The 230,686-nt window shown below is 53.0% G+C and carries 192 protein-coding genes, 7 tRNA genes, 1 pseudogene and 1 riboswitch (2 of these 201 cut by a window edge); of the genes and pseudogenes, 123 read left to right on the forward strand and 77 right to left on the reverse strand.

Annotated elements, in window-relative coordinates; all coding sequences use genetic code 11:
- From SHEW_RS08820 to SHEW_RS08855, 8 genes are all read left to right on the forward strand, one after another.
- A protein-coding gene (locus tag SHEW_RS08820; RefSeq protein WP_150099956.1) for a tetratricopeptide repeat protein crosses the window boundary here: on the forward strand, nucleotides 1-205 show its final stretch. The gene continues 218 nt to the left of window position 1, outside the view; only the last 205 of its 423 coding nucleotides appear in the window; its start codon lies off the left edge, out of view; its stop codon occupies nucleotides 203-205.
- Nucleotides 206-247: 42 nt separating this feature from the next.
- Complete coding sequence (locus SHEW_RS08825; RefSeq protein WP_011865502.1) at nucleotides 248-775, forward strand: hypothetical protein; 528 nt, start codon at nucleotides 248-250, stop codon at nucleotides 773-775.
- A gap of 343 nt (nucleotides 776-1,118) precedes the next feature.
- Entirely contained in the window at nucleotides 1,119-1,583 is a 465-nt protein-coding gene (locus SHEW_RS08830; protein WP_011865503.1) for a hypothetical protein, read from the forward strand.
- Nucleotides 1,584-1,595: 12 nt separating this feature from the next.
- Nucleotides 1,596-1,961, forward strand: a complete 366-nt coding sequence (locus tag SHEW_RS08835) for a hypothetical protein (protein ID WP_011865504.1) — start codon at nucleotides 1,596-1,598, stop codon at nucleotides 1,959-1,961.
- A 92-nt stretch (nucleotides 1,962-2,053) separates the two neighbouring features.
- Nucleotides 2,054-2,446: a GFA family protein gene (locus SHEW_RS20375; RefSeq protein ID WP_011865505.1), complete on the forward strand. Its 393-nt coding sequence runs from the start codon at nucleotides 2,054-2,056 to the stop codon at nucleotides 2,444-2,446.
- A gap of 299 nt (nucleotides 2,447-2,745) precedes the next feature.
- A complete protein-coding gene (locus SHEW_RS08845; RefSeq protein ID WP_150099957.1) occupies nucleotides 2,746-3,708 on the forward strand; it encodes a hypothetical protein in 963 nt (320 codons plus the stop codon).
- A gap of 113 nt (nucleotides 3,709-3,821) precedes the next feature.
- On the forward strand, nucleotides 3,822-4,400 hold the full coding sequence (locus tag SHEW_RS08850; RefSeq protein ID WP_011865507.1) for a GrpB family protein: 579 nt from the start codon (nucleotides 3,822-3,824) through the stop codon (nucleotides 4,398-4,400).
- Nucleotides 4,401-4,530: 130 nt separating this feature from the next.
- Nucleotides 4,531-4,896, forward strand: coding sequence for a YajD family HNH nuclease (locus SHEW_RS08855; RefSeq protein WP_011865508.1), 366 nt, complete (start codon nucleotides 4,531-4,533; stop codon nucleotides 4,894-4,896).
- A 10-nt stretch (nucleotides 4,897-4,906) separates the two neighbouring features.
- Here the strand turns inward: SHEW_RS08855 and SHEW_RS08860 are convergent, their stop codons facing one another.
- Complete coding sequence (locus SHEW_RS08860; RefSeq protein WP_011865509.1) at nucleotides 4,907-5,152, reverse strand: DUF1289 domain-containing protein; 246 nt, start codon at nucleotides 5,150-5,152, stop codon at nucleotides 4,907-4,909.
- Nucleotides 5,153-5,313: 161 nt separating this feature from the next.
- Here SHEW_RS08860 and SHEW_RS08865 point away from each other — a divergent pair, with 161 nt between their 5' ends.
- The 6 genes from SHEW_RS08865 (at nucleotide 5,314) to oleD (ending at nucleotide 13,105) form a co-directional block, all read left to right on the forward strand.
- Nucleotides 5,314-6,471: a hypothetical protein gene (locus SHEW_RS08865; protein WP_011865510.1), complete on the forward strand. Its 1,158-nt coding sequence runs from the start codon at nucleotides 5,314-5,316 to the stop codon at nucleotides 6,469-6,471.
- Between the two features lie 151 nt (nucleotides 6,472-6,622).
- Complete coding sequence (locus tag SHEW_RS08870; RefSeq protein ID WP_011865511.1) at nucleotides 6,623-7,909, forward strand: methyltransferase; 1,287 nt, start codon at nucleotides 6,623-6,625, stop codon at nucleotides 7,907-7,909.
- 310 nt (nucleotides 7,910-8,219) lie between these two features.
- Nucleotides 8,220-9,269 carry a 3-oxoacyl-ACP synthase III gene (locus tag SHEW_RS08875; protein ID WP_011865512.1) on the forward strand — a complete coding sequence of 350 codons (1,050 nt, stop codon included), beginning with the start codon at nucleotides 8,220-8,222 and terminating at the stop codon, nucleotides 9,267-9,269.
- A gap of 90 nt (nucleotides 9,270-9,359) precedes the next feature.
- Entirely contained in the window at nucleotides 9,360-10,232 is an 873-nt protein-coding gene (locus SHEW_RS08880; RefSeq protein ID WP_011865513.1) for an alpha/beta fold hydrolase, read from the forward strand.
- Between the two features lie 53 nt (nucleotides 10,233-10,285).
- Nucleotides 10,286-11,977, forward strand: coding sequence for an olefin beta-lactone synthetase (gene oleC / locus SHEW_RS08885; protein WP_011865514.1), 1,692 nt, complete (start codon nucleotides 10,286-10,288; stop codon nucleotides 11,975-11,977).
- Between the two features lie 6 nt (nucleotides 11,978-11,983).
- Complete coding sequence (gene oleD / locus SHEW_RS08890; RefSeq protein ID WP_011865515.1) at nucleotides 11,984-13,105, forward strand: 2-alkyl-3-oxoalkanoate reductase; 1,122 nt, start codon at nucleotides 11,984-11,986, stop codon at nucleotides 13,103-13,105.
- A 30-nt stretch (nucleotides 13,106-13,135) separates the two neighbouring features.
- Here the strand turns inward: oleD and SHEW_RS08895 are convergent, their stop codons facing one another.
- Together SHEW_RS08895 and bioA are read right to left on the reverse strand one after the other, a co-directional pair.
- Nucleotides 13,136-13,558, reverse strand: a complete 423-nt coding sequence (locus tag SHEW_RS08895) for a globin domain-containing protein (RefSeq protein ID WP_011865516.1) — start codon at nucleotides 13,556-13,558, stop codon at nucleotides 13,136-13,138.
- Between the two features lie 163 nt (nucleotides 13,559-13,721).
- Nucleotides 13,722-15,062 (reverse strand): adenosylmethionine--8-amino-7-oxononanoate transaminase, encoded by a 1,341-nt coding sequence (gene bioA, locus SHEW_RS08900; protein ID WP_011865517.1) that lies wholly within the window; start codon nucleotides 15,060-15,062, stop codon nucleotides 13,722-13,724.
- A 149-nt stretch (nucleotides 15,063-15,211) separates the two neighbouring features.
- Here bioA and bioB point away from each other — a divergent pair, with 149 nt between their 5' ends.
- From bioB to SHEW_RS09010, 22 genes are all read left to right on the forward strand, one after another.
- Entirely contained in the window at nucleotides 15,212-16,264 is a 1,053-nt protein-coding gene (gene bioB / locus SHEW_RS08905; RefSeq protein ID WP_011865518.1) for a biotin synthase BioB, read from the forward strand.
- Nucleotides 16,265-16,286: 22 nt separating this feature from the next.
- Complete coding sequence (locus SHEW_RS08910) at nucleotides 16,287-17,435, forward strand: 8-amino-7-oxononanoate synthase (protein ID WP_011865519.1); 1,149 nt, start codon at nucleotides 16,287-16,289, stop codon at nucleotides 17,433-17,435.
- A gap of 185 nt (nucleotides 17,436-17,620) precedes the next feature.
- Nucleotides 17,621-18,451, forward strand: coding sequence for a methyltransferase domain-containing protein (locus SHEW_RS08915; protein WP_041406607.1), 831 nt, complete (start codon nucleotides 17,621-17,623; stop codon nucleotides 18,449-18,451).
- 15 nt (nucleotides 18,452-18,466) lie between these two features.
- Complete coding sequence (gene bioD, locus SHEW_RS08920; protein WP_011865521.1) at nucleotides 18,467-19,180, forward strand: dethiobiotin synthase; 714 nt, start codon at nucleotides 18,467-18,469, stop codon at nucleotides 19,178-19,180.
- 316 nt (nucleotides 19,181-19,496) lie between these two features.
- Complete coding sequence (gene htpX, locus SHEW_RS08925; RefSeq protein ID WP_011865522.1) at nucleotides 19,497-20,360, forward strand: protease HtpX; 864 nt, start codon at nucleotides 19,497-19,499, stop codon at nucleotides 20,358-20,360.
- 338 nt (nucleotides 20,361-20,698) lie between these two features.
- On the forward strand, nucleotides 20,699-21,049 hold the full coding sequence (gene cctA, locus SHEW_RS08930; RefSeq protein WP_011865523.1) for a tetraheme c-type cytochrome CctA: 351 nt from the start codon (nucleotides 20,699-20,701) through the stop codon (nucleotides 21,047-21,049).
- Between the two features lie 419 nt (nucleotides 21,050-21,468).
- Nucleotides 21,469-22,005, forward strand: a complete 537-nt coding sequence (locus tag SHEW_RS08935) for a hypothetical protein (RefSeq protein WP_049766512.1) — start codon at nucleotides 21,469-21,471, stop codon at nucleotides 22,003-22,005.
- Between the two features lie 161 nt (nucleotides 22,006-22,166).
- Nucleotides 22,167-22,793, forward strand: a complete 627-nt coding sequence (locus tag SHEW_RS08940) for a LuxR C-terminal-related transcriptional regulator (protein ID WP_011865525.1) — start codon at nucleotides 22,167-22,169, stop codon at nucleotides 22,791-22,793.
- Nucleotides 22,790-23,257, forward strand: coding sequence for a curli production assembly/transport protein CsgE (locus SHEW_RS20940; RefSeq protein WP_011865526.1), 468 nt, complete (start codon nucleotides 22,790-22,792; stop codon nucleotides 23,255-23,257). The genes SHEW_RS08940 and SHEW_RS20940 overlap by 4 nt, the downstream gene beginning before the upstream one ends.
- A 14-nt stretch (nucleotides 23,258-23,271) precedes the next feature.
- Nucleotides 23,272-23,691, forward strand: coding sequence for a curli assembly protein CsgF (locus tag SHEW_RS08950; protein WP_011865527.1), 420 nt, complete (start codon nucleotides 23,272-23,274; stop codon nucleotides 23,689-23,691).
- A gap of 2 nt (nucleotides 23,692-23,693) precedes the next feature.
- Nucleotides 23,694-24,542 (forward strand): CsgG/HfaB family protein, encoded by an 849-nt coding sequence (locus tag SHEW_RS08955; RefSeq protein WP_011865528.1) that lies wholly within the window; start codon nucleotides 23,694-23,696, stop codon nucleotides 24,540-24,542.
- A gap of 230 nt (nucleotides 24,543-24,772) precedes the next feature.
- Complete coding sequence (locus tag SHEW_RS08960) at nucleotides 24,773-25,324, forward strand: hypothetical protein (protein WP_150099958.1); 552 nt, start codon at nucleotides 24,773-24,775, stop codon at nucleotides 25,322-25,324.
- Nucleotides 25,325-25,586: 262 nt separating this feature from the next.
- Nucleotides 25,587-25,937, forward strand: coding sequence for a purine nucleoside phosphoramidase (hinT, locus tag SHEW_RS08965; protein WP_011865530.1), 351 nt, complete (start codon nucleotides 25,587-25,589; stop codon nucleotides 25,935-25,937).
- A gap of 30 nt (nucleotides 25,938-25,967) precedes the next feature.
- Nucleotides 25,968-26,465, forward strand: coding sequence for a PaaI family thioesterase (locus tag SHEW_RS08970; protein ID WP_011865531.1), 498 nt, complete (start codon nucleotides 25,968-25,970; stop codon nucleotides 26,463-26,465).
- Nucleotides 26,462-26,926 carry a PaaI family thioesterase gene (locus SHEW_RS08975; RefSeq protein ID WP_011865532.1) on the forward strand — a complete coding sequence of 155 codons (465 nt, stop codon included), beginning with the start codon at nucleotides 26,462-26,464 and terminating at the stop codon, nucleotides 26,924-26,926. Before SHEW_RS08970 ends, SHEW_RS08975 begins: the two co-directional genes overlap by 4 nt.
- A 30-nt stretch (nucleotides 26,927-26,956) precedes the next feature.
- Nucleotides 26,957-27,346 (forward strand): YcfL family putative periplasmic lipoprotein, encoded by a 390-nt coding sequence (locus SHEW_RS08980; RefSeq protein ID WP_011865533.1) that lies wholly within the window; start codon nucleotides 26,957-26,959, stop codon nucleotides 27,344-27,346.
- Nucleotides 27,347-27,474: 128 nt separating this feature from the next.
- A riboswitch (TPP riboswitch) is annotated at nucleotides 27,475-27,595 on the forward strand.
- Nucleotides 27,596-27,667: 72 nt separating this feature from the next.
- Entirely contained in the window at nucleotides 27,668-29,809 is a 2,142-nt protein-coding gene (locus tag SHEW_RS08985) for a TonB-dependent receptor (protein WP_011865534.1), read from the forward strand.
- A 64-nt stretch (nucleotides 29,810-29,873) separates the two neighbouring features.
- Nucleotides 29,874-30,134 carry a YkoF family thiamine/hydroxymethylpyrimidine-binding protein gene (locus tag SHEW_RS08990; protein ID WP_011865535.1) on the forward strand — a complete coding sequence of 87 codons (261 nt, stop codon included), beginning with the start codon at nucleotides 29,874-29,876 and terminating at the stop codon, nucleotides 30,132-30,134.
- A gap of 43 nt (nucleotides 30,135-30,177) precedes the next feature.
- Nucleotides 30,178-30,825 carry a nicotinamide riboside transporter PnuC gene (pnuC, locus tag SHEW_RS08995; protein ID WP_011865536.1) on the forward strand — a complete coding sequence of 216 codons (648 nt, stop codon included), beginning with the start codon at nucleotides 30,178-30,180 and terminating at the stop codon, nucleotides 30,823-30,825.
- A gap of 39 nt (nucleotides 30,826-30,864) precedes the next feature.
- On the forward strand, nucleotides 30,865-32,004 hold the full coding sequence (locus SHEW_RS09000; RefSeq protein WP_011865537.1) for a phosphotransferase: 1,140 nt from the start codon (nucleotides 30,865-30,867) through the stop codon (nucleotides 32,002-32,004).
- A gap of 270 nt (nucleotides 32,005-32,274) precedes the next feature.
- Nucleotides 32,275-32,865, forward strand: a complete 591-nt coding sequence (locus SHEW_RS09005) for an HvfX family Cu-binding RiPP maturation protein (protein WP_011865538.1) — start codon at nucleotides 32,275-32,277, stop codon at nucleotides 32,863-32,865.
- Nucleotides 32,866-32,960: 95 nt separating this feature from the next.
- Nucleotides 32,961-33,509: an NAD(P)H nitroreductase gene (locus SHEW_RS09010; protein ID WP_011865539.1), complete on the forward strand. Its 549-nt coding sequence runs from the start codon at nucleotides 32,961-32,963 to the stop codon at nucleotides 33,507-33,509.
- Between the two features lie 257 nt (nucleotides 33,510-33,766).
- Here the strand turns inward: SHEW_RS09010 and SHEW_RS09015 are convergent, their stop codons facing one another.
- A complete protein-coding gene (locus SHEW_RS09015; protein ID WP_011865540.1) occupies nucleotides 33,767-34,498 on the reverse strand; it encodes an oxygen-binding di-iron domain-containing protein in 732 nt (243 codons plus the stop codon).
- Between the two features lie 40 nt (nucleotides 34,499-34,538).
- Nucleotides 34,539-35,156 carry a hypothetical protein gene (locus tag SHEW_RS09020; RefSeq protein WP_011865541.1) on the reverse strand — a complete coding sequence of 206 codons (618 nt, stop codon included), beginning with the start codon at nucleotides 35,154-35,156 and terminating at the stop codon, nucleotides 34,539-34,541.
- Nucleotides 35,157-35,232: 76 nt separating this feature from the next.
- Here SHEW_RS09020 and SHEW_RS09025 point away from each other — a divergent pair, with 76 nt between their 5' ends.
- From SHEW_RS09025 to SHEW_RS09045, 5 genes are all read left to right on the forward strand, one after another.
- The gene (locus SHEW_RS09025) at nucleotides 35,233-35,736 is read left to right on the forward strand and encodes a GNAT family N-acetyltransferase (RefSeq protein WP_011865542.1); all 504 of its coding nucleotides are present in this window, start codon (nucleotides 35,233-35,235) and stop codon (nucleotides 35,734-35,736) included.
- A gap of 247 nt (nucleotides 35,737-35,983) precedes the next feature.
- Nucleotides 35,984-36,589: a GNAT family N-acetyltransferase gene (locus tag SHEW_RS09030; protein ID WP_011865543.1), complete on the forward strand. Its 606-nt coding sequence runs from the start codon at nucleotides 35,984-35,986 to the stop codon at nucleotides 36,587-36,589.
- Between the two features lie 26 nt (nucleotides 36,590-36,615).
- Nucleotides 36,616-37,068, forward strand: coding sequence for a GNAT family N-acetyltransferase (locus SHEW_RS09035; RefSeq protein WP_011865544.1), 453 nt, complete (start codon nucleotides 36,616-36,618; stop codon nucleotides 37,066-37,068).
- A gap of 47 nt (nucleotides 37,069-37,115) precedes the next feature.
- A complete protein-coding gene (locus tag SHEW_RS09040) occupies nucleotides 37,116-37,514 on the forward strand; it encodes a hypothetical protein (protein WP_011865545.1) in 399 nt (132 codons plus the stop codon).
- 135 nt (nucleotides 37,515-37,649) lie between these two features.
- A complete protein-coding gene (locus SHEW_RS09045) occupies nucleotides 37,650-38,039 on the forward strand; it encodes a hypothetical protein (protein WP_011865546.1) in 390 nt (129 codons plus the stop codon).
- Between the two features lie 323 nt (nucleotides 38,040-38,362).
- Here SHEW_RS09045 and SHEW_RS09050 read toward each other — a convergent pair whose 3' ends face one another.
- A complete protein-coding gene (locus SHEW_RS09050; protein WP_011865547.1) occupies nucleotides 38,363-38,599 on the reverse strand; it encodes a hypothetical protein in 237 nt (78 codons plus the stop codon).
- A gap of 774 nt (nucleotides 38,600-39,373) precedes the next feature.
- On the opposite strand from SHEW_RS09050, the gene SHEW_RS21005 reads away from it, so the two are divergent.
- Entirely contained in the window at nucleotides 39,374-40,873 is a 1,500-nt protein-coding gene (locus SHEW_RS21005) for a hypothetical protein (protein WP_011865548.1), read from the forward strand.
- A 490-nt stretch (nucleotides 40,874-41,363) separates the two neighbouring features.
- Here the strand turns inward: SHEW_RS21005 and SHEW_RS20385 are convergent.
- A pseudogene (locus SHEW_RS20385) lies at nucleotides 41,364-41,737 on the reverse strand (IS3 family transposase); the annotation flags it as partial.
- 296 nt (nucleotides 41,738-42,033) lie between these two features.
- On the opposite strand from SHEW_RS20385, the gene SHEW_RS09060 reads away from it, so the two are divergent.
- Genes SHEW_RS09060 through SHEW_RS09070 form a run of 3 tightly spaced genes read left to right on the forward strand, consistent with a single transcriptional unit; the run spans nucleotide 42,034 to nucleotide 48,180 of the window.
- The gene (locus tag SHEW_RS09060) at nucleotides 42,034-43,563 is read left to right on the forward strand and encodes an alpha/beta hydrolase (protein ID WP_011865549.1); all 1,530 of its coding nucleotides are present in this window, start codon (nucleotides 42,034-42,036) and stop codon (nucleotides 43,561-43,563) included.
- The gene (locus tag SHEW_RS09065) at nucleotides 43,560-47,663 is read left to right on the forward strand and encodes an Ig-like domain-containing protein (RefSeq protein ID WP_011865550.1); all 4,104 of its coding nucleotides are present in this window, start codon (nucleotides 43,560-43,562) and stop codon (nucleotides 47,661-47,663) included. The genes SHEW_RS09060 and SHEW_RS09065 overlap by 4 nt, the downstream gene beginning before the upstream one ends.
- The gene (locus tag SHEW_RS09070) at nucleotides 47,656-48,180 is read left to right on the forward strand and encodes a hypothetical protein (RefSeq protein ID WP_011865551.1); all 525 of its coding nucleotides are present in this window, start codon (nucleotides 47,656-47,658) and stop codon (nucleotides 48,178-48,180) included. The genes SHEW_RS09065 and SHEW_RS09070 overlap by 8 nt, the downstream gene beginning before the upstream one ends.
- A 518-nt stretch (nucleotides 48,181-48,698) precedes the next feature.
- Here the strand turns inward: SHEW_RS09070 and SHEW_RS20835 are convergent.
- From SHEW_RS20835 to hyaA, 12 genes are all read right to left on the reverse strand, one after another.
- Nucleotides 48,699-48,863: a hypothetical protein gene (locus SHEW_RS20835; RefSeq protein WP_011865552.1), complete on the reverse strand. Its 165-nt coding sequence runs from the start codon at nucleotides 48,861-48,863 to the stop codon at nucleotides 48,699-48,701.
- 25 nt (nucleotides 48,864-48,888) lie between these two features.
- On the reverse strand, nucleotides 48,889-49,239 hold the full coding sequence (gene hypA, locus SHEW_RS09075; RefSeq protein WP_011865553.1) for a hydrogenase/urease nickel incorporation protein HypA: 351 nt from the start codon (nucleotides 49,237-49,239) through the stop codon (nucleotides 48,889-48,891).
- Nucleotides 49,239-50,249, reverse strand: coding sequence for a hydrogenase expression/formation protein HypE (gene hypE / locus SHEW_RS09080; RefSeq protein WP_011865554.1), 1,011 nt, complete (start codon nucleotides 50,247-50,249; stop codon nucleotides 49,239-49,241). The genes hypA and hypE overlap by 1 nt, the downstream gene beginning before the upstream one ends.
- A gap of 2 nt (nucleotides 50,250-50,251) precedes the next feature.
- Nucleotides 50,252-51,367, reverse strand: coding sequence for a hydrogenase formation protein HypD (gene hypD, locus SHEW_RS09085; RefSeq protein WP_011865555.1), 1,116 nt, complete (start codon nucleotides 51,365-51,367; stop codon nucleotides 50,252-50,254).
- A complete protein-coding gene (locus SHEW_RS09090; RefSeq protein ID WP_011865556.1) occupies nucleotides 51,364-51,612 on the reverse strand; it encodes a HypC/HybG/HupF family hydrogenase formation chaperone in 249 nt (82 codons plus the stop codon). Before SHEW_RS09090 ends, hypD begins: the two co-directional genes overlap by 4 nt.
- Before the next feature lie 2 nt (nucleotides 51,613-51,614).
- Nucleotides 51,615-52,448, reverse strand: a complete 834-nt coding sequence (gene hypB, locus SHEW_RS09095) for a hydrogenase nickel incorporation protein HypB (protein WP_011865557.1) — start codon at nucleotides 52,446-52,448, stop codon at nucleotides 51,615-51,617.
- Nucleotides 52,449-52,599: 151 nt separating this feature from the next.
- Entirely contained in the window at nucleotides 52,600-54,969 is a 2,370-nt protein-coding gene (gene hypF, locus SHEW_RS09100) for a carbamoyltransferase HypF (RefSeq protein ID WP_041406609.1), read from the reverse strand.
- Between the two features lies 1 nt (nucleotide 54,970).
- On the reverse strand, nucleotides 54,971-56,758 hold the full coding sequence (locus SHEW_RS09105; RefSeq protein WP_011865559.1) for a hypothetical protein: 1,788 nt from the start codon (nucleotides 56,756-56,758) through the stop codon (nucleotides 54,971-54,973).
- Nucleotides 56,739-57,302, reverse strand: a complete 564-nt coding sequence (locus SHEW_RS09110) for a HyaD/HybD family hydrogenase maturation endopeptidase (protein ID WP_011865560.1) — start codon at nucleotides 57,300-57,302, stop codon at nucleotides 56,739-56,741. Before SHEW_RS09110 ends, SHEW_RS09105 begins: the two co-directional genes overlap by 20 nt.
- Before the next feature lie 11 nt (nucleotides 57,303-57,313).
- Nucleotides 57,314-57,985, reverse strand: a complete 672-nt coding sequence (gene cybH / locus SHEW_RS09115) for a Ni/Fe-hydrogenase, b-type cytochrome subunit (RefSeq protein ID WP_011865561.1) — start codon at nucleotides 57,983-57,985, stop codon at nucleotides 57,314-57,316.
- Nucleotides 57,986-57,995: 10 nt separating this feature from the next.
- Nucleotides 57,996-59,702, reverse strand: coding sequence for a nickel-dependent hydrogenase large subunit (gene hyaB, locus SHEW_RS09120; protein WP_011865562.1), 1,707 nt, complete (start codon nucleotides 59,700-59,702; stop codon nucleotides 57,996-57,998).
- 4 nt (nucleotides 59,703-59,706) lie between these two features.
- Nucleotides 59,707-60,843 (reverse strand): nickel-dependent hydrogenase small subunit, encoded by a 1,137-nt coding sequence (gene hyaA, locus SHEW_RS09125; RefSeq protein ID WP_011865563.1) that lies wholly within the window; start codon nucleotides 60,841-60,843, stop codon nucleotides 59,707-59,709.
- 342 nt (nucleotides 60,844-61,185) lie between these two features.
- On the opposite strand from hyaA, the gene SHEW_RS09130 reads away from it, so the two are divergent.
- From SHEW_RS09130 to SHEW_RS09155, 7 genes are all read left to right on the forward strand, one after another.
- The gene (locus SHEW_RS09130; protein WP_011865564.1) at nucleotides 61,186-61,602 is read left to right on the forward strand and encodes a CBS domain-containing protein; all 417 of its coding nucleotides are present in this window, start codon (nucleotides 61,186-61,188) and stop codon (nucleotides 61,600-61,602) included.
- Nucleotides 61,603-61,758: 156 nt separating this feature from the next.
- The gene (gene hrpA, locus SHEW_RS09135; protein WP_011865565.1) at nucleotides 61,759-65,646 is read left to right on the forward strand and encodes an ATP-dependent RNA helicase HrpA; all 3,888 of its coding nucleotides are present in this window, start codon (nucleotides 61,759-61,761) and stop codon (nucleotides 65,644-65,646) included.
- A gap of 418 nt (nucleotides 65,647-66,064) precedes the next feature.
- On the forward strand, nucleotides 66,065-66,223 hold the full coding sequence (locus tag SHEW_RS20390; protein WP_011865566.1) for a nitrate reductase: 159 nt from the start codon (nucleotides 66,065-66,067) through the stop codon (nucleotides 66,221-66,223).
- A gap of 39 nt (nucleotides 66,224-66,262) precedes the next feature.
- Nucleotides 66,263-66,520 (forward strand): chaperone NapD, encoded by a 258-nt coding sequence (locus tag SHEW_RS09140; RefSeq protein WP_041406610.1) that lies wholly within the window; start codon nucleotides 66,263-66,265, stop codon nucleotides 66,518-66,520.
- A gap of 2 nt (nucleotides 66,521-66,522) precedes the next feature.
- Nucleotides 66,523-69,012: a nitrate reductase catalytic subunit NapA gene (napA, locus tag SHEW_RS09145; RefSeq protein ID WP_041407111.1), complete on the forward strand. Its 2,490-nt coding sequence runs from the start codon at nucleotides 66,523-66,525 to the stop codon at nucleotides 69,010-69,012.
- Between the two features lie 11 nt (nucleotides 69,013-69,023).
- Nucleotides 69,024-69,503, forward strand: coding sequence for a nitrate reductase cytochrome c-type subunit (locus SHEW_RS09150; protein ID WP_011865569.1), 480 nt, complete (start codon nucleotides 69,024-69,026; stop codon nucleotides 69,501-69,503).
- 10 nt (nucleotides 69,504-69,513) lie between these two features.
- Nucleotides 69,514-70,101, forward strand: a complete 588-nt coding sequence (locus SHEW_RS09155) for a cytochrome c3 family protein (protein WP_011865570.1) — start codon at nucleotides 69,514-69,516, stop codon at nucleotides 70,099-70,101.
- 100 nt (nucleotides 70,102-70,201) lie between these two features.
- Here the strand turns inward: SHEW_RS09155 and SHEW_RS09160 are convergent, their stop codons facing one another.
- Entirely contained in the window at nucleotides 70,202-71,122 is a 921-nt protein-coding gene (locus SHEW_RS09160; RefSeq protein WP_011865571.1) for a LysR family transcriptional regulator, read from the reverse strand.
- A 301-nt stretch (nucleotides 71,123-71,423) separates the two neighbouring features.
- Between SHEW_RS09160 and SHEW_RS09165 the strand changes: the two genes are divergently transcribed.
- A complete protein-coding gene (locus SHEW_RS09165; RefSeq protein WP_011865572.1) occupies nucleotides 71,424-71,921 on the forward strand; it encodes a hypothetical protein in 498 nt (165 codons plus the stop codon).
- 173 nt (nucleotides 71,922-72,094) lie between these two features.
- On the opposite strand, the gene ilvN is transcribed toward SHEW_RS09165, so the two are convergent.
- The 4 genes from ilvN to SHEW_RS09185 form a co-directional block, all read right to left on the reverse strand.
- Nucleotides 72,095-72,589 (reverse strand): acetolactate synthase small subunit, encoded by a 495-nt coding sequence (gene ilvN / locus SHEW_RS09170; RefSeq protein ID WP_011865573.1) that lies wholly within the window; start codon nucleotides 72,587-72,589, stop codon nucleotides 72,095-72,097.
- Nucleotides 72,589-74,310 carry an acetolactate synthase 3 large subunit gene (locus SHEW_RS09175; RefSeq protein WP_011865574.1) on the reverse strand — a complete coding sequence of 574 codons (1,722 nt, stop codon included), beginning with the start codon at nucleotides 74,308-74,310 and terminating at the stop codon, nucleotides 72,589-72,591. Before SHEW_RS09175 ends, ilvN begins: the two co-directional genes overlap by 1 nt.
- A gap of 453 nt (nucleotides 74,311-74,763) precedes the next feature.
- A complete protein-coding gene (locus SHEW_RS09180) occupies nucleotides 74,764-75,987 on the reverse strand; it encodes a multidrug effflux MFS transporter (RefSeq protein ID WP_011865575.1) in 1,224 nt (407 codons plus the stop codon).
- A gap of 215 nt (nucleotides 75,988-76,202) precedes the next feature.
- Complete coding sequence (locus SHEW_RS09185) at nucleotides 76,203-77,090, reverse strand: class II glutamine amidotransferase (protein WP_011865576.1); 888 nt, start codon at nucleotides 77,088-77,090, stop codon at nucleotides 76,203-76,205.
- 231 nt (nucleotides 77,091-77,321) lie between these two features.
- Here SHEW_RS09185 and SHEW_RS09190 point away from each other — a divergent pair, with 231 nt between their 5' ends.
- Nucleotides 77,322-79,205 (forward strand): choice-of-anchor I family protein, encoded by a 1,884-nt coding sequence (locus tag SHEW_RS09190; RefSeq protein WP_011865577.1) that lies wholly within the window; start codon nucleotides 77,322-77,324, stop codon nucleotides 79,203-79,205.
- 65 nt (nucleotides 79,206-79,270) lie between these two features.
- On the opposite strand, the gene SHEW_RS09195 is transcribed toward SHEW_RS09190, so the two are convergent.
- Nucleotides 79,271-79,954, reverse strand: a complete 684-nt coding sequence (locus SHEW_RS09195) for a glutathione S-transferase (protein ID WP_011865578.1) — start codon at nucleotides 79,952-79,954, stop codon at nucleotides 79,271-79,273.
- 308 nt (nucleotides 79,955-80,262) lie between these two features.
- On the opposite strand from SHEW_RS09195, the gene trhO reads away from it, so the two are divergent.
- The 4 genes from trhO to SHEW_RS09215 all read left to right on the forward strand — a co-directional run bounded on the left by trhO (nucleotide 80,263) and on the right by SHEW_RS09215 (nucleotide 84,588).
- Nucleotides 80,263-81,243 carry an oxygen-dependent tRNA uridine(34) hydroxylase TrhO gene (trhO, locus tag SHEW_RS09200; protein WP_011865579.1) on the forward strand — a complete coding sequence of 327 codons (981 nt, stop codon included), beginning with the start codon at nucleotides 80,263-80,265 and terminating at the stop codon, nucleotides 81,241-81,243.
- Between the two features lie 763 nt (nucleotides 81,244-82,006).
- Complete coding sequence (gene slyA / locus SHEW_RS09205; RefSeq protein WP_011865580.1) at nucleotides 82,007-82,486, forward strand: transcriptional regulator SlyA; 480 nt, start codon at nucleotides 82,007-82,009, stop codon at nucleotides 82,484-82,486.
- Between the two features lie 5 nt (nucleotides 82,487-82,491).
- Complete coding sequence (locus tag SHEW_RS09210; protein ID WP_011865581.1) at nucleotides 82,492-83,550, forward strand: HlyD family secretion protein; 1,059 nt, start codon at nucleotides 82,492-82,494, stop codon at nucleotides 83,548-83,550.
- Between the two features lie 9 nt (nucleotides 83,551-83,559).
- Nucleotides 83,560-84,588, forward strand: a complete 1,029-nt coding sequence (locus tag SHEW_RS09215; RefSeq protein ID WP_011865582.1) for a DUF2955 domain-containing protein — start codon at nucleotides 83,560-83,562, stop codon at nucleotides 84,586-84,588.
- Here SHEW_RS09215 and SHEW_RS09220 read toward each other — a convergent pair.
- Both SHEW_RS09220 and SHEW_RS09225 read right to left on the reverse strand, forming a co-directional pair.
- The gene (locus SHEW_RS09220; protein ID WP_011865583.1) at nucleotides 84,585-85,388 is read right to left on the reverse strand and encodes a slipin family protein; all 804 of its coding nucleotides are present in this window, start codon (nucleotides 85,386-85,388) and stop codon (nucleotides 84,585-84,587) included. The genes SHEW_RS09215 and SHEW_RS09220 overlap by 4 nt on opposite strands.
- A gap of 9 nt (nucleotides 85,389-85,397) precedes the next feature.
- Nucleotides 85,398-86,900 (reverse strand): NfeD family protein, encoded by a 1,503-nt coding sequence (locus tag SHEW_RS09225; RefSeq protein ID WP_011865584.1) that lies wholly within the window; start codon nucleotides 86,898-86,900, stop codon nucleotides 85,398-85,400.
- Between the two features lie 173 nt (nucleotides 86,901-87,073).
- Here SHEW_RS09225 and yegD point away from each other — a divergent pair, with 173 nt between their 5' ends.
- On the forward strand, nucleotides 87,074-88,459 hold the full coding sequence (yegD, locus tag SHEW_RS09230; protein WP_011865585.1) for a molecular chaperone: 1,386 nt from the start codon (nucleotides 87,074-87,076) through the stop codon (nucleotides 88,457-88,459).
- A 67-nt stretch (nucleotides 88,460-88,526) separates the two neighbouring features.
- Nucleotides 88,527-89,024, forward strand: coding sequence for a CreA family protein (locus SHEW_RS09235; RefSeq protein WP_011865586.1), 498 nt, complete (start codon nucleotides 88,527-88,529; stop codon nucleotides 89,022-89,024).
- A gap of 179 nt (nucleotides 89,025-89,203) precedes the next feature.
- Here the strand turns inward: SHEW_RS09235 and SHEW_RS09240 are convergent, their stop codons facing one another.
- The 3 genes from SHEW_RS09240 to pdsR all read right to left on the reverse strand — a co-directional run bounded on the left by SHEW_RS09240 (nucleotide 89,204) and on the right by pdsR (nucleotide 93,361).
- Nucleotides 89,204-90,391 (reverse strand): cystathionine beta-lyase, encoded by a 1,188-nt coding sequence (locus tag SHEW_RS09240; RefSeq protein WP_011865587.1) that lies wholly within the window; start codon nucleotides 90,389-90,391, stop codon nucleotides 89,204-89,206.
- Nucleotides 90,392-90,494: 103 nt separating this feature from the next.
- Nucleotides 90,495-92,666 carry a proteobacterial dedicated sortase system histidine kinase gene (gene pdsS / locus SHEW_RS09245; RefSeq protein WP_011865588.1) on the reverse strand — a complete coding sequence of 724 codons (2,172 nt, stop codon included), beginning with the start codon at nucleotides 92,664-92,666 and terminating at the stop codon, nucleotides 90,495-90,497.
- A 2-nt stretch (nucleotides 92,667-92,668) separates the two neighbouring features.
- Entirely contained in the window at nucleotides 92,669-93,361 is a 693-nt protein-coding gene (gene pdsR / locus SHEW_RS09250) for a proteobacterial dedicated sortase system response regulator (protein WP_011865589.1), read from the reverse strand.
- A gap of 219 nt (nucleotides 93,362-93,580) precedes the next feature.
- On the opposite strand from pdsR, the gene pdsO reads away from it, so the two are divergent.
- From pdsO to SHEW_RS09265, 3 genes are read left to right on the forward strand one after another with little or no spacing between them, the layout of a single operon-like run.
- The gene (gene pdsO / locus SHEW_RS09255; RefSeq protein WP_011865590.1) at nucleotides 93,581-94,336 is read left to right on the forward strand and encodes a sortase-associated OmpA-like protein PdsO; all 756 of its coding nucleotides are present in this window, start codon (nucleotides 93,581-93,583) and stop codon (nucleotides 94,334-94,336) included.
- A 39-nt stretch (nucleotides 94,337-94,375) separates the two neighbouring features.
- Nucleotides 94,376-96,706: a marine proteobacterial sortase target protein gene (locus SHEW_RS09260; RefSeq protein ID WP_011865591.1), complete on the forward strand. Its 2,331-nt coding sequence runs from the start codon at nucleotides 94,376-94,378 to the stop codon at nucleotides 96,704-96,706.
- A complete protein-coding gene (locus SHEW_RS09265) occupies nucleotides 96,706-97,506 on the forward strand; it encodes a class GN sortase (protein ID WP_011865592.1) in 801 nt (266 codons plus the stop codon). The genes SHEW_RS09260 and SHEW_RS09265 overlap by 1 nt, the downstream gene beginning before the upstream one ends.
- A gap of 87 nt (nucleotides 97,507-97,593) precedes the next feature.
- On the opposite strand, the gene SHEW_RS09270 is transcribed toward SHEW_RS09265, so the two are convergent.
- The 4 genes from SHEW_RS09270 to SHEW_RS09285 form a co-directional block, all read right to left on the reverse strand.
- Nucleotides 97,594-98,613, reverse strand: a complete 1,020-nt coding sequence (locus SHEW_RS09270; protein ID WP_011865593.1) for a GGDEF domain-containing protein — start codon at nucleotides 98,611-98,613, stop codon at nucleotides 97,594-97,596.
- A 156-nt stretch (nucleotides 98,614-98,769) separates the two neighbouring features.
- Nucleotides 98,770-101,394: a PqiB family protein gene (locus tag SHEW_RS09275; RefSeq protein ID WP_011865594.1), complete on the reverse strand. Its 2,625-nt coding sequence runs from the start codon at nucleotides 101,392-101,394 to the stop codon at nucleotides 98,770-98,772.
- Entirely contained in the window at nucleotides 101,381-102,013 is a 633-nt protein-coding gene (locus SHEW_RS09280; protein WP_011865595.1) for a paraquat-inducible protein A, read from the reverse strand. The genes SHEW_RS09275 and SHEW_RS09280 overlap by 14 nt, the downstream gene beginning before the upstream one ends.
- The gene (locus SHEW_RS09285; protein WP_041406612.1) at nucleotides 102,006-102,632 is read right to left on the reverse strand and encodes a paraquat-inducible protein A; all 627 of its coding nucleotides are present in this window, start codon (nucleotides 102,630-102,632) and stop codon (nucleotides 102,006-102,008) included. Before SHEW_RS09285 ends, SHEW_RS09280 begins: the two co-directional genes overlap by 8 nt.
- 244 nt (nucleotides 102,633-102,876) lie before the next feature.
- On the opposite strand from SHEW_RS09285, the gene SHEW_RS09290 reads away from it, so the two are divergent.
- The 13 genes from SHEW_RS09290 (at nucleotide 102,877) to SHEW_RS09350 (ending at nucleotide 123,800) form a co-directional block, all read left to right on the forward strand.
- Nucleotides 102,877-103,173, forward strand: a complete 297-nt coding sequence (locus SHEW_RS09290; protein ID WP_011865597.1) for a YebG family protein — start codon at nucleotides 102,877-102,879, stop codon at nucleotides 103,171-103,173.
- A 17-nt stretch (nucleotides 103,174-103,190) separates the two neighbouring features.
- Entirely contained in the window at nucleotides 103,191-103,649 is a 459-nt protein-coding gene (msrC, locus tag SHEW_RS09295) for a free L-methionine (R)-S-oxide reductase MsrC (protein WP_011865598.1), read from the forward strand.
- Between the two features lie 272 nt (nucleotides 103,650-103,921).
- Complete coding sequence (gene proQ, locus SHEW_RS09300) at nucleotides 103,922-104,566, forward strand: RNA chaperone ProQ (protein WP_041406613.1); 645 nt, start codon at nucleotides 103,922-103,924, stop codon at nucleotides 104,564-104,566.
- Nucleotides 104,567-104,597: 31 nt separating this feature from the next.
- Nucleotides 104,598-106,643 (forward strand): carboxy terminal-processing peptidase, encoded by a 2,046-nt coding sequence (gene prc / locus SHEW_RS09305; protein WP_011865600.1) that lies wholly within the window; start codon nucleotides 104,598-104,600, stop codon nucleotides 106,641-106,643.
- 72 nt (nucleotides 106,644-106,715) lie between these two features.
- Nucleotides 106,716-109,277 carry an aminopeptidase N gene (gene pepN, locus SHEW_RS09310; protein ID WP_011865601.1) on the forward strand — a complete coding sequence of 854 codons (2,562 nt, stop codon included), beginning with the start codon at nucleotides 106,716-106,718 and terminating at the stop codon, nucleotides 109,275-109,277.
- Between the two features lie 180 nt (nucleotides 109,278-109,457).
- The gene (locus tag SHEW_RS09315; RefSeq protein ID WP_398351467.1) at nucleotides 109,458-109,676 is read left to right on the forward strand and encodes a DUF2835 domain-containing protein; all 219 of its coding nucleotides are present in this window, start codon (nucleotides 109,458-109,460) and stop codon (nucleotides 109,674-109,676) included.
- Nucleotides 109,677-110,001: 325 nt separating this feature from the next.
- Nucleotides 110,002-112,050, forward strand: coding sequence for a DUF1302 domain-containing protein (locus SHEW_RS09320; protein WP_011865603.1), 2,049 nt, complete (start codon nucleotides 110,002-110,004; stop codon nucleotides 112,048-112,050).
- A gap of 18 nt (nucleotides 112,051-112,068) precedes the next feature.
- Complete coding sequence (locus tag SHEW_RS09325; RefSeq protein ID WP_011865604.1) at nucleotides 112,069-113,433, forward strand: DUF1329 domain-containing protein; 1,365 nt, start codon at nucleotides 112,069-112,071, stop codon at nucleotides 113,431-113,433.
- 147 nt (nucleotides 113,434-113,580) lie between these two features.
- On the forward strand, nucleotides 113,581-114,594 hold the full coding sequence (locus SHEW_RS09330) for a WD40/YVTN/BNR-like repeat-containing protein (RefSeq protein WP_011865605.1): 1,014 nt from the start codon (nucleotides 113,581-113,583) through the stop codon (nucleotides 114,592-114,594).
- 12 nt (nucleotides 114,595-114,606) lie between these two features.
- A complete protein-coding gene (locus SHEW_RS09335; protein ID WP_011865606.1) occupies nucleotides 114,607-116,910 on the forward strand; it encodes an efflux RND transporter permease subunit in 2,304 nt (767 codons plus the stop codon).
- A gap of 264 nt (nucleotides 116,911-117,174) precedes the next feature.
- Nucleotides 117,175-122,019 (forward strand): NAD-glutamate dehydrogenase, encoded by a 4,845-nt coding sequence (locus SHEW_RS09340; protein WP_011865607.1) that lies wholly within the window; start codon nucleotides 117,175-117,177, stop codon nucleotides 122,017-122,019.
- A gap of 62 nt (nucleotides 122,020-122,081) precedes the next feature.
- The gene (gene pyrD / locus SHEW_RS09345; protein WP_011865608.1) at nucleotides 122,082-123,107 is read left to right on the forward strand and encodes a quinone-dependent dihydroorotate dehydrogenase; all 1,026 of its coding nucleotides are present in this window, start codon (nucleotides 122,082-122,084) and stop codon (nucleotides 123,105-123,107) included.
- Nucleotides 123,108-123,266: 159 nt separating this feature from the next.
- The gene (locus SHEW_RS09350; protein ID WP_011865609.1) at nucleotides 123,267-123,800 is read left to right on the forward strand and encodes a cell division protein ZapC; all 534 of its coding nucleotides are present in this window, start codon (nucleotides 123,267-123,269) and stop codon (nucleotides 123,798-123,800) included.
- Between the two features lie 814 nt (nucleotides 123,801-124,614).
- Here SHEW_RS09350 and SHEW_RS09355 read toward each other — a convergent pair.
- The 4 genes from SHEW_RS09355 to SHEW_RS09370 all read right to left on the reverse strand — a co-directional run bounded on the left by SHEW_RS09355 (nucleotide 124,615) and on the right by SHEW_RS09370 (nucleotide 125,062).
- Nucleotides 124,615-124,691 (reverse strand) — tRNA-Met (locus SHEW_RS09355).
- 46 nt (nucleotides 124,692-124,737) lie between these two features.
- Nucleotides 124,738-124,814, reverse strand: a tRNA-Met gene (locus SHEW_RS09360).
- A gap of 47 nt (nucleotides 124,815-124,861) precedes the next feature.
- A tRNA-Met gene (locus SHEW_RS09365) sits at nucleotides 124,862-124,938 on the reverse strand.
- A gap of 47 nt (nucleotides 124,939-124,985) precedes the next feature.
- Nucleotides 124,986-125,062 (reverse strand) — tRNA-Met (locus SHEW_RS09370).
- A 270-nt stretch (nucleotides 125,063-125,332) separates the two neighbouring features.
- On the opposite strand from SHEW_RS09370, the gene rlmKL reads away from it, so the two are divergent.
- The 5 genes from rlmKL (at nucleotide 125,333) to rmf (ending at nucleotide 131,858) form a co-directional block, all read left to right on the forward strand.
- The gene (gene rlmKL, locus SHEW_RS09375; RefSeq protein WP_011865610.1) at nucleotides 125,333-127,468 is read left to right on the forward strand and encodes a bifunctional 23S rRNA (guanine(2069)-N(7))-methyltransferase RlmK/23S rRNA (guanine(2445)-N(2))-methyltransferase RlmL; all 2,136 of its coding nucleotides are present in this window, start codon (nucleotides 125,333-125,335) and stop codon (nucleotides 127,466-127,468) included.
- Nucleotides 127,461-127,697, forward strand: a complete 237-nt coding sequence (locus SHEW_RS09380; protein WP_011865611.1) for a glutaredoxin family protein — start codon at nucleotides 127,461-127,463, stop codon at nucleotides 127,695-127,697. Before rlmKL ends, SHEW_RS09380 begins: the two co-directional genes overlap by 8 nt.
- A gap of 1 nt (nucleotide 127,698) precedes the next feature.
- Complete coding sequence (locus SHEW_RS09385; RefSeq protein ID WP_011865612.1) at nucleotides 127,699-129,618, forward strand: ABC transporter ATP-binding protein; 1,920 nt, start codon at nucleotides 127,699-127,701, stop codon at nucleotides 129,616-129,618.
- A 24-nt stretch (nucleotides 129,619-129,642) separates the two neighbouring features.
- Nucleotides 129,643-131,496: a DUF3466 family protein gene (locus SHEW_RS09390; RefSeq protein WP_011865613.1), complete on the forward strand. Its 1,854-nt coding sequence runs from the start codon at nucleotides 129,643-129,645 to the stop codon at nucleotides 131,494-131,496.
- Between the two features lie 185 nt (nucleotides 131,497-131,681).
- On the forward strand, nucleotides 131,682-131,858 hold the full coding sequence (rmf, locus tag SHEW_RS20395) for a ribosome modulation factor (protein ID WP_011865614.1): 177 nt from the start codon (nucleotides 131,682-131,684) through the stop codon (nucleotides 131,856-131,858).
- A 58-nt stretch (nucleotides 131,859-131,916) separates the two neighbouring features.
- Here the strand turns inward: rmf and fabA are convergent, their stop codons facing one another.
- Both fabA and SHEW_RS09400 read right to left on the reverse strand, forming a co-directional pair.
- Nucleotides 131,917-132,432 carry a bifunctional 3-hydroxydecanoyl-ACP dehydratase/trans-2-decenoyl-ACP isomerase gene (fabA, locus tag SHEW_RS09395; protein WP_011865615.1) on the reverse strand — a complete coding sequence of 172 codons (516 nt, stop codon included), beginning with the start codon at nucleotides 132,430-132,432 and terminating at the stop codon, nucleotides 131,917-131,919.
- Nucleotides 132,433-132,499: 67 nt separating this feature from the next.
- The gene (locus tag SHEW_RS09400) at nucleotides 132,500-134,209 is read right to left on the reverse strand and encodes a S16 family serine protease (RefSeq protein WP_011865616.1); all 1,710 of its coding nucleotides are present in this window, start codon (nucleotides 134,207-134,209) and stop codon (nucleotides 132,500-132,502) included.
- A gap of 397 nt (nucleotides 134,210-134,606) precedes the next feature.
- Here SHEW_RS09400 and SHEW_RS09405 point away from each other — a divergent pair, with 397 nt between their 5' ends.
- The 15 genes from SHEW_RS09405 to rplY all read left to right on the forward strand — a co-directional run bounded on the left by SHEW_RS09405 (nucleotide 134,607) and on the right by rplY (nucleotide 148,465).
- Complete coding sequence (locus SHEW_RS09405) at nucleotides 134,607-135,275, forward strand: GntR family transcriptional regulator (protein WP_011865617.1); 669 nt, start codon at nucleotides 134,607-134,609, stop codon at nucleotides 135,273-135,275.
- Between the two features lie 12 nt (nucleotides 135,276-135,287).
- On the forward strand, nucleotides 135,288-136,166 hold the full coding sequence (gene prpB, locus SHEW_RS09410) for a methylisocitrate lyase (RefSeq protein ID WP_011865618.1): 879 nt from the start codon (nucleotides 135,288-135,290) through the stop codon (nucleotides 136,164-136,166).
- Between the two features lie 101 nt (nucleotides 136,167-136,267).
- A complete protein-coding gene (gene prpC / locus SHEW_RS09415) occupies nucleotides 136,268-137,392 on the forward strand; it encodes a bifunctional 2-methylcitrate synthase/citrate synthase (protein WP_011865619.1) in 1,125 nt (374 codons plus the stop codon).
- Nucleotides 137,393-137,478: 86 nt separating this feature from the next.
- Entirely contained in the window at nucleotides 137,479-140,067 is a 2,589-nt protein-coding gene (acnD, locus tag SHEW_RS09420) for a Fe/S-dependent 2-methylisocitrate dehydratase AcnD (protein ID WP_011865620.1), read from the forward strand.
- A 58-nt stretch (nucleotides 140,068-140,125) separates the two neighbouring features.
- Nucleotides 140,126-141,295: a 2-methylaconitate cis-trans isomerase PrpF gene (prpF, locus tag SHEW_RS09425; RefSeq protein WP_011865621.1), complete on the forward strand. Its 1,170-nt coding sequence runs from the start codon at nucleotides 140,126-140,128 to the stop codon at nucleotides 141,293-141,295.
- A 269-nt stretch (nucleotides 141,296-141,564) separates the two neighbouring features.
- Nucleotides 141,565-142,209 (forward strand): UvrY/SirA/GacA family response regulator transcription factor, encoded by a 645-nt coding sequence (gene uvrY, locus SHEW_RS09430; RefSeq protein ID WP_041407121.1) that lies wholly within the window; start codon nucleotides 141,565-141,567, stop codon nucleotides 142,207-142,209.
- Between the two features lie 31 nt (nucleotides 142,210-142,240).
- Nucleotides 142,241-144,070, forward strand: coding sequence for an excinuclease ABC subunit UvrC (gene uvrC, locus SHEW_RS09435; protein WP_011865623.1), 1,830 nt, complete (start codon nucleotides 142,241-142,243; stop codon nucleotides 144,068-144,070).
- A 47-nt stretch (nucleotides 144,071-144,117) separates the two neighbouring features.
- The gene (pgsA, locus tag SHEW_RS09440) at nucleotides 144,118-144,675 is read left to right on the forward strand and encodes a CDP-diacylglycerol--glycerol-3-phosphate 3-phosphatidyltransferase (protein WP_011865624.1); all 558 of its coding nucleotides are present in this window, start codon (nucleotides 144,118-144,120) and stop codon (nucleotides 144,673-144,675) included.
- 140 nt (nucleotides 144,676-144,815) lie between these two features.
- A tRNA-Gly gene (locus tag SHEW_RS09445) sits at nucleotides 144,816-144,891 on the forward strand.
- Between the two features lie 12 nt (nucleotides 144,892-144,903).
- Nucleotides 144,904-144,977 (forward strand) — tRNA-Cys (locus tag SHEW_RS09450).
- Nucleotides 144,978-145,016: 39 nt separating this feature from the next.
- Nucleotides 145,017-145,103, forward strand: a tRNA-Leu gene (locus tag SHEW_RS09455).
- Between the two features lie 205 nt (nucleotides 145,104-145,308).
- The gene (locus SHEW_RS09460) at nucleotides 145,309-145,875 is read left to right on the forward strand and encodes a prepilin-type N-terminal cleavage/methylation domain-containing protein (RefSeq protein ID WP_011865625.1); all 567 of its coding nucleotides are present in this window, start codon (nucleotides 145,309-145,311) and stop codon (nucleotides 145,873-145,875) included.
- 129 nt (nucleotides 145,876-146,004) lie between these two features.
- Complete coding sequence (locus tag SHEW_RS09465) at nucleotides 146,005-147,381, forward strand: L,D-transpeptidase family protein (RefSeq protein ID WP_011865626.1); 1,377 nt, start codon at nucleotides 146,005-146,007, stop codon at nucleotides 147,379-147,381.
- Between the two features lie 111 nt (nucleotides 147,382-147,492).
- Nucleotides 147,493-148,041 carry a peptidoglycan L,D-endopeptidase MepK gene (gene mepK, locus SHEW_RS09470; protein WP_041406614.1) on the forward strand — a complete coding sequence of 183 codons (549 nt, stop codon included), beginning with the start codon at nucleotides 147,493-147,495 and terminating at the stop codon, nucleotides 148,039-148,041.
- Nucleotides 148,042-148,177: 136 nt separating this feature from the next.
- Nucleotides 148,178-148,465 carry a 50S ribosomal protein L25 gene (gene rplY / locus SHEW_RS09475; RefSeq protein WP_011865628.1) on the forward strand — a complete coding sequence of 96 codons (288 nt, stop codon included), beginning with the start codon at nucleotides 148,178-148,180 and terminating at the stop codon, nucleotides 148,463-148,465.
- 97 nt (nucleotides 148,466-148,562) lie between these two features.
- Here the strand turns inward: rplY and SHEW_RS09480 are convergent, their stop codons facing one another.
- From SHEW_RS09480 to sodB, 4 genes are all read right to left on the reverse strand, one after another.
- The gene (locus SHEW_RS09480; RefSeq protein ID WP_011865629.1) at nucleotides 148,563-150,095 is read right to left on the reverse strand and encodes a SpoVR family protein; all 1,533 of its coding nucleotides are present in this window, start codon (nucleotides 150,093-150,095) and stop codon (nucleotides 148,563-148,565) included.
- Between the two features lie 8 nt (nucleotides 150,096-150,103).
- On the reverse strand, nucleotides 150,104-151,372 hold the full coding sequence (locus SHEW_RS09485) for a YeaH/YhbH family protein (protein ID WP_011865630.1): 1,269 nt from the start codon (nucleotides 151,370-151,372) through the stop codon (nucleotides 150,104-150,106).
- A gap of 47 nt (nucleotides 151,373-151,419) precedes the next feature.
- Complete coding sequence (locus tag SHEW_RS09490; RefSeq protein ID WP_011865631.1) at nucleotides 151,420-153,354, reverse strand: PrkA family serine protein kinase; 1,935 nt, start codon at nucleotides 153,352-153,354, stop codon at nucleotides 151,420-151,422.
- Between the two features lie 455 nt (nucleotides 153,355-153,809).
- Nucleotides 153,810-154,394, reverse strand: a complete 585-nt coding sequence (sodB, locus tag SHEW_RS09495; protein ID WP_011865632.1) for a superoxide dismutase [Fe] — start codon at nucleotides 154,392-154,394, stop codon at nucleotides 153,810-153,812.
- Nucleotides 154,395-154,625: 231 nt separating this feature from the next.
- On the opposite strand from sodB, the gene SHEW_RS09500 reads away from it, so the two are divergent.
- A complete protein-coding gene (locus SHEW_RS09500) occupies nucleotides 154,626-154,976 on the forward strand; it encodes a Grx4 family monothiol glutaredoxin (protein WP_011865633.1) in 351 nt (116 codons plus the stop codon).
- 119 nt (nucleotides 154,977-155,095) lie between these two features.
- Here the strand turns inward: SHEW_RS09500 and SHEW_RS09505 are convergent, their stop codons facing one another.
- A complete protein-coding gene (locus SHEW_RS09505; protein WP_011865634.1) occupies nucleotides 155,096-156,331 on the reverse strand; it encodes a uracil-xanthine permease family protein in 1,236 nt (411 codons plus the stop codon).
- 197 nt (nucleotides 156,332-156,528) lie between these two features.
- On the opposite strand from SHEW_RS09505, the gene SHEW_RS09510 reads away from it, so the two are divergent.
- The gene (locus tag SHEW_RS09510; RefSeq protein WP_011865635.1) at nucleotides 156,529-157,659 is read left to right on the forward strand and encodes a DUF2066 domain-containing protein; all 1,131 of its coding nucleotides are present in this window, start codon (nucleotides 156,529-156,531) and stop codon (nucleotides 157,657-157,659) included.
- 90 nt (nucleotides 157,660-157,749) lie between these two features.
- A complete protein-coding gene (hda, locus tag SHEW_RS09515; RefSeq protein ID WP_011865636.1) occupies nucleotides 157,750-158,460 on the forward strand; it encodes a DnaA inactivator Hda in 711 nt (236 codons plus the stop codon).
- A gap of 130 nt (nucleotides 158,461-158,590) precedes the next feature.
- Here the strand turns inward: hda and SHEW_RS09520 are convergent, their stop codons facing one another.
- From SHEW_RS09520 to bepA, 3 genes are all read right to left on the reverse strand, one after another.
- Nucleotides 158,591-158,962 (reverse strand): DUF2069 domain-containing protein, encoded by a 372-nt coding sequence (locus tag SHEW_RS09520; protein WP_011865637.1) that lies wholly within the window; start codon nucleotides 158,960-158,962, stop codon nucleotides 158,591-158,593.
- Between the two features lie 14 nt (nucleotides 158,963-158,976).
- A complete protein-coding gene (gene arsC, locus SHEW_RS09525; RefSeq protein WP_041406615.1) occupies nucleotides 158,977-159,324 on the reverse strand; it encodes an arsenate reductase (glutaredoxin) in 348 nt (115 codons plus the stop codon).
- Nucleotides 159,325-159,411: 87 nt separating this feature from the next.
- On the reverse strand, nucleotides 159,412-160,869 hold the full coding sequence (gene bepA / locus SHEW_RS09530; RefSeq protein ID WP_011865639.1) for a beta-barrel assembly-enhancing protease: 1,458 nt from the start codon (nucleotides 160,867-160,869) through the stop codon (nucleotides 159,412-159,414).
- A 169-nt stretch (nucleotides 160,870-161,038) separates the two neighbouring features.
- On the opposite strand from bepA, the gene SHEW_RS09535 reads away from it, so the two are divergent.
- Entirely contained in the window at nucleotides 161,039-161,260 is a 222-nt protein-coding gene (locus SHEW_RS09535) for a sulfurtransferase TusA family protein (RefSeq protein ID WP_011865640.1), read from the forward strand.
- A gap of 169 nt (nucleotides 161,261-161,429) precedes the next feature.
- Nucleotides 161,430-162,530, forward strand: coding sequence for an AI-2E family transporter (locus tag SHEW_RS09540; RefSeq protein ID WP_011865641.1), 1,101 nt, complete (start codon nucleotides 161,430-161,432; stop codon nucleotides 162,528-162,530).
- A gap of 71 nt (nucleotides 162,531-162,601) precedes the next feature.
- Here the strand turns inward: SHEW_RS09540 and SHEW_RS09545 are convergent, their stop codons facing one another.
- Nucleotides 162,602-163,489 carry a LysR family transcriptional regulator ArgP gene (locus SHEW_RS09545; protein ID WP_011865642.1) on the reverse strand — a complete coding sequence of 296 codons (888 nt, stop codon included), beginning with the start codon at nucleotides 163,487-163,489 and terminating at the stop codon, nucleotides 162,602-162,604.
- A 134-nt stretch (nucleotides 163,490-163,623) separates the two neighbouring features.
- On the opposite strand from SHEW_RS09545, the gene SHEW_RS09550 reads away from it, so the two are divergent.
- A complete protein-coding gene (locus tag SHEW_RS09550; protein WP_041406616.1) occupies nucleotides 163,624-164,247 on the forward strand; it encodes a LysE/ArgO family amino acid transporter in 624 nt (207 codons plus the stop codon).
- Nucleotides 164,248-164,348: 101 nt separating this feature from the next.
- Here the strand turns inward: SHEW_RS09550 and bcp are convergent, their stop codons facing one another.
- Complete coding sequence (gene bcp, locus SHEW_RS09555; RefSeq protein WP_011865644.1) at nucleotides 164,349-164,819, reverse strand: thioredoxin-dependent thiol peroxidase; 471 nt, start codon at nucleotides 164,817-164,819, stop codon at nucleotides 164,349-164,351.
- Nucleotides 164,816-165,370 carry a glycine cleavage system transcriptional repressor gene (locus SHEW_RS09560; RefSeq protein ID WP_011865645.1) on the reverse strand — a complete coding sequence of 185 codons (555 nt, stop codon included), beginning with the start codon at nucleotides 165,368-165,370 and terminating at the stop codon, nucleotides 164,816-164,818. The genes bcp and SHEW_RS09560 overlap by 4 nt, the downstream gene beginning before the upstream one ends.
- Before the next feature lie 243 nt (nucleotides 165,371-165,613).
- On the opposite strand from SHEW_RS09560, the gene dapA reads away from it, so the two are divergent.
- The 7 genes from dapA to SHEW_RS09595 all read left to right on the forward strand — a co-directional run bounded on the left by dapA (nucleotide 165,614) and on the right by SHEW_RS09595 (nucleotide 177,018).
- On the forward strand, nucleotides 165,614-166,498 hold the full coding sequence (gene dapA, locus SHEW_RS09565; protein WP_011865646.1) for a 4-hydroxy-tetrahydrodipicolinate synthase: 885 nt from the start codon (nucleotides 165,614-165,616) through the stop codon (nucleotides 166,496-166,498).
- Between the two features lie 4 nt (nucleotides 166,499-166,502).
- Nucleotides 166,503-167,624: an NlpB/DapX family lipoprotein gene (gene bamC / locus SHEW_RS09570; RefSeq protein ID WP_011865647.1), complete on the forward strand. Its 1,122-nt coding sequence runs from the start codon at nucleotides 166,503-166,505 to the stop codon at nucleotides 167,622-167,624.
- A 292-nt stretch (nucleotides 167,625-167,916) separates the two neighbouring features.
- The gene (locus SHEW_RS09575; protein ID WP_011865648.1) at nucleotides 167,917-170,289 is read left to right on the forward strand and encodes an EAL domain-containing protein; all 2,373 of its coding nucleotides are present in this window, start codon (nucleotides 167,917-167,919) and stop codon (nucleotides 170,287-170,289) included.
- A gap of 163 nt (nucleotides 170,290-170,452) precedes the next feature.
- Nucleotides 170,453-171,538: an efflux RND transporter periplasmic adaptor subunit gene (locus tag SHEW_RS09580; protein WP_011865649.1), complete on the forward strand. Its 1,086-nt coding sequence runs from the start codon at nucleotides 170,453-170,455 to the stop codon at nucleotides 171,536-171,538.
- A complete protein-coding gene (locus SHEW_RS09585) occupies nucleotides 171,535-174,663 on the forward strand; it encodes an efflux RND transporter permease subunit (RefSeq protein WP_011865650.1) in 3,129 nt (1,042 codons plus the stop codon). Before SHEW_RS09580 ends, SHEW_RS09585 begins: the two co-directional genes overlap by 4 nt.
- A gap of 248 nt (nucleotides 174,664-174,911) precedes the next feature.
- Nucleotides 174,912-175,229: a hypothetical protein gene (locus SHEW_RS09590; protein WP_011865651.1), complete on the forward strand. Its 318-nt coding sequence runs from the start codon at nucleotides 174,912-174,914 to the stop codon at nucleotides 175,227-175,229.
- A gap of 418 nt (nucleotides 175,230-175,647) precedes the next feature.
- Complete coding sequence (locus SHEW_RS09595; RefSeq protein ID WP_011865652.1) at nucleotides 175,648-177,018, forward strand: hypothetical protein; 1,371 nt, start codon at nucleotides 175,648-175,650, stop codon at nucleotides 177,016-177,018.
- A 104-nt stretch (nucleotides 177,019-177,122) separates the two neighbouring features.
- Here the strand turns inward: SHEW_RS09595 and SHEW_RS09600 are convergent, their stop codons facing one another.
- The 14 genes from SHEW_RS09600 to SHEW_RS09665 all read right to left on the reverse strand — a co-directional run bounded on the left by SHEW_RS09600 (nucleotide 177,123) and on the right by SHEW_RS09665 (nucleotide 189,767).
- Nucleotides 177,123-177,389: a DUF2897 family protein gene (locus SHEW_RS09600; protein WP_011865653.1), complete on the reverse strand. Its 267-nt coding sequence runs from the start codon at nucleotides 177,387-177,389 to the stop codon at nucleotides 177,123-177,125.
- 30 nt (nucleotides 177,390-177,419) lie between these two features.
- The gene (gene kdsB, locus SHEW_RS09605) at nucleotides 177,420-178,157 is read right to left on the reverse strand and encodes an 8-amino-3,8-dideoxy-manno-octulosonate cytidylyltransferase KdsB (RefSeq protein WP_011865654.1); all 738 of its coding nucleotides are present in this window, start codon (nucleotides 178,155-178,157) and stop codon (nucleotides 177,420-177,422) included.
- An 84-nt stretch (nucleotides 178,158-178,241) separates the two neighbouring features.
- Nucleotides 178,242-179,312: a 3-deoxy-alpha-D-manno-octulosonate 8-oxidase KdnB gene (gene kdnB, locus SHEW_RS09610; protein WP_011865655.1), complete on the reverse strand. Its 1,071-nt coding sequence runs from the start codon at nucleotides 179,310-179,312 to the stop codon at nucleotides 178,242-178,244.
- Between the two features lie 89 nt (nucleotides 179,313-179,401).
- Nucleotides 179,402-180,589 (reverse strand): 8-amino-3,8-dideoxy-alpha-D-manno-octulosonate transaminase KdnA, encoded by a 1,188-nt coding sequence (kdnA, locus tag SHEW_RS09615; RefSeq protein WP_011865656.1) that lies wholly within the window; start codon nucleotides 180,587-180,589, stop codon nucleotides 179,402-179,404.
- A gap of 254 nt (nucleotides 180,590-180,843) precedes the next feature.
- The gene (gene can, locus SHEW_RS09620; RefSeq protein WP_011865657.1) at nucleotides 180,844-181,455 is read right to left on the reverse strand and encodes a carbonate dehydratase; all 612 of its coding nucleotides are present in this window, start codon (nucleotides 181,453-181,455) and stop codon (nucleotides 180,844-180,846) included.
- A 139-nt stretch (nucleotides 181,456-181,594) separates the two neighbouring features.
- Entirely contained in the window at nucleotides 181,595-182,428 is an 834-nt protein-coding gene (locus tag SHEW_RS09625; protein ID WP_011865658.1) for an alpha/beta fold hydrolase, read from the reverse strand.
- A gap of 6 nt (nucleotides 182,429-182,434) precedes the next feature.
- The gene (locus tag SHEW_RS09630; protein ID WP_011865659.1) at nucleotides 182,435-183,187 is read right to left on the reverse strand and encodes a M15 family metallopeptidase; all 753 of its coding nucleotides are present in this window, start codon (nucleotides 183,185-183,187) and stop codon (nucleotides 182,435-182,437) included.
- On the reverse strand, nucleotides 183,181-184,311 hold the full coding sequence (gene dapE / locus SHEW_RS09635; RefSeq protein ID WP_011865660.1) for a succinyl-diaminopimelate desuccinylase: 1,131 nt from the start codon (nucleotides 184,309-184,311) through the stop codon (nucleotides 183,181-183,183). Before dapE ends, SHEW_RS09630 begins: the two co-directional genes overlap by 7 nt.
- The gene (locus tag SHEW_RS09640; protein ID WP_011865661.1) at nucleotides 184,308-184,652 is read right to left on the reverse strand and encodes an ArsC family reductase; all 345 of its coding nucleotides are present in this window, start codon (nucleotides 184,650-184,652) and stop codon (nucleotides 184,308-184,310) included. Before SHEW_RS09640 ends, dapE begins: the two co-directional genes overlap by 4 nt.
- A 286-nt stretch (nucleotides 184,653-184,938) precedes the next feature.
- Nucleotides 184,939-185,448 (reverse strand): PTS glucose transporter subunit IIA, encoded by a 510-nt coding sequence (gene crr, locus SHEW_RS09645; RefSeq protein ID WP_011865662.1) that lies wholly within the window; start codon nucleotides 185,446-185,448, stop codon nucleotides 184,939-184,941.
- A gap of 66 nt (nucleotides 185,449-185,514) precedes the next feature.
- Nucleotides 185,515-187,221 (reverse strand): phosphoenolpyruvate--protein phosphotransferase, encoded by a 1,707-nt coding sequence (ptsP, locus tag SHEW_RS09650; RefSeq protein ID WP_011865663.1) that lies wholly within the window; start codon nucleotides 187,219-187,221, stop codon nucleotides 185,515-185,517.
- A gap of 11 nt (nucleotides 187,222-187,232) precedes the next feature.
- Nucleotides 187,233-187,490 carry an HPr family phosphocarrier protein gene (locus tag SHEW_RS09655; RefSeq protein WP_011865664.1) on the reverse strand — a complete coding sequence of 86 codons (258 nt, stop codon included), beginning with the start codon at nucleotides 187,488-187,490 and terminating at the stop codon, nucleotides 187,233-187,235.
- A 31-nt stretch (nucleotides 187,491-187,521) separates the two neighbouring features.
- The gene (locus tag SHEW_RS09660) at nucleotides 187,522-187,914 is read right to left on the reverse strand and encodes an ACT domain-containing protein (RefSeq protein WP_011865665.1); all 393 of its coding nucleotides are present in this window, start codon (nucleotides 187,912-187,914) and stop codon (nucleotides 187,522-187,524) included.
- Nucleotides 187,915-188,129: 215 nt separating this feature from the next.
- Nucleotides 188,130-189,767 (reverse strand): methyl-accepting chemotaxis protein, encoded by a 1,638-nt coding sequence (locus tag SHEW_RS09665; protein WP_011865666.1) that lies wholly within the window; start codon nucleotides 189,765-189,767, stop codon nucleotides 188,130-188,132.
- A 392-nt stretch (nucleotides 189,768-190,159) separates the two neighbouring features.
- Between SHEW_RS09665 and SHEW_RS09670 the strand changes: the two genes are divergently transcribed.
- A complete protein-coding gene (locus SHEW_RS09670) occupies nucleotides 190,160-190,852 on the forward strand; it encodes a DUF3334 family protein (RefSeq protein ID WP_011865667.1) in 693 nt (230 codons plus the stop codon).
- Nucleotides 190,853-190,916: 64 nt separating this feature from the next.
- Nucleotides 190,917-191,945, forward strand: coding sequence for a LacI family DNA-binding transcriptional regulator (locus tag SHEW_RS09675; protein ID WP_011865668.1), 1,029 nt, complete (start codon nucleotides 190,917-190,919; stop codon nucleotides 191,943-191,945).
- Here the strand turns inward: SHEW_RS09675 and SHEW_RS09680 are convergent.
- The 6 genes from SHEW_RS09680 to SHEW_RS09705 all read right to left on the reverse strand — a co-directional run bounded on the left by SHEW_RS09680 (nucleotide 191,942) and on the right by SHEW_RS09705 (nucleotide 204,322).
- Nucleotides 191,942-192,556 (reverse strand): 3'-5' exonuclease, encoded by a 615-nt coding sequence (locus tag SHEW_RS09680; protein WP_011865669.1) that lies wholly within the window; start codon nucleotides 192,554-192,556, stop codon nucleotides 191,942-191,944. The genes SHEW_RS09675 and SHEW_RS09680 overlap by 4 nt on opposite strands.
- A 95-nt stretch (nucleotides 192,557-192,651) precedes the next feature.
- On the reverse strand, nucleotides 192,652-194,736 hold the full coding sequence (gene fusA / locus SHEW_RS09685; protein WP_011865670.1) for an elongation factor G: 2,085 nt from the start codon (nucleotides 194,734-194,736) through the stop codon (nucleotides 192,652-192,654).
- A gap of 543 nt (nucleotides 194,737-195,279) precedes the next feature.
- Nucleotides 195,280-197,781, reverse strand: a complete 2,502-nt coding sequence (locus SHEW_RS09690; protein ID WP_011865671.1) for a glucan 1,4-alpha-glucosidase — start codon at nucleotides 197,779-197,781, stop codon at nucleotides 195,280-195,282.
- A gap of 90 nt (nucleotides 197,782-197,871) precedes the next feature.
- The gene (locus SHEW_RS09695) at nucleotides 197,872-199,422 is read right to left on the reverse strand and encodes an MFS transporter (protein WP_041406618.1); all 1,551 of its coding nucleotides are present in this window, start codon (nucleotides 199,420-199,422) and stop codon (nucleotides 197,872-197,874) included.
- Nucleotides 199,423-200,281: 859 nt separating this feature from the next.
- Complete coding sequence (locus SHEW_RS09700; RefSeq protein ID WP_011865673.1) at nucleotides 200,282-201,811, reverse strand: M28 family metallopeptidase; 1,530 nt, start codon at nucleotides 201,809-201,811, stop codon at nucleotides 200,282-200,284.
- Between the two features lie 387 nt (nucleotides 201,812-202,198).
- Nucleotides 202,199-204,322 carry a glycoside hydrolase family 97 protein gene (locus SHEW_RS09705; protein ID WP_011865674.1) on the reverse strand — a complete coding sequence of 708 codons (2,124 nt, stop codon included), beginning with the start codon at nucleotides 204,320-204,322 and terminating at the stop codon, nucleotides 202,199-202,201.
- 527 nt (nucleotides 204,323-204,849) lie between these two features.
- Between SHEW_RS09705 and SHEW_RS09710 the strand changes: the two genes are divergently transcribed.
- The 5 genes from SHEW_RS09710 to SHEW_RS09730 all read left to right on the forward strand — a co-directional run bounded on the left by SHEW_RS09710 (nucleotide 204,850) and on the right by SHEW_RS09730 (nucleotide 208,123).
- Nucleotides 204,850-205,254, forward strand: coding sequence for a GFA family protein (locus tag SHEW_RS09710; RefSeq protein WP_011865675.1), 405 nt, complete (start codon nucleotides 204,850-204,852; stop codon nucleotides 205,252-205,254).
- Between the two features lie 114 nt (nucleotides 205,255-205,368).
- The gene (locus SHEW_RS09715) at nucleotides 205,369-206,454 is read left to right on the forward strand and encodes an NAD(P)H-dependent flavin oxidoreductase (RefSeq protein ID WP_011865676.1); all 1,086 of its coding nucleotides are present in this window, start codon (nucleotides 205,369-205,371) and stop codon (nucleotides 206,452-206,454) included.
- Nucleotides 206,455-206,606: 152 nt separating this feature from the next.
- A complete protein-coding gene (locus SHEW_RS09720) occupies nucleotides 206,607-207,038 on the forward strand; it encodes a GNAT family N-acetyltransferase (protein WP_041407129.1) in 432 nt (143 codons plus the stop codon).
- Between the two features lie 50 nt (nucleotides 207,039-207,088).
- On the forward strand, nucleotides 207,089-207,529 hold the full coding sequence (locus tag SHEW_RS09725; RefSeq protein ID WP_011865678.1) for a hypothetical protein: 441 nt from the start codon (nucleotides 207,089-207,091) through the stop codon (nucleotides 207,527-207,529).
- Nucleotides 207,530-207,721: 192 nt separating this feature from the next.
- Entirely contained in the window at nucleotides 207,722-208,123 is a 402-nt protein-coding gene (locus SHEW_RS09730; protein WP_011865679.1) for a DUF3465 domain-containing protein, read from the forward strand.
- Between the two features lies 1 nt (nucleotide 208,124).
- Here the strand turns inward: SHEW_RS09730 and SHEW_RS09735 are convergent, their stop codons facing one another.
- Both SHEW_RS09735 and SHEW_RS09740 read right to left on the reverse strand, forming a co-directional pair.
- Nucleotides 208,125-209,411, reverse strand: coding sequence for an HD-GYP domain-containing protein (locus tag SHEW_RS09735; RefSeq protein WP_011865680.1), 1,287 nt, complete (start codon nucleotides 209,409-209,411; stop codon nucleotides 208,125-208,127).
- 375 nt (nucleotides 209,412-209,786) lie between these two features.
- On the reverse strand, nucleotides 209,787-210,023 hold the full coding sequence (locus SHEW_RS09740; protein ID WP_011865681.1) for a hypothetical protein: 237 nt from the start codon (nucleotides 210,021-210,023) through the stop codon (nucleotides 209,787-209,789).
- A 464-nt stretch (nucleotides 210,024-210,487) separates the two neighbouring features.
- Between SHEW_RS09740 and SHEW_RS09745 the strand changes: the two genes are divergently transcribed.
- Together SHEW_RS09745 and SHEW_RS20400 are read left to right on the forward strand one after the other, a co-directional pair.
- Nucleotides 210,488-211,954 carry a DEAD/DEAH box helicase gene (locus SHEW_RS09745; RefSeq protein ID WP_011865682.1) on the forward strand — a complete coding sequence of 489 codons (1,467 nt, stop codon included), beginning with the start codon at nucleotides 210,488-210,490 and terminating at the stop codon, nucleotides 211,952-211,954.
- 762 nt (nucleotides 211,955-212,716) lie between these two features.
- Nucleotides 212,717-213,583, forward strand: a complete 867-nt coding sequence (locus SHEW_RS20400; RefSeq protein WP_011865683.1) for a DUF2971 domain-containing protein — start codon at nucleotides 212,717-212,719, stop codon at nucleotides 213,581-213,583.
- Nucleotides 213,584-213,806: 223 nt separating this feature from the next.
- Here SHEW_RS20400 and SHEW_RS09760 read toward each other — a convergent pair whose 3' ends face one another.
- The 3 genes from SHEW_RS09760 to SHEW_RS09770 all read right to left on the reverse strand — a co-directional run bounded on the left by SHEW_RS09760 (nucleotide 213,807) and on the right by SHEW_RS09770 (nucleotide 220,776).
- Nucleotides 213,807-215,810 carry an alpha-amylase family protein gene (locus SHEW_RS09760; RefSeq protein WP_011865684.1) on the reverse strand — a complete coding sequence of 668 codons (2,004 nt, stop codon included), beginning with the start codon at nucleotides 215,808-215,810 and terminating at the stop codon, nucleotides 213,807-213,809.
- Complete coding sequence (locus SHEW_RS09765) at nucleotides 215,810-217,774, reverse strand: glycoside hydrolase family 13 protein (RefSeq protein WP_011865685.1); 1,965 nt, start codon at nucleotides 217,772-217,774, stop codon at nucleotides 215,810-215,812. Before SHEW_RS09765 ends, SHEW_RS09760 begins: the two co-directional genes overlap by 1 nt.
- Before the next feature lie 173 nt (nucleotides 217,775-217,947).
- Nucleotides 217,948-220,776 (reverse strand): TonB-dependent receptor, encoded by a 2,829-nt coding sequence (locus SHEW_RS09770; protein ID WP_011865686.1) that lies wholly within the window; start codon nucleotides 220,774-220,776, stop codon nucleotides 217,948-217,950.
- 485 nt (nucleotides 220,777-221,261) lie between these two features.
- Between SHEW_RS09770 and SHEW_RS09775 the strand changes: the two genes are divergently transcribed.
- The 4 genes from SHEW_RS09775 (at nucleotide 221,262) to SHEW_RS20110 (ending at nucleotide 229,325) form a co-directional block, all read left to right on the forward strand.
- Nucleotides 221,262-222,887 carry an alpha-glucosidase family protein gene (locus SHEW_RS09775; protein WP_011865687.1) on the forward strand — a complete coding sequence of 542 codons (1,626 nt, stop codon included), beginning with the start codon at nucleotides 221,262-221,264 and terminating at the stop codon, nucleotides 222,885-222,887.
- A gap of 139 nt (nucleotides 222,888-223,026) precedes the next feature.
- The gene (locus SHEW_RS09780) at nucleotides 223,027-224,292 is read left to right on the forward strand and encodes a sugar MFS transporter (RefSeq protein ID WP_011865688.1); all 1,266 of its coding nucleotides are present in this window, start codon (nucleotides 223,027-223,029) and stop codon (nucleotides 224,290-224,292) included.
- 152 nt (nucleotides 224,293-224,444) lie between these two features.
- A complete protein-coding gene (locus tag SHEW_RS09785) occupies nucleotides 224,445-225,665 on the forward strand; it encodes an RsmB/NOP family class I SAM-dependent RNA methyltransferase (protein ID WP_041407133.1) in 1,221 nt (406 codons plus the stop codon).
- Between the two features lie 240 nt (nucleotides 225,666-225,905).
- Entirely contained in the window at nucleotides 225,906-229,325 is a 3,420-nt protein-coding gene (locus tag SHEW_RS20110) for a DEAD/DEAH box helicase (RefSeq protein WP_049766515.1), read from the forward strand.
- 58 nt (nucleotides 229,326-229,383) lie between these two features.
- On the opposite strand, the gene SHEW_RS09795 is transcribed toward SHEW_RS20110, so the two are convergent.
- Nucleotides 229,384-229,803: a secondary thiamine-phosphate synthase enzyme YjbQ gene (locus SHEW_RS09795; protein WP_011865691.1), complete on the reverse strand. Its 420-nt coding sequence runs from the start codon at nucleotides 229,801-229,803 to the stop codon at nucleotides 229,384-229,386.
- 307 nt (nucleotides 229,804-230,110) lie between these two features.
- Here SHEW_RS09795 and SHEW_RS09800 point away from each other — a divergent pair, with 307 nt between their 5' ends.
- Nucleotides 230,111-230,686 carry the 5' portion of a VRR-NUC domain-containing protein gene (locus SHEW_RS09800; protein WP_041406621.1) on the forward strand. Its footprint extends 1,275 nt past the window's final position, so only the first 576 of its 1,851 coding nucleotides appear in the window; the start codon lies at nucleotides 230,111-230,113; its stop codon lies beyond the right edge, outside the window.

Below are 230,686 nucleotides of genomic sequence, written 5' to 3' on the forward strand. Positions count from 1 at the left end.
CCATCGATTGTTAAAGCGCCGCCCAAACAATGTTGAGGCTCACTGGTATATCGCTTTGTGCTATTACCACAAGTCTCGTTACGATAAGGCAAGGGAATATTTCCTTAAAACTAAAAAGGCAAATCCTCATTGGGCCGAAGGGGTAGATGTTTATTTGGGTTACATGGATAAGCTTGAAGAGGCCGATGTCGCTGTACAGCATTGATGCTTCCAGATTTGATTTTTTTAAAAATTATGAGTCTTGATTATGATTGCTAAATCACTTTTGATCGGTTTAATGTCTTTGGTACTCGCTTCATGTGGCGCAACTCCTAAGCAGGAGAGTGCACCAGTTCAGGTAAATGGTTCCTCAAATATCAACAGGCCAACCTTATTCTTAGCAACACCTGAATTTGCCGGAAACCTGGACGTCGACAAGGTGGCAAACGAATGTTTTATGCTTCAGACATTATCTGATTCAATACGGGCATCGGCAGAAACCTACCAGGCTAATATCCTTGTAGATAGATCGAGAAATAGTGAAATGCCCGATGAGTACATGCTCCGTGTTACCTATATCGATGTGACGCCACATCGCTGGGTATTATTTTCCCTAAGGCCAAGTTCTACCGCGACGCTAAAAGTCGACATTGTCAGGAATGGCGAGGTGGTCAGGTCGACTCAAAAGGCGATTGGCTCAGGGGTCGCATTAGGTGCATGTGATCGGCTAGAGAAAATAGCGGAAGCAGGTGGTCGATTTGTCGCTAAGTGGTCGACGCAACAAGACTACAATTAACGGTAATTGTCATTATTCAGCTTAAAGGATAGCAATGTCATTTGTGCTTTATCAGACGCGGTGAAGCAGATCTAAGCCCTGCATGTCATTATTCAGCTTAAAGGATAGCAATGTCATTTGTGCTTTATCAGACGCGGTGAAGCAGATCTAAGCCCTGCACTGAGTTTCAAGTTAAGAAAAGCAGCCTAAGGGCTGCTTTTTTGTGTCCGTTTTTGGATCAATTGTCTTACTTGGTTGCTAACTGCTTGATGCGTTTTACTATTTGCGCTAGTGTCCTTAGCCAGAACGGGTATCGAACGAGAGAATGGCGCCGATGAATAGAGCGAAAGGCGTTTAGGCGGTTATGGCATGGACCTGTCCTCAATGCGGCTGGAAAGATAAACCCAGTCAGCACAAATATTATGCGTCGAAAGGCTTGGCTCGGCCCTGCTGTGAAGTGTGCAATCCCTCATTTAAGCAGAGACTTCCGGGCCTAAGGCGAGACCTTATTATTGGCTCATTTTCAAATACCTATATGGGCTATGGCCCCTTGGCCTCCTTGCCCTATATTCCCCTGGTGATGCTGTTGCCGGTCACTGTTCTCTTTTGGGTTCACGGGACTGTGGCCATAGTGTTAAGCCTGCTGCTATTTATCACAGGATGGCTTAGCAATGCTTATATCGCCACTAAGGTTGGGGAACTGGTTCGCCATCGCCTGCAGCGAGGTAGGTCGATTTATGGCCTTGTGCTTGGCTATTACGCGCCACTGTTTCTGATGCTGGTGCTGGTGCTGGTAGCGGCGCTGATATTGGCGCCATTTTTTATTTAACAGGGAGATGTTATGGATATATACGATATTTTTCAAAACTTCAGAATCAACGATTTAGCAAGGGAAGCGGGGCAGGCTAAGTCTCACGCCAGAGCCAATGAGGTAAGCTTGCAGGGCCTTCAAGATCAGATAGATCACCTCTCCATGGTGTGCCTTGCCATGTCTGAGTTACTGGAAGAGATAGGCTTTAACAAGGAGATGCTGGTTGCCAAGATCCAGGAGATCGATCTGCGCGATGGCAAGCTCGATGGAAAATTTACGCCGGCCATTCATTGCTCAGGTTGTGGTAGAAAACTGGCGCCGCGTCATGTTACCTGTCTCTATTGCGGCGCCAAGGTGAAGAGTGACTCGGTGGTGCAATCACAACATGGTCGCTAATTTTTTATTGAGAACAAACGTCTTGGAAAGCTTAGACGATGCGCTAGCAACTTAAGCGCTATCAAATTAGGCGTTAGCGAGGAGAGAACACGATGAAACGAGTCGGTAACACCGAGATTTTACCTGTGCACAAGGCGAGCTGTCATTGCGGCGCGGTGGAGTTGGCCTTGAGTCTACCCAATGGCATACAGAAACCCAGGCGCTGTGATTGCTCTATCTGCCGCCGCAAGGGGGCTATCGTAGTCTCGGTGACGCTAGACGGATTAAGCGTCGTTAAGGGGCAAGAGCAGCTTAAGCTGTACCAGTTTAATACCCATACCGCGAAGCATTATTTCTGCGGGATTTGCGGCATCTATACCCATCATCAGCGCCGCTCTAACCCGAATGAGTATGGTGTTAATTTGGGATGTCTCGAAGGCGTGAATCCTTATGATATCGGCGAGGTGGTTACTAGTGACGGGGTTAACCATCCTGCCGATAACTAGCCGACTCTGGAAGCTAGCCGGCGCTGTCAAGGTCTCCTTATCCTGCAGTGGCCTCGCCTCGATTATCTAGGCCGTTCCCAGAGCAGGTATCTCATTGGGGCCTAGTTTGTTGATGAGTTCCATTATTTTTCAGTTAGTTAGCTTTCAATCTTTCTAGGTGAGATCTACACTAGGGCGTCTCTAATTTGGCAGGCAATATTTAGCGGGTTATGTCTAGCTGGCAATGTCTGGCTGGCTCAGTTATGACTGTGGATACTTTGCGCCTGCGACCGAATATCGATTTATGAGAGGGATTTTGAGTGCTTGGGATATTAAAAAAGGGCGAAGGCAATAAGATGAGGGCGGGCCTTGGCCTATTGATTTTGTTGCTCTTGGGGTTAACCCTTGCCAAGGGGGGGTATCTGTATCTCAAGGATATTGCCCTGACCAAACCGTTTTTTACTTTTACCAACCCCGCGTGGGGGCTCTGGCTGATCTTGGTATTGGGTGTCCGCCCCAGTGTGAATCTGCTGGTGAGTGTGATAATGCTCTTTTCCCTGCCACTCTATGCGGCGTGTTTGCTCTTTGTTGGTTATTGGCCGGTTGTCACCTATCTCATAGGTGGTCAGGTGCCCAGCCTGTTAGAGCTGAGTAATTGGTTGTTAAGCATAGCTTATGGCCCATTCGCGGCGCAGATGGACTTTTTTACCATTGCCAATCGCTTGGCTCAGTTTTCCGATCTGCGTTATTTCATCATGCTGGTTACTCTCTCTGGTGGTCTGGCGATGGCGGTTATCTTACCTATGGCGCATCTACCTATTGCCGGGGGAGTCGCTAATCGGCGGGGGCTAGATCTCGATGCTGGAGCTGAAACACCCATTTGGCTTAGCCTACTCGGGCGACTCCTATTGGGGATTCTTTTTTACAATGTCGCCTATCCCTTGTTGGCCTTTGCCAGCATCTTGCCCCTTGGGCTTAACTATCTTGCGGTATGGACGGTGCTGTTGATGCCTATTTTAGGTTTTGGGCTGGCGTTGATTAATTGGCATCGGCCACATGATGAGAAGTTGGGCGCCGGGTTAATTCGTTACTTTTCCCTCGCGCTGTTGGCGTTGCTGGCAGGTTATATCTGGCATAATTTCGACGATCTATTTGGGGCGCTTCTTAAGGTTACACAAGGTGATCTGATCCAGGCGCTGGTATTTCTATTTCTGTTATCCGGCTTATTTGTTCTATTTATGCTGGCGAGCCTGGTAAGAGCATGCGAGGGTAGCAAGCGTTAGTGGAGGGCTAACCTTGCAAGGTTAGCGCGAGACTATCTTGTGACGCGTTAGTTGATTTGTCTCTCTTGCATTTGTTTATTAGCCCATCAGCCCAATTAAAGAGGAGAGAAGAGATGGCGCGCAGCATAGTGGTGATCGACCATCAGATGAGTTGGCACCAGGCGTTTAAGGTTGAGAAGGCGCAGCTGCTAACGGCGCTGGGGAAGTGTGTCGTCAGCCTAGAGCATATCGGTAGTACCTCTGTGCCTGGGCTGGCGGCCAAGCCGATAATCGATATGTTGCTAGAGGTCGACAGCTTGGCGGCGCTGGATGCACAGGGCGAGCATCTAAGGGCCTTAAGCTATATCGCCCGTGGTGAAAATGGCATTATCGGGCGGCGCTACTTTTGCAAAAGCGAAGAAAGTAAAAGCGAAGAAGATAAGAGTGAAGAAGGGAAAAGGGATGAATACAAAGTTGGCCCGCAACGCACCCATCATCTGCATGCTTTTCAAAGCGGCAGCCAGCAACTGATCGCCCACCGCGCCTTTCGTGACTATTTGATAGCACATCCTGATAAGGCGGATGAATATGCCGAGTTAAAGCGTATCACGGCGAAACCCTGCCACCATGACAGCGAGGCTTATATGGCGGCAAAGGAGGAGTTTATACAAGAGACGCTGGCCTTGGCACTTTGCTGGTATGGCAAGGTCTAATCTCTATGCAAGCTATCGAAATGCAACACATCTTAGTACGATTTGCGCCTTAGATTCCCTTTTGCGGCGACTATGGGTATATTGCCAGTAAATCGAGTCGCCCCATGGGGGCAAGAACAGAGACGAGCTTATGTCTACCCATCAAGGTCAAAGTAAATTAGATAAAGTATTGGCAGAGGCCCGCGAATATAAAGCCAAGCGTGAGTCTGGCTATCGCGAAAAGGCGCTTAAACTTTATCCCTGGATCTGCGGACGTTGTACCCGCGAATTTACCCACTCCAATCTCAGGGAACTGACGGTCCATCACAGGGATCATAATCATGACAATAACCCCAGCGACGGTTCCAACTGGGAGCTACTCTGCCTCTATTGCCATGACAACGAACATGCCAAGTATGAAGAGTTGATCCAGTACGGACCGACGAGTGAGACTCAGGTAGAAGCGGCGACCTACAATCCCTTCGCCGATCTTAAGAATATGATGAACAAGAAGTAAGTCTTAGGATCTACTCATTATCGGCGTCTTGCGCTGCGAGACGCTGCTCCGCCTCTAGCCACTTCTGACGGCTGATGATCTGCTGGTTTTCACCGCTTTTTCCTTGCTGTTTACGCCTGTTCACATTGTCCCAAATCTCTGCCTGACGAGCCTCGTCTGCCTGGCCCCAACCGACAATCTCGTCAATGTGGCGAAAGCAACCCATACAGATATCTTCTTCGTTCAAGCCGCAGCGGGCTACGCAGGGTGATTGCATCTTTACTGTTTATACTCAAGTTGTGATCTTGGCGGCATTCTAAAGTAGCTAAGGTGAGGGTTCAACCTGGGGGCATGCTGGTGCGCCTTGGCTAATGGTGCTAGCATCTGGTTATTAGTCATTTAAATTCAAATGGTTGTGAATTTTAACGGGGTATTGTTATGGGGCTGAAATACAGATCTGTCCTCTTGGTGATCGGCATGTTGAGTTTGTCTGCCTGTTCGTTACTGGAAATTAAACTCGAGAGCGGCATAGAGCCGCTGCCGCAGGCACAACTTAACATGCGTGTCTTTAGTCGCGATTTTAGCCACACCTTCTATGCCAAGGTGGAGCAGGGGGCGGATCAGATTGCACTAAACCAAGGCGATGATCTGGCGATCAAATCCAACGTCTTGATGTGGAAGATCAACAGCGAACAGGCGCTGCAGCGGGCGATCTTTCAGGCATCTCCGGTTGCGGCCATGGTGGATACCTGGACGCTGACGGCGCAGATGAGCGCGTTTTTCGAGAGCGGCGCCGGTCAGACGCTGTTTGGTGAACAGCAAAGAATCGCCATCGAGGTCAGCAAGGTGTTGCAGGCAGATTTTGAGCGTTCCATAAAAGGCTTCGTAAAGCCAAACGAGTTCGAGCAATATCAGGCCTTTATCTTAGATTATGTGGCGAAGAACCCCATTACCGATCTCAGTTTTGCCCGTCACTCGGCCTTTAACGACTGGCTGACCTATCGCAATATCAGCGAATTTGAGGCGGTTACTACCTTTGGCACCGTCCCCGAGGTGATGAGCGATGTGTCAGACCGCATGGCGATGATCGCCGAGCAGACGCCTAAGATCCTGGGTTGGAAGGCGGAGCTGTATGCCCTGCATGCCAACATCAACCCTGAGACTGTGCAGCAGACACTGCAGAGCATCAGCGATACCTCGGCTAAGTTTCAGCAGTTGATGGCCCAGAGCCCAGAGATGATGCAGACCCTGGCGGTGGATCTACGCCGCGAGCTGACCCCGCTGCTTGCGCAGCTGAGCGAGTCCACCGACGACAAGCTGGCCAAGCTCTCCGTCGAGCGCGAGGCGCTGGAACAGATGGTGAAGCAGGAGCGCCTGGCCCTGGAGGAGATGGTAAACCGGCAGCGCGTAGCGGCCGCGGCGGAACTCGATACCATTAGCCAGCATGCGGTCGAGCGTGCCTTTAGCGAGCTGACCAAGACCCTCAAGAGCCTGATCCTCTATCTGGTGCTCTTCTTCGTGGTCTGCTTCTTCGCCCCCCTAGGACTCGGGGTCTGGCTGGGTAAACGCATGGCGCTTAAAAAGTTGCAGGCTTAAGATGCATGTCGCTATCGCTGTAGCCTAAATTGCAGACTAAGTCGCAGCCTAAGTTGGTTGACAATTAACGCCCGGCGGTCGATCATCGCCGGCGTTTGTTTTTAGCCTTATATTTTGTTGAAGAGTGCCGCAGAAAGTGTCGAGGAGCCAGATGTCCTATGCCAAGCAGTTTACTGCCTTAGATGACCTGCTAAGTAGCAGCCACGCGCTGTGGCAGGTTAAGGCCTTCGAGGCGGAGGCCTTGCCCTGGCAGGATGAGTTTCCAAGACTCGCCGACCTGCTCTGGCAGCTCGATGACGAAGAACTCGATAGTCTGGATAGCGACAGCATAGCGCTGCACGGGCGTCTTGCGCCCGCACTCGAGGCGGATCTTGCCGCCAAGGGCACAATCTGGCCCTTATCTTTACTGAAAACCCTTGCCGCAGGGCTCGCGCATTCTGAGCTAGCACATGCAGACTTCGCAGAGCAGAGCGTGGATGAGGCCTGTGCGGGGCTGTCTGAGAGTGAGCTTGGGCATTTTAGCGCCCACATCAAGGGGCGCAAGTGGCAGCAGATCCTCGCCTTTGCCGCGAGGGTCACACCAGGTGATGATGAGATCTTGGAGTGGTGCGCCGGTAAGGGGCACCTGGGGCGCCTATTGGCCAAGGGGCAGTCGCGCACAGTCGTGAGCCTCGAGTGGCAGCAGGGATTGTGTGAGGCAGGTTCGCAGTTTGCCCACCAGTGGCAATTACCCCAGCGTTTCGTCTGCGGCGATGCCCTGTCAGAATCTGCCCAGCAGCTGCTTAAACGCGAGCAGCAGGCGGTAGCCCTCCATGCCTGCGGCGAGCTGCATCTCAGTTTGCTGCGCGGCGCGGCCAAGGCGAGAACTCGCGCCTTAGCGGTGGCGCCCTGTTGTTATCATCTGATAAGTGACAGTCACTACCAGCCGCTGTCAGTTCTCGCTCAGGCGAGTGAGCTCTCGCTCAGCAAACACGATCTTCAGCTTCCCTTGCAGCGATCTGTGATTGCTAACGCCAAGGCAAGGGCGCTTCGCCTTAAAGAGGTGGCCTGGCGCCTGGGGTTCGATAGCCTGCAACGGGATGTGACCGGCAGCTCACACTACCTGCCGATACCGGCGGTGAAGCAGAGCCAACTGAGCGGTAGCTTCAGGGAGTTTTGTGCCTGGGCAGCAGAGCAGAAACAGGTCAAACTGCCCAAGCAGTGGGACGATCAAGGCTATTTGGCAAAAGGGTTCGAGCGCCAACGCCTGACCCGGCGCATCGATCTGGCTGCGCACCTGTTTCGTGAGGCCTTAGAGCTCTGGCTGCTGCTCGACAGAGTCTGTTTCCTGCAGGAGCAGAGCTATGAGGTGAGCCTAGGCGCCTTTTGCGATCTCGAGGTGACGCCGAGAAACGGCTTGATCCTGGCTCGCCTGCCAAGCTGTTCATTGCCAGAATAGAGTTTGCCTGATTAGCAACTGTCAGACTCACACCCGCAAGATTGGTGCTTGTCTGATTAGTTCTGCCAGAGTCGCTTTTTTAGCCACTTAACGGGCCAATAATCGGCTGACGAGCTTTTCAAGCAATTAGCTTCTAGAGAAGAAACCAGCGGGCGCTGTCATAAATTTGCCGATCGATGTCGAAAAAAGCCGCCCTATGGCGGTTTTTTATTGAATCATTCGCCGTTTCTTGCTCAAATGGCGGGTTAACACTGAAAGATAAAAATTGGCCGAATAAGTGCCGATATAATGAGCGAAACAGAACGGTTTCATGAAATATTCTCGCGTTTTTATAAATAGTCTGGCCTATGAGCTGGCACCTGAAGTGGTTTCGACTTCAGAGTTAGAGTCTCGATTAGCTCCCTTGTATCAGAAATTCAGGATCCCTATGGGGCAGCTCGCCGCATTGACAGGGATCCACGAGCGTCGCTGGTGGCCGAAAGGGCATAGATTGTCCGATGGCGCCCTGGCGGCGGCGCACAAGTCTATCGAGGAGACGGGGATAGATGTGGCCGATCTCGGCGCCGTGATCTATACCGGCGTCTGCCGCGATCAGCACGAGCCGGCGACCGCCTGTCGTATCGCCGCCGAGCTTGGGGTGTCTAAGGACACCGCCATCTATGACATCAGCAACGCCTGCTTGGGTGTGTTGTCCGGCATTCTGGATATCGCCAACCGCATCGAGCTGGGTCAGATCAAGGCCGGCCTGGTGGTTTCCTGCGAGTCGGCGCGTCATATCGTGGATATCACCATAGATAACATGCTGGCCGAGCCCACCATGCAGAATTATGCCCAGTCGCTGGCGACCCTGACCGGTGGCTCTGGCGCTGTGGCCGTGCTGCTTACCGATGGCAGCCTGCCGCTTAAGAGTGAGCGTCAGCATCAGCTGCTTGGGGCGAGTCACCTTTCGGCGCCCGAACATCATAATCTGTGTCAATGGGGATTACAGGAAGCGGGCACTCAGCTATACCGCGAGTTTATGCGCACCGACGGTGTGGCCTTGCTTAAAGAAGGGGTAGAGCTGGCTCGCCATACCTGGGCGCACTTCCTCGAGCAGCGTAACTGGCTGGTGGAGCAGGTCGATAAGGTGATCTGTCATCAGGTGGGGGCCTCGAACCGTAAGCAGGTGCTGAGCGCGCTCAATATTCCTCAGGAGAAAGAGTTCCCCACCTATCAGCTACTCGGCAACATGGGCACAGTCTCGCTGCCTGTGACGGCGGCCATGGCACACGACCAGGGTTTTCTGCGCAAGGGCGATCAGGTCAGTTTCCTCGGCATAGGCAGTGGTCTCAACTGCATGATGCTCGGACTCAAGTGGTAGAGCGCCCTTCATCTTCTTACTGAAAGCACAGCATAGGGGCGACGCCGAGGGGCGGCGCCCACTTAACGCATAATCATAACAGGTACCCCCATGCTCGATTCGTTATTTCCTATTAAACGCAATTACTTAGATCGTAATGGTCACAAGTTGCAATATGTGAATGAAGGCCAGGGTGAGCCCGTGGTCATGGTGCATGGCAACCCGAGCTGGTCTTTCTATTATCGCAATCTGGTGACGGCGTTGAGCCCTAATCATCAGTGCATAGTGCCGGATCATATCGGCTGCGGTCTGTCGGACAAGCCAGACGATGCCGGTTACGACTATACCCTGAAGAATCGTATCGACGATCTGGAAGCCTTGCTGGATCACCTCGAGGTGAAAGAGAAGATCACCCTGATCGTTCACGACTGGGGCGGCATGATAGGCATGGGTTATGCGGCCCGTCATCCCGAGCGGATCAAGAAAATCGTGGTGCTCAACACTGGCGCCTTTCATCTGCCAGAGGCCAAGCCGTTTCCTTGGGCGCTGTGGATCTGTCGTAACACCTTACTGGGCACAGTATTAGTGCGCGGCTTTAACGCTTTCTCCTCTATCGCCTCTTATGTAGGGGTGAAGCGCGCGCCTATGCCAAAGGCGATACGCGAGGCCTATGTGGCGCCCTTTAACTCTTGGGCGAATCGTATCTCGACCCTGCGCTTCGTGCAGGATATTCCGCTCAAGCCTGGCGATCGCAACTATGAACTGGTGAGTGAGATCAGTGAAAAGCTGAACCAGTTTAACCAACTGCCTATGATGATCTGCTGGGGACTCAAAGACTTTGTATTCGACAAACACTTCCTCGATGAGTGGAAGCGTCGATTCCCCGAGGCCGAGGTGCATGAGTTTGCCGACTGTGGTCACTATATCCTGGAAGATGCCAGCGATGAGGTGGTGGCCCAGGTGCAGCAATTTATGGCGCGTTAACTCACGTATTAACGTAAAAACGGTCACGCATTAACGTAAAAAAGGTAAGGCGGATGTCAGAGACGATTCAAGTCGGCGCCAATTTGTGTCGTCATCTCAACCGGGCGGCCAAAGAGGCCCCTAATGAGCTGGCGGTGGCGGTACAAAAGGCCTGTGGCGTCTTGAATAAACAGCTTGAGTACCAAGAGCTGAATTTTGCAAAGCTCGATGCCATGAGCGACATCCTGGCCCACGGCCTGTATGCCTATGGCATCAAACGCGGCGCCAAGGCGGTGTTGATGGTGACGCCGAGCCTGGAGTTTTTTGCCTTAACCTTCGCCCTGTTCAAGGCAGGGATAGTCCCTATCTTAGTGGATCCAGGCATGGGGGTGAAAAACCTCAAGCAGTGTTTTCAAGAGGCCGAGCCCGATGCCTTTATCGGGATCCCCAAGGCCCACCTGGCCAGACGCCTGTTCGGTTGGGGCAAGTCAAGCCTGACTCACTTGGTGACCGTAGGCGGCAGTAAGCTGTGGGGCGGTGCGAGCCTGGAGCAGCTTAAGCAACTGGGGCAAGGCAAGGGACCTTTCTCTATGGCTCAGCTCGATTGTGACGAGATGTGCGCCATCTTGTTTACCAGTGGCAGCACGGGCACCCCTAAGGGCGTTGTCTATTCCCATCGCATGTTCGAGGCGCAGATCAGCGCCCTCAAGCACGACTATCAGATAGCGCCTGGTGAGCGGGATCTCGCCACCTTCCCGCTGTTTTCCCTGTTTGGCCCGGCGCTGGGCATGGCCTCGATCGTGCCTGATATGGATGCCAGCAAGCCGATCACCGCCAATCCCGATTACATCTTTGCGGCCATCGAGCGTTATGCCTGCACTAACATGTTCGTCAATCCGGCGCTTATCGAGCGCTTGGGGCAGGCGGGCACTTCACGGGATCAAAAGGTAAAACTTGGCAGCTTGAAACGGGTGATTTCGGCGGGCGCCCCGGCGACCATAGCGTCGATCAAGCGTTTCAGTGAGATGCTAACGAGTGATGCGCCCGTGCTTAACTCCTACGGGGCCACCGAGTCCCTGCCGCTCAGCATGATAACCAGTCACGAGCTGTTTGATACTACCGAAGTTACAGACAATGGCGGCGGCATCTGTGTCGGCAAGCCGATAGACGGCGTCAGCATGCATATCATCGACATAGATGAGGCCGAGATCCCAACTTGGTCGGCGGATCTCTGCCTGCCAAGGGAGCAGATAGGCGAGATAGTGGTACAGGGCCCCATGGTGAGTGCCAGCTATTATCGGCGCGATAAGGCTACAGCCCAGGCGAAGATCTTCGATGACCAGGGTCAGCATTATCACCGCATGGGGGATCTGGGTTATCTCGATAATCAGGGACGCCTGTGGATGTGCGGTCGCAAGGCCCACAGGGTGGATTGCCGGGTCGATGGTCAGCCGCGGCGTTATTTCTCTATCCCCTGCGAGCGTATTTACAACACTCACAGCGACATCAAGCGTTCCGCCTTGGTGGGCATAAAGGTAAAAGGGGAGATGCAGCCCTTAATTTGTCTCGAGCTGGAGCAGGGGCTGAGCTGTAGCAACGCCGCCGCGCTTTATACCGAGCTTAGGCTGCTGGGCGAGGCCCATAGCCAGACGCAGGGGATCACCCGCTTTCTGATCCATCCGGGCTTTCCCGTCGATATTCGCCATAACGCTAAGATCTTCAGAGAGAAGCTGGCGGTGTGGGCGCAGTCCACCTACAAGGAGTGATCGTCCGTGAGCATCACCAAGCATTCCAATCACACAGACAACGTAAATCTGCTTCCTGAAGAGCTTGAGGCGTTAACTCAGCTGGCGGGTCTTAGCCGCCATGCCTTGGTAACCGGCGCCGGCGGCTTTCTGGGTAAGGCGATTTGTCAGCGACTCATAGCGGCGGGCATTGCCGTGACAGGCTTTGCCCGGGGGCATTATCCCGAGCTCGAAGCCATGGGCGTTAACATGGTGAGCGGCGATATCTGCGATCTCGAGTCCGTAACCAATGCCATGGCCGGCTGCGACCTGGTGTTTCATGTGGCCTCTAAGGCCGGAGTATGGGGCAGCAAGGAGAGCTATTTTGCCCCCAATGTGCAGGGCTGCGACAACCTGCTTAAGGCAGCTGCCGCCCATGATATAGACAGTTTCGTCTATACCAGTACCCCGAGCGTGACCTTTGCCGGTGAAGATGAATCTGGCATAGACGAGCGCGCGCCCTATGCCAGTCGTTTCCTTAACTATTATGGCGAGTCCAAGGCGATCGCCGAGCAGAGAGTGACGGCCGCAAACAGCACCTCATTGTCGAGTGCCAATTCTCCCTCTGAAGGCAAGCTAAATACCGTATCCCTTAGGCCCCATCTCATCTGGGGGCCGGAAGATCCTCATCTGGTGCCCAGGGTGATTGCCCGCGCCCGAGCCGGTAAGCTCAAGTTAGTGGGTAAGGTCGATAAGCTGGTGGATACCATCTATGTCGGCAACGCGGCCTACGCCCATATTCTGGCGGCCCTGACCCTCAAGCAAAACCCGCAGCAGTGCGCCGGAAAGTGTTACTTTTTGAGTAACGATGAGCCGATCACCATGAAGGTTATACTCAACAAGATCTTGGCCTGTGCCGAGCTGCCCAAGGTCGAGAAGCGGGTACCCGCCAGCGTCGCCTATCTGGCCGGCGCCCTGTTAGAAGGGGTCTATGGCCTGCTGGGCAAATGCGATGAGCCCATCATGACACGCTTCGTGGCCAGACAGCTCTCTACCTGTCACTATTTCGATATCTCCGCGGCCAAGCGCGACCTCAACTATCGCCCCTTGGTATCGATCGATGAGGGGATGGTGCAGTTAAGCAACTGGCTGAAGCAGGAAAAAGTATAAGATTAAGATAGGCGAGATACGGCTGCCTGATCAGGATGCCGCCTCCTGCATGGCGGCAATCATCACCTTGGCAATCTCATCGTAATAGCATGACCAGGCCTGCTCGATAGCCGGGCTGGATGCGTCTCGCAGGCAATCCTGAATCGACAGCAACAAGGCCGCGCGCACCACCTCAAATTGGCTAATATTGACGCCGTAATCCAGATGCTTTCGTCCCAGCTCCTCTAGCTTAGGCTTGACCTCGTTAAATTGATGCACCTTGGCAACGGCCGTGGTGATGAGCTCGTTGAAATGATACTCGAATACCGGCCGCTCGCTCTGGAACATGGGACGGATCAAGGGTGCCATGGCGAACAGGCAATCGTAGAAGTGCGAAGCAAAGTTGCTGTTTTGCCGATTGATCTCGGCAAAGGACTTTTGAATAAGCTGTTTTTGCTCGTCGGTGAGAGGCATAGCTTTCCCGGTTTTCTGAATTGAGCCTGTTGAGTGTGACTTGCTGGAGCGCTAGTTAGCGTGATGAGACTTAATCGAATCGGCACGCCTTGGCTAACTATAGCTCAGCGGGAGTGGAAGGGCGCAATCTTGCGCCCGTAAAATTAAACAGAGGAAAGCTGGGTTACCCGTGGCTGATAAAGCTCGCCTCATCGCCTCTCGATGCTTTCGCCTCAGCCCCCGCGATGGCGGCGACCTCCAGCATCGCCTGGGTTAGGCGGCTAAGCTGCTGTGCGCTAATAGTGTAAGGCGGCATGATATAGATATAGCTCGAAAATGGGCGCACCCAGACGCCGCGATCCACAAAGGCCTGTTGCAATGCTGCGGTATTGACGCTGCGGGTCATCTCAATCACGCCAACGGCGCCCAAACAACGCACCGCTTTTACTCCCTCGATTGCGCTGGCCGTCGCTAACTCCTGCTTCATCTGCTGCTCGATGGCGGCTACCTGCTCGGGCCACTGGTGTTGATTGATCAGATCCAGACTGGCACTGGCGGCGGCGCAGGCCAGCGGGTTACCCATAAAGGTGGGGCCATGCATAAAGACGCCAGAGGGGGAGTCGCTGATCCCTAAGGCCACCTCGTCGCTACACAGGGTGGCAGCCAGCGAGATATAACCGCCGGTGAGCGCCTTACCCAAGCAGAGAATATCCGCCTCAATACCTGCATGCTGGTAGGCAAACAGCTTACCGGTGCGGCCAAAGCCTGTGGCTATCTCATCTAAGATCAACAACACCTTGTAGCGATCGCACAGCGCACGTAGCCCTTTCAGATAGTCGGCGCTGTAGAAATGCATGGCACCTGCGCCCTGCATGATGGGCTCTATGATAACCGCCGCTATGGTCTGGTGATGGGCGTTCAGCAGCGCCTCCATCGCCTCGAGATCGTCTGCGATCAGGGTTTCGCCGAAGGGGGTCTTGGGGGCAGGGGCAAACAGCTGCTGAGTCACCGCCTCGCCAAACATGGTATGCATGCCGCCTTCTGGGTCACACACGCTCATCGCCGCAAACGTGTCGCCATGATAGCCATGCTTCACCGTGAGTATCCGCTGCTTGCTTGGCGCGCCGCGTCCCTGCCAATATTGCAGTGCCATCTTCATCGCCACCTCGACGGCAATCGAGCCCGAATCGGCCAGAAACACCTTGGTAAGATTATCGCTGGTCATGGCAAGTAGCTTCTTGCTCACCGCGATGGCGCTAGGGTGGGTGATGCCGCCAAACATCACATGGCTGAGGGTCGAGAGCTGTTTTTGCATCGCCTCCAGGATATAGGGGTGGCCGTATCCGTGCACACAGGCCCACCAGGAGCTGGTGCCATCGATTAGGCGTCTGCCATCATCCAGGATCAACTCGCACCCCTCTGCCGACACCACTCCATAGACAGGAAGAGCCTGGGTCATGGAGGTGTAGGGGTGCCAGATATGTTGTCGGTCGAATTGGTGGTCGATCTGGGTCGTCGCAGACATAAAAAATCCTGATTATTTTTTAACCGCTAGTAAACCGGTTTAACTGGTTAGCGTTGACAGATTAAGGCCTAAGGGTATGCTAAGCAAGATAAATGTCGCCGGAAATCAAGCATTCCGGCTCAAAATAGCAACTTGAAGGTTGGTAATCAATGTCCGAATTAGCCTTACGTCACGATTGGCAACGTGATGAAATTGAAGCACTTTTTGCGCTCCCTATGAATGACCTGCTGTTTAAGGCCCATAGCATTCATCGCCAGCATTTCGACCCCAACGAGGTGCAGATCTCACGCCTTCTGTCGATCAAGACCGGCGCCTGCCCAGAGGATTGCAAGTACTGTCCTCAGAGTGCCCGCTACGATACCGGCCTTGAGAAAGAGCGACTGATCGAGATTGAGAAGGTGCTGACCGAGGCCCGCGCCGCCAAGGCTGCCGGCGCGTCACGCTTCTGCATGGGCGCCGCCTGGCGTAATCCTCATGAGCGCGACATGCCGTATCTGAAGGATATGGTCAGCGAAGTGAAAGCCATGGGCATGGAGACCTGCATGACCCTGGGGATGCTTAGCGAGTCCCAGGCGAAAGATCTGGCCGACGCAGGACTCGATTACTACAACCACAACCTGGATACCTCGCCAGAATACTATGGCGATATCATCACCACACGTACCTATCAGGACAGGCTCAACACCCTGGATAACGTGCGCGCCGCCGGCATGAAGGTGTGCTCGGGCGGTATCGTCGGCATGGGCGAGCAGGCGAGCGATCGCGCCGGGCTGTTGCAGCAACTGGCCAACATGGCCAAGCATCCCGAGTCTGTGCCCATCAATATGTTAGTGAAGGTTGCCGGTACCCCATTTGAAAACTTAGACGATCTGGATCCGCTAGAGTTTGTGCGCACCATCGCCGTGGCGCGTATCGTGATGCCACTGTCACGGGTCCGCCTGTCGGCTGGACGTGAGAAGATGACAGATGAGCTACAGGCCATGTGTTTCTTTGCCGGCGCGAACTCTATCTTCTACGGCTGTAAGTTGTTGACCACGAGTAACCCGGAAGAGAATGAAGACATGACGCTGTTTAAGCGCCTGGGGCTTCATCCCGAGCAGGGCAAGGCGGGCACGGTCGAAGAGGATAAAGCGGTATTTGCCAAGGCACAGGCCGTTAAAGACAAGGCCTCGCAGCCTTTCTACGATGCGGCGGCGCTCTAACTCGTCCAGCGAGTAACTTCATATGAGCCGGCTTCAGCAGAAAATCGATGACAAGATGCAGCGCGCGGAACAAAGCGGGCTGCTTAGGCGTCGTCAGCTACTGACTCAATCGGTTGGCAGTGCTAACCGTTTAGTGCATCAGGGAAGCATCAAGCATAACTTTGCCAGCAATGATTATCTGGGCCTGAGTCAATCACCTGAGCTTATCGAGGCGCTGGGTGAGGGCGCGAGATTATACGGCGTCGGCAGCGGCGCCTCGCCCTTGGTCACAGGTTATAGCGATGCCCATGCGGCGCTCGAGCAGGCACTGTGCGAGGCTACCGGCCATGAGGCGGCCTTGCTCTTTAGCAGCGGCTTTAGCGCTAATTCAGCCTTGATGAAGACCTTGCTGGACAAGGAGAGTGTGGTGGTGGCCGATAAGCTGATCCACGCCTCCCTGATCGACGGCCTGTTGGAAAGCGGCGCCCAGTTAAAACGCTTCGCCCATAACGATTTGGGTGCGGCCAAGCGACTGGTGGATAAGCATCAGCCGCTGACGGTGGTGACAGAGAGCGTCTTCAGCATGGATGGTGATCTGGCGCCCATAGATGAGCTCTACGAGCTGACACAGGCAAATGATGCCTGGTTGATCGTCGATGATGCCCACGGCTTCGGCGTCCTGCCACTGGGCGGGCACAACAAGGTTGATGCCAGCTGCTGTGATATTCAAATCGTTACCTTCGGTAAGGCCCTTGGCTGCCAAGGCGCGGCGATTTTAGGCTCAAATACTTGTATCGATTTTCTGGTGGCCCATGCCAGGGACTATATCTATTCCACCGCCTTGTCGCCGGCCAGTGCCCATGTGGCCCTCAAGGCGGTGAATTTGATTAAAAACGGTGAGTGCAGAGACAGATTGGCTCAGGTGATTGAGGCCTTTAAGCTGGCCGCGAAGGCGAGGGGGCTTAGGCTGCTTGGCAGTCATACCCCGATACAGCCGCTGGTGGTGGGGGATATCGATAAGCTTGCCAAGGTCAACCGTGAGTTAAAGACCGCGGGTTTCTGGGTGGGAGCGATTCGGCCACCGACCGTGCCTCAGGGGAGCGCCAGGCTCAGGATCACCTTAAATGTGAATCATACCCAGGCAGAACTCGAGGCCCTGGCCGATCAGTTGCAGCGAGCCTTGCAAGATTAAGTGGTACAGGCTTAGAAAGTGATTTATTTTTCCAGAGGAAGTCTGATTCTGTGTGTAGTGAATTAGCCAAAGATGTGCCCACTAATATGTCGATCAAGATGCCAAGCCTAACGCCCAGTTCATTGTCAAGCCTAATACCCAGTTCAGTGCCAAGTGAAGTGCAGAATGTGCAGGGTAAAGACTGTATGAAAGAGGCGATTGGTGCAGATAAGATAGCGCGGCAGTTCTCCCAGGCGGCTAAGCACTATCAGGAGCATGACAAGGTGCAGCGTCTCAGCGCGCAGAGGCTGAGGACCAAGATGACGCCCATCGGACGTTTGTTAGATATCGGTTGTGGTCCAGGTACAGATTTTTCCGCGGCGCCAGGTCTTAATGAGGTGCTGGGGCTGGATATCGCCCCCGGCATGCTATCGCAGATGCTCGAAAGTTTTCCTAGCTACAAGGCGCTGTGCGGCGATGCCCAGGCGTTGCCCCTATCAGATGCCAGCATAGACACCCTCTACTCAAACCTAGCGCTGCAGTGGTGCAGCGATATCAAGACGGCCATAGGTGAGCTTGCCAGGGTGCTTAAGCCCGGCAGTCAATGCCATCTCGCCATCGTCGTCGATGGTAGCCTTTCTGAGCTCGACGCGCTCGGGCTAAGGGTTAATGCCTTCGAGCAAGCCCAGACGCTGCTTGATGGGTTCAGTGATAGCCATTGGCAAATTGAACACCATTCGGTGGAGCCGCTGCGGGTGCATTTCGACGATCTTAAGACGCTGCTCTATTCCATCAAGGGGGTTGGCGCCTCTGCCGCTATGGGAAGCGATGTCTCTCAAGGCTCAGATGTCACTCAGGACTCAGATGCCTCCCACGGCCCAGATGATACCCAGGGCTCAGTGAGTAAGCCGCCACCTAGGCTTCGTGGGCGTCAGGATTGGTTGGCCCTCTGTGAGCGCGCCGAAAAAATGCGTCAGCCAGAGGGACTTCCCTTGACCTATCAAATCTTATTTATTCATGCGAGCCGCAGAGGCTAGTTAAGGAAAGGGTTCATGCGTTATTTCATCGCCGGCACAGATACCGACAGTGGCAAGACCTTGGTGGCTTCCTCACTCCTCTATCTGGCGAGCAAACAAGGCAGCACCTTAGGGGTCAAGCCCATCGCCTCGGGTTGTGAGCCGACGTCTGAAGGGCTGAGAAACAGCGACGCCCTGGCATTGATGGCTCAGTCCAATGTGAAACTTGCCTATGAAAGAGTGAACCCCTTTGCTTTTAAGCCTGCCATCGCGCCGCATATCGCCGCCAAGCAGGTAGGCGTGACTCTTAATGCTGATCTGGTCACGGCTCACCTTAAGACGCTGCCATTCGATGAGGTGGATTTTGCCTTGGTTGAGGGGGCGGGTGGCTGGCGGCTGCCGCTTAACCATGCGCTTCGCGTTCAGGGTAAGCTTAATCCACAGGCCTTTCTTTCCACTGTGGCAATCGATCTGCAGCTGCCGGTGATCTTGGTGGTCGGGGTTAAGCTGGGTTGCCTCAACCACGCACTGCTGACTCAAGAGGCGATTCAGGCCGATGGGGTAAAGATAGCTGGCTGGGTAGCAAACTGCGTCGATCCCGATATGCAGGTGACTGACGAGAACCTCTTGGCGCTTACTGCTTTGATGGACGCTCCATGTCTCGGGGTCATCCCACATCTTACTGAATGTTCTAGCCAAAACGCGGCGCAATACTTAGATCTTACCAAGCTGGCACTAGGTCAAGGTTAGCCAACTCTCGCATCAATAGCGCCTGTTGAATGAGAGCCTTTGATTAACAAAACGCCACTCTCTGATTGCTGGAGTAATTATTAATAAAGATTAACGGTTTATCCCGCCAAAGCCGATAAATTTAAGATTGGCTTAATATAGGGCTTCTAGACTCCACGCCAAGGTCTACACTTTTTGGCGTGGCTGCGCACTCAATCGTACCCACCAAAAAAATTTTTACGTTCAACCCTTGAACTCTGACTTATCGGACATATTATGTCGTTAAGAGAGGCTGATGACACATAGGGTGTCTCATACAGGGCTTATAGGAGCTTACATGAAGCGTATTTTCTTATTGATCGCGACAAACATGGCAATCTTGCTGGTCGCTTCAATTGTGATGTCTATTTTAGGGGTTAACACCTCGACCATGGGCGGACTATTGGTCTTTGCCGCCATCTTCGGTTTCGGCGGCGCCTTTATCAGCTTAGCGATCTCTAAGTGGATGGCGAAGAAGACCATGGGCTGTGAAGTGATCACCACACCGCGCGACAACATGGAGCGCTGGTTGGTCGATACCGTTGCGCGTCAGGCTGAGCAGGCGGGCATCAAGATGCCTGAGGTGGCCATCTACCAGTCACCCGAGCTGAACGCCTTTGCCACAGGCCCTAGCAAGGACAACTCGCTGGTCGCCGTCAGTAGCGGACTGCTTTACGGCATGACGCAAGATGAGATCGAAGGCGTATTGGCCCACGAAGTGAGCCATGTGGCCAACGGCGACATGGTGACTCTGACGCTTATTCAAGGCGTGGTGAACACCTTCGTGATCTTTGCGGCCCGCGTGGTGGCGAGCATTATCGATAACTTCGTTGCCAGCAACGACGAAGAGGGCGAAGGCCTGGGCATGTTTGCCTACATGGCAGTGGTCTTCGTGTTGGATATGCTGTTTGGTATCCTGGCCTCGATGATAGTGGCTTACTTCTCACGTGTTCGTGAGTTCAAGGCCGATGCCGGCGGCGCTCAGTTGGCAGGCAAGCATAAGATGATTGCGGCGCTGGACAGATTGCGTCAAGGCCCAGAAACCGGTGCCATGCCAGCACAGATGGCGGCTTTCGGTATCAATGGTAAGAAGTCGATGGCCGAACTGATGATGAGCCATCCACCACTTGAAAAGCGTATCGAAGCACTGCGCGCACAATAATCGATTGTCGATTGATAAAACGGGAGCCTAGGCTCCCGTTTTTTGTATCTTTTCTTTGCAATTACGATTTTTGTTTTTCTGAGTGGCAATGAGAAATGCTCATTTGCATAGCAGTAGTGTGACGCAGATCATGTTTATCTGTGAGTATGAGGCTTGCGGCATAGATATTTGATTAAGTGCACATTTTTAAGCAGTTGCTATTGTTAGTATGCCCGCAAGAGAAATTTGCCTATTTGCAAAACCTTAGCTATTTTAAGCTAAGTTGTGCAATCAGGAACAAGGCACGATGGGATATAACAACTACACCCACATCGCCAAACATAAGAGAGGAAATTATCGTGAGCAATAAAATTCTAAGTGCGTTATTTGGTGCTGGTTTGGCGGCGCTAGCCTTGTCTCCAGCGGCAATGGCTGAGCCTCAAGAACTTGCAGAGATGCATGCTGAGATGGAAGGCTGTGAAGCGTGTCACGCCAATGGTGAACCATCTGCCGATGGTGCTCACGAATTTGAGCAGTGCCAAAGCTGTCACGGTACGCTAGCCGAGATGGACGCAGTGCATAAGCCACACGACGGTAATCTGATGTGCGCCGACTGTCACGCACCGCACGATTCAAACGTGGGCGATCGCCCAGCCTGTGATAGCTGCCACGACGATGGCCGCACCGCAGACTCTGTATTGAAGAAATAAGATTTTCATTACAGGATAATCGACAAACACCGGCAACTTGCCGGTGTTTTTGTATCTGCCATCGGCAACTCTATCTCTGTTCTATTACTCGTGACTGGAATATTAGCCGGATATTCGAGTTCAACTCACCATTTATCATTAATCGATTCCATTAGCCCATGCCAACGGTGCTCAGTTTCTGCCAAAAGGCGGGTATATGGCTGATAAGCCTTTATTAGCCTGCGGGCTTTATCGCCGCCCTCATCTCTAGATCCAATCTTTTGAGATTTTCCATTAGTAGAAAAGTATTAGGTCTACTGCCGGAATAGATACTTTGTCTAGCGGGACTTAATACTCTTTGTGGACGTAAGTCCTTCGTCTTAGATAGATAATCTTGGCCATAAAAACAGATAGGTGCGCCACGGATGGAAACAAATTTGATGCAAGCAGTCTTTAAGGCCGGGCATTTTGCCTGGCGTCAGGCAATCAGCCGATTGTTCTTGTTAGCGATGCTTTTTGCTGGCTTGCCTGTGTGGGCCGATGACCTCAGTAGTCTTGATGAGTTGGCCCAGGGGGATAATGCTAGCATCATGCAGCTTGGGGATGCGCTGCAGGCCGACATCACCCAAAGCGGCGAGGCGAATCGCGCCTTGTTTACGCAATTTGGGGTGGCCAACAGCGCTGAGTTGCAGCAGCAGGGGATCGGCAATCAGGCGTATCTGCTGCAGCAAGGGGAGGCGATAGAGGCCAGCCTGCTGCAGGTTGGGGTCAACAACAGTCTGATCGCCAGTCAACTTGGAGCGAACCTGTCTCTGGTAGCTGAGCAGCGGGGCAGTGATAACCAGGCCTATGTGCAACAGAGCGGTTATGACAATGAGGTCAGCATCTATCAAAACGGTTCGGGTCATGGGGTGATTGTGACTCAATGGGGGAATGCACAGCGAGCAAGCGTGACTCAGGGTTATCGTCAGCAGTAAGGCGATGAAAGATAAGGTGAAGGGAGCTCGCCTCAAACAGATATTCTGGTAGGGCTTGATAAAATTGGCGCAATTAAGATGTTATTTTTAATTCTATAGTTGTTATTATATGTGTCGGTTTAATGGAATACGCTTATAACTAGCGACATGGAGTGAGCAGGATGTTCAAAGTGATAAATTGGGTAGTGGTATCGCGATCGCAACTGTTGATTGATCTGTTGGAGACGCGTTGGCCCCAGGAGTTTCTGGTTAAACTGGCTAAGGTCACCCCAGAGAGTGTTGAAGTGACTATGAGTGAAGGGAATTACTCTTTGGTTGTTATCGATCTCGCCACCATAGATGTGCAGCGTGCCTACCAGGTACAAAAGCAGATCGAGAAGCGCCACAGCGCCCGCGTGGTATTCTTGCACTATCCGAAACAGATAGATGCAAGATTCTTAATTTCCCCCATTACCGCCGCCGTCTTTTATGGCGATGCTTCCCTTGAGCATATAGGCAAGGTCTTAGCCAATGTGCTACGCGGCCAGACGGTGATCCCACATGCTTTGTTGTCGGCTTCTGCGGATCAGGAGCAACTCGACGGCGCCGACAACCTGACGATTCGTGAGCGAGAGGTGCTGCAGGCATTACTCTCGGGTAGCACTAACGTGGATATCGCCAATCAGTTGTTTGTCAGCGAGAGCACCATCAAGACGCATCTCTATCGTGTGTTTAGAAAGATTGGTGTCTCAAGTCGTGGACAGGCTATTGCCTGGGCACAGACTCATCTGCATGAGGTTCAGCAGTGAAATATCTGGGCCGCTTGCTCCTGTTAGCGGCCTTCTCGGCTCCTGTTTATTGTCAGGTGCCCGATGTCCACGAAGGCAGCAAGCTGGCGGCGCAGAGCACGAGTGACGCACCGCCCAGGCTGGAGTCTGATCTCATCGATGGACTGATCCTCAACCGCGCGATGACCCGCGTCGGACACAGATTTTATCGTGAATTTGTTGCCGCCTATCGAGATATCGGCGGTATGACGGAGCACGGTGGACTGAGTATTGTCGAGCTAGCTACTGCGCGAAGTGGTAGCAAGATCAGCGTGTTACACAATCGCAAACCTATCTTTGTGACTGTGGTGTCACCGGCGAGCCGGCAGTTGGATAAGCTGGCAGAGCAGGTGGCCAGGCGCGTCGACAGTATATTGAAGCAAAACAAGAAACAGGCTAGCTGGGCTCAGTGGTTGGATCCCGATTTAGCGCCTGATGAATTCTAATAGGGACATTTTCAATGAATCAAGCTAAGTCTTTTCGACCGATAGCCCTGCTATTGGCGGCTACGTTCAGCCTGAGCTCTCAGGCGACACAGCTTATCTATACCCCAGTGAACCCCAATTTTGGTGGCAGTTATCTTAATGGCTCCTACCTGCTGGCGAACGCCTCGGCGCAGAACGATCATAAGGGCGGCTCAGGTTATACGCCCCCCAGTGCCCTCGAGCGCATGGCAAGTTCCCTTGAGTCTCGTCTGATGAGCCAACTCTTTAACGATGCGGCCAATGGCGGTGAGGGCTATCTCAAGACCACGGACTTCGAGATCCAAGTGGTCAACGAAGATGGCATGCTATTGGTGCATATCACCGATCTATTGACCGGCGAAACGACGGTGATCGAAGTTGGTGGGTTGAGCGACAGTTCGAGTGTGGGTGGTTAACGATGAAACCTTTGTTGATGGCCGCTGGCCTGTTATTTCTCTCGGCCTGTTCTAGCACCAATGAACTTGAACAGGTGCAAGCCTCTTCGAGTCTGATGCCCAAGGGCGAGAGCTACTATGATCTCATTAATCTGCCTGCGCCCCAGGGGGTGATGCTGGCCGCCGTGTATGATTTTCGCGATCAGACAGGTCAATATAAGCCAATTCCGTCGAGTAACTTTTCTACCGCCGTGCCCCAGAGTGGCACCGCTTTTCTCGCTCAGGCATTGAATGATTCCAGTTGGTTTATTCCCGTCGAGCGCGAGGGGCTGCAGAATCTACTTACCGAACGTAAGATTGTCAGGGCCGGGCTTAACGGTGATGCCAACAAGCTGCCTCAGCTGAACTCGGCGCAGATCCTGATGGAAGGAGGCATAGTTGCCTATGACACCAATGTCAGAACCGGTGGCGCGGGGGCCCGCTACCTGGGCATAGGCGCGGCAACTCAGTTTCGTGTCGATACTGTGACAGTCAACCTGAGGGCGGTTGATATTCGCACCGGCCGATTATTGAGTAGCGTGACCACCACTAAGTCTATCTTGTCCAAAGAGATCACCGCCGGGGTGTTTAAGTTTATCGATGCCCAGGAGCTGCTTGAGTCTGAGCTTGGCTATACCTCAAACGAGCCTGTGAGTCTGTGTGTGGCATCGGCCATCGAAAGTGCGGTGGTGCATATGATTGCCGATGGGATCTGGAAAGGTGCTTGGAATTTAGCCGATCAGCCCAGTGGTCTGCGCAGTCCAGTGTTACAAAAATATTGGTTAGAAGCGCATTCCGAGGCCAGGGTGCGAGCAAAAATCAATCAAAGCTGAGGCTGTTTTTGCTTTGTGTCATACTTTGCTATGCATGTATGCATAGCGCCTAGTACTTTTGTGTGATGCCGGTGGGTTCAAATTTAACATCTATATTACTTAAGGTTAACTTTGGTTAACCTTTTATTTTTTATAGGTTTTTAATTGAGTTTGGTTTCGTGTCGCAGCCCAATAGGGTAGAATTCGTCAAGTTTTTGACTTGCTGAATAGGTACGATGAAGAAGTTAGCATTGTTAGTAGTGTTAGCGCCGCTTTATGCACATGGAATGGCGCCTTTTGGGCTTGATTGGGGTGAGGATGTCAGCCAGTATGGCGAGGTCAAACGCCAGGGAGATGAGCTTAGGGTTGAAACCCATTCACTGCCTAAGTCTTTGTCTCTAGCCAAGGATTATGTGCTTTTTGCCGATAGGCAACATGGGCTGTTAAAAGTCATCATGACAAGCAGAAATTATGGTTTGTATGATGATGACTATAAAGAAGATTTTAATTTTATTAAGCAATCGCTAGTCGATACCGGCTATCAAACCACAGAGTTCATTGGCAGTGAGATGAGCTCTTATAAATGTGTGTTGCAGGGTAGCTGCTACGGCAAGCGCTGGTATGGCTTTACCGACGATGGCACCAATGTGGCGCTAGAGCAAGTGGCCAAGACCCGCCAAGATGCTTATCTCAAGCTGACTTTCAAGGCGCCCAAATTACTGCAGATCGAAGCGGAGCGCGAGGATCTCAAGCAGCTCAAGCAGCAAGATCAATTGAACAGCGATAGATTAGCATTCGATTAAATAGTCGCTAACATCGATGGGGTGACCGGCCGTGTTTAGCGCCGTGCTGCTAATTACGCTGCCGCCTAATTTCACAGCCCCCACTTTTCATAGCCCCCGCTTTTCATAGGGTCCACTTGGTTATCCAGGTGGGCTCTTTCATTCTCCGAGCTAAAAAATCATCACTCGTTGATTGAGTTAACTCCTTTATTTATATGATGGATCACAAACAGCTTATTTGTGAGTATACTGACAGGATTAACGTCATATCGAGGATAGTGCAATGGCCGAAGAGACCATTTTCAGTAAAATTATTAGACGCGAAATTCCCGCCGACATCCTGTATCAAGATGAACTGGTCACCGCCTTTCGTGACATTCAACCCAAGGCGCCAACCCATATTCTGATCATCCCAAACCATCTGATCCCGACTGTTAATGATGTCAAGGCATCGGACGAGAAGGCCCTGGGGCGCATGATGACGGTAGCGGCTAAGTTGGCTGATGAAGCCGGCATCGCAGAGGATGGGTATCGTCTCATCATGAACTGCAACAAGCATGGCGGTCAGGAAGTCTTCCATATCCATATGCACCTGTTAGGCGGCGATTTCCTGGGGCCGCTAGTGTCGCGTTAATCCCAGACGATTCTTGGACTGTGTAGAGTAATGAAGACAAACCCTGATTTTTTCCCGCTGACAGACTTGGCGACCCGCTTCGTCGGTCAGCTAGTGCAGTGTCGCCGTCTTGGGCTCAGTGTACTGGAAGCCAGCGAGCAGCATGTGCTGATCGAGCTGCCCTACAGCAGTGAGCTTATCGGTTACCCAGACACAGGCGTGATACATGGCGGGGTGATCACCACCCTGATGGATACCGCCTGCGGCACAGCCGTGGTCTGCAACATCTTCGATAAGTACAAGTCGCTGGAGTTGTCGCCGACTTTGGATCTGCGGGTCGACTACATGAAACCCGCCGAACCTAACAAGAGCGTCTATGGCTTTGCCGAGTGTTACAAGCTCTCTTCGAGCGTGGCCTTTACCCGCGCCATCGCCTATCAGGACTCTATCGACGATCCTATCGCCCATGCGGTGGGCTCTTTCATGCGTATCAGCCCTGAGATGGTGGGGGACGCCTTCAGACAGGCTCTGATGGGAGAGGGAAAATGACCATGGTCACGCCAGAAGCCAATCAGGCATTAAACGTTAAAGATATCGTTAAGAAGGCCACGGAGCTGAACGATTTTGGTCACCTGCTGGCGCATGTTCCTTATGCTAAGTTTATCGGCATGCAGGTGGCGCGCTTCGGCGACGAGCTGGTGTTTCAGCTACCGAAGAAAGATGAAAATATCGGTAACCCAACCCTGCCGGCCATTCATGGCGGTGTGATCGCGGGATTTATGGAGATGTCGGCGATCGTTCAGCTGATGGTGTTCATGCAGACCACTAAGGTGCCCAAAATCGTCGATTTCTCAATCGATTACCTGAGGGCTGGCCACCACAGAGATAGCTTCGCCGAGTGTAAGATCACCCGTCAGGGACGCCGCGTGGCGAACGTAAACATCAACTGCTGGCAAACCAACCGTAAGGCCTTGATTGCCACCGCCCGTGCCCATTTTCTGATCGAATAGATATTAAGGTGTAGCGTAAGGAGAATAGTGATGAACAAAGGATTAGTGTTAGCTTGTTTGTTGCTGGGACTGAGCGCCTGTGCGCCCCATACCGGCGGCATCATGATCAGCTCCACCGGTGAGGTGCGGGTCGATAACGGCTCCTTCCACTCAGACGTGGATGTCAGCGCGGTGACCACCCAAGCCGAGGCGGGTTTCCTGCGGGCGCGCGGCACCATCATCAGCAAGTCACCAAAGGATCAGCGCCTGCAATATAAGTTCACCTGGTACGATATCAATGGCGCGACGGTAGAGGATGAGGGGGTGAGTTGGAAGTCCCTTAAGCTTCACGGCAAACAGCAGATGCAGGTGACTGCGCTGTCCCCTAATGCCACAGCGGTACGTTGTGAACTCTATGTGCGAGAGGCCATTTCCAATTAAAAATCGCTTTCAGGAATGAGTCGGGCGAATGATTTGATGAAAACGTCAGCAATGCTGGCGTTTTTTTATGGATCACGCGCAAATATTGCGTTAAATATGTCAACTCTTTGTATGAGTCATGTATAATCGGCCTCGCCAAGGGGTGTTAACGCCAAGCCATAGCTTAGCGATTGACTGAGATGTCCGCGGGACGAACCCTTAGAACCTGATCCGGCTAATACCGGCGTAGGAATGGGCCACATCACTAGATTTAACACAATCTGTCTGTGCATTCTTTCTCGCTTTCTTAAGTGCCGGATCTCAATATTGATTTGAGGTCCTATGTTTACATTAAAATCTTATTCACCCATCGCCCTTGCCGTCGCGGCGGCGTTAACTCATACCAGCCTGATGGCGAGCGATACGCCGCCAGCCAACGACGAGATGGAAGTGATAGTCGTCACCTCCGATTTTCGCCAGTCTAGCCTGGACAAGATGCCCTCTAGCATCAGCGTAATAGATCAACAGCAAATTGAGGACGAGGGCGCCCAGCACTTTGAAGACGTACTCAACGGCATTGCCAATTTTAACTGGTCTGGGGGTAGCTCACGGGCGAAATATTTCCAGATCCGCGGTGTGGGCGAGCAGGAGGAGTATCAGGGTGCACCTAACTCTTCGGTTGGCTACATCATAGACGACATCGACATGTCGGGCCTTGGGATGATCTCCAGCATGTATGATCTGCAGCAGGTCGAGGTGCTTCGCGGGCCACAGGGTACACGCTATGGCGCCAACGCCTTAGCCGGTCTCATCTATCTTAAGAGTAACGATCCTACCTCGGTATTCGAGCATGGCGCCGAGCTGCAACTGGGTGACGATAACCTGCGCACCTATAGCGGCTTCAGCTCTGGCCCATTGACTGACTCGGGTAAGCTCTTGTACCGCGTATCGCTGCAGCAACATGAGCAGAACGGCTATCGCGACAACCTTTATCTGGGCCGTGACGACACTAACGGCAGAGATGAATTTACAGGCCGCATTAAGCTGCGCTGGTATGCCACTGACGATCTGGTGGCCGATCTCAGCCTGATGCACGCCGACTTTAACAACGGCTACGATGCCTGGACATTGGACAACAACGGTTTCGATACCCTCACAGATGAGCCGGGTGTCGACAAGCAGCGCACCACGGGTGGCTCGCTTAAGTTGACCTACTCGGGCGCCGACAGCTTCGAGCTGGTCTCACTAAGCTCAATGGCTCAGAGTGATACGCATCACGGCTACGACGGTGACTGGGCCAACCCAGAGTTTTGGGCGGCCCGCAGCTGCGAGGGTGAACCTTGTCAATACGACTACACCTGGAACAAGCTGGGTGACAGAACCACGCTGTCTCAGGAGTTTCGTCTAAGCTCCACCGAGGCGGGACGTATCTTCGATGGCAGCACCGACTGGTTGGTGGGCGTCTATGGTCTGAGACTCACAGAAGACAACGACACTCTTGAGATTTATAACGGCTGGGAAGACAGACTGCTTGCCGAATATGAAGCGACTAACTTGGCAGTTTTTGCGCAGTTAGACAGCGACTTAGGCAATGGCTACGCGTTGTCAGTGGGTGCCCGTCTGGAGCGCCGCGAGAGCGACTACAGCGACTCGGACAAAGATGCCTTCGATCCCTCTGAGAACATGTGGGGCGGTCATATTGCCCTGAGCAAGACCCTGAGTCCTGGCCAACAGGCCTATGCCCGTATCGCCCGTGGCTATAAGGCGGGTGGCTTTAACATGTCACTGCCGGTTTCCCTTAGCGATAAAAAGGAGTTCCAGGCAGAGACTCTGTACAACTATGAGCTGGGCCTCAAGTCAGAGTGGCTAGATGGCGACGCGACCACCCACTTCTCGCTGTTTTACATGGACAGACGCGATCAGCAGGTCTCCGCCTCACAGCAAAACCCTGACGAGCCACAGAAGTTCATCCTCTACGTCGAAAATGCCGGTAGCTCTCACAACTATGGCGCCGAGCTGGAAGCCAACTGGTATGCCACTGATAATCTTAAGTTATACGGCACGCTAGGCTGGCTAGAGACCGCCTACGGCGATTACGCCTACCAGGACAAGTACGGTGGATTGGTGGATCTCACTGGCCGCGAGCTGGCTCACTCACCTAATCTTACCTATAGCGCGGGCGCGACCTATCGTAGCGATCTGGGCTGGTTTGCCAACCTGACCACCAGTGGTAAGAGCGAGTTCTACTACTCAGACAGCAACGACTCTAAGTCAGAGCCCTATACTATCTTCAATGCCCGTGTCGGCTACGAGACAGAGACCTGGTCGGCTTACCTTTGGGGACGCAATCTGTTTGATGAGAAGTATGGCGTGCGCGGCTTCTATTTCGGTAACGAGCCGGATAACGGCTGGGCCGATAAGCAATATATCCGTTATGGCGACCCTCGTCAGCTAGGGGTCACGCTTAACGTCAAGTTTATGTAATTGGCGCTTTGCCATTGCTAATCGTTGTAGGGGCGGGTAGGACTCGCCCCCTTAAGGAGTTAAGATGAAATTAACCGCTGAAATCAGCATGTATCCCCTCAAGGATAACTATATCGATCCCATCAAGTGGTTCATCGGCCGGGTTGACACTTACGCCAATATCGAGCGCCGCACCAATGCCATGGCCACTCAGGTGTGCGGCGAATATGGCGAGGTGATGCAGATGTTGGCCACCGAGATGGAAGCCGCTCATGAGAAGTGGGGCAAGGCAGTCTTCGTGGTCAAGTTTATCGGTGGCGAGCTGAACCTGTCCCATCAGGAATAGGGCCTTAGGGCGCGATTAGTATACGGGGAGCAACACACATCCTATGATAGATTTCTGGTCCGCATTGGTTAGCACCTTGACCCAGGCCTTCGAGCAGGCCAATGCCATGACGGCGTGGGAGGCGGTAGCCGTGGTCTTGGCTTTGGCCTATCTGGCACTGGCGATGCGCGGCAACATCTGGTGCTGGGCGGCAGCCTTTGTCAGCACCGCCATCTACACCTTGCTGTTTTGGGAGGTCTCCCTGCTGATGGAGTCGCTGCTCAACGTCTACTACATGGCGATGGCTGGCTACGGCTTCTGGCTGTGGCGCTATGGCGGCGGTGAAGATCAAGGGGTCGAGGTGGTCAGCTGGTCGCTTGGGCGGCATCTATATCTGATCGTCGCGACAACTGTGGTTTCCCTGGTGGTCGGCCATTTGATGGCGACCCACACTCAGGCATCGTACCCCTATCTGGATGCCGCAACCAGCTGCTTTGCGGTGATGACCACCTATCTGGTGGCGCGCAAGGTGCTGGAGAACTGGCTCTACTGGGTGGTTATCGATTTTGTGTCCATCTACCTCTATCTCAACAAGGGACTGATGCTCACCTCTATGCTGTTCATCTTGTATGTAGGCATGGCGATAGGGGGTTATTTCCTATGGCGTACCAGCATGCAGCAGCCAAGTCAGGGTGACTACTCCTATGACTAAGGCGAGTCTTGCCGTACTGTTCGTCGAGGCTGTGATCTGATGTCGGCTGACGGTAGTGCTGGCGCGAATAGCACCTTGCTAGCGCGCCTGATAGGCAGCCTTCCCGAGGCGGTTAAGTTGCGGCTCTCAGATCTTGGCTGTCCATTGGATGAGAGCACACAGATACAGGTGCTCTCGCGGGGACTGAGTAACCAAAACTATCATCTAAGCCGCGATAACCAGCACCTGGTGCTGCGGGTCAACAGTCAGGCCAGCAGCCAGATCAGCGCCCGCGACCATGAGGTGGCCAACTGGCGCCTGGCAGAAGTGCATGGCCTCGCGCCAGCGCTCTTGTATGTGGCGCCGGGCAATAGTTGCTATCTCAGCCGTTTCATCGACACAGGCGAAGATTGGAGCCGCTTGATGACGGCCAATCCCGCCCATCCGCTGCAGGAAGAGTGCGTCAGCCGGCCGGATGCCGAGGTGTTGCTGCTGGACCTACTCAAGGGGCTAGCTCAATTGCCGTTGCCCAAGAATCCCATTTCGGTGACTGAGCAGTGGCGGCGCTATTTTGGTCAGTTAGAGATGATTGCCGAAAGCCTAGATGCGGCTAGCACAGATAAAGCCAGTCTTGATGCGGTAGGGAGCACGGATCTGCCCATATCCTATCTCGAGCCTTGGAAGACGCGATGGCAAGCGCTTAAGGCGCACCTGGTGCGGGTCGATGACGTGCTCGAGCAGCTAAATGCCTGTGCGTTGGCGCCCCAGTATAGCCATAGGGATCTCAACCCCCACAATCTCTTGATAAGCCAGGGGAAGCTCTGGTGTATCGATTATGAATACGCCTGTAGCTCCCACCCCTTGGTGGATCTTGCCAGCGTGCTGGCAACCCACAGACTCTCTAGTGAGCAGCGCCACCGCCTGATCCTCGGCTATCTGAATGATCATCCCAAGCTCAACGATAAGGCGCTCGCGGCCATTCCCAGTGCCTTGGCGCTCTACTGGTATTTCGCTGCCTGCTGGGCACTGTTGATGGCGAGCCAGGGTGAGGGCATATTGAAGCAGACTGTGCAGAAGACAGTGCTACAGTCAGTGGAGAAGACAGTGCCGCAGACGCAGGGCGAGTCAGATGCCAGCCTGCCACATAGCGTGAGTGACTACCTCCAATGCTTCGATGACTTCATGGTGCTGGTGGGTTAACGCGTCTTTGGTCGTCCGACTCTTTTTCCGACTTGGTAAATCCGATTCTGTTACTCTGACTCAGTTGATCCGTCAGGGCTAACGCAAGGTTTCTGATTGCGCTCTATTTCCTCGTTTATTTCAAGTTACCTGTCTCGTTTCGCTTGTCTCATCTCGCCTATCTCATCTCGTTCAGGACATAGGTTTTTTACCTTTGTTGATCCTTGCTGAAATTTAAATGATTAGCTAAGGGTCTATTAGGTAATGACAAAATAATGAGAGAGTGAGGTTATGCAGAAACTGTACGCTAAATTTACCCAGGGGATCGCCCAGCTCGACGGTGTCGCCGCCTTGGCACTTAGGCTCTATCTGGCGCCAGTGCTGATGCAGGCAGGATACAACAAGCTGTCCCACTTTAGCGACACGGCGGCCTGGTTTGGTAACGCCGAGTGGGGCCTGGGTCTGCCCATGCCCGAGGTGATGGTGGCCCTGGCGGCCGGCAGCGAGTTTGTCGGTGGCTTCTTGCTGATCCTTGGCTTGGCCACCCGTTTGATCTCCATCCCCTTGATGGTCACCATGGCGGTGGCAGCCTTTAGCGTGCACTGGAAAAACGGCTGGTTGGCGATCGCCGATCCCAGCTCCTGGCTGGCCAATGAGCAGGTGATGGCCTCGGCGGAGAAGCTCGCGGCGGCCAAGTCTCTTTTGCAGGAACATGGTCACTATGAGTGGCTGACCTCCTCGGGTAACTTTGTGATCCTTAACAACGGCATCGAGTTTGCCGTTACCTATCTGTTTATGCTGTTTGCCTTGTTGATCATCGGCGGCGGCCGCTATACCAGCTTGGATTATTGGATTGCCCGCAAGTATCAGCCCAAGGCTTAACCCGGCGTCATCAAGTGTAAATCCCACTGTTTTAGTGGGATTTTTTTTGCCAATTTGCTACCCTCGAGTTCGGTATTAATGACAGGATAATCTTTGTGGATGCGATCGAACTTCTGTTGACACGGCAGTCTTGCCCCAGACTAGTCGCCCCGGCGCCCGATGCGGCGCAGCTTACACAGATCTTAAACGCCGCGGTGCGAGTGCCGGACCATGCAGGCCTCACCCCGTGGGAATTTATCGTCGCCGAGGGCGATGGCCTAACGCGCCTTGCTGACCATTTTGTGGAGGCGATGGAAAAGGAGGGTGGCGATGAGGCTGCCGTCGCTAAGGCCGCCAACATGCCGATGCGCGCCCCCATGGTGGTCACTGTAGTGGCCAAGGTAACCGAGCATCCTAAGGTGCCGGTACTCGAGCAGCATATCGCCGCGGGCTGCGCCTGTATGGCGATGCAGCAGGCCGCCTTCGCTCTTGGACTGGGCGGCATCTGGCGCACCGGCCCCTTGGCCTTTAATCGTCATCTGCATCGGGCCTTGGGCCTGGGCGAGCAAGATCAGATAGTGGGCTTCCTCTACCTGGGCACGCCCGCGGTGAAGGCGCCGTTAAAGCCGCAGAAATCGGCCGACTCGGCGGTGCGTTACCTCTGATAAGGGTGATAGCAAACGAAATTGTGAAGCCAGGTACCATAGCTTCGACTTTGGTCGGGTTTACAGGGCAGTAAAAACTGGCAAAGTGAAGGGGAGCCTGCATCCTACCTATGCAAGGTTTTCACCCTAAGTGATTGTGTTGCCCGCTTGCTGCGGGCATTTTTTTGTCTGTCAAAAGAGGGAAGCTAGACGCTGATGCTAGCCCCTATCTGAACGCCTTTTCTATACTCTTATCTTACTCTTACCTCTATTCCTATCTATACCCCAACACCCACATTCAGATTCTCGAACCAGTCGAGGAACTGCTTTACCTGAGGGCCGCGGAAGATCCTGCCGTGCTGAGGGCAGAGGTATTGAATATCCAGCTTACGCACCCGCTTTATCCAGTCATTCTTGGCACGGTTTGATGGCATCCACCTCTGATGAAAGTAGGCCATCTTGGCGCAGTGTTGCTCGAAATCGTCCACATAAATATCGGCCTGGGGATCTTCCAGCGCCGCGCCGATATCGCCGCTCATTAAGACCTTAGTCACTGGGTCGTAAACATGAAAGTTACCCGAGGCATGCAGGTAGTGAGCGGGAATAAACTGCAGCTCAACTTGATCTAGGCTCACGCTGCCACCGTTGTCGGCGATGGGCTCGTAGCTGATGTTATTCATGCCGAAGTGGCGGATGAACCCCTCCCATAGCCAGGGTGAGTAGAGCTTGGCCTTGGGCAGGGTCTGATCCCACAAGCCGAGGGAGGAGATGATGTCCGGATCCTGATGAGAGGCAAACAGATGGGTCAGCTGGCTGAGAGGGATATGCTTGACTATGTTGGCCAGCATGGCCGCAAACAGCTCAATGCCACCGGGATCCATCAACAGGGCGTGATGGCTACTCACCACCATGTATTGGTTGGTGTCGATGATCTTATCGGGTTTTTCGGGGTCGCGACCGAAGTAGAGCCATTTGTGGGTAGGGGTTTCGATGATCAGCTCACTCTTCATGGTGCGACTCCTTGTCGTTAGCTTTTCGGTAAAAGGGGGATCAGGGGGCAGTGTTGCCAAACAGGGTAATGGCATGGTCAACCCGGCGGCGGATCAACTGGGCCACATCATCCACCCGGTTGGCCACGTCGTTAAATATGGTCTGGTTGGCGGTATCGACCCGGCAGGCCTCGATGCGGCAGATGGAGGCCAGTATGTTGGCGGTGCGCAGGTTGCGTTTTAGCTCAAACAGCTGGTTTTCCATCTTGTCGATGAGGCGATCAAACTCCTGTTGTAACTTGCTGTGGTGGGCCTGGGTGGCGGCAACGGCTGGGTTGATGGTATCGCCATATGGCGCGCCATTGGCCTTGAGTTTCGCCTGCTGAAAATGATTGAGTGCGACTGCCGCACGGGCTGTTTCGGTGGCGAGACGACTGGCCTGGTGGGCCAGTTGGTTGATGTCGGTGGCCGCTTTCATAGTGTAGGAGGCCAGATCGTCGATAAAGCCGGTTAACGCCTTGAAACCGAGCGCCGCATTGCCCACCCGCGCCGAGGCTGCCTGGGCATTGCTGGCGGTGAGATTTATCTGTTTGCAGTAGCTAAGTGTCTGATTGAGCTCGGCGGCGACCACTGCCGCAATGACATGATATTGACTGATTTTCGGCGCGTGTTGTGTCATTAGAACCACTTCCTATGTAGAACCAATCACAGTATAGTCGAGATCACCCAATGCGAAAGTAACCTAGGAGAATGAATTGCTTACCCTAGAAACAGAGCGTCTCGTCTTACGTGAAATGACAGTAAAAGACGCCCCCTTTATGCTGACCCTGCTCAACAGTCAGGGCTTTGTCGATAACATAGGCGATCGCGGCGTGCGCACCCTAGCGCAGGCTGAAAATCATCTCATCGAGGGGCCGATTAACAGCTATCAGGAACATGGCTATGGCATGTACTGCATCGAACTCAGGCAAAGTGGCGAGCCAGTGGGCGTGGCCGGTCTGGTCAATCGCGAGCAGCTGCCCGGTATCGACCTTGGCTATGCACTGTTGCCGGAATTTTTAGGTAAAGGCTATGCGGTTGAGGCCAGCCGCGCCGTGCTTGCCCATGCTAAGGCGCTCAGGCTCAGCAGCCTGCTGGCCATAGTGAAAGAACGCAATGGCCCCTCGCGGGCACTGCTTGAGAAGCTCGGCTTCGAGTGTCAGGAGCTTATCGCCTGGGGCGAGGGCGACGAAGTATTACTTTACAAGATAACACTTTAATTAAATTGGCTATTTTGTTAGCGTGTGTATTAGCAATCTCGTGATCTAGCTTGTAAGCAAACTTAGAAACTATCTGGTCACAGTCTTGTAAAAAGTAGTCTTGTAAAAAGTAGTCTTGTAAAAAGTAGTCTTGTAAAAAGCAGTCTTGTAAAAAGGTCATCGCGAGTAAACAGGGCCGCAGGCTAGACAGGCAATTTCATCTATCGGTCATATGGCTTTGCTATAACAAACCCATTGGAGCATCAACATGAGTCAGGACGCATTGAGAGGCTGTTTAAGTGGTGAGCGTGTGGTGTTAGAGCCGCTGCAGGAGGAGCATATTCCCGCCTTGTCCATCGCGGTCAGCGACGGCGAGCTGTGGAACCTCTGGTACACCTCGGCGCCCCATCCCGATGAGATGAAGACCTATGTCGAGCAGGCTCTGGCCAGCGAGCAACGCGGTGAGGCCTTGGCCTTTGCCGTCAGAGACAGACATTCAGGTGAGATTGTCGGCTGTACCCGCCTGATGTCATGGGATCAGACCCACAGACGCATAGAGATAGGCCATACCTGGTATGCCAAGAGCGCCCAGCGCACCGGGGTCAACAGCGAGTGTAAACTCCTGCTGCTCACCTACGCCTTCGAGACCTTAGATGTGATTGCGGTGGAATTTCGCACCCACTGGCACAATCAGCGCTCGCGCGAGGCGATCACCCGCCTGGGAGCCAAGCAAGATGGCGTGCTGCGCAATCATCGCATTCTGAAAGACGGCACCATCAGAGACACTGTGGTCTACTCAATCATCGCCTCAGAGTGGCCAAGCGTGAAGCAAAACCTTAAGTTTCGAATGCGTCAGTATCTAGAAAACCAATAAGTTAACCATAATATCAGGGAGGATAAATGTCGGGAGAATTACGCAGGGCAAGCTTGGAAGATGCGGCCGTTGTCGCGGGCCTGTTTAACGAATATCGTCAGTTCTATGGTCAGGCGAGCGATATTGACCTGGCCAACAAGTTTATCAATGCCCGCCTGGCGCGCAAGGATGCGGTGATCTTCTTGATGTTAGATGCCCAGGGCAATGGCCTGGGCTTTTGCCAGCTCTATCCTAGTTTCAGCTCTATCCATGCCCGCGCCAACCTTATCCTGAGCGACCTCTATGTCACCCAGCATGCCCGCTGCGTCGGGGTAGGGCGGCGATTGATGACGACCGCCATCGATTATGCCAAGGCCAAGGGGATTGCCTCGATCTTTCTCGAAACCCATAAAGATAACCATCAGGCCCAGGCCCTGTATGAGTCGCTCGGCTTCCAGCTGGAGCAAGAATTTTTAGGCTATAACCTTGATATTCAGTGACATCTAAAGTAGAAATGGTTCAAACTCATTGCTCAAGGACAGTATTGATGCGCAAGACTCTCACACTTTCGCTATTCGCCCTCATGGCCAATAGCGCCGTTGCCGCCCCCTCAGAAGCCGAATTGGCATTTAACAAGGAGGTGCTGGAGTGCGCCGCCTATTACCAAATCGCCTCAGAGACCATTTCAGGCATGAATGCGCCGCAGATGAAACCAGTGGGCGAAAGGCTTAAGCAGTCTGGCGAAGATGCCGTGACGCTGGCGAAGAAGTATCAGGACGCCGACAAGGTAGAGCAGCAGCTAGCGGCAACCGTTGCCGAGCAGAAGGCCAGCCTGCCGAGCAACCACAACCTGGGTAGCCTGATGAACCGTTACAAGGGCCCTTGTCAGAAACTGATGGCTAACCCGCAGGAGCGTCTGGACTACTGGATCATGGCGACCATGTAAGCGCCTCTGTCACAGACAAAATTTCAAGAAAAGAGTGCGCCAGCGCACTCTTTTTCGATCATGCATGAAACAGGGAATCGACTAGACTGGTCTAGGTAGGAGTGATCTTTACTCGCCCGTTTTCATGGAGACTCGATGAACATCTATTTTCTCATCGCCGGCATCATCGCCATCTTGACCTGCGTCGGCCATTTTACCCTGGGGAAAAAACGTTTCTTAACCCCTATGCTTGAGGCGGATTTCGACCCCATTGCCAAATCTGTCATGCACTGCGTATTTCACTACATCTCGGTATTTCTGGTGCTCTCGGCGCTGGTGCTGTTGGCCTGTTCCTTCTCCATGGTGTCAAACATGCAAAGCTATGGGCTGCTGCTGTTTATCGCGCTGAACTTCGTGCTGTTTGCGGTCTGGCAGATCTACATAGGATACTTTGCCGAGATGAAGGGCGCATTTCGCTCCCTGTTTCAGTGGATCTTCTTCGCCCTGGTGAGCGCCTTTACCCTGGCGGGGATTTTTCTGGGCTAATTCTGAGAGTGCATCTGGGAGAGAGCTAAGGTTTAAAACTAGAGTTTAGAGCTAAGGTTTAGAGCTAAGGTTTAAAACTTAGATTTAGAACTAGGGTTTAGAACTGGGGTTTAGAACTGGGGTTTAGAACTGAGTTTGGCGCTAACTATGAACTGGCCTATGAATCTGGCTTTTAATCCAACAGCAGACATCTTGGGGTGACTCTGGCATGCGCCGCGGGGTGAAAGTGTCGTCCCAAGATGTAATGGCAAGGTGCAAACTTAGCGCATGTTAGGCTGAGGTTGTTCACCCTAGGTTTGTCGCTTTAAATTCTTAACTTGAGTTTATTCGCCCAGTGGCTCACTTGGCTCATAGCAAGAGTTGCTTGCCTGGCAATCAGTGGCCTGGCTGCTGAGATAGTTAGCGTTCAGCGGCGGCTCATCATTTTTAAAGCTGGTCCACTCGCTCTTGATGGTCGACAGCCAGCCACCTTCTTCCTCCGCACCCAAATAGTTGGATACGTCGACAAAGGTCAGCCAGAAGGCATAGGCCACGATGGAATAAATTGTAAAGCGGAACATGATTTTCACCCTGGTGTCACTAAATTAGAAACGCACTATACGCCGCTTTTTTTAGGAAATAAACTGTCAATGTTTTGCCGCTTTTTAGTGTATTGCTCTGCTGTGTAACCATTTGTATTTAATGGTTTAAAATTTATTAAGTGCTTGCTTATGTATGTAAAAATGACGCTGTCATTTTATTAGCAAAGGATCTATTTTTTGACTCTGTTTGAATGGGAAGTGGGGGAGTTGGCATTGTTTTTGATTAGAGGTTTGAAGGTTGAGGTGGGGTTTGTTGGTGGTGAATTAGTGAGCGACTTCTGCGCTCATTTCGTTAATTGTTAGTTCAGCGTATGCCGGTATTCGTGTCTACACAGTGGATTTGAAGGTTGTACCTTCAGCGGAACTAACGCCTGCCCGGCCGGTGTCGTACATGGAAGCAGCAATGTCCTGAACAGAGGGATGTGAACATAGGAATGCGAAAGAGCAGAAGTGTACATATGTTGCAATTTTGTTTTCATTGGCGGTGAATTCGTGGTATTCAGTTTGCCTGTGTTCCAAGGTTATGCGGTTGTCCTTGATGAAATCCAAGGATAACTCTGTATTTCGCACATTTATTATCAATCAAATTATTGACTTACACTGGGGCTTTTTAGTTAGTCGCACAAAAGGAACTTGGATTGACTCATTTTTTGGCAAAAAAAGGCCATTTGTGGAAATGGTCAAATTAATCCTTCCTTGCCGATGCTGAATCGTTACAACGCCCAGGAAAAAGGAAGATCAAGGGGAAACCGAATGTCTTTATCACCAGCTTTTCTAAGCCGGATCCATCGTCTGTACACAGGGGTGACGAATTTCGCCCATTCATCGAAACCGGCATTCATAGTGCTGGCCTGCTCCATGGGCGCACTGCAGGGCTGTGACGGTAGTGAAAACGCTCCGACTGCGCGACTGACGGCAATGGAATCGTCTAACGTGCCCGGCCGAATGGAACTCGATGGTAGTTTTTCTGTTGCAGGCGGTGAGAGAAAGCTGGTTGCTCATACTTACACGGTAAAAAACCTGGATACGGGCGAAACCGTCTATGGGCCGGTTACCATTGAGGGTGGGCCTAACCGGGGGCCGCTGAAAGTCCACCCCTACGCCGATACCGCCTCAACCAATGGTGTCAAAGACGTTTCGGGGAACTACCAGGCGACGCTCACCGTCATGGACGATGTGGGCCAGATGCACACCGCAGTGACAAATTTCGAACTGGGTGGAGCGGTTTCGTACGCTATCGAGGACTGCGATGCAACCTGTTCTCTTGCCCCCGGCAATTCAAACCAGGTGGTTTGCAGCCTAAATACCAGCTGTAATCAAGCGGTTTTCTGGACCAACATTGCAACCCAGGCAAGTCTCCTCAACAGCGCCATAGACGAGAATACAACCTTATGGATACAGGCAATCGGCGCCGGAGGAGGTAACGGCACTAACAATTCAGTAGGCGGCGGGTCGGGAGAAGGTGGCAAAGGAGGCTTTGCCCAGATGGTAACCACAGGCACCGAGTATGGAAATATTTTCGGAAATGCGATTTTCTACTACTACTTGGGGCAAGCGGGAAGTCATGATAGCAGCGGAGGGGCCGGAGGCGCTGCCACGATCGTGACAAGCTTTGAGCCGGACGGCTCCCTGCCGCACAACGAGATAGTTCTGATCGCCGGCGGCGGTGGTGGCGGCGGCGAGGGCAGCGCCTTCTACAGCGGTTCTATGCAAGGCGGCGGCGGTGGCAACGGCGGCTTCGCGTATTCAAGCCAGGTTGGCAAATCGGCAACCGGCGTAGGCGCAAACGCGTTTTACGATGGCCTGCCTTCTTTAGATGGGTCTTGGTTCACCAATACCAACGGCATGGGCGGGGGCGGAACCGATTGTACGGAAGGCGTGGCCTGCGGGGGCGATGGCCATAACGGCGGCTATCAGGGATTCGGCGGTGCGTCGGGAGGTTCGGGTTCCGAAGGTTCAAAGGGCTGGATAAACGGTGGCCCCAATCTGGCGGTCAATGCCGGCAAAGGTGGTGAGGGCGGCAACCCGGCCACCTGCGGCGGGGGCGGCGGTGGCGGCTATGGTGGCGGCGGCAGCGGTACCGTATATGGCACGGACGCTTCTGGCGGGGACGATTACCGATGCTATGGTGGTGGCGGTGGCGGTAGTTACGCGATGCCTTCAACCAGGACGGACAGCAAGGCCCCGACTTCCTATGCAGGAAACTCCGGAAACGGTGAAGTGCTTTTCATCTTCAACACCGATCCCTCATAGAAGGTGCCTGATACGTGCTGGCTTGAAAAACATCAAGACCAGCAAGTCGACTAAAGTCGTTTGAGTCATTTGTCAAAAAGCAACTAACAAATATGAATAAGTGTCGCGTAGCCGACACTTTATTTGCCTGCTTAACAAGCCCGTCGCTTTAATAGGTAAATTGCTCGGATGCGCACAGGAAGGAGGATCGCCCGCCACTGTTCGACAGGCGAACGCCGCCATGAAGCCTATGAGCCAATGCTCTCGAATAACAAAGTCGTCTGCTTGCTTTTCCCCAATTTTAAGTTACCGAAGCAGACTGTTTCCATAGCAATCCCTAACTCGATACTGTTTAAATGCTTTAGAGCGACTACTTTAAACCGATAATGCCCCGTTACGAGTTAGCGTCAGCATATTGCTCAATGCAGCGGTCATCTCTTTGTAATACATTTTCTAATTTCGTTTTGTTGATTGCCCCCACGTTACAGAGCAGTGTTTTTCATGGTAGCTGTCACTTTTCGCTCAAATAATAAGCTGCATTTATTACGTCATCTGCGGATGCCTTATCAGGGTTTAACATTGCTGGGCCAACAGCTTAACAATGTCTAACGTATTTGGACCAACGCTTGGGCTTTCTTGCCTTGGCCGGTTCGAGAATGTTCTTTCGATTGGCTAAGATATCGCTATCTTGCAGGGCATGACGTTGTGCTGATGAGAAAAGTTATGCCTGCTATGTTTATGCTCATAGCTATAGCACTTCATATACCTCTCAACTCATTTCCTTACAGCAGCTAAACTGCTAAGACCTGACTTTGGCCACTGCGGACGGTATTTTAAGGTCTTAAATAATGACTCTGAATAGGGATTGCCGTTACTCACTCTAGGCCATCATCGTTAATCTGCATTTCACCGAGTTGTTCCACTCATTGAGCAGGTTCTGAGCGAACAATTGCAAGGCCTTGCTAAGGGGGAGGCTATAGACGTTGTCTTTTAGCCTAGGGAAGATTATTCCTGCATGGGTTGGACTCTGTAATTAAATAAATTTCGCTGCCAATAAGCTAAACTAAACATTTGGCCACAACACCTGCTGTGACCGATTTATGACTTTGACAAAAGTTAATGAGCTTGCTAGCTTGTAAGGTGTGGACAATATTTGATCAGTAATATACAAGGATGTATTTATGTTTAAAATAATTGTGCTGTTCGCTGTGTTGCTCTTTTCCGCATATATAGAATCTGCTGAATATCCTTCGCATGTCGGCAAATCGCCATTTAGTTTCGATACTATTAACACCCCTTCAAATACGTTTGTTGTTTCGGATAAAGGTCAAGACAATGACGTATATATCTTGCGCGATGATGCAAAAACCTTTGACTTACAATTCAGTCTGAAAATCGATCGTTATGTCGGTGATGTCGCCAAACTCAAAGAAAACAAGTTGATATCTGATAAGTTCATAATATCTATGCCGGTATTCGATGTCGACAACGAATCCGTATTACAAGACTGCGATTATGATGGTGAGTTAGACCATTTGGCCGCAGAAATAGATGAAGTGTATTTCAATGGCGAGCCAATTGGTTTCTTGTCAGGTTCAAATGAATTATGGTCAGAGAATACATTCGAAATGGATATTTCGAAATTAAATCTGCCTACATCTCCTGGCGAGGTTAGTGAAAACTTAGTGCAGATAAGAATCGATATCGGAAATGAGAATGTGGAACTAAGTTCTGGCGCAATTGGTTGTCAAAAATGGGCGGTTGAAGTTGATTACGTGACTCTGGAATATCAAGTAGCCGATCCTGTTTTGTTTTTACCAGGTATGGGGGGGAGTGATTCTGCTTTTAAGAATAGTGGTTACATACAAGTCGTAGAAGATTTGGGTTTGCCATATCTAATCGTTGAGCATGATCATTACCCAGAAAAAAATGCTTGTATCAATAATGATGCTGGCTCAATAAAAGAGTTTGGTGGTGAAATTTTAAATGCAGCTAAAGAATTTTCAGAAATGTATAAAAATAATAACTTTAATCTGATTGCGCATTCAAAAGGAGGATTGGATGCAAGGTATTTTGTATACCTGACCAATAATAGCAATGTCTTAGTTGAGAATGGAGTGATGGATGGAAGTGTTATCTTAAAACCTATGAATGTCAATTCGCTAGTGAGTCATGGTTCACCATTCTACGGTACCATACTCGCTGATGCTATCAAATTTGACCAGATTAAATATTCTATTGCACCTAAAATATTGTTTGCAGATATATGTGATATAACTATTGATATGGCAACAAAATTTTCTGAAGATTATAGTTTTCCATCTGAACAGAAGTTTTTGTCTATTAGTGGCAATATTGATGCTGATGATAATGGAACACTCTCTTCTGATGAGGTAAGCGGTAATCAGGTTAATCAGCATTTCTCTCAGAGAATGTTCGATTTAATAAAGGGGGTAAGTCATTATGAAGTAAATTACGAGAAAGCGTACTTTCAAAGTTTTGAATATGATAAGCCAATTTATGTGCCAATACCGAATTCTTCACCAAAACAGAATGATTCAATGGTAAGTGTTGATAGTGCATCTCCAATGGACTCAAATAAAAACGTTTCAATTTATGCGAATCATGGCACTGTGATTCAAGACAAGGCTCAAGAGGTTTTTTTAAACGAGGCGCTTGGTGGAATGTTGGGTTGGAGTAATTTGAAATGAACAAGCTGATTTTAAGTATATTATTAGGTATCTTAGTTGCACTCTATACTTTTAGTGCTAGTTCAATACCACAAAGCATACAGATTCATAAGTCAGGCGAGATTATAAATGGTGAGTTTTCAACATCATTTTTGTCACCTGCTCTTGACAAGTTTGTCATTTCGATTCCTATGATTTATGATACAAATGTTAGCGATATTCAGTTAATTACGCCGAGTGGAGTTGTCATTAACTCCAAGAATGCTTCAAGTTACAATTGTAACTTTTTATTCTTTACCCCATTGACTCCGGAAGAACACTTAATTTCGTTAGAAAATAGCCTTATCATAGAGCTCAATAATGTTGCCTCAGGTAAATATGTCATTACAGGAAAGGCGAGTGACCCTCAAAATCTAATTCCAATCAGAATAAAATTCCCTACATCAAAAATAAATTTTGCATTAACAGTTGGTGAAGTTGGTCCAAATAAAAAACCAATTAGCGTAGGAAATATGTTTCCTGTCTATGTGCAACTGTATGATGATAGCGTTCCACTGGTTACAGCCGAAGCTTCTTTTGAATTTTTGAAAGATGGTGTTGTAGTCAGCAAGATTATAGCTGTAGATGATGGCTCTGGAATGGACTTCAAAGCTAGAGATGGGAGTTATCATGCATTTTTCACCCCTGAGGCTGAGGGGGAGTACACTGTGCTTGTCAGAATTAATGGCACTAATTTAAACGGTGAGAAGTTTGAAGTCAGTGTTGACCAAAGCTTTAACTCTATACTCCCACAAGTATATGTTACCGGCAGTGTTAATGAGATATTGGTCGACTTGGACAAAGACGGTTACATTGATGAACTCAGATTGGAGTTTGAGACTGCTGGCCCATTTCAATCGACAGGATTTTATTATAACAGGGTTACGTTAGAGACCGAAGATGGTACTGAAATTTTTGCTGGGCGCAAAATGGATGCTACAGAAAATAAAATTTCTGTAACGTTTAAAGGTGAGGAAATCAGGAGGTTAGGATATTCAGGTAAATTTACAGTTTCAGATTTCTGGCTTGATTATGGTTATGTGAGGATTCAAGATAAAGATAATTTTTACACTACTTCATATTTTGAAAATGATTCCTGGGAGCGTGACGATTTACTTTATTTAGGTAATGTGACATTCGAGTCTATTGACAGTGAGGATGGACGTTTCATCGAAATGATAGACGTCTCTTTTGAGGTCGATACGCTTCCCGCAGCAGCAAAGTTTGGCTACTCGGCCACAATAACCACCGTCGGTGACGAACATGTTGGAGTATATGGCAATCCTGACATCGAACTGATGAAAGGAATTAACAGAATTACATTCTCCATTCCTGCATTTGATTTTGCAAAACTACAATCAAACAAGGCGTTGAAAATAAAGCAATTAACCATGTATCCCTTGATAAAAGGAGGCAATGTTATATCTAAAAGGAATGTGGCAACCAGTGCATTATATTCCTGTTGGGATTTTCAAGCTTGTTCGACGGCCGAGAATGCCATTCCCGTTGCGGTAGACGATGAGGTCACTTCTACTGGAAAAGCCATGTATATACATGTGGCCCAAAATGATTTTGATGATGACGGTGACTTGCTAAAGGTAAACTCAGTCACACCCGCTCAGCATGGGATAGCAGAAATAGTCGGTAATTCTATTCAATATACGCCAAATTCAGGCTTTGAAGGTGATGACGTTTTTCAATACGAAATAGTTGATATTCATCCAAGAAATAATATTTTGAAGGGTGGTTCTGCAATTGGCACTGTGCGCGTATCGGTAAAACCCAACCATGCACCTATTGCCAATGCAGATTCTTATCATGTCCCCGAAAACATGACCTCGTATTTCCAGGTGCTAGTTAATGATACTGATCCGGACGGCGACGGACTCTACATTTCTTCGTTTACGCAACCCAGTCACGGCACTCTTGTCAATTATGGCAATCAACTTGGATACACTCCAAACCCTGGTTACCTCGGCAATGATAGTTTCAGTTACACCATTATTGACTATGATATTGCCTCCAACATCGCCAAGGGTGGAACAGCGACATCTCAGGTGACAGTGCAGATAGGCAACGTGGTAAATCGTCCTCCAGTTGCAGTGAATGACGCCTATTCACTGTCTCCTGGATCCCAATCAGTTTTGAATGTGTTGGCAAACGACAGAGATCCTGATCAGGATGACTTGCGAATTTCAGGTTATTCTTTGCCAGGCAAAGGCAGTCTAGTGGTAACAGATAAGCTCATCACTTACACTGCCAATCTCAATGCCAGTGGTACAGATACTTTTGCCTATTCGATTTCAGATGGCAAAGGCGGGTCTTCGAATGCAATAGTTAATATTGACTTTGTGTTTGCAAACAATCCGGCAGTGGCCGTTGATGATGTGTTCGAAACGACTCAAAATACCCCTCTAGTGATAGATGTGCTGCGCAATGATTATGATCTAGAAGGGGATTCTTTCGATGTTATCCGCTTTACTCAGCCTGATAATGGAACGGTGATAAGAGGTATAGCAAGCGAGCTGGTTTACTCCCCTGACGTTGACTTTGTGGGTGACGAAATCTTCTCATACACAATTCAAGATGCTCAGGGGAATCTTTCTACCGCGCTGGTGCACGTGTCAGTGAAAAGTAACGACCCCAAGGTTGTTGCTCTCGATGATACGGTTTCCGTTGCGGCCAATACCTCAATCGAGATTGATGTCTTAAGCAACGACTCGGCGTCATCATCTCAAGCATTGACTATTTCTGATTATACTCAGCCAGCACATGGGGCGGTCAGTCTTGCACACAACAAGTTAACCTATACCCCACATGTTGGCTTCTTTGGAGATGATGTGTTCACTTACAGGGTAATAGATACACTTGGCAATACAGCTTCTGCTTCTGTGTATGTTACCGTGAATAAAGGCAACACAGCTCCAGTTGCCATGGATGATGTTGCCTTTACCCAGGTCAATGTTGCCGTTAGTATCGATGTGCTTTCTAATGATACTGACGCAGATAACGATCCCATTCAATTAATCGACTTCAGCCAGGGCGCTCATGGTGGCACTCTTTTGTCTGGCAGCAACATAATCTACCAACCAGAGTCTGGTTATGTCGGCCAGGATTCTTTCACTTACCTGATAGCCGATCCATCAGGTGACAGATCTCAGGCGACAGTCCTAGTGAGCATTGTTGATGGAAATAGTGCCCCTTCAGCCGAAGACGATGCCATTAGGGTATATCAGGGCGCAAGTATCAAATATGACGTTCTGTCCAACGATTCAGATCCCGATGGAGACCTGCTGACTATTGAGTCTGTCACTCAAGCAACTAACGGCTTCACGGAAATAGAAGACAATAAGATTAAGTACACGGCTCCGACAAATTTTGTCGGTACGACCCAATTTACTTATGAGATCACAGATGGTCAGTTAAGGGCTACTGCTAGCGTCTTCGTCACTGTTGAGCCAAACCCAAACACTGCACCTTTTATCGAAATTCATGCTCCAATCGATGGTCAACAATTTGGTTTTGGATCGTCAATCCAGCTAAATGCTAGCGCATGGGATATTGAAGACGGTGAGCTAGGTAACTTTGTAACCTGGAGCTCCAATATCGATGGTGAATTAGGGGAGGGGAAATTGCAGGAAGTCATCTTGTCCCCTGGCCAACATACTATAGAGGCAACCATTGTCGATTCCAGACAAGAAGTGTCTTCAGATTCTGTGACAATTCTCATTGTGCAAGCTGCTGGCCAGGTATTCACCAACGTTTCTCAGTTCGAGATACCTGATAATAAAGGTTATGGTGTGTCTTCAAGCATCACCGTGCCCTCGGATATCTATCCATCGGGCATCACAGTATCAGCCAAGATATTGCACCCCAACCTGGCCGACATTGCGATTCAATTAGTATCACCTTCTGGTCGACATTATAACTTGTCCAACCCTGGCAGCTATGTTTTGAATGAATCATGGACTATTGACTCGAATATGATTGAAACGGTGAAGGGTGTTTGGACGCTCAAGGTTAGCGATCAAAAGAAAGATAATCTTGGCACATTAACACAGTGGAGCATTCAGTTTGATTAAGTTAAGAATGTTAGAGGCTATGTGTTCGCTATTATTCGGCGCTGCACTGTTTTACAGTGCAGCGCCCGGAGATACAGGTGTCTCTTTTTTCCCTATGTTGCTGGATTTAGAGCCGCTCTACATATGCTTTGCTATCTGGTTGATTTTATCCGGACTTGTTGCTTGGTATTTCGGGCCTGTTAAATGGCCGAATATGTTGGTTTTTGGAACCATAGGCATGTTGTCTGTTGTCTTGTTATATCCTGTTGAAAAAAGAGTCGATCAGCCCCCAAGCAAGGTAGTTGCCGCGGCGAAACAGTATTTGGATGACAACAATGTCTTATATAGCGATGTTAGTGTAGTTGCACGGACTAGAAGCTTGTTTGATCCATTTAGACCTCATTATTGGACTATTAGTGTTTACGCCAATAATAAATTTCCCAGTGAAGTAGAAACTGATGTTTCTTGGGATTCAGAAAAGCATGGGCGGTTTGCGGTGTATGTTAGAGAATCATTTTTGGGGAACTCTGGATATTAAAAGTGGAACATGGTCATCCGATCCCTCATTTTTTTGGGCATAAGAAATAAGTCGCATAAATTATGGATACCATCCAACAACACTTCAGCATCATTCAAGCCCGTCGCTAGAGCGCAAAAGAAATTAATCGGGCTAGCCATTATGATATGTGGAGTCAGTGATATGTGGGGTAAGAGTAGACTTTATTTGATTACCATATTTTTCCTTACCCCCAGCTTTAGAGTCCATGCTCTATCGCATTTCTGTCCAAAATGAGTTGAGCCGTGGCAAGGTTTTAAGGTTTTCGGATGAAGCGCTAAAAAAGTGTCTGTTCGAGTCGTTTAAGGCGTATTTAAGTTAATTGATGGGAGAGGGCGCAAGCTGTTGGCTCGCTGTAGAGTGAGAAGAGAGTAGTTTGTCAAAGCCTGCCTGCTAGCTCTATGTGAGCTGACTTAAAGTCTGTTTTGGCTAGACGGATCGAGACCGCGCTAGACTCTGGGGAGTCTAACGCTGTCTTTACGCTTAGGGTAACGCTTGGATTATGAGCGTTTCTTCCACAGCATCACGCCGGCGACGATGATCACTAGCGCTATGATAGGTAGTAGGTCGTTGAGGTGGTGGAACAGACCTATGCCGTTGTGCCCTGGGTGTGCCCAGGCCGCCGCAGGAAGAAGGCTAGCGAGTAGCAGTAAGGCTTTTTTCATTGTAATACTCCATTTATGTTTGGTTTTATTCATCGGTTTCCAGCTCTAGTTGCATCAGCAGCAATTCTTCCCCTTCGATGATGCGGGTCTCATAGCTGTGACAACTAGGACAAATGACACTTCGTTCCTTGATGGTATGAGTGCTTTGGCAAGCCTGGCACTCGAGCACCAATTCCTGATGTAGAATCTCAAGTTCCGCCTCTCTGGCGCGCCCCTCCAGCTTGAAGGTTTCAAACGCGGTCGCCAGTAGGGCGGGTTCGACGCCGCTTAGGACGCCGATTTTTATCACCACCTTAGTGATTTTGCTCGCCTGATTGGCGATGGCGTGCTGTTCACACTGTTCCAGTAGGGCGGTGACAATCGAATACTCGTGCATTAACAGATCCTTGGCAGCAATTCACCCTGGGGCAGGTCGAGGTAGCGGCTGCTGCCCCATGGGGTCTTGAGGACCACTTTGCCCGGATGAGTCTCTTCCACATGGCCTATGATGGCCGCCTGCTGGCAGTGGCCGTAGCGCTGGATGATCTCCAGTGCGCCGTCGGCGATTTCACCCGGTACCGCCAGGATGAAGGTGCCTTCGTTAGCCAGGTCGTGGGGCTCAAAGCCATAGAGCTCACATAAGCCTTTTACCTCGTCACACACGGGGATTTTGCTCTCCTCGACATTGATGCCGACATTGGAGGCGCCCGCCCATTCATTAAGCACAGCAGCCAGGCCACCACGGGTGGCGTCGCGCATGGCATGCACCTCTATGTTGCAGGCGATCAGCTGCTCGACCACGGGCCAGAGGTTGGCGCAGTCGCTGACCAGCTCAGATTCCAGGGTGAGTCCCTCGCGGGCCATCAAAATGGCGGCGCCGTGACGACCGATATCGCCCGAGACCAGGATGGCATCGCCGGGACGCAGGTTTTTCACCGAGATCTGTGGTTTTAATACGCGGCCGACCCCGGAGGTGTTGATAAACAGGCCATCGGCGCAGCCCTTAGGCACGACTTTGGTGTCGCCACAGACGATACGGGTGCCGCTCTTGTGCAGCTCCTCGGCCATGCTACCGACGATGGCTTTCAGATCCTTGATGGCAAAGCCCTCTTCGATGATGAAGCTGCAGCTCAGGTATTGGGGTTCGGCGCCCATCATGGCCAGATCGTTGACCGTGCCCGCGATGGCGAGCTTGCCTATGTTGCCACCGGCGAAAAACAGCGGCGACACGGTGAAGGAGTCTGTGGTAAAGGCGGCCTGACCCTCGAAGTGGAGCAGGGCGGCGTCTTCTTCACTCGCCAAAATCGGGTTGTTGAAGGCCTTGAAGAAGATCGACTTGATCAGTCGGTTCATCTCCTTGCCGCCACCGCCGTGACTGAGTTGTACGGTTTTTTCGTTGTCGGCCATGATTAGACTCCGTTATAGCGGTAATAGGCGTTGCAGGCGCCTTCCGAGCTGACCATGCAGCTGCCGAGGGGGGTCTCTGGGGTGCAGCCACGGCCAAAGACCTTACAGTCTTTCGGCTTGGCGATGCCTCTTAAGATGTCGCCGCACTGGCAGGCCTTGTGATCGTCGATATCGGCCACGTCCAGCTTGTCGCGATAGATCACCTCGGCGTCGCGGTGGGCAAATTCGGGTCTTAGCATCAACGCCGACTCATTCAGCGGCCCCAGGCCGCGCCAGCGAAAATGTGGCCTGACGGTGAGGTACTGATTGACCTTCTGCTGGGCGTGCACATTGCCTTCCTCGCTCACGGCGCGGCTGTACTGTACGTCGAGTTCGGCGACGCCTTCGACCTTCTGCTTGACGATGCGCAGGATAGATTCCATCACATCCACAGGCTCGAAGCCTGAGACCACCACAGGGGTGCCGTATTGGGTCACGGCGGGGCGGTAGAGCTTGGCGCCGGCGATCACGCTCACGTGAGCCGGGCCGATAAAGGCATTCACCTTGGCCTGGGGATCGGCCATCACGGCGTCTATGGCCGGTGGCACCAGCACATGGTTAATATGAAACAGTAGGTTATCAATTCCCTGTTTCTCGGCCTGTTCGATCAGCACGGCGGTCATGGGGGTTGAGGTTTCAAATCCTATGGCGAAGAAGATAACCTGCTTATCCGGGTTCTCCTTGGCAATGGTCAGGGCGTCCATGGGATCGTAGAGCGGGCGGATATCGCAGCCCTTGGCCCTGAATTCGGCCAGGCTGCCTTTTGAGCCGGGCACGCGGATCATATCCCCCAGAGTCACCAGGATCACATCGGGCTGAGAGGCCAGGATAGCGGCGTGATCGATGCGCTCCTTGGGCATGACACACACGGGGCAGCCCGGACCGTGGACAAATTCTATGTTGTCTGGCAGCAGCTGGTTGAGGCCATATTTCATGATGGTGTGGGTATGACCGCCGCACACCTCCATAATGTAGATGTTGCCCTCATGCTTGGCGGCGTGCAGGGCGATCTCCTTAGCCAGGTTGTGTATGGTTTCAGGATCTCTAAAGCCCTGATACAGCTGTTTTAGCTCTATCATGCCTGGGTCTCCTGCTCATTCATCTTGGCGACGATCTCCTGATACAGGGCCAGGCTCTGCTCGGCGTCGGCCTTGTCTATCTTGTTCATCACGAAGCCGATATGGATCAGCACATAGTCGTCAAGCGCCAGTGGCTCCTCCATCAGATGGCTGCTGACCTTGCGCTTCACCCCCAGGGTCTCGACCGTCACGGCCTGCTCCTCGGGGTGGAGTGCTACAATTCTTGAGGGGATGGATAGGCACATATTTATTGGCTCCTGTGGGCGTTTAGCCAGTCGACCACGGCGCGCATGCTGTCGCCATCCTTAATGGAGGTGGTGATCACTTCGGCATCCGGGTTGAGGCGTTTCACCTGGGCCTTGGCTTCCTCGACGCTGAAATCGAAGTGGGGCAGCAGGTCGGCCTTGGTGATCAACACCAGATCTGCCTTGCGGAACATCACAGGGTATTTCTCTATCTTGTCATCGCCTTCGGGTACAGACACCAGCACTATGTTGAAGTGGGTGCCCACGTCGTAGGAGGCGGGGCAGACCAGATTGCCGACGTTCTCCACGAAGCAGATATCCAGGGCCGCCAGATCAACATGATGCAGGGCATCGTGCACCATGAAGGCGTCCAGGTGACAGGCGGAGCCGGTCTGGATCTGGAAGGCGGGAATGCCCTTGGCGGTAAGGCGGTCGGCGTCGCGGGAGGTCTCAAGATCGCCTTCGACCACGCCATAGTTGAGGTCTGTGTACTCCTTGAGGTGCTCGAGCAGTGTGGTCTTGCCGCTGCCTGGGCTGCTCATCAGGTTGAAGGCGGTGATATTGTGGGCCTCGAAGTGGGCACGGTTGTGGGCCGCTTCGTGATCGTTCTTGTCGAGGATCTTATGGATGACAGACAGTGTCTTCTTGTCGTTGAGCTGGGGATTGCTACGCAGGGTGCCGTGGTCGTGATGATGCCCGTGGCTGTGCTCATGACCGTGCGCGTGGCTATGCTCATGGCTGTGTTCGTGATGATTATCATGCTCATGGCTGTGGTGATGGTCGTGATCATGGTGGTGGTGATCCCGAGTGATAGAGCAGCCGCAGTCTTTACACATAATGAACTCCAAAAAATCTAAGGCGTTAATGCCATTTTGCGCTAGGGGCCCGATGACTTCATTGACCCGGGTCAGTTTTAGGCAAAATCCTGTTAATCAAATTGGCTCAAGCGCTTATCGCAGGGCGATTTAGGGCGCGGCTCGAGCCGAGTTAATGCTTGTGTATGGCGTACCAGAGTTGCCCCAGGGCAATGCCGCCATCGTTAACCGGTACCTGGTGCGAATCGAGCACCTTAATCTTAGCCATCTCTAGGCGTTTACGTGTCTCGCTGAGTAGATAGCGGTTTTGAAACACGCCGCCGCAGAGCGCCACGTCGAAGCCACTATGCTTGATGGCGCAGTCGGTAACCGCCTGGGCCAGCGCGTTCATAAAGCCGCGGGCGATAAGGCTTATGCCTTCGGGCTTGTCCTGCCATTTGAGTAGGGCATCGACCATCTGCTCCCACAGGGATGCGAGCTGCCATACGCCGTCGATCTCACACAGGCTGAAGGCTAGATCCGCCGCTGCTAGCTCGCTTTCTAACTGCGCCTCGCTGACCTCATTGGCCTTGGCCTCGATCAACATGCCGGCCTGACCCTCAAACTGGGTGGTCTGCATCAGTCCCAGTAGGCAGGCGGTGGCGTCAAACAGACGGCCGATGGAGCTGGTCATCTGAATCGCGACACCTTTGTGCCACAGGGTATGCAGGTTGCCGATGAGGCTGGCTGGCAGTTCCTCAAGCGATGCCAGTGGCAGCGCCTTAATTTCATCTGGCGAGTAACGCGCGAACAGCAGTGCCAGCATGATGCGGCGCGGGTCTTTAATTGCCTGCTCGCCGCCGATCAGCGCCATTGGGCTTAGGTGGGCGACGCGCTTGAAACCTGAGATATCGGCTAGCATGGCTTCGCCGCCCCAGAGCTGGCGCTCATCGCCTAGGCCCGTGCCATCGAAGCTAAATCCCAATACCTTGTCGACTCTCTGATTGACGGCCATGACGCTGAGGATATGGGCGTAGTGGTGCTGCACCTGAGTGTAGGCGATGCCTTGCGCATCCTTTTGTTGCTGCGCCCAGATGGTCGAGGCGTAGTCGGGATGCTTGTCGCTCACCAGGTGTTTGGGGCTGAACTGATACAGGCGCTTAAAGGTCGCCAGGGTGTCGATAAAATATTGCTCCGCCTCCAGGCTGAAGAGATCGCCTATGTGTGGGCTGAGCACCAGGTTGTGATCGAAGCCGAAGGCGATGCTGTTCTTCTGCTGGGCGCCAACGGCCAAGGTTTCTTGGGGGACTTCCTCTGGTAGCGCCAGGGTCAGCGGCGCATAGCCCCGCGCCAGACGGATCACCTGCAACTTGTCATCCACCATCTGCACCACACTGTCGTCACAGCCGTTAAGGATCTCGCGGTTATGATCCAGCACGGCATCGACCACCTCGCCCAGGCGCTCGAAGATCTGCTCTGCATGTGTGATGATGGGCTCGCCGCTACGGTTGGCACTGGTGGCCACGAGCGGGCGGTTTAGCCTGCTGAGCAGCAACTGATGCAGCGGCGTGTAGGGCAGAAACAGCCCGAGTCTGTCGATGCCGGGGGCCACGGCCGGGCTCAGCACGTAGCTGCTCAGCGCATCGCTACTGGATTCATCTTTGTTGAGCGCCCTTTGCAGCAGGGTGATGGGCCGCTCGGCGCTTTGCAGCAGTTGCCATTCGGCGTCGCTGCCGCAGGCCAGCGTCTTGGCCATCGGCAGCGAGGCGCACATCACGGCAAAGGGCTTGGCCGGTCTCTGCTTACGGGATCTCAGCTGCATTACCGCCTCATGGTTGGTGGCATCGCACACCAGATGAAATCCGCCGAGCCCCTTGATGGCCAAGGTCTTGCCCTGGGCTAGCAGCTCGACGGCCAGATCCAGCGCGGCGTTCTTCTCTGCCAGTGGTATTTGCTGCGCGTCTAATAGACTGAGCTGTGGGCCGCAATCTGGGCAGCTCACCGGCTGGGCGTGGTAGCGCCTGTCCAGTGGATTCTGATAGGCCGCCGCGCAGGCATCACACATGGCGAATTCTGCCATGGCGGTGTTGGGCCTGTCATAGGGTAGGGCGCGGATCAGGGTATATCTGGGGCCGCAGTTGGTGCAGTTGGTAAAAGGGTACTGATAGTGACGGTTGCCGGGATCCATGATCTCATCGAGACACTCCTGGCAACTGCTCTTGTCGCTGGAGACGGCCACCACGGCCTTGGCATCCGCCTGGCTGTGTACTATCTCGAAGCTGTTGCACTCTTCAAGCGGCAGTTCTGTCTGGCTCAGGCTGTCGATGCGGGCAAGTGGCGGCGGTGTCTGGGTCAGGGCCTCGACGAAGGCGTGAATCGCCGCATCGCTGCCTTGCAGCTCCACTGTCACCCCCTTGCTATGGTTGAAGGTCAGGCCCAGCAGACCAAGCTCAGTCGCCCAGCGGTAGACGAAGGGGCGAAAGCCGACCCCCTGGACGATACCTGTTACCGCCAGTCGTACGCGCTTGGTCGATGCCATGGACCTTTGTAACCCGCTCGACATGCTATAGCCTACGTTTTTTGAGCAGCAGGGCACCGATAGCATGGTTGTTGCCATCGATCTCCAGCAGCTGGTTGTGCTTGAGGGGGAAGTTCTTGCCGACCCTCAGGGCGACCCGCTGACACAGCAAGGGGTTAACCCACTCGCTACCGGCCAGAGCCACCGATTTGACCCCAAGGTTGAGATCCAGATGCTCAATCCAGTTTGCCAGATAGTCGGCGAAGGAGTCGTGCATGCCAAAGGCCAGTTTCTGGCTGTCTCTGTCGTCGGCCAGACGGAAGCTGATCAGGCTGCCCAGTGTCTTGCACCAGTTGAGGCTGCGGTAGGCTTCGCCACGGGTGAGCGGATAGTCGATGCGCGGCGAGTTGCTGCCGCGATGGGCCATGGCAGCGGCCATCAGGGCGTCGTTGAGATCGCCAACGCTCAAGGAGCGGCTCTCGAGACCGAGTATCACCGCGCCCACCGCCCACAGGGTGCTTAAACTATGGCGCTCATTAGGCAGTTTTAGGTCCAGCAGCCTGAGGTAATCTTCGGGATAGCGCTGCTTAAACTTCTCCAGCACCTTGCGCTGGGGGCTCTGCTCCAGCTGATGATAGATCTCATAGCCGTTTTCAGGCAGCTCGGGCAGGGCGAAGAAACGCTCGGCCTCGCACTTGCCATCTAAGGTGTAGATCTGCCCGCCATGGTCACGGCTCAGGTAGATGATGGCGCTGTTCTTATCAAGGCCATGCTCGAGATTCACGCTGTGCAGGGCGCACAGGGCAAGGTCATCATCGCCCAAGATAGCCGGCGTCATGGCGCCGTGGCGACTCTTGACGTCACTGCCTTGTTCCAGCAGGTAGTGACCGCCCTGTTTATCGCTGTGGCTGGCGTAGTAATAGGTGTCCTTGCCCGCCAGCAGCACGGCATCATGTAGCGCCTGCTTGGGGGAGTCGATGCGCAGGCTGTTTGGCGCATTCGTGTGGATCTCGGCCCATTGACCATCGATATAGGCAAGCGCTTCGCCCTGGGCGGGATCCGCGAGATAGACCCAATCTGTGCCGTGCTGTCGCAGATGCTCGGCCAGGATCACCAAGAGGCGGCTGTAGGCGAAGCAGAGATCGTAAAGCGGTTGGGCGAGCTTTGGATGATCTTTGATGGGCCGCGCGCAGATAAGTGGCTTCTCTATGCTCGACAGCGCCAACACCTGAGGATCGCTGAGGTGGAACTGGGCATTTAAAGTGTTGGGATTACAGATAAGCAGGCGAGGGCGCTGACTGTATTTATTGGAACTGTTTTCATCGGGACTGTTGTCAACCGGGCTCAGGCTCAGGTGAATGCCGCCCGCCAGGTCGAGTTCGCCCTGGGTCATCAGCTGCTGATATATGGCCTGAATGTCGCCTGAGGTCAAGCCGCGATAATCCTGATGGATGCGGCGCTCGCCGTGGCAACAGTCGCAGGCAAGATCCAGCTGGCCAAACTCTGGCGCCTGATTATCACCAAAGTGGGGCGCGCACTGCTGACAAAACTCCTGCACCAGTGGCTGGGTTGCCAAGGGAGTCTTGTTGCCGGTCGGCGCGTCGATCAGGGCGATGCGGGAATCGGTGAGCCATACGGAGATCAGAAAATCCTGGGCGATATCATCGGCCAGAGCTTCCAGCTCGCTCTGTTTGCCCTCGGCCTCGATAAAATAGGCGCCGCCCTGGTAACCGACATGGATATTTAGTTCACCATAATTTAGGTATCGGTTACATAAATGCGCGTAAAGCGGCACCTGCCGTGAGCAGGTAAATTCAAATTTGATTGTCTTCATCTAGGGTTACACCGCGCTTATAAGAATCTGGAATGAGCGTTTCAATAGCCAAGTCGTTGATCCGTTCGATCTCGAATCCGAGGGACTTGAAATGGGTGAGTATTGTCGTTTCCATCAGGGGAACGGCGGCGGCGACACGCGGGGTGAGCCCCAGTGTCATAGGTTCGAGTACGGTTGGCGTGCAGCCAAGTACGAAAGTTTTTGGTCTGTCTCCGACCATCTCCATCATGGTCAATGTCTGTAACATCTCCACCTCGTGTGCGCTTCCTTGCCAATCGATCTCGCAGGGAGCCTTGTCGAAATCGAAAAAATAGACCTCTCCTGGTCCGACGCCGTGGGCGTTGACTGTATCTACCACCACAAGATAGTCGTATTTACAGATAATGGGAATTAGCCCTTGGGCTAAGGTGCCACCATCCATCACATCGAGTTGATGCGACGGATGGCTAAAGCGATAGTTTTCTTGCAGGTAATTGACAAAATGTACGCCGATCCCTTCATCGGCGTACAGCACATTACCAATACCGAGTAACAGTATTTTCATGGCGCCCTTATTTAGTGCTTCTTAGGATGGTAGTCATAGCCAGAGACGATGGAATCTACCGAATTATGTTTAAATCTGATGCCGGTCCAAACCGCCATATAGACGTGGATCACCACAAAGATAATAAACACCCAAGTAAAGTAATGGTGCCAGATCCTCAGCTGGGCCAGGCCGCCCATTGCGCCGGTCAACCAGGCCGCAAAGTCGCCTAACATGCCGCCAAGGCCGAGATGATAGACGTTAGCGTACAGTGCCAGGCCTGTGATGCAGATAAGCGCTGCGATCACTGACACGGCAAAGTAGGTGACAAACTGCAAGGGACCATACACACCTTTCTTGTCCAGGTGTCCCATCCAAAGATAGGACTTAAGCTGCACTATCCAGCTGTTGACACTGGCGACATCCTTAAAGGAGCGCCGCTCTATGTCGCTCTTGCTGAAGAAGAACAGATAGGCCCTGGCAAGCGTGATGGCACACAGCACGAAGCCGAAGATCAGGTGGGCAAATCTTATCCACCCTTGTACCAACACATCAGTGCTGCTCGGCGCCACCAAAAACGGCCAGGCAATATAGAAGCCTGTTATGACAAGAACCAGTATGGAGAGCGCTCGCAACCAGTGAAAAATCCTGATCGCGGCGCTGAAGATAAAGGCTCTCTCATAGGGTACATTGGTTGTAGCCATGAGTTGCTCCTTAGTTATTGCCGTTTGGGTCGATACGGAACTCACCCAGATCTTGGCCCTTATAGTCCATCACGTGTACCGAACAGGCCATACATGGGTCGAATGAGTGGATGATACGTATCACTTCCAGTGGCTTGGTTGGGTCTTCCAGCTTGAGGCCCAATAGGGATGCCTCATAGGGACCTACCTTACCGGCGGCGTCCACAGGGCCTGCGTTCCAGGTGGTGGGCACCACAGCCTGATAGTTCTCCACCAGACCGTTCTTGATGCGGATCCAGTGGCTGAGCATGCCGCGCGGCGCCTCGATCATGGCGTGACCCACATACTCTTTGCTTGGGTCGATCTCTGGCTTCACATAGGTGGCCTCATCCACAAGCAGGTTGTTGATCAGGGCATCGAAGGTCTTAAGACCCTGCTCGGCCACGATAACGGTTTGCAGCATGCGCGCCGCGGTGCGGCCAAGTGTAGTAAACAGGGCTTCAACCGGTAGGCCAGTGGCCTCCAGCAGGCCGTTTACCGCTTCGACCACCACCTTGTTGCCGCGGGCATAGCTGACCAGCAGGCTAGAGAGTGGACCTACCTCGACCGGCTCACCCTGATAGCGTGGTGATTTCACCCAGCTGTACTTGCCGTCGCCATCCAGTGTCGGCAGCTTGCCGTAGACTGTGTCGCGCTCCACGAACCCTGTGTAGTTAGGGATTGTGGTGCCTTCATAAGGATGTTGTGGTTCGCTTGCGTCATACCAGGCGTGGCTCACATCTTCCTTGATCAGATCTGGGTTGATGTCGGTGACATTGGCCAGATCGCCATTCATGATCACACCCTGGTCGAACATGTACTGACCGTCGGCGAGGACGAAGTCGTTGGTCGCCAGGAAGTTCTTCACGTTGACGCCGCCGAGCACGCTAGGCTCGCCGCCGAAGGCTTCGGCCGCCATGACGATATCCGCCTTGTAGGCGCGGTTGATAAAGTCGGCCACGATGGCGTGTTTCTGTTTCCACTCCTGCAGACGGGCAGGGCTTAACATGTCACGCACCGAGGTAACACCACCGACCACCAGTGACTGAGGATGCGGCTGCTTACCACCGAAGATGGCCAGCATCTCGGCCGCAACGCGCTGTACTTCCAGTGCCTTGAGGTAGTGAGACAGGGCGATCAGGTTCTGCTCAGGGGTAAACTTATAGGTGCCGTTGCCCCAGTAAGCGTTGGCGAAGGGGCCAAGTTTACCGGTTTCGACGAAGCCCTTGACGCGCTCTTGTACCGCGCGCAGCTCACCCTCGCCGGCGGCGATTGGGTTGTGGGTATATTTCAGCGCCACCTGTGCGGCGGCTGCCGGATCGGCACTCAGCGCAGAGACCACATCCACCCAGTCCAGGCCGTGGAGGTGATAGAAGTGCACTATGTGGTCATGCATATAAAGCGAGGTTTGCATGAGCGAGCGCAGATACTTGGCGTTAAGCGGGATCTTCACCCCTAAGGCGTTCTCAACCGCTTCGGTACCACAGCGATAGTGTGAATAGGTACAGACACCACAGATACGTTGAACGATAAGGCCCACATCCATCGGGGTACGTCCCTTGAGTATCACCTCGATGCCACGCCAAAGGGTGGAGGAGGACCAGGCTTTTTGAACAACATTATTTTCGTCGACTTCGACCTCGATGCGCAGATGGCCTTCGATTCGAGTGATAGGGTCGATAACTACACGTTTGCTCATTGAATTAGTCCTCCTTCGAATTGGCAAATACGCTGGCAACAGCATGAGCGCCGATACCTACAGCTGTGGCACCCAAGATCACTGCGCCGACGGTATCGGCCGTTGCGTCCAGCCCGTGAAGGAGCTGTCTGCCAAGGGGTTTTTCAAAGTCGGCCATGTCGTCCCAGAAGTTAGGCTCGGAGCAGCCCATACATCCGTGACCCGCAAGTACAGGCCAACTGGTGTGGTGATTGAATCTTTCTGTGGGGCAGTTGTTATAGGTATAAGGCCCTTTACATCCCACCTTATAGAGGCAGTAACCCTCTTTCGCACCTTCATCGCCAAACTGCTCGACAAATTCGCCCGCATCGAAGCGGCCGCGACGTTCACAGTTGTCGTGTACCCGTGCGCCGTAGGCCCACTTAGGACGGTTGAACATATCCAGCGCAGGCAGTTTGCCGAACATGATGAAATACATCAGAGTGCCGACAATGTTCTTCTCACTCGGTGGGCAGCCACCTAAGTTAACCACTGTCTTGTTCACTACCTTATCGACGCCTTTGGCACCGGTTGGATTAGGGGCGGCGGCCTGTACACCACCGAAGGAGGCGCAGGTACCGACAGAGATGATCGCCGCAGCGCCTTCGGCCGCATGCTTGATGATCTCAAGGCCGGTGTGACCCTTACAGCCAACGGTGAGGAAGGCACCATTGTTGGCGGTAGGGATAGCCCCTTCGACGGCCAGCAGGTAGTTACCCTTGTAGGTTTCCAGTGCGTGTTCCAGGTTCTCTTCGGCTTGCCAACCGGCGGCGGCCATCAGAGTTTCATGGTATTCCAATGAAACATGGTCGAAGATCAGCGAGTCGAGGTTAGGGGTGTCTGCACGTACCAGAGATTCGGAGCAGCCGGTACATTCGGCCATGTGCAACCAGATCAGTGGTACGCGATCCGCCAACTCGGCGGCTTCAGCAACCAGTGTGCTAAAGGGGAGCGGCAATGCCAGCATAGCGGTGACGGCGGCGCTCCATTTCATAAAGTCTCGGCGGGTGATTCCATGCTCTTCCATCTTGTCTTGCAATGTCTGAGCATGACGAGGCGCCAAGCGACGTAACTCTTCGAGGCGTGCTTGGCCTTGTTGATATAAGGCGGCATGTGTGTCCATGGTTAACCCTTTGTTTTCATTTTGATGCGAAAATGTAGTGGCACGATTCAGTAACTTAGTTTAGGCCTCAAATTCCGTGCGAATGTTGATGTATGTCAACATTTATAAACCTTGTGATCCGCAAGGGCATTCCACCTTCTATAGCTATGAGCTGGATCAAGTTTATTTAAAAACATGGGTCAAAATGTCCCACTTTTTGGCGGCATTTGATCCGCTTCAAACTTTATGTCTGTTGCATAAATGTTTGTTTTGTATGCTTATAAATAAAGTTGGTTAAAACTTCGGCTTTTTAGACCAACCTTAATTACACTTAAGGTGCGGACACGATTAAGGAGTCAGAATATGGAATCGATGAAAGTCGTTGATTATATGGATCGCCAGCCGGTGTTATTACAGGCAGACATGACACTGGCGGCCGCGGTCGAGAAGCTGCTCTCACAAAAAAAACTAGGCGCAGCAGTGGTCGATGCACAGGGTCATTTGGTGGGGTTTTTGTCGCAACAAGATTGTTTAGCCGTGATGCTTAAGAGTACTTATCACTGCGATCTCACCGCCAACGTGAGTGACTGCATGCGCACCGATGTACTTACCGTCAGCAAGGATGAGCCCATCATCAGTTTGGCGGAGCAGATGCTGCTGCCCAAGCCTAAGATCTATCCGGTGATCGACCAGGGCAGGGTGGTCGGCATCATAGACAGAAATGCCGTATTGAGGGCGATCAACACCTCCATGCAGGAGTGTTATCTTAAACCTGCCTAAGTCAATGCTTATGTTCACCTTTTTATCGACAAGCACCACACGGCAAAACCGATAATCAGGTGAACAAATTCGCCCGCTAGAGGCGATTTTCCATATCAAAATGGCGCGTTCCTTGGTAGGATCCCTGCTTTGTGTTTTGTTATATGGGTTTTTCCTTTGAATTCGCCACGTCACCCCCTGTCTCATGCCTTTCTCAACCAGTGTTTTCAGGCCGATGCCTCTCGCATCAAGCGCCGCCTCCATAGACTGAAAAAACAAGCCGACGGCGAGCAGAAAGATGAGGCGCTGGCCCAGTTAGAAGAGCAGGCCATTGCCGCCGCAGCTAAGGTGGAGAGCCGTAGGCAGAATCGCCCCGAGATCAGTTATCCCGATGCCTTGCCCGTGTCGCAAAAGCGCGGCGAGATAGCCGAGGCGATCGCCAATAACCAGGTGGTGATTGTGGCCGGTGAGACAGGCTCGGGTAAGACGACCCAGCTGCCGAAGATCTGTCTCGAGCTTGGCCTGGGCACCCGCGGCCTGATTGGCCACACCCAGCCAAGACGACTGGCCGCCCGCAGCGTGGCGACCCGTGTGGCCGAAGAACTCAATAGCCCACTGGGCGAAGTGGTAGGCTTTAAGGTGCGTTTCGCCGATGCCATCAAGCCGACCTCTTACATCAAGCTGATGACTGACGGTATCTTGCTGGCGGAGCTGAGTTCAGACAAATACCTGGATCAGTACGACACCATCATTATCGATGAGGCCCACGAGCGAAGCCTGAATATCGACTTCATCCTGGGTTACCTCAAGAGCGTGCTCAAGCGCCGTCCGGATCTCAAGGTGATCATCACCTCGGCCACCATAGACGTGGAGAGATTCTCTAAGCATTTCAATAATGCGCCTGTTATCGAGGTGTCGGGCCGTACCTATCCGGTGGAGACCCGCTACCGTCCGCTAGTCGGCGAGCAGGATGAAGACTTAGATCTCACCGACGGCATCTTCGCCGCGGTGGAGGAGCTGATGGCCGAGGGGCCGGGGGATATCCTGATCTTCCTCAACGGCGAACGTGAGATCCGCGACCTGGCCGACCAGCTCAACAAACAGCAGTATCGCGATACCGAGGTGTTACCCCTGTATGCGCGTCTCTCCTATGGTGAGCAGTCCAAGGTATTTAAGAGTCATCGCGGACGCCGTATCGTGCTGGCCACCAACGTGGCGGAAACTTCGTTGACGGTTCCCGGCATCAAGTATGTGATCGACCCGGGCACGGCGCGCATCAGCCGTTACAGCTATCGCACTAAGGTGCAGCGCCTGCCGATCGAACCTATCTCCCAGGCGAGCGCCAACCAGCGTCAGGGCCGTTGTGGCCGCGTGGCGCCGGGGATCTGTATTCGTCTCTATGATGAGGCGGACTTTAACAACCGCCCCGAGTTTACCGATCCCGAGATCCTAAGGACCAACCTGGCTTCTGTCATTTTGCAGATGCTCTCCATCGGCCTTGGCGACATCGAAGGTTTCCCCTTCATTCAGCCGCCCGATGCCAGATATATCCGTGATGGTTTCCTGCTGCTGGAAGAGCTGCAGTCGGTGCGTAAACACAAGGGCCAGCTGCAACTCACCCCGCTGGGCCGTCAATTGGCGAGTATCCCTGTGGATCCGCGCCTGGCGCGCATGGTGGTGCAGGCCAAGGAATATGGCTGCCTGCATGAGACACTGGTGATCACCGCGGGTCTTTCGATTCAAGATCCCCGCGAGCGCCCAATGGATAAGAAGCAGGCCGCCGATGAGGCCCACAGACGCTTCAACGACAAGGACTCTGACTTCATCGCCTGGGTCAAGCTGTGGGATCACATCAAGGAGCAGCAGAAAGCCCTGTCTGCCAGTCAGTTCCGTAAGCTGTGTAAGCAGGAGTTTCTCGCCTATCTGCGGGTGCGTGAATGGCAGGATCTCTATACCCAGCTGCGACAGGCGGTGCACGACCTCAAGTGGAAGCTCAACAGCGAGCCCGCCGACTATGAGCTGCTGCATAAATCTTTGCTGACCGGCCTGCTGAGCCATATCGGTTTCAAGGATAAGGACAACGAGTATCTGGGGGCGCGTAACCGCAAGTTCTTCGTCTTCCCCGGCTCGCCGCTGGCCAAGAAGGGACCTAAGTGGATCATGGCCGCCGAGATGACCGAGACCTCGCGACTGTTTGCCCGCTGCTGCGCCAAGATCCAGCCTGAATGGGTCGAGCCCCTGGCCGGCCATCTGGTGAAGAAAAGCTATGTGGAGCCCCATTTCGAGGCCAAGCAGGGCAGTGTGGTGGCGCTGGAGAATCAGCAGCTCTACGGCCTGACCATAGTCAATCGCCGCCGGGTGCAATATGGCCCTGTGGAGCCGGTGGAGGCCCGCGAGATCTTTATTCGCAGCGCCTTGGCCGAAGGGGAGCTGCGCACCAAGGAGGCATTTTTTGTCAACAACCGTGCGCTTATCGACGATATCGAGGCGCTGGAGCACAAGTCCCGCCGCCGCGACATCTTGGTGGACGAGCAGGCGCTGGTGGATTTCTATGAGGCGCGCATTCCCGAGGGGATCTACAACGCGCCTAAGCTGCTGACCTGGTGGAAGCAGGAGAAGAAGCGTCAGCCGCATCTGCTGGACTTTGAACGTGAGCAGCTGATGAAGCGCAGCGACGAGCATATCTCGGCGCTGGACTTCCCCGACAGCTGGCATCAGGGCAACTTTAACCTGCCCCTGAGTTATCACTTCGAGCCGGCGGACGTAGATGACGGCGTATCGGTGCATCTTCCCGTCGCGCTGCTTAACCAGATAGAGGCCCAGGGCTTCGACTGGTTGGTGCCGGGGCTGAGGGAAGAGAAGATCACCGCGCTGATCAAGTCCCTGCCTAAGACACTGAGACGTAACTTCGTTCCGGCGCCGGATTATGCCAGGGCCTGCTTACAGGCGATGGCTAATACTAATAGCAGCAGTGAGACGAGCCTGCTGGAGGCCATGTGTAAGCAGCTGCTGCGCATGAGCGGCGTGCGTATCTCCGTCGATGATTTCGATCTCACCCAGCTCGCGCCGCATCTTCTGATCAACTTCAAGGTGGAAGATGACAAGGGTAAGTTGATCGCACAGGGCAGGGAGCTTGAGCAGCTAAAAGATAAGCTACAGGGCAGGGTAACCCAGGCGATTCGCAATGTTGCCGAGAGCGGCATAGAGCAAAGCGAGCTGACCCAGTGGAGCTTTGGCGACTTGCCCAAACAGTATGAGAAGAAGCGGGGGAACTTCCAGGTGAAGGCCTTCCCCGCGCTGGTGGACAACAAAGACAGCGTGGCCATCAAGCTGTTTGATGATGAGCATGAGGCCGGCCGCTGCCATAAGGCGGGTCTGCAGCGCCTCTTGCTGCTCAACATGCCATCGCCGGTGAAGCACCTGCAGAACACCCTGCCCAACAAGGCCAAGTTGGCCATGTACTTCAACCCCTTTGGCCAGGTGCAGTATCTCATCGACGATATCCTGTCGGCGGCGGTGCAGCAGTTGCTGGATGAGAAGGGCTTAGATGTGCGCAGCGCCGAGCAGTTCGAGCAGGCTAAAGATGTGGTGCGTCAGGATCTTAACCCCACGGCGGCCAAGATCGCGCTGCAGGTGGAGGAGATCTTGACCCTGTATCAGAAGGTGAAGAAGCGCCTCAAGGGCAAGATCAGCCTGGATATCGCCTTTGCAATGAGCGACATTCAGACCCAGTTGGATAACCTGGTATTCAAGGGCTTTGTCGAGCAGTGCGGTTGGCAGCGGCTTTCTGATTTAATCAGGTATATCAAGGCGATAGATAATCGTTTAGATAAGCTTCCCGTGGATCCTAACCGTGACCGCCTGCATCTGCATAGCATCAACAATGTGCAACAGACCCTGGCAGCCCAGCTGGCCAAGGTGCCCCGCAGCGCGCCTGTGCCCGAGGCGCTGCAGGAGGCTCGCTGGATGATAGAGGAGTATCGCGTCTCCTGTTTCGCCCAGGTGTTAGGTACCGCCTATCCCATCTCGGAGAAGCGGATCCTCAACCGCATCGCCGAAGCCTGATTGTTGTCATAAAGACTGAAGAAGCACCCGCAACGGGTGCTTTTTTTTACCCCACTAAATCCCCCTCTACCCCCATCGATATATTTTTACGATTTAGATCACATTTTGACTTACGAAATCGCCATTTTGTGACTATGTTTTAGTTGTTTATGAATAGCTAATTTATTCATTTTGTTGCTTTCTCAATCGAAATACGTGTCTAGGAGAGGTGATCTGGGTTTTATCTGCGACAAAAGGATGATCCAGATCAAACCTGCATAGAATTTACCGATTTAGGGGTATACAGAATGTTAAGAAGTTATTGATACCATAAATAACAGGAAGAAAAGTATGGTTTTATCGTTTGATTGGTCCACACCAACCACTGGCTAGCCTGCTTTATCTGCTATGAAAACCGGCATGACCCGTTGGAGGATGCATGAGTTCCACACCTAATGAAGAGAAAAGTTTAGAGCTAAAAATATTTGTGTTTCTAACCGTTTTTCTTGCTCCCCTGCTGTCAGTGTTACTCGTTTCTGGTTTGGGCTTCGCTATCTGGTTTAGCCAGATATTTACCGGCCCGCCAGGTGCAGGTTAACCCACTGTATTCGAACAATTATTAAGAGTGTAAATGTCAATGAGCAATGAACTTCACGTCACCAGTTTAGTGGTTCAGGTTAAGCCTGAATTTATGTCGAGTGTCAGACAGACAATCATGAAGATGGAAAATGCTGAGTTGTCTGTAAACGATGAGGTCAAGCTGGTCGTTGTGCTGGAAGGCATGACCCAGAAGGGCCTGATGGCTGACATCGAGGCGATCAACAAGATTGAGGGCGTGCTGTCCGCAGCCATGGTGTATCACCAGAGTGAAGTGCTTGAAGAGGTTGAAAAATGAAGATGAATCGACGCGAATTTATGAAGGCAAATGCGGCCATGGCCGCTGCCTCAGTGGCTGGTTTGGCCTTGCCTGCAACGGCAAGCAACCTAATTACCAGTTCAGAGCAGACTAAACTTGAGTGGAACAAGGCGCCATGTCGTTTCTGCGGTACAGGTTGTTCGGTCATTGTCGCGACACGCGACGGCAAGGTGGTTGCGACTCACGGCGACGCCGAGAGTGAGGTAAACCGTGGCCTGAACTGTATCAAGGGTTACTTCCTGTCTAAGATCATGTACGGCAAGGACAGACTGCAGAGCCCTATGCTGCGTATGACCAACGGCAAATACGACAAGCATGGCGAGTTTACCCCAGTGAGCTGGGACACAGCCTTCGATACCATGGCGGACAAGTGGAAAGCCACCATCAAGAAGAAGGGCCCTACCGCCATAGGTATGTTCGGCTCAGGCCAGTGGACAGTATGGGAAGGCTACGCCGCCTCTAAATTGATGAAGGCCGGTTTTGGCTCAAACAACATCGACCCTAACGCCCGTCACTGTATGGCGTCTGCGGTAGGTGGCTTCATGCGTACCTTCGGTATCGATGAGCCTATGGGTTGTTACGATGACATGGAAAACGCCGATGCCTTCGTGCTCTGGGGTTCTAACATGGCCGAGATGCACCCTATCCTCTGGAGCCGTGTTACCGACCGTCGTCTTAGCGCGCCACACGTTAAGGTGTCTGTGCTATCGACCTTTACCCACAGATCATTCGACCTGGCCGATCTCGGTATCGTCTTCACGCCGCAGACAGACCTGGCTATTCTGAACTTTATCGGCAACTACATCATTCAAAACGATGCGGTAAACTGGGATTTCGTCAACAAGCACGTTAACTTCCGTAAGGGTGAAACCGACATCGGCTACGGCCTGCGTCCAACCCATCCACTGCAGCAGAAAGCCAAGAACGTTAAGACCGCCGGTAAGTCTACGCCGATCGAATTTGATGCCTTCAAGGCCTTCGTTGCCGACTATGACGTGGCCTCTGTCAGCAAGCTTTCTGGCGTGCCGGAAGATAAGCTGATTGAACTGGCGAAACTCTACGCCGATCCAAATACCAAGGTGACCTCATTCTGGACCATGGGCTTCAACCAACATACCCGTGGTGTATGGTGTAACAACCTGATTTATAACATTCACCTGCTAACAGGTAAGATCTCGACGCCGGGTAACAGCCCATTCTCGCTGACCGGTCAACCCTCTGCCTGTGGTACCGCCCGTGAAGTGGGTACCTTCTCACATCGTCTGCCTGCAGACCTAGTGGTGAATAACCCAGAACACAGAAAGATTGCCGAGAAGATCTGGAAGATCCCAGATGGCATCATTCCACCTAAGCCTGGCTACCACGCGGTAGAGCAGAATCGTCGTCTGAAAGATGGTGATATCAATGCCTACTGGGTACAGGTAAACAACAACATGCAGGCCGGTCCTAACATCAACGAGGAAGGTCTACCTGGCTATCGTAACCCTGAAAACTTCATCGTGGTGTCTGACGCCTACCCAACGGTAACTACACAGGCCGCCGACCTTATTCTGCCAACCGCCATGTGGGTGGAGAAAGAGGGCGCCTATGGTAACGCCGAGCGTCGTACCCAGTTCTGGCATCAGATGGTGAAGGCACCGGGCGAGTCTCGCTCAGATCTTTGGCAGTTGATGGAGTTCTCTAAGCGTTTCACCACAGACGAAGTCTGGCCAAAAGAGGTGCTGGCGGCGAACCCTGAGTACAAGGGCAAGACGCTGTTCCAGGTACTCTACCAGAACGGTAACGTAGATAAGTTCCCACTGGAGCAGGCCGATCCTAAGTATATGAACGATGAAGCCAAGCACTTTGGTTACTATGTTCAGAAGGGTCTGTTTGAAGAGTACGCTACTTTCGGTCGCGGTCATGGCCATGACTTGGCTGACTTCGATACCTACCATGAGGTGCACGGTCTGCGCTGGCCTGTGGTTAACGGTAAAGAGACCAAGTGGCGCTTCCGCGAAGGCAGCGATCCTTATGTGAAACCAGGTACAGGCTTCCAGTTCTACGGTAAGCCAGATGGTAAGGCGGTTATCTACGCTCTGCCATACGAGCCTGCCGCCGAGTCGCCAGATGAAGAGTTTAACCTTTGGTTATCGACCGGTCGTGTGCTGGAGCACTGGCACTCAGGTTCTATGACCCAGCGTGTGCCCGAGCTGTACCGCGCCTTCCCGGATGCCGTGTGCTTCATGCATCCAGAAGACGCTAAGAAACGCGGCCTGCGTCGCGGTGATGAGGTGAAGGTGGTTTCTCGCCGTGGTGAGATCAAGACACGTGTCGAGACCCGTGGCCGTAACAAGCCGCCTGTCGGTCTGGTCTTTGTGCCTTGGTTCGACGCCAGCCAGCTGATTAACAAGGTGACGCTAGATGCGACGGATCCTTTGTCTAAACAGACTGACTTTAAGAAGTGCGCAGTTAAAGTAGTTAAGGCATAAGGAGAATCACCATGAAATCATTGAAACTTGTAACCTTGGCGACTCTGGTGACTCTCTCTGTCGGCGCGACCTTTAGCAGCGTGGCTGCCAGCGTGCCTGATGAGAAGGTTGCCACCCTCAGGCAGGCGCCGCTCGACACTAACCCGACGCCGCCTGTGATGCAGAAGGTGCGTAACACAGACGTTAAGCAGGTGCGTAACTATCCGATGCAGCCGCCGGTGATCCCCCATAAGATCGACGGCTATCAGATAGACCTGAAGGTGAATAAGTGTATGTCGTGCCATGCCCGTAAGCGTGTTGGCGACTCACAGGCACCTATGGTGAGTGTGACCCACTACATGGACAGGGAAAATAACTTCTTAGCGGATCTTTCTCCACGTCGCTATTTCTGTACTCAGTGCCATGTGCCCCAGCTGGATGCAAAAACCTTGGTAGGTAATGACTTTATCGATATCGACCACTTGATTAAAGCTGAAGCAGCTAAGCACTAGGAGCGGCCGTATGTTAGATAAGTTGAAAAAAATCTGGCAGGTGTTAAGAAAACCCAGCGTGCATTTTAGCTTAGGTTTTCTTACCTTAGGCGGCTTCGTCGCGGGGGTGATCTTCTGGGGGGGATTCAACACCGCCCTGGAAGCCACCAACCAGGAAGCCTTCTGTATAGGCTGTCACGAGATGGAAAATAACGTGTATCAGGAGCTAAAGTCGACGATACACTTTACCAACCGCAGTGGTGTGCGTGCGACCTGTCCGGATTGTCACGTGCCTCACAACTGGACAGATAAGATAGCCCGTAAGATGCAGGCCTCGAAAGAGGTGTGGGGCAAGGTATTCGGCACCATCAACACGCGTGACAAGTTTGAGGCCAAGCGCCGCGAACTGGCAGAGCATGAATGGGCACGACTCAAGGCCAACGATTCGCTTGAATGTCGTAACTGCCACAATTTCGACTACATGGACTTTACTCGTCAATCGACACGTGCGGCCAATATGCACTCCACATCATTGGCCAGCGGCGAGAAGACCTGTATCGATTGTCATAAGGGTATTGCTCACCACTTACCTGATATGAAAGGGGTCGAAGGCTTCTAGTTAAGCCTGCTCGTTGGGCATTAGCGCTTTAGACACCATCTCCAAGTAAAAACGCCAGCATTCATCTCGCTGGCGTTTTTTTATCTTTTTTTCTCGAAGCTTAGGACTGCACCGAGTCGATGATCAGCTCCCTGAGCCAGCGGTGGCTGGGGTCGAGATCGAAATGTTTATGCCAGAGCAGCAGATAGGTGCCGGGCACCATCTGTGTGGGGATCGGCAGTGATACCAGCTTAAACTGCCCCATCATCACCTTGGCGTATTTGGCGGGCGAGCAGAGGATGAGATCGCTCTGCTCGCATAGCTGCATGGCGCTGTTAAAATCGGTGAGGTTGACCGCAATGTCCCGTTTGAGGTGCTTCATCTGCAACACATCGTCCAGCAGCCAGTGGGATATACCGCCGAAGGTGACCTGCAGATGGCGATACTTCAAAAAGGTACTCAGGTTCCACTCCTCTTGCAGCAGGGGATGACCCTCGCGCACCAGACAGAGGGAGTGATCCCGGGTCAGCTCGACGAAGCGCAGGGCGCTGGGCAGGTTGTTAACATGCTGCAGCGAGCGCTCGTCCCATTCCCGGCAGGCGATGCCAAGATCGGTATCGCAGCGTAGCAGCCGCTCCATGCTCTCGCTATGCCAGGTGTGGCTGTCTAAGGTGATCTTAGGTGCCTGCTTGAGCAGCTTGGGCATGAAGCGCGGGTAGGTTAGCGAGTAGGCGGTCTCTACCAATTCGAGCCGAAAGCGTCTATGGCTCTTGGAGGGATCGAAATCGCTGGGTCGGGTGAGGGAAGAGACCTGACTCAAGATCTGACGGATCTCCGGCCCCAGCTGCTTGGCCTTGGGTGTTGGACGCAGGCCGTGGGCGGTGCGCTCGAACAGCTGATCGTCGAAGGAGTCTCTGAGCTTATTGAGCTGTTTACTCACCGCTGATTGGCTCAGATGCAGTCGCTCGGCGGCGGCCGTGACGCTCTGCTCCTCCAGCAACACCTCCAGCAGGGGAAGCAGGTTAAAGTCGAATGCTTTCAATGGGAATTCCGTTAGGGGATGGCGTTAACTGCTGCCATGATAGCCAGCTGGCAGGTTTTTAGGTAGCCCTATCTCAAAGTTTGCCTTTGGCTATTTACCTTTAGCCATGGAGTTGGTTATGCTCGGCGAATCCCACGGCGTATGCCTTTGGCTGTTTATGCCAAACTTGGCGTTAATCTAGCGCGCCGGGAAACAAGTTGGACGCTGACAGGACTGTCGGTCTGGTAATGTTAATGGAAGTGCTAGTGTGAACTAGTGCGCGGCGTGAGGGTTAACTCATGCCAAATCAACGGAATTTGTAATGATGAAAAAGATACTGCTTGTAGGTTTGACCTCTCTGACCCTATGTTCTCCGCTGGCCTTTGCCAGAGATGATGTCGGCAACTATAACATCGCCTCGGTGCTTAATTCAGAGGCGGCCAAGGCCAAGCTGGGCAGTGATGTCAGCTTCTATTTTGGCGAGCAGGCCTATGGTGAGCCTGTGCAGAAACTGGGTGAGCTGAAGACCAACAAGAAGACCAATGCGTTTAATAAGTCGGATCAGGAAGCCTGCGAATGGGTCTTCCTGTCGGCGATGATTGCCCTTAAAAATAGCGCATTGAAACAAGGCGGTAACGCCATAGTGAATATCAAGTCTAACTATAAGAACAACCTGACCTCGAGCGAAGAGACCTTCCAGTGCGGCGCCGGCGCCCTGATGGCGGGTGTTGCGCTGACCGGTGAGGTGGTTAAGCTGGCCGAGGGTGCTAGTTCTGAAACGGCTAATCCCGAGAATGTTAGTCCCGAAAGCGTTAAATAAATCGTTTGATATCCAAGGGCCATTTTGAGTTAGGGCTTTTATTTAAGGCCCTTGGGTTGAGACTCTTGGTTTAAAGCGCTTGTGTTGAGGCTTTTCGTTCAAAATAGTAAAAACGCCAGCAAATGCTGGCGTTTTTTGTGCTTATTGATTAGTCGCTAACGATTGGGTATGCGCTAGGCACGCATCGCCTTCTCGCCGCGGCACAGACCGACCACACCTGAGCGGGAGACCTCAATCACCTTAGTCACCTCGCCGATGGCGGCGATGAAGGCATCGAGTTTATCCGAGGTGCCGGCCATCTGAATGGTGTAAAGCTCAGAGGTGACATCCACTATCTGGCCGCGGAAGATATCGGCGGTGCGCTTCACTTCCTCACGACCCGCGCCCTTGGCTTTCACCTTGATCAACGCCAGCTCACGCTCGATATGGCTGGACTCGGTAATGTTGGACACCTTGAGAATGTCGATAAGCTTATGCAGCTGCTTCTCAATCTGTTCCAGCACTGCCTCATCGGCCACCAGGGTAATGTTGAGCCTGGAGAGGGTGACATCATCCGTCGGCGCCACCGTCAGGCTCTCGATGTTGTAGCCGCGCTGGGAGAAAAGGCCTACCACGCGAGATAGGGCGCCGGGTTGGTTTTCGAGTAATACAGAAATAATTCGACGCATTAGCTTTTCTCCGTCTTGCTTAGCCACATTTCATTCATCCCGCCACCGCGGATCTGCATTGGGTAGACGTGCTCCGTCTCATCGACGCTGATGTCGACAAAGACCAGCTTGTCCTTCATGGCAAGGGCCTTCTCGAGCCCGGCTTCCAGCTCGGCCGGGTCGCTGATGGTCATGCCCACGTGGCCGTAGGCCTCGGCTATCTTGGCAAAGTTAGGCACTGAGTCCATGTAGGAGTGGGAGTGACGACCCGAGTAGATCATATCCTGCCACTGCTTCACCATACCGAGGAAACGGTTGTTTAAGTTGATAATTTTAACCGGCGTATCGTATTGCAGCGCGGTAGACAGCTCCTGGATATTCATCTGGATCGAGCCGTCGCCGGTGACGCAGATAACCGTCTCGTCCGGCTTGGCCATCTTCACCCCCATGGCGGCTGGCAAGCCAAAGCCCATGGTGCCCAGGCCGCCCGAGTTGATCCAGCGTCTTGGCTTGTTGAAGGGGTAGTAGAGGGCGGCAAACATCTGATGCTGACCCACGTCCGAGGCCACGTAGGCATCGCCATTGGTCAGCTTGTGCAGGGTCTCTATCACCTGCTGGGGCTTGATCCGCTCGCTGCTCTTGTCATAGGCCAGACTGTTGCGACTGCGCCACTGATTGATCTCGCTCCACCAATAGTCGATGGCGCCTTCATCGTTTTTCATCGACGGCTCATCGTCAAGTAGGGCCAGCATGTCATCGAGCACGCTATCGGCCGAGCCCACGATGGGGATATCCACCCTGACCGTCTTAGAGATGGATGACGGGTCGATATCGATATGCAATATGGTGGCGTTGGGGCAATATTTTTCCACGTTGTTGGTGGTGCGATCGTCAAATCTTACCCCTATGCCGAAGATAAGGTCGGCGTTGTGCATCGCCATGTTGGCCTCATAGCAGCCATGCATACCGAGCATGCCGACGCTGTTGGCGTGAGTGCCGGGAAAGGCGCCCAGCCCCATTAGGGTGCTGACCACCGGCAGGCCGAGTCTGTCAGACAGTTTAAGGATCTGCTGGTCTGCGCCCGAGATCACCGCGCCGCCGCCCACATAGAGTACCGGCTTCTTGGCCTTTAACAGGGCCTGCAGGCCGCGGCGGATCTGTCCCTTATGGCCCGTCGTCGTCGGGTTATAGGAGCGCATGTTTATCTCATCCGGATATTGGTATTCGTGCAATATCTGTGGGTTGAGACAATCCTTGGGAATGTCTACCACCACAGGGCCGGGACGCCCGGTAGAGGCGATATAAAACGCCTTCTTGATGATGGCAGGAATATCTTTGGCGTCTGTCACCAGGAAGCTGTGCTTCACCACGGGGCGGGAGATACCTATCATGTCGCATTCCTGGAAGGCATCGTTACCTATCAGGTTGCTGGGGACCTGCCCAGAGAGCACGACCAGCGGAATTGAGTCCATGTAGGCGGTGGCGATCCCCGTGATGGCGTTGGTGGCGCCTGGGCCCGAGGTGACCAGTACCACACCCACCTTGCCGGTGGCGCGGGCATAGCCGTCGGCCATGTGTACGGCCGCCTGTTCGTGTCGCACGAGAATATGTTCTATGCCGGATTTTTGGTGCAGGGCATCGTAAATATCGAGTACCGAGCCACCTGGATAGCCGAAAATGTGTTTAACGCCTTCATCGATTAATGATCGGACGATCATGCTGGCGCCGGAAAGTTTTTCCATTGGTGATCCCTCTTAAGTTACCGCGACGGTATGCAGTATCTTGATACAGCGACGGTAATCGCTCTAAACATAGAGTCTGGAAGGTAATCCAGACTCGCGCTTCACCCGAAAGCGGTCGGCTTGGGGTGACTGTTGCCAATGAACAGAATTTCATCATATTCAATAGATGAATGAATTCAAGCCTTTTATCAGCAAAGTTTGCCAAGTTGAGCAAAACTCACGTTCGAGGTGAGATAGCCGTTGGCCTAAGTGGCGGTTTGGTGGGGGTTGAGGGTCGTCTTCAATTTTTAATTGGGCGATGTAGACTTTAGTCTCAGAAGGTTATTTTATGGCATCGCCGCCCAATTGAGTCATCGGGCAGCGGTTATCTTAGAGTTCAAGCTAATGGCTAGCTTGATGGTGAATCTAACGTAATCGTGGCGAGTTAATACGGTAATTGACGTATCAGCACCGTTAGCCCTGCCTTTGCTGTGAATGCGCAAGGAACTGGCATAGGCCAACCAGCAGTACGGCGCCTAACATAAGCGCCGAGAAGGGCACCGCCGTCCCTGTGTAGAAGAGCGCCAACAGAGGGCCGGCCAGGGCGCCAAAGCCAAATCTCAGGGTGCCGATCACCGCCGTCGCGGTGCCGGTTTCTTGCTGAAACTTCATCAGCACTATGGCGTCGGCATTAACCGACATTACGCCCAGGAAACCCATGAAGGGGATGAGCGCCGCCACGGTAAAGTGATAGCTAAGGCCAAATAGGTTAACGCTTAATAAGCCGATACCGGCGACGGCCGCCAGCAGGGTTGCCACTTTTAGCATGCGGCGAGAGCCATACTTGACTACGATGCGGCTGTTGATCACGTTGGCCAGCATCAGGGCGCCGACATTGGTACTAAAGAGGATGGCAAACAAGCTCTTATCCAGACCAAACACCTCCATGTAGACGAACGGCGAGGCGGTGAGGTAGCAGAAGAAGGCAAACGAGGTCATCACGCCGCTGGCGATATGCAGCTTAACGCCAGGCTTGGTAAACACCACAGCGTAGGCGCCGAAGAAGGAGCGCTGACTGCGGCCGCTTGTTTGCGCGTCGCTTGGCATTCTTAGCTTGGTAAGAACCAAAACGAGCAGCAAACTGGCGTAACAGGCCAAGATGAAGAAGATAAGGTGCCACTCGCCCAGCTCGAGGATCAGACTGCCCATAGTGGGGGCGATGAGCGGCGCCAGCATCATGATCAGGCTGACATAGGACATCCCCTTGGCGGTGTTCTTGCCATAGACCTCCTTGATGTAGCCGGGCACCACCACTGTGGCGGCGGCGCCGATGAAGGCCTGCAGAAATCTCAGCCCCAGAAATACCTCCACGCTAGTGACGAAGGCCAGTGCCAGGCTGATCAAACCAAAGCCGGTTAAACCAAGCAGCACTAGCGGGCGGCGGCCGATGCGGTCGGCGATGGGGCCGAAGGTGAGCATGCCAAGGGCATAGCCCGCCAGATAGAGACTGAGGGACTGCTGCACAGTGGTGACGCTGGAGTTGAAGCTGCTGGCCAGGGTCGACATGGCCGGCAGGTACATGTCGATCGCCAGCGGCGTGATGGCGACGATGGCCGATAACATGGGGATCAATAGGGCCAGATTGGGGATGCCCTGGGGTTGGCTAAGCTCAGATGACGGGATCGACGCTTTGTTCACTCATACCTCTTGTGACCGAATTTAAAAGACAATTTGTGGGGGTGATAACAGGTGATGGGGATGTTATCTGGGAGAAGAACGATTGTACGGGATCTCGCCTCGCCTTGGCCAATGCTTTATTGCGCTTAGGCTAATGCAAGGCGAGCCGATTTGTAACAAAACCTTGCTAGGCAGGCTAGGCAGGCTAGGCCCGCTAGCGAGTCATCTAATTTGGGTTAAAGCTCGGACTGAAATGGCAGGTCCAGCTTGCGCTGACTCACCCGCTCGTTGCCTATGGCGCTCACCATGTGGTTGCGCTCCACCTTGGTCCAGTGCTCGCTCTGATCCGTTGGCGGCTCCGAGCAGATGATGATGCAGGCCTGCTCACCGTCCTGAACGGCTTCCGTGTGGGGGATAAATTCGATCCCCTCCTGGCATTCGTTAACCTTGCCGCGACCGAAGAAGAGGGAGGCGGGTTTGACGCCCTCAAGCGTGGCGAAACGTGTGACTACTGTGTGTTTACCATCAGTGACCGCAAAGTTGATGAAGGCGTTAGTGTCGGCGCCTGCGGCGCTTCTTAGGCGCATGATGCAGGCGATGGTCGCCTCCATCGCGTTTTCCAGCTGACTCAGACTGGCCTGCTCGGCAAATTCCAGCTTGTCCATGAAGAGGGCGAAGGCATATTCAGAGTCCGTGTTGCCCTTGATCAAGGCAAAGGCGCGATCCGAGAGCTGATTGAGCAGCTGACGACGAAACTTATCGAATTGATCCAGGCGGCCGTTGTGCATCCACAGGTAATGCATGCAGGAGAAGGGGTGGCAGTTGGCCTGACTGACCGGCATCCCCTTGGAGGCATCGCGCACGTGGGCAAAATAATGCTGGGTCTCTACCTTCTCGGCGATCATCTTGAGGTTACGGTTACTCCAGGCGGGATCCACGTTGACGAAGGTCGCCGGGATAGGGTCATCCTGGGTGGGATACCAGCCCAGGCCAAAGCCGTCGGCGTTGGTGGGCACCTTACGTTTCTGGGCGTATTTGCTCTGCATCACCAGCGAGTTGGAGGCCTTAAAGATCAGGGGGGACATCAGCGCCTTGGGGCCGCTATAGGTTAAAAATCTGCACATGGACTCATCTATCCGAAATCATACCGACTCAAAATTTAGCGCGAATCGTGCGGGCGACAAAGGGAAATTTACGCCCTAAGGCAATTTTCCCCTTGCCTGTCGTTAAACTGTCACCTTCACGTCATGAATTCGTCTTATCTCCGCCTTAGCTTAGCGCAATTTATAGACTATTTATCCGCCTTTTGGCGGTTCTTACTTAGGCGTACTCAGGGCAAGCAAAAGGATTAAGCAATGAATAACAAGATGAAAAAAACGGCGATAGCTGTGGTCATGACAACTTTGGGTCTGACGGCCTGCAGCGGCGATGAAGGCAAAGATGGTGCAAATGGTAGCAATGGCACAAACGGTGCGAGTAGCCTGGTTGCATTTACCCAGCTGCCTGCGGGCGACCTTGAGTGTCCACTCGGTGGACAGATGATACAGACAGGCCTGGATCTCAATGGCAATGGCGTGCTGGACAGCGATGAAGTTAACGCCGAGCAGACCCAATACCTTTGCCGTGAGACGGTGTCTGGGCTAAGTGCCGAGCTGGTGGGGCGTTATGAGTCTGGCGTCTATGGACAGAGCGCCGCCGAGATCGTCGGTTTTCATGTGGCGAGCAAACGTATCTTCGTGGTGAACGCCCAGAGCGGCAAGGTGGATATCGTCGATGCGGCCAACTTAGCCGCCAGCCCGGCAGCAGGCAGTGATGCCCTGGTGCTCAACAACCTGCCTAAGCTGGCAGTGCTGGATGTGGCGCAAGATCTCGCTCTGCAGCGTCTTGGCGGCGTCAACAGCCTGGCCATAAATGGCGATCTGCTGGCGGTGGCCATAGAGCGCGGCGATGAGGCGGGTAACAGCAAGCAGGGGATGGGCTATGTTGCCTTCTATCGCATCGATAGCGCCGGTGAAGCCAGCCTTATCCATGGTGTCGAGGTCGGTGCATTGCCAGACAATGTCGTATTCAGCCATGATGGCAAGCAAGTATTGGTGGCCGGTGAAGGTGAGCCGAGCGATGACTACAGCGTCGATCCGCTGGGCACGGTGGCCATCATAGCCGTGACCGATGGTATACCAGCCACTAGCGCGACCTTACTGGATTTCAGCGACTTTAATCTGGGCGGCGCGCGTGAAGCCGAGCTGTCGAGCGACATCAAGATCAACGGCCCGGGTGCCAGCCGCGCACAAGACTTGGAGCCTGAATATATCAGCGTATCGCCAGACAATAAGCTCGCCTATGTCAGCCTGCAGGAAAACAACGCCATCGCGGTGATCGATATTCCAAGCAAAGCGGTCAAGGCCATCTGGCCCCTGGGCTTTAAGGATTTTGGTTTAGGGAAGAACGCGATCGATGCCAGCGACAAGGATGATAGGGTCAATATTCAAGCCTATCCGGGCGTGGTTGGCTTGTATCAGCCCGATACGATTGCCAGCTACCAGTGGCATGGCAGCGACTTTGTGGTAACGGCCAACGAGGGGGACTCTCGCGACTATGGCGGCTTCTCCGAAGAGGCTCGCGCCGGTGACCTCACACTCGATGCTAACCATCCGCAGTTTGCCGCGGCCCAGGACAAGACTCAGCTGGCGCGCCTTAAGGTGACGACCTCAATGGGAGATGAAGATGGTGACGGCGACTTTGACAAGATAGTGGCCTACGGCGGTCGCTCATTCTCTATCTGGGATCAAAACGGTCAGCAGGTGTTTGACAGCGGCAGCGATTTCTCCCGCATCACGGCAGCACTGCTGGGGATGAACTTCAACAACAATAACGAAGAGAATAAGGGCGACAGCCGCAGCGACGATAAGGGCGCCGAGCCCGAGGCGCTGGCGATTGGCGAGATTGAGGGTAAGCGCTACGCCTTCATCGGCCTGGAGCGCACCTCTGGTTTCATGATCTATGAGATCACCAACCCGTTTGCGGTGAAGTTTGTCGACTATGTGGTCAATCGTGACTTCGAGGTTGGCTTCGAGATCGATGGTAGCGACATCACAGGTTCGCCTGAGGTGGCGGGGGATCTCGGCCCAGAAGGGATGAGCTTTGTGGCAGCGGCCGACAGCCCCAACGGTAAGCCGCTGCTGATCATAGGCAACGAGGTGAGTGGCAGCACCAGCGTGTATCAGTTGTCGCTGCAGTGAAATTCAGCATAGACAGATAGGGAAGGAAAAAGGCGCCTGAGGGCGCCTTTTTTGTATGCTCCCGGTTAGTTTTCTAGCAGGGAAAAGCTCTCACCACTGTCGAGCCAGGTTGGGTATTTCTTCATGATGGCGGTAAAGACTGGGCTATCGATATGATTGGTGAGCCAGGCGCGCACCTTAGGGTAGGGGGCGTGTTGCCACCAGGTACTATCCACGTGAGCAAACTGGCGTACGAAGGGGAAGATGGCATAGTCGGCGAGGGTTGTAACGTCTGCCATCAGCTGGGCATGTTCGTTCAGCCTGGCTTCCAGCCTGGCGATAAAGTGCTCGCCCTGGGCGCGATAGTCTTCTTGTGTCTGCTCTGGGTGGCGATCGGCGTACTTATACTTATCCAGCCAGGGCTTAAATTCATTGTCGTTTTCAGCGATCAGCGCCATGGCGGCATGTTGCAGGTCAGGCTCATGGCTGAGGAGCAGCGCTTCTGTCTTCTCATCTCCCTTCTGATCTCCCTCTTTGGCCTTCTTACCGAGCGCCCACAGCATGATCGACAGGCTCTCATCGATGACGTTGCCATCTTCTAAGATCAATACTGGCACAGTGCCCTTGGGGCTGGCCGCTAACATGGGCTCGGGCTTATGTTTGAGAATTATTTCTCTGAGTTCCACCTCCTGGCCAGCGAGAAAGAGGCCCAGACGGGCGCGCATGGCATAGGGGCAGCGACGAAACGAATATAATGTGGGGTAGGCCATGGGGTCTCCTTGATTGCTGGCGCTATTCTTCATGGCTTTGCGCCAAATCGCAACCCCGAATGGCGTTTAGTCTTATTGAGCAGGCGACCGCGCAAAGGGTAATAAAATACCCTTACTTTTTCTGCCTGTTTGTTTAACTGTGATTTAGGTAGAATTCGCCTCCATTTTGCGCGCCATGTCACTTATGGCATCCTTAAGTTGATACTTGGGTTTAGTCTCAGCTTCATGCTTGGGTTTATTCTTAGTTTGTGAGCGCGTCTATCCATGCACTGGGGATTAAGCCTCAGCGAGCAGTTTAAGAGGTTGATATGTCTCAGTTTGTAGTATGTGCGTTATATAAGTTTGTCTCCCTGCCGGCCTTCGAAGCCCTGCAGCAGCCGTTGCTGAAGGAGATGGAATCTTTAGAGATCAAGGGCACTTTGCTGCTGGCCAGCGAAGGGATCAACGGTACGGTCGCCGGCAGTCAGGCGGGGATCGATAGTCTGCTGGCCTGGTTAGACGCCCAGCCAGGGCTGGATAATATCGTCTACAAGCTGTCTTTTGACGATGAGATGCCATTCTATCGTACTAAGGTCAAGCTGAAGAAAGAGATAGTCACCATGGGGGTCGAAGGCATAGATCCCCGTAAGGTGGTGGGCACCTATGTGAAGCCTAAGGACTGGAACAAGCTGATCTCAGATCCCGAGGTGCTGCTGATTGACACCCGTAACGACTATGAGGTCAACATAGGCACCTTCAAGAATGCGGTCGACCCTAAGACCCAGACCTTCAGAGAGTTTCCCGACTATGTGAAGCAGAATCTGGATCCTAAGCAACACAAGAAGGTTGCCATGTTCTGCACCGGCGGCATTCGCTGCGAGAAATCCACCGCCTACCTCAAAGAGCAGGGGTTCGATGAGGTGTATCACTTAGAAGGCGGCGTGCTTAAGTATCTGGAAGAGGTTAAGCCCGAGGAGAGTCTCTGGGAAGGCGAGTGTTTCGTGTTCGACAATCGCGTGTCGGTCAACCATCAGCTGGAAAAGGGACAGTACGACCAGTGTAATGCCTGTCGTCTGCCTATTACCGAAGAAGACAAACAAAGCGAGCATTATGTGCAGGGCGTAAGCTGCCCACACTGCATAGACAAGTTGTCTGACAAGCAGCGCAAGCGTTTCGTCGAGCGTGAGCGTCAGGTGCAACTGGCCAAGTCACGCGGCGAGAGCCATATCGGCAGCGATGTGAAGCAAGTGATTGAGGCGCGCCGTCAGGACAAGGTCGAGCGCAAACAGCGCCAGCATCAGGAAGGTTAACTGGTCGGCTCTGATATCTGCACCATTTGCTGGGCGATAAGCCAGAACAGCTTCTATACTTAAAGGGCTGCTAGAGATGAGTTGCATCGGGCGACCTGTCTGCTTGATGAGCAGTATTGGCGAGGATGTAGATAGCCTTTCAGTTTTTAGAGTCTGAGCCAATGTATTCAGAGTAAGAAGCAAAGGCGAGTGTTGTGTTATGCAATGCTCGCTTTTTTATTGGCTGCATGCTGATTGCCCATTTCCTGATTGACTGCATCCTTTATTGGTTGCGTTTGGTCGACCTATTTCTGGTGAGCAGAAGAGAAGTCAGTTGCTGCATTTGATCTAATTGCCCTGAACCTCCTACTTATGAGGGGCATATTGTGCGGGGCAAAGTGTGTTGTGCGGGGTAAAGTGTGGAGACGTGTTAGGTGCAGACGGCTAACAGCAAACTGGTCCTTTTCCGTTAACCCAGAGTCTGTATCTTCTTCTAGAAAAAAATCCCATGAAATCCGCTATAATTTATAAATTTTAATTATTTATATTAAGTTCCTACCTTTTATCCTCGGTTTCTCAACCTCTCATTTTCTGTTTGTACGCATAACCCAAAACTCACCTAAGTCATTATTTTCAAATTTCTTAGTGGTAAAGGTCGCCATGCGATACAGATCCTGGATGTAATTTATTTTCATTTCGCTATTTACTTAGCCTGCTAAATAAATATAATGCTTAGCATGCTAAGTAATTTGACGGGTGTCGCTACCCAGCAAAGAGGATCAAGATGACAGCAGAAAATCGAGATTGGGCCGAATCGTCCAATGCTGAGCGAGTCGCCAGGCTCGCAAGACTATGGCGCATGGTCGCCGATGCCGAGCTTGCCCCATTGGGCTTGACCCATAGCCGCTGGAGTGTGCTTTGGAAGCTCTATCGCATGGGCCAGCAGACCAGTCAGAAAGATCTGGCCGAGGCCCTCGAGATCGAGTTGGCGTCCTTGATGCGCACCCTGAGTCAGCTGGAGCAGCAGGCCCTTATTGAGCGACACTGCTGCGAGCATGACAAGCGCGTGCGGCGCGTCTCCCTGACCCAGGCCGGCCTGGATCTGCTGGCCTTTATCCGTCAGCGCATTATCGATCTGCGCGCGGAGCTTTATCAGGGCGTCAGCCCAGAGCAGCTCGAGGCGTTCGAATTTGTGCTCAACCGTATCAGCGAAAACGCCGTAAAGAAATTACACCCCGACGCCACAGATAAAGAGGAAAAGTAGAAAGCATGACACCGGATCAGCAATTTGCCCGTTTAGTTAAGTTTGCCAGCATCGGCTTCATTCTGCTGTTTGGTTATTTCCTGGTGGCCGACCTTAAAATGCCGCTAACCACCCAGGCGATGGCGACGCGCACCATTACCCAGGTAGCGCCTCAGGTGAGTGGCCGAGTCGTCTCGGTACAGGTCGCCAATAACCAGAAGGTGCAGCAGGGGGATCTGCTGTTTAGCCTGGATGCCACCCCTTTCTTGCTGGCCCAGGAGCAGGCCGAGTTGGCCCTGGAGCAGGCGAGACAAGATAACGCCGAGTTAGATGCGGCCATTGCCGCCGCGACCGCCGAGGTGAACGCCAAAGAGATCGCCTACGCGCTCAAGCAGCGTGAGGCCAAACGTATTCAATCACTCTATGCTAATCAGAGCGTGTCGCAGCAGATGATCGATCAGGCCCAAACTGAGGTGAAAGCCAGTCGCTCACAGTTGCTGGCCGCCAAGGCGCAGCTGGCTAAGGTACAGACCCTGAGGGGCTTGCCGGGTGAGGATAACCTCAAGCTGCGTCAGGCCAAGAATCGTCTGTCTCAGGCAACATTGGCCCTGAGTTATACCCAGATCCGCGCCGAACACGATGGTGTGGTCACCAACGTGCAGCTGGCCTCGGGCAACATGGTGAATCAGTCGACGCCCGTCATGGCGCTGCTGCTGGATAATGTGGATGTGATCGCCGATTTTCGTGAGAAGAACCTGCGCCACATCGCCCCTGGTGCGACCGCGCTGGTGGCCTTCGATGGTCGCCCGGGTGAGCTGTTTCAGGCGAGCGTCAGTAGTGTCGATGCCGGTGTGAGTCAGGCCCAGTTCGATGCCAATGGACGTCTGGCGACTCCAACCGAGTCAAATCGTTGGGTGCGAGATGCCCAGCGTTTCCGTCTTCATCTGGAGCTTGCACCCGATGTGGCCATAACCCTGCCGGCCGGCGCCAAGGCAACCGTGCAGCTTCAGCCAAGCAATGTGATCTATGAGCTGTTTGCCAAGGTGCAGATCAAGTTCATCAGCCTGCTGCATTACATCTACTAGGGGCGAAGGGTGTTAATTCGTCATCATCCCTTAAGTGCTAACGATCTGCGCCAGTGTCTGCGTATCGCGACTGGTGCCACCTTGGGCTTTCTCAGCTGCAAGGTGCTGGAATTTAACTACGGGGTCTTCTTTACCGTTCTGCCCATGTTGATGCTGGGGATCTTGCCTAAGATGTCGCTGCATGTGGTGCGGCAAGTGATGGCCTCATCCGCCATCGCCATCATAGAGGTGGCGCTGCTGGCCGAGTATTTGGGCTCGCACCCGATAGTGATGTCTATCGTCGCTTTTTTGCTGTTTCTCTATCGCTTTGCCTGCATGTCCCGTGGCAGCCTGTTTCTGTTTGGCGCCACAGGGGTGATTAGCCTGAGCATAATGCTGCACTTTGCCAGTTACCCGGATACAGATGTGACAGAGCTGGCGATCAATAACTTTATGGGTTGTGGCTTTTCCGTGCTTATCGCCTATCTGATGATGTACCTGTTTCCCGACGTCGATGCACGGGCGCCTATGGCAGCCATGCCTAAGGCGCCCCATCGCATGCGTCACGAGGCGCTGATGGGGGCGACTATCGCCACCATCTCCTTCGCCGTGTTTCAGGTGTTTGATCTGCGTGATTCCTTGGCGGCCCAGGCGACGACATTGTTGTTACTCTTTCCCATGCACTGGAACGGTGCCCTGGGTTATGCCAGACGCCGCGCCGTAGGTACCATACTCGGGGTGACCTGCGGCCTCTTGATGCAACTGCTGCTCTATACCTGGGCCCATGAGCTGGTGCTCCTGCTGCCGCTGTTCTGGCTGGTGACCCTGCTGTTCAGTCAGGCTCATGTGACAGAGGCGATGGGCTCTGGCGTGGGGTTCGGCGCCATGACCACCATGGGTGCCCTCTATGGACAAAACCTGACGCCCGCAAACGATCTCATCTACAGCAGCCTCTATCGCGGCGCGAGCATCTTAGGCGCCATAGTGCTGACCCTGATGGCCTGTTACCTGGTGCATCTGCTGCTTAACCGCTTCGAGGCCACCCGTTTCGGCCATTAGTCCTCGGTTTTCTTTGCCGGGGTCTCCTCCTGGTCGCTAACCCGGTTTAGCACCCCCTTGAGGAGGTCCATCGGCAGAGGGAAGAGGATAGTCGAGTTCTTCTCGCCGGCGATCTCTGTCAGGGTCTGCAGGTAACGCAGTAAGATGGCGTTGGGCGATTTTTTCAGGTTCTGCGCCGCTTCTACCAGCTTGGCCGAGGCCTCCATCTCGCCCGAGGCGTGGATCACCTTGGCGCGACGGATCCGCTCCGCCTCTGCCTGTCTGGCGATGGCGCGCACCATGGTCTCGTTGAGATCCACATGCTTTATCTCCACGTTAGAGACCTTGATCCCCCAGCCGTCGGTGCGGCTGTCGAGGATAGACTGAATGTCGGTGTTGAGCATATCGCGATTGGCCAGCATCTCGTCCAGCTCATGTTGCCCGAGTACCGAGCGCAGCGTGGTCTGCGCCAGCTGGGAGGTGGCCTGCAGAAAATCCTCCACATTGATGATCGCCTTCTGGGCGTCTATCACCCGAAAGTAGATCACGGCATTGACCTGTACCGAGACGTTGTCGCGGCTGATCACATCCTGAGTCGGCACATCCATCACCACGGTGCGCAGATCCACCCGCACCATCTGTTGCACCAGGGGGATCACTATGATGAGGCCTGGGCCCTTGACCCGGTAGAAGCGCCCGAGCATGAAGATCACCCCGCGTTCATATTCCCGCAGGATCTTGAAGGTGCTGATAAGCAGTGACACCAGCAGGAAGATGAGGGCGACGAAGAACAGCTGGGTATTGTAGGCTAAGGCTTGCATATCAACCTCCTAAGGATTGTCTGAATCGGGCAGCGTCGCCGCTGGGGTGACGATCAGGGTAAGTTTGTCGCGCCCAAGTACGATAACCGTCTCACCCGTCTGGGTCTGGGAATCGGATCTGGCCTGCCAACACTCGCCGCCCAGGGTGACCAGGCCGTACTTCTCGAAGCCTTTTACCACCCGAGCGCTGGCGCCGATGAGCAGATCGTCGCCGCTGACGTTGGCAGCCTTGCGCGCCTTCCACAGGCTGGAGAGCACCCAGAGAGAGAAGCCCGACGCGGTAACCGTCACCGCGGCGATGAGTGGCAGTGAGATGGAGAGATCGCCGCCCTCGGCATCGATAAGAAACAGCGAGCCCAGGGCGAAGGCCGCGATACCACCCAGGCCCAGAATGCCGAAGCTGGGCACCATGGACTCGGCGACGATGAGGGCGATGCCCAGCAGGATAAGTCCGAGCCCGGCGTAGTTGACCGGCAGCAGCTGAAAGGCGTAGAGGGCTACCAGGAGGGCGATGCCGCCGGTGACACCGGCAACGCCTATGCCAGGGCTGTAAAACTCCAGCAGCAGACCATAGATACCGATCAACATCAGGATATAGGCGATGTTGGGATCGGTTATGGTGGCGATGACGCGATTGCGCCAACTCTGCTGACGGGGAGCCAGATTCGCCCCAGCAAGGGACAGGCGCTTAGCCTTGCCATCCACCACCACGCTAAAGCCTTCGAGTTTGGCCACCAACTCTTGTGGATCGGCCGCTATCAGGTCAATCACATTCTGGGCCAGTGCCTCATCTGAGGTGAGAGTGGCGGCATCGATAACCGCGCGCTCGGCAAACTCGACGTTACGCCCCCTCAGGTTAGCCAGGGAGCGAATGTAGGCCACCGCATCGTTGAGCACCTTGTGGGCCATGGCATCTTTGTTGTCCTTTGGCGTTGACTCGGGAGTAGACTGACCCGCGCCATCTTTTTGTGCTGCCTTATCTTGTGAGCCAGATTCTTTGGGATCAGAACCAGAGCCTGAACCGGAACCAGAGTCCTGGGGGGAGGAGGGCATGCCCAGCTGCACAGGCGTCGCCGCGCCTAGTGTGGTGGCGGGCGCCATGGCGGCTATATGGCAGGCATAGAGCATATAGGTGCCGGCGCTCATGGCTCTGGCGCCCGGCGGGGCTACCAGACAGGCGATGGGGATCTTGGATGCAAGGATCGCCTGATTGATGCTTCTGAGACTGGTGACCAGGCCCCCGGGGGTATCTAGCACTATCATGATAAGCTCGGGTCGTAGCTCAGCCGGCAGGCGATTGGCGTGGTCTATCTCTTCGCTTAGGTATTCGCCTATGGCTGGGCCTATGGCGCCGCTAAATTGCAGCAGGGGAATGGGTTGGGGCGTGGTTTGCTGCGCGGACTCACTGTTTTCCTCTGCGGCCGACACGCTCTTATCCAGGCTCAGCGCTATTAGTAAGAGCAGCAAGAGCAAGGGGATAACACTCAATGAACGTCGGTTTAAGCAGTGCATAACGACTCCCAATATCCCTTTAAGTTTAGTCGATTTCCCATGGGCAATATTTGCGTCGGCATTGGCGGGCGCTTTTGCAGGCGCTTGGGTAGTAGGTATTTGAGTCGGCCGCTTGTCTTTTATGCTGAGTGTGTTATTTTTCTCGGCTTTTTTCATGGGCGGGAGCGCTTAGCATGTTTGTTGGATTCGATTATGGCAGCGCCAATTGCGCCGTCGGCATTATGGAAGGCGAAAGGGTGCAGCTGCTGCCCCTGGCGGGGGATTCTCACTACCTGGTATCGACCCTGTATGCCTTCGACCGTGAGTTGATTGCCGAGGCCGTCTATCAGCAGCTAGCTGGTGAATTGAAGGCCGATTATGCCAAGCTGCGCTCGGCGCAGCTGAGCCGCGCCCGCCATGCCCGTCAGGCGCTGGATCTCGACGGTGATGAGCAGGCGGTGTTTGTCGGTGAGCAGGCAGTGGCCCATTATCTTGAGATGCCCGAAGAGGGCTTCTATGTGCGCTCGCCCAAGTCTTTCCTGGGGGCAACCGGTCTGCGAGCGGATCAGATAGCCCTGTTTGAAGATATCGTCACCCTGATGATGATGCATATTAAGAGCTTAGCGGATAAGCAGTTGGGGGCTAAGGGAAGTGCTACTCATGCGGTGATCGGTCGTCCGGTCAACTTTCAGGGCATAGGCGGCGAGGAGAGCAATCGTCAGGCCGAAGCCATCCTGGCACTGGCGGCTAAACGCGCCGGTTTCATCGAGGTGAGTTTCCTGTTCGAGCCCTTGGCGGCGGGGATGGATTTCGAAGCTAGCCTGACCCAGGATAAGACAGTGCTGGTGGTGGATGTGGGCGGCGGCACCACAGACTGCTCTGTGGTGAAGATGGGGCCCTCTCATATTGCTAAGGCCGATCGCAGCGAGGATTTTCTCGGCCATAGCGGCCAGCGCATCGGCGGTAACGATCTGGATATCGCCCTGGCGATGAAGGCCTTCATGCCCCACCTTGGGCTGGGGTCTCAGATGGTCAATGGCCTGCCAGTGCCCAGCCAACCCTTCTGGAATGCGGTGGCGGTCAACGACATCAGCGCGCAGCGTGACTTTGCCAGCCTGACCAGTCGCAAGATGATAGAGGAGCTGATCAAGGATGCCGAGCGCTCGGATCTGCTGTCGCGCCTGCTCAAGGTGCAACGGGATCAGCTAGGCTATCGGTTGGTTCGCAGCGCCGAGGGGGCGAAAATTGCCCTGTCAGATAATGCGGCTACTCAATCGAGTCTGGATTATGTCGATGCTGCGCTGGTTGCCGAAGTCGATCAGCAAGGCTTCGTCGATGCGATCGCTCAGCCTGTGGGCTTGATCCAGTCCTTAATGGCTGAGGCAATGGCCAAAGCAACAGATAAGGCGACGGACAAGGCGCAGGCCGATATTATCTATGTCACTGGCGGTACGGCCAAGAGCCCGGCAATTTACCAGAAGATTGCCCAGATGTATCCTGAGACTGAGATAGTGGTCGGTGACCACTTTGGCAGTGTGACCGCCGGACTAACCCGCTGGGCGCAGAAGGTATTTGGCTAACGCAATAAGGTGTTAGGCCGTCAAGGCAATAAGACCATAAAGCAACGAGATAACAAGGTAACAAGGAATGAAGATGAAAGCTTGGATTGGAATCATGTTTGCCGCAGCAACAAGCCTGCTGGCGGGCTGCGGCGATGATGTGGGCAAAGTGAGCCTGGGGGTCTTTACCACCAAGGATGTGATTATCGAGGCCAGGCAAGATCCTAAGATCCCCGGCGTGACCTGTCATATCAGTCGTATCGAGGCGAATCTAGACTTTGCCGATCCGTCGGATATGGGGATCGCCTGTCGTCAGACAGGGCCGATTTTGCCTGCGGATCTCGCCAATATCGACAAGAGCCACGGCGGCGAGGTGGTGTTTAAGGCTTCACTGAGTATCTTGTTCAAATCCCTCAAGGTGAGACGCATCTATGACGTCGACAGCCAGACGCTGATCTATCTCTCATACTCCACCAAGGAGACAGATGGCAGCCATAAGCACAGCCTGTCGACCGTGCCCCTGTACGGCACCCAGGCCTGGCAAGCGCCTGCGGCGCAAAACGGAGAGCCAGCGGCTAAGAACTGAGCGCCAGCGGCTAAGAGCTGAGAGTCAGCGGCAAAAAATTGATTGCAAGCAGCGCCAAACGGAGCGCCAGCGGCTCATTAACGTGAATCGGAAAAACCTGCAGCTAATCAAAACAAAGAAAACGCCGTCATCTGACGGTGTTTTTTTATGGGAATCCTCTGCCTTATTCAGGTGAGGCGCTAGTCGCTCTGGCCATCCAATACCGCGTTGTAGCGGGCGAAGCCGGCCTCGAGATCTTTGATGAGATCTTCAGGATTTTCCAGGCCCACATGCAGGCGGATCAGCGGCTTGCTGCTGTCCCACTGGGTGGCGGTGCGCAGTTTGTCGATACCGAAGACCCCCAGGATCAGGCTCTCGTAGCCACCCCAGGAGAAGCCCATCTTGAAGTGGTCCATGCCTTCGACGAAGGCGGTGATCGCCTTGATGTTGCCGCGTTTGAGCACGAAGGAGAAGAGGCCGTTGGAGGCGCTGAAATCCCGTTTGAAGAACTCATGTCCGGGGCAGGAGGCAAAGGCGGGGTGGCGCAGATGATCCACCTCTGGGCGTGTGGCCAGCAAGTTGGCGACCTCTAGGCCATTCTTCTCATGCTGCGCCATACGCACGCCCAGGGTGCGTAGGCCGCGACTGGCGAGATAGATATCGTCCGCCGAGGTGCATTGGCCCATGAGGTAGCTATTTTCCCTGAGCTGGTCCCAATGAGCCTGGTTGGCGGTGGCGGTTCCCAGCATCACATCCGAGTGACCGACGATATATTTGGTCGCCGCCTGGATCGAAATATCCACGCCAAGCTCGAAGGGGCGGCAGTTGATGGGTGAGGCCCAAGTGTTATCCAGCATGACCACCAGATTGTGGCGATGGGCGATGGCGCTCAGGGTCGGCACGTCCTGCACTTCTAGCGTGATGGAGCCGGGAGATTCGAGAAACAGTACCTTGGTATTGGGGCGGATAAGCGCCTCTATGCCATCACCTATGAGGGGATCATAGTAAGTGGTCTCTATGCCGAAGCCCTTGAGTAGCTTGTCGCACAGATCCCGAGTAGGTTCATAGGCGGTATCGACCATCAGCAGATGATCGCCCGCCTTGAGGAAGGAGAGCAGGGCGCCTGAGATGGCCGCCGAACCTGAAGGGTAGAGGGCGGTGCCTACGCCGCCTTCGAGTTCGGCGATGGCCGCCTGGAAGGCAAAGTGGGTTGGGGTGCCGCGGCGACCATAGAACATCGCGCCATTGGCGCGGTTCTTGGTGGCATGACGCATATCCTCTATGGTGTCGAACACCACTGTGGAGGCGCGAAATACCGGCGGGTTGATCACCCCCTTGCTCCATTTCTTGTCGCGGCCGACGCTGACTATCTTGGTCTCTTTTTTCATCCCATACTCTCGTGTTGGCAACTCAATGCAGCCATCTTAACATCTATACGGCTAAATGAAAGTGAGATTTATTGGAGTGGTTTTCCTTTTAGCGTGGAGGTTACTACGCCTCCAGCGGTAGACGGATATGGATAACCACGCCGGTGGCCTGGCCATCCTGCATCAGGTTCTCTGCGCGTATGCTGCCCTTGTGAAAATCGGTGATCAAGCGGGCGATATAGAGGCCGAGACCCAGGTGAGGCTTGTCCTGCGCCTTCTGGGCGCGCACAGACACCATGGACTCGAAGATCTGCTCGCCCATGTTGGCGGGCAGCGAAGGCCCCAGGTTACTGACACTCAGCAATGCCTGACGCCCCTTGGCCTTGAGTGACACCTTAATCGGCGTATCGCTCTGGCTGAACTCGATGGCGTTGGCGATCAGCTTGTCCATCAGCTGGGCGATATACTCAGGCACGCCTCGCATGGTCATGGGCTCCTTGTCTATCTCTAGCTCAAATACCTGATTGGCATAGGTCATTTGATAGCCCTGCATACACCCTGAGATCACCTTGGAGAGGGGGAAGTTGTCCACCTCGGCGTCGGTTAGCGCCTCTTCGAGACGGGTGGCCTCGCTCATGTTGTTGAGGATCATGTTGAGGCGGCTCACCCCTTCGTGGGCGCGGTCTACATACTTCTGATGTTGCGGCGGCAGATCCTGGCTGTTGAGGTGCTCGAGTGACGAGCGCACCACGGCAACCGGCGTGCGCAGCTCATGTCCAAGGCGCGACGACATGTTCTCCAGATAGTGGGTATATTGGCTCAGTCGGCCGACTATGCTGGCGAAACTGCGGCTGAGATCGCCTATTTCGTCGCGCACCTTAGAGCCGACAATCGCCTTTCTGATCCGCCCCTGGCTGTCGATCGCCTGCTCGGCATCGTCCCTCAGCTTACGGATACGGCTGGAGATGCTGGAGGCGAAGAAGAAGAGCGCTAGTGTGCCCATGCTCATCACGGTCAGGATCACGTTAAACAGTTTCTCCAGCGCCTTGTTGCGCAGGGTGCGAATGCCGTGGGTGGTCTCCTCGGCGATCACCACGCCCATCACGGTATCGTCGATCCAGATGGGGCTGGCGGCGGCCAGGATCACCGCCTTGCCATCTGGGCTGAGGCGCCAGGTGGAGCCAAACTGACCGGCCAGGGCCTTGCGGATATGGCTGCCCTCCAGCACGGTAGAGTCTTTCAACGAGTCGACAAAGTGCTTCGGTGGCGTAGTCAAAATGCGATAGTAGAGCGGGTGCAGGAACTGCTGCTTGAAGCGGCCCCAGAAGGTGTCTGGTGTCTGCTCGGTTGCCGTCTGCGCCCATACATTGGTGCTGCTGTAGATATCGCCGGATTTTGCCAGTACCCGGCCGTGGCGATCCACCACCCAGATCCGTGAGCTGTTGTGGCTCATCCCCTTGATGATGCTCTCAATCTCCGGCGAAGGCACCAGTACAGTCCCCAGCTTGGTAACATCATCCGTAGCCGAGGTGCCGACGATCGCCTCGACGTTACGCGCCTTTCTGTCGTTAACATCGACGATGGCAAAGCCCAGCTTGCTACCCACCATCTCCAGCGGCATCCTCAGTTCGATATTGTAGCCTTTCTCTGTCTTCAGCCATTTGCCTTGGATGCGCACCTCAGGGGTGACAGGCTGGGACTTACGGGGATCGGCAGGTAGCTCGAAGGCGCTGATCCAGCCGTCGCGTATGGTGGCGACGATATAACGGCGAAACTGGCCGTCGGGCGCTAGGGTAGCGATGGCCAGGTGATCGTTGTTGTCGATGCGCAGGCTGTTGGTGCCGCGGTAGATCACCTTAGGATCTGTCACCTCGAAATAGCCATAGAGGTAGCCGGCATACTTGCCCACCATATGGGTGAAACTGATATTGAGTGGCTTGCCGTCATCGGCCTTAAACAGCTGGTGATCGGCGCCATAGGTCACCGCGCGGTGACGGTTTGAGGCCCATTCGCCCAGCTTGCCATCCAGATGGATAGGGCCGGTCAAGGGATAGGCGTAGAGATCCCGCCCCTTTTTTACCTGTGACAAGAAGCTCGCCTGCTTGTCGAACAGCTTGGGTCGTTCATGCAGGGCGGTGGCCAAGGCCTGGGTGGTGCCTTCCAGTGTCTTTTCCTGGCCGTGGCGCAGGTATTTCTCCATCTCCCACACATATTGATAGCCAAGCCAAGGCAGGCAGAGCAGGAACAGGGAGAGTACGGCGACCTTAGTGCGCAGGCCGATGGGCAGATTAAACATGCTTAGTCTTGGGTATCCCAGCGATAGCCCATGCCGTAGACGGTATCGATACAATCGAATTCTGGGTCTTGGCTGATAAATTTCTTACGGATCCGCTTCACGTGGGAGGTGATGGTGCTGTCATCCACATAGATCTTGGCGTCCTGCATCAGCGCCTGACGGCTACGCACATGGCCTGGGCGTTTGGCCAGGGCGTGTACCATCCAAAATTCGGTGACCGTCAGCTCAATAGGCTGCTGTTTCCAGTAGACCTGGATACGATTGACATCTATGGTCAGGTTGCCGTGCTCTATCATGCCATCTTGAGGATTGGCGCCATTTTGGATGTCCGAGCGTCGAAATAGCGCGGCGAGGCGAGCGATCAGATGGGGGAAGCTGACATCTTTGCTCAGATAGTCGTCGGCGCCCAGTCTCAAGCCGCAGACGGTGTCGAAGTCACTGTCTCTGGCGGTCAGAAAGATGATAGGCAGGGTGTTCGACATGGCTCTGAGTGACTGGCACAGGGTAAAGCCGCCATCTATCTCATCTTCTAGGCCGATGTCGATGATCGCTAAGTCAGGCAGACGCGTGTTGAAGGCCTCCATGGCGCTGGGGCGGTTGGCGTACGCCTGCACAAAGTAGCCTTGCTGCTGCAGCACCTCTTTGTAGTTTTCGCGGATAGCCGCCTCATCTTCCACTATTGCAATACGCTTCATGATCCATCCATTACAGCTTAGGGTTTCTGGAGTGTGACTATACAGCAAAATACCCGGGAGAAAAGTGGCCCGGGGTAAAAGCCATTTTCTTGCCACATTTGGTCTGCGCATCGTCATTTTTGCACCCCGGACTTGCCATTTCACTCAGGTTTAATGACCTCATCGACAGGAACCACAGGGTTCTTATTCACCAATCCATGTCAACTTGAGGATTTTCCCATGAAGAAGCAGATCATTGCCGCATTTATCAGTGTTTCGTTATTTGGCAGCTCAATGGCTTTCGCTGCCCCCGCAACTCAAGCGACTCAAAGTACAAACAACAGCTCGGCCGATGAAGAGGCGCTTATCGGTGTGGGCTCTGGAATAGTGCTGGGCGCCGTGGTTGCGGGTCCTGTGGGGGCCATTATCGGCGCCTTCACCGGCGGCATGATAGGCCAGACGGTGGCCAACGACAGCGAGATCAAACAGCAGCAGGCCACGTTAGCTGAGCAGGAGAGCCGCATGATGGCGCTCAAGCAGCAAAATGAGGCGCTGCTGACGGTGCAGCAGGAGTATCAAGAGGCCAAGGTGGAACTGGCACAGCTTAGACAGCATCAGGGCACCCGTTTGGAAGAGCTGGCCCTGGGGCTCAACGTCCAGTTTAAGACGGGCTCATCTACCGTCGAGCCGCACTTTCAGAGCCAGCTCAACGAGGTGGCCGATGCCATGGCGATCTCGCCGCAGCTGAAATTAGATCTCACCGGTTACGCCGATCGCCGCGGTGACAGCAGTTACAACCAGGCCCTGTCAGAGCAGCGCGTGGCCGAGGTGAGAAGTTACCTGGTATCTAAAGGCGTGGATGAGGCCAGGCTCGATGCCAAGGCCTATGGTGCCAGCGCGCCGGTGAAGGATGAGCAGAGCTTCGAAAATGACTTCTTTGATCGCCGCGTCACCATCAAGTTGCTGCCTGGCGATACCGCCCTGGCATCTAACTAGATCCCGCACCATAAAGCAACGCGTAAAAGGAGAAGTAAGATGTTGCCACGCCCGCGTCTCAGGATGAACCAGACCGACCTTTGCCCCCCGAGGGGGGCGCTTTTTTCTCGCCAGCGTCTGGTGATCGCCGCCTTGGTGTTCAGCGTCAGCGCAATTGGCTCGACGACGCCGGCCTTCGGGCGCATGGGTCAACCGGCCGGCGTCAATGTGACGGCTGCCAAATATGGTGAGCAGCTGCACCATTTCGATCTGCCCGCCGCCGATGAGCCCACCTTAGGCCAGGGTGTGCTCGAGTATCGCTTAGATGGCGTTCAGCTAACTAGCGAGTTGCCTGCTACGGCGCTTGCCGTGGATACCCAGGTGCAGATGAACATCTCTGGTTGGATCAACCGGGTGTCGGTAAAGCAGGTGTTTGTGAACGACAGCGAGCATTGGCTCAATGGCCGCTATCAATTTCCGCTGCCTCATGATGCGGCGGTAGACAGCCTCAAGCTGCATATCGGCCAGCGGGTGATAATCGGTGAGATCCAACCTAAGGCTGTGGCGAGGCAAACCTTCGAACAGGCCAAGGCCAGCGGCAAGAAGGCCAGCCTGGTGAGTCAGCAAAGACCCAACATCTTCACCTCAGAGGTGGCGAACCTGGGCCCGGGCGAGGCACTGGTGGTGGAGATCGCCTATCAGCAGCAGGTGCGTTATCAAGATGGCGAGTTCAGCCTGCGCTTTCCAACGGCTATCACCCCGAGATATTTTCCCAAGGGGCAGGTTCCAGACTTAGAACAAGCATCAGTTAACGATATACAAGGACTTAACGTCCTGAATGAGAGCACGCAGAGTGACGAGCAGAAGCTCTATCTGGATGTGGTACTGGATGCTGGCATGGCCATCAGCCGACTGGAGACCCCCTATCATCAGATGCGCCAGACCCAGCTTGGCGGCACTAAGATAGGGCTCAATCTCACAGCCAACCTGCGACCCGATCGCGACTTTCTGCTTAAATGGCGCCCGCTGCTTGCCGAGCAGCCAAGCGCCGTGATGTTTGCTCAGCTAGGCAAGACACATGAGTTCAAGACTCATGAATTCAAGAATGAAGAATCTCTTGCATCTTCACAGGCTCACAATGATCAGGTGGTGAGCGAAGCGAATCACCCAGCCGAGGCGCAAGCGAGTGATAAAGAGGCGAAGGACAGCTACGCCCTGGTGATGCTGATGCCTCCCCAGGACAAGGCGAGGGTGCGCCTGCCAAGAGAGCTTACACTGGTGATAGACACCTCGGGCTCAATGACGGGAGATTCGATCGCCCAGGCCAAGTCGGCCATCTTAAACGCCTTAGCCGGTCTTGGCAGCCAGGATACCTTCAATGTGATCGCCTTTGACAGCAGCGTGCGCAGCCTGTCACCGGTGGCCTTGTCAGCCACTGCGGCCAATTTGGGCAAGGCCAATCTGTTCGTGCAGAGCCTGGAGGCCGATGGCGGCACAGAGATGGCCCCGGCGCTGCTGCGGGCCTTGAGTCAGCCAGAATCTGGCGTGTCGTCCATCTCATCGGCCGTAAAACCTGAGCGTTTGAAGCAGGTGGTATTTATCACAGACGGCGCCGTGGGCAACGAGGCCTCACTGTTTGCGCTGATCGCCGCCAATATCGGCCGCCAGCGGCTGTTTACCGTGGGCATAGGTGCTGCGCCTAACGGCTACTTTATGGAGCGCGCGGCCAGGGCGGGACGGGGCACTTACACCTATGTGGGCAAGATAAGCGAGGTGGATGCCAAGATAGGTGAGCTGTTGGAGAAGATTGAATCGCCGCAGATCAGCGATGTAACCCTGACCTTAGATGATGGCTCGATTCCCGATTACTGGCCGGTGCAGATAGGCGATCTCTATGCCCATGAGCCGATCATGGTGGCACTGAGACTCACGCCCGCACAGAGATCGCGCAGCGATGCCCTGATCATTTCGGGCGATCTCGATGGCAAGAACTGGCAACGTCGCCTGGCCTTGACGGGGGGCGATAAGCCCAGGGGGATAGATCTTATTTGGGCGCGAAATCAGATAGCGAGCCTGCAGCTAAGTAAAAACGCCAAGAATCAGGCGGCGATAAAAGAGAGCGTGACCCGATTGGCGATGGATTATCACCTGGTCAGCCCCTATACCAGCCTGGTGGCTGTGGATAGAACGCCATCACGCCCCGAGGCTATGGATGCCATGGAACTGTTTAAACCGGCACCTATGCCGATGCAAAATCAGTGGCCGCAGACCGCCACCGAGAGTCGTCTCTACTTGGCACTGGGCGCCATGATGCTGCTGCTGATCGGCGCCTATTGGGTGAGTTATCTGCCTTGTCTGCGCGGGCTTTGGCGCAGACGCTTGGAGGCCTGATGATGAATCGTCGCAGACGCCTGGGACTCAGGCATGTTTTGTTTCTGACCGCCTTGATGGCGGCAATGACACTGATCTTTAAAGGAGGCTATATGCAAGCCAAGGCACATTTTGCCCAGTTCCTGATCGAGCGGGCATGGGACAGAACCTTAGCGGATCGTAAAGCCCATAAGCCCTGGAGCTGGGCCGATACCTATCCGATCGCCAAGCTGCACTTTGCAGACGAGCAGGGGAGGCGCCGCGGCGCGCCGCTGTATGTGCTGGCGGGCGCCTCCGGGCGCAATCTGGCCTTCGGACCCGCCGCCATCCTGGCGGATAATCAGATCAATCATTGGGGCAACACGGTTATCGCCGGTCACAGGGACACTCATTTCGCTAGGCTCGAGGGGATCTATCCGGGTCAGGTGATCACTTTGCAGGATGCCTCGGCCGAGACCATAAGTTATCGGGTGCTGGGCACTAAGGTGGTGGATGAGCAAGACACGGCGCTGCTGGCCCAAGAAGATGCGCTGCGTCTGACCTTAGTCACCTGTTATCCCTTCGACAGCCTGGGCGGCCAGAGTCGTCAGCGCTTCGTGGTGATCGCCGAGCCCATGCTTAGTGAGGGAGAGCATGGGGGTGAGGAGGCAGTAGCGACGCGTCTGCCCACATCGCCCGATACGCCGACTATCTCTGAGGAAACTGAGCTATCTAATGTACCTCAGTCGCCACAGGGATATCAGTCGCCCCAGGGATATCAGTCGCCTCAGGGATATCAGTCTCCTCAGTTACGTCAGCAATCGGGGCGACTTCAATCTTAGCGACTAACGTACATAGATTAGCCTTTAGCGCTCACAGATTCGCGATTTGCGCTCATAGATTAGGGATCAGTGCTCATCGAATAGGGATCAGAGCGGCATCACCCGATTTCGGCCCAGGCGTTTGGCATCGTAGAGAAAGCCGTCTGTGCGCTCGATGAGTGACTCGAAGGTGTCTTTCGCCTGCCACTCGCTCACCCCAAACGAGGCGCTGATCTTATCGATCGTCTGATTCTTGCGTCTGTCCTTGAGGGAGATCTTTTCAAGTGTGCGGCGCATGGCGTCGGCCAGATGGCGCGCCTTGCGTTGGTGGCTGTTTGGCACGATTAAGGCAAACTCTTCGCCGCCATAGCGGTAGAGCTTGACCCCGTCGCGGCAAGATTCGTTGAGGCGTTTGGCTACTGCCTTTAACACATTGTCGCCGAGATGGTGGCCATAGGTGTCGTTAAAACTCTTGAAATGATCCACATCGGCCAAGATTAGGCAGGTACCTTCGGGAGATTGAGCCAGCAGCCCCTTGAGATCTTGGTCGAAGGCGCGTCGGTTGAGGGCACCTGTGAGGGCGTCATGATAGACGTCTTGCTCTGAGCGTTTCAGCGCCTCTCTCAGCGCGGCTATCTCTTCCTGGGCCTTGTCGAGACGGCCAGTAAAATATTCGGTACTCTGACGAATATCGTCTGACTCCTTCACCAGATCCCGCACCAGCCCCAATACCTTCTCCAGGCTCAGCCCCTCCTCCTCGATGCGATTGAGGCGATTGAAGTTACTGTCCACCCGCTGTTGAAAGACGGTGGCGTCCTGATTGGTATCCTTGATCGATTGCGACAGCTCTATGGTCATGGCCTCGAGATTCTGGCGCATGTTAAGCACATTGACCTCGCTGGGATCGGCAATATGTTCGCGGTAGAGCAGCTCGGCGGTGACCGGCGGACAGGTGTTGTACTCATTGACTATTCTGTCCATCTTGGTGATGAGTTCTGGATTTTGCTGACCTACGTAGGCGTACCAGAGGGCATAGTTGGTGGGGGTCGTCGGGATCTGATGCTTTAACATCAAGGGGACGGCTCTCTTGAGATTGATTGCGGCTTCGCGCAGCAAATCTTTGCTCATATCGACTCCAGAAAAACGTGGTCTCGTTGGCGCCAAGTAGATCAAGGGGCGCTAAGTGGTGCAATGTCTTGTCGTTGGCAGATGACGCCCCTTAAGCGGTCGCTAATTAAAGCATAGCCACCAAAGTGACGCCCTGCCTTTCTATACTAGAGAGCCTTAATTAAGACTTTGTTGATTTGGCGCCCATTTTAGCCAATTAGGATCCAGTTTGCTCTGCAGACTAAAGACCTGATCCTGGCCGATACGGTTATTGGCTGTGGTGGGGGATTGAGTCGCCACGCCAATACCACCGGCGATAATGGTCTCAAGGGAGCCGGTTTCTATCTGCGCGCCGGAGAAGAGGCCGACATCGACCTTGATGCCGGAGAGATCCCAGAACTGACTGCTCTGGTTGACCAGGTGGCTATAGCCCTTGGCAATCTGCGCCGTTATCTCTACCTGAGTGCCCGTGGTCGAGAGTTGCACCTGTTTGACTTCGCCAATCTTAATGCCGCGGAAGATGATAGGCGTGCCTATCTTGACCGAGCCCAGGTTGTCATCCACCAGGGTGAAGGTGAGGGCATCTTGATTCAGCAGGGTGGGCGATTCGACGCTGCCCATAAAGTCATGCACCTGATTGCCACTCTGGCCCGGTAGCACAGACACATAGGGGCCGGTTATCAGGGTTTCGGCGGCGGTGACGCCGGAAAGCGAGATGTTGGCATCGACGATAAAATATTGGGCGTCGTCGGCCAGGAATGGCACGGCATAGTCGCCATAGAGGTAGGCATCCACGTTGACGCTGCGTAAGTCCTGCGACAGCTTGACCCGCTCCACTTCGCCAATTTGGTGCCCCTGATAGCGGATAGGTGCGTGACTGCTCAGGCGGGTGCTGGCATCGAACTCTATGCTAATGGGAGTTGCCTTGGCGCGGGCCAAGGTCTCTGAGCCATAAAGGTGGCTCTGATTGCCGATATCATCTTGTTCCAGCAGTCCAAGGGAGACGCTGCCCTTTAATGCGCCTTCCAGTGGCGCCACGTCTACCTTGACGCCATTGAGGCTGGCATCGACGCTCAGCGCGCCGTTACGCCAGAAGATGGTGCTTGGCTTAACCAGAGAGGCGAACTGCTTGTCGATACCCAGCTCGATAGCAAAGTCTTCGCTGCTGGCGCGCCAGTTGACTCCCTGCACCTCGCCAATCTGCATCTTCTTATAGTAGATGGGGGAGTGGGCGGCGAGACCGGCACCATCTGGGCTGCTAAGCACTATCTTGAGACGATTCTGCTTGGCGAGATCGCCTTCGGCCTGCTTGGTGTTGGCAAACAGCGGCAGCGATTGGCTAGGATTAGCGGTCCTCTTGCTGCGACCCTGCACCAGACTGATGGCGCCCTTGGTGAGTGTGGTCAGATCCCTGGTGTTTACGCTCACGCCGTCAAGCGACGCATCGATGGCCAGGGCTGATTCGGCAACGAAGTAGCTCCCCTGATGGATAAGCTTGGCAAACTCTGGCCAGATCTGGATGCGGTAGGCAAGACCCGAATAGTCAGGCTTAAACTCGACGCTATCTACCTGACCTATGGGCAGCTGCTTAAAGCGCACCTCGGCGCCGGCGCTGATCCCCGGATTCTCTTCGGCGCTTAGGCTGAGCATGAGCGGCGTTTGTGAGTGTTGTGGCGCCTTAGCCAGCAGCGGATAGCTGGTCTGGTGCTCGCCGCTGCCGGGTAGGAAGGCGACGACATTGCCGGTTACCAATCGGCTGGCATGCTTGATGCCACTGAGGGAAAGATCCGCGCCTTCGAGCCAGAATTGGCTGTCTTTGCCTAACAGCTCGGCATATTGGGTGGCGATGCTGGCATCGAAGCTAACGCCCGCTTCAGTCAGGTGAGTCTGGGTGATCTGGCCGATACTGATGCCGCGATAGACGATGTCGGCACCCGTGCTCAGGCTATCGGCATCGTTGGCCGTTAGGCTAAAGGTGATGCCACCGAGGGCATGTTCCTTATCTTCGAAGATGGTGAAGGTCTGATTGACGCTGGCTTGTTCGCTGCTGCCCTGGGATGAGAAGCTAACACCGCCGGCGAGGATGGCCGACAGGCTCTCAGTCTTGACCTTGATGCCTGAGAGCGAGGCGTCCAGCGCCAGGCCCGAGACGTTCCAGAAGCGCGAGTCTTGTTTCACCAGATGGGAATATTTCTTCTCTATGTAGGCATTGAAGAGGATGCTGTCGTCGTTCACCAGGCGGTAGCTGACGATTTTGCCGACCGGGATCTGACGGTAAAACACCTGAGAGCCCACATCTAATGAGCCGAGGGATGCGCTGGTGAGCTCTATCATCAAGCCGTCTGAGCCCGGCGCCACGGGCGGGGCCTGATCTTCGGCGGTAAATTCGTTCTTGTAGTCCCCTTCGCCTGGCTGAATGGCAATATAGTTGCCCGAGAAGAGGGCGTCCAGTCCCTCGACGCCGGTGATCGAAGCCTTAGGTGTCACCAGCCAAAACTTGGTCTCATCGCGTAGGAAGGGCGTCGAGCGGTAGTCCATCAGCAGATCTACGTATACGCCCTGAAGCTGGTCGTCGATACTGATATCAACCACCTTACCCACGGTGAGGCCCTGGTATCTGACCAGCGTCTTACCCACGTCGATCCCCGTGGCGCTGGGGAAATGAATGCGCACCTCGACGCCGGATTCGCGAATACTCTTGATGCCCAGCCAGGCACCGAGTGCCAGGGCGATCAGGGGAAGTAGCCAGATGGGAGAGAAGAGTTTTTTCTTAACGACTTTTGGTGTTTCAATTTGTGTCATCTTTCGATTCCAATCGGTCCCAGAGTAAACGCGTGTCTAATACTTTTGCCGCCAGCTGTGTCAGCAGGATCACCAAGGCGAAGGCGGTGGCCGCCGGTGCAGGTTTGGCATCCCAAATCTGTCCCATGTTTATGAGCGCCGCGGTAATGGAGATCACAAACAGATCTAGCATTGACCAGCGGCCTATCCATTCGATGATATGAAAGCCAGCCATGAGTGTCTTTTTCGAGATCGGCAGGCGATAGCTGATCGCCGTCAGATAGAGCGCCAGCCCAAAAATCTTCAACATAGGCACTAAGATACTGGCGGTAAACAGAATAATGGCAATAGGTAATAGGTCTAGGTGCACCAGATGGTTGATGCCGCTGAAGATGGTGTCCTGGCGAACCTGCCCTTGACTGGTCATGATAGTGATGGGGTAGAGGTTTGCCGGAAACAGCAAGATGGCGGCGGTGATCAGTAGCGCCCAGCTCTTCTGTACGCTGGTGCGATCCCGGCTCTGCACCGCTTGTCCGCAGCGCGGGCAGTTACCCTGCTCGAGATGGCACAGAAACTTGCAGGTAGGGCAGTTGGTCAGCCCCAATGATTCGCCTTGAGGAGGCTTGCTGAGCTTACTCATCCAGTACGCCCCACATATGTTCTATGTCATATTCACGCTGCATGAAGATCACCATGATAAACAGCATGGTGAAACAGAAGGTGCCGATGCCAAAGTAGAGGTCGGTGTAATCGGAGAGCTGAAATACCGAGACGAAGATGCTGATCATATAGATCTCCAGCATGGAGAGCTGGGCCAATAAGCTGTGCTGTTTCAGTAGCTTCTTATAGATGTTGCGAAAGAAGGGCACCTTGAGTCGGTACTTGACGATCAGCACCTGAGTCAGAATCGACAGAATAAGCAAGCCGGGAGCGATCACCGCCGCCACTAATACGGCGATGCCCACCACCCAATAACCCTGTGAGGCAACGGCCATGGCGCCGCCGGCTATGGTGGTGGTACGAATACTGCCCAGAAAGTGCATCTCAAGCACAGGGAAAAAGTTAGCAGGGAAATAGAGCACCAGCGCCGTGATACACAGGGCCAACATGCCATTGAGCGAGCAGTAAGGGGTATCATAGAGGTTGGTGTGGCAGCGAGGGCAGAGGGCCCGCACACCCGTTGGCAAAGCGCGTTTTCTCACGACCAGATCGCAAGCACGGCAGAGAACGATACTCTTATCTAACACCTCTGTTTTCATATCTGTTCTGGGGCGCTTCCTGTCATCTAAGGTCATAGCAAGAGTGCAAATTTCTTGATATAGACCAGTAATCTATTGCCTATAAGATATTACTATAGTCAATCTATTGAAATACCTAATAAGGTGGCTCCCAATTCCGGAGCTTATAGTTGCGCAGATTCTAACAGATAAAGTTTGAGACTTGCATAAGAAGTTGTATTTATGAGATTCTACAACTGTATATAAAAACAGTGTGAGGGCGGATATGGCAGTTATAACGAAATTTGTCGTAGTCAGAGAAGGGGTGGAGAAGATGACATTCACATCTAAGAAGGAGGCGGATGCCTACGATAAGATGCTCGATATCGCGGATAATCTTCTTCCTTTTATCGAGCAAGTTGATTTAGGCTTAGATGAAAATGCATTGGAACAACTCTGTTTCTACATGGCAGAACATAAAGATCAGCTCATGGGACTCTTAAAAGGTGGCGCAGTGACTAAGGCAGCACCGGCTAAGAAACCTGCCAAAAAAGCAGAATCAAAAGCTGAAACGAAAACATAAATTGTTAGGAAATTTGTATGAGTACACCTTGTTATACGACGCTTACCCGTCAAGTTGAAGCCCTGTTTAGCGGCGAAGATAATCTCGTTACTGCGATGGCGAACTTCTCGGCGCTGCTTAACGAGCATCTGGATGATATTAACTGGGTTGGCTTCTATATGCTGCAAGGTGAACAACTGGTTCTGGGCCCCTTCCAAGGGAAAGTGGCCTGTACCCGTATCCCTATGGGTAAAGGGGTTTGCGGCACCGCGGCCCAGAGCAACACCACTCAGCGCATTGCCGATGTCCATGCCTTCGACGGCCATATCGCCTGCGATGCCGCCAGTAACTCGGAAATTGTGATCCCGCTGCGGCGCGACGGTCAGGTGATCGGCGTGCTCGATATCGATAGTCCCTCATTCTCTCGTTTCGACGAGGCGGATCAATTGGGGCTAGAGTCCTGCGTAAAAAGTCTGGAAAAGGCTTTATTTGCTTAAACTACAACCAATTTTGCACAATTGATGGTCGCTTTCGTCTGGCGCGCCCTTATAATAGGCCGCTTGATGAATTCAAAAACACGCCGTGACATTTTTCATTAGTTGAAATGAATACATGGCGTTTATTGACTGTAATTGATAAGGTATGTTGGATTGTGTGGTCGCCGCCTTGGGGCAAATAAGCGACCCGATGTCTAACCAATATGAACGACACGCCAGTGCCGACGTTAACCCGGCGAGGTGATAGTCCCTTTTAAACTGTGGAAGTAATGATGGAATCAACAGAAAAGTTGACCGACACCAACGCAATTCTTGCGTATTTATATGAAACATTTCCTTTATGCTTTATCGCTGAAGGTGAAACTAAGCCTCTAAAAATAGGATTGTTTCAAGACTTGGCTGAAAGGTTAGCTGATGATTCTAAAGTCAGTAAAACGCAATTAAGAATCGCCTTACGCCGTTACACCAGTAGCTGGCGTTACCTGAAAGGGGTTAAGGCTGGGGCACAGCGTGTCGATCTCGACGGCAACGAGTGTGGCGAACTGGAACAAGAGCATATCGACCATGCACAGGCTACACTGAAGGAGAGCCAAGAGAAGGCTAAGGCAAAGCGTGCGGCGAAAGCGGCAGCAGAGAAGACAGACAAGTCTGGTCCTAAGCCTGAGAAGAAAGCCTTCAAGAAGCCACTGCCTAAGCGTAGTAGCAAACCAGCGTCTAAAGCGGCTAAGCCACAGGTTGAGGCAAAGGATTTAAGCCCGGCAACACTGACTGAGTTGAAACCAAATCAACGCGTGAGTGTCAAACTAGGTAAATCGCCTGTTGCAGGTGTTGTCCTGGACATCAAGAAAGAAGATGTTCAAGTGCAGTTAGATTCAGGATTAACGGTAAAAGTACCTGTAGAGCATATCCTGTTATAACTGTTCATCGTTTAAAAGGAGTAACTTGTTGATGCGAAAACTCACTCTGGCAGCATCCATTGCCAGCATCTTTGTAGGATTCTCGGCATGGGCGCTGACGCCCAGTATTCCATCTAGCGAGTTGCCCTCTCTAACGCAAGAGCCGCAACATAAAGTAGCGAGTAAGCGAGTGACGGGTCTGTTCACTCGCGCCCATTATCATAGATTCGATCTGGACGACGCCTTCTCAGAGCAGGTGTTCGACCGCTATCTTAAGCAGCTCGATTATCGCCGCAATGTCTTGCTTCAGAGTGATATCGACAGTTTCAAGCCCTATGCGACCCAATTCGACGACATGTTGAAGAGTGGCGATCTCACTGCCGCCTACAAGATGTTCGATCTGGTGCAGCAGCGCCGCTATGACCGTTTTGCCTACGCCTTATCCCTGCTCGACAAGGAGATGGACTTCAATGTCCCCGGCGACAGCTATCAATACGATAGAGACGATGCGGCCTGGCCAAAAGATGAAGCCGAGCTCAACGAGCTGTGGCGTCAACGGGTCAAGTACGATGCGTTAAACCTCAAGCTGACCGGTAAGAACTGGGATGAAATTGTTAAGGTGCTCGATAAGCGTTACAACAATGCCATCAAGCGTTTGAGCCAGACCAAGAGTGAAGATGTCTTCCAGGGTGTGATGAACGCCTTCTCTCGCAGCGTCGAGCCACACACCAGCTACCTGTCGCCGCGCAACGCGGAGCGTTTCCAGATGGAGATGAACCTGAGCCTTGAGGGGATAGGCGCCGTGTTGCAGATGGATGATGACTACACAGTGATCAAGAGCCTGGTTGCTGGCGGCCCTGCGGCCAACAGCGAAAAGCTGGCACCGGAAGATCGCATCGTGGGTGTCGGCCAGGAAGGTAAAGAGATTGTCGATGTGATCGGCTGGCGACTAGATGACGTGGTCGAGCTGATCAAGGGGCCTAAGGGCAGTAAGGTTGTGCTGCAGATCCTGCCTAAGAAGGGCGGCTCTTCTGCCAAACCGATCGACGTGACCATAGTGCGTGACAAGATCCGCCTAGAAGATCGCGCCGCGACCTCTGAGGTGATCGAGCCGGAAACCGGTGATTATGCCGGCCGCAAGGTTGGGGTGATTAAGATCCCTGGTTTCTATATGAACCTGTCTCAGGATGTCACCAAAGAGTTGGTGAAGCTCAAAGACGCCAAGGTTGAAGGTGTGGTTATCGACCTTAGAGGTAATGGTGGCGGCGCATTAACCGAAGCGACACTGCTTACCGGACTGTTTATCGAGCAGGGCCCTGTGGTGCAGATCCGCGATGCTAACGGTAAGGTGTCGCAAAACCGCGACAACGACGGCCGTGTGACCTATTCTGGACCGCTCACCGTGATGGTGGATCGTTACAGTGCCTCGGCATCTGAGATCTTCGCCGCCGCACTGCAAGACTATGATCGCGCACTTATCGTGGGTGAGTCGACCTTTGGTAAGGGCACAGTGCAGCAGCATAAGAGCCTGGGCCGTATCTATGATATGTACGACAAGCCTATCGGCCATGTGCAATACACCATCGCCAAGTTCTACCGCATCAATGGCGGTAGCACCCAGCTTAAGGGCGTGACGCCGGACATTCCATTCCCAAGTGCCCTAGAGCCGGGTGAATACGGCGAAGCCGAGGAAGCCAACGCACTGCCTTGGGATAAAGTGCCAGTGGCTCAGTACGGTACGCTTGGGGATATCACTCCAGAGCTAGTGACTAATCTCGATTCGCGTCACCAGCAACGTATCAAGAAAGACGTTGAATTTGGCTATATCGATCAAGATATTGCCGAGTTCAAGAAGAGTCACAAAGAAACCAGCGTCTCTTTGGTCGAAAAAGAGCGTGTGGCCGAGCGTGAAGCCAACGATGAGAAGCAACTTGCGCGTCTCAACGAACGCCGTGCAGTGGATGGACTCGAAGCACTTAAGTCTCTGGATGACGCCGAAGAAGATGTGAAGGCGCCGGATGCATTTCTCGACGAGACAGTCTATATCACACTGGATCTAGTGGATATGGAAAGAGTGGCTAAAAACCAGGCGAAATAATATTGAGCCAAATTTATTAAAAACGCGCTATTGGCGCGTTTTTTTATAATCTTTTCAGATGAGGGAATCTTAATGGCACAGGTTAAGGCCAAATATTTAAAAGACTATCGCGCACCGGATTTCACTATTACTCAGGTGGACCTCTCCTTTGTGCTCGATGGTGCCAATACTCAGGTGACCGCGGTCAGCCAGGTAAAGCGTCTAAACGATGCTGCACACACCCTTGAACTGGACGGTGAAGGCTTAAGCGTTAGCCAGCTGCTGGTCGATGGTAAGCTTCATGATTATCGCGTCACCGAGGGGCAGCTGAGTATCGAAACCGACTTAGCCGACTTTGAACTCACCATAGTGACTAAGCTGGATCCCGAGGCTAACCTGGCGCTGGAAGGCCTATACATGTCAGATGGCGCCTACTGCACTCAGTGTGAGGCAGAAGGGTTTAGACGCATCACCTATTTCCTCGATCGCCCCGATGTGCTGGCGATTTACAAGGTGCGCATCGAAGCCGACAAGGCGGCGTTTCCTTACCTTCTGAGCAATGGTAACCGTGTCGATACAGGCGAACTTGACGGCGGACGTCACTTCGTCTGCTGGGAAGACCCTTTCCCGAAACCTGCGTACCTGTTTGCCTTAGTCGCGGGTGATTTCGATCTGCTGGACGATAGCTTTACCACTAAAAGCGGCCGCGAGGTCGCGTTGCAGGTCTTCGTCGACAAGGGCAACCTGCACAAGGCACACCACGCCATGGCATCGCTGAAGAAGTCGATGGCCTGGGATGAGAGCCGCTTCGACCTTGAGTATGATCTCGATATCTACATGATAGTCGCGGTGGATTTCTTCAACATGGGCGCCATGGAGAACAAGGGTCTAAACGTGTTCAACACTAAATATGTGTTGGCAGATAAAGACTCGGCGACCGATGAAGATTATCACGGCATCGAGTCTGTAGTGGGCCACGAGTATTTCCATAACTGGACTGGCAACCGCGTCACCTGCCGCGACTGGTTCCAGCTGAGTCTGAAAGAGGGCCTGACGGTGTTTCGCGATCAGGAATTCAGCTCAGATGTGGGCTCCCGGGCGGTCAACCGAATCCATGCCATCAAGGTGATCAAGAATCAGCAGTTCGCCGAAGACAGCGGCCCAATGGCCCATGCCATTCGTCCCGAATCTGTGATCGAGATGAATAATTTCTATACCGTGACCGTCTACAACAAGGGCGCTGAGGTGATCCGCATGATGCACACCCTGCTCGGTGAACAGGGTTTCCAGGCGGGGATGAAGTGTTATTTTGAGCGCCACGATGGTCAGGCCGTGACCTGCGATGATTTCGTCGCGGCGATGGAAGATGCCAGCGGTGTGGATCTGACTCAGTTCAGACGTTGGTATAGCCAGTCGGGTACCCCTGAGCTCTCGGTAGCCGAGTGCTATGACGCCGAAAAACAAGAATATCGTCTGAGCCTGCGCCAGCATACGCCGCCGACGCCGGAGCAGAGTGAGAAGTTACCGCTGCACATTCCGCTCGATCTCGAGCTGCTTGGCAGCGACGGACGCTCGCTGCTCTGCCAGGTCTTTAGCATCACTGAAGCCGAGCAAGAGTTAGTGTTTAACGGTATGAGCGAGCAGCCTGTGCCGTCACTGCTGCAAAATTTCTCCGCGCCGGTGAGACTCAACTTCGACTATAACGTAGAGCAACTTATCCACCTGATGCGCTATGCCAGCAGTGAGGTGGCCAAGTGGGAGGCCTCGGCCGCACTCTTTAGCCAGGCGGTTTGGCAAAATGTGGCCCACCTCAAGGCGCAGAAGGCTATGTATGTCGACCCTCGTCTGGTCGATGGGGTGAAAGGCTTACTGCTCGATGAGCAGTTAGATCAGGCATTGCTGGCAGAGGTACTTAGGTTCCCAAGCCTGAATACCCTGGTAGAGCAGGTGACTTGTGTCGATCTCGACGCCCTGGCTGCGGCCCGCGAGTTTATGCTCGAGGAGATCGCCGCTGGCTGTGAAGATGAGCTGCTTGCGCGTTATCGTGAGCTGAGTCTGTTAGACGATGCCGGGGCGAGAGCCCTGAAGAATGCCTGCCTCGGATTATTGCTGCAAACGTCGGATGCCCATCAAGGCCTGGCCCTGCGCCAATATGAACAGGCTGGCAACATGACAGATAGCCTGGGCGCTTTGGCCGCGCTCAACCTTGAGCAGTCTGAGCTGCGCGCCAGTCTGCTGCAAGACTTCCAACAGAAGTGGGCAGATACGCCTTTGGTGATGGATAAATGGCTGACGCTGGAGGCATGCTGTCCGGGTGAAGATCGCTGTGACGCACTGCGTGAGCTTACCCAGCACAGCGCCTTTAGCTTCGCCAACCCCAACAGGGTACGCTCCTTGATCGGCGCCTTCGCGGCGGCAAACCCAGAGGTGTTCCACCGCATTGACGGCAGTGGTTATCGCTTCCTGACTGAAGCTATCATTAAACTTAATACCTTAAACCCTCAGGTAGCTGCACGTATCATTACGCCGCTGATCCAATTTAAGAAGTTTGATGAAAAGCGCCAGCAGTTGATGCGTAGTGCCCTGCAGGAGATATTGGCCTTGCCGGATCTGTCTAAAGACCTTTATGAGAAGGTCTCTAAGGCGCTGGCATAGTTACTGGCTTAGTTTCTGATTCAGTTACTGGCCTAGTTTCGCACTAAGTTACAGGCTCAGTTTCTGCATTAGTTATTGGCTTAGCCGTTAGCGAATCGTTAGGCTGACTTAACGTAAACAGATAGTCTAAGAGAGTAGGGCGAGGTGCTTGGCATCTCGCCCCATTTTAGAAAGCAAATTATGATGATATTTACCTTTCCCATGCAGGTGAGTTACCAAGAGTTTCTTAATTATTATCAAGGCAGTATCGATAAGATTGAGGTGAAAGACAGCTCAGGTAAGACCCTCTGGATCCACGCCCGTCACTTCAGACCCTTTCTGACCACCTCAGGCATCAGGGGTTACTTTCGTCTGCAACTCGATGATGAAGGTAAACTGGTTTCTCTGACCCAAGTTTAAGATTTTTAGAGTATATACTTCAAACGGGCGATTTTGATTCATCAAAGGTTTAGCTTTCGATGACACAAGTTTAATTGCCTGTTTATGCTTGCTTTTTCAACGGGCGTTTTTCATCTGGTACGACTTGTTAGAATAGATTTAAATCGTGTGTTTGAATTTATGTAAGCCCTTTAGCTTAAGTGCACAAATCTCAAGGTAATTTTCTGTTTTTTCGCCTTGCTCATCACCCCTAAATGCTGTAACAATGGTGTTACCTGTACGCTAACAAGATGTTGGCCACCATTCCTATAACAAAGAATCCAGCAGGTTACGGAGAAGAGCTAAAATGAAAAACGTTAAAAATGGCTTTAACAAGTCAGCGCTAGCTTTGGGGATCGTCGCAGCGTTGAGTATTGGAGCGACTACGGGCGTGCAAGCCGTGTCGTTCGATTGGGGAGAAGTTCAAGGTTCGTTCGATTCAACATTCAGTGCCGGTGCAAGTTGGCGTGTTGAGGAGCGAGACTGGGATAATCAGATCGGTAAGGTGAATCACCCGCGCTTTGACTGGTCAAACTATACCGCATTCGGTAACACCAAATATACTTCGGCCGAGATTTGGGCTCAGCCAGGTTCCTACTCGAGTAATGGTGATTTGAGTAACATGCTCTACTCTCAGGGTGACGTAACCTCTATGGTGTTCAAGGGATTGCATGAACTGTCACTCAAATATAAGAATTTCGGTCTGTTTGCCCGTGGCATGTATTTCTACGACCAGAAGGCCAACAACGGTAGCTATGGTTATAGCGATCCGATAACCGGCAAAGAGTATGATCCTTGTGCCGACTCCGAAGCCTCTAAAGTACAGTGTAAAGATGTGCGCCTGTTAGATGCCTTCATCTATGGCGATTTCGATCTTAACGATGGTGCCAACCCACTTAGCGTCCGAATCGGTAACCAGGTGGTGTCTTGGGGTGAAAGCACCCTGATCCCGCACGGTATTGGTGTGATCAACCCAGTCGATCTTAACATTCTCAATGCGCCGGGCGCCGAGCTTAAAGAAGCCTTCAGACCTCAGGGGATGATCTGGGCGTCACTGGGGATAACCGAATCGCTCTCGGTTGAAGCCTTCTATCAATATGATTGGGAACCGGTTTGGGTGCCGACTCCGGGCTCTTACTTCTCAACTAACGATTTCGCCGGCTACGGCGGCTATTCGCAAAATGCGCAGCTGGGCTTCAACGCCAACCCTGATATTAATCTCGACTTCTTGATCGGCGAGTATCAGAAGCTGGCGGCCATGGTGGCATCGGGTCAATATGATGCGGCGACACTGGGTTCATTGGCACTGGCTTATCCGACTAAGGTGACCCTGATGCAAGATCAGGCGAGCGCCAGCGACTCGGGCCAGTACGGTATCAAGCTAGGTTACTATGCGCCAGAGCTGGGGGAAACCGAGTTTGGTTTCTACTACATGAACTATCATAGTCGTCGTCCGCTGATCAGCGGCACCGCGGCTAACTTTACCCAGGAAGCGATTGGTAAAGACTTAGCGACTCTGGCAGCCCTTGGGGCAACTGGTGGTACGGTCGATCGTCAGACACTGCTGGGTCTAGAGACCTTCTCTAAGGCACAGATCGAATACCCAGAAGATATCAAGCTCTATGGCTTTAGCTTCAACACCCTGATTGGCGATACTTCTGTGGCCGGTGAGATCGCTCACCGTCAAGATGAGCCGCTACAGATCGATGACGTGGAACTCCTGTTTGCCGCCATGCCACAGCAGCTGGCCAATGCGGGATTGCGTCCAGAGTTTGATGGCATTTCTCAGGTGAAAGGCATTGGTTCTGGTGAAGCGGCCGAGGGTTATATCCGCCGTGATACGACTCAGGCACAGGTGACCTTTACCCATCTATTTGGTCCAACTCTGGGTACCGATAACCTGGTGATGCTGGCCGAGGTTGGTGGTGTGTGGATCCACGATATGCCAAGTTTCGATGAGCTGCGTCTCAATGGCCCAGGTACTGCGCGCTCTGGCGGCAACCCAAATATGCCTGGCATCATAGAGGCAGTTCACAATGGTCCTGAGACTAACCCTTTCCCAACAGATTTTGCCTGGGGTTATCGTCTGGTGGCCAAGGCCGAATACAACAACCTGTTTGCCGGGGTCAACATGGCGCCGCGCATCATCTTCTCACATGATGTTGACGGGATCACACCCGATCCTATGTTCCTGTTCACCGAAGGTAAGAAGTCCGTCGCTATCGGCGTGAACTTCGATTATCAGAGTCGTTGGGGTGCAGATTTCTCCTACAACTCCTTCTTCGGTGGTGTCGGCACCACGAATCTGATGTCAGATCGCGATTACGTGTCGTTTAACATCAAGTATTCAATCTAATTCACAAGGACAATAAGAATGAAAAAACTAACACTATTGTCGGCAGCTGTGATCGTCGCATTGACCGCGCCAACAGCCTTTGCAAAAGTATCAGAGGCCGAGGCGGCCAAGCTTGGCACCGAACTCACGCCGCTCGGCGGTGAAAAGGCCGGTAACGCAGATGGCTCTATCCCTGCCTGGGATGGCGGCATCACCAAACCTGTTGCGGGTTACGAGAAGGGGATGCATCATCCAGATCCTTTCCCTGGCGATAAGATTGAATTTACCATCACTAATGCCAACAAGGCGCAGTACAAGGATAACCTGACCGAAGGCCAACTCAAGCTGTTCGATCTCTATCCTGATACCTTCAAGATGAATGTTTATCAGACACGCCGCACCGCCTCTGTGCCGCAGTTTGTCTATGATGCGACTAAGGCCAACGCTTCGCGCGCAGAATTGGTGGCCGATGGTAACGGTATCTCTGGCGCCTCAATCGGCGTGCCTTTCCCCATCCCACAAAATGGTCTCGAGGCTATCTGGAACCACGTGCTGCGTTTTCGAGGCGTAGATGTGGAAACCGCCCGTAGCCAGGCGGCGCCTACAGCATCTGGTAGCTACACCTTGGTGGAAACCGCCGAAGAGATCCGCTTCGAGTACTCTCGTCCCGAGATGACTCTGGATAAACTAAAAGAGTCGAACACCCTGTTCTACTTTAAGCAGGTGGTGACACAGCCGGCACGTCTGGCGGGTACCGCACTGTTGGTGAAGGAGACCATGGATCAAGAGGCGCTACCGCGTCAGGCCTGGACCTATAACACAGGGCAGCGCCGCGTGCGCAAGGCGCCAAACGTCGCCTTCGATACTCCGGGTACTGTGTCTGATGGTCTGCGCACCACAGACGATTTCGATATGTTCAACGGCTCGCCAGTGCGTTACAACTGGGAACTGCTAGGCAAGAAAGAGATCTACATTCCTTACAACGACTACAAGCTGCACTCAGATAAGCTCAAGTATGAGCAGATCCTGAAACCAGGCCACATCAACCCAGATTATGTGCGCTGGGAGAAACATCGCGTGTGGGTGGTCAAGGCTCAGCTGAAGGAAGGGATGCGTCATATCTACAAGACCCGCGTCTTCTATCTGGATGAGGATTCTTGGCAAGTGTCTATGGCGGACATGTACGACAACCGCGATGAGCTTTATCGCGTCGCCGTGGCGCACGCCATCAACTATTACGAAGTGCCGACTCACTGGACCACACTCGAAGTGATCCACGATCTACAATCTCGCCGTTACCTGGCTATGGGTCTGGACAACGAGGGTCGTATGTATAACTTCGATGCCAAGTTGAGCGAAGCGAACTTTACCCCAGCGGCATTGAGACGCGCTGGTATTCGTTAAGCGCTTATACCTAGGCTTATATTTAAGTATTTAAGTATTTAAGTATTTAAGTATTTAAGCCTAGGTACTTGTGTATTAAGGACTCATTCTTTAAAGAGTTAGCGTAGAGGGGCCTGTTGGCCCCTCATTTCACGAAAGGAAGTTTGTATGTGGTTTAGCATGCTTCGGCTTGTCGCTTTATCTTCACTCTGTTTTGTCACTCTCGGCGGGGCCCAAGCGGCAACCGAGGTGACAGGCTCCGATATTCAGCCGCTGGCGACGCACTCCCTGGTATTGGATATCGCCAAGCAGGGCGAGACCATGATTGCCGTAGGCGATCGCGGTCATCTATTCCGTTTTACCGATAGCTGGCAGCAGGTGGGTTCACCCAGCCGTGCCTTGCTGACCAAGGCGACCCTGTTAACGCCAGAGCTTGGCTGGGCAGTGGGCCATGATGCCACCATATTGCATACCCAAGACGGCGGTAACAGCTGGGTAGAGCAGATGCGCTCTCCCGAAATTGAAAAGCCGTTTTTGGATGTGCTCTTCTTCGATGCCGAGCATGGTATCGCCATTGGCGCCTATGGTCTCTTCTATCGCACCCAGGATGGCGGTAAGCAGTGGCAGCAAGAGTTTCACACCGAACTTTTGTATGAAGAAGATCAGGCGTATCTGGATGAGTTAAAGGCTGAAGATGAAAGCCTTTACTTGAAAGAGCGCAGCACCTTACTGCCTCACTTTAATCGCGTGGTGCGCCTGGCCGATGACCGCCTCTTGATGGTGGGCGAACTCGGTTTAGCGGCCCAGTCACAAGATAATGGCCTCACCTGGCAGCGCATCGAGTTCCCCTACGAGGGCTCGCTGTTTAACATCTTAGTGGCTAAACAGGGGATCTATGTGCTCGGGCTTCGCGGTCACCTGTTTAAGAGCGAAGGGGATCTCGAGCAGTGGCAAGAGATTGAGCTGACCACAAAATCGACCCTCAACGGCGGAGTGGTGCTGAGTGACGACAAGGTCAGGTTGGTCGGTAACGGCGGCGTGGTGATCGACGTGGCCAGCGATGATAGCGTGACTATGGTAACGCAGCGTCAGGGGGAAAACCTGGTGGCTATCGGTCAGGATAGGACGGGTACACTGTGGATTGCCGGTACCAAAGGCTTAGTTGCATTACAACAAAAATAATAAGGCCCAGGCATGTTAGATAAATTAGTTAATGGATTAGAATCCTTCCTGTTTCGGCAACGGGCCTATGTGATATTCGCCTTCTTGCTGGCAACATTGTTTCTCGGTTTCCAGGCCAGCCATCTGAAGATGGATGCCGCGTTCGTTAAGAACATTCCGCTCAATCATAGCTATATGCAGACCTATCTGAAGCATCAGAAGCAGTTTGGTGGCGCCAACAGCATCATGGTGGCGGTGGAAGACAGCAGTGGCAACATCTTCAACCCAAACTTTTTCGATACCCTAAAACAGGTACACGATCAGCTGTTCTTCATCCCAGGCGTCGATCGCGCCCAGGTGAAGTCGCTCTATTCACCCTCGACCCGCTTTACCGAGGTGGTGGAAGATGGTTTTGCCGGCGGCCCGGTGATCCCGGCGGATTTCTCGACTACCCCTGCCGGGCTTGAGGTGGTGCGTAGCAACATAGAGAAGGCAGGCATAGTCGGGCGTCTGATCGCCGAGGATTACTCGGCGGCCATGGTGACCGCTCAGCTGATGGACTTCGATCCTCAGACCGGCGAGCCACTCGATACCCTGGCCTTTGCCAGTCAGCTCGAGAAGGAGCTGCGCGGCCAGTATGAAAACGACAAGATAAAGATCCATATCATTGGCTTTGCCAAGATGGCCGGCGATGTGGCCGAGGGGGCCAAGGGCGTGGTGCTCTTCTTCGCCATCGCCATCTTGGTAACGGCCGTGATGGTGTATCTCTTCTCCCACTCGGTCAAGCTAACCCTGCTGCCTTTGGTGTGTAGCCTAGTAGCTGTGGTTTGGCAGCTGGGTCTGCTCACCGTGGTTGGCTTTGGCCTGGACCCTATGTCGATTCTCATTCCCTTCCTGGTATTTGCCATCGGGGTGAGTCACGGTGTGCAGATGATCAACGCCGTCAGGCGCCGTGTGGGTGAGGGGGAAACCACTAAGGCCGCCGCCGCGCTGGCATTTCGTAGCCTGCTGATCCCAGGCGGGGTGGCGCTGCTTTCCGATACCGTGGGCTTCATGACACTGCTGGCCATCGATATCGGTATCATTCGCGAGCTGGCTATCTCGGCCTCACTGGGTGTGGCGGTGATCATCCTGACCAACCTGGTGCTGCTGCCGCTGCTAATCTCCTTTACCGAGGTCAAGGCGCTGCCGACCAAGTCTAACGGTAAGGTGGATGCGCTCTGGCGTAAGCTCTCTAATTTCGCCACGCCCAAGTATGCGGTTATCGTGTTGCTGGCTACCGTCGCCCTCTATGGCGTCGGCCTGCAGCAGGCGAGTAAGATGAAGATCGGCGATCTCCAAGGCGGCGCGCCGGCGCTGCATTTTGACAGCCGCTACAATCAGGACACCTTCTATATTACCGATCACTTTTCTATTACCACAGATGTGATGACTGTAATTGTCGAGGCGTTTCCCGAGGCTTGTACCTATCATGATGTGCTGACCCAGATAGATGAGTTTGAGTGGTTGGTGGCTAATACTCCGGGGGTTGAGTCGACCGCGAGTCTTGCCTCTATTGCTAAGCGGGTCAACGCTGGTTTCAACGAGGGTAACCCTAAGTGGCAGGTGCTGCCTCGCACCACGGCGAGTCTGGTCCAGGCGGTAGGGCAGATCCCGACCACCTCGGGTCTGCTAGACGGTAACTGCTCTGTGATGCCTGTGTATCTGTTCCTGAAAGATCATAAGGCGGAGACCATTGAGCAGGTGATCGACAAGGTTAAGACACTGTCGGCCAAGATGGACAGCGACAAGCTCAAGTTTAAGCTGGCCTCAGGCCCGGTTGGTGTGATGGCGGCGACCAACGAGGCGGTGGCCGAGGCGCAACTGCCTATGATGCTCTATGTCTATGGCGCCGTGTTTGTGCTCTGTTTAATCAGCTTCAGATCGATTCGCGCGACGGTGGCGGTGATCCTGCCGCTCTATGTGGTATCGACCCTGGCGCAGGCGCTGATGACTCAGCTCGATATCGGTCTGGCGGTGAGCACTCTGCCGGTGATCGCCCTAGGTGTGGGGATAGGTGTGGATTATGGTATCTACATCTTGTCGACCATGGCGGTCAAACTCAGAGACGGCATGCCGGTGCAAACCGCCTATCATCAGGCGCTTATTGAGCGGGGCAGCGCGGTGATCTTCACCGGTCTGACACTGGCGATTGGCGTGAGCACCTGGTTCTTCTCTGCACTTAAGTTCCAAATGGACATGGGGATCCTGTTAACTTTCATGTTTTTAGTGAATATGTTGGGTGCAATAATTATTTTGCCTGCGATAGGCGCGGTTTTCTGGCGTAAGCCGCGATAGTGAACTGAAAGAGAGAGCATTAGCTCTCTCTTTTTTTGCATAGTTACGCTCACTTTACGATTGTTTTTTCATCATGCACATCAATAGGGCCGCAAAACCCCGAGGGATGAGGATCTACCACTAAAATAGTTCTCGAAAATTGGCACATTTAGTAATAAACTTCGCGCTATGACTTAGGTCACATAATTAGATTTGGCCTGTCATATGCTCAAGCATCCATAAAATTACAAAAACGCTGCCATAGACCCTAAAGGAAACAGCAACATGGCCTTGAAAGATGCAATGCCTTCAGTACTACTCGAGAACGTAGTCAGCCTAATTCATTCGAAAGTTCCCAATACACAAGCCAAACAAGTTGAACAGTTCGCAACTTGTATTTATGCCCACATGTCGAAAGATGACTTGCAACACCGCAATGACAGTGATCTTTACGGCGCCGTCCTCAGCCTTTGGAATGCCGCGAACAAGACGCCAGTTGGCGAGACCCATATTCGCGTGTTTAACCCGAGTCAATCTAAGCATGGTTGGAAATCATCCCACTCAATTATCGAGGTGATTCAACCGGATATGCCTTTCCTTGTTGACTCTGTAGGCATGGCGCTTAACCGCATGGGCATCACCACTCACATGATGCTGCACACGCCGTTAACCGTGAAGCGTGACCAAGGCGTGATCACAGGTGTTAGCTACAACGACGATAAGGACGAGAGCAACGACAAGGTTGCCGTGTTCCTGATCGAGGTGGACAGACTAAGCAGCGACGCCGATATCAAGAGCCTGGAAAAAGAGATTCAATCTGTATTGGGTGACGTGGCTGCATCGGTCAACGACTGGCAGGCGATGTCGAACAAGCTGAGCGAGACCATCGCCGAGCTGCCTAGCCGTCCATTCCCGGGTGAGAAGCGTGAGCTGGATGAGGCCATCAACTTCCTGACCTATCTGAACAATCACCATTTCACCTTGTTGGGTTATCGCCGTTACGACCTGCACAAGGTCGAGGGCGATCTCGAGCTGCTGCCGGCTAACGAGACCAGCCTGGGTCTGATGAATGTACCGGGTAAGCCTAAGAGTTCTAAGGGACTCATGCTTTCCAGCCTGTCAGATACCGCACGTAAAGAAGCACTCGACAGCAGTCTGCTTATCCTGACCAAGAGCACTGAGAAGAGCCGCGTTCACCGCCCAGCCTATGTCGACTATATCGGCATCAAACGTTTCGACGAGCAGGGTAATGTTATTGGTGAAGACAGATTCATCGGCCTGTACGCCTCAAACCTGTACAACCGTAGCCCACGTGAGATCCCGCTGCTGGCAGAGAAGATCCAGCGCGTACTGGACGATTCTGGCCTGACGCCGCATTCTCACGACTACAAGGCTTTGATGCATATTCTGGAAACCTTACCGCGTGACGAGATCGTCCAGGCACGGGAATCTGAACTGGCCAGCATGGCTCATGGCGTACTCGAGATGCAAGATCGCGACAAACTCAAGCTGTTTGTGCGCAAGGATGGCTTCGGTCGTTTCCTCTCTTGCCTGGTATACGTCTCTAAAGACAGATACAACACTAAGCTGCGTGAAGATACTCAACGTATTCTGGCGCAACACTTCAACACTAAAGAAGATGTTGAATTTACAACTTATTTCTCTGAGTCTACGCTCGCGCGTACTCACTATATAGTCAAAGTCGATAATAATATTACGGATGTAGATGTGGCTGCCATCGAAAACAATCTAATTGAAGCTGCGCGTTCATGGGAAGACAAGTTAAACACAGCGCTGATCACTGCCCAAGGCGAAGAGTCTGGCAACCGTTTGGTCAAACGTTATGTGAATGCGTTCCCACGCAGCTACAAAGAAGATGTGTTGCCTAGCTCTGCCGTGGTGGATATCGAGCACTTAGAAGCGCTGGATGATGATCACAAGCTTGGCATGCTCTTCTATCAGCCACAGGAAACTGCGCTTAAAGACAACAAGGTGCGCCTGAAACTCTTCCATAAAGATGAGCCAATCCATCTGTCTGATGTATTGCCTATGCTGGAAAACTTCGGCCTGCGCGTGATCAACGAGCGCCCATATGAAGTGATGACCGCCGATGGTTCTACCTTCTGGATCCTTGACTTCTTGATGACGGTACAAGGCGCTGCGGTTGATAACCTGGCCGACAGCCAAGATAGATTCCAGACAGCCCTGTCACAGGTGTGGCGTAAAGAGCTGGAAGATGACGGCTTTAACCGTCTGGTATTGGCGACCGGTCTGTCTGGCCGCGAAGTGTCAGTGCTACGTGCCTATGCTAAATATATGCGTCAGATCGATGCAACCTTCAGTCAGGCCTACATCGAAGAGACCTTTAGCAGCTACCCACAGATAGCCGATCTGCTGGTGAAGATGTTTATCCGTAAGTTCAACCCTAAGCTAAAGACTCGTACTCTGGCTAAGTTTGTTGAACAGATCGATATGCGTCTGGAAGATGTGTCTAGCCTGGATGACGACCGTATCATTCGTCGTTACCTGGATCTGATCAACGCCACGCTGCGTACCAACTTCTATCAGGTGCTGCCAGACGGTAGCAACAAGCCATACGTGTCATTCAAGTTCTCGCCAGAAGAGATCCCAGAGATGCCACGTCCGCTACCTAAGTTTGAGATCTTCGTTTACTCTCCAAGGGTAGAGGGTGTTCACCTGCGTGGTGGCAAGGTTGCCCGCGGTGGTCTGCGCTGGTCTGACCGTCGTGAAGACTTCCGTACCGAGGTACTGGGTCTGGTGAAAGCCCAGCAGGTGAAGAACACAGTTATTGTACCTGTGGGCGCCAAGGGTGGCTTCGTCTGTAAGCAACTGCCTACCGAAGGTGGCCGCGATGCCTTCTTCACTGAAGGCCAAGAGTGTTACCGCCTGTTTATCCGCGGTCTGCTGGATATCTCTGACAATATCGTCGAAGGCGAAATCGTTCCTCCGGCAAACGTGGTTCGTCACGATGAAGACGATCCATATCTGGTTGTGGCGGCCGACAAAGGTACCGCGACTTTCTCAGATATCGCTAACGCTATCTCTGAAGAGTATGGTTTCTGGCTAGGCGACGCCTTCGCATCGGGTGGTAGTAACGGTTACGACCATAAGAAGATGGGTATCACGGCGCGCGGCGCGTGGGAATCGGTTAAGCGTCACTTCCGTGAGATCGGCGTTGACTGTCAGACCACAGATTTCACCTGTTTGGCGATCGGTGATATGGCCGGTGACGTATTCGGTAACGGTATGCTGCTTTCTGAGCACACACGTCTGGTGACGGCATTTAACCATATGCATATCTTCATCGACCCGAATCCGGATGCGGCTAGCAGCTATAAAGAGCGTGCGCGTCTGTTCGAGATGCCGCGTTCAAGCTGGGAAGATTACAATAAAGATTTGATCTCTAAGGGCGGTGGAATATTCCTTCGCTCGGCCAAGTCAATCACCCTGACACCTGAAATGAAGAAGATGCTGGATACCAAGAAAGCATCTATGACACCAAACGAGCTGCTTAAAGAGCTGCTGAAGATGAAGGTGGATCTGATCTGGAACGGTGGTATTGGTACCTACATCAAGGCGACCAGCGAGACGCACGCCGAGGTGGGTGACCGCGCCAACGACGCACTGCGCGTCAACGGCAACGAAGTTCAGGCCCGCATCATAGGCGAGGGTGGCAACTTAGGTTGTACTCAACTGGGTCGTATTGAATACGCCGCCAACGGTGGCCGCATGAACACCGACTTCGTGGATAACGTGGGTGGTGTGGACTGTTCGGACAACGAAGTTAACATCAAGATCTTGCTGAACGCCATGGTGGCCGAAGGTGAGATGACGGTGAAACAGCGTAACCGTCTGCTGGTTGAGATGACTGACGAAGTCAGCCGCATCGTACTGCAAGACTGTAAGGATCAGACCCGTACCATCTCTGTGACTCAGGTGCGCGGCGCCGAGCAGTTGAAAGAGCAGATCCGCTTCATCCATTATCTGGAGAAGGAAGACAAGCTAGACAGAGCACTCGAGTTCCTGCCGACCGATGATGAACTGGCAGAGCGTTTAGCGAACGGTAAGTCACTGACTCGCCCTGAGCTTTCTGTACTGGTGGCCTACGCCAAGATGGTATTGAAAGAGCAACTGCTCACGCCGGAAATTACCGACGATTCATTCTTGAGCCAGCTGCTTATCGAATACTTCCCTCGTCAGCTACAGGAGAAGTACAGCGAGCGTATGGTGACGCACCCGCTGCGCGCCGAAATCATTGCTACCTCTTTGGCCAACGAGTTGGTTAACGACATGGGCTTGAATTTTGTTCAGCGTATGCAAGATGAGACAGGTGCCTCAGTCGCCGAAGCCGCTATCTGCTACACTATGGCTCGTGAAGTATTTGGTTTAGCTGAATTAACTAAATCGATCACGGCGCTAAACGGTGTGGTACCTGCTGTGGTTCAGGGTGAGATGCTGCATCAGTTGCGTCGTAATCTACGTCGCGCGTGTCGTTGGTTCTTACGTCATCGTAACCGTAACCAAAGCATTGAGCAGGTTGTGGCCTTCTTTAGCCCAGTGTTCCAGGAACTTCGTCAGAACGTTCATCAGTATCTGGTGGAAGATGAAGTTAACGGCATCCGCGCCGAGATTGCAGCGCTGGTGAAAGAAGGAGTACCAGAGCAGGTGGCGACCGATGTCGTCAACATGAGCACATTGTTCTCTGCACTGGATATCTCACAAATTGCCGAGCTGGAAGACAAGCCAGTGGCCTTGGTTGCCGAGACCTACTACAAGCTAGGTGCTCGTATTGACCTGCACTGGTTCCTCGAGCAGATCAGTGCCCAGCCTGTGGCTAACCACTGGCAGGCGCTGGCGAGAGCGGCATTTAGGGAAGAACTCGATTGGCAACAACGTTCACTGAGTTCAGTGGTATTACGTACCTGCCCATCGGTTTGTGAAGCTGACGCCATTATCGATCAGTGGGTCGAATCCAATCAGGGCTTATTGGAGAGATGGTTCCACATGCTTGCAGACTTTAAGACCTCGCAGACCCATGAGTTTGCGAAGTTCTCAGTCGCCCTACGTGAGCTGAATCTGTTGATCCTTCATTGCGAAGGTCAATCGTAAAAAATAAAAATTAGTCATGAGCCCTGGCAATCGCCGGGGCTTTTTTCGGTCTAGGAGAATGCATGTTTTACAAAATCGCACAGAAAGTGATGTTTCAGATGGATCCTGAGAAGGCCCATAACCTTGCTATAGGCAGTCTGAAGTCAACTGCGAATTCGCCATTAAACTGCTTTTATGCACAGAAGCTGCAAGCAGCACCTGTCGAGTTTATGGGATTGACCTTTCCAAATCCTGTCGGCTTAGCTGCCGGTATGGACAAAGATGGTGAATGTATCGATGCGTTCCACGCCATGGGATTTGGCCATGTGGAAGTGGGTACGGTAACGCCACGTCCACAGCCTGGTAATGATCAGCCGCGCCTGTTTCGTTTAAAGCCGGCCAAGGCGATTATCAATCGCATGGGTTTTAACAATAAGGGTGTCGATAATCTGGTCGCTAACCTGAAGGCAGCCAAGTCTGGCGCCATGGTTGGGGTGAATATCGGTAAGAACAAGGATACGCCGGTAGAGCAGGGCAAAGAGGATTACCTCATCTGTATGGAGAAGGTTTACCCTTATGCAGCCTATATTGCGGTCAATATCTCATCGCCAAACACACCAGGCCTGCGCAGTTTGCAGTATGGCGATCTGCTTGATGATCTCTTGGGATCACTAAAAGCTAAGCAGAAAGATCTTGCCGAGCGTCATGGAAAGTATGTGCCGATCGCACTGAAAATTGCGCCGGATCTTGAGCCAGACGAGATTGAGAAAATTGCCGAGTCGCTCATTCGTAACGAGTTCGACGGTGCTATCGCCACCAACACCACGCTGACCCGCGACGGCGTCAGCGGTTTGGTGAATTCTAACGAAGCCGGTGGCTTAAGCGGTAAGCCTTTGAATTCATTGTCAACAAAAGTAATTAAGCAATTGGCAGATTGTCTGAAAGGTCAGGTGCCCATCATAGGGGTTGGTGGTATTAACAGTGCTGCCGATGCGCTCGATAAACTCGATGCGGGTGCAACCATGGTACAAATTTATTCTGGTTTTATTTATCGCGGACCAGAATTAATTAAAGAGATCGTCGATGCTTATCGCGTAAAAAGTAAATAAGATCTTATTTTAGATCTTAAAACGATCGCGCGATCTTATTTAGATCGCGTTTGATCGCGATAACGTGTTGTAATCTATATCATATTTATAATATTTTTTTTGATATTGGATGAAATATCATCTATTATCGAGCTGTATTAAAGTATATAGGTACACGTTATGTTATTAATGCCACAAAGGGATTGGCAATGGATATATAACGATTCGTATGGGGTTTTAAGCGTTTCGTTAGGTTCGGATATGGAATTTCTGACTCCCTATAAAACGAAAGCACTTATTCCTGATGCCCTGGCCACCACGGAATTTAATGTCGAGCACGCCAAATTCTATATAGAGTTTATTGAGCGTATCGGTAAGTCATTAAATATAGCCGACGCGGTAAGGGTACAGCTGGCGCTTAACGCCACGGCGGCCCATTTTCTATTAAAACCTCAGATGCCTAAGTCGTGGTTTTTTGAAACATCTGCCGTCTGTGTATACAGTGAACTGGGCAAGGTGTTCCAGTTGAAATGCCAAGGTGAGGTGGTGCAGGTACTGGTGGTCGAGTCTAACATTCAGGCATCCCTGGTTATGTTGTTATCGCCTGAATTGCATTTGAGCGACAGTAAGGCGATGCGCCAATTCGATTGCATTAAGGTGATGAACGATAGATTGCATCCGCTAAAGGCCAATCGTCAGATAGCCGCGGCTTAATAACGCTAAAAGCGAGAATAGATTAATTGGATGGGGAGCGACTGCTCCCCATTTTTATGCCCGCTGTTTGATCTATTTATTTTATTGCGATGATCGAATCTAAATCATTTTTTCGATCCATAGTGTTTTCTCATCTCTTTTTCTTTATTTTTCTTCTTTATTTTCTCCGTCTTTGATTAAGCGGCTAAGTGCTCACAAAATAGGCACTCTTGATTTTATTCATATGCACAAAACAAGGAGAAAATGAATACTCGCTAAGCAATAATGCTTTGCTGGCTATTTTGTGATCACGTTTTTAGATTGGCGCATTGGGTAGAGGTCCAAAGGAGAGTCATGTTAAAGCTTGTGAATATGAGGGGGCAATTACAACTGCAGCGACTTTATTGACTTGGATTTTGATAAAGGTTTCTTTAAAGCGTGGTGAAGTCGGTCAGAGGTCTTTGCGGATTACTGAATGCTGATCCGTGATTACTGTGATTACTGATTGTATAGAGAGTTCAATCTGACGAGTAGCCAAACTGCTTTTTTACATTGATTAAGATAGGAAAGAGGGGAATTGTTTGCGTAAGAAATTGGTTGCGAGAGCTAGATTTGAACTGGGCTGCATACCGCTGACGACCTTCGAAGCTCATATCGCCAGTTGAACCAGGCGAGCTACGATTGAGTATATATAAAGGGGGTTAAATCTGAAATTGGTTGCGGGAGCCGGATTTGAACTGGGCGGCATACCGTCGACGACCTTCGAAGCTTATATCGCGAGTTGAGCCAGGCGAGCTATGCTTGAGTATGTATAAAGGGGGTTTAAATCTGAAATTGGTTGCGGGAGCCGGATTTGAACCGACGACCTTCGGGTTATGAGCCCGACGAGCTACCAAACTGCTCCATCCCGCGTCCGTAAGAAACGCTGTAGTTGTTTTGATTCTTGCTACAAAGAAATTGGTTGCGGGAGCCGGATTTGAACCGACGACCTTCGGGTTATGAGCCCGACGAGCTACCAAACTGCTCCATCCCGCGTCCGTAAGAAACGCTGTAGTTGTTTTGATTCTTGCTACGAAAGAAATTGGTTGCGGGAGCCGGATTTGAACCGACGACCTTCGGGTTATGAGCCCGACGAGCTACCAAACTGCTCCATCCCGCGTCCGTAAGAAACGCTGTAGTTGTTTTGATTCTTGCTACAAAAGAAATTGGTTGCGGGAGCCGGATTTGAACCGACGACCTTCGGGTTATGAGCCCGACGAGCTACCAAGCTGCTCCATCCCGCGTCCGGATGTTTACTTTAACCTCTGTAGCGCCAACAGCCTTATTGCTGTTAAGTACTCAGTGCGTCAAAGCGGGGCGAACTATATCGACATGGCGGAGCCAATGCAAGTAACGATTACGAAATTCGGGTCAAGCGTTTATTAATCCGTCAATGTGCTGGCTTATCGATCAAGCCGGGAAATTTTAAACCTTCATTTGGCAGAACTTTTTATCATTTAATCTGAGGACAAGGTATAATGACGGATTGATTTTTGAAGTGTGTCTATCTATCCATGTTGAATTTTTTTGCCGCAGCCCCAAGAGGCTATGAGTACGCCCTGTCGTTGGAACTGGCAGAGTTTGGCGCCGCCGAGATAAAGGAAAGCGTTGCCGGTGTCTATTTCTCTGCGCCCCTTAATCTGGCTTACCGTATAACCCTATGGTCGCGACTCGCCAGCCGTATCATTCTGGTGATCTACAAGGGGCCCTGTGAGAATCCCGAGCAGCTCTATAATGCGGCCTACTGCATCGACTGGCAGACCCATTTCTCCAATAAGAGCAGCTTCAGCATAGATTTTCATGGTGTGGGTGGCTTTATAAAGAACTCACAGTTTGGCGCGCTTAAAATAAAAGATGCGGTCGTCGACCGTTTTCGTGACGATGGCTGTCCACGTCCCGATGTGGCCCGTGTCGATGCTGACTTTAAGATAGATGCTCATTATCGCCGCGGCCAAATTACCCTGGGGATTAACTTCTCTGGGCCTGCTCTGCATCAGCGCGGTTATCGCTCCACCACGGGGGAGGCACCACTAAAGGAAAACCTGGCGGCCAACATGTTGGTACGTAGCGGCTGGCAACAGTCGCCGAAAGATCTACTCGACCCTTTCTGCGGAAGTGGCACCATTTTAATTGAGGCGGCTATGATGGCCTGCGATATCGCACCTGCGTTGCAGCGTCGCCGTTTCGGTTTCGAGCACTGGCTACGCCATCAAGAGGCCGACTGGCAGGAGCTGCTTGCTGAGGCCAAGGCCCGCGCTTCTATCGGTACCAAGCGCTGTGAGATCAAGTTTTATGGCTCGGATATCGATTCGCGTCTGGTGGCGCTGGCAAAGCGTAACGCGCAAAACGCTGGCGTTGCGGAGCTTATCGAGTTGTCGGTCTCCAACGCCCTCAATGTTACGCCGCCGGTGGAGCAGGGCTATCTGATCACCAACCCGCCTTATGGTGAGCGTCTGGGCAATGTCACTTCGCTGTTGCAGCTCTACTATCAATTGGGTGACAAGCTCAAGGCCGAATTTGGCGGCTGGCAGGTGGCTGTGCTCAACAGCGACATCGAACTCCTCTCGGCCCTTAAGCTGAAAGCCGACAAGCAGATGAAGATGTATAACGGCGCGCTCGAGTGTGCCTTTAACCTCTATACGCTGCATGCCAACAGCACCCGTCGTCTTGACCCTAGCCAGGTGTTGAGCCAGGGCGGTGAGGTGAGCGAGGTCGCCACGGCCTTTAGTAACCGTATCAAGAAAAATCATAAGCAGCTGAGCAAATGGGCTCAGCGCGAGGGGATAGATAGCTATCGCCTCTACGACGCTGATATTCCCGAGTACAATGTGGCGGTAGATATCTATCTGGATCATGTGGTGATCCAGGAGTATTCGGCGCCTAAGTCGATTCCCGAGGCGGTGACTAAGCGTCGCCTGACAGATGTCTTGCTGGTGTTGCCTCAGGCCATCGGCGTCGACCCCGATAAGATTATTCTCAAGACTCGTGAGCGTCAGAAGGGTACTAACCAATACCAGAAGCTAGATGCCACTAAGCTCGAGCTGGTCACCACAGAGTACGGCGCCAAGTTTAAGCTTAACTTGAAGGACTACCTGGATACAGGTCTCTTCTTAGATCACAGACTGACCCGCAAGCTAGTGGGTGAGAAGTCGAAAGGCAGAGACGTGCTTAACCTGTTTGCCTATACCGGCAGCGCCTCGGTGCACGCGGCTCTGGGGGGGGCCAAGTCGGTGACTACGGTCGATATGTCTAACACCTATCTCAACTGGGCGCAGGACAACTTCGAGTTGAATGGCCTTAAAGGCAAGCAGTATCAGTTTATTCAGGGCGATTGCTTGCAGTGGATAGATGACTGCGACCAGCAGTATGACCTGATCTTCATCGATCCACCGACCTTCTCTAACTCCAAGCGCATGGAAGATTCTTTCGATGTGCAGCGCGACCACGTGAAGCTGTTGAGCGCGCTGGTGAAGCTGCTGCGTCCGGGCGGGGAGATACTGTTCTCCAACAACAAGCGTAAATTTAAGATGGATAGCGAGGCGCTCAGTGCCCTTGGCTTGTCGATCACTAACCTGGATAAGCAGACGCTGCCGCTGGATTACAAGCGTAATCCGCATATTCATAACACCTGGTTGATTCAGCATGCCTAAGACCAGCGGCTATATTCTTTTTCATACCGATGCCTGCCACCTGTGTGAGCAGGCCCAGGCGCTTATCACGGCGCTGAATATCGATTTTGTCTTGCAGGATATCTGCGATGACGAGCAACTGGCGCAGCGCTATGGCGTGCGTATTCCAGTGCTGCTGCGTGAGGCCGATGACGCCGAGTTAGGCTGGCCTTTCGACAGCGAGCAGTTGCAACAATTTACAGGAGCATAAATTGAGTCTGGTTCGTATTAATAACGGCTCATTGGCCTATGGCTACACCCCCTTATTGCAAAACGCCGACTTTACCATAGAGCCGGGCGAGCGCGTCTGTATCGTGGGCCGTAACGGCGCCGGTAAATCGAGCCTGATGAAGGTGATTGGCGGTGAGGTGTTACTTGACGATGGCGAGTTTAACATTGCGAACGACGTTAAGGTTAGCAGACTGCAACAGGACCCACCTAAGGCTGAGCAGGGCACGGTTTACGCCTATATCTCGGCGGGTTTGCAGGAGGTGGGCGAGAAGCTCGAGCGTTATCATCAGCTGTCTCACGATGTTGCCCACGTTGACGCCCAGGAGATGGAGCGCCTGCTCAAGCAGATGGAACGTCTTCAATCGGATCTCGACCATCTCAACGGCTGGCAGCTCGATACCCGCATCAATCAGACCTGTGAGTTGCTGGGATTGGACGCAGATGCGAGCCTGGCTAGTCTGTCTGGCGGCTGGCAGCGTAAGGTGGCCCTGGCGCGCGCCCTGGTGAGCGAGCCGGATCTGCTGCTGCTCGACGAGCCTACCAACCATCTGGATATCGACACTATCGAATGGCTGGAAGAGTTTCTGCTTAATTATCGCGGCGCCATCGTCTTTATCAGTCACGACCGTGGCTTCATTCAGCGCATGGCGACCCGTATCGTGGATCTCGACCGAGGTGTGGTGACCTCCTGGCCCGGTGATTACCAGACCTACCTAGATGGCAAGGCCGAATGGCTTAGGGTAGAAGAGGAGAAGAACGCTCAGTTCGATAAGAAGCTTGCAGAAGAGGAAGCCTGGATCCGCCAAGGGATCAAGGCGCGCCGTACCCGTAACGAAGGCCGCGTGCGCGCGCTTAAAGCGCTGCGTATGGAGCGTATGGAACGTATCAATCGTCAGGGCGGCGCTAAGATGGCTGTGGCCGATACCGAGCGCTCGGGTAAGCTGGTATTTGATATCAAAGATCTCAACTACAACCTGCCAGATAAGAACCTGGTGAAGAATTTCACCACCTCTGTGATGCGCGGCGATCGTATCGCCCTCATCGGCCCTAACGGCTGTGGCAAGTCGACTCTGATCAAGCTGTTGATTGGTCAGCTTGCGCCTCAATCCGGCGAGGTGAAGGTGGGCACTAAGTTAGAAGTGGCCTATTTTGACCAATACCGTGAGGCGCTTGATCCGGAAAAAACCGTTGAAGACAATGTAGGTGAAGGCAAGAAGACGGTGACTATCAATGGTCAGGATAGGCATATCTTAAGCTACCTGCAGGACTTTCTGTTTTCACCCATGCGCGCCCGTACGCCGGTGAAGGCTCTTTCCGGTGGTGAGAAGAATAGATTGTTGCTGGCGCGTCTGCTGCTAAGGCCAGCAAACCTGATCATTCTCGATGAACCGACAAACGATCTTGATATCGAGACCTTAGAGTTGCTAGAGTCGCTGTTGACCGATTATCAAGGCACCTTGCTATTGGTGAGTCACGATCGTGCCTTTATCGATAACACGGTTACCAGCTCCTGGTGGTTTACCGGTAACGGCGGCTGGAGTGAATATGTCGGCGGTTATCAAGATGCCGTATCCCAGGGGGCAAAATTTTATTCTGAGGAACCAGTTGCCAAGGACGCTGTCCAACCCAAGGTTGCCGAACCGGTTAAGCGCGAAACCAAGGCGGCCGCTAAAGCAGAGAAGAAACTTTCTTATAAATTACAGAGAGAACTCGATGCCTTGCCTGCCAAGATGGAACAACTCGAAGCCGAGATTGAAAGCTTGCAGGCAGTTATCAATGAGCCCGATTTTTATACTCAAGCACAAGATCTGGTCAGTAGCCGATTAAATGAATTGGCAGAGCTGGAACAGGAATTAGAAGTGTGTTTCGAACGTTGGGAAGAGCTAGAAGCCCTCAAATAGACGATAGAATAATAGGAAAAGTACATGAAGTTGAAGTTTGATAGAGCCATCTCTTTAGTCGCAGTCGGAGTGATCACCGCGCTGCAGACGGCTCACGCTGCACCTGTCTATGAGATCCAGAACATTCAAGACTATGATCTTAATGGTACCTTAGAGTCGACCATCAACGGCTACGGCATGTTTGTTAATCAGCAAGATAAGATGGTGGGGATCTCTAAGGGTAAGAAGAAGCTCGAGGTCGACGACGAGACTGGTGGCGCCATCGATATCGAAGATGGTATTCCGCCTGAGCAACTAGTGTCTTACTCCATTAACGCGCCCATTATTGCTAATAACTTTACCTTTTCCGCCGATGGCAATGGTGCCAGCGGTAGCTGGATCCCAACTTTCGATTCGGTTTTCGGCACTACCCATCCGAAAGATACCGATGAAGACCAGCCGGAGACCATTAACTCGATCAATGCCTATTACTATGGCATTAACAATAATGGGATCAAGGTAGGTACCTATACCGCGCCTGAGCAGAAAACCGAGTTTACTGGCGAGCGCAACGACAGTAACCAAGATCAGGAATATTGGTACTACCGTGAATTTGAGGAGCGTGGCTTCCTCAAGACTGCAGAAGGGACAGATATCGCCTTGGTACCACCCTATACCGTTTATAGCAAAGACGATACGGATGTAGTTGTGGGCGGAGTTTCTGTGGCGGCGGCCATCAACGACAATAACCTGATCACAGGCTATGCGACCACAGAACTGGCCAAGACGAGTCAAACCCGTGTCGATAACTGTATCAGCGGTGAGACCTATCCAATCGATGTCTGTGTGCAGAGGGATCAATATCCAGATAGCAACAATGCGCGCCGTATTCTTTATCAGACACGCGCCTTTGTGTGGCAGTTCGATGGTACGGACGTGACGCCGACCGAGTTACCGCTGGGACTTGAGTCGACTTCAGACAGTGTGTTCACCGCTCAGGGGATTGGTTTGAACAGTGAGGGTGTGATTGCTGGTCGCTCTCATGTATATCGTAACGATAACAAGGATAAGCTGGCGTTCGATGCCGCCTATTGGAAGAAAGATGCTCAAGGTGATTACCAATATCACTGGGTGAAGATGACCAACGATCAGCTGTCATCTGTTGCCTATGACATCAACGACAATGGCATTCTGGTGGGCAGCTACCGCCGCTACATCGAAGGCTACCTGCGTGACAAGTTCTTCTATCTGGACACCAACGCCGAAGATCCAACCTTCGTGACGCCGAATGATTTTTATGAGGTGATGTCTGATCGCAGCTCGCGTCCACGTGATATCAACAACAAAGATCAGGTCGTAGGTTTCGTCGAGGTTACCAGCGAGAAAGAGAAGCCACGTATGAAGGGTGCCTTCCTGTATGACAAGGCGAGTGACGAGTTTAACGTTATCGACGATCTCCTTGTGTGTGAGTCTAAGGGTTATGTTAAAGACGATGCCGGCAAGTGGACCCGTAACCAGGTCGAGGTGGTCGATGGTGATGGCAAGACCCTTTACTATGATAGCGAGATCCGCATCGTAGAAGCCAACAGCATTAACGATGATGGCACCATAGTGGGCACAGCCTTCATTCGTAAGCCTTCTTATCAGTATGATGAGAAGGGTAATCTAATAATTGGTGAGAACGGTAAGCCATTATTCTCACTCAATGCCAATGGTCAGCCGGTAACCGCTTATCTGCCACGTATGGTGGTGCTAAAGCCGACCACATCGGGTACGGCCTGTGAAGTTGAAGAGACAGATAACTCGGGTAATGGTAAATATGAGCGTAAAGGCGCCGCCAGTTTTGCCTGGTTGTTGCTGCTGCCATTGGTTTGGTTGAGACGTCGTGTTCAGGCCTAAGGGTTGTTAGAACTTATCGAACTAAAAATCGGGGCGAATGCCCCGATTTTTTATTAATAAGGAACTCATGCGTTTAAAAAATAACCCTATCGAAAGGCGAATTTTTGATTGATCTCGTGATGAAAAAGTTCTATTTCTATGGATGAGGCTTCGGCCTTTAGGATTTGAGAACAGAGGATGCTTGCATGAAAAGACAAAAAAGAGATCGTCTCGATAGAGCTTTTTCAAAGGGATTCCAGGCCGGGATAGGTGGCCGCTCGAAGGATAACTGTCCTTATTCTACTTTAGACTCTAAATCACACTGGCTCGGAGGGTGGCGCGAAGGCGTCGATGGCCGTCTCAGCGGCCTGTTCAACAAGTGATTTAGCTGTTTGCCCTCTGTTTAGAGGGCATTTTCGTCAATGAGCTATCGCAAATCGCTTAGAAGCTTGAGGTATCGGTAAAGATACCGACTTTTAAATCCGTCGCCGAATAGATCTCACGTCCATCGACTTCCATTACCGCATCGGCAATACCCATCACCAGCTTTCTGTAGACCTTACGCTTAATGGTCAGCTTGTAGGTAACCTTCTTCGCATCGGGTAGCACCTGGCCGGTAAATTTCACTTCACCAACGCCTAGCGCGCGACCCTTACCTTCGGCGCCTTCCCAGCCGAGGAAGAAACCGACCAGCTGCCACATGGCGTCTAGGCCCAGACAACCAGGCATCACAGGATCTGTCTCGAAGTGACAGCCGAAGAACCAGAGTGATGGATCGATATCCAGCTCAGCAACAATTTCACCCTTACCAAACTCACCGCCGTCATCGTTGATCTTAGTGATGCGGTCTATCATCAACATGTTGTCGATAGGTAGGCGAGGCGAGTTGGCGCCAAATAGGTTACCGTGCCCGCAGGTGACTAATTCTTCTTTACTGAAACTGTTTGCTTTATTCATTGTTAACTTCACTCTAGCAATTTGAGTCGCCAAGGTTAGCTAACACGTGTACGCCAAACAACTCCGATCAGCTAGAAAGTTTCAGTTTATGGAGCAAGTTGGCAAAAAAAGATCGCTCTTCATCGGGATAACCGGCGAGTCCTTCTAATCGCGCCTGTACCATGCCATATAGGCTTTCCTCGGGGAACTGGCCATTATCATCTCGGCTGCCTGCGGGTTTGTTCATCAAGATGGCTACTGCTTGATCTGTATGCTCGACCTGGTACAGGTGAAACTCTTTTGCCTTGACGGCGGCTATCACGGCTGGAGCCAGGTTGAGTTGCTGCACGTTAGAGGCTGGGATGATCACCCCCTGGGTGCCCGTGAGTCCTCTACGTTGACAGAGGTCGAAGAAGCCTTCGATCTTCTCGTTAACACCGCCAATGGCCTGTACCTGACCAAACTGATCTATGGCGCCAGTGGCGGCGATACCTTGCTCTATTGGCTGCTCGGCAATGGCCGACATCAGAGCGCAGTACTCTGCCAGTGACGCGCTGTCGCCATCGATCTCTTGGTATGACTGTTCGAATACTATGTTGGCATTAAGATGCAGCGGCGCATCCTTACCGAAGATACGGTAGAGGCAAGAGGTGAGGATCATCAGGCCCTTGGCGTGTATGTTGCCGCCAAGTTCCGATTTACGTTCGATATCGGCCACTTCGCCGTCGCCATAGTGCACGGCGGCAGTGATCCTCGCCGGCTCACCATAGGTGTATTCGGCGGCATCCAATACGGTCAGGCCGTTGATCTGGCCTATCATGGCACCTTGGGTTGGCAGGTTGATGAAGTTGTCATCGAAGCTCTGGGCTGACAGGCTCTGAGAAGCGTTGTGGCGCGTCTTATGGCGGGCGAGGGCGATGGCGATGTTCTCGCCGTTAAGTTGCTTGCTCTTGCCGTAGAGGGCGGCCTGTACCATGAGCTGACTGATCCCCAGCGTCTCAAGGCTCAGGTGGCGCTGATGCTCTGCCAAGCGGGAACTGTAATTAAACAAAGGTGCCAGCGCCGACTGTTCCAGCGTGAGCTGGTTGGCTTCTGCCAGTTCGACTAGATAGTTGCCATAGTCGAGTTCGCTAAATTCATTGAGATCTATTTCATCCACTAACTCACCGAGCAGGGAGAACGCCGCGGGAAAGTTACGCTCTTCCAGATAGCTGACGCTATATAAGGTGCTGCTGCCTACCAGGATGATCTTGCTGTGCAGGGGAATTGCTGGCCAACCAGAGTGCAGCTGGTATTCACCGAGATGGGCGGCTTCCATTACTAGTTCCCACAGGGCTTCGCGTTTCCACAGCGACTCGGCGCAGATAAACAGGTAATCGCAGTCGGCCATGGCGCCTGGATGATAGACATTAGGATTGTGGGCATCGAGATGACCTATGAGATCCCTGCGTCTAATGGCGCCGCTCAGATAGCGATAGGGTTTACTCGCGCTGCATAGGCACTCATCACCCGCCTCGGTCTGCCATGCCAGGCTGGCGTCTGGTGCCAAACGGTTAAGATAGTGGGTCGCTCTGTGTCCCTGATAGTCGACCAGGGCTGAAATGAGGGCGAGTCTATCGATACCACTCTGATCGGCCAGATACATATGCTGGCCGCAGGCCTTAGCTAATAGGTTGAAGGCATCAAGTGTGCGTTCCTGGCCAAGGAGTCGACTGTGTAAGTTAGGCTTAAGTTGGTCGACCTTAGGTAAGTTAAATTGGGGCGATAAAGCGGCGGCGTCGATGGAATGTGCGATCATTTCTGGGGTGAATTATTGAAACATGGGCTGATGTTAGCACAGATTAGCCAAGGCTCGATCTTTGTTTCGAGTAGAGAATCTTAAGGATTCACTTGGTTGTGGTGATTTGTCGACAATCTCAGAGGGTTTACTTGGAGGCTGTCGTTAGTCAATACCCATTCTCAAGCGCCCGTGCGAGTCGATGTGGCGGGGCGATTAGCTTGCACGGTTTAAATCTAGATGACGGTTTAATGACCTGGTGTCGGGTCGTTTTCTGTCCTGATTTGTATCGAATTCGTTACGACTTTAGTCGAAAAACAAGCCTTTTTGTCGACAATTTTCGGTGTTTAGCTTGAGAAAGGTGAATTTGGCGGCTATATTGTCGACAACTAATTGTTTGACGGCGATCACATTCATCATGACTCGATATAGCCAAACCCCCGTGACAACGGCAGATAAAACCTTTTATCAACTCAGGCAAGACATTGTCGAAGGGGTAATTGCTGCGGGTGCTAAGTTAAGTGAGACAGAATTGTCGACAACTTATGGTGTCAGCCGCGCCGTGATCCGCGAGGCGATCAATCGTCTCGAGTCTTGTCATATCGTCGAGCGTCGTGCCAACGTGGGCGCTAGAGTGGTGGCGCTCAGTGAAGAGGGGCTGCTGGCCCTGTATGAGATCCGCGAGTCTCTCGAAGGTATGGCCGCGCGACTGGCGGCGAAGAACATGAGCGATGAAGAGGTAGCGGAGCTCGAAGCCCTGCTGGTCAGCCATTTTCAAGACGTCAAACAGGGTGAATCCTATTACCAAGAGGCCGGCGATGTGGACTTTCATTATCGCATCATATTGGGCAGCAAGAATAAGCACCTTATCTCTATGTTGTTCGACGGCATCTATCATCTGGTGCGTATGTACCGCGTTCAGCTTGGCATGGCGGGGCCTAGAGTCACCACGGCCTATGACGAACACAGGCATATAGTGCAGGCCATCGCCAATCGCGATCAGGAGCTGGCCGAGATGCTAATGCGCAGACATATCACCTATTCAAGAAACAACATCAGAAACAAACTCTCATCAATTCAGTCATAAGAGGAAGCGAGCATGAGCGCAGGAAAGAAATTCCGTCAGGCCTTGGCCGACAACAAGCCATTGCAGATCGTCGGTACCATTAACGCCTACACGGCCATGATGGCCAAGCAGATCGGTCACAAGGCGATCTATCTCTCTGGTGGCGGGGTAGCCAACGCCTCTTATGGTCTGCCGGATCTGGGGATGACCTCACTAAACGATGTGATCGTCGACGTGCAGCGCATCACCTCTGCCTGTGATCTGCCGCTGCTGGTGGATATAGATACAGGTTGGGGCGGGGCATTTAACATCGCCAAGACCATCAAAGATATGGAAAAGGCGGGTGCCGCGGCCGTGCACATGGAAGACCAGGTCGCTCAGAAGCGTTGTGGTCACCGTCCTAACAAGGAGATCGTCTCGGTTGAGGAGATGGTGGATCGTATCAAGGCGGCGGTCGATGCGCGCACGGATCCTGACTTCTTCATCATGGCCCGTACCGATGCCTTCGCTCAGGAAGGACTGGAAGCTGCCATCGAACGTGCCAAGGCCTATGTGGCTGCTGGCGCCGATGGCATCTTCGCCGAGGCGGTGAAGACAGAAGAGCATTATCGTGCATTCGCCGAAGCCCTAGATGTGCCTATTCTGGCCAACATCACAGAGTTTGGTCAGACAGAGCTGTGGAATCGCGAGCAGCTGGGTCAGTGGGGCGCAGCCATGGTGCTCTATCCATTGAGTGCCTTCAGAGCCATGAATAAGGCGGCAGAGAATGTATATCAAACCATTCTGCGCGATGGCGACCAGAAGGCGGTACTCGATACTATGCAGACCCGCATGGAGCTCTATGACTATCTCGGTTATCACGCCTACGAGCAGAAGCTCGACAGCCTGTTTGCCGAAGGTAAGAACAAGTAACACAGCCTGGCCCGCCAAGGGCGGGCCAGATTGACAGCATACCCCCTACAACCTAGATGATGCAGTACTAGGGATAGACAAAAATATAATAGGAATACGTTATGGTAGATAAAAAATTAGGCGGCGCCGGACTACGTGGACAGAGTGCTGGCGAAACGGCGTTATGTACAGTGGGCAAATCAGGCTCAGGTTTAACCTATTGTGGCTATGATGTGTCGGATCTTGCGGATAATGCCACCTTCGAAGAGGTTGCTTACCTGCTATTTAATGGCGAGTTGCCCAATGCGGCGCAGCTGGATGCCTACAAGAGCGAGCTGATGTCGATGCGCGACCTGCCGCAGACTCTCAAAGAGGTGCTGCAGCGCATTCCTGCCGATGCCCATCCTATGGATGTGATGCGTACCGGTTGCTCTTTCCTGGGTAACCTAGAGCCAGAGACAGATTTCAGCCAGCAAAACAAGGCGGCTAACCGTCTGCTAGCGGCGTTTCCTGCCATCATGTGTTACTGGTACCGTTTCAGCCATGACGGCGTCGAGATTGATTGTGTGACCGACGAAGACTCGCTAGGCGGTCACTTCCTTAAGCTGCTCAACGGCAAGACGCCATCGGATCAACATCGCCGCGTGATGGATGTGTCGTTGATCCTCTATGCAGAGCACGAATTCAACGCCTCGACTTTCACTGCGCGCGTCTGTGCCTCGACCCTGTCTGACATGTTCTCTTGTATCACAGGTGCTATCGGTTCGCTGCGCGGCCCGCTGCACGGCGGCGCCAACGAGGCGGCGATGGAGATGATCCAAAAGTTTAGCTCGCCAGAAGATGCCAAGGTGCAGATGGCTGGCATGCTGGAGCGTAAAGAGAAGATCATGGGCTTTGGTCACGCCATCTATCGTGAGTCGGATCCGCGCAACGTGATCATCAAGGCCTGGTCTGAGAAGCTGGCGAAAGAGTTTGGCGATACCTCACTCTACGATATCTCTGTGGCTTGTGAAGAGTATATGTGGGACACCAAGAAGCTGTTCTGTAACGCCGACTTCTTCCATGCGTCAGCCTATCACTTCATGGGTATCCCAACTAAGTTGTTTACCCCTATCTTCGTCTGCTCGCGCCTGACCGGCTGGGCGGCTCATGTGATGGAGCAGCGCGCCAACAACCGCATCATCAGACCGAGTGCGGACTATATCGGCTCTGCGCCGCGTAAAGTGGTGCCAATCAGCGAAAGATAAGCCTAGATACCAGCCCCTCTGCCTTTCAAGGCTCAGGGGCTGTTTTGGTTTGCTTGCTTCAACTCTTAAATCGTTTGGATGATTTTATGAACTCTTTACATCGTAAACCGCTTCCCGGCAGCGCGCTCGATTACTTTGATACCCGCGCCGCCGTCGAGGCCTTAAGCGCAGGCGCCTATGACAAACTGCCCTATACCGCTAAGGTGCTGGCAGAAAACCTGGTAAGACGCTGCGAGCCCGAACTGCTTAACGACGCCCTGAGTCAGCTCATCGATCGTAAGCGCGATCTCGACTTCCCCTGGTATCCGGCGCGTGTCGTGTGCCACGATATTCTCGGCCAGACGGCACTGGTTGATTTGGCTGGTCTGCGTGATGCCATCGCCGAGAAGGGCGGGGATCCTTCAAAGGTTAACCCTGTGGTGCCGACTCAGCTGATCGTGGATCACTCGCTGGCGGTTGAACATGCGGGCTTTGAAAAAGATGCCTTCGAGAAGAACCGCGCGATTGAAGATCGCCGCAACGAAGACAGATTCCATTTCATCAACTGGACCAAGACGGCCTTTAAGAATGTCGATGTGATCCAGCCCGGCAACGGCATTATGCACCAGATCAACCTGGAGAAGATGTCGCCGGTGATCCAGGCCCGTGATGGTGTGGCCTTCCCCGATACGCTTGTGGGTACCGACAGCCATACGCCTCACGTGGATGCGTTGGGCGTTATCGCCATAGGCGTGGGCGGTCTCGAAGCCGAGAACGTCATGCTGGGTCGCCCATCCTACATGCGTCTGCCGGACATCGTCGGTGTTGAGCTGACGGGTAAGCGTCAGAGCGGCATCACGGCCACGGACATCGTGCTGGCTCTGACCGAGTTTTTACGTCAAGAGAAAGTGGTTTCAGCTTATCTTGAGTTCTTCGGTGAAGGCGCCGCGGATCTCACCCTTGGGGATCGCGCCACCATCTCCAACATGACCCCTGAATTTGGCGCCTCGGCGGGTATGTTCTATATCGACCAGCAAACCATCGACTATCTCACCATCACGGGTCGTGATAGCGAGCAGGTCAAGCTGGTGGAAAACTATGCCAAGACCACGGGTCTGTGGGCCGACAGCCTGAAAGATGCTGAGTATGAAAGGGTACTGACCTTCGATCTTTCGAGCGTAGTGCGTAATATCGCCGGTCCTTCGAATCCACACCGCCGAGTGGCGACCAGCGAGCTGGCCAGTCAAGGCATTGCCGGCGTGGTTGAGCAGGATGACAAGCTGATGCCTGATGGCGCGGTGATCATCGCCGCCATCACTAGCTGTACCAACACCAGCAACCCAAGAAACGTAATAGCAGCGGGCTTGCTCGCCAAGAAGGCCAACGAGCTTGGCTTAGTGCGTAAACCCTGGGTGAAAACCTCTTTCGCCCCAGGCTCTAAGGTAGCCGAGCTTTACCTAAAAGATGCGGGGCTTCTGCCTGAGCTTGAGCAACTGGGCTTTGGCATAGTAGGTTTTGCCTGCACCACCTGTAACGGCATGAGCGGGGCACTTGACCCTGTGATCCAGCAAGAGGTGATCGACAGAGACTTGTACGCTACCGCCGTATTGTCGGGCAACCGTAATTTCGACGGTCGTATCCACCCCTATGCCAAGCAGGCGTTTCTGGCATCGCCGCCATTGGTGGTGGCCTATGCCATCGCGGGTACCATCAGATTCGATATCGAGAAAGATATCTTAGGTCATGATGACAAGGGCGAGCCGATTCGCCTCAAGGATATCTGGCCGAGCGATGAAGAGATCGATGCCATCGTCAAGGCGAGCGTGAAGCCGCAGCAGTTTAGGGATATCTATACCCCTATGTTCGACCTCGCGGTTGACTATGGTGAGGATGTCAATCCGCTGTATGACTGGCGTCCACAGAGTACCTATATTCGTCGTCCTCCCTACTGGGAAGGCGCGCTTGCCGGTGAGCGTACCCTGAAGGGCATGCGCCCGCTGGCGGTACTTGGGGATAACATCACCACAGATCACCTATCGCCTTCTAACGCCATCTTGGCCAGCAGCGCCGCCGGCGAATACCTGGCGAAGATGGGCCTGCCCGAGGTGGACTTTAACTCTTACGCGACTCATAGGGGCGACCACCTGACGGCCCAGCGTGCGACCTTTGCCAACCCTAAGCTGATCAACGAGATGGCGCTGGTGGATGGTGAAGTCAAGCAAGGCTCACTGACTCGCCTCGAGCCAGAAGGTGAGGTGATGCGTATGTGGGAGGCGATCGAGACCTATATGGATCGCAAGCAGCCACTGATCATCATCGCCGGTGCCGACTATGGTCAGGGTTCGTCCCGAGACTGGGCGGCCAAAGGGGTGCGACTGGCAGGGGTTGAGGCGATTGTCGCCGAAGGCTTCGAGCGTATTCACCGTACCAACCTGGTCGGTATGGGTGTACTACCGCTGGAGTTCAAGGCCGGTGAAAACCGCCACACCTATGGTATCGATGGCAGCGAGACCTTCGATGTGATCGGTGAGCCCACGCCGAGAGCGGATCTGACTGTAGTGATCACCCGTCAAAATGGCGAGCGTGTCGAGGTGCCGGTGATCTGTCGTCTGGATACCGCCGATGAGGTACTTGTCTATCAGGCAGGCGGTGTGTTGCAGCGCTTCGCGCAGGACTTCCTCGAAGCGAACGCCTAAGGGCAGTCAATAGCGGGTAGGGCGATTATACCTTGCCCGCTTCTTAAAGGATAAGCCAATGAAACAGATGAAAATTCCGGCAACCTATATGCGCGGTGGCACCAGCAAGGGTGTCTTTTTTGCGTTAAAGGATCTGCCTTTAAATGCCCAGCAGCCGGGCCCGGCCCGAGATGCCTTATTGCTTCGGGTGATCGGCAGTCCAGATCCCTACGGCAAGCAGACAGACGGCATGGGCGGGGCTACATCCAGCACCAGTAAGACGGTGATTCTGGACAAGAGTCAACGCGATGATCATGACGTGGATTACCTCTTCGGTCAGGTGGCCATAGATAAGCCCTTCGTCGATTGGAGTGGTAACTGCGGTAACCTGACCGCGGCGGTGGGGGCCTTTGCCATCACCCAGGGCTTGGTGGATAGCGCTAAGATCCCTGACAACGGCATAGCCGTGGTGAAGATCTGGCAGGCCAATATCAACAAGACCATCATCGCCCATGTGCCTATGGTGGATGGTGAAGTGCAGGAGCTTGGGGATTTTGAGCTCGACGGCGTGACCTTCCCGGCGGCAGAGGTGCTGGTGGAGTTTGTTGACCCGGCCGATGGCGAGGGCGACATGTTCCCTACGGGTAATCTGGTCGATAAGCTGGAGGTGCCGGGCGAGCCTGTCTTCGATGCTACCTTTATCAATGCAGGGATCCCTACTATCTTCCTCAAGGCGGAGCAGCTGGGCTACGAGGGGACTGAACTGCAAGAGGCGATCAACGGCGATGCCGCGGCGCTTGAGCGCTTTGAAACCATACGCGCCCACGGCGCCCTGCAGATGGGGCTGATTCAGTCTCTCGATGAGGCTGCAGGTCGTCAACACACGCCCAAGATTGCGTTTGTCGCTCCGGCTAAGGCCTATACCTCTTCTAGCGGTAAGCAGATCGCAGCCGAGGAGATAGACCTGCATGTGCGTGCGCTGTCTATGGGCAAGCTGCATCACGCCATGATGGGAACGGCGGCGGTGGCCATAGGTACGGCGGCATCGATCCCTGGCACCTTAGTTAATCAGGCGGCCGGCGGGCAGGCCCGTGAGAGCGTGCGTTTTGGTCATCCCTCTGGCACCCTCAAGGTGGGCGCCAAGGCGAGCGAGCAAGAGGGTCGCTGGCAGGTCGAAAAAGTCAGCATGAGCCGCAGTGCTCGCGTGCTGATGCAAGGCTGGGTCTGTGTGCCCGAATCCTTGGGTTAAGGCGATACACTCTCGATAAAAAGGATGCCTCGGCATCCTTTTTCGTTTTGAGATGATAGTGCTTTAGTATGAAGGGCAGCTAGGACTTAAGGTTGAGTGCTATAATTGCGCCATAAGCTTGCCGGCGGATAAAAATAGTTCACTTATAATTCATATGCTTAGTTGCACTTAATTTCCGCTTTCTTCTTTATCCCATTTGGGATAAATTACAATCTGTTGCCGACATGCCGTCTATGTGGGCCGAGTATGAGCTGAAGGGTAGATTGAAGTTGATTTCTGTATTTTTAGTTGATGACCATGAGTTAGTAAGAACAGGAATCCGCCGCATCCTAGAGGATGAGCGCGGTATCAAGGTTGTCGGCGAAGCAGGGGATGGCGAATCTGCCGTGCAGTGGTGCCGTAATAACGAGGCTGACGTGATCCTGATGGACATGAATATGCCTGGCATTGGCGGACTCGAGGCGACCCGTAAGATCCTGCGTTATCAGTCCCATGCCAAGATCATCGTCTTGACCATACATACCGAAGATCCTTTCCCGACTAAGGTGATGCAGGCAGGCGCCTCAGGTTATCTGACCAAGGGCGCGACTCCACCTGAGGTGATACAGGCTATCCGTCAGGTGGCGCATGGCCAGCGTTATCTGTCGCCGGAGATTGCCCAGCAGATGGCCCTGAGTCAGTTCAACCAGTCGGAAGACAATCCGTTTAAGTCCTTGTCTGAGCGCGAATTGCAGATCATGATGATGATCACCAATGGCGAACGTGTCAGTGACATCTCTGAGCAGCTCAACCTGAGCCCCAAGACGGTCAACAGCTATCGTTATCGCTTGTTTGCCAAGCTTGGGATCAGCGGCGATGTCGAGCTGACCCGATTGGCGATCCGCTACAAGATGTTGGATACCGGCCAGTTCTAGTGTTAACCCGCGTGACTTTTATGGCCTCGATGTGACAGATAGCTTTAATGCGACCCAGTTTTTAAAAACCGTTTCCTCCTCTGCCGGCGTTTATCGCATGTACGATGCACAGGGGGTCGTTATCTATGTGGGCAAGGCCAAAGATCTCAAGAAGCGCCTCAGCTCCTATTTCAGACGTAATCTGCCCAACGTCAAGACTCAGGCCTTGGTGTCTCACATCGCCAATATCGATGTGACTCTGACCCCCAGCGAGACCGACGCGCTGATTCTGGAAAATGATTACATCAAGCAGTACATGCCCAGATACAATGTGCTGCTTCGAGACGATAAGTCTTATCCCTATATTTTCCTGAGCGGCCATCGTCATCCAAGGCTCGCCTATCACCGCGGGCCTCAGCGGGAGAAGGGGCACTATTTCGGTCCCTATCCCAATGGCGGCGCGGTGCGCGAAAGCCTGCATCTGATGCAGAAGCTGTTTCCTATCAGACAATGTGACGATCTTTACTATAAGGCGCGCTCCCGCCCCTGTTTGCAGTATCAGATCGCTCGCTGCAGCGCCCCCTGTGTGGGTAAGATAAGCGATGAAGATTATGCCGAGCAGGTTAAGCTTGCCAGCCTGTTCCTGCGGGGCAAGGATCAACAGGTGATCGCCACCTTGGTGGGCAAGATGGAGCAGGCGGCTATGGACCTCAATTATGAAGATGCTGCCCGTTATCGTGACCAGATCAGTGCGCTTCGCCGCGTCGCCGAGCAACAGGAGGTGTCCAGCGACTCTGGCGACATGGATGTGATTGGCGCCTACTATGCCTCGGGCATCGCCTGTTTCCATCTGCTGTTTATTCGGAACGGCAAGATCTTCGGCAGTCGCAGCTATTATCCTAGTGTGCCGGACGAGACTGAGGTCAGCGAGGTGCTGCGCGCCTTCATGTTGCAGTTTTATCTGAATGTCGACAGTCAGCGCACGCTGCCGAGAGAGATAGTGGTCAGCCACGAGTTTGAAGATATCCATGAGTTGGAAGAGGCAATTGCCCAGGCCTCCAATAGACGCCTGCTGATCAAGACCAAGGTGCGTAGCGAACGCGCCAGTTTCCTGCGTATCGCCGATGCTAACGCCAAGAATGCGGTAGAGACACGTTTGTCCCACCAAAATACCGTCGAGGAGCGTTTCCTGTTGCTAGAGGAGGCGCTGGAGCAGAGTCAGGCGATCAATCGCATGGAATGTTTCGATATCAGCCATACCATGGGGGAGAGCACTGTTGCCTCCTGTGTGGTGTTTAATCGCGAAGGACCGAGCAAGGGTGAATATCGCCGCTATAATATCTCTGGGATCACCCCGGGGGACGATTATGCGGCGATGAAACAGGCGATCGGTCGCCGCTTCGATAAGATAGAGGCCGACGGCAAGATCCCCGACATCCTCTTTATCGACGGCGGCATGGGACAGCTGAGGATTGCCCAGAAGGTGGTGAACGAGAAGTTTGCTCACCTGGATGTGGCACCGACGCTCATAGGTGTGGCAAAGGGGGAGGGGCGTAAACCCGGACTCGAGACTCTCATCTATGGCGAGAACGAGGTGGCCTTTAGCTTACCGGCAGATTCCGGCGCGCTGCATCTGATCCAACATATTCGCGACGAGTCACACCGTTTCGCGATAACTGGCCACCGCAACAAACGTCAGAAGACCCGCAATACCTCGACGCTCGAGTCTATCCCTGGGGTGGGGCCTAAGCGTCGTAAGGCGTTGCTGCAATACTTAGGTGGTTTACAGCAGGTTAAGGGGGCCAGCGTAGCGCAATTGTCTAAAGTGCCGGGCATTAGCCTAGAAATGGCACAAACAATACATGATGCGTTGCGAGGGTGAGAAAATTAAGGCAAGATTGGCGCTGCTTTTAGATAATTGGTTTTCACATGCCGTTTAATGTACCGATAGCTCTCACATTTTTTAGATTAATATTACTACCTGTTTTTGTAGTGCTTTTTTATGTGCCTTACACTTGGTCACCCTTTGCGGCTGCCTTCGTATTTTGGCTGGCGGCGGTAACTGACGCATTAGATGGCTACGCGGCGCGAAAATTACAGCAATCGACCCGTTTCGGTGCATTCTTAGATCCTGTCGCCGACAAGATCATGGTGACCACGGCGTTGGTGCTCTTGGTGGCCGAATATAAGAGTATCTGGCTGACCCTGCCGGCGCTGTTTATGATTGGCCGCGAGATAGTGATCTCAGCACTGCGTGAATGGATGGCCGAGATCGGTAAGCGCGGCGCGGTTGCCGTGTCCTGGATAGGCAAGTATAAGACGGCGGCGCAGATGGTGGCCATCATAGGCCTTATCTGGAAGCCTAACGAGTTTCTAACTTACACGGCGATGGCACTGTTTTACGTGGCGGCAATCCTTACGTTTTGGTCCATGGTGAGCTACATTATGGCGGCCTGGGCGGATCTCACAGACGAATCGAACAATTAAAATGCAATGCGATCACTTAGTGTCCAAACAGTGCATTAAGGTGAAATAGGGCGTTGACACTTGAGGGTAAATCGGTAGAATGCCAATCCGCAGTCAGGGGAAAGCTTGTTAAGACTCTGACGCGGAATAAGATGAAGTAAGCGACATTAGCTCAGTTGGTAGAGCGATACCTTGCCAAGGTATAGGTCATCGGTTCGAACCCGATATGTCGCTCCAATCTTAACCTAAGGCGCGATGGCAGAATGGCTATGCTGCGGATTGCAAATCCGTCGATCTCGGTTCGACTCCGGGTCGCGCCTCCACTTTATGTTTTAATGCAAATATGCGGTAAAACACACTTTGCCCGAGTGGTGGAATTGGTAGACACAAGGGATTTAAAATCCCTCGCTGGTAACAGCGTGCCGGTTCAAGTCCGGCCTCGGGTACCATCAATTGATGACAAAAAGGCCTCAACGCAAGTTGGGGCCTTTTTGTTTGTTCACTAAAAATCTCTATTTAATTATTAAAAATCATGTGCCTATCGCATTTTGCACTTTTGCCTGCTGGGGTTTTGCTAAAGGCGTAATACAATTAATAGAAGAGTCGTTTTACTGTATTGTTTTAATGTATTGCTTATTAAGGTCTTGAATTCAGATGCGTAAAGTAAGCGGATTTACCCTGATTGAGTTAGTGGTGGTGATTGTCGTGTTGGCGATACTGGCCGTGGTTGCCTTGCCAAGGTTTATCTCTGTGGGCCAGGATGCCCACGACAGCGCGGCGAAGGGAGCGTTTGCCGCCTTTACCTCGGGTGTGTCCCTCTATCACAGCTGCTGGGCGGCTTCAGGGGCGAGTGGTCATGTGGTGGATCTCGCCTGTTTTGGTGACGGTACTATCGATTCGACCACCACAGGCTACCCGCTGGGGCAGACAACCCAGACAAGTGGAAACAATGGTACCCTGCTGCAAGGGGAGTTTTGTCGTCAACTTTGGGAAGGCTTGTTAGATAATAACGACTACCAGCTGGCGCCACATGATAATGCGGCGTTTGGTGGCAGTAACGATATCATCTACTGGTACTCTGGTGGGGAGATCAGTAATAGTAACACCTATTGTTACTTTAACTATATTCGCGATAATCGCGCAAAAGGCAGTGAAAACTGGCAATTAAGGTACTATCCGGGTACGGGCAAAACCTTAATCACACGTTCGACCCTCAGCTAACTCGGCTCCTAGCCTTCTTTCTTAACATGCCTGGTTTGTTTGGACCGGGCATTAGCTTATAAAAAATCCGTCTTTAGTCGCCTAGGTTGGCCTGTCAACTATGAGCCATAATTATCCAAGGAGGTTTTTATGGCTTTGAGACGCATTTTCATATTGCTTCTGCTGTGTTGGTCATGCTTAGGTGTTGCCGATGAGCGTCTCGCTGCGGCAAATCAGGCGTTGCTCGATCAGGTGGAAGTGATCCACCTTGCCAGTGCCTCCAGCGAGTTTGAGCGCTATCGTGAGCAGCTCAGTGTGGAAAGAGCGCTCTCTCCAGCAAGGCTCTATACCATAGCCCTGGCCGCCGCTCAGTTTTGGCAGCGCCAAGGCATAGCGACCGGCGAGTTTCCTTCAGCGCCTGACGATCCCTATACCAGTGTGATCGCCAGCGAGCCCCAGGTAGCCGATTATCTGATGCTGAGTAATCGCGTGCGCTATCTTCTTTGGTTGGCGCGCCATGAGTCCTGGTTGCCACTCGAGCCCCAAGGCTGGCTAAAGCCCGGCGACAGTCATAGAATCATTCCCGAAATAAGAGTGCGCCTGCAGGCCTTGGGAGATTATCCCCAAGGGGATACCAGTGGCCTCTATTTCGATGAGACGTTAAAAGCGGCCATGATCAAATTCCAGACCCGCCATGGCCTCAAGCCTGATGCCATCATAGGTCCCGCTACCCTTAGTTGGCTTAATCGCACTCCCAGAGAGCGTGCTCAGCTCTTGGCGGTCAACTTTATCCGCCGGGCCGAGTATCTGGCTGACATAGGGGAGCGCTATCTGCTTATTAATATCCCCGCCTATGAGATGTGGCTGGTGGATGATAATCAGGTGGCGCTCAGGTCTAAGGTGATCGTTGGTAAGCCTTATCGCCAGACGCCTATCATCAGCGGCGAGATAAAGAATCTGGTGCTCAATCCCAGTTGGCGGGTGCCGCGCCGCTTGTTGACCCATGATCTCCTGCCCAAGGTGAGAGAGGATGGCAGCTATATCAGCAGCCGCAACTTCGAGGTGTTTGACTATCAGGGAGAGCGGGTTATCAAGAGTGACGATGAATGGCGCGACATCGCCAAGGGTAAGTTTCCCTATCGCCTGGTGCAAAAGCCTGGGGTTGGAAATACCCTGGGGCGCTACAAGTTCTTCTTTCCTAACGAGTACAGTGTCTATCTACACGATACCTCAGACAAGGCGCTGTTCCAGCGTAGTGACAGGGCGCTCTCATCGGGTTGTATTCGGATTGAGAAGGTTGAGCAGTTAGCCAACTGGATGGCTTCCCATCTGGTGCGTGACAAGCAGACCTGGGTACGTATGCAAATCGAGCGAGATAAGACCCAGTGGTTTGCCTTCGATGCGGGCCTACCTATACATCTAGTGTATTGGACCTCCTGGCTGGATGACGACAATGTTGCCCAGTTTAGAGACGACATATACAAAAAGAATCAAAATATTAGTCTGAGTCTCCACGCCGCAAAATAGCCGCTAGCCCAGTGTTTATCTGGCCTCTGGCAGAAAGTAACACTTGATCTCCCCCTAAATTAAGGTTAACTTGTCCGCTGTTTTGGTCAAAAAGTAAACGGTGGTGTTGATGTGACGATAGTTTGTCCTGCACGTAGGCAGTTGTTATTAGGCCTAGGTGGTGTAGCAATGTTTTCTATGGTGCCGTCTAAAGCGCGAGCGAGTCGCTCGACACAAGGAGTAAGATCCCTAGGGTTTTACAATAGGCATACAGGAGAACGGGGGCAGGGAAGCTATTGGATCGACGGTGATTATCAAACAAATACCTTGAATGATTTTAATCACCTGTTGCGGGATCATCGTCAAAACGAGACCGCGCCCATGGATAAGCGCCTATTCGATCTGCTTTTTTCGCTGAAGCAGACCCTACAGGTCGACGAAGATTTTCATGTGATCTCAGGATATCGCTCGCCAAAGACTAATCAGATGCTGGCCAATCGCAGCTCTGCGGTGGCGAAGAAGAGTTATCATATGAAGGGCATGGCGATGGATATCGCACTGCCTGACGTCAATCTTAAAGATCTGCGTGATGCGGCGATCTCTCTAAAACTCGGCGGTGTTGGTTATTACCCAAGCTCAGGCTTTGTGCACGTCGATACCGGCCCCATCCGTACCTGGTAAGCTAAATGCCGGCTTTGACTCACTTAAGGTTTGTTAAAGCCGGATCACTGTGCTAGTATTCGCTCGCTTTAAATGAGGTCATCGTTGGTCGAAAGCGATGACCACCTATATTACTATTGATTTAAGTGAGTAAATTATGTCTTACACAATTACCGCACAAACCCGCACTGAAATTGGGAAAGGTTCGAGCCGCCGCCTACGTCATGCTGGTAAAGTTCCTGCAGTTATCTATGGTGCGGGCAAAGAAGCCGTTTCTATCGAATTCGAACACCGTTCAATCATCAACATCCAAACTAACGATGATTTCTACAACAGCGACATCACTATCGTTCTAGACGGTAAAGAAGTTAAAGTTCGTGTTCAAGCTATGCAACGTCACGCGTTCAAGCCTATGATCGAGCACGTGGATTTCAAATTCGCTTAATAGCGGATCTGAAATAAAAAAAGCGCCTTCGTGGCGCTTTTTTTATGCCTTTATTTCCCGTATCCCTATTTACCCATTCCCTTCTTTTCCTATCCCTCTATGCCGCAGGATCAGATTCCGAGAGCTTTTCCGGACAACTGGCAATCACGATAGGCTCGCCCTGATCGTTAATCTCTTCCAAGGTAACATTAAAGCCCCAGAGCCTGTGTAGGTGTTTGACCACTTGCTGGCAGCTCTTATCCAATGGAATGCGATTGATGGGGATGTAGCGCAGCGTCAACGAGCGATCGCCAGAGATGGCAACGCTCTGCACCTGAATGTTGGGCTCAAGGTTAGACAGATTGTACTGCTGGGACAGTGTTTGGCGGATCTCCTGGTAACCCAGATCGTCATGGATCTCCGAAATACTGAGATAGTTTTTCTTGTCATCGTCCAGAATACTGAAAAACTTGAACTGGCGAATGATGTTAGGCGACATATATTGGCTGATAAAGCTCTCGTCTTTAAAGTTTTCCATGGCGAAGTGCAGGGTATCGAGCCAGTTTCTGCCGGCGATATCGGGAAACCAACGTTTATCCTCTTCGGTGGGCGACTCGCAGATGCGGCGAATGTCGACAAACATGTTAAAGCCCAGCGCATAGGGGTTGATGCCTGAGTAGTAGGGGCTGTTATAGCTTGGCTGGGCGATCACATTGGTGTGGTTTTTCAAAAACTCTATCATGAAGCGGTCGGAGACCAGCCCCTCGTCGTAGAGGTGGTTGAGGATCGTGTAGTGCCAAAAGGTGGCCCATCCTTCGTTCATCACCTGGGTCTGTCTCTGAGGATAGAAATATTGCCCCATCTTACGCACGATCCGCACTATTTCTCTCTGCCAGGGCTCGAGTAGGGGGGCATTCTTCTCGATGAAGTAGAGGATATTCTCCTGGGGCTCGGCGGGAAAATTGGGGGCGCTCTGCTGCTTTTGGGTGTCCGGCGTCAGGGGGATGGTGCGCCAAAGATCGTTCACCTGGCTCTGCAGGTAGGCCTCACGCTCTTTCTGGCGTACCTTTTCCTCTTTGAGTGAGATCTCGCTAGGGCGCTTGTAGCGATCGACGCCGTAGTTCATCAGGGCGTGGCAAGAGTCCAGTACTAACTCTACCTGCTCCTCACCATAGCGCTCCTCACACTCCCTGACATAGTTTTTGGCAAACACCAGATAGTCGATGATAGAGCTGGCGTCGGTCCAGGTCTTAAACAGATAGTTGCTCTTAAAAAAGCTGTTGTGGCCGAAACAGGCGTGCGCCATCACTAGCGCCTGCATGGTAATAGTATTCTCCTCCATCAAGTAGGCGATACAAGGATCAGAGTTGATCACTATCTCGTAGGCCAGCCCCATCTGGCCACGCTTATAGCCTTGCTCTGTTTCGATAAACTTCTTACCAAAGGACCAATGGGTATAGCCTATGGGCATGCCGATCCCCGCATAGGCATCCATCATCTGCTCGGCGGTGATCACCTCAATCTGGTTCTTATAAGTATCCAGACGGTAGTGATCCGCCACCCGCTCTATCTCGGTAAGATAAGATTCCAACAGCTCGAAGGTCCAGTCCGGGCCGTCATTTAATACAGTGCGCTTCTTTTTTGAACTCATAAGGCCCCCTAAACAGCTTGTTTCTTAAACAGTTCTCTAAATACAGGGTAAATGTCCTCGGCCTGTTTAATGTGCTGAACTGCAATATTATCGTGAGTCTTCTGTAGTCCTTCGTATTCTCGCCACAGGGTTTGATGGGCGCGGTTGGTGATCTCGATATAGCTAAAGTAACGCACCACGGGCAGCAACTTACGCTCGAGGATCTGGCGGCAGGTAGGGGAGTCATCGGCCCAGTTGTCGCCATCCGATGCCTGGGCCGCATAGATGTTCCACTCGCTCTCTGGATAGCGCTCACGCTGGATCTCATGCATCAGCTTGAGCGCACTGGATACTATGGTGCCGCCGGTTTCCTGGGAGTAGAAAAACTCGTGCTCATCCACCTCTTTGGCCTGGGTGTGGTGCCGTATGTAGACCACCTCCAGATTCTTATAGGTGCGGGTGAGAAACAGATAGAGCAGGATATAGAAGCGTTTGGCCATATCTTTGGTGGCCTGATCCATAGAGCCAGACACATCCATGAGACAGAACATCACTGCCTGGCTCGAGGGCACCTCGCGCTTGGCGAAATTGTTGTACCTGAGATCGAAGGTGTCGATAAAGGGTACCTTGGCAATCTTGGCCTCAAGCTCCGCTATCTGCTCCTTCAGGGCGATGATCTTCTCCGCCTCCGAACCGGGAGTCTGCTCTAGGGCCTCTAGCTCTGCCTTAAGCTCTTTCAGCAGCGCCTTCTTCGAGGAGGACATGGCGATCCGACGTGCCAGGGATGAGCGCAGCGAGCGAATGATGTTGATGTTGGCGGGCACGCCATCATTGGTAAAACCGGCGCGATAGGTTTGATACTCCACCAGTTTATTGAGGCGATTGCGCTGCAGGTTGGGGAGTTCGAGATCTTCAAACAACAGTTCCAAATATTCATCTTTGGAGATCTGAAATACGAAATCGTCCTGGCCCTCGCCTGAGTTAGACGCGTCCCCCTGACCGCTGCCCTGGCCGCCGCCCTGGTGCGGACGCTCAACCTTATCGCCGCGGGAGAATTGATCGTTGCCCGGATGCACCCGCTCGCGCATGCCCCCTTGCCCCTGATGAAAGGTGGGCTCGCTAATATCCCGTGTCGGGATGCTGATCTTCTCGCCTTTATCTATGTCGGTCACGCTGCGCCGGGTCACGGCGTCACTGACGGCCTTCTTGATCTGTTGCTTATAGCGGTTGATAAAACGTTGACGATTGACTGTACTCTTTCCCTTAGTATTCAATCTTCTATCGATAAAATTAGCCATGCGCACCTCCCAAGACTAGCGGGGAGCAAACTCCCCGTGTACGGGTATCAAGATGATTTACGAACCCGTAAATACCACTCAGACAAGAGTCTGACCTGTTTCTTGGTGTAGCCTTTCTCCATCATGCGATTGACGAAATCGTCGTGCTTACGCTGATCGTCTGTCGAGGTCTTGGTATTGAATGAGATAACCGGCAGCAGATCTTCCGTGTTGGAGAACATCTTTTTCTCGATGACGGTACGCAGCTTCTCATAGCTGGTCCACAGAGGGTTAGAGCCTTCGTTGTTGGCCCTGGCGCGCAGTACGAAGTTGACGATCTCATTGCGGAAATCTTTCGGGTTACTGATCCCCGCAGGCTTCTCTATCTTCTCAAGCTCGGCGTTGAGGGCGGCACGATCGAACAGCTGGCCTGTCTCAGGATCCCGGTACTCCTGATCCTGGATCCAGAAGTCGGCGTAGGTGACATAGCGATCGAAGATGTTCTGGCCATATTCCGAATAGGATTCCAGGTAGGCGGTCTGGATCTCTTTACCGATGAACTCGATATATTTAGGGGTGAGGTAGCCTTTTAGGAACTCCATATAGCGCTCGGCCGTCTCGGCGGGGAACTGTTCCTGCTCGATTTGGCGCTCCAGCACATAGAAGAGGTGCACAGGGTTGGCGGCGATCTCGCTGTGATCGAAGTTAAACACCTTAGAGAGGATCTTAAAGGCGAAGCGGGTAGAGAGCCCCTGCATCCCTTCATCCACACCGGCATAGTCGCGATACTCCTGATAAGACTTGGCCTTAGGATCGGTATCTTTCAGGCTCTCGCCATCATAGACCCGCATCTTAGAGTAGATGGAAGAGTTTTCCGGCGCCTTGATGCGCGACAGTACGCTAAACTGGGCCAGCGTCTCTAGGGTATAAGGCGCGCATGGCGCCTGAGCCAACTCAGAGTTGGTGAGCAGTTTCTCGTAGATCTGGATCTCTTCTGACACCCTGAGGCAATAAGGCACCTTGACTATGTAGACCCTATCTAAGAAGGCCTCGTTGGTCTTGTTGTTTCTAAAGCTGGTCCATTCCGACTCGTTGGAGTGCGCCAGAATGATGCCGTTGAAGGGCAGGGCCGATAGGCCTTCTGTGCCGTTGTAGTTACCCTCCTGGGTGGCGGTCAGCAAGGGGTGCAGCACCTTGATTGGCGCCTTAAACATCTCGACGAACTCCATGAGGCCTTGGTTGGCACGGCACAAGGCGCCCGAGTAGGAGTAGGCATCGGCATCATGCTGGGCGTAGTGCTCCAGCTGACGAATATCCACCTTACCGACGAGCGATGAGATATCCTGATTGTTCTCATCGCCTGGCTCTGTCTTAGCTATCCCAATCTGATCTAGGATGGCGGGGAAGACCTTGACCACCTTGAACTGGGAGATATCGCCGCCAAACTCATGCAGGCGCTTCACCGCCCAGGGTGACATTATGGTCTTTAGGTAGCGCTCGGGTATGTTGTATTCGTTCTTAAGCAGCTCCCCATCTTCCTCCGGATTGAACAGACAGAAGGGATGGTCGTTGACTGGGCTGCGTTGGCCATTGGCGCTCAGCACATAGATGGGCACTCTCTGCATCAATGATTTGAGCTTCTCGGCCAAGGAGGACTTACCGCCCCCCACAGGGCCTAGCAGATAGAGGATCTGTTTCGATTCTTCTAGCCCTTGGGCCGAATGTTTGAGGTAGGCGACGATCTGCTCGATAGAGTCTTCCATGCCGTAAAAATCTTTAAAGGCGGGATAGCGAGAGATAAGCCTGTTGGAGAAGATGCGGCTAAGGATCGGATCCTTAGAGGTGTCTATGACCTCCGGCTTACCGATAGCCGTAAGCAGTCGCTCGGCCGCCGATGCGTAGGCGATCCTGTCCTCTTTACAGATAGCCAGAAACTCTTGCAGTGAATACTCTTCGTCTAATTTTTTTTCATAGCGCTGTTGATAATGCTCGAAAATGCCCATGTTCCACCCCCTGAAAAGCCAACGATATGTCTTAAGGGACAACTGAAAATCAGTGACCTACTACTAATAATAGTCTCTAAACGAGATCTGGGTATCAAAAAAGACAATAAAAACAATGACAAACAGTTGCAATTGCAATTGTTGCAACTGTAGTGGCTTGTCTAGGCTAGTTTGCTTCGGGCGCCTTGGGGTTGCTTAGCTATCGAGGAAAGGAGGGTAAGCAAGGGCATGAGACATCGAATTTGAGAGATCATTTTCAACAGAAGTTGAGTGTGTATTTGAGTGCATTCTTGAGTGGGTAATGTGCGGGCGATATCGGTTACTTAGCAATGAACTTAACTCATTTAAGTTGCTTGAAACGCGTTGCTAGCCTGGGTTAGCGTAAGGGGCTAAGGTTTTTGCCGGGCAATAAAAAAGGAGCCGGGAGGCTCCTTTTCAAATCCGGTTGAATTTGATTAAGCAGCGAAGTTGCTGTTAACGAATTCCCAGTTAACCAGGTTCCAGAACGCCGCCATGTAGTCAGGACGTACGTTACGGTAATCGATGTAGTAAGCGTGCTCCCAAACGTCAACAGTCAGAAGTGGTGTAACACCTTCGTCAGTCAGTGGGGTAGCAGCGTTGCTAGTGTTAACGATGGCCAGGCTACCGTCAGCTTTCTTCACTAACCAAGTCCAAGCGCTACCGAAGTTGTTAACGGCTGCATCGGTGAACTGTGCCTTGAATGCATCGAAAGAACCGAAGGCTGCGTCGATAGCTGCGGCGATGTCGCCAGTGGCTGCGCCGCCAGCGTTAGGTGCTAGACAGTTCCAGTAGAAAGTGTGGTTCCAGATTTGAGCTGCGTTGTTGAAGATGCCGCCAGTAGAAGTCTTAACGATCTCTTCTAGGCTCTTTTCGGCAAGTTCAGTACCTTCAACAAGACCATTTAGTTTCACTACATAGGTGTTGTGATGCTTACCATAGTGATACTCGATGGTTTCCTGGGAAATATGGGGCTCGAGTGCGTTCTTCGCATAAGGCAGTGCTGGTAATTCAAAAGCCATGTTTTTTCTCCATTGACATTCAATTGTCTTTTTAGGTTTGCTCACAGAGGCACATTCTACCTGATAAAGTTGTGATGTGAATCATTGTTTGTTTGATTTTTTAGATTAATTCAATCGATAACCTAACTCAGTGAATAACCCTGAAAAAAGTAGGTTTTCGTTATCTGTGAACCTAGCGTACAATAGGCTAAATTTGTTGACGTAGCTTTGCTGCAAAATTTAGGAAAGAAGATGGACACAAACGAAACTGTAGAAAAAATCAAACAGCAAATCGCTGAAAATCCTATCATCGTTTACATGAAAGGGTCTCCTAAGCTACCTAGCTGTGGATTTTCTTCGCAAGTGGCGCAGATCATGATTAACTGCGGTGCTCAATTTGCCTATGTTGATATTTTGCAGCATCCCGATATCCGTGCCGAGCTGCCTAAATATGCAAACTGGCCAACCTTCCCACAGCTTTGGGTTGAAGGCGAGCTAATTGGTGGTTGCGACATCCTGACCGAGATGTATCAGAAGGGTGAGCTACAGACTCTGATCGCCGATACGGCTGCTAAATATGCAGATCAAGAGGGTGAGGCTTAATCTTAATTGAGCCAAGCGGAAGGTGAATCCTTCCTACCCGATAAGAAAAAGCCCTTCAAATGAAGGGCTTTTTTGTGTCTAAAATCCATGCATCAAGCATGCTGACTGTCCAGAGATCCTTAGGCGACTTCCTGCTCCTGACGGGCGTGGGTCTCGGGCAACAGGAGGTTCATGGTGATGGCCACAATACCGCAAAGGCTGATCCCCGTGAGGCTGAAAGAGCCGATACCAAATGCCATGCCGCCGATACCAAAGACCAGGGTGACACCGACGATGCAGAGGTTTCTTGGCTCGCTAAGATCCACATGATTCTTGATCAGTGAGTTCAGACCGACGGCGGCGATTGAGCCGAACAGCAAACACATTATGCCGCCCATCACAGGTACGGGGATGGTCTGCATAAGCGCGCCGAGCTTGCCGATAAAGGCCAGCAGAATGGCGGTGATGGCGGTCCAGGTCATGATAGCTGGGTTGAAGGCCTTGGTCAGCGTCACCGCGCCAGTTACCTCAGAGTAAGTGGTGTTTGGTGGGCCGCCGAGCGCCGATGCTGCTATGGTCGCGATACCGTCACCGCTCAGGGTGCGGTGCAGGCCAGGCTTCTTCATATAGTCTTTACCTGTGACGTTTGAGATCGCTAGTATGTCGCCGATATGCTCGACAGCCGGGGCGATGGCCACGGGGATCATGAAGGCGATGGCGTGCCAGTTAAATTCAGGCGCCACAAAGTTAGGCATGGCCAACCAGCTTGCCTGGGCGACTGGGGCAAAGTCGACTACGCCGAAGAAGAGGCTGAGACCATAACCCACTATGATGCCCGCCAAGATTGGCATTAGCTTAACGATTCCCTTGGCAAAGATCGCCACCGCTATGGTGGTCAGCAGCGAGGCGAGGGAGATGATTAAGGCATGCTCCGGGTCGACCAGAACCAGTCCGCCATCGCCGCTCTTACCGAGCGCCATGTTAACGGCAACCGGCGCCAGACCCAGACCGATCACGATAATCACAGGGCCGACAACTACCGGTGGCAGCAGTCTCTTGATGAAAGCATCACCTCTGAATTTTACCAGGGTGGCCAGCACCAGGTAGACGCATCCTGCTGCCATCAGGCCGCCCATGGTCGCGGGGATCCCCCAGGTTTGTACACCGTAGAGGATGGGAGCGATGAAGGCGAAGGAGGAGGCGAGGAAGATGGGGACTTGGCGTTTGGTCACGAGCTGAAAGAGCAAGGTGCCAATGCCGGCGGTAAAGAGGGCGACGTTGGTATCGAGCCCGGTTAACAGCGGCATCAATACTAAGGCGCCAAAGGCGACAAACAGCATTTGCGCGCCCTGTAGGGGGATTGCTAAACGTTTCATTGTTATTCTCTTTTTATGGCTAAACCGCACAATGTTAACGTCTTGCTAGCATATTTGCACTTAACTTGATCACATTCTCCGGCTTGCCTCATTAAAGCCATTGAAAAAAGCGAATTTGACGACGTTTGCAGACAGGCATGGCCAAGGCTTATGTGTTACACTGCCGCCATTGTATTCGTGAATAGATATAGATACGGATGTTTAAGAGTCTTTTTTCTGTGGTGCTTGCCGGTACGTTTTGCGCCGCGAGTCTGAATGTTGCCGCCGTCGAGGTGACCGAGCTGGACAGGAGTGCGATTAAGATCGCCGATCGCAGCCAGCAGGTAAAGAATCAGGCGCTAAGCCAGGCGATGCAAGAGGTGGTATTGAAAAATACCGGCGATCGCGCCGCTCTCAGCGCGCCTTTGGTGGCCCAGGCCATTGCCGAACCAACCGCTTATATTCGTCAGTTTGGCTACCAGGAGCTGGGCGGTGAGCAGTTCCTGCAGGCTTCATTCGATCACAGCAAGATCATCAGCCTACTGCGTCAGGCTCAGCTACCGGTTTGGGGCAAGCAGCGTCCACTGACGCTGTTGTGGCTAGCTCAGGAGAATGAAGGCAAGCGTGAGCTACTCAACGACTCCTCAGTGCTGGAGAGCCGTAGCCTGATCGCCAAAATGTCGCAGACGCGCGGCGTGCCCATGCTACTGCCTATGATGGATCTCGATGATTCCATGGCCATCAGCGTCACTGACGTGCGCGGCATGTTTGCCGATACCGTGGCTAAGGCCAGTCAACGCTATGGCAGTGACTACTTTGCCATGGTGTCGCTGGATAATCAGCCAGATGGCCAGGTGAGCTATCAGTTGTCCCTCTTCCCAGCGGCTAGCGAGCAGCCGCTGTTTAACCCCTTGACCACACAATCGGCTCAGGTTGCCGATATGGACGCGGCGGTAACGGCGATCTTCGAGGCGATCAGTCAATATTATGTGGAGCGCTACGCCATTGCCGATAGCGGCGAGGCGAACAGCACTCAGCTGACATTCGTCGAGATCACCAACCGTCAGCAGCTGCTGGAGATTGAGAAATACCTGTATCAGCTCAGTGCGGTTAAGTCTGTGTCGCTGACTAAGCTGCAGGGGATAACCGCCGAGTTTTCCTTACAGCTCTTTGGCAGCGAAGAAGATCTGTATCGTTTGATAAGCCTGGAGCCTAAGATCCGCAGCCTGGAGCAGTCAAATAGCACGGATCAGCTCAACCTGCAGTCGCAAATGGGCGTCGATGAGAGGGTGGATCCGTTATCATCGTCACAGACTCCACGCCACGAGTATATTTGGCAAGGACGTTAAGGTAAGCTGGGCGCCTAATGGTAATTTGCTGAGTGCTAAATTAGGCCGCCCAGGCAATACAGTCACAAGATAAGATCGAGATCCCTATACGTGTCACCCCATTCACCGGTACAACTTTCTTTACCCGTCTATCTGCCCGATGATGAGACCTTTAACAGTTATTATCCCGCGGCCGGTAACGACGAGCTGATCCTGAGCCTGCAGGCATCTGCCGAAGGGCGGGCCAACAAGGCCGTGTACCTATGGGGCCCGGTCAAGGCAGGGCGTACCCATCTGATGCACGCTACCTGTGCCAGAGCCAATGAGCTCAATCGCAGCAGCTTCTATCTACCGCTTGGCATACACGCCAGCATCTCCACCGAACTGCTAGAGGGTCTGGAACAGTTAGATCTCGTCTGCATCGATGATGTAGATGCCATTGCGGGGCATCCTCTATGGGAGGAGGCGCTGTTCGATCTTTATAACCGGGTGGCGGAACATAAGCGCTGCGCCCTGGTGGTGAGCGCCAGCGCAACGGCAAGCGATGCAGGATTTGCCCTGCCGGATCTGGTGTCTCGTATGCAGTGGGGGCTGACCTATCAGCTACAGCCTATGGCCGATGAGGAGAAACTGGCGGCGCTGCAACGCAGGGCCGCGATGCGCGGATTACAGCTGCCGGAAGATGTGGGGCGCTTCCTGCTCAATCGTCTGGCGCGGGATCTGCGTACCCTGTTCGATGTGCTCGATCGCCTGGACAAGGCATCACTTGTCCATCAGCGTAAGCTCACCATTCCCTTCGTGAAAGAGATGCTGCGCCTGTAGCGTCTGTCTTAATTGCTAGCGCTTTAACGGTCAGCATTTTAGCTATCAGGATATCAAGTCGTTAACGACTTACCACAAAAAAGGCACCTTATTGGTGCCTTTTGCGTTAGATGCCTGTTTATCTAGCCATCTATTTCTTGCGCTTCTTCAGTCCCAGGCCCAATTCGCGACCGCGAATGCGCGCGTAGAAGGGCAAAGTGATCATCAAGAGGCTCAGCAGCGCCACCTCGCAGATGGCGAAGACCAGCGCCGTCTCGGTGACATAGAGCAGGGTCAGGCCGTGCAACATATAGAGGCAGATGATGAAACTTGCCCAGGCATAGGTGTAGGGCTGACCGGTTAAGATCCCCTTAAGCGGCGCCAGCAGGGGCAAGATCCACAGCAGGCTGAAGATCAGCGAATATTGTCCGGTCAATCCCTGATTGCCAAACCAGGCGGTCATCAACAGCAGCAGCGCCACATAGGCGGCGCGGCTAATTTGAAACAGTGTCTTTGAGCTCATTTCGACTCTCAGCCTTACAGAATGGCCAGTACGTTTTCTGGAGGGCGACCAATTGCCGCCTTACCGTTAGCCAGCACGATAGGACGCTCGATCAGCTTAGGGGTGTCTACCATGGCCTGGATAAGCGCCTCGTCGTCGGTGACGTCGGCCAGGTTCAACGCCTTGTATTCCTCTTCCTTGGTGCGCATCAGCTCACGCGGCGCTAGGCCAAGCTTATCTAAGATGCTGCGGATCTCCACCTTGGTCAGTGGCGTCTTGAGGTATTCGATCACTTGGATATCGCAGGCTTTCTCTTCCAGCAGCGCCAGGGTTTGGCGGCTTTTAGAGCAACGAGGGTTATGAATTATGCTTACTTGCGTCATGGCAGTTCTATCCATATCTAGAAATTTGCCGCCATTCTACTGCAAAAGGTGAGCCGAGTCACAGGGCCTTGGCTCACCTTTATTGGTTTAAAGCAGTTCGAGTTGTTTCTTCGACTGTTTGAACTGACGGATCCTGGCCTCGATCTTAGCCAGTTGCAGCGGATTTTTCTCCGACAGCCGGTAAGCAAAGTTGAGTTGATCTATGGCGCCATCATAGTCTGCCGCCAGCGCCATGGTTTCCGCCTTGGCAAAATGCTCCATGGCGCGGTTACCTGTCTGCTTGTAGGCATCGCTCAGCAACTGTAGCGGCAATTGATTCTGCTTATCGAGGAAGATCATATCTTCCAGCAGGGGAATGGCCTGTTTGGCCTTACCATTTTCGATAAGCGCGTTGGCCAGGTTGATGTTGATCACTTGAGAGGTGGGCTTGAGTTTGCGCTCACGGGTCAGCAGATCGATCGCCTGTTGATGCTCATGGCGCTCCAGCAGAAGATCTGTCTTAGTGTCGATATAAAAGAGGTTATTGGGATCTTTAGCGAGCAATTTGTCTATGATGATCTCTGATTCCTTGGCCTTCTCGGCGCGCAGCAGAGCAAGCGCCTTACCGTACAGGGCCGCCTCTTCAAATTGGTAGCTGTTCTTTCTTATCTGGTCGTTAAATAGCGCCAGCGCCGCCTCTTCGCTATAGCTAGAGAAGCGCACCTGAATACGCGCCTTGGCTAGCTGAAAATCCAGATTATCGGCCACATACCTGTGGGGATATTGCGCCGCCCGGTTTCTTGCCTCGGCAATTCGCGATTCGGGCAAGGGGTGCGTCAGCAACATCTGCGGCGGCTTAGTGGTAAAACGATAGCGTGTGGCCAGCTTAGAGAAGAAGTCCGCCGCGCCGTTCGGATCGAAGCCAGCGTCGACCAAGATCTGCATGCCGATACGGTCCGCTTCTTTCTCGTGCAGGCGGGTGTAGTTGATCTGCGCCTGAGTCGCTAAGGCCTGAGTCGTCGCCATGGCAGCCATGCCCACCTGAGGCACGGCAATAGTGAGCAAGATAGCGCCTAGTAGACCCGCTATTGTCGCCGGAGAGCTCTTCTGCTGCGCCTCGAGAGAACGCGCCAGGTGCCGTTGGGTCACGTGGGTGATCTCGTGGCCTAATACCGAGGCCAGCTGGCTCTCGTTATCGGCGTTGAGAAACAAGCCGGTATGAACCCCCACATGGCCGCCGAAGAAGGCGAAGGCGTTGATCTCATCGTTTCTAAGCAGGAAGAAATAGAAGGGGGTCTTTACACCAGTTGCGTGGGCTACCAGGCGGTTACCCAGCTCGGTCAGGTATTGATTGAGTACGGGATCGTTAAGCATGGGCGCCGATGAGCGGATCACCCGCATATAGGCGTCGCCATAGCTGTTTTCTTTTTCCAGGCTGAAGGTGTTCACCGCCGCGGTGCCAAGATCTGGCAGATCGTTGTTGGCAAAGCCTAAGGGGGCGATAGAGAACAGGGCCATCGACAAGGCGCCGGCAACCAGGGATTTTGCTTTGTTAACTTTACTCAAACTTATCCTTAGCGTTTATAGATAACTGGGTCTGCTTTGTTGGAACCAAATCGGGCCAATTAGTTCAGTTTCTCTGGCCCATGAGGCGAGCGTTTCGCCATCATTGTTCGCTTGTGGTTTCACTGGAGACTTAGGATAATAGCCCGAGTTTGCCTTTAGCAAGATCATTATGACTTTTATTGACTTAACCCACTACCGATGTCCCCTGGCCTTAGTTAAGCTAAAGATGGCGCTCAAGCAGTTGCCCAGTGGCGACGTGCTGCGGGTACAGCTTAAAGACAGTGGTTCACGCCAGGATGTGCCCAGGTTTCTTGAGAAGGCCAACTGGCAATATGTTGAAATACAAAACGATGCTGAGATCTTGGTGTTGTCGATAACCCGAGGCGACTAACATTTTGCCCAGGGGGAGCTTTAGATATCGACCTTAACGCGTCTTTAGATAGAAATGAGTCTTTAGCTTCAGAGGCGCCGATTAATTATTTTTCATGATGCTCGATGTTGCAGACCTAAACGCTTAATTTACAAAGCGGCGGTTCTTGGTTTCTAAATAGGAAGAGTAGATGTTTTCAATCATTACCAATTGGTATAAAGAGAGATTTAGTGATCCCCAGGCGGTGACCCTGATGCTGATATTGCTCGGGATCGCCCTGATCATCTATTTTGCCGGCGGGCTCCTGGCGCCCTTACTGGTCGCCCTGGTGCTGGCATTTTTGCTTGAATGGCCGGTAGCGCAGATGGTCAAGATAGGCATCAACCGCACCACGGGGGCCTCGCTGGTACTTGTGCTGTTTGTTGGCGTGATGCTGCTGATCACCTTCGGTCTGGTGCCCAGTATCTGGCGTCAGGGGGTGGCTCTGGTGACGGATCTCCCTACCATGTTGGATAAAGGTTTTATCACCCTCAAGGGCTTCGTCGAGCAGTATCCGCAGTTTTTAAGTGTCGAACAGCTCGACGCCTCGGTGGGCGAGCTCAAGAAGCTGCTGGATACCCAACATATACTGGATCTAGGTAAACAGTTGATCGGCTACTCGGCATCACTTCTGGTGCTCATGGTCTACGCCATCTTAGTGCCACTGCTGGTGTTCTTCTTCCTCAAGGATAAAGATGAGCTGGTTCGCGGCAGCAAGCGTTTCATCCCCGCCAATCGTGACTTGGCCCGTAAGGTGTGGCTGGAGATGAATCAGCAGATCTTTAACTACATTCGGGGCAAGGTGATCGAGATAGTCATCATAGGCGCCGCAAGTTATATCTTCTTCGCCATCATGGATCTGCGATACGCCGCGCTGCTCGGGGTGTTGACCGGCTTCTCCGTGTTGATCCCTTATGTGGGCGCGACCCTGGTGACTCTACCGATCGCCCTGGTGGCCTTCTTTCAGTGGGGCATAAGCCCGGAATTCGGCTATCTGATGCTGGGCTACGGCATCATTCAGGCGCTCGATGGTAACCTGCTGGTGCCGATACTGTTCTCAGATGCGGTGGACCTTCACCCTGTGTTTATTATCGCGGCCGTGCTGGTCTTCGGTGGACTCTGGGGCGTCTGGGGCGTCTTCTTCGCCATTCCGCTCGCCTCCCTGGTGAAGGCGGTGGTGAATGCCTGGCCTAAAGCCGATAAGCCTGAGCTGGAAAAGTCTAAGACTGAAGCCGAGCAGGGCGCCGTCTGATCTGTGTTTAAACGTTAAAGGAGCCTCTAGGCTCCTTTTTTGTGGAAGTATACATAGAAAGTGTTTGTGGCTTATCTCAACGCCTGCTTGGCCGTCGCCGCCAGGGCGCGGTAGACAAGTGTGGTCTGTTTGGCCTTGATGTTCCAGTGTTGCCAATAGAGGGGCACCTTCATGGTGCAATCTGGGGCGATTAGTTTTAACGCGCCGCTTTGCAGCAATGGCTCGGCCTGAAGATGGCCCACAAGGCCGTAACCCATGCCCAGCAAGATCGCCTCCAGAAAGCTCTCGGAGGAGGGGATCTGATGCTCCCGCCATTGCTCAGGCTCAATGCCAAAATGCTCGCCTAAAAACTTCTCATGTAGCTTATCTTTGGTGGAGAACACCACGGCCGGCGCCTGACGCAACCGGCTAGGCGTTACACCATCGGCAAAATACTCCTGAATAAAGTCCTGGGTGGCGACGCAAAGGTACTCCATCTGGCCAAGGTATTCGCTGGAGCAGCCTGCAAGCGGCGCCTCTGTGGTGGTCACGCAGCCTACAGCCTCGCCGCTTTTCAGCAGATGGTGAGTGTAAGACTCATCGTCGACAACTAGCTCCAGTAGCCAGCGGTGGCGCTTAAACAGCTCGGCGAGGGCAGGCAGAAACCAGGTGGCCAGGCTGTCGGCATTCACGGCTATCTTCACCACTGTGGGCAGCGAAGGATCGTCGGCGTCGATCTCGGCGCTGAGTTCGCTCTCCAGCAGGCTTACCTGGGCGTAGTGCCTGAGCAGACGCTTGCCCATGGGGGTCGCCTGTACAGGATTACTGCGAATAACCAGGGTCTGGCCGACTCTCTCCTCTAACGTCTTGATGCGCTGGGACACGGCTGATTGGGTGATAAAGAGTGCCTTGGCAGCGCGCTCGAAGCCGCCTTCGGCGATCACCACGCTCAAGGCTTTCAGGTGGGCGTAATCCAGCATCCTATTCTCCCAGCTCCTACTTTTAATGGTTATAAGCTTGGCTAATGATACATTAAATTTATTAGTTGGGTTTATTTTTAGAAGCTCGCTATGCTTGCGACCTCTTTCTAGTCGTGGTTATTTTGGAGTTTCTCGTGCAAGCATTCATTCAGGGGATAGGTGTTGGTGGCAGCCTGATCATCGCCGTTGGGGCGCAAAACGCCTTCGTATTAAAGCAAGGCTTAAAGCGCGCCCATTCCTTACCTATCGCTGCCCTGTGTTCTTTTATCGATGCCGTGATGATCACCGCAGGCGTGGCGGGCCTCGGCCATCTGATCCTGGCTTTTCCCTTAATCAAGGATATCGCCAGCCTCGGGGGTGCAGCCTTCTTGCTCGTCTATGGTGCTCAGGCTCTGCGCGCGTCCTTTAATGCTCAGGGACTGGATACCGACTCGACCCAGGGGGCGGACACTCTGCGAGCGGCGCTGCTCACCACTCTGGGGATTAGCCTGCTTAACCCCCATCTGTATCTCGACACCGTTGTCTTGCTGGGTAGCATCAGCACTCAGTTTGAGCAGCAAGACAGGCATATGTTTGGCGCCGGCGCCGTGCTCGCCTCTTTCGTGTGGTTCTTCGCCTTGAGCCTGGGTGCCAGGTACTTAAGTCCGCTGTTTAAAAAACCAAAGGCCTGGTGCTACTTAGACAGATTCATTTTTGTGACTATGTGGAGTATCGCGGCGGCGCTGCTTTGGCCCTATGTTAAGGCCATGATGGGCTAATTGATTGATGGGCTAGTTGGTTGTTGAACTAGTAGCTGACGAATCTTTAGATAATAAAAAAGCCGGCATTGCCGGCTTTTTTTGTCGAGGACTAACTAGCATTAGCTATTTTCTTGAATATATTTCAAGACAACTTCATGGTGATCTTTGGTTTTGAACTTATTGAAGATATGTTCGATGTTGCCGCTTTCATCAATGAGGAAAGAGGTGCGCACCACGCCCATGTTTTCACGGCCCATGAATTTCTTGAGTTGCCAAACACCATAAGCTTCGCATACGGCATGCTCTTCGTCCGCGAGTAAGGTGAAGTTCAACTCCTGCTTGTTTGTGAAGTTTGTAAGCTTCTTCGGTGTATCAGGGCTAATGCCAATAATCACAACGTTTAGTTCATCAAGCTCTGATTTAGTGTCCCTTAGCCCACAAGCTTGAACAGTACAACCTGGTGTAGAGGCTCTTGGATAAAAGTAAACGAGAACTTTCTTGCCTTTAAAATCGGCCAGGGAAACTGATTCATCATTTTGGTTTTGTAGGGTAAAGTCGGGGGCCTTATCGCCCTGGGTTAAGGTTTTCATAGATCATCCTTAGGTTGTGTTTCGATACCCTGCATACGTTCGATATGGCAGCTTAGGTTCATCTCTTCGGCGAGTGCGGCGATATTTTGTTCGAGTTTTTCGATATCGACCTTCTCGGGCACGTTGATGGTAAGGAAGACATTCTGCACCGGCTCACCGTCTGGAGTCTCCTCGGCGTGGGAGCGTACGGCGGCGAGATCCAGTGAACGATCGGCCAGGAACTGGGTGATACGCTTCATGGTGCCGCGCTGGTCTTTACCGTTGAAGGTCACTTCGAGGCGAGACACATAGTTTGGCGGCGTGTGCTGAGAGCAGCGTTTCATTACCGTTAGCAGGCCAAGCTCGACACTCAGAGCTGGGAGGCTGGCTTCCATCTTAGTGATCGATGCCCAGGCACCTGAAATCATCATGATCAAGGTAAACTCACCACCAAAGAGGGCCATACGGCTATCGACGATATCGCAATCACATTCGCTTGCGAGTCTGGCAAATTTACTGACGATACCAGGACGATCAGAACCCAGTGCGGTAACGACCAGATGATTGGACATGAAATTCCCCCATTGATTGGTAACTCGTTGTACAAATAAGCGTCGATTGAATAATGTCGGCCTTTTTTAGGTGGCTTATGCTATCACAAGTTATCAGTTTTGAGATCCCTGTCGTGATAAAGAGTCAAACATTTGACCTAGGGGGAGCGGTGTTATCATTCTCTGTGATCTAGGGATACTTATGCTTGTTTTTACCTGTGAGCATCAGTACCATAGCCAGTCCTGAATCCTTGGGGAAATCACATGATAAACGGAAGCATCGTAGCCTTAATCACACCCATGAATCGTGATGGCTCAGTCGATTATGCAAGTCTCGAGAAGTTGGTTGAGTACCATATTGAACAGGGTACTGACGCCATCGTTGCCGTCGGCACGACTGGCGAGTCAGCCACTTTACCTCTTTCAGAACATATTGAAGTGGTTGCCCACACGGTAAAATTTGCCGCCGGACGCGTCCCAGTGATAGGTGGTAATGGTGCAAACGCCACCGCCGAAGCGATCGAGCTGACCAAGGCGCAGGCCAACCTAGGTGTGGCCGCCATGCTAGGTGTAACGCCTTACTACAACAAACCGACACCTAAAGGCTTGGTTGCCCATTACAGCGCCGTTGCGGCCGCAACCGATATCCCACAAATTCTCTACAACGTGCCCGGCCGTACTTCGGTGGACATGTTGCCCGAAACTGTTGCCCAGTTGGTCGACGTGCCAAACATCATAGGTGTGAAGGAAGCGACCGGCGATCTAAGCCGCGTGGCTAGGCTGCGCGAGCTGTGTGGCGATGACTTCATGCTCTACAGCGGTGATGACGCCACCGCCCGTGAGTTCCTTACCCTGGGCGGTAATGGCGTGATCTCTGTGGCCAACAACATAGTGCCTAAGCAGTTCAAGCTGATGTGCGATGCGGCCCTTAAGGGCGATCTCGAGGGTGCCCTGAAGGCCGAGGCGCCAATGAAAGATCTGTTCAGCGCGCTATTTTGCGAGGCCAATCCGATTCCTGTGAAATGGGCGGCGCATCGTATGGGGCTGATCAGCCAAGGACATATTCGCTTGCCATTAACGGAACTTTCCGAGCAATATCATGGTCTGTTGCTAGAAGCGATGAAGAATGCCGGAATAGAGGTTCAATAATTAGATGCTAAAGCAAGTCACCCCAATCCTACTGGTTGCCGCCGTTACGGCCTGCAGCACGCCTATTGACAGACGCCAGGCTAATGGCGATGACGAATACGCCAATGTGACGTCTCAGCCCAAACTGGTGATCCCAGCTGGATTGAATCAGCCGAAATATAATACCGAATTCGATATTCCTGAGGTCGGTAGCAAGGTCGATAAGACCTTGGTTGGCAAGAAACTCGACATTCGTCCACCGCTACAGGTACTGCCGATGGCAGAAGGTACCCATGTGGAGGAGTCAAGCGACAGCATCAAGATCGTGGTCGAGTCTATCGATAACGATATCGATCTGCGCAGCGAGCTGTTCAGCATCTTGGATGAATATTTTAGTCAGCACGAGATCAAGATCCTCAAAGAGGATAGAGATACAGGTGTGATCGAAACTGATTGGATTGAAAATCAGGAAGTTATCGATTCATCTCTGTGGGGTTCCGATGAAGTATATTCGGTGCGTCAACGCTATCGTTTCAGCGTCAACGTGCGTCCTCACGGCCGTAGCGGTAACCTTGCTATCGAATTGATTGATCACGAAGAGAGCTTCGATGGTAAGGCCCAGGATATCCTGCTTACCGGTGAAGATAAGCGCCGTTATACGGTAGATATGCTTAACAACACCATCGCTTATATGAGTGTCAAGCGTGCCAAGGCGATTAAAGCCAAGCGCCTGCGTGAGAGCCTGGGTATCGATGTGGCACTGGTTAAGGCGCCTGCCGTTGCCGAGAACGAGACGCCAGAGCAAAGCTTCTGGTTGGCCGATGCCAGCTACAGCCGCACCTGGGACCGTCTGCGTATCGTACTGCCTGAGCTGGGCTTTGAGATCGTCGATATGGATAGCAACAAGGGGCTTTACTATATCAATGTGAGCGACGATTCTGGCTTCTGGAGTTCATTATGGAGCGATAAGAAGCTGCCGATGGAAGAGGGCTCGTATCGCCTGCAGATTGAGCAAGACAAGGGCGACACTTCTAAGACTCGCATCTACCTCAAAGATAAGGAAGATAGTCCTGTGAGCAATGAAGTGGTCGAGGCCGTCTACGATGGCATGGCCGAGCTGATGAGCGAAGACCGTAAGGTTAGATAAGTTCAACTCAGTCAGAGAAATGCTTAGATAAAGAAAGAGGCCAAAAGGCCTCTTTTTTTGTGCGCGCGTTTTTAGCGCTATCACGTCAGAATAAGGAATCCTTTCGGGCCCGATTTTTCCTTTTTATCTTCGCTTTCATGACTCATCTACTGGGCAGGCGCCAACCTCTGATTTGCCTTGTTTAGTGTGGCTACTTTTGTATGGCAGTAAAATGGCGAGCAAGCCTTCTATGCCATATAGTTAGTGAGATTGTCGGTCATAAGTTTGATGGAGTATATCTGCCGAGGTTGAGATGCCAGCTAAGGTGCCACTGCAGGATGTAGACGCAAAATATCTAAAGATCATCAGTGAGTTTGCCATCGACATGCTCTCTCTGAGCGGCGTGGATGAGATCCTCTGGCATCTGGCGCAGAATGTGGTCTCCCAGCTGGGGTTCGATGATGTGGTGGTCTATCTGCTGGATCCCGCCCGGGGCGTCTTGATGCAGAAGGCCAGCTTCGGCGACAAGAATCCCAGCGGCCATGAGATCCTCGCGCCCATAGAGCTCAAGCTGGGGGAAGGGGTGGTTGGTACCGTGGCCAAGACCAAGCAGCCCCTGAACGTTACCGACACCCGGCTGTTCCCCAACTATATCGTCGATGATGCCCCAAGGCTCTCCGAGCTCGCCGTGCCCATGTTGATGGAGGGGGAGGTGATCGGAGTGATTGATACCGAACATCCAAAGAAGAATTTCTACACGCCCCACCATGAGCGAATTTTATTTGCGCTGGCCTCTATCGCGGCGCTGAAGATCCACAGAGCCAATAATCTGGTGACGCTGCAAAAGCGGGTGGCCGAGTTGGAATATGCCAGCAAGATCCAAGATACCCTGTTTGCCATAGCCGAGATCATCTTCGAGACCGATTCCATCAAGGCCTTCTACCAGAAACTGCACACCTGTATCGCCCGCCTGCTCAAGGCTGACAACTTCTATGTGGCGCTGCTCAGCGATGATGGCCAAACCTTGCACTTTCCCTACCATGTAGATCAGTACGATCATCTTGCAGAAGACGCCGAGCAGCCCCTGTTACCGACCCGTCTTGGGATCACTGGCTATGCACTGCTTAAGAATCGGCCGCTGTTGGCCCATGAAGGGCAGATTCAGGCGTTGGTGGATCAGGGGGAGATAGTGATCAATGGCGCCATGCCAACGGCCTGGCTCGGGGTGCCCTTTGGCGACGAGGCGTTTCGTGGCATCGTCGTGGTGCAGAGTTATCATGGTGATTATCGTTATAGCGAAGCCGATCAGCAGCTGCTGGTGTTTACTGCCAAGCATATACGTAACGCCATCAGCCGCATGAAGCTCAAGGCCAATCTTACTGAGATGGCCCTCTATGATGGCTTAACTGGGCTGCCCAATCGCACCCTGTTCATCGACCGCCTCAATCAGGCCATCGCCAAACTGAATGACGCTTGTAACGACGCTGCATCTGCTGCTGGGGTTGGGCTGGTGCTGCTGGATATCGACCATTTTAAGGCGGTTAACGATACCTATGGTCACCATCTTGGGGATGAGCTGCTTAAGGTGTTTGCCGAGCGCATCCATGCCGCGATAGCGAGCCAGGATACCTTCTGCCGACTCGGGGGGGATCAATTTGGTCTGCTGTTGGTGGATATCAATTCAGAGGAGCAGTGCCTGGAGCGGGTCGAAGCCCTGCGAGAGCAGATGCAAGCCGTGCTGGATCTCGGCGGGATCTCGCTTACCTTGTCCGTCAGCATGGGGCTGGTGACCTGTTTCTCACCCGGGATGCAGGTGACGGATCTGCTGCGCATGGGGGATCAGTCGCTGCTAAGGGCCAAGCTGATGGGACGGCACAGGCTTTGTGTGTTCACAAGTGGCGAGCAGGCGGAGCTTCAGGAGGCGCAGATATGTCAGGCGTTTCAGCAGGCCGCAGATCAAGGTGAGCTCTATTTCAGTTTTCAACCTCAATACCGGCTCAAGGATGGCAAACTCCTAGGGGCAGAGGCGCTGCTACGTTGGCAGCATCCAAGATTAGGTACCATCTCACCACGGCGATTGCTTGCGCCGCTGCGCCGACAAGGCGCCCTCGAGCTGGTGGATGCTGTGGTCGCTAAGCTTATCCTGGCTCATCTTAAGCGTTATCACGGCGACTATCCCGAGGGATTTCGCCTCAGCGTGAACATAGCCTGTGACGGCTGCGCCTTGTTTGATGCGCTAGGGAGAATGGCCGGGGAGGGCATCGAGCTGGCATCTTATCTGGGCATAGAGATCCCTGAGTCCAGCCTCGGCGCCTCGTTCGAGGCGGTAGTTAGCTGTATCGCACGGGCAAAGTCTCTCGGCGTGCTGGTGAGCCTGGATGATGTAGGTGCCAGCCACGCTACTTTTAAATATCTGCAGGAGTTCAGGTTCAATCGCCTCAAGATAGCCCAAGGGCTCATCAGTCCAATGGAGATGGCCTATGACAACCAGGTTATTTTGGAGACCATCATCAATCTCGCCAGCACGTTGAATATCGATACCCTGGCGCAGGGGATTGAAACCCGCGAGCAGTACCAGACGATGCAGGCTCTGGGGTGCGACTATGGTCAGGGGGAGTTTATGAATCCCTCCGTCAGCGAGGAAAAGCTACTGCTTATGCTGACAGAGTCCCATCTATATAGATGATCTCGCGTATCATTTAGTGATTGATACCATACTCTTTTGTCGCTCACGCCGGGCGTAAATGTAAATGGTGTGTTAAGTTTGTAAGCAAAGGTAAAACGCCTTGAAGCACTTATATTCCTAGGTAAACTACCGATAACATAACGCGCATTCTTTCGGAAGATTGATGAAAAAAACGATAATAATCTCAATGCTTTTAGCGGCGGGCGCCGCCACCTACTATTTCACTCAGCAAACCGAAACGCCTAAGGGGCCACGCGGGCGGCCTACGCCTAACGTGGTAGTGGCAAAGGCCGAAATGCAGCCGATTCGTGACGAGGTAGAGGCCCTGGGAACCGGTAAGGCCAACGAATCGATCACTGTGACCCCTAAGGTCACCGACATGGTGACCGAAATCAATTTCAACGACGGTCAGATGGTCGATAAGGGCCAGCTTCTGGTGCGTTTGCAAGACAGAGAGCAGATCGCCCGCGTGACTGTGGCCCGGGTGAAGATGAAAGATCATGAGCGCGAACTGGCGCGTATCAGCTCACTGGTCACCAGTCAGACGGTGGCGGCACTGGAGCGCGACAGGCTGCAGACCCTTATCGATACCGCCAAGGCCGAGCTGGATCAGGCAGAATCTTCCCTCAAGGACAGACGCATACTGGCACCATTCTCTGGCCGCCTGGGCCTGCGTCAGGTGAGTCAGGGCAGCCTGGTAACGCCAGGTACAGTGATCACCACCTTAGATGATATATCCACGATCAAACTGGATTTCTCCGTGCCTGAGCGCTTCCTGCAGTCTCTGGCGATAGGTAAGTCGGTCGAGGCCAGCGCCGTGGCCTTCGAAGGCGAGCTCTTCACCGGTAAGGTGGTCTCTGTTGATAGCCGCATCAATCCGACCACACGCGCGGTGACGGTGCGGGCCGAGATCCCCAACAAGGGAATGCGTCTGCTACCCGGCATGTTGATGAAGGTGAAGCTTATCAAGCAGAGCCGCGAAGCACTCATCATCCCAGAGGCGGCGATTATCCCGATTCAGAAAGATCACTTCGTCTACCTGGTGAATGATGAGAACGTGGTCGAGCGTCGTCAGGTGCAACTAGGCCTGCGTAAACGCGGCTGGGTGGAGATTGTCGGCGGTGTAGATGTCGGCGAGCAGGTGATGGTACGCGGCATTCTCAAGGTGCGCCCAGGCGATACCGTCAAGGTGCAATACAGCGAACATTTCAGTTTCAACCAACAAGCTAAGGTGGAGCCGCTAGCATGATCTTGACGGATTTGTCGGTAAAACGACCGGTTTTTGCGTCCGTCATCAGCATGTTATTAATCGCCTTTGGTTTGGTTTCCTTCGATAAACTCCCCCTGAGGGAGTACCCTAATATCGATCCGCCGATCGTCTCGGTACAAACCAACTATCGCGGCGCCAGTGCCGCCGTGGTGGAGAGTCGCATCACCCAGCTGGTGGAAGACAGGATCAGCGGCGTCGAAGGGATCCGCAATATTAATTCTTCCAGCAGCGATGGTCGCTCCTCCGTGACCCTGGAATTCGACGTCGGCCGTGATATCGAGGCGGCGGCCAACGATGTGCGCGACCGTATCTCGGGCCTGCTCAACAACCTGCCGGAAGAGGCCGATCCCCCAGAGGTGCAAAAGGCCAATGGTGGAGATGAGGTGATCATGTGGCTCAACCTGGTCTCGGATCAGATGAACACTCTGCAGCTCACCGACTATGCCCGTCGTTACCTGGTAGATCGTTTCTCTGTGATCGACGGTGTGGCAAATATTCGTATCGGTGGCGGTAAGGTGTACGCCATGCGGGTGTGGATAGACAGGCAGGCCCTGGCGGCCCGTAACCTGACGGTATCGGATATCGAATCTGTGCTGCGCTCAGAAAACGTCGAGTTGCCGGCCGGCTCGGTGGAATCTCAGGACAGACACTTCACCGTGCGCCTGGAGCGCACCTTCAAGACGGCGGAAGATTTTAACAATCTGGTGCTGGCCGAAGGGGAAGATGGTTACCTCATCAAGCTGGGTGACGTGGCCAGGGTAGAGATTGGCTCGGAAGAGGAGCGTATTACCTTCCGCGGTAACCGTGAGGCCATGATTGGCCTTGGGATCTCCAAGCAGTCGACCTCCAATACCCTGGAAGTGGCCCGCGCCGCCAATGCCCTGGTGGATAAGATCAATCCGACACTGCCTGCTGGCATGGAGATTAAACGCTCCTATGACAGCTCAGTGTTTATTGAAGCCTCCATCAAGGAGGTGTATCAGACCCTGTTTATCGCCATGTTTCTGGTGATTGTGGTGATCTATCTCTTCCTGGGCAGCGTGCGCGCCATGTTGATCCCGGCGTTGACGGTACCTGTCTCCTTGATGGCGACCTTTATCGTGCTCTACGCCTTGGGTTACACCATTAACCTGCTGACCCTGCTGGCGATGATTCTGGCTATTGGCATGGTGGTGGATGATGCCATCGTGGTGCTGGAAAACATCCACAGACGCATCGAGGAGGGCGACTCGCCCCTCAAGGCGGCCTACTTAGGTTCTCGTGAGGTGGCCTTTGCCGTGGTGGCGACCACCCTGGTATTGGTAGCTGTGTTTATGCCAATCACCTTCTTAGAGGGAGATCTGGGTAAACTCTTTAAGGAGTTTGCGGTGGCCATGAGCGCCGCGGTGATCTTCTCGAGTCTGGTGGCCCTGACCCTAAGCCCCATGATGTGCTCTAAGCTGCTTAAGCCTGCGGGGCAAGATCCTTGGCTGGTGCGCAAGATAGATGCAGGGATGAACTGGCTGTCGGCCGGTTACCGTGCGACGCTTAAGCGCGCCATGATCCATCCCTTTATCGTCAGCTCGCTGGTGGTTATCGCCTTAGGGCTTAGCGGTTATCTGATGACTAAGGTGCCGCAGGAGTTTGCGCCTCAGGAGGATAGGGGCTCGATGTTTCTGATCGTCAACGGTCCTCAGGGGGCAAGCTTCGAGTATATCAGCCCCTACATGGATGAAATTGAAAATCGCCTGATGCCCCTGGTGGACAGCGGTGACATCAAGCGTCTGCTTATTCGAGCGCCACGCGGCTTTGGTCGCAGTGCCAACTTCTCTAACGGCATGGCGATCATAGTACTGGAAGACTGGGCGGACCGTCGCAGTGCCTTTGAGATCATAGGTGACATTCGTGCCCGTCTGTCGGATCTCGCCGGTGTGCGCGCCTTCCCCGTAATGCGTCAGGCCTTCGGCCGCGGCGTGGGTAAGCCGGTGCAGTTTGTGCTTGGAGGCCCAAGCTATGAAGAGCTCGCCAAGTGGCGCGACATCTTGTTGGAGAAGGCCAAGGAAAATCCTAACCTGGTTGGCTTGGATCACGACTATCAGGAGACCAAGCCTCAGCTGAGGGTGGTGATCGACAAAGACAGGGCGGCGGACCTTGGGGTCTCTATCTCGCACATAGGCCGCACGCTCGAGTCTATGCTGGGCTCGCGTCTGGTGACCACCTTCATGCGCGACGGCGAAGAGTATGACGTGATCATCGAGGGTAACCGGGATAATCAGAATACCGCCAGCGATCTGAGCAACATCTATGTGCGCTCGGACCGCAGCCGTGAGCTGATCCCGCTTGCTAATCTGGTCTCGGTAGAGGAGTTTGCCGATGCCAGCCAGTTAAACCGCTACAACCGTATGCGCGCCATTACCATAGAGGCCAACCTGGCCGATGGTTATAGCTTGGGTGAGGCGCTAGATTACCTTAACAATCTGGCCTACACCTATCTGCCGGCCGAGGCGGTGATCAGCTATAAGGGGCAGTCTCTGGACTATCAGGAGTCTGGCAGCTCGATGTATTTCGTCTTCCTGCTGGCGCTGGGTATCGTCTTTTTGGTACTCGCGGCCCAGTTCGAGAGCTATATTCACCCTATGGTGATCATGCTGACCGTACCTCTGGCCACCTTGGGCGCCCTAATCGGCCTCTGGGTGACAGGCCAGAGCCTGAACATCTATAGCCAGATAGGCATCATCATGCTAGTGGGGCTGGCGGCCAAGAATGGTATCTTGATCGTCGAATTTGCTAACCAGCTGCGGGATAAAGGGATCGAATTCGACACTGCGATCATCCAGGCGGCAAGCCAGCGCCTTCGTCCTATCCTGATGACAGGGATCACCACGGCGGCGGGGGCTATTCCGCTGGTGTTGGCCCAGGGCGCAGGCGCCGAGACACGCTTCGTGATTGGTGTGGTGGTCTTGTCGGGTATCATACTGGCGACCTTCTTTACGCTGCTGGTGATCCCGGTGGCCTATGGCCTGATCGCCAGAAATACCGGTTCGCCGGAGGAGATCAGTCAGCGATTGGACGCCGAACTAGCACAAGATCAACATCACGAGTCAGGCTTAAGAAATGCCGACTAGATAAATGAGAAGGCCAATCACAAGATTGGCCTTTTTTGTATCCATAAGACGGCTATCTGCGTTTTGATTCAGCGGCTGCAATGGTTTTTGGAACTGTATGGTCAGCTTGACAGCTTCTTAAAAACTAAAGCAAAAAACTTCATTCAAAATCGCTAAATAATGGAATTTGACCACTAACGTCTCATTAACAAGTGATGGCGAATATAGTAGAGTGAAAACAGAACTTGGTTGCAACAGGGAGAATGCAGATGACATTATCAATCGAGACTAAGCAGCATCAACCCAAGTCGGCGCCTGCAACACTGCAGAAAAACGCCATTCGAGTCGATGGACGCCTCAGCATGAGTCGAGAAGCGCTCGACTTCAAATCGTTTAGCTCAAATTGCCTCTATGGCCCGTACCACCTACCACTCAAAGAGATAGTCAAGGTCGAGACCTGTTGGGGTAAGGGCGCCGGGATCTTACCGATCACGCCAGATGGGATCCAGGTGAGCCTCAGCAATGGTGATCGCTATCAGTTTATCGTGGCCGATCCCGAGGCCTGGGTGAAGAGTCTCTCTTCATAATCAGGTGCACAAGGTATTAGCTGGTCGCCAGCTCGTTTAAAGGTCTGACTTTATTTATGGTAAGTGCAACAGGCGATAGCGACTAATACGTGACGCTAATATCTGGACCTTGTGCATTTCATTAGCACTAACTAAAAGGCGAGTCCTGTCTGGGCTGGCCTTTTTTGTTTTACCACTTCCTTTATGTTTTCACCGTATCTCTAGCCGTTTCTTTGCTTTGCGAGTTCTTTAATTCCAGGCTTAGTTACATTTCAGATCGGCAAGCCCAGAGCAATTACCAACATGGCACTAGACATAGCTATAGCCAAGCATGCACAGCGCATTCACTCCTTTTCAGTCTATTACCCAGGTTGACGTTTCTTGACGCAAAAAGTTTGTCATAGGTAAGGCCTTTGTAATTAATCTGTTAAGGAAATTTATGTTAATTAAACAACGCAATTGGAAATTGGCTCTGCTGGCTGGAGTGGCTGTGATGACGGCCGCCTGTGACTCGGATGAGACCAGCAGTGACGCTGCGGCCTACATTCAGTTCTATAACGCCTCGCCCAACAGTGTAGCGACCCACTTGGTGCTGGATGAGCATGCCTATACCGCGGTGGAGTTTAGTGATGCCTTGCCTCGCTATCAGTATGCGCTAGGAGAGGCCGAGGCCAGTATTCGCGGCTATGATGCAGGTGGTGATACGGTCGAGTTGCATGAATTCTCGTTGGATCTCAAAGATGGCGACAATCACCTGTTTGTGCTTATCGGCGACTATGAGAGTAGCGAATACTTAGACATACGTTATGAGCGCAGCGAGATGGATGAGATCAACGATGACGCCAACAGCGACGAGAGCAAGATGCAGATCTTGGCGGTGCACGGGGCCATGGATGAGGGGGCCTATGATCTGTACCTGGCCAAGGCCGGTTCGAGCTTCAGTGAGGCTGAGTTACTGGGCAGCCTCAGCTACAAAGAGAACACAGAGGCTGTGATGCTGGATACCGGGGAGTATGTGCTCTATCTGACTGAGCCGGGTGAGAGTCAGCCGGTATTTCACACCAGTACCATGGTGTTAACCAGCGAGACGGTCAATAAGCTGGTGCTGCATAACAGCTTTGGTCCGGGTGAGCCTAAGTTAGTTGTGGATAATGTCGACTCGACCGGCACGCCTGTGGGGTATGTCAATCAAGATGCCGACGCCGAGTTCAGGGTCTACAACGCCATGAACCAGGCGCGATCGCTCGATCTACAGCTGAGCAGCGATGCCCAGAATATTAACCTGGAGGCGCTTTCGCCCCATACCCTGAGTGATTTCAGCGCGATAGATTACAACGACTATGGCGTTAGCGTGTTCAATGCAGGTTCTGCTGATCTGCTGGCCAATAACCTGCTGGTGACCTTCAACCAGGATGAGAGTAAGACCTTAGTTATCTATGATAATAAGGCGGGGGAAACCCTGGGCATGACCATCGCCCACGATCACAGGCCGAACGCCTTCGAGCATACCTTGACGGTAGCCAATCTTATCGACACTTACGACAGCCTGGATCTCTACTTAGTGCGCGATGGGGAGACCATAGATACGGCGGCCTATAAGCTGACTTACTTGAACTTCACCGAGCTGGCGCAGATCAACCTGCCGACAGGCGATTATGATATCAGCCTGGTACACAAGGAGGATAACGGCACCCTGACCTTAGTGTATCAGTCGGATGCGCAGGCTATTGATCAGACGGGCAATTACACCTTAGTGCTGAGCCGGGACGAAACCCAGCCATTGGGGCACAGGGCTATGCTGTTCCAATAGGAAAGTGAAATGTTTGAGCTGACGAAATAAGGCTCAGAAATTAAGGGCAATAAAAAAGGCTTACCTGGGTAAGCCTTTTCTGTAGCGATGCGAAATCGTTGAGTCTAGTGACTATTTTCATCTGCGCTGGTTTTATCTGCGCTAGCTTTATCTGCGATAGCTTTGTCTGGGCTGGCTTTATCTGAGTCAGCTTTGTTTAGGCTATCTTTGCCATGTTTGTCATTAGCGCCTTGGTTTTTTACCTCAGGCTTATGATGGGGCTTGCCAAATTGCGTCATCTTAAACTTGTTGCTGTATTTGAGCACCGCCAGGTTACTTGCGATCACCCCAAGCACTAAGATGATGATGAGCCAGACTTCGAGACTCGACATGGCTATTTCCCTCTCCTGATTCAGTAACGGCTAGTCTACCGCAAGGCGTGCTTCGCAGATGCGAATATCTTCTGGGGTATCGACCTCGGGCGAGTCGAAGGCGCTGATGGCAACCTTGATCGTGTGGCCATGTTCCAGTGCGCGCAGCTGCTCAAGCTTTTCGAGATCTTCTAAACGGCCAAGTGGCAGCTTATTGAAGGTTCTGACAAACTCGCGGGTGTAGGCATACACGCCCAGGTGTTTGTAGACCGGGTAGTCATCTGTATCACGGCCGAAGGGGATGCGGGCACGAGAGAAATAGAGGGCGTTAAATTGGTTGTCGAACACCATCTTGACGTGCTTGGGATCGTTAAGCTCATGCTCTTCGGTGATCTCATAGCCTAGGGTTGCCATGCCGAACTCCCCTGGATGACGCTCAAACAGTGTGATGATCTGCTCGATGGAGATAGGATCGATCAGCGGCTGATCGCCCTGGAGGTTGATCACCAGGTCATCGTCCGCCAAGCCAAGCTGGGTGATTGCATCCTCGATTCTGTCGGTGCCGGAGGCAGCATTGGCATCTGTCATGACTACCTTACCGCCAAAGGCTTCAACGGCCTCCTTGATGCGCAGATCGTCGGTGGCCACATAGATGGCAGTTAAGCCTTTTGCCAGCGCCGCACGCTCGTAAACGTGCTGGATCATCGGCTTACCGTTAATCGGCGCCAATGGCTTACCCGGAAAACGGCTTGAGCCATAGCGAGCAGGGATTAACAGAGTCACATTCATTTGGATATACCTATCAGTTACAGTGTGCCGCAGTGCATAAGAGAAGGGGCTCACTAGGAGCCCCTTACACCTTGAGCTTACAGGTTAGATTCGACGGAACAGTTTAGTCAACATTTCGTCTGTGACTTTCTCTTCCCAACCTTCGCCATAGACGTTGGCCCATAGTGGCCCCATGCTCTTGGTGACGGCAACCATCTTAGCGATGGTTTCATCTGGCAGATCTTTACAGATGTTCTTAGGCAGGGTGATGTTGTGCTTATCCATCATCTGACGGAACTCGGCCACACCCTCAGGGTAGAACTCTTCCAGTACGTCGAACGCCAGGCAGTTACCGATACCATGGTGGTAACCCAGTACATAGCCAAGGCCGTATGAAACGGCGTGACAGGCACCAACCTGGCTGTAAGCGATGCTCATGCCGCCCATGTAAGAGGCCATCATCAGCTTGTCATCCTTCTCTGGGTGATCGTCCAGGAAGACTTCACGGCAAAGATCCATCGACTTCTCGGCGAAGGCCTTGGCAAATTCGTTCAAGAAGGTGCCTTGTAGCGACTCGACACAGTGGATGTAGCAATCCATACCCGTGTAGAACCACTGATCTGTCGGCACGCCGTCGATCAGCTCAGAGTCCATGATGATCTGGTCAAATACCGTGTAGTCTGAGTTCAGACCTAGCTTACGAACAGGGCCACACAGTACCGCGGTGCGAGAAGCTTCTGCGCCGGTACCAGAAACCGTTGGGATACCGATATGGTGCACCGCTGGGTTCTTGATCAGGTCCCAACCCTGATACATGGCGCTGCCACCTGGGTTAGTCAGCATGAGTGATACTGCCTTGGCCAGATCCATGGTGGAACCGCCGCCCAGACCGATAACGCTGACAGGTAGCTTGCTGTTGAAGGCTTGTACCTGCTCGGTGAGGTTGTCTACCTGCTCTGTGGTTGGCTCGTCGTCTACGTTAACGTAGATCACAAGATCCTGAGGCTTAGCGGGTACGCGCTGGGCGAGGGGCTTGTCCTGATGCACATCATCGATCAGGAAGACCACGAAATCGTCGCCTTGCTTACGCTCTTCTTCGAGCACTGTATCCAGTTGCGCGAAAGAACCACGACCAAAGATCATTTTCGGTACGCATTTGAAATTTTTAAAACTCATTACAGCATTCTCCATTGAGACATCTAGTGTAAAAAGTAACGTCGCAGGACCGAGTTGGCCACTGCGACAGGGAATTTGAGAGACGCTAATTAAGCGGCGAAGGCACGCTTGATGTTCTCGATGCGCTGGGCGATCTCTTCTTCAGTCCAAGAGAGCTTGATCAACATCGAAATGGTGCGGCTCATGATGGCATCAGACTTAGGCACAGACACCTGAGTATAGTCAGGTTTGTCGGCAATTAATGTGATCGGCAGAGCGGCTGGTGATTTAAGCTCTTGAATGTGTTTCCAGTTTGACAGGTAGTGCCAGTTGTTCACATACCAGTAGAAGCAGCCGTCAACGCCGTTTTCGGCCAGTTTTTTGCTGATCTCTTGGGTGCGGGCCTCGGTAGGCAGCATGAAGCTTAGGAAGCCTGCTGAGTCACCTTCTGGATCCGGGATCTCGCGGAAGCTCACCTCTGGCAGCTCGGCCATGGCATCTTTAAGCAGCTTCTTGTTCTTGCGCTGGATGTCGATGATGGTATCTAGCTTACGCAGCTGCGCAAGGCCAAGCGCCGAGTTCATCTCAGAGATGCGGAAGTTCAGACCCATGATAGGGTGACTCTCTGCGCCGCGATCGTTACCGACATGGTCGTGGCCATGGTCAGAGAACATATGGGCGTGGTTATAGATGGTCTCATCATTGGTGATCACCGCGCCGCCTTCACCACAGGTGATGGTCTTAACAGAATCGAAAGAGTAGCAGCCTACGTCACCGATAGTGCCCAGTGCCTGACCCTTGTAGCTACCGCCGATGGCCTGACAGGCATCTTCCAGCAGCACCAGGTTGTGCTTCTCACAGATAGCCTTGATCTCATCCATCTTGGCCATAGAGCCACACATGTGTACCAGGTTTACTGCCTTGGTACGAGGGGTAATAGCGGCTTCAATGCCTTCTGGTGACAGACACAGGGTCTCGTCGATCTCGGCAAATACGGGAACGGCGCCGGCCATGAATACGGCTTCGACAGAGGCCACGAAGGTAAAGGGAGGAACGATCACTTCATCGCCTGCGCCTATACCTGCGGCGGCCAGTGCCGTCTGCAGGGCAGCGGTACCGCTCGAGAGCAGGTGGGCGTGTTTGACATTCATCTTCTCGCAGAGCAGTTGCTCCATCTCACGCGTCTTCCAGCGGTCGTTACGCATGTGATCAAAGTTGTAACGGAAGGTAAAACCGTTTTCCATTACGTCAGCAACTTCCTGCTTCTCTTCAGGACCAAATAATTCAAAACCAGGCATGGAATAGTTCCTTAGCATTCGCTGCGCCCGCGGCGCGAAAAATAAATCAAAGCGAATTATAAACGCGATGGGTGTAAAACTGCGATGTTTATTAAGGAATATTTACTGAAATAAGCGGCTTTTTTTGGCTTTTAGGCGAGGGGACTTAGCGATAGCGCATGATTTGACCATCATGCGCTGAGATTGCCGCTTCTGAATGGGATGCAGGCCTGTACGAAAGAGCAAGATGGCCCGTATCTGATGGAGAATTTAGCCTAACGGCGGGCAAAGGTTTCGTTGTCTACCGTGACGTCGAGATCCGACAGCAGGCCGTTTTCGACGCTGTAGATCCAGCCGTGTACCGCCACCTTCTGACCGCGCTCCCAGGCGTCTTGCACTATGGTGGTGCTGGCGACATTGCCGACCTGCTCGATGACGTTGAGCTCACACAGGCGATCGAAGCGGGTCTTCTCATCAAGCTCCGCCAGCTCCTTGGCGTGCAGGCGATGGATATCGCGGATATGGCCCAGCCAGTTGTCAATGAGTCCGAGGCGATCATTGCCCATGGAGGCCTTGATGCCGCCGCAGCCGTAGTGGCCGACCACCATGATATGTTTAACCTGGAGCACCTCCACCGCATATTGCAGCACCGAGAGGCAGTTGAGATCCGTGTGGATCACCATGTTGGCGATGTTTCTATGAACGAACACCTCGCCCGGCATGAGGTCGATGATCTGGTTCGACGGTACCCGACTGTCCGAGCAGCCAATCCACAGATACTCGGGATTTTGCTGTTGGGCCAGTTGTTCAAAGAACTTAGGATTCTCTTCCAGGATGCGGTTGGCCCAGCGGCGGTTGTTGTCGAACAAAGGTTTAAGTAGTTTCATTTAGTTAAAATCATGTCTATGAAGAAGATTTTGCAGGGCAGCATTCTAACATTAAATAGTTACCCTGCTGGTCTACTCAGTCTAGATGCTATCCTTTAACTAGGGCTAATCCGAATAGCTGTCGACCTGAATGTTCGCCTTATCCTAAGTGTTTTCCAAAGAAGTCACTCAGATGCTGATTGATCCACTCACTCTGTTCCAGTGTCGAGATATGTCCCGCCTCGGGGATATGCAAAAACTCGCTGCCGTCGATGGCATCGTGCATCAGATAGGCCTCCAGCACGGGGCTGGGCTTATCCTGGGTGCCCGTCATGATAAGGGTCGGCAGGGTCAGCTGCTCGATATCTTCCATGATGTCGCGGCGACCGAAGATGATGCGGCCAAGGCGTGATATGCTCTCCAGCCGTTCTGGCGCAATGCTCGCGAGCGACGCCTTAAAGGAGGCGATAAGCTCAGGCTGTTTCTGCTCGACATTGTCACTAAAGAATAGCGGCGCTATCTGCTCAATCAGCGGCTCAGGTAACCGACCTGCGGCAGTCATGGCATCGAGCATGGCGTAATACTTGGCGCGGCTGACTTCGGGTTCGAAGCCGAGGAAACAGCCCATCATCACCAAGGTCTTTACCCGGCGCGGCGCCATCAGGGTCAACTCGGTGCCCCACATGCCGCCAACTGACAGGCCAAGAATGGAAAACTCATCGATCTCCAGGCTGTCCATCAGCGCCAGATAGTGCTCGGCCAGATGTTTGAGCGAGCGGCAACCGCTTGGTAGAACATCTGAATGACCATGCGCCCAGAGATCGGGCACGATACAGCGGTAGTGCTGGCTCAGGTGGGCAAGCTGCGGCGCCCACATGGCGCTGTCCCAAAGGTAGCTGTGGCCCAGCAGGAGTACAGGTCCCTGGCCGATATCCAGATAGCTCATCTGCTGGCCGTTTAGATTGAAACTATGACGAAAACTGTCGAGGTTCATGGGAAATCACTTCTTGATAATGGGGTTAACCGGCCCGTTTGGTGAGGGCGCGACAAAATAGACGTAGCGCGAAACCAGCGCCTCCAGACGGGTGAGAATAGGGGCCTTAAGCTCAATATTCGCCTGCTCGAGCCGCGCCTTAAGCTTATCTGTATCGAAGGTGGCCAGATACGTATCGGCGAGGGGATAATAGCTCAGGTGCCAGGGCTCTGGGCTGACGCCACTTAGACCCAATTGATAGGGAAAATAGAAGCCGAAATCGGCGGCATTTGCCATTAACCACAGATGCAGCTGATGACAGGGGCCGCCCGGGTGATATTCGCTGTCGATGAGTTGTAACGATTCACGGCTGATGTTTTTGGCATCAAACAGGTCGAGATCTGTGCCCCAGTGATGGCGCGACATGCCCGGCATTGCCGACCAGAGCAGGATGGCATCTAGCAGCTGATTATCGTCTAAGCGCTGGATATCTATGGGGCGAGAGGCCTTGTCTAGAACAGGCCGTTTGCCACTCGCCTTGGCATTCCAGATCCCGAGCTGGCGGTCAAAATCGCGGTAGCTAGAGCAGATGGCTATCTCTATGCCATCAATGGCGGCGGCTGTCTGCATCTTAATGAACTGGGCGGCGCACTCGGGGGCTAATCTGTGCCCCTGACATTCCATCAGGGGCAAGTTGCCTTCGCCGTAAAGATCCATTTGCTCGCTAGTGCTAGCTAGGGCTTCGGCGGCCTTACGGCTATTGGCGTCAGGGGTTAGCAAAGCAGTTTTTCCAGGATACGTTCATACACCTTGGCCAGCTGCTCGATATCCTCGACCTTGACGCACTCGTTCACCTTGTGAATGGTAGCGTTAACCGGGCCAAGCTCGATCACCTGGGCGCCCGTGGGGGCGATGAAGCGCCCATCCGAGGTGCCGCCCGATGTCTGGGGATCGGTCTCTGTGCCCGTGATCTCGTAGATGGCTTCGCGGGTGGCGTCCAGCAACGGCCCCGCGTCGGTGAGAAACGGCAGGCCGTTGAAGATCCAGCTGATATCATAGTCCAGTCCATGGGCATCTAAGATGTTGAGAACCCGCTGGATCAAGATCTCCGCGGTAACTTCGGTGGAGTAGCGGAAGTTAAACATCACCTCCAGGCTACCCGGGATCACGTTTGAGGCGCCAGTGCCGCCATTGATATTGGCGATTTGAAAACTGGTAGGCGGGAAAAACTCGTTGCCGTTGTCCCATTTCATGCGCGCCAGTTCATCCAGGGCGGGGGCCGCCTTGTGGATAGGATTGTCGGCCAGATGGGGATAGGCGACATGGCCCTGAACGCCCTTGACGGTGAGGTTACCCGTGAGGCTGCCGCGACGGCCATTCTTGACGATATCCCCCAGCTTATGGGTAGATGATGGCTCGCCAACCAGAGACCAGGTGATCTTCTCGTTGCGGGCCTCCAGGGTGTCGATCACCCGCGTGGTACCGTTGATGAAGGGGCCTTCCTCGTCGCTGGTGATCAGAAAGGCGATGGAGCCTTTGTGATCCGGGTGCTTGTCGACGAAACGCTCGGTGGCGACCACCATGGCGGCCAGTGAGCCTTTCATGTCGGCGGCGCCGCGTCCGTGAAGGTAGCCGTCGATCACCACGGGCTCGAAGGGCGGTGTGTGCCAGCGATTAAGATCGCCCACTGGCACCACATCCGTATGGCCGGCAAAGCAAAACAGCGGGCCTTGATCGCCGCGTCGCGCCCACATATTGGTGGTGTCTTCAAACACCATAGGCTCGATATTAAATCCCTTGGCCGCGAGGCGTTTGGCCATCAGTGGCTGACAACCTTCGTCTAGCGGGGTGACCGAGGCTCTGGCAATCAGATCCTGGGCCAGCGTGAGGACATCCTGGCTCATCGGTTGAAGATCTCCTCATATTGTGCCGGCTTGAAACCGACGCTGAGCTCTCCCTGATGTTCCAGCACCGGGCGCTTGATCAGGGTGGGATAGGTGAGCATGAGGGCAACGGCTTTGGCTTGGTCTATGTCGGCCTTCTCGGCGTCGCTCAGGTTACGGAAACTGGTGCTGCGTTTGTTAAACAGGCTCTCCCAGCCAATCTGTTCGACCCAGGTGTTAAGCTGCGCTTCGGTGAGACCGTCGACGCGAAAGTCGTGAAAGGTGACGGCTTGTTGGTTGGCATCGAGCCATTTGAGGGCTTTCTTAACTGTGTCGCAATTCTTAATACCGTATAGGGTCAAAATCTGATTCTCCGTATGGGGTAACGTCCGACCAGAAACGTTGTGATGTCTTATTCGTGTCAGTTACTTTGGCCAGCTTTGCTGGCAAGTGCAGTGACTTGCAGGTCTTTTTTTGGTTATTGTGGCACCGAGTCGCCTCTGCCTCAAGGGCTAAGCAGGACGCAAGTGTCTGTTTGAAAAAAAATCACCCAGGTTTAGGTGAGAAGCCGCTGCCCGGCGCTAACGCACCGGGGAAAACGAGAGTTATATCAATCAGAAAGAGATTAGCTAATTACCGGGATAGGGATTAAAGCTGAACCGAGAAGATCACATCTTTACCGGCTTCGATACTGCCGTGACGCTTGTCGAGTCCCTGAATATCTTCCATGTTCGCCAGCACCACAGGCGTGAGCAGGCTCTCGACATGGGCCTTGAGGTAGTCGAGATCGAATTCGAGTATGGGATCGCCAGCCTTAACCTGTTGACCCTCTTCGGCCAGACGGGTAAAGCCGTTGCCCCTGAGTTCTACCGTGCCGACGCCGAAATGCACAAACAGCTCGAGCCCTTGGGGTGACTCGATACTGAAGGCGTGGTTGGTTTCGAAAATCTTACCTATGGTGCCATCTACCGGCGCCACTATCTGTTTGCCCTTGGGCGCGATGGCAATACCGTCACCGACTATCTTCTCGGCAAAGACCACATCCGGCACTTTCTCGATAGCCACTATCTCGCCCGACACTGGCGCGTACACGTCGATGCCGCCCGTGATAGGTGGCTGACCAGAAATTAAACGTCTTATGCGGCTCAAAAATCCCATTAAATTGCCCCTGTGTTAGCACGCTGTAGTGTCGTGATAAATTATGCCTAGCATACTCAAAAATTATCAAGAGTGACAGTGTGTTAATAATTGATTTAACGCATCGATGCGCGAAATTTGCAAGGCCTTGTGCGCAAGTTCGACACAATCTGGGTAAGACCAACGACTGAGGGCCTGTTTAACCTCGAGTAGTGAGGCCAGGTTGACGCTAAACTCCTCGAGCCCAAGGCCTATTAGGAGCGCTGTGGCGCTGGGGTTACTGGCCAGCTCGCCACACATGGAGACTCGCACCTTGGCAGCCTTGGCTTGTTCGATAATCTGGGCGATCAGGCGGATGATCACAGGCGAGAGCACCGGATATTGGTCGATCAGCAGTGGATTGGCGCGGTCGGCGGCCATAGTATATTGGGTGAGATCGTTGGTGCCTATGCTGACAAAATCCAGCAGGGGGAGCATGGAGGCGAGATTAAACACCGCCGCCGGGGTTTCCACCACTATGCCAAGCTCGAGTTCACCAAAGCCTTTTTCCGCCTCCACAAGCTCCTGTTTGCACAGCTCCAGCAGCGCAAGAACCGCTTCGAGTTCCTCCACCTGATTGACCATGGGAAACATGAGGCGGATAGGACCATGGTTGGCGGCCCTGAGGATCGCCTTGAGCTGGGCACTAAACAGCTTAGGATGGGCGAGTGTGTACCTGACGCCTCTGAGGCCCAGTGCAGGATTCTCCTCGCTGTCCATGGCGAGGGTTGGCACCTCCTTGTCGGCGCCCAGATCCATGCTGCGAATGGTGAGCGGCTTGCCGTCGAGCAGCTGCAAAGCGTCACAGTAGAGCTGATACTGGCGGTTCTCGTCCGGCAGCTCGTGGTTGTTCATAAACAGAAATTCGGTGCGAAACAGGCCAACCCCCTCGGCGCCCACATCGGCCAGGTGATTGATTTCGCTGATACAGCCGACATTTGCCAGCAGGGGAATGGAGCGGCCATCCTTAGTCTGGGTGACTGTGCCTTTTAAGGCCAGTAGCGCCGACTTGCGCTCGTCCGCCTGCTGTTTCTGGGCGTTAAGATCATCTATCTGCGTCTCGTCGGGCTCAAGATAGAGCTCGCCATTGATGGCATCTACCGCCAACACCATGCCATCCGTCACCTCTAGTGTCTGCCAGGGGCAGCTCATCAGAGTGGGAATGCCCGCGCTGCGGGCCAGGATCGCGGTATGGCTGGTGACGCCGCCGGTCTGCAGTACCAAGGCGCTGACGCGCTCAAGTGGCAGGGTGGCGAACTCGGCCGGGGTAATATCTTTAGCTAGGACGATAGCATTTTCCGGCAGGCGGCTGAGGTTGTCGCAGTGTCCGGTAAGCAGGGTGCGGATCAGGCGCTGACCCAGACTCAGCACATCTTCGGCGCGCCTTGCGAGATAGGGGGAGTCTGCCTCTTGCATCGCCTGGGCCTGTTTGGCGAAGCTGTGCTCCACCGCCAGGGCCGCTGAAAACTGGCGCTTGCCTATGGTGTCGCTGAGCTCGGCCAGTAACTCTTCATCCTCTAACAGCAGGAGATCGGCTTCGATCAGCTGGTAGTTGTCCGATTCGGGATCTAGCTTGGCGGCGCAGGCCTGGCTTTGTTTGATGAGGGTCTTGAGGGCGCGATTGAGTCTTTGCTGCTCGCGGGCGAGCTGGGAGGGAGGCAAGAGGTGATAGTCGAGTTTGCTTTCATAGGTGCGAAGCACCTTGGCCTGCCCGAAGGCGATGCCCGCCGATACCGCTATGCCTCTCATCGTCATCCTGACTCCTGTTAACTTAAGGTGATGAGCAGCTCGGCAACGGTATCAACCGCTGGCTTTGCCTGCTCGCCATCGGCGCTGACCTTGACCTCCACGCCCTTGTAAAGGCCCAGGGTCTGCAGCTTAAACAGGCTTTTGGCGCTGGCCTGCTTGCCCTGGCATTCCACTATGATGTCACAATCATAGGCCTTAGCTGCCTTAACGAGCAGGGCGGCTGGCCGGGTATGAATGCCGTGCTCGGCCATGATGGTGACTGTTTTTTGGTACATAAACTCGCTCTTTGGAAATGACGCTCGGCGCTTAGGCCTGGTAATGAATGATCTGATAGTTGGTCTTCTTCAGCGCCTGTATCGCCTGTTGCAGCTTGTCCTTCTTCACCAGAATATAATCGGTATCGAAGGTAGAGATGGCAAAGATGCTGATCTTGGCTTCTGCCAAGGTGCCTGAGACGCTGGCGAGGATCCCCGTCATGGAGAAACCCAGCGGACCGACCACCTCGAGGCAGCGCCAGTCGCTCTCCTCTTCGAGGCTGTCGAGTTGCAGCTCGGCGGGAACCACCACAGAGAGTTCATCTTTGGTCTTGCCGATGAAAAACATGGGCTGACGAAACACCTCGGGCACTAACTCACTGTCTGGGCTGAAGCTGTGAATACTGTATAGCTGAGGATGTACCGCTAACGTCATTCGAGCCATGGTTATGTGATCCCATCGATGCTGAAAAATGTGATGTCGTTAAGCTTATCACAGATTTAACGCCCGCTGTCGAGCTTTGAGCCGGGATTTTTAGTGCCTGAGTTTTAGTCGGGATAATTAACTGCCCTTCGCCTTTGCAGCAAAATAAAAGGGAGCCATCTGGCTCCCTTCTTTATCTCTAGTCTGGCTCACGCTGTCCAATTAAGAGATTAGTTTTAAACCTTGAACTGACCCAAGATCTTGGCGCTGGTCTGACTGATTTGACGCAGAGACTCGGCGGCCATGCGATTGCTCTCGTTGGCCTTGACCGATACCTCAGACAGCTCAGTGATGCTGCAGATGTTGCGGTTGATCTCTTCGGTCACCAGGGACTGCTCCTCGGTGGCGCTGGCTAGCTGGGTGTTCATGTCGCTGATATGGGCGATCAGCTCTAGGATGGTGTTGAGGGATTCACCCACGGCCTGGGCTTGCTGCTGCAGCTCCACCGATTGGGTCTGCGTATCGCTGTTGCTGTGCATCACGTTGGCGACGCCATTTTGAATATCAGTGATGATCTTCTGGATCTCGTTGGTGGAGTCTTGGGTGCGATTGGCCAGGGCGCGCACCTCGTCGGCCACCACGGCGAAGCCTCGGCCATGGGCGCCGGCGCGGGCGGCCTCGATGGCGGCGTTTAACGCCAGCAGGTTGGTCTGATCGGCGATGCCGCGGATCACATCCAATATGCTGCCGATCTGCTCGGAAGACACCCCAAGGTGCTGGGTGATGCCTTCGGCATTCTTCAGCTCCTGAACCAACTTATGGGTATTCTCTACCGTGCCGTCCATCTGCTGCTTACTGTCCTGAGCCTGCTGCTTGACGCTGTTAGCGGCATCGGCTGCCTGCTGGGTGCTGCTGGCCATCTCATGAGTGGTGGAGAGCATCTGATTGATGGCGGTGGCGACGCTACTGGTCTCCTGATGCAGGTGATCGACACTGGCGTTAGATTCGGCAACGGCATTAAATAAACGGTCGGCGTCCTGGTTGAGATCGTGTCCAACCGGTTGGAGATCGGCAACCATCTTGTTGATCTTACCTACGAAGTTGTTGAAGGCGATGGCGAGGGCCACCACTTCATCTTTGCCTTGGGTGGGCAGGCGCTTGGTCAGATCGCCTTCACCCTCGGCAATATCTTTCATCGCATCGATAGCCTGATTCAGCGGCGAGCTGATGGAGTGATTGAGGATCAGGAAGAAGGCAAAGATAGGCACAGAGATCAGCAACATGATCCCCAGATAGTTGTACATCACGCTGATGGTGGTGTCGTTGACATCGCTCATGTAAGAGGTAGTCACCAGTGTCCACTGCCAGGCAGGGAAGGTGCGGGCTTCCATCAGGGCTTCTTCCTGCTCGCCTGTGATAGGGTTTCTCATCTCCATGCTGGCCTTGGCGATGCCCGAGGCCATGGCCTTGTCCAGTAACTTATCTAAAGCGTTGCCGCCCATCTGGCTGGTGAGCTTTGATGCCTTGATGCCGAGCTGGTCAGGCGATGCACCATTGGCCAGCAGGGTATGATCTGCATCGAACAGCAGGAAATAGCCGCTCTCGCCATATTGGATCTGATTGACCAGATTCGCCGCCTCTCGCTGGGCGTCTTCTGGCGTCAGGATATTTTGCTGGCTCTGGCGGTAGTGAGTGTCGATCACACTCAGGAGCGTGGATAGCTGCGCGTCGTTTTGCAGCCATTTCTGCTTAATCAGGTTGTTGCGCTGCTCGTTGATCGAAAAGCTGGCGAAGACAAAGGTGCCTATGGCGGCAAGCACCAGCATTAAGATGAGGCGCTGTAGAATGGTGAACCTTCTGAGGATCGCAAGCATGTTATGTCCTATCAATAGCCCGGTTAAATGTTGCTAATATACAGGCTAACGAAAGGGTTGAGAATGCGGTGGCAACGAATAGTCAATCGATTGACTGTTTATTGTTAATTAATTGAACTGGCTCACGTTGACTCCGGATCTTTTTGGCATTTTTACGCAACCGAACAATGTGTGTTGCCTCCTTTGTGAGGCAGTTAACGGCGTTTTTTAAAGGCCTTTGATAGGGAACGGATGACGGAGAACCGTACAAGATGTCACGATTTTACGAACCGCAGATCTGGTTGTTATTTCGCCGCTGAATGAGAATTAACTAATCCCCTGTTTTGATTTTGATTTTTATCGTAATAGCGCGCAGAATGGAGTATGACTCTTTTTTGACATGTGATGAGACTATGACCTCGCAAGTGATCAGTTCCGACGATATTTTGCTAAAACTCTGCCATTCGGTGTGCCGGGTGCTGACCAGTACCACGGGCAGCCAGGTGAGCCATGCCGCCATGGTGCAGAGCATCACTAAGACCTGCCTCAAACCAGATCTTGGCTGCTTCTCCATCTTCGACGGTGGATTCTCAGGCCTTGTGGTGATCAACTTTTCGGCCCCGGCGGCGGTGGAGATCTACCAAGCCTATATGAAGCAGATGGGGATGCCCGAGTCTGAGCTGGCCTTCTCCCATACCTCGGATGAGGTGGGGGATGTGATGGGCGAGTTGATGAACCAGATCCTGGGCGACTTTATCGTCAAGGTAAACAAGGAGCTGCAGACCTCGATCAATCAGAGTCAGCCTAAGATGCTGACCATTAACAAAGAACTGACCATCTCCATCGACACCAACCTGGATGAGGCGGTGGCGCGCCGCGTCGCCTTCAAGACCGCCAGAAACCATATCTTCTATCTGGAATACGCCATGGATAAGACTGAATTTATCAAGCTGGCAGATTTCGAGCATGAGGAAGACGATCCCGATGCCTTGCTGGCCCAGCACGGTCAAGGAAGCCAGGCGGCAGACCCTTCTTGGTCGGCGGCAGTTAATAGTGCCGTTGTGGTCGACGATTCTGATGATCTGATGAAGGAGCTTGGGATATAATCGAGCTTCTTAAGGGGCGGGCGTTGGCTCGCCCTGTTTGTGTATAACAAGGTCGCCCATAATTATGACAACGAAAGCTACCTCTATCGATATCGCTTACCGCGCCGGGGTGTCACAATCCACGGTATCGCGGGCATTGCGAAACAGTCCGCTCGTCAATGAAGAGACGCGCTTGAGAGTACAGGCCATTGCCAAGGAACTTAATTACAAGGTCGACAAGAACGCCAGCAACCTGCGCACTCAAAGCAGTCTGACCCTGGCGCTGTTATTGTGTGAAGATCCCACCAACGACGATTCGCTGATCAATCCATTCTTCCTCTCCATGTTGGGTTCTATCACCCGGGCAACGGCGCAGCAGGGCTATGATCTCCTGGTCTCCTTTCAGCAGCTTAGCAGCGATTGGCACGCCGATTATGAAGACAGCAATAAGGCCGATGGCATTATTCTGCTCGGTTACGGCGACTACATGGATTACGAGGAGAAGCTCAATAAGCTGGCGGCGCAGAATACTCACCTAGTGATTTGGGGTCCGGCGCAGCATAAGTCCTCCGTGCTCTCCATTGGTTGTGATAACCGTCAGGGGGGCGTGTTGGCCACCGAGCATCTGCTGGCCAAGGGGCGGCGTAATATCGCCTTCATCGGCGATGCCTCAAGCCATAGCCCAGAATTTCAGGCGCGCTACTTGGGTCATCAACAGGCGCTCAAGGCGGCAGGTGTGCCGCTACAGAAAAACCTGCAGGTGGATGCCATCAGCACGGAAAGCTCGGGCTTCGAGGCGGCCAATCAACTGCTGGCGCAGAAACGTTCCTTCGACGCCATCTTCGCCGCCAGCGATCTCATCGCCATCGGCGCCATGCGGGCGCTGAAAGAGCAGGGGCTGAGGGTGCCTGAGGATGTGTCTGTCGTGGGTTATGACGACATTCCTGTGGCGAGCTTCGCCAATCCGCCGCTGACCACCATCAAGCAGAACACTAAACTCGCCGGTGAGATCTTGGTTGAGAGCCTGCTGAAGCAGATCAAGGGGCAGGAGGTGAGCAATCAGTTGATCCCCACCAGCCTGATCGAGCGCGAGTCCTGCGGCGAAAAGCGTTAGCCTAAATAGGCTCGCATAAACTTTTCTAGCTGATGCTTAGGTTGACGTTGTAGCTTAAGCATCAATTCAAAACTGGGTGCAGGGCAGGCCCATCTCTGTGATACCGCATCGCTCAGCGCCAGCCATAAGGCACCGGTAACCTCGGCGTCGTTCAGCGCGCGGTGAAACACGCCATCGTTGGCGATACCTAAATAATTCACTAAGGTGCCTAGCTGATGGTTAGGCACCGCTTGAAACAGGCGTCTTGCCAGCAGCAGCGAACAGGCAAAGGGCTGGGATTGCTCCAGGTCGATGCGCGCAAATTCCGCCGTTAAAAATTTCTGATCGAAACTGGCGTTGTGAGCCACCAGATGACATCCCTGGATGAAGTCGGCAAAGTCAGCCATCACGGTCTCGCAACTTGGCGCATCACTGAGCATCGCATTGGTGATCCCTGTGTAATCAGCGATGAAACTGCTGACGGCAAAGCCGGGATTCATCAGCTGCTGAAACCTATCGACCACTACACCTTGCTGTAATTTAACCGCCCCTATCTCGATGGCACGATCGCCCTGTAAGGGGGAGAGGCCTGTGGTTTCAAAATCCAATACCACTATGGCATCTTGGGACATAAGGGCTCCTGTATGGGGAAAGACACAAAAGAAAAAACCCTAACAACATACATTGTTAGGGTTTTTAGTAAAGAAACTTCAGTTAAGGAGTAAGATTACTTCTTAGCTTCTCTTTCTTTAACTTCAGCGATAACTTTTTCAGATACGCTGTTAGGACATGGTGAGTAGTGTGAGAACTCCATAGAGAACTGACCACGACCAGAGGTCATTGTACGTAGAGAACCGATGTAACCGAACATTTCTGAAAGCGGTACGTCAGCCTTGATACGAACACCAGTCACACCTGCTTGCTGATCTTTGATCATGCCGCGACGACGGTTAAGGTCACCAATTACGTCACCTACGTTGTCTTCTGGGCTGAATACGTCAACTTTCATGATAGGCTCAAGTAGTTGCGCGCCAGCTTTTGGCATAGATTGACGGAATGCGCCTTTAGCAGCGATTTCGAACGCGATAGCTGATGAGTCAACTGCGTGGAAAGCACCGTCAGTCAGTTCTAGTTCAACGTCTAGTACTGGGAAGCCAGCAACGGTACCAGTCTGCATCATGCTCTCGAAACCTTTCTCAACAGCAGGCCAGTATTCTTTAGGTACGTTACCACCAACAACAGAAGACTTGAATGTGAAGCCAGTGTTTGCTTCGCCTGGACGGATAACGTAGTCGATCTTACCGAACTGACCAGAACCACCAGATTGCTTCTTGTGAGTGTAGCTATCAGCAACTTCTTGAGTGATAGTTTCACGGTATGCCACTTGTGGCTCACCTACAATCAGCTCAACGCCGTAAGTACGCTTCAGGATGTCTACCTTAATGTCTAGGTGAAGTTCACCCATACCCTTAAGGATGGTTTCGCCTGAATCTTCGTCAGTTTCAACGCGGAATGATGGATCTTCTGCGATCATCTTACCGATAGCGATACCCATCTTCTCGCTGCCGCCCTTGTCTTTAGGGGCTACTGCGATAGAGATTACTGGCTCTGGGAACACCATGGCTTCCAGAGTACATGGGTGCTTAACATCACACAGAGTGTGACCAGTCTGAACGTTCTTCATACCCACGATAGCGATGATGTCACCAGCTTGTGCGGTTTCAAGTTCGTTACGCTCGTCAGCCTGCATTTCACACATACGACCGATACGCTCAGTCTTACCTGTTGCAGAGTTCAGGATGGTGTCACCCTTGTTGATACGACCTGAGTAGATACGTACGAAGGTCAGGGCACCGAAACGGTCATCCATGATCTTGAACGCAAGAGCTTTCAGAGGTGCATCAGCGTCAACGATAGCGTGTTCGCCAGTCTCGTTACCTTCTTCGTCAGTCAGAGGCTGTGGATCAACTTCTTGTGGCGCAGGTAGGTAATCAACTACCGCGTCTAGTAGAAGCTGCATACCTTTGTTCTTGAAAGCAGAACCACAGTATGTTGGGAAGAAGTGCATGGTACGAGTACCTTCACGGATACAACGCTTGATGTCTTCCATAGCTGGCTCTTCGCCTTCCATGTAAGCTTCCATCAGATCGTCGTCCATCTCAACGGCAGACTCGATCAGTTGCTCACGGTATTCTTCAACCATGTCAACCATGTCAGCAGGTACATCTTCGATGCTGTAGTTTTCAGCTTGTCCAGATTCGTCCCAAACCCATGCTTTACGGGTTAGTAGATCGACAACACCCTTGAACTCATCTTCGATACCGATAGGCAGTACCATTACGAGTGGGTTAGCCGCAAGAACGTCTTTAGTTTGCTTAACAACGCGCAAGAAGTCGGCACCCATACGGTCCAACTTGTTTACGAAGATGATACGCGCAACTTCAGATTCGTTTGCATAACGCCAGTTGGTTTCTGATTGTGGCTCAACACCACCAGAACCACAGAATACACCGATACCACCGTCTAGTACTTTTAGAGAACGATAAACTTCAACTGTGAAGTCAACGTGGCCAGGGGTGTCGATGACGTTGAAACGGTGATCGTTCCAGAAGCAACTTACAGCAGCAGACTGAATGGTAATACCACGCTCAGCTTCCTGTTCCATGAAGTCGGTTGTAGATTCACCATCATGAACTTCACCGATCTTATGAATCTTACCGGTTAGCTTTAGGATACGCTCTGTTGTGGTGGTCTTACCCGCATCAACGTGAGCGAAGATACCAATGTTTCTGTACTTTGATAAATCAGTCATTTTTCTACTCTATTGGAGTTACGTTCTAAAATTCGGGGGGAAGTATATCAATACTTTTCAAATTTTTTTATTCATTTTTATCAATTTTGCTGAAATATCATCTTTATCGGGAGAAATTACCCACTCTAGCATCCTCCACATAAGGGGCAAACCCATAGCCGGTGCGGATTTCGCTCATAAAAAGAACATGATGTTATAACCCGAAATTTCGTTATATCTTTTTATATGGGGATGTGGTGGGGGATCACAGCCAGGTTACAGCCTTTATGGAAGAGGGGGATTTTAGGGGGAACTGGGGCGAAATAGATTAACGTTGAAAAGCGCCTTTGTAAGCGGCCTCTTTGGACTTGGATTGGCCTGGTTAAATATGCTGGGTTAGGGTTGGCAAGCGTGTAAAAGTGCACCTTGGGCTGAGGCTCATCGTGATGCATCTAAGGCTGTCACGACAGGGCAAAGAAAAAGCCAGTCGCTTGGACTGGCTTTGGGGACTGGCTTTTGCGACTGGCTTTGTTCTATCTATGTTGGCAGAGGCTTTTTGCCTGTCTAGTTGTTAAGTGCCTTGGCCACATCCTCGTAGTGGTCCCACACCTTAGCCTCTGTGATAGAGCGCACCATCTTCACATATTCGGCGTGGGTCCAGGCAAGCGGGGTGGCCGAGTTAGTGCCTTGGCCAAGCTGATAGTTAAAGCGGGTCTTGTCGCCCACACCATCCCAAACCTGCTCGGGTAGCATCAGTCCCTCATTGGCAAAAGCCTCCATCCCCTTGACATAGGTCTGTACTAGCTGCGCCTTGCTTGCATCATTGAGCGTGCCATCGGCGATCGCCTTGGCCAGTTCGAAGTGGGCGCGCTCGCCGGTGAAGAACGGCCAGACTCTGCCGCGTTGCCCAGGAGTGTTGCTGCCACTCTCGGCATAGTTGGCGCCTGTGGCGGTGTCTTCGCCATAGCCGTCGTTGCCGTAGCGTCTAAAGCCTGGGAACGTGCTGCCATCTTTGGCGGTAAATTCATACCTGACTCTGAGATTATCCTCGAGCGCCGTGTTATCGATAAGCTTGAGGGTGTCGTTGATGGTCTTGTCGTTGGCGCTCTTCACGCCGTAACGCACCAGCTCTAGGAAGCCGCCGTCTAACACCTCACGCTGATCTAAGCCTGCGCGGCCATTGTTGTCGGCAAGCTTATCTGCACTGTCCGGCGTACCATTGGGCGCAAGGCGCAGATAGTAAGGCGCCTTTGTGCCATCCTCTGCACTTAGCAGGCCTTGCTGGGTCACTACCAAGGAGTCGAGCTTTTCGGCCATTGATTTGGCACTGGCGAGATATTTCTCGCTTGAGTTTAAATCGCCTGCCTGCTTGGCGATATCGCTGGCAGTGATCAGCCCTGCTATCACCGCCGCTGCGGTAGAAGGTGAGTAGCCTTGCTGCTCTTCCCAACGTTCTTGCTGTGTCTTAAGGGGTGTGATCTGAGTGTAGTTCCAGTCGAGGTTGACCTCGCCGCCGCTTATCAGAAAATCGGCCGCCGGCTTCAACATGGTCTGATACCAGCTGGCGATCTCATTGTCGCTCAGCACGCCAGCCTGCCAGAGCTTCCAACCGAGCATGATAGGCATGGCGGTCTGATCCAGCTGCACGCCGACCCATTCTATCTGACCATCCACATGAGTCTTCTGTAGGAACCAGCCGGGCACGCCGCTATAGCCGGGTGTCGCTGCCGTAACCTGAACCTTCTTTAGATACTCGAAGGCCACCTTAGGGGTTTGGGTATCGCCCATGGCCAGAAACGCCATGGCGCATTGATAGAAGTCCCTCGGCCAGACGGCCTTGTAGCCGGTCGAGCCGGTGACGGCCGAGACGCTGTCGCCCCAGGGATTAGAGAGCGAGGCGATAAGGGCGCCGGCGTGGGTCTTATCTTCCTGGGCCTTGAGCACCATGGCGCTGGTATAGAGTAGCTTGCCCTCATCGGCGGTATTGGCGGTCATGGCATTAAGACTTGAGAGCGAGTGCAGATAGTCCTGCCAGCCGATGGCATCGCCTTCACCGTTATAGGCGGCGAGGACCTTGTTATAACCATCTTTAAGGGTGTCTTTGGCATTTTGCTCGCTGCTGGCCTTATCTGCGCCGAAGCCAAACACTAAGGTAGTGCGAAGACTTGGGCGGTTAGCATCGCCCACCTCCAGAGTAGGCAGCGCCGCCGTCATGGCGACATTACCTAGGCTTTGCTTATCAGCGCTGGTGCTGGCGTAACGCCAGTTCAGCTCGCCGTTGGCCTTAAGATCGGTGAGACCATCTGACTCGCCGACAAAGCCCACGCTACTTGCCGTAAAGGGAATGTCACCGCGCACGGTCAGCACGCTGGAATCTTTATCGCCCGTGTAGGCGAAGAGGCTGTTGCCATCTTGGCTCACGCTGGCGATATCGTTGGCGCCGCTGTTGTCGATATGGGGATTGACGTAGAGATAAGGGGTGATCCCCGGCTCGAAGGCGGTAAAGAACACCTGCATCACCAGGCTGTCGCGATCGGGATCGGTAAAAAAGTGCTTCTCTATCTGATATTTGCCCTCGATATCTTTGTTTATCACCTTGTAGGCGAGGGACAATGGTCGCCCTGCTTCATCCTTATGCAGGTAATCTATGCTGGTGACCGTGTTGTGTTTCTCGGTATCGACGAAGCCATTGCCGCTGATGATGAACTGCGCCTCTTTGAGCTGGGCGTTATGGATAAGCCCATACATGGTCTCGGTGAGGATCCCCTGCGCCAGTGAGAACCATACCCGACTAACGGGATTGGCCTGGCTGCTCAGGTACTGATCGGCACCCTGCGCATTGGTCACATAGGGCTCGAACGAGGTGCCAATCCCTGTTTTGCCGGAAAAGGCCCAGGTAGGGGAAGCGCCGGGCGCGCCCGGTGCAACTGAAATTGTCTCAGATACGCTGGCACTTGGTGCAGGTGCGGCGTCGATATCACTCTTGGCGCCGCCACAGGCGCTAAGCAGGGCGCCCAAGGAGAGGGCGATCAGAGTGCGCGTAAAAGGTACTGGCTTAGACGTCATATTCAGGGTCTCGTTTATTATGTTTATATTTTGGTTAAGTCAGTTAAGTCGTTTAAGTCTGTGTGTTTGTTAAGCCTCAAGCCTTACGCATTAGCGCTCGGCTTTGCTCGCTTCGCTGCTGACAAATAGCACGCTAATTCCAGCCAGGATCATGAAGCTGCCACCCAGGATGAGGGCGAAGATCGGCTTGCCATCGAAGAAGGCATTGAGCAGCACGCCTAGCACGCTGGCGGCCAGCAGCTGAGGGATCACGATGAAGAAGTTAAAGATCCCCATGTAGACCCCCATCTTGGCGGCGGGCAGTGCGTTGGACAGCAGGGCATAGGGGATAGAGAGGATAGACGCCCAGGCGATACCTACACCTATCATGGGCAGCCATAACAGGTTCGGGTCTTGTATAAAGTAGAAGCTAATCAAGCCAATGCCGCCACAGCAGAGGTTGATCAGATGAGTGACCTTGAGGCCAACCGCCATGGCGAGCAGTGGGATGAAGATGGCGGCCACCGCGGCAAAACCGTTGTAAGAGGCGAACAGCATGCCCACCCAGTCGGCGCCATCGTTATAGGCCTTAGACAGCACATCCTGGGTGCCATAGTGATGATCCGTTACTGCCGCCGTGGTGTAGATCCACATAGAGAAGAGGGCGAACCAGGAGAAGAACTGCACCACAGCCAGCTGGCGCATCGCCTTTGGCATATGAAACAGGGCATCGACTACGCTAAACACCATGCCTTGCTGGTGGCGCTCTTCGCCTTTGATATGCTTCAGTGTGTTAGCGCAGAACCATTGCAGTGGGCCGAAGGCGAAGATCCCAAGGGCCAGCAGATAGAGCTGCTTATCAAGAGACTGCAAGAAGATGACGGCGGTTAAGATGGCGCCCACCAGGCTCCAGAGCATGGCGCCTTTCTGATAGGCCAGCCAGCTGCGATCGTGGTGCAGCGTGACCTGCTCGCCGTTTTCCTGTTCGAAACGGGCCAACTCCTCGGGCGAGTACTCTTTGGTGGTAAACACTGTCCAGCTGACGGCTAACAGCAGCACGGCGCCGCCGAAATAGAAGGCGTAGCGTACCGAATCGGCGATCTCGCCCTCGGGCGCCGTGTTAGCCACATCGAAGTAGTTAGTCAGCAGGTAAGGGAGGGCAGAGGCGACCACTGCGCCAACGCCGATGAAGAAACTCTGCATGGCATAGCCTAGAGGGCGTTGTTTGGTGGGCAGGTTGTCGCCCACGAAGGCGCGAAACGGCTCCATGGCGATGTTGATGGAGGCGTCCATGATCCACAGCATGCCAGCAGCGACCCAGAGCACGGGCGAGTGGGGCATGATGAAGATGGCGAGTGTGGTGAAGATGGCGCCAATCAGAAAGTAGGGGCGGCGACGACCCAGGCGGCCCCAGGTGTTGTCACTCATATAGCCGATGATCGGCTGCACCAGCAGGCCGGTGAGCGGCGCGGCGATCCAGAGGATAGGGATGTCATCAATTGCTGCGCCGAGTGTCTGAAAGATACGGCTGACGTTGGCATTTTGCAGCGCGAAGCCAAACTGGATCCCCAGGAAGCCGAAACACATGTTGAAGATCTGCCAGAAGCTGAGTGCAGGTTTAACGGTGGTCGTGCCTTGGGCGGGTAGGGTGTTTTGTGACATCCGATGCTTCTCTTTATTATTCATTATTGATCTGCACAGCGCCTAAGGGCGTGCAATCTGTATTTTATGGAAGTCGGTCGAGTGAAAAAAGAGGCGAATACACGCTTCCCTCAAACGGGTATTCGCCAAAAGCTAGGGTTCTACTTCTCTAGGCTTATTCACTAGGCTTAAGCCTTGATGAGTAGATAGAGACTCTAGCGCTCACCTCTCATGCCTTCAGTGCCTGATGAGGTGAGCGTCGACCTGGCCAATTTCATAGGAAGTTACACATGAAATTAAACACCAAGGCATGTTAACCCTGAGCCGAAACAGGCGACAACCGATTACATACGTATTCATCATCAGGCATTAACCTTTATGCAGCCTGTTGTTAACCTGGTAATGCCTGGGGCTTGCTAAGGATACCCACTTAAAAACAGTTGGTTAAAGTGAAAGTGGCAATCCAGCCGCTTTACATCCGTTGGGGTTTGTAACAATGGGCAACAAGGGCTAACTCGTATCGATAATGACGCAAAAAGCAGTAGAAAACGGCATTGTGAAAGGCTAGTTAGGCTAGGTGTTCTAACCAAAACTTGATGCTCATTATGGTGAAACTCAATTTTGCGGTGAAAATTTTTGCTTTAGGTCTAAGTATAGGTCTAGGTATAGGCATAGGTTTTGTAGAGTTGACTTAACTGATGGGCGCCAAAAGAGTTACCTATATTGCCTCATTAAGTTTGAGTCTGTTTAACTGAGGTCAATTTGTATGGGATAAAAAAAACAGGCCGCGATAGCGACCTGTTTTTAGCTTAGTTTAAATTAGGTTCAAAATTTTAGATGCATTATTTCGAGACTTTTTCGAATTCAGCTTAAGAATTCATTAGTGCGATTTCGCCGCGTTTGAATCTGCATCGCTTGGTGGGCGGAAGAAGGCGCCTGCCGCGCCGGGGAACACCACAGGGCTGGTGTTACCGTTAAAGCCCACGGCGGCAACGCCGTACAGGTAGTTGTCGATCACCATATTGCTCAGGGTGAAGCTGTTTACCTTGCCCACATAACGGCTATGACTCCACTCTGCCTCTGTGGTCTTGCGCCAATAGATACGGTAACCGGCGACTTCGGCGGTGGCATCCGCCTGCCAGCTGAGCTGGGTATCGGCCGAGACCTGTCCCGAGATGCTCACCTGTGTTGGCGGCGATGGTGCCCAGGCCATAGACGCCAGGCTGATGGCGTTGAGGGCGGTAAGCTTGGCGGCGAAGGCTTCATCTACCCCCTCAATCACGTCGCCATAGGCAATACCGTTCTCCGTGCGAATGTCCTGATGCTGGCGGTTGTAGTTCTCGTTGGTTTCCATCACGCGCACCGCGGGGAATCCCGCCTTATTGAAGGGCAGGTGATGGCCGCCGCGACCGAAGCGATCGAGTCGATAGATGAGCTGCACATCCAGGTTAGTCATGTACTGATCGGCCAGCTGCTTGATATGCCGGGCAAGGTTACGCGAGGCGGAGTCGTTCTCGCCGCCGCTGAAGTAACGCTCCTTGGCTTCTGCCTCGGTTTCTGCAATACGCACGCCCTCGGAGAACACCCGCACCGTGTGGTTGCTCACCACGCCGTTAATCCCCTCGATGTTGCCTATCATGTCGTTGTTGAGTACCGCCTCGACCTGCCAGCCTTGCTTCTTGGCAAAGTCGGCCAGTCCGGCGCCGCCATAAAGGCCTTGCTCTTCGCCCGATAGCGCCGCGTAGACTATGGTGCCACCAAACTGATACTGGCTGAGGACGCGAGCGGCCTCCATGGCACCTGCGACCCCCGAGGCGTTATCGTTGGCGCCAGGGGAGAAGGAGCTGGCGTCCATCACGTCGCTGACCCGAGAGTCGATATCGCCGCTCATCATCACCACGCGGTTGGGGTCTAAGGTGCCACGTTGAATGGCGATGATATTCACCACACGTGTTGGCTCGGGAATGCGCTTGCCTGATACTGTGTCGCCAACTTCTATCACCTCAAGGCAGTGATCGCAGGCGGCGGAGATACGTTCAAACTCGGCCTTGATCCAGTTTCTGGCCGCGCCTATGCCGCGATCTTTATCCGTCTGACTCGATAGGGTATGGCGGGTGCCAAAATTCACTAAGGTTTGTATATCTTGCAGTATGCGTGCAGGCTGCGGCGCACCGGCAATCTCATACAGGCGAAGATCTTCTTGGGAGGGTGCCGCATAAGGACTCTGGCCCAGTGCACTCTGGTTAAGCTCGCTCTGGTTAAGCGCGCTTTGGCTTAGTGCGTTTTGGCTTAATAGTGTATGGCTGCTTCCTGCATGATGCAGTGGTGTGGCCGGAGGGGCCGCATGGGCGGTGCCAGCACAGATGGCCGTAAATACTAGGGTCTTCCCGATAGATGCCTTGATTGTCATGTTCTGCTCTTCATTCTTGTTATTTTTCGATGCTTTATATGCACTCAACTTGTTTTGCGTTGAACTGGCTATGCGCTCAGCTAGGCTAGTCGGAAAGCGACCAACGTTGGCTCGCTCTTCGTGGGCTAGGAGTGCACAAACCACCTTAGCAGAATAACGCTAGCGCTTGGATGAGGGATCGCGGCTTTAGTCGTAGAAATGTGGGGGGAATCGCCGGAAAAAGGTAAACAAATGTTGCAGATGATAGGCCTTGGCCCGATATGGCAGATAAACGCAGGAGAGGGCGAAGGGCATTGCCAGAATAAGAAGAGGATGCAAGCCTGCCTGCACAGACTTGCTTCCTCTAATGTGGTTTAAGCGCTAGATCGCTAGTGCTACAACTGAGGCCTAGAGCGCCTTGAAGCGAATCGCGACGCCGCCACTGCTGGCAAGTTTTAACGTCAGCTGCTGCTTGCTATTCACCTTTTGGGTCTCAATCACATAGTCATAGGGATTGGTGCGCCAATCGGCCTTGTCGCCGTCTCGGTAGATCTGCACCTCATAACTCAGGGCGGGGTCGAGGAAATCGAGCTTGATGTTGATCTCACGTGCGTCATCGTCGGTGATCGCGCCCAAGTACCAGTCCTTGCCCTGACTCTTGCCACCACGCTCCTGACGGGCAAAGGCCACATATTCACCTACCTCACCGGCCAGGGCGATACTCTGGGCCCAGTCGGTGGGCACATCCCGAATAAACTTAAAGGCATCGGGATGCTGCTTGTAGTTGCGGGGCAGATCGGCGGCCATCTGGATCGGGCTGTAGAGCACCACATAGAGGGCCAGCTGTTTGGTCAGTGTGGTCTGCACCCGGTTAACCGCATCCAGGCCTTTGGGGGCCAGGTCGAAGATCCCCGGGGTGAAGTCCATAGGGCCAGCCAACATGCGGGTGTAGGCCAGGGTGGTGGTGTGCGACGGATTATTAGGTGGCGTGCCCCAAGCGTTAAACTCCTGACCACGGGCGCCTTCGCGGGCGATCCAGTTTGGATAGGTGCGGCGCAGGCCGGTATCTTTAATCGGCTCATGGGTATTGATGCTGATGTGGCGCTTGGCCGCTTCGGTGACGCTATGCAGATATTCGTTGACCATAAACTGGCCATCATGCCATTCGTGGCGCACTATGCCTTGTTCATCCACGCGCTTGATATCACCGCCATCGGCCACATAGCCGGTCTTCACCTGAGTGACGCCATATTGCTGATAGAGATCATAGGCATCGCTCATCTGCTTGCGATAGTTGGTGACCGAGCCAGAGGTCTCGTGATGACCGATCAGGCGAACGCCCTTGCTGGCGCCATAGGCAGAGATCTCAGGGAGATCGAAGTCTGGGTAGGCCTGGGTGAAGCTGAATACGTCGCCGTTGTGGAACCAGCTGCCGTCCCAACCTATGTTCCAGCCTTCTACCAATACGCCGGCGAAGCCGTTCTCGGCGGCAAAATCCATGTAGCGTTTGGTCTCTGAGGTGGTGGCACCGTGTTTGTCGCCTGAGCCCCAAGTGTTCTCGTTGAGGTGCATGCCCCACCAAATCCCCACATATTTGCCGGGCTCGACCCAATCCACATCCCCAAGCTTATTAGGCTCGTTGAGATTGAGGATAAGATCTGAGTTCAGCAGGCCGGTGGCCTTGTCGGCGATCTGTATGGTGCGCCAAGGCGTACTAAAGCCCGCCTGGGTCTTGACGCGCATGCCATCTGACCAAGGGGTGAGATCGGCGCGCAGGGTGCCGTCTCTGCGCTGATCCAGCGTCATGGCAGCGTAGTCCACCAGCGCCGCTTCGTGGATGCTCATGTGCACCCCATCGCTCAGGGTGAAGGTGAAGGGGGTATGAACCCTATCGACCTGTTTGAGCGGCGTCTTCTGATACAGGTACTCGTAGCGGTTCCAGCCACGCGCCGGGATCCACCAGGCGGTGACGTTCTCGGGTTGCGGCAGGGTGAATTCGGTGAGCTCCGAAGTGATGTTGAGTTTGTCTAAATCGCCTTGCTTCGGCATCTGGTAGCGAAAGCCTAGGCCATCATCGAACACCTTGAACTCGACCACAAAGCGATATTGACCATTACTCAGGGTGGCTGTCAGGCCATTGTGTTTATCGACAACCCATTCACGTTCGCCCCAAGGCTGTTGCCAGCGCTCATCGGCCTGGCTGCGCTTGACCTCTTGAATGCTAAAGTCAGTGCCAAACTCCCCAAGAGACTCAAACACAATTCCAAGCTTGGAGGGTTCGATCACCTTCTTACCATGAAAGCTGACGCTGTAGCGCGGCGTTTGATCATCATCGCTCAGGCTGACCACGATCTGCTTGTCAGGCGAGGTCAGAGAGATTGTCTTGGCCAGGCCAGTGCTTGGCAGCATCATGCCGGTCGCCGCTATGGCAAGGGTGAGTGCCGATAGGGTGGTCGGAAACGGCGATCTGGGCTGGGATCTGGAGTGGGGGCTCGCTTGGTGGCTTGTTAAGTGAGTCGAGGTGCAAGACATTCCGTGTACCTTTTTATTGTCGTTTTTAGGGTTAGGGTTATTGCTAGTCATGGCAGCAGGCAAGATTTCTTGCTATCAGTGATAGCCATGAGTGATAGCCATGAGTGTTAGTCATGTTAGAAGGGAAGGCGCGAGGGGAGCAATGCGCTGCATACGTATTCACCTGCCAGGCTGTTAGTTCGCGGCAATCTCCGCGATAAGCCAGCAAGTGACAGCGGGGATGATCCCTCAATGAAGGCGGCCTCAGTCACTTATTATTCAGTGCTCGGTTTACAGGGCATAAGTGTGTGAAAAGGTTGGGCAGTCAGTAGTTGCAAAAACAATAGCAAAAGATCAATTCAACGCTCTGCCACATTTAGTTACGGAATTTAGGGGGTTAGTGCAGAGATTTATGCTGATCTGACGTCGCAAGTTGTGGCAGCATATGGCCTGATTACAATTGTGCAGTCGATTTATTGCAGCAGCTTTTTCATCGTCTTTTATTGCAGCTATTTTTCGTTGTCACTTACAGCCGGATCAGGAAAGCCATGTATCAAGGAAGTTGTCTATGCGGTGGCATTAAAGTCGCCATCAGCGGACCCATAAGTCATATCATTCATTGCCACTGTTCCCTGTGTCGTAAATCGAGCGGCACGGCATTCGCCACCAATGGTTTTGTCGAACTGGTGGACTTCAATCTATCGGATAAGGCCGATTTCCTCACAAGTTTTGAGTTTTCTCCTGGAAAGCGACGCTATTTCTGCCGTCACTGTGCGTCGCCTATCTACAGTGCCAACGACCAGGATAGTAAGCGCATTCGCCTCCGACTAGGCATATTGGACTCGCCGATCAACGAGCGCCCCATGTCTCATAACTTTGTCACCTCCAAGGCGAACTGGGAGGAGATGGATGCTAAGTTACCCTGGTATGAGGGCCACGAGCCCGGCAGGTAGTTTCTCGGGCGCCAGTTATTCGCTACTAGGTATTAGCTACTAGTTGATAGCTGTCAGCATAGCAATACGATCATGCAGAACATGAAGCTCGAATCGATTCACTAAGGATGGGTCATGAATAGCAAAAACTTCAAGGCATTACTGGGTACAGAGCTGCCTATTATTCAGGCGCCGATGGCTGGGGTGCAAGACAGCAAACTCGCCATCGCGGTGGCTAACGCCGGTGGGCTTGGGTCAATCCCTTGCGGCATGTTGAGCTCGGCGCAGATAGTCGATGAAATTAAACGTTTTCGGGCGGCGACCAGCGCGCCACTAAACCTTAATTTCTTCTGCCATGAGTTGCCGCCGTTCGACAAGCAAGCTCAGGCGCGCTGGCATGAGTTATTAGCGCCATATTTTGATGAACTTGAGATAGCGGCCGATCTCGGCCAAGGCGGCGCGAGTCGTATGCCTTTTAATCATGAGATCGCTGATGCCATAGAAGCCTTTAAGCCAGAGGTGATTAGCTTTCATTTCGGCCTGCCGCAAGAGAATCTGCTTGAGCGGGTGAGATCTTGGGGCGCAAAGGTGATCTCAAGTGCCACCACAGTAGCCGAGGCAGAGTATCTGGCGGCGCGAGGCGTGGATGGCATTATCGTTCAGGGCGTCGAGGCGGGTGGTCATCGCGGTATGTTTCTTAGTGATGATGTGAGCACTCAGGTGGAATTGGAACCCCTGCTGACTAAGATCGCCTCGCGAGTCGATGCGCCGCTGATCGCCGCCGGCGGCATAGGTGATAGTCACGGGGTAAAAGCCGCCTTAGCAATGGGGGCCAGCGCCGTGCAGATAGGCAGCGCCTATCTCTTGTGTGATGAGGCCAATACCTCAAGTTTGCATAGAGCGGCCATCGAGAATGCGGCTAATACAGAAGGGAGTACGGTTAGGGCTGAAGGCTGTACTGCGCTCACTAATCTCTTCTCGGGTAGACCGGCAAGGGGCCTGGTTAACCGCGCCATGTCAGAGCTTGGGGCAATAAACGACTCGGCCCCGGCCTTTCCCTATGCGACTAACCTTATGGCGCAGCTACGCAAGGCGAGTGAGGCCCGCGGCATGAGTGATTTCTCGCCCCTCTGGTGTGGGCAAAATGTCGGCAGCTGCAAGAAGATCGCCGCAGGCGAGATGACCCTGGCGCTAATGCAGCAAGTCACGCAACTAGAGTAATTGCGGCAAAGTATTAAAAATAATCACGAATAGAGCAGATGAAAGGAGATCCCGTGATTGAGAAACCAGAGATAGAGAAACTAGATGATGTAGTTAAACCACAGACAGAAAAACCAGAGACTGAAAAACAGGCGCTTGAATCTAAGCTAGGTATCACAGTCAGCCAACTTGAGGGTGAAAATAGCGAACTGGTCGATACCTTGGTCGATGGTGTGCGTCAGTATAACTTCGACAAGATGGGCAAGGAGACGTCTGCGCCCTTGACTGTATTGGCTCACGACAAAACCGGTAAGCTGATTGGCGGCGTCTATGGTCGCACCATCTATAAAAACTTTCTCATCCATGTGGTCTGGGTGGATGAATCGGCCCGCGGCACAGGGCTCGGACGCGACTTGATGCTAGAGGCGGAGCGCGTGGCAATTAGCCGCGGTTGCCAGCAGGCTCAGGTGGATACCTTAGATTTTCAGGCGCCGGATTTTTACCAAAAACTTGGCTTTAGCGTCGCAGGCATTATCCCTGCGTTTGATGGCAGTCCAGCCCGCTATTTTCTGTTTAAGCGCTATTGTGATAGTGTGACTCGCTAAGCGATTCGCTGAGACGAATCTTTAATTAATCCATTGTTCAAGGAAGATAAATGTCTAAAAATTTGTTTGCTGGTGTCCTGCTGACACTCGCATTAACTGCCTGCAGTTCCACCCAAAACACTCCCGGTAACTCGGAATCGGTCAATAACACCTTATTGGCCGGCAATCTGCTTGAGGTGAGCGGGGAAAACCTAAGTGATTATTGGAAGCCCAAGTCGACAAAACCTGTGATGCTGAAGTCCCGCCCTAAGTGGATTCCCAAAGGGATGGGCCAGTTTAGTTATCATGTGGTCATAGATAGTGAGGGCAATGAGGTGAGTAAGACTCTGGTAAGTTCCAGCCCCGAAGGTTGGATGACCCAAGCAAGACTAAATAAGATGCCTAAGGTCCGTTATCTTGCCAGTGACGATAACCCTGAGCATCTGCCCGTAAAGGCGTTGTTGACGTCAAAGGTGATGCCTCGTCACCTCATAGAGAGCCAACAGCAATAAGTCTAATTTCAATTGTTTAGTCTAAAGCTCTCTGTCACAAAGACTCTGTCTCCAATGCTCGGTCTAAAGTACTTGCTCCGAGTGTTCAGTCTCGGATGACCTGAAATGTCCATTGAGGCTTTTACCGAGTAAGCATTCAACCTAGCAATTTCAGGATAGCAAGTTAAGGATAGCTAGTAAGGAAATCAGGCTATGAATAGATTCTGCCGTGGGCTATTACTCGTCATCTTGTCGTTCGCCGTTAGTTTGCCACTCCTGGCCGATGACGGCTTGCTGGGCCAGGTGTTTGAGCAGAAGCAGAGCGGCGTTCAGATCCAGGGGGAAGGCGAGGTGATTCGCCTGCTCAGTGATGATACCAAGGGCAGTCGTCATCAGCGCTTCATCTTGCGCCTAGCCAGTGGTCAGACGCTGCTGGTGGCCCACAATATCGATCTGGCGCCGCGCATTGCCGATCTTAAGGTCGGTGACAGTGTTGGCTTCTTTGGCGAATATGAGTGGAATGCTCGCGGCGGTGTGATCCACTGGACACACCATGATCCAAGGGGGCGTCACCCGGCGGGTTGGTTAAGCCATGGCGGCCGCAAATATCAGTAGGCTACTGGCTCGTTTCTAGCTCCGATTCGCTCGCGACGGCGACCTGGCCTCTGAGTGGCTGCTTGGATGGCCGCTCGAACAGAGATGCCTTCGACAGCAGTTCGAACCTGTGATTGATGGCGATAAAGCTCTCAACCAGCTTAGGGTCAAAATGGGTGCCTTTATCCTGATGGATTAATTCCAGCGCTTCTTGATGACTAAAGGGGCGTTTGTAGCAGCGCGGCGAGGTCAGGGCGTCATACACATCTACTAGGGCGACGATACGGGCCGAGAGGGGAATCGCTTCCCCCTGGAGCCCGGCCGGATAGCCGCTGCCATCCCACCACTCATGATGCCCACCGGCGATATCACGCCCCATCTTTATGTAAGGACACTCTGGCGCGTAACTAAGCAGACTCGCTAATACCTGAGCGCCAATAACCGGGTGCGCCTTGATCTGCTCAAACTCCTCTTCTGTCAGTCGTCCGGGCTTGAGCAAGATGGCATCGGCGATCCCCACCTTGCCGATATCATGCAAAATCGAAGAGAGGGTGATCTCCTGAATAAAATCGTCGGTTAACTCTGCTGGGGCATCAATGTCGGTTTGTCGCTGAGTGGCAAGCATCTTGGCGTAGTGCTGCATGCGGATCAGGTGCGCGCCGGTCTCGTTGTCCCGGTATTCGGCCAGTTTTGCCAGCCCCATCACGGTTGCGCGCCGCGATGCTATGGTCGATCGCAGCGACTGGGTCAGTTTACCCAGCAGGAAGGCGGCGGATTGAGTGACTATGGCATTGGTGACAATGAAGTTTATCGCCACTACAAACCAGATGAAGCTGCTATAGCCCTGGGTCTCCGGCCATTGAAAGCCTTGCGTATGGTAGACCAGCCCTATGACCAGCAGAGCCGCAGCGTTAAGCAGTTGGGCGCAGAGGCTGGCCCGCTTGCCAATCAATATGCTGGTGAGCGGGGGGAAGATAAACAGCCAGAAGAACCCGGCGCCCGTTGGGCCTATGGTGATAAGGAAGGCCACGCCGATGGCGAAGAACATCAAACAGCCTATGCAGTAGCGTAAGGTCTGCCTCAATCCTCTCGCCAGTAAGATGTAGAGCAGCAACAGGTAGGCCAGGGTATCAAAGGCGGCCATGCCGACCAGACCCATCTGGATGCAGAGGTAGACACTGGTGATGTAGACGGGCACACATAAGATGGCGAGGAGGCCAAACAGGCGCTTGAAGATCAGTTCGCGCCAGATGGGCAAGGTATCGTGAAGTTCGTGTGCGGCCGTTTGGGAAAAATTAGGGGCATCCATAGTCAATCCTTTGCACTGCCAGAGGGATTTCAATACCGGCGCAGCCTCTCTGGCGAGATCCTAACTGCTGCGCACCTAGCTATATAAGCTCTATAAACTAGCAATGTGAACCGCACTCGGCACTTAATGACGCGCAACAGGCAGAATCTTACTGTGTCGATTCCTTACTGCTTTGAGTCTTTACTGCGTTGATTCTTAATTGCGTGGAGTCTTCGTTGCCGAGCCTTGGTTCACCCCTTCATTATTACCCATAACGCGGCTCGCGGGCTAATTTACCTTTCTCTAAACTGTTTCTTTTGTATGAAAATGTGACCAAGACGGTATGGAAAGGCCTTGGCTTGTCCTAAGCCTGAGCTCGTAAGTCAGCACTGCGTTTTAATAAAGCTCAGCCGGGACATCGTCTGGCGGCGTCAGTTCGTCGATGATCTCTCTGTCGATTTCGCGTTCTATGATGCGATCTTCTATGTCTCGGCGGATCAGTTCATCTTCCAGGCGCTGACAGTGAAAATCACAAAAGCCGCCTGTGTTGTGTATGGTGTGGGTCGAGCCAGGATCGCTGCTTGCACAGGCGCTTAACAGTAAGATCGCGGCAAGGGTGTATAGTGTTTTCATAATCGCTCCTTTTATCGCTCATGTTTATCGCGTCACTAGCCGGTTTTAACCTCATCCTTAGCCGGGCCATCTGTGAGTGCTAGTAGTGCTTCATCTGTGGCTGCTTAGCCGGCGAACACATCGTTAGGACCATAGTGACTCGATAAGCGCGGTAGATTAAGTTAGGTTTTATAGTAAAAACGGATAGGTGACTAGATTCATGCAAAAAGCTGGCTCTGGTAGCTGCTAGAGATAGCTAACAGTGATTGGCTGAGAGGCGCAAAGGTGAATTAAGCCAGGTAATTAAAGCTAAGTAATTAAAGCTAAGTAATTAAAGCCAGATCACTAAAGCTTCCTATATTATTGGTTTACTTTGGGTAAACTGGGCTAGTCTTAGCAAACGGCTCTGTTATACTAGCGCGCCTCAAATACCAGCCGCTCGATTGGCTGACGATTTTTGCCCTTGCGACCCTAAGAGAGTATCCATGACCTTTGCAAACCTTGGCCTGCCAAACGCTGTGCTCACTAACCTTGAGCAACTTGGCTACAGCCAGCCAACGCCAATCCAGCAAGAAGCCATTCCCCTGGCGCTCAAGGGTAAGAACCTGATCGCGGCGGCGCAAACCGGCAGCGGTAAGACGGCGACTTTCGTGCTGCCTATGCTCACGACCCTGATGCAGGGGCAGACACAGCGCAAGAAGCGGGCGCGGGCAATCATATTAGCGCCGACACGCGAGTTGGTGCTACAGGTAAATGATCGCATTGGCGAATATGGTAAAGGCTTAGGGCTGGTATCCATGGCCGTTTATGGCGGCGTCGATGTGCAGGCCCAAAAGCAGCAGTTGATCGAGGGCGTCGATATCGTGGTGGCCACCCCGGGTCGTCTGCGGGATCTCTACACCCAGAGAGCGATCCGCTTCGACGAGGTGGAGCTACTGGTGCTCGATGAAGCCGATCGCATGTTGGATATGGGCTTTATCGAGGATATCACCAAGATCTTAGATACCCTGCCAGAAGAGAGGCAGAACCTGCTGTTCTCCGCCACCCTGTCTCGCCCGGTGCGCGAGTTGGCGAAACAGGCGGTGCCTAAGGCGATCCACCTGTCGGTCACTAAGAATCAAGATAGCCAGCCAGATATCGAGCAGTGGATCACCACGGTCGATAAGGATAAGAAGTCGGCGCTGCTCAGTCAGCTGATTAAAGACAATGCCTGGCCCCAGGCGCTTATTTTTATCGAGACCAAACATGGTGCCGCCAAGTTGGTGAGCCAGCTGGAGAAGCGGGGCATTCAGGCCGAGTGTATTCACAGCGGTCGTACTCAGGCGGTGCGTGAACAGATCCTGGCGGACTTTAAGGCGGGTAAGATTGCCTACCTTATCTCCACCGGCATCTCGGCGCGCGGGATAGATATCGATAACCTGCCGCTGGTGATCAACTATGACCTGCCGTTTCCCGCTGACGAATATGTGCATCGCATCGGGCGTACCGGCCGAGCCGGCGCCAAGGGCGAGGCGATCTCCCTGGTGTCTAAAGATGACTTTAAGAACCTCTGCATGATCGAGAGCCGCCTCGATCACTTGCTGGAACGTCGAGAGATAGAAGGTTTCGCGCCGAGAAAACCTGTACCCATCTCTATCCTTAACTATGTGCCCAAGGCCAAGCGTGAGCAGGCGCAGGGTGAGAAGGGTAGCGAAGCCGCGGCTAGCCAAGGTGTGAAGGCTCCTAAGGAAGCTAAGGATAAGCGCAGAGAAGATAAGCCTAGAGGGCAATCCAAGTCTCAAGGTAAGGCAACTCCTTATAAAGGTAGCTCTACAGACAAGAAGGCTCGGCCTGCTAAAGCTAAATCAGCAGCGCCTAGTGATCGCGGTGGGAAAGATCAAAGGTTAGAGCATAAGGTTGAAGAAAAGCCAGCTTTTAATCCTTGGGCCGAAAGTCGGCCGGGTAAGAAATAAGATTTAACGAGAGCCCTCAGATTGAGGGCTTTTTTACATCTGCAGCATTCATTGCAGATGTTTTTGATTGGCCTCTTTGTAGGGTGTTCTGGAATCTTAGATTTCTAACAGTTTTGTTAGCAAGATGAGAACACTTCTGGATTGATTGCCGTAGGCGGCTTTGTTATCGGCTAAATATGTTTGAAGGTTTTAGTTTCATGGTGATCTAACGCCTGCCCGGCGAGGGTTGTGCAGATACCCTTGTGAGACGCCGCAAGTACGCTCCCTGTAGGCTCTACCGTGACATCCCTGTCACGGAAGCTCACAAATGTATCTACACTCGATATCTAACGTCTCTCCGATTTGACCACTTTTGATGACTAGTTGAAAGTTTAGAAGGTTGGTAACCTTTACTCGCTAGACTGCGGATTGATACAGGTATAATGGGATTTTGCCAAAAAGTCCCACTTTCACTTCCTTCTATTTAAACTTGCGATTCTCGCTTTGTTTTTTAAAAATTCGTAACTTACTGATTAGCAGTGGTTGAATTTTGAATAGTTCTGATTTAATAGCAAGTGGCGGCGGTCTCGCCCTTTCTTTTAAATAAGCCGAGTCTCGCTTTGTTTTGGGGTCGCTCACTTTCTCCTTGTTATGCAATGTCATTATTGGTATAAATTTCATATGGTTAAGAAATTTTGTCGCGATGTATATTAGGTGATAATGATTTGCATAGGCGGCATTCTCGCTAATAAGCGTTATGTGCAAGGGAGAAATCGCAAATAAATGAGAACAATTGATACTATTTTTTCCTCAGAAGTAAATGTCCCTCTATATCATTACACTGGGATAGGGTCCTTGTTAGGAATGGCAAATTGTAAATCAGTTTGGGCGAGCAGCATTTCTTACATGAATGATTCAAAAGAAATAGTGCATGCATGCGAAACGGTCGAAAATGTATTACGAGCACGAATAGTTTTTGGTCAAAAAGATGAAGAACATCGCTTTCTGGAACAATTAATTGAATGGACTAAATCTTGCTCGAAAGTCGCACATACAATGTTCGTCTTCTCTCTATCCGAAAAACCGAGTCTTTTAAGTCAGTGGAGGAGTTACACTCCACATGGTAAAGGTGTAAGCCTTGAATTTAGCCCAAATAAAGTAAATGAAATCGCTCGCTTCACAGGAATGAGAATTGCTAAGTGTGTTTATGATGATAGAGAGCAAGAAGAAATAATTAGCATTTTGGTTGAAAAACTATTGGTTAATTTTAGGCAGGAATTGCCAGCTATGGATATAACTGATAAGCCGCCTAGTCAGTGCTATTATGATTTCATTAATCAATATACGAGTGACATATATCAAGTTCTTGCAATTATAAAACATGGAGCATTTGAGGAAGAATGCGAATGGCGACTAATCTCTCCACACATTCCAAAGTTTGGTGATCCAAGATTGAAGTTCAGAGAAGGTGCATCAATGTTAGTGCCTTATATAGAGCTACCATTAGGTGATAAACCATTTTTTCGTAAAATAATATTAGGCCCGTCCCAGCACCAGAATTTAAACATGTCTGGTCTATCGATGTTTATGAGTAATCAAGGCATCTCAAATGAGCTATTAAACTGCCAAATTCCTTATAGGGAATGGTAAGCACATAACAAGCGGCAGCAATCGGACTTGCAAAACAGTCACTCTTTTTTCCAAAAAACCGGCAAAACAAGCGCCAATTTTGCAAGCCGTTGTGCCGGGCGTTAACATGCAAGAATAGTCATATTGGTGTATCTGACTGAATGAGTCGAAATCAAAAGCGAGTAGGCTGAGCGTGGTAATTAATGCTTAATCTACTCGCTTTGATATCTTGAAGGGACAGGGCTTATTTCTCTCCTACGACGAGTACCTTTGACTCAAGTGGAGCAAGGTTTAGTGTGACTTGACCTCCCTTCGTCGTTAGCGTCAATGGCGCTGCAGGTTTTTTATCACTCAACATCTCTTTAAGCGGGTAGGTGCCTGGTGCGAGTTGCCAGCGTTTAACTAAGGCTGGGGGCAGCTCTAGGGTGAGGTGCTTTGCCTTGTCTTTGGCGAAGTTGCTGACGATGATGAGCTTTTGCTTGTCGTCGAAGCGGCTGAAGGCAAATAGGTCTGCATCATAGCCCTTGCCTTGATCGATATTCGCCCTGTGCAGATCGCCATATTCACCGCTTAGGGCACTCAGGCTATGGCTGAGGTTTAACAGCTTGGCGTAATAGGCTCGCAGACTCAGCTCCTCTTTTGAAGACTGACCGCCGTCGAATTTACCCAGGTTCATAAAGCGCTGGTGGGCCGGCACGCCAACATAGTCGAAGATGCTGGTGCGGCTGGGTTTGCCAAAGCCTGCGTCTTCGCTACCATCTTCGCCGACCTCCTGGCCGAAATAGAGCAGGGTGGGCGCCTGGCTTAAGGTGGTGGAGATCACCATGGCGGGCAGGGCAATTAGGGGATCTCCGGCAAACTCAGGGCTGGCGATGCGCTGCTCATCGTGATTCTCGAGAAAATGCAGCATATGCTCGGCGATATCTTCGACGCTGTTGCGATCGCGTTCGATCGCCTGGGTGCCAGCCTTGCCTTGGATAATAGCCTTGAGGCTGTCGTAAAGCCCCACCTTGTCATAGAGGTAGTCCATCTTGCCAAGGTGAATATAGTCACGGTAGCGACTCGGGGTATAGACCTCGGCGAGCAGCAGGGCATCGGGATTGGTGTGCTTGATATGGCTGTTCAGATAGCTCCAGAAGGCAACTGGCACCATCTCGGCCATGTCATAGCGAAACCCGTCTACGCCCTTGGCGAGCCAATACTGGGCGATCTCGTTGAACTTAATCCAGGAGCTGGGGATGCTTTCTTTTGGCACCTGTTGCCAGAAGTCGTAATGTTCGGCGGCCGACTTTTTGCCGTAGCCCTCTGGCAGTTGAGGAAAATCTAGGCTTCCATCTGGCGTGACGCCATAGTTTATCTTAACGGTTTCATACCAGTCGTTTTGATCTGGCTTAGCCGCGCGCGCGCCATTGCCGGTCCACTTGGCGGGAAACTCGTCAAACTTGCCATCGACTAGCGGATGTGGCTCGCCGCCGAGGGGCTTTAAATCTGGGCTTAGGCTTGGCACCTCGAAAGGCGTGCCCACTACATAGTAGAAGTTGTTGTTTCTGGCGTAACTGACCTGGGTGTTGTCACTTGCGCCGAAGTCTGTGACGCCTGTCGGGGCCGACAGCGAATGATAGCCACGCGCTACATGGTTGGGCACTATGTCGATGATCACTTGCATGCCAGCTTCGTGGGTGCGGGCGATCAACGCTTCGAACTCCTCAAGGCGTTTGGCGGGATCGTCTGCCAGATCCGGATTGACGTTATAGTAATCTTTCACCGCGTAGGGTGAGCCGGCGCGGCCCTTGACCACGTCTGGGTCATCAGTGCCGATGCCATACTGACTGTAGTCGCCGACCAAGGCATGATGGGGGATCCCCGTATACCAGATATGGCTGACGCCTAAGGATTTGATGCTCTCTAGCGCCTTAGGCGTAAAGTCGCTGAACTTGCCTACGCCGTTCTGCGCCTTGGTGCCCCATGGGATGTTGGCGGTCTGGGTATTGCCAAAGAGGCGGGTGAACACCTGATAGATGACAGGCTTGGTCACCCGCTCGCTGCTTGTAGACTGCACGTCAGCTGATTGGACGCTAACAGTTTTTGCATTGGTTGCTGCCTCCATCTGGGGCAGGGCGAAGGTCTGGGTGGAGAGCATTAGCGCGGCGCTGCACAGGGCAGCACTTAACTTATTGAATGGAAGTTTTAAATTAATATTAAATGGCTTGTTCAAGAGCCTATTCAAATCGTGACGCGCCTTAGTCATTATTTGGCTTCCTCGATGGCTAACAGGGTAACGCCTTGTCCCTTGATAGAGAGGGTCTTATCCAGTGTGACGGTATCGCCGCTGATCACATCTCGAGCCGCGCGGGCACTGCCTAGCAGATCCCGATAGCGAGCGAGAGGTAACTCGACCGCCTTATCCAACTTGTTGTAGATCACCATGAGGCGCGCCTTGTCGCTGCAATCTTGTTTGGCGCAGCGCATCTGCACATATACGCCATCCTGAGGCACATAGTGGCGCAGGCCGCCGCTGTGGATGAAGTCTGCCTGTTTGCGGAAGTTAAGCAGGCTGCGGGTGAAGTTAAGCATGGACGCTTGATCGTCACTCAGCCCTTTGTTATCAAAAACTGAGATAGCATCTCCCTGCCAGCCACCGGGGAAATCTGAGCGGGTGATACCATCATTACGATCTTTGGTCGGGCTTTGCATCAAAATTTCTGAGCCATAGAAGATCTGCGGAATGCGGTTACTGGTAAGCACATAGGCCAGTGCCATCTTGGTCAGGGCTAAGTTATCACCCAGCAGGCTGTAGAGGCGGTTGGTGTCGTGGTTGCCTTCGAACAGCACAAGTTGCGTCGGGTCGGCATAGACCACGTCGTTGGCGAGAAACTCATACAGGCGCATCATGCCTTCGCTCCAGCCTTCCTCTTCGCTTAGCGCCTTGATAAGGGTTTCATAGAGGGGGAAGTCCATCAGGCTTGGCAATTCTGACTGGTAGCCATCCTTGTTGATCTTGCCCTTTTGCCAGTAGGAGACGGTTATTGGGTTGCCCGTCCACTCTTCGCCGACGATGTTGAACTTGGGATACTCAGCCATGATGGCGCGGGTCCAATCGACCAGAAAATCCTTATCGGCGTAGGAGTAGGTGTCTTCGCGTATGCCGCTCAGATGAGCGTATTCTACCCACCAGATGCTGTTTTGGATCAGGTAGTTAGCAAGCTGTGGCTGCTCTTGGTTAAGGTCCGGCATGGACTCGACAAACCAGCCGTGGCTAAAGTCGCGCTTGTCTTTGGCAACCGCGTAGGGGTCTTGCAGCGTGGTACGCCTGTGGGTGGTGAAATCGATGGCCGAGGAATCTTGAGCTAATGCGCCCTCAGGACGATTAACCCAATCCTGGCTGGGCAGATCATCCATCCACCAGTGGTTAGAGCCGATATGGTTGACTACCACATCGGCGATGATGCCTATGCCTTTCTCTTTCGCCTTGATGGCTAGTTGGCGGTAATCGTCGTTGCTGCCAAATCTTGGGTCGATGCGGTAGTGGTCGGTGACCGAGTAGCCGTGGTAGGAGTATTCGGCCTGATTGTTTTCGGTAAGCGGGTTGATCCACAGCTGAGTGACACCAAGGTCTGCCAGATAGTCCAGGCTATTGATGATCCCCTGAATGTCGCCGCCGTGGCGGCCACCCGGATTGCTGCGATCGGCTTGCTCTATCATGTCGGCCTGGTTGTCGTTAGTGGGGTCGCCGTTAGCGAAACGATCCGGCGTGATGAGATAGATAACGTCTTTGTTGCTAAAACCCTGGCGAGCCGCGCTGCCCTTATCGCGCTTGAGCAGCTCGTAGGCCACGCTAATTTGTGGCTGCCCCGCTTGTTCGAATGTCAGCTTAAAGGTCTGCGCCTTGGCGCCTTGGGTATCTAAGTTAACAAACAGATAGTTGGGGTTCTCTGTGGTCTCAACGCCTTTGAGGCTTACGCCATCGGCCTTAACGCTTACCTTGGCCTTAGCGATGTTTTCGCCGTGCACCATCAGCTGCAGCTGGCTGTGTTGCATACCCGTCCACCAGTTGAGGGGCTCGATACGCAGTTTCTGGGCGCGAGTATTTTCGCTGACAATGGAACTGCTTGCTGGTTGTACAGATGCCATCACCTGAAAGGCGGAAGGGGCGAGCATAAGTAACGAGGTGGCGATGAGGGTGAGTTTCAACTTGTTATTAGTACGTCTCATGGGCAGTCCTTTCGGCGTTCGACCTTTTAATGCTGTGCCTAGGGTGATGACACATTAAGGTGTTAGGTGTGACTGAGTTAACTTTCTGGGTGTGACAGAGTTTTTTGTTAGCTTAATATGAAAACACCTGCTTCAAGGGATCGAAGCAGGTGTTTTTCGGCTATTACCTAAGATTACATAGTGTAGCTAAATCCTAGGAAATATTGGCGACCAAAGCTCTGGATGGTACCAGTTTGGTGCGTCTGACCGAAGTAGGTCTTGTTAGCTTCATCTGTCAGGTTATTAACCTGGAACAGGAACTTAAGACCATTGTCCATCGCATAAGATGCCTGGTAGTCGAGAATGGTTTCTGCATCGAAGAAGGCCAGCTGAGATTCAACCGCAACTTGCTCAGAAACATACTCACTACGATAACGCATGCTCAAACGGGTATCGAAACCATCCAAGGTGTAGAACAGGGTGGTGTTCAATACGTGCTCAGACAGGCCTGGCAGCGGGATAGCTAAGCTTTCACCACTTAGGTCGGTTTCAAACTCTACTTCACTGTCAGAGTATGCGTAACTGCCGGTGAAACCTAGGCCGCTCAGTGCGCCCGGTAGGAAGTCGAATACCTGAGTGTAGGCAAGTTCGATACCGCGAATATAACCGCCGTTATCGTTGTTAACCGCCGTCTGGTACTGGCCTTCATTCTTAACGACAGGGAACTCTACACCGTTGTCGACAATAGTGTCTGGCACGATGAAGCCTGCTTCTTCGAAGTCAAATGGCTGGATAGTGAAGTTGTTGATGAATGACTTGATGTCTTTGTAGAACACGGCAAAGACGATCGCACCTTCAGACTCTTCAAAGTAGTGCTCATATGACAGGTCGTACTGATCGGCATAGAAAGGATCCAGTAGCGGACTGGTGTTACCCCATGCGTTGTACTTCTTGTAACCTGGTGTTGCAGAGTCGTCATACCAAGAACCCATACCAGACTTAAGCTTGTCGATTGGTGGACGAGCCATAACCGATGCTGCGGCAAAACGGATCTGATCGTTTTGTGTCAGGTGGAAGTTCAAGTTAACCGAAGGTAGGTAGTCGGTGTAAGACTTACCCACTTTGTTGTGGATATAGTCGGTGCTGACCACGCCTTTTTCATCGACGATCTCTTCACCCAGACCGAAACCTACTTGTTGTAGACCTGTACTTGACTGATCTGTGTTAACCACACGCAGGCCGATGTTACCTGTTACAGGGATGCTACCAATTTCGAAGTCCAGGTTAGCCTGAACATAACCGGCTAGCACGTCTTCATTTACCGTACCGCTTTGGATCATGGTCCAGTTGTTGGCCCAGTTAGCAGTAGGGACGAAAGGATCTTGTCCTGTTGCCGCCAGTTGTGCGTTAACCAGATCCACTGCCTTATCAAAGTCGATAGCTAGGAAGCTTGGGTAGCCTGAAAGCTCACCGCCAAAGTTAACCACACGGGTCATATCATCGGTCAGGGCTAGCACAGGTTGATTGTCTGGGTTGGTGCCAAATTCGAAACCATAACCGGCTTGAGAGCGCTGCGCGTTGAACTCACGCTCAGAGTATCTTACGCCGACGTCGATAGACGACACGAAGCTATTGTCTAACTGGTAGTTTAGGTCGAGTTTGTAGGCGATCAGATCGTTTTGTTGATCATAAGGCCACATACCCACTTCTCTCAGACCTAGGGTCGAAGTATCTGTGTAATCCTTGGCGAAACTGATGTCGGCTGGATTGAGGTTGTTTAGTTTATAAGTGATCGACTCGGCCGATCTAACATTGTTAGCCATGTCGTCATAGATAACGGCGCGGGTACCGCCGTTGACGAATTCACCGTCGGCAGAAGAGTAGCTGATGTCTGCGGCGATGGTGAGGTTTTCACCGTTGGTCCATTCGATGTTAACGGCACCAGAGGTGAGCTCTGAGTATTTTGAGTCGTTATCGTTAACCACAAAAACGGCAAAGTTATCGGTACCATCGGTAGATACTGTACCACCGATCATAGAGCCGTCTTCGACAATGGCGTCACTGATCTGACCGTTCTTTAATGATTTCACACGGAAACCGCGGGCAAAGTTCTCTGAATCGAACTTAGAGTGGAAGATGTCGCCCTTAAAGCTCCAGTTGTCATTGGGTTGCCAGTGGATGGCGCCCATGTAACCGTCACGGGTGTCGGTACCACCTTTTTGTTGCATCTCGAAGCCTTCGCTGATGGACTCAAGATTGCCATCACCGTTGACATCGCGTCTGTCGTCGTTGAAACGAAGGCCGATGAACTGGCTTGCTACATAAGGTTGATAAAGATGGGCGTAACCCACGGCAACACCAAGGGTTTCATCGAGGAACTTACCTTGGTACGAGAAGCTTAGACGGTTGCCATATTCTTCTGCGTCGGCAATTTCACCGGCGCGGTCGTTAAAGCTACCACGAGCGTTAACGGTAAAGTTGTGGTCTTTTGGTGCCTGCAGCGGGTCAGCTGTTTTAAGCTCGACTGTGCCGGCAACACCACCTTCGATGAGAGAAGCCTTTGGCGACTTATAAACTTGCGCCTGGTTGATCAGCTCAGAAGGGTATTGATCGAATTCGATCGCACGTTTACCACCAGTGGTAACCTGCTCGCGGCCGTTTAATGTTGCGGCAACGAAATCACCGTCCAGACCACGAATGTTAAGACCACTTGCTTGGCCACCGGTACGTACGGCGGTAACACCTGGCAGGCGGGTTAGGGCATCGGCAATTGATTGATCAGGCAGGGCGCCTAAGTCATCTGCAGAAATGGTTTCTGATACGGTATCGGCAAAACGCTTGTTGTTGAGCGACTTGATCACACTGGTACGGAAGCCACGTACCTCGATTACTTCAATTGACTCGTCTTGAGTCGTTGCTGCCGCTTCAGCCTTCGCTGCCTCGTTATCAGCTGCATAGACATTAATACAAACGCCGGCCGAGAGCAGGGCTAGCGTGAGTAGGTTAGGTTTAAATTGAAACATCCATCTTCCCCTTTTTTCACTCTATTCATTCTGTATTACTTCTTATGTGTGAAATAAGGGGGGACCCTTGTTCACAGCTATATAGGTGAATGAGAGTGCTTGTTATTGTACTTGTTTCTAAGTTGTTATGTAGCAGGACCGATACTACTCTCGCACTCGTCGCGGTCACAATATTATGCATACGTATTCAAAAGTGACCTCGGCCTCAAAAAGGGCGTCTAGCGGGGTGCGCAAGCTCACAAAACAGGCTGCAAAACTCAGTCTAACCATCTGTTTATATTTGTTTTTGCTCTAGATGGTCAGAAGGTGCTTTAAGCCTGTCTGTTTTGCATACGTATGCAGTGGTGTTGAACCCGATTTCCCGGATGACGTATGCTCGTTTCATTCTAATAACAATTGTTCGTCGACAACGATCGGGTAACAGGTATGCAACCCAGGGGCAGGCACCTGCCTTTAATATAGTCGTTGGTGACCTAGGGGCGATAATGAACCAACTCTCCTGGTGGCGCGGCGCCGTCATCTATCAGATCTATCCTCGCAGCTTAATGGATTCCAATGGCGACGGTGTAGGTGATCTACAAGGCATCATAAGTAAACTCGACTACATTGCGAGTCTGAACGTGGATGCCATCTGGATCTCGCCTTTCTTCAAGTCGCCGATGAAAGACTTCGGTTACGACATCAGTGACTACCGCGCTATCGATCCTTTGTTTGGCACCATGGCGGACTTCGACGAGCTGATCGACAAGGCGCACGGCCTCGGCATCAAGGTGATTATCGATCAGGTGCTCAGCCACACCTCAGATCAACACGCCTGGTTTAGCGAGAGCCGCCAGAGCCGGGATAACGCCAAGCAGGACTGGTATGTGTGGGCCGACCCTAATCCAGATGGCACCGCGCCCAACAACTGGCTGGCTATCTTCGGTGGCTGTGCCTGGGAGTGGGAGCCACGTCGTCAGCAATATTATCTGCATAACTTCCTGACCAGTCAGCCGGATTTGAACTTCCATAACCCTGACGTGCGCCAAGCTGTGCTGGATAATGTTAAGTTCTGGCTCGACAAGGGAGTCGATGGTTTCCGCCTCGATGCGATCACCTTCTGCTATCACGACGAGCAGCTCAGAGACAATCCGCCTAAGCCTGAAGACAAGCGTCAGGGCAGGGGCTTTAGCGAAGACAACCCTTACGCCTATCAGTATCACTACTATAACAACACCCGCCCGCAGACTGTTGGTTTCATCGAAGAGCTGCGCGCGCTGATCAACCAATATCCTGGCGTCGTCACCCTAGGGGAAGTCTCTTCGGAAGACTCGCTGGCGACCATGGCCGAATATACCCAGGGTGACGATCGCCTGCATATGGCCTACAGCTTCGAGCTGCTGACCGATGACTTTAGCCCGGCCTATATTCGCCACACGGTAGAGGCGCTGGAGCAGAGCATTGGCGATGGCTGGCCCTGCTGGGCGATAGGCAACCACGACGTGCAACGGGTCGCGACACGTTGGGGCAGAGACGCCTTCAATAGCGATATGGCCAAGATGCTCAACGCTATGCTCTGTTCGCTACGGGGCAGTGTCTGTAGCTACCAAGGTGAGGAGTTGGGTCTTGGCGAGGTAGAGATCGCCTATGAGCAGCTGCAAGATCCGTTCGGCATCACCTTCTGGCCTATGTTCAAGGGCCGTGACGGTTGTCGCACGCCTATGCCTTGGCGCCATGATGCCAACCATGCAGGCTTCAGTGACAACACGCCTTGGTTGCCGGTACCGGCCGATCACAAAGCCGTGGCGGTCGATGTGCAGGAGGCCAACCCTGAGTCGATTCTGAACCATTACCGTCACATGCTGGCCTGGCGTAAACTGCACCCGATACTCGTCACAGGTGATATCAAATTTATTGAATCAACCGATGCACTTTTGGTGTTTGAGCGTCGTCTAGGCGAGCAGACCCTGCTGGTTGCCTTTAACCTGAGTGGTCAGCCGCAGAGCTTTAGCCTGGCAGGTCTGGGCGACAAAGCGCTGTCGCCACTGGAAGGCCATGGTCTGCCTAAGGCCGAGCTGAAAGGCGATCTGGTTCAGTTTGACGGTTTCGGTTGTTTCTATTGTTGGAAGTAAAGGGCTTGGAAATAAAGGGCCTAGAAATAAACGACTTGGAAATAGCTTGTCAGAATAGCTGGCTCTCGTTAGCCGGCTATTTGCATGAAATGATTTAACAGCACAAACAAAATATACAATAACAAAAGAGAGCTACACCATGGCAATGATGCAACAAAGTAGCACGGCTACCGGGGTTGGCGGTGAGCAGGAGAACTATCGTTTTGCGTTAGTCTCCCTGACCTCGCTATTTTTCATGTGGGGCTTTATCACCTGTCTGAACGACATCTTGATCCCCCATCTCAAGGCGGCGTTTTCGCTCAACTATGCCGAGGCGATGCTGATCCAGTTCTGCTTCTTCGGCGCCTACTTCCTGGTCTCTATGCCGGCCGGTAAGCTGGTTAAGGCCCTTGGCTATCAGAAAGGGATAGTGACAGGTCTGCTGATCGCGGCCTTGGGCTGCGCACTCTTCTATCCTGCGGCGGCGCTGGCCACCTACGGACTCTTCCTCGGCGCCTTGTTCGTGTTGGCCTCAGGGATCACTATTTTGCAGGTGGCGGCGAACCCCTATGTGAACGCACTGGGTAGCGTAGAGACCGCCTCAAGTCGTCTTAACCTGACTCAGGCCTTCAACGCCCTGGGTACCACGGTTGCGCCATATTTTGGCGCCGTGTTGATCCTCTCTGTAGCCGTTGAAGCTAGCGAGACCCTGACTCAGGCACAGGCCGAGGCGGAAGTGGTTAAATTGCCTTATCTTATTTTGGCCACTGCATTAGGCGTCCTGGCGCTGGTATTTGCCAAACTGGATCTGCCGCAGATCAAAGAACATTGTCAGAGCGGCGAGCAGGGCGAGGTGGTGCACAATGGCAAGACCAGCGCACTGCAATCACTCCATCTGGTGCTCGGCGCCGTGGGGATCTTCGTCTACGTGGGTGCTGAAGTGTCTATCGGCAGCTTCCTGGTTAACTTCCTGGCCCAGGATGACATTGCCGGGCTAAGTGAGGCCAGCGCCGCGAGTTACATCACCTATTACTGGGGCGGGGCCATGGTAGGTCGTTTCATCGGTAGTGCCGTGATGCAGAAGGTGCCTGCCGGTACTGTGCTCGGTTTCAACGCCTTAATGGCGGCTCTACTGGTTGCATTGGCGATGACCAGCACTGGCACCGTGGCCATGTGGGCAATTCTGGCGGTTGGCCTGTTCAACTCCATCATGTTCCCGACCATCTTCAGCCTGGCGCTGCGGGATCTCGGCCCTCACACCTCACAAGGTTCGGGTGTACTCTGCTTGGCCATCGTTGGCGGCGCGATCCTACCTTTGCTGCAGGGTGTACTGGCGGATAACATAGGTATTCAGCATGCCTTCTTCCTACCGATCATCTGTTATCTGTTCATTATGTTCTATGGCGTGAAGGGGTCTAAGCTCTAAGGGCTATGCTCTAAGGCTTGGGTCTTTAAACCTATAATTCAGAGGCAAGCAGCAATGCTTGCCTTTTTTATTGCCATAATCGCCGCTATCGCTTGCCTATTAGGGGCTTAACTCCTATGATCGCCAGCGATTTTTATTATCTAGGCTCAACTATGTTAAATGCGTCGCTATCTCCAAGTTCAACCGAATTAGTTATCAATGTGCTGGCCATGGTGCTCGAAGAAGGCAAACCGCTGGACAGAGCCTATTCACATCATTTCTCTGGACTCAAGTTAGCGCCGTCAGAGCAGGCGCGTATCACCTATGTCACGGGTGATCTGCTGCGCCGCCTCAACTTCTACTGCTATCTGGCGGATATCTCAACCGATGAGATTGCTCGTATGGGATCACGCCTGCTCAATGCCTGGCACATGGCGAACGAGCTGCCGATCCCTAAGTTGCAGTACACCCTGGCGATCGAAGAAGATGATTTTTATCAGCGCCTGGAAGCGGCCAAGCAGCAAGCGGCACTGTTCGATGGTTGCCCCGAATGGCTCGATACCTTAGGCCAGGAGCAGTTAGGCGATGATTGGGCCAAGGAGCGCGCCGCGCTGGCACAGGCACCAAAGCGTTATCTGCGCGTTAACCCGCTTAAGACTAATAGCGAAGATCTCGCCAAGCGTCTTGCCAAGGAAGGGGTCGAGACCCGCGAGGTGCCAGGCGTGCCAAGCGCGCTCGAGGTGATCTCAGATGCGGCGCTGTTTCGTACCGAGTGCTTCAAGCAGGGGCTATTCGAGCAGCAAGACGCCGGTTCTCAGCATGTGGCCGCCGCCGTGGGCGCAGAGCCTGGCATGCGGGTGATCGATGCCTGCGCCGGTGCAGGTGGTAAGACGTTGGCCATTGCCGCCCAGATGCAGGGCAAGGGTCGTTTGCTGGCCATGGATGTGGAGCAGTGGAAACTGGATAACCTTAAGCAGCGTGCACGCCGCGCCGGTGCCCACAATGTCGAGACCCGTATCATCGCCAGTAGTAAGACCATTAAGCGTCTTAAGCTGAGTGCCGACCGGGTACTTTTGGACGTGCCTTGTTCTGGCCTTGGGGTTCTCAAGCGTAATCCAGACGCCAAGTGGCGCGATACGCCGGATCGCCTGCCCGTGCTGGTCGAGCTGCAAAGGGAGATCCTGCAGAGCTACAGCCGTATGGTGAAGGTCGATGGCATCTTGATCTACGCGACTTGCTCTATCATGCCTCAGGAAAACCGCCAGCAGGTCGATGCCTTCCTTGCAGCCAACCCGCACTTTAGTTTTATCGACGATGAAACCGTGAGCGTGGCCGATACCGGATTCGATGGCTTCTATCTGGCGCGTATGAAGCGTACCGCCGAGTCTGCCTAATCCTTTCTCGAGATCGAAATTTTTTGATCTCAGTCACAGGTGTCGGCTTAGGGCGTGGGTAACTGCGCAGTAAGCCGACACTTGACCTTAGTAGGCTACAACAAGCCTGACAAATAGTGATATCATCTCTCCTTTCATTTGCTGATCTTGGTCTATCTGCCTTTTTCTCGGACGATGTTATTACAAACGGCTGTACAAGAGTTTTCACATCAAGAAAGGTTTTCCGCGCTGCAAGCGTTATTGGGCGATCGGCTGCTGGAGTGTCAGCGCCAGGCCCATATCATCCGCGGCATCTTTGCCGGTGAGCCTAAAATAACCTGCCAGGTCTCACTCAACGATCAGGGTAAGATAAGCGGTCGCTGCGACTGTGGTCAGCCTCGTTGTGCCCATCAGGCAGCCTTGGTCATTGAGCAGGCGGCGCGTCGCGCCCTCGATGAGCAAGGGCGCTCCAGACGTTCAGATACGGCCATTCGCCTGTTTAGAAGCGATCTCAAGGAACGTTTCGATCCTTTCCCGACCATGGCGCGCCATCGCATCCTCTATCTGTTAGTGCCGAGCGAGACAGGTTTGCAGCTCAAGGTATTAAAAGGCTATCTGAATAAGAATGGCCGCTACCAGCTCAAGGGCCCACTTGGATTCGAACTGCTGCAGAGCCAGCCTGTGCCCAAGTATGTCAGTCAGACAGATCTCAAGTTGCTGCACACGCTCAGGGCGTTTGCCGCTGACTTTAGCAGTCAAAATATCGATGAAATCAGCAGTGCTCTTGGCAGTAGCACTGAAGACAGTAGTCGCGTTAGCAAAAGCAGCAGTAACTTCAACGCCGAAAGCGGCAGTGAAAAGACAGGCCAGGCCCATCTACCCGATTATTTAACCTCTGTGGCTTCGAGCCTGGAGGCTCAAACGGCGCAGCAAGATCTGTCACCGGCCGAAACATCGAGTGAGCAGGCGATCATTATCGATCTCGATTGCGCCTTTGCGGAAACCAATAGCGAGACAGATAACAGCAATGATAGTTCGGCGCAGCTTGGCGGCGATTTTTATCGTCTGCTGTTTGCCAGCGGTCGCTGTTTCTTTGGCAAGGTGGCCGGCGAGCCGGTGCGTTTGGCAACCCACTATGATGAAGACTACCTAGATGAAAGCTTCATGCTGCCCCTTTGCCCCGGTGTCTGGCTGGATACCTGCTCGGGTACAGGGATCATCGATAAACGCCGTGACGTGCGGGTGAATCAAACCCTGTTAGAAGGCGTGGATCTCGACGGCGACTGGTTGCCAAGGCTAGAGATCGCCCGCGAGAGCCTAGATCAAAGCTGGCTTGAACCCCTGCTGGCGCCAATCGACGTGGCCAAATTTTCCATGGTTCACCGCGGCCAGCGTTATGATTTTGAATCGCTCAGTTATCTTGGTGCGGGCCATAAGGCATTTATGGCGCAATTTGCCAAGTGCCAGCTGCTGCTTAATCCCTTGCCGCTACTCACTAGTCAATTCGAGCCAGCCGTGACTGAATCACTCGGCGAGGGCCTGCGTCTGGTACCGGGGGAGGCGAGCGAGCATGTGGTGTTGCTGCGCACGCTTTCCCTTAAGGGCTGGCAGATTGAACTGGTGGCCAAGCAACGTTTCGTTCAAGTCGCGGCCAATGCCTGGTATGGCGAGGTGAACAGCGCCGACAAGGATTGGTTCGAGCTCAGCCTTGGGGTCGAGGTGGAAGGAAAGCGGGTTAACCTCCTGCCATTGCTGGTCAACCTCATTCGTCAGGGCAAGCTTAGCCGGGATTTCAATCAGGCAACGAGCGGCGAACAATCTGGCGCAAACGGTAGTGCGGATCAGCCGCAGGAGGTGGCGCTGGAGCTGGAATCTGGCGCCATCCTAACGCTGCCGGCGGCGCGTATTCAGCGCATACTTGCGGTGCTCGACGAACTCTTTACGCAGCAGCCGCTAAACGATCAGGAAAAGCTGGTGCTGGCCCGCCATCACCTCGGGCGCATTCCGCTGCTCGATGATGCCTTAAGTCAATCTGAGCAGGCGCTGACCTGGTCGGGTGAAGCCAAGCTGAGGCAACACGCAAAGGCGCTCGGGCGTTATCTCAATGAGCAGCAGAGCAGGCGAGCAGATAGGCTGGGCACCATAGACTTTGTTACCCCAGATGGGCTCAACGCCGAGCTGCGCCCTTATCAGGTAGAGGGGGTTGCCTGGCTACAATTTATCAAGCGACACGGCTTCGGCGCCATACTGGCCGATGATATGGGGCTGGGTAAGACGCTGCAGACCCTGTGTAGTATCTTGCTGGATAAACAGGCTGGGGTGACTAAGGCGCCCGTGTTGGTGATCGCCCCAACCAGTTTGCTCAGCAACTGGCAGCGGGAGATCGCCCAGTTTACGCCTAGCCTGACTAGTTTCGTCTGGAGCGGCCGCGCCCGCCATGATAACGAGCAGGCGCTGACGGATGTCGATGTGCTGATCACCAGCTATGGGATCCTGGCCCAAGACGCCGAGCGGCTGACCAAGCTCAATTGGCATCAGGTGATCTTGGATGAGGCCCAGACCATCAAGAACAGTCGCAGCCGTATCACTAAGTTGGTGAACCGGCTGCAGACCCAGCATCGTCTCTGTCTAACGGGTACGCCGATGGAGAACCATCTTGGAGAGCTCTGGTCGCTGTTTCATTTCCTGATGCCGGGCTTTCTCGGCACGGCCACTCAGTTTCAACGTCAGTTTAAACAGCCGATAGAGAAAGATCATTGCGATGCCAGTCGTCAGCGGCTGGCTCAGCGCCTGGCCCCTTTCATGCTAAGGCGCACCAAGAGTCAGGTGGCGACCGAGCTGCCGACCAAGACGGTGATCAATACCCTGATTGAGCTCAGCCAGAGCCAGTCGGATCTCTACGAGACCATACGTCTCACCGTGGCGGAGCAGGTGCAGTTGGCCCTGAGGCAAACCGGCGCCAAGGCCAACCGCTTGATGATCAGCAATGCGCTGCTTAAGCTGCGTCAGGTGTGTTGTCATCCGGCAATGTTAAACCTAGGCCAGTTGGGGCAGGTTGGTGAGACAGAGAATTCAAAAGTGGCGATATCCCCCGAGGTTAACTTGAGTCAAAGCGTGACGGGCTTAGATGGCGCACAGGATGAGCTTAACGCCGAGTCCTCCAAGCTTGCCTGGCTGGAGAACAAGTTGCCGAGCATGATAGAAGATGGTCGCAACATACTGATCTTCTCATCATTTACTAGCATGCTGGATTTGATCGCCGAGCAGCTGGAACGCCAGCAGATAGGCTATGAGATGCTAACCGGGCGCAGTCGCCATAGGGATCGCATCATAGAGCGTTTCCGTCGCGGCGAGGTAAATGTGTTCCTCATTAGCCTCAAGGCTGGCGGCTCTGGACTAAACCTGACTGAGGCTGATGTGGTGATCCATGTGGATCCCTGGTGGAATCCTGCCGCCGAAGAGCAGGCCAGTGACAGGGCCTATCGTATCGGCCAGGATAAGCCTGTATTTGTCTATAAGCTTATCTGTCAGAACACAGTCGAGGAGCGGATTCAGCAGCTGCAGCAGAGTAAGCAGGCGCTGGCCCAAAGCATGTATCAGACCGAGAGCCTCACGGCAGCTGAGATGGACAGAGATGATTGGCTGGCTCTCTTACAGCCCATTACTGAGCAGCTAATCTAAGCGCAACCAATCTAAGCGCAGCCAATCCCCCGAACTGCCAGTTACAGATGGGAAAGGGCTACTCGCCCTGGATGGTGAGTATTAAGGTGCGGCCACTGGCGCGGTTGCGGGCCTCACACAGGTAGACCCCTTGCCAGGTACCCAGATTAAACTCGCCGTCGGTTATCGGCAGGGTAAGCTCGCAGCCCAGCAGGGATGACTTAAGATGTGCCGGCATGTCGTCATCACCCTCATAGGTATGGGTGTAGTAGGGCTCATTCTCCGGCACTAGACGGTTAAAGAAGCGCTCGAAGTCCTCCCGCACACTGGGGTCGGCATTTTCGTTGAGCGTGAGTCCCGCCGAGGTATGCTGTAACAGGAGATGGGCGAGACCTATCTTGATCTCGCTAAGCTGGGGAGCGGCGCGATAGATCTCTTCGGTGATCAGATGATAACCGCGCTGTCTCGGGGCTAGATTTATCTCGACTTGAATCCACATGATCAATTTTCCTACGCTATTTTTATCGCCAAATTGCGGCACTTTTTGTTATTTTGCTAAGAGTGCTTCAACTTCTCATGCTTGTAAATAGACTTTTAGAGGCTGTTATAAAAGGAGTCATCAATAAGAGTACAATCGCTGCTTAGGGGATGATGAATTGACCAAGACGAGCGTTCAAGACAGAGCGACCAAGACAACGCGATCAAATAGAGAGACCTGAACCTCAATGACGCAGCGAGAGAACGAAAAACCAGTACAGGTTAAAAAACCGGTAAGGATAAGTGGAGAAGCGTCAAGCACGGCTAAGGTGCTTCCGACCTATTACTACCTCAGCAATTTTCTGCTAATGCTTGAGGGCGTCGCCCGCCGCTATGGCGATCTCCTCGATGAGGTCGAGCTCGGCTTCGTCGATACCTTCTCAGCCTTGACCCCTGATGCCCAGTGCCTGCTTGTCAGGCTGATCTCACGCCAGGGCCCCTGGTTCTGTGAGGCTCAGCTAAATTACAGTGAGATCGAAGGGATCCCAGAGGCTATCTCCGAGCTTTTTAAGCACAGTCTTATCTGCTATGAGCAGCCCGATACGGCCTGGCTGCTGCAAAAGAGCACTAAGACGGAGCTAAGCCAGGCCTTGGTTGAGACAAGCCAAGCCTTGGTTAAGGATATCAAGCGGTTAAAGAAGAGTGAGCTTATCCAGTATGCCCAAGAGACAGGCTTGTTACCAAATCTGCTGAGGCGTTTGGCACCAGCACAGCATTGGTTCTGCCTTAGCCCTCAGGTCGTCTATCGCCGCTTCGAATTACTCTATTTCGAGCGCATGAGTCAGTCCTTGAGTCAGTTTATCTTGGCCGATCTTGGTATTCATAATTTTGAAGCGTACTCGACC

Origin of the sequence: Shewanella loihica PV-4, from assembly GCF_000016065.1 — a bacterium.
In the GTDB taxonomy this organism is placed as follows: domain Bacteria; phylum Pseudomonadota; class Gammaproteobacteria; order Enterobacterales; family Shewanellaceae; genus Shewanella; species Shewanella loihica.

Bases quoted from the DNA above. Each gene is read 5' to 3' on its own strand.
- kdnA (WP_011865656.1), bottom strand. From the start codon at position 180,589: ATGCCTGGTTTTGAATTATTTGGTCCTGAAGAGAAGCAGGAAGTTGCT.
- SHEW_RS08855 (WP_011865508.1), top strand. From the start codon at position 4,531: ATGTCTACCCATCAAGGTCAAAGTAAATTAGATAAAGTATTGGCAGAG.
- hypB (WP_011865557.1), bottom strand. From the start codon at position 52,448: ATGTGTAAAGACTGCGGCTGCTCTATCACTCGGGATCACCACCACCAT.
- SHEW_RS08975 (WP_011865532.1), top strand. From the start codon at position 26,462: ATGACCATGGTCACGCCAGAAGCCAATCAGGCATTAAACGTTAAAGAT.
- slyA (WP_011865580.1), top strand. From the start codon at position 82,007: ATGACAGCAGAAAATCGAGATTGGGCCGAATCGTCCAATGCTGAGCGA.
- SHEW_RS09270 (WP_011865593.1), bottom strand. From the start codon at position 98,613: ATGAGCAAAGATTTGCTGCGCGAAGCCGCAATCAATCTCAAGAGAGCC.
- SHEW_RS09460 (WP_011865625.1), top strand. From the start codon at position 145,309: ATGCGTAAAGTAAGCGGATTTACCCTGATTGAGTTAGTGGTGGTGATT.
- SHEW_RS09730 (WP_011865679.1), top strand. From the start codon at position 207,722: ATGAATAGATTCTGCCGTGGGCTATTACTCGTCATCTTGTCGTTCGCC.
- SHEW_RS09580 (WP_011865649.1), top strand. From the start codon at position 170,453: ATGAAAAAAACGATAATAATCTCAATGCTTTTAGCGGCGGGCGCCGCC.
- SHEW_RS09600 (WP_011865653.1), bottom strand. From the start codon at position 177,389: ATGTCGAGTCTCGAAGTCTGGCTCATCATCATCTTAGTGCTTGGGGTG.
- SHEW_RS08825 (WP_011865502.1), top strand. From the start codon at position 248: ATGATTGCTAAATCACTTTTGATCGGTTTAATGTCTTTGGTACTCGCT.
- SHEW_RS09480 (WP_011865629.1), bottom strand. From the start codon at position 150,095: ATGAGTTCAAAAAAGAAGCGCACTGTATTAAATGACGGCCCGGACTGG.
- pdsS (WP_011865588.1), bottom strand. From the start codon at position 92,666: ATGTTTAATCTGCCCATCGGCCTGCGCACTAAGGTCGCCGTACTCTCC.
- SHEW_RS09290 (WP_011865597.1), top strand. From the start codon at position 102,877: ATGGCAGTTATAACGAAATTTGTCGTAGTCAGAGAAGGGGTGGAGAAG.
- SHEW_RS09210 (WP_011865581.1), top strand. From the start codon at position 82,492: ATGACACCGGATCAGCAATTTGCCCGTTTAGTTAAGTTTGCCAGCATC.
- SHEW_RS09575 (WP_011865648.1), top strand. From the start codon at position 167,917: ATGCCAGCTAAGGTGCCACTGCAGGATGTAGACGCAAAATATCTAAAG.
- fusA (WP_011865670.1), bottom strand. From the start codon at position 194,736: ATGACTGATTTATCAAAGTACAGAAACATTGGTATCTTCGCTCACGTT.
- SHEW_RS09655 (WP_011865664.1), bottom strand. From the start codon at position 187,490: ATGTACCAAAAAACAGTCACCATCATGGCCGAGCACGGCATTCATACC.
- pdsR (WP_011865589.1), bottom strand. From the start codon at position 93,361: ATGAAGCGTATTGCAATAGTGGAAGATGAGGCGGCTATCCGCGAAAAC.
- SHEW_RS09740 (WP_011865681.1), bottom strand. From the start codon at position 210,023: ATGAAAACACTATACACCCTTGCCGCGATCTTACTGTTAAGCGCCTGT.
- SHEW_RS09775 (WP_011865687.1), top strand. From the start codon at position 221,262: ATGAACCAACTCTCCTGGTGGCGCGGCGCCGTCATCTATCAGATCTAT.
- SHEW_RS09490 (WP_011865631.1), bottom strand. From the start codon at position 153,354: ATGGGCATTTTCGAGCATTATCAACAGCGCTATGAAAAAAAATTAGAC.
- SHEW_RS20835 (WP_011865552.1), bottom strand. From the start codon at position 48,863: ATGAAAAAAGCCTTACTGCTACTCGCTAGCCTTCTTCCTGCGGCGGCC.
- SHEW_RS09340 (WP_011865607.1), top strand. From the start codon at position 117,175: ATGGCCTTGAAAGATGCAATGCCTTCAGTACTACTCGAGAACGTAGTC.
- dapE (WP_011865660.1), bottom strand. From the start codon at position 184,311: ATGAGCCAGGATGTCCTCACGCTGGCCCAGGATCTGATTGCCAGAGCC.
- SHEW_RS09625 (WP_011865658.1), bottom strand. From the start codon at position 182,428: ATGAACCTCGACAGTTTTCGTCATAGTTTCAATCTAAACGGCCAGCAG.
- htpX (WP_011865522.1), top strand. From the start codon at position 19,497: ATGAAGCGTATTTTCTTATTGATCGCGACAAACATGGCAATCTTGCTG.
- SHEW_RS09670 (WP_011865667.1), top strand. From the start codon at position 190,160: ATGACCTCGCAAGTGATCAGTTCCGACGATATTTTGCTAAAACTCTGC.
- SHEW_RS09595 (WP_011865652.1), top strand. From the start codon at position 175,648: ATGTTAATTAAACAACGCAATTGGAAATTGGCTCTGCTGGCTGGAGTG.
- arsC (WP_041406615.1), bottom strand. From the start codon at position 159,324: ATGACGCAAGTAAGCATAATTCATAACCCTCGTTGCTCTAAAAGCCGC.
- prc (WP_011865600.1), top strand. From the start codon at position 104,598: ATGCGAAAACTCACTCTGGCAGCATCCATTGCCAGCATCTTTGTAGGA.
- hyaB (WP_011865562.1), bottom strand. From the start codon at position 59,702: ATGAGCAAACGTGTAGTTATCGACCCTATCACTCGAATCGAAGGCCAT.
- SHEW_RS09465 (WP_011865626.1), top strand. From the start codon at position 146,005: ATGGCTTTGAGACGCATTTTCATATTGCTTCTGCTGTGTTGGTCATGC.
- SHEW_RS09560 (WP_011865645.1), bottom strand. From the start codon at position 165,370: ATGTCCAATCATCTGGTCGTTACCGCACTGGGTTCTGATCGTCCTGGT.
- SHEW_RS09235 (WP_011865586.1), top strand. From the start codon at position 88,527: ATGAAGATGAAAGCTTGGATTGGAATCATGTTTGCCGCAGCAACAAGC.
- bioD (WP_011865521.1), top strand. From the start codon at position 18,467: ATGCGTTATTTCATCGCCGGCACAGATACCGACAGTGGCAAGACCTTG.
- proQ (WP_041406613.1), top strand. From the start codon at position 103,922: ATGGAATCAACAGAAAAGTTGACCGACACCAACGCAATTCTTGCGTAT.
- SHEW_RS09545 (WP_011865642.1), bottom strand. From the start codon at position 163,489: ATGCTGGATTACGCCCACCTGAAAGCCTTGAGCGTGGTGATCGCCGAA.
- SHEW_RS09240 (WP_011865587.1), bottom strand. From the start codon at position 90,391: ATGAAAAAAGAGACCAAGATAGTCAGCGTCGGCCGCGACAAGAAATGG.
- SHEW_RS09000 (WP_011865537.1), top strand. From the start codon at position 30,865: ATGTCGGCTGACGGTAGTGCTGGCGCGAATAGCACCTTGCTAGCGCGC.
- SHEW_RS09220 (WP_011865583.1), bottom strand. From the start codon at position 85,388: ATGCAAGCCTTAGCCTACAATACCCAGCTGTTCTTCGTCGCCCTCATC.
- SHEW_RS09185 (WP_011865576.1), bottom strand. From the start codon at position 77,090: ATGTGCAGATTTTTAACCTATAGCGGCCCCAAGGCGCTGATGTCCCCC.
- SHEW_RS08990 (WP_011865535.1), top strand. From the start codon at position 29,874: ATGAAATTAACCGCTGAAATCAGCATGTATCCCCTCAAGGATAACTAT.
- SHEW_RS08895 (WP_011865516.1), bottom strand. From the start codon at position 13,558: ATGCCTCTCACCGACGAGCAAAAACAGCTTATTCAAAAGTCCTTTGCC.
- SHEW_RS09150 (WP_011865569.1), top strand. From the start codon at position 69,024: ATGAAATCATTGAAACTTGTAACCTTGGCGACTCTGGTGACTCTCTCT.
- hypF (WP_041406609.1), bottom strand. From the start codon at position 54,969: ATGTCGAGCGGGTTACAAAGGTCCATGGCATCGACCAAGCGCGTACGA.
- bcp (WP_011865644.1), bottom strand. From the start codon at position 164,819: ATGAAAACCTTAACCCAGGGCGATAAGGCCCCCGACTTTACCCTACAA.
- SHEW_RS09700 (WP_011865673.1), bottom strand. From the start codon at position 201,811: ATGACAATCAAGGCATCTATCGGGAAGACCCTAGTATTTACGGCCATC.
- SHEW_RS09665 (WP_011865666.1), bottom strand. From the start codon at position 189,767: ATGCTTGCGATCCTCAGAAGGTTCACCATTCTACAGCGCCTCATCTTA.
- SHEW_RS09050 (WP_011865547.1), bottom strand. From the start codon at position 38,599: ATGTTCCGCTTTACAATTTATTCCATCGTGGCCTATGCCTTCTGGCTG.
- SHEW_RS09535 (WP_011865640.1), top strand. From the start codon at position 161,039: ATGACTTTTATTGACTTAACCCACTACCGATGTCCCCTGGCCTTAGTT.
- hyaA (WP_011865563.1), bottom strand. From the start codon at position 60,843: ATGGACACACATGCCGCCTTATATCAACAAGGCCAAGCACGCCTCGAA.
- SHEW_RS09260 (WP_011865591.1), top strand. From the start codon at position 94,376: ATGTTGCCACGCCCGCGTCTCAGGATGAACCAGACCGACCTTTGCCCC.
- SHEW_RS09765 (WP_011865685.1), bottom strand. From the start codon at position 217,774: ATGAGACGTACTAATAACAAGTTGAAACTCACCCTCATCGCCACCTCG.
- bamC (WP_011865647.1), top strand. From the start codon at position 166,503: ATGCTAAAGCAAGTCACCCCAATCCTACTGGTTGCCGCCGTTACGGCC.
- trhO (WP_011865579.1), top strand. From the start codon at position 80,263: ATGTCTCAGTTTGTAGTATGTGCGTTATATAAGTTTGTCTCCCTGCCG.
- SHEW_RS09400 (WP_011865616.1), bottom strand. From the start codon at position 134,209: ATGATCGCACATTCCATCGACGCCGCCGCTTTATCGCCCCAATTTAAC.
- sodB (WP_011865632.1), bottom strand. From the start codon at position 154,394: ATGGCTTTTGAATTACCAGCACTGCCTTATGCGAAGAACGCACTCGAG.
- SHEW_RS21005 (WP_011865548.1), top strand. From the start codon at position 39,374: ATGTCTTTATCACCAGCTTTTCTAAGCCGGATCCATCGTCTGTACACA.
- SHEW_RS09320 (WP_011865603.1), top strand. From the start codon at position 110,002: ATGAAAAACGTTAAAAATGGCTTTAACAAGTCAGCGCTAGCTTTGGGG.
- SHEW_RS09155 (WP_011865570.1), top strand. From the start codon at position 69,514: ATGTTAGATAAGTTGAAAAAAATCTGGCAGGTGTTAAGAAAACCCAGC.
- SHEW_RS09040 (WP_011865545.1), top strand. From the start codon at position 37,116: ATGCGCAAGACTCTCACACTTTCGCTATTCGCCCTCATGGCCAATAGC.
- hinT (WP_011865530.1), top strand. From the start codon at position 25,587: ATGGCCGAAGAGACCATTTTCAGTAAAATTATTAGACGCGAAATTCCC.
- SHEW_RS09015 (WP_011865540.1), bottom strand. From the start codon at position 34,498: ATGAAGAGTGAGCTGATCATCGAAACCCCTACCCACAAATGGCTCTAC.
- SHEW_RS09285 (WP_041406612.1), bottom strand. From the start codon at position 102,632: ATGAAAACAGAGGTGTTAGATAAGAGTATCGTTCTCTGCCGTGCTTGC.
- kdsB (WP_011865654.1), bottom strand. From the start codon at position 178,157: ATGAATGTGACTCTGTTAATCCCTGCTCGCTATGGCTCAAGCCGTTTT.
- SHEW_RS20390 (WP_011865566.1), top strand. From the start codon at position 66,065: ATGAGTTCCACACCTAATGAAGAGAAAAGTTTAGAGCTAAAAATATTT.
- SHEW_RS09110 (WP_011865560.1), bottom strand. From the start codon at position 57,302: ATGAAAATACTGTTACTCGGTATTGGTAATGTGCTGTACGCCGATGAA.
- SHEW_RS09725 (WP_011865678.1), top strand. From the start codon at position 207,089: ATGTCTAAAAATTTGTTTGCTGGTGTCCTGCTGACACTCGCATTAACT.
- rmf (WP_011865614.1), top strand. From the start codon at position 131,682: ATGAAAAGACAAAAAAGAGATCGTCTCGATAGAGCTTTTTCAAAGGGA.
- SHEW_RS09035 (WP_011865544.1), top strand. From the start codon at position 36,616: ATGTCGGGAGAATTACGCAGGGCAAGCTTGGAAGATGCGGCCGTTGTC.
- SHEW_RS09505 (WP_011865634.1), bottom strand. From the start codon at position 156,331: ATGAAACGTTTAGCAATCCCCCTACAGGGCGCGCAAATGCTGTTTGTC.
- SHEW_RS09795 (WP_011865691.1), bottom strand. From the start codon at position 229,803: ATGTGGATTCAAGTCGAGATAAATCTAGCCCCGAGACAGCGCGGTTAT.
- crr (WP_011865662.1), bottom strand. From the start codon at position 185,448: ATGGGATTTTTGAGCCGCATAAGACGTTTAATTTCTGGTCAGCCACCT.
- ptsP (WP_011865663.1), bottom strand. From the start codon at position 187,221: ATGACGATGAGAGGCATAGCGGTATCGGCGGGCATCGCCTTCGGGCAG.
- pepN (WP_011865601.1), top strand. From the start codon at position 106,716: ATGGCACAGGTTAAGGCCAAATATTTAAAAGACTATCGCGCACCGGAT.
- can (WP_011865657.1), bottom strand. From the start codon at position 181,455: ATGAAACTACTTAAACCTTTGTTCGACAACAACCGCCGCTGGGCCAAC.
- SHEW_RS08935 (WP_049766512.1), top strand. From the start codon at position 21,469: ATGCAAGCAGTCTTTAAGGCCGGGCATTTTGCCTGGCGTCAGGCAATC.
- SHEW_RS09350 (WP_011865609.1), top strand. From the start codon at position 123,267: ATGTTATTAATGCCACAAAGGGATTGGCAATGGATATATAACGATTCG.
- SHEW_RS08950 (WP_011865527.1), top strand. From the start codon at position 23,272: ATGAATCAAGCTAAGTCTTTTCGACCGATAGCCCTGCTATTGGCGGCT.
- SHEW_RS08870 (WP_011865511.1), top strand. From the start codon at position 6,623: ATGTCCTATGCCAAGCAGTTTACTGCCTTAGATGACCTGCTAAGTAGC.
- bioB (WP_011865518.1), top strand. From the start codon at position 15,212: ATGTCCGAATTAGCCTTACGTCACGATTGGCAACGTGATGAAATTGAA.
- SHEW_RS09710 (WP_011865675.1), top strand. From the start codon at position 204,850: ATGTATCAAGGAAGTTGTCTATGCGGTGGCATTAAAGTCGCCATCAGC.
- yegD (WP_011865585.1), top strand. From the start codon at position 87,074: ATGTTTGTTGGATTCGATTATGGCAGCGCCAATTGCGCCGTCGGCATT.
- SHEW_RS09045 (WP_011865546.1), top strand. From the start codon at position 37,650: ATGAACATCTATTTTCTCATCGCCGGCATCATCGCCATCTTGACCTGC.
- SHEW_RS09715 (WP_011865676.1), top strand. From the start codon at position 205,369: ATGAATAGCAAAAACTTCAAGGCATTACTGGGTACAGAGCTGCCTATT.
- SHEW_RS08875 (WP_011865512.1), top strand. From the start codon at position 8,220: ATGAAATATTCTCGCGTTTTTATAAATAGTCTGGCCTATGAGCTGGCA.
- SHEW_RS09190 (WP_011865577.1), top strand. From the start codon at position 77,322: ATGAATAACAAGATGAAAAAAACGGCGATAGCTGTGGTCATGACAACT.
- SHEW_RS09675 (WP_011865668.1), top strand. From the start codon at position 190,917: ATGACAACGAAAGCTACCTCTATCGATATCGCTTACCGCGCCGGGGTG.
- SHEW_RS20375 (WP_011865505.1), top strand. From the start codon at position 2,054: ATGAAACGAGTCGGTAACACCGAGATTTTACCTGTGCACAAGGCGAGC.
- SHEW_RS09060 (WP_011865549.1), top strand. From the start codon at position 42,034: ATGTTTAAAATAATTGTGCTGTTCGCTGTGTTGCTCTTTTCCGCATAT.
- SHEW_RS09520 (WP_011865637.1), bottom strand. From the start codon at position 158,962: ATGAGCTCAAAGACACTGTTTCAAATTAGCCGCGCCGCCTATGTGGCG.
- SHEW_RS09315 (WP_398351467.1), top strand. From the start codon at position 109,458: ATGATGATATTTACCTTTCCCATGCAGGTGAGTTACCAAGAGTTTCTT.
- dapA (WP_011865646.1), top strand. From the start codon at position 165,614: ATGATAAACGGAAGCATCGTAGCCTTAATCACACCCATGAATCGTGAT.
- SHEW_RS09380 (WP_011865611.1), top strand. From the start codon at position 127,461: ATGCCTAAGACCAGCGGCTATATTCTTTTTCATACCGATGCCTGCCAC.
- ilvN (WP_011865573.1), bottom strand. From the start codon at position 72,589: ATGCGTCGAATTATTTCTGTATTACTCGAAAACCAACCCGGCGCCCTA.
- oleC (WP_011865514.1), top strand. From the start codon at position 10,286: ATGTCAGAGACGATTCAAGTCGGCGCCAATTTGTGTCGTCATCTCAAC.
- SHEW_RS20400 (WP_011865683.1), top strand. From the start codon at position 212,717: ATGAGAACAATTGATACTATTTTTTCCTCAGAAGTAAATGTCCCTCTA.
- SHEW_RS09275 (WP_011865594.1), bottom strand. From the start codon at position 101,394: ATGACACAAATTGAAACACCAAAAGTCGTTAAGAAAAAACTCTTCTCT.
- pgsA (WP_011865624.1), top strand. From the start codon at position 144,118: ATGCCGTTTAATGTACCGATAGCTCTCACATTTTTTAGATTAATATTA.
- SHEW_RS09745 (WP_011865682.1), top strand. From the start codon at position 210,488: ATGACCTTTGCAAACCTTGGCCTGCCAAACGCTGTGCTCACTAACCTT.
- prpC (WP_011865619.1), top strand. From the start codon at position 136,268: ATGGTAGATAAAAAATTAGGCGGCGCCGGACTACGTGGACAGAGTGCT.
- prpB (WP_011865618.1), top strand. From the start codon at position 135,288: ATGAGCGCAGGAAAGAAATTCCGTCAGGCCTTGGCCGACAACAAGCCA.
- SHEW_RS08980 (WP_011865533.1), top strand. From the start codon at position 26,957: ATGAACAAAGGATTAGTGTTAGCTTGTTTGTTGCTGGGACTGAGCGCC.
- SHEW_RS09785 (WP_041407133.1), top strand. From the start codon at position 224,445: ATGTTAAATGCGTCGCTATCTCCAAGTTCAACCGAATTAGTTATCAAT.
- SHEW_RS09030 (WP_011865543.1), top strand. From the start codon at position 35,984: ATGAGTCAGGACGCATTGAGAGGCTGTTTAAGTGGTGAGCGTGTGGTG.
- SHEW_RS09005 (WP_011865538.1), top strand. From the start codon at position 32,275: ATGCAGAAACTGTACGCTAAATTTACCCAGGGGATCGCCCAGCTCGAC.
- hypD (WP_011865555.1), bottom strand. From the start codon at position 51,367: ATGATAGAGCTAAAACAGCTGTATCAGGGCTTTAGAGATCCTGAAACC.
- pnuC (WP_011865536.1), top strand. From the start codon at position 30,178: ATGATAGATTTCTGGTCCGCATTGGTTAGCACCTTGACCCAGGCCTTC.
- fabA (WP_011865615.1), bottom strand. From the start codon at position 132,432: ATGAATAAAGCAAACAGTTTCAGTAAAGAAGAATTAGTCACCTGCGGG.
- SHEW_RS09280 (WP_011865595.1), bottom strand. From the start codon at position 102,013: ATGAGTAAGCTCAGCAAGCCTCCTCAAGGCGAATCATTGGGGCTGACC.
- SHEW_RS09540 (WP_011865641.1), top strand. From the start codon at position 161,430: ATGTTTTCAATCATTACCAATTGGTATAAAGAGAGATTTAGTGATCCC.
- SHEW_RS09770 (WP_011865686.1), bottom strand. From the start codon at position 220,776: ATGTTTCAATTTAAACCTAACCTACTCACGCTAGCCCTGCTCTCGGCC.
- SHEW_RS09660 (WP_011865665.1), bottom strand. From the start codon at position 187,914: ATGGCTCGAATGACGTTAGCGGTACATCCTCAGCTATACAGTATTCAC.
- SHEW_RS09325 (WP_011865604.1), top strand. From the start codon at position 112,069: ATGAAAAAACTAACACTATTGTCGGCAGCTGTGATCGTCGCATTGACC.
- SHEW_RS09175 (WP_011865574.1), bottom strand. From the start codon at position 74,310: ATGGAAAAACTTTCCGGCGCCAGCATGATCGTCCGATCATTAATCGAT.
- pyrD (WP_011865608.1), top strand. From the start codon at position 122,082: ATGTTTTACAAAATCGCACAGAAAGTGATGTTTCAGATGGATCCTGAG.
- SHEW_RS09090 (WP_011865556.1), bottom strand. From the start codon at position 51,612: ATGTGCCTATCCATCCCCTCAAGAATTGTAGCACTCCACCCCGAGGAG.
- SHEW_RS08860 (WP_011865509.1), bottom strand. From the start codon at position 5,152: ATGCAATCACCCTGCGTAGCCCGCTGCGGCTTGAACGAAGAAGATATC.
- SHEW_RS09265 (WP_011865592.1), top strand. From the start codon at position 96,706: ATGATGAATCGTCGCAGACGCCTGGGACTCAGGCATGTTTTGTTTCTG.
- SHEW_RS08835 (WP_011865504.1), top strand. From the start codon at position 1,596: ATGGATATATACGATATTTTTCAAAACTTCAGAATCAACGATTTAGCA.
- SHEW_RS09735 (WP_011865680.1), bottom strand. From the start codon at position 209,411: ATGGATGCCCCTAATTTTTCCCAAACGGCCGCACACGAACTTCACGAT.
- SHEW_RS08955 (WP_011865528.1), top strand. From the start codon at position 23,694: ATGAAACCTTTGTTGATGGCCGCTGGCCTGTTATTTCTCTCGGCCTGT.
- pdsO (WP_011865590.1), top strand. From the start codon at position 93,581: ATGAAGAAGCAGATCATTGCCGCATTTATCAGTGTTTCGTTATTTGGC.
- rlmKL (WP_011865610.1), top strand. From the start codon at position 125,333: ATGTTGAATTTTTTTGCCGCAGCCCCAAGAGGCTATGAGTACGCCCTG.
- SHEW_RS09760 (WP_011865684.1), bottom strand. From the start codon at position 215,810: ATGACTAAGGCGCGTCACGATTTGAATAGGCTCTTGAACAAGCCATTT.
- SHEW_RS08940 (WP_011865525.1), top strand. From the start codon at position 22,167: ATGTTCAAAGTGATAAATTGGGTAGTGGTATCGCGATCGCAACTGTTG.
- SHEW_RS09140 (WP_041406610.1), top strand. From the start codon at position 66,263: ATGAGCAATGAACTTCACGTCACCAGTTTAGTGGTTCAGGTTAAGCCT.
- SHEW_RS08910 (WP_011865519.1), top strand. From the start codon at position 16,287: ATGAGCCGGCTTCAGCAGAAAATCGATGACAAGATGCAGCGCGCGGAA.
- SHEW_RS08880 (WP_011865513.1), top strand. From the start codon at position 9,360: ATGCTCGATTCGTTATTTCCTATTAAACGCAATTACTTAGATCGTAAT.
- SHEW_RS09020 (WP_011865541.1), bottom strand. From the start codon at position 35,156: ATGACACAACACGCGCCGAAAATCAGTCAATATCATGTCATTGCGGCA.
- SHEW_RS09510 (WP_011865635.1), top strand. From the start codon at position 156,529: ATGTTTAAGAGTCTTTTTTCTGTGGTGCTTGCCGGTACGTTTTGCGCC.
- rplY (WP_011865628.1), top strand. From the start codon at position 148,178: ATGTCTTACACAATTACCGCACAAACCCGCACTGAAATTGGGAAAGGT.
- SHEW_RS09680 (WP_011865669.1), bottom strand. From the start codon at position 192,556: ATGTCCCAAGATGCCATAGTGGTATTGGATTTTGAAACCACAGGCCTC.
- hypA (WP_011865553.1), bottom strand. From the start codon at position 49,239: ATGCACGAGTATTCGATTGTCACCGCCCTACTGGAACAGTGTGAACAG.
- SHEW_RS09105 (WP_011865559.1), bottom strand. From the start codon at position 56,758: ATGAAGACAATCAAATTTGAATTTACCTGCTCACGGCAGGTGCCGCTT.
- cybH (WP_011865561.1), bottom strand. From the start codon at position 57,985: ATGGCTACAACCAATGTACCCTATGAGAGAGCCTTTATCTTCAGCGCC.
- msrC (WP_011865598.1), top strand. From the start codon at position 103,191: ATGAGTACACCTTGTTATACGACGCTTACCCGTCAAGTTGAAGCCCTG.
- SHEW_RS08915 (WP_041406607.1), top strand. From the start codon at position 17,621: ATGAAAGAGGCGATTGGTGCAGATAAGATAGCGCGGCAGTTCTCCCAG.
- acnD (WP_011865620.1), top strand. From the start codon at position 137,479: ATGAACTCTTTACATCGTAAACCGCTTCCCGGCAGCGCGCTCGATTAC.
- SHEW_RS09390 (WP_011865613.1), top strand. From the start codon at position 129,643: ATGAAGTTGAAGTTTGATAGAGCCATCTCTTTAGTCGCAGTCGGAGTG.
- SHEW_RS09705 (WP_011865674.1), bottom strand. From the start codon at position 204,322: ATGTCTTGCACCTCGACTCACTTAACAAGCCACCAAGCGAGCCCCCAC.
- SHEW_RS08830 (WP_011865503.1), top strand. From the start codon at position 1,119: ATGGCATGGACCTGTCCTCAATGCGGCTGGAAAGATAAACCCAGTCAG.
- hypE (WP_011865554.1), bottom strand. From the start codon at position 50,249: ATGGCCGACAACGAAAAAACCGTACAACTCAGTCACGGCGGTGGCGGC.
- SHEW_RS09590 (WP_011865651.1), top strand. From the start codon at position 174,912: ATGACATTATCAATCGAGACTAAGCAGCATCAACCCAAGTCGGCGCCT.
- SHEW_RS09335 (WP_011865606.1), top strand. From the start codon at position 114,607: ATGTTAGATAAATTAGTTAATGGATTAGAATCCTTCCTGTTTCGGCAA.
- kdnB (WP_011865655.1), bottom strand. From the start codon at position 179,312: ATGAGTTTTAAAAATTTCAAATGCGTACCGAAAATGATCTTTGGTCGT.
- prpF (WP_011865621.1), top strand. From the start codon at position 140,126: ATGAAACAGATGAAAATTCCGGCAACCTATATGCGCGGTGGCACCAGC.
- SHEW_RS09780 (WP_011865688.1), top strand. From the start codon at position 223,027: ATGGCAATGATGCAACAAAGTAGCACGGCTACCGGGGTTGGCGGTGAG.
- bioA (WP_011865517.1), bottom strand. From the start codon at position 15,062: ATGTCTGCGACGACCCAGATCGACCACCAATTCGACCGACAACATATC.
- SHEW_RS08850 (WP_011865507.1), top strand. From the start codon at position 3,822: ATGGCGCGCAGCATAGTGGTGATCGACCATCAGATGAGTTGGCACCAG.
- SHEW_RS08970 (WP_011865531.1), top strand. From the start codon at position 25,968: ATGAAGACAAACCCTGATTTTTTCCCGCTGACAGACTTGGCGACCCGC.
- SHEW_RS09500 (WP_011865633.1), top strand. From the start codon at position 154,626: ATGGACACAAACGAAACTGTAGAAAAAATCAAACAGCAAATCGCTGAA.
- SHEW_RS09585 (WP_011865650.1), top strand. From the start codon at position 171,535: ATGATCTTGACGGATTTGTCGGTAAAACGACCGGTTTTTGCGTCCGTC.
- SHEW_RS09225 (WP_011865584.1), bottom strand. From the start codon at position 86,900: ATGCACTGCTTAAACCGACGTTCATTGAGTGTTATCCCCTTGCTCTTG.
- SHEW_RS09165 (WP_011865572.1), top strand. From the start codon at position 71,424: ATGATGAAAAAGATACTGCTTGTAGGTTTGACCTCTCTGACCCTATGT.
- napA (WP_041407111.1), top strand. From the start codon at position 66,523: ATGAATCGACGCGAATTTATGAAGGCAAATGCGGCCATGGCCGCTGCC.
- SHEW_RS09690 (WP_011865671.1), bottom strand. From the start codon at position 197,781: ATGACGTCTAAGCCAGTACCTTTTACGCGCACTCTGATCGCCCTCTCC.
- SHEW_RS08865 (WP_011865510.1), top strand. From the start codon at position 5,314: ATGGGGCTGAAATACAGATCTGTCCTCTTGGTGATCGGCATGTTGAGT.
- SHEW_RS09485 (WP_011865630.1), bottom strand. From the start codon at position 151,372: ATGGCTAATTTTATCGATAGAAGATTGAATACTAAGGGAAAGAGTACA.
- SHEW_RS09695 (WP_041406618.1), bottom strand. From the start codon at position 199,422: ATGTCACAAAACACCCTACCCGCCCAAGGCACGACCACCGTTAAACCT.
- SHEW_RS08985 (WP_011865534.1), top strand. From the start codon at position 27,668: ATGTTTACATTAAAATCTTATTCACCCATCGCCCTTGCCGTCGCGGCG.
- SHEW_RS09405 (WP_011865617.1), top strand. From the start codon at position 134,607: ATGACTCGATATAGCCAAACCCCCGTGACAACGGCAGATAAAACCTTT.
- SHEW_RS09130 (WP_011865564.1), top strand. From the start codon at position 61,186: ATGGAATCGATGAAAGTCGTTGATTATATGGATCGCCAGCCGGTGTTA.
- SHEW_RS09195 (WP_011865578.1), bottom strand. From the start codon at position 79,954: ATGGCCTACCCCACATTATATTCGTTTCGTCGCTGCCCCTATGCCATG.
- SHEW_RS09330 (WP_011865605.1), top strand. From the start codon at position 113,581: ATGTGGTTTAGCATGCTTCGGCTTGTCGCTTTATCTTCACTCTGTTTT.
- SHEW_RS09065 (WP_011865550.1), top strand. From the start codon at position 43,560: ATGAACAAGCTGATTTTAAGTATATTATTAGGTATCTTAGTTGCACTC.